The sequence below is a fragment of the Streptomyces sp. NPDC020884 genome, from assembly GCF_044333935.1.
Lineage (GTDB): Bacteria > Actinomycetota > Actinomycetes > Streptomycetales > Streptomycetaceae > Streptomyces.
This window is the reverse complement of the sequence record NZ_JBIRRY010000003.1, coordinates 562,579-742,575: the sequence shown is the minus strand read 5'-3', so window position 1 is coordinate 742,575 and position 179,997 is coordinate 562,579. Positions and strand designations below refer to the sequence as shown.

The 179,997-nt window shown below is 71.7% G+C and carries 147 protein-coding genes, 6 pseudogenes and 1 riboswitch (1 of these 154 only partly in view); of the genes and pseudogenes, 71 read left to right on the top strand and 82 right to left on the bottom strand.

Annotation, left to right across the window (positions count from 1 at the left end; genetic code table 11):
- The 8 genes from ACH4UK_RS14285 to fabG all read left to right on the top strand — a co-directional run.
- On the top strand, positions 1-871 hold an 871-nt coding region (locus ACH4UK_RS14285), incomplete at its 5' end, for a phosphopantetheine-binding protein (RefSeq protein WP_398356310.1).
- Positions 872-876: 5 nt separating this feature from the next.
- Positions 877-12,717, top strand: coding sequence for an SDR family NAD(P)-dependent oxidoreductase (locus ACH4UK_RS14280; protein ID WP_398356309.1), 11,841 nt, complete (start codon positions 877-879; stop codon positions 12,715-12,717).
- 8 nt (positions 12,718-12,725) lie between these two features.
- Positions 12,726-20,978, top strand: coding sequence for an SDR family NAD(P)-dependent oxidoreductase (locus tag ACH4UK_RS14275; protein ID WP_398356308.1), 8,253 nt, complete (start codon positions 12,726-12,728; stop codon positions 20,976-20,978).
- 3 nt (positions 20,979-20,981) lie between these two features.
- On the top strand, positions 20,982-25,910 hold the full coding sequence (locus tag ACH4UK_RS14270; RefSeq protein ID WP_398356307.1) for a beta-ketoacyl synthase N-terminal-like domain-containing protein: 4,929 nt from the start codon (positions 20,982-20,984) through the stop codon (positions 25,908-25,910).
- A 26-nt stretch (positions 25,911-25,936) separates the two neighbouring features.
- A complete protein-coding gene (locus ACH4UK_RS14265; protein ID WP_398356306.1) occupies positions 25,937-27,202 on the top strand; it encodes a hydroxymethylglutaryl-CoA synthase family protein in 1,266 nt (421 codons plus the stop codon).
- A complete protein-coding gene (locus ACH4UK_RS14260) occupies positions 27,199-27,954 on the top strand; it encodes a polyketide synthase (protein ID WP_398356305.1) in 756 nt (251 codons plus the stop codon). The genes ACH4UK_RS14265 and ACH4UK_RS14260 overlap by 4 nt, the downstream gene beginning before the upstream one ends.
- Positions 27,955-28,054: 100 nt before the next feature.
- Entirely contained in the window at positions 28,055-28,300 is a 246-nt protein-coding gene (locus ACH4UK_RS14255) for a phosphopantetheine-binding protein (RefSeq protein WP_398356304.1), read from the top strand.
- Positions 28,297-29,046 (top strand): 3-oxoacyl-[acyl-carrier-protein] reductase, encoded by a 750-nt coding sequence (gene fabG, locus ACH4UK_RS14250; RefSeq protein ID WP_398356303.1) that lies wholly within the window; start codon positions 28,297-28,299, stop codon positions 29,044-29,046. Before ACH4UK_RS14255 ends, fabG begins: the two co-directional genes overlap by 4 nt.
- 106 nt (positions 29,047-29,152) lie before the next feature.
- Here the strand turns inward: fabG and ACH4UK_RS14245 are convergent, their stop codons facing one another.
- The 6 genes from ACH4UK_RS14245 to ACH4UK_RS14220 form a co-directional block, all read right to left on the bottom strand.
- Positions 29,153-29,899 (bottom strand): ABC transporter permease, encoded by a 747-nt coding sequence (locus ACH4UK_RS14245; RefSeq protein WP_398356302.1) that lies wholly within the window; start codon positions 29,897-29,899, stop codon positions 29,153-29,155.
- Positions 29,896-30,822 carry an ATP-binding cassette domain-containing protein gene (locus ACH4UK_RS14240; RefSeq protein ID WP_398356301.1) on the bottom strand — a complete coding sequence of 309 codons (927 nt, stop codon included), beginning with the start codon at positions 30,820-30,822 and terminating at the stop codon, positions 29,896-29,898. The genes ACH4UK_RS14245 and ACH4UK_RS14240 overlap by 4 nt, the downstream gene beginning before the upstream one ends.
- 7 nt (positions 30,823-30,829) lie before the next feature.
- On the bottom strand, positions 30,830-31,126 hold the full coding sequence (locus ACH4UK_RS14235) for an AbrB/MazE/SpoVT family DNA-binding domain-containing protein (protein WP_398356300.1): 297 nt from the start codon (positions 31,124-31,126) through the stop codon (positions 30,830-30,832).
- Positions 31,127-31,318: 192 nt separating this feature from the next.
- Entirely contained in the window at positions 31,319-31,969 is a 651-nt protein-coding gene (locus ACH4UK_RS14230) for a response regulator (RefSeq protein ID WP_398356299.1), read from the bottom strand.
- Between the two features lie 670 nt (positions 31,970-32,639).
- On the bottom strand, positions 32,640-32,807 hold the full coding sequence (locus tag ACH4UK_RS14225; protein WP_398356298.1) for a hypothetical protein: 168 nt from the start codon (positions 32,805-32,807) through the stop codon (positions 32,640-32,642).
- Between the two features lie 375 nt (positions 32,808-33,182).
- Positions 33,183-34,448, bottom strand: a complete 1,266-nt coding sequence (locus tag ACH4UK_RS14220; RefSeq protein WP_398356297.1) for a sensor histidine kinase — start codon at positions 34,446-34,448, stop codon at positions 33,183-33,185.
- Between the two features lie 153 nt (positions 34,449-34,601).
- On the opposite strand from ACH4UK_RS14220, the gene ACH4UK_RS14215 reads away from it, so the two are divergent.
- The gene (locus ACH4UK_RS14215) at positions 34,602-36,698 is read left to right on the top strand and encodes a protein kinase (RefSeq protein ID WP_398356296.1); all 2,097 of its coding nucleotides are present in this window, start codon (positions 34,602-34,604) and stop codon (positions 36,696-36,698) included.
- A gap of 21 nt (positions 36,699-36,719) precedes the next feature.
- Here the strand turns inward: ACH4UK_RS14215 and ACH4UK_RS14210 are convergent, their stop codons facing one another.
- The 5 genes from ACH4UK_RS14210 to ACH4UK_RS14190 all read right to left on the bottom strand — a co-directional run bounded on the left by ACH4UK_RS14210 (position 36,720) and on the right by ACH4UK_RS14190 (position 41,268).
- Positions 36,720-37,124 carry a GntR family transcriptional regulator gene (locus ACH4UK_RS14210; RefSeq protein ID WP_398356342.1) on the bottom strand — a complete coding sequence of 135 codons (405 nt, stop codon included), beginning with the start codon at positions 37,122-37,124 and terminating at the stop codon, positions 36,720-36,722.
- 46 nt (positions 37,125-37,170) lie between these two features.
- Positions 37,171-38,145, bottom strand: a complete 975-nt coding sequence (locus ACH4UK_RS14205; RefSeq protein ID WP_398356295.1) for an ABC transporter permease — start codon at positions 38,143-38,145, stop codon at positions 37,171-37,173.
- On the bottom strand, positions 38,142-39,086 hold the full coding sequence (locus ACH4UK_RS14200) for an ABC transporter ATP-binding protein (protein WP_398356294.1): 945 nt from the start codon (positions 39,084-39,086) through the stop codon (positions 38,142-38,144). The genes ACH4UK_RS14205 and ACH4UK_RS14200 overlap by 4 nt, the downstream gene beginning before the upstream one ends.
- Positions 39,087-39,226: 140 nt before the next feature.
- Positions 39,227-39,871 (bottom strand): LuxR C-terminal-related transcriptional regulator, encoded by a 645-nt coding sequence (locus ACH4UK_RS14195; RefSeq protein WP_398356293.1) that lies wholly within the window; start codon positions 39,869-39,871, stop codon positions 39,227-39,229.
- Entirely contained in the window at positions 39,871-41,268 is a 1,398-nt protein-coding gene (locus tag ACH4UK_RS14190; protein WP_398356292.1) for a sensor histidine kinase, read from the bottom strand. The genes ACH4UK_RS14195 and ACH4UK_RS14190 overlap by 1 nt, the downstream gene beginning before the upstream one ends.
- A gap of 134 nt (positions 41,269-41,402) precedes the next feature.
- On the opposite strand from ACH4UK_RS14190, the gene ACH4UK_RS14185 reads away from it, so the two are divergent.
- The 3 genes from ACH4UK_RS14185 to otsB are packed head-to-tail and all read left to right on the top strand — an operon-like array spanning position 41,403 to position 45,660.
- A complete protein-coding gene (locus ACH4UK_RS14185; RefSeq protein WP_398356291.1) occupies positions 41,403-42,254 on the top strand; it encodes an ABC transporter ATP-binding protein in 852 nt (283 codons plus the stop codon).
- On the top strand, positions 42,248-44,752 hold the full coding sequence (locus ACH4UK_RS14180) for an FtsX-like permease family protein (protein WP_398356290.1): 2,505 nt from the start codon (positions 42,248-42,250) through the stop codon (positions 44,750-44,752). The genes ACH4UK_RS14185 and ACH4UK_RS14180 overlap by 7 nt, the downstream gene beginning before the upstream one ends.
- A gap of 56 nt (positions 44,753-44,808) precedes the next feature.
- A complete protein-coding gene (gene otsB / locus ACH4UK_RS14175; RefSeq protein ID WP_398356289.1) occupies positions 44,809-45,660 on the top strand; it encodes a trehalose-phosphatase in 852 nt (283 codons plus the stop codon).
- A gap of 85 nt (positions 45,661-45,745) precedes the next feature.
- Here otsB and ACH4UK_RS14170 read toward each other — a convergent pair whose 3' ends face one another.
- Together ACH4UK_RS14170 and ACH4UK_RS14165 are read right to left on the bottom strand one after the other, a co-directional pair.
- Positions 45,746-47,146, bottom strand: coding sequence for a trehalose-6-phosphate synthase (locus ACH4UK_RS14170; RefSeq protein WP_398356288.1), 1,401 nt, complete (start codon positions 47,144-47,146; stop codon positions 45,746-45,748).
- 91 nt (positions 47,147-47,237) lie between these two features.
- Positions 47,238-48,188, bottom strand: coding sequence for a glucosyl-3-phosphoglycerate synthase (locus tag ACH4UK_RS14165; RefSeq protein ID WP_398356341.1), 951 nt, complete (start codon positions 48,186-48,188; stop codon positions 47,238-47,240).
- 153 nt (positions 48,189-48,341) lie between these two features.
- Positions 48,342-48,469: riboswitch (SAM riboswitch) on the top strand.
- An 18-nt stretch (positions 48,470-48,487) separates the two neighbouring features.
- Here ACH4UK_RS14165 and thrC point away from each other — a divergent pair.
- From thrC to ACH4UK_RS14115, 10 genes are all read left to right on the top strand, one after another.
- Positions 48,488-49,792: a threonine synthase gene (gene thrC, locus ACH4UK_RS14160; RefSeq protein WP_398356287.1), complete on the top strand. Its 1,305-nt coding sequence runs from the start codon at positions 48,488-48,490 to the stop codon at positions 49,790-49,792.
- Between the two features lie 32 nt (positions 49,793-49,824).
- Positions 49,825-50,103, top strand: coding sequence for a MoaD/ThiS family protein (locus ACH4UK_RS14155; RefSeq protein ID WP_003967347.1), 279 nt, complete (start codon positions 49,825-49,827; stop codon positions 50,101-50,103).
- Between the two features lie 442 nt (positions 50,104-50,545).
- Complete coding sequence (locus ACH4UK_RS14150; protein WP_003967346.1) at positions 50,546-50,752, top strand: cold-shock protein; 207 nt, start codon at positions 50,546-50,548, stop codon at positions 50,750-50,752.
- A 377-nt stretch (positions 50,753-51,129) separates the two neighbouring features.
- Entirely contained in the window at positions 51,130-52,752 is a 1,623-nt protein-coding gene (gene groL / locus ACH4UK_RS14145; RefSeq protein WP_398356286.1) for a chaperonin GroEL, read from the top strand.
- 208 nt (positions 52,753-52,960) lie between these two features.
- Positions 52,961-53,512: a hypothetical protein gene (locus tag ACH4UK_RS14140; RefSeq protein WP_398356285.1), complete on the top strand. Its 552-nt coding sequence runs from the start codon at positions 52,961-52,963 to the stop codon at positions 53,510-53,512.
- Positions 53,513-54,029: 517 nt separating this feature from the next.
- Complete coding sequence (locus ACH4UK_RS14135) at positions 54,030-54,152, top strand: keywimysin-related RiPP (protein WP_107503504.1); 123 nt, start codon at positions 54,030-54,032, stop codon at positions 54,150-54,152.
- 50 nt (positions 54,153-54,202) lie between these two features.
- Positions 54,203-56,098, top strand: coding sequence for an asparagine synthase-related protein (locus ACH4UK_RS14130; protein WP_398356284.1), 1,896 nt, complete (start codon positions 54,203-54,205; stop codon positions 56,096-56,098).
- Positions 56,095-56,346, top strand: coding sequence for a lasso peptide biosynthesis PqqD family chaperone (locus ACH4UK_RS14125; RefSeq protein WP_398356283.1), 252 nt, complete (start codon positions 56,095-56,097; stop codon positions 56,344-56,346). Before ACH4UK_RS14130 ends, ACH4UK_RS14125 begins: the two co-directional genes overlap by 4 nt.
- Complete coding sequence (locus tag ACH4UK_RS14120) at positions 56,343-56,816, top strand: lasso peptide biosynthesis B2 protein (RefSeq protein WP_398356282.1); 474 nt, start codon at positions 56,343-56,345, stop codon at positions 56,814-56,816. The genes ACH4UK_RS14125 and ACH4UK_RS14120 overlap by 4 nt, the downstream gene beginning before the upstream one ends.
- Positions 56,767-58,683, top strand: a complete 1,917-nt coding sequence (locus ACH4UK_RS14115) for an ABC transporter ATP-binding protein (RefSeq protein ID WP_398356281.1) — start codon at positions 56,767-56,769, stop codon at positions 58,681-58,683. Before ACH4UK_RS14120 ends, ACH4UK_RS14115 begins: the two co-directional genes overlap by 50 nt.
- 19 nt (positions 58,684-58,702) lie before the next feature.
- Here ACH4UK_RS14115 and ACH4UK_RS14110 read toward each other — a convergent pair whose 3' ends face one another.
- Positions 58,703-59,290, bottom strand: coding sequence for a Uma2 family endonuclease (locus tag ACH4UK_RS14110; protein WP_398356280.1), 588 nt, complete (start codon positions 59,288-59,290; stop codon positions 58,703-58,705).
- Between the two features lie 56 nt (positions 59,291-59,346).
- Positions 59,347-60,165 carry a hypothetical protein gene (locus ACH4UK_RS14105; protein ID WP_398356340.1) on the bottom strand — a complete coding sequence of 273 codons (819 nt, stop codon included), beginning with the start codon at positions 60,163-60,165 and terminating at the stop codon, positions 59,347-59,349.
- Between the two features lie 424 nt (positions 60,166-60,589).
- Between ACH4UK_RS14105 and ACH4UK_RS14100 the strand changes: the two genes are divergently transcribed.
- On the top strand, positions 60,590-61,090 hold the full coding sequence (locus ACH4UK_RS14100) for a SigE family RNA polymerase sigma factor (protein WP_398356279.1): 501 nt from the start codon (positions 60,590-60,592) through the stop codon (positions 61,088-61,090).
- 243 nt (positions 61,091-61,333) lie between these two features.
- Here the strand turns inward: ACH4UK_RS14100 and ACH4UK_RS14095 are convergent, their stop codons facing one another.
- A complete protein-coding gene (locus ACH4UK_RS14095; protein WP_398356278.1) occupies positions 61,334-61,591 on the bottom strand; it encodes a hypothetical protein in 258 nt (85 codons plus the stop codon).
- A 180-nt stretch (positions 61,592-61,771) separates the two neighbouring features.
- On the opposite strand from ACH4UK_RS14095, the gene ACH4UK_RS14090 reads away from it, so the two are divergent.
- A complete protein-coding gene (locus tag ACH4UK_RS14090; protein WP_398356277.1) occupies positions 61,772-63,013 on the top strand; it encodes a mannosyltransferase family protein in 1,242 nt (413 codons plus the stop codon).
- A gap of 114 nt (positions 63,014-63,127) precedes the next feature.
- Here the strand turns inward: ACH4UK_RS14090 and ACH4UK_RS14085 are convergent, their stop codons facing one another.
- Positions 63,128-63,706: a TetR/AcrR family transcriptional regulator gene (locus ACH4UK_RS14085; RefSeq protein ID WP_398356276.1), complete on the bottom strand. Its 579-nt coding sequence runs from the start codon at positions 63,704-63,706 to the stop codon at positions 63,128-63,130.
- A gap of 91 nt (positions 63,707-63,797) precedes the next feature.
- Here ACH4UK_RS14085 and ACH4UK_RS14080 point away from each other — a divergent pair, with 91 nt between their 5' ends.
- Positions 63,798-64,244 carry an anthrone oxygenase family protein gene (locus tag ACH4UK_RS14080; protein ID WP_398356275.1) on the top strand — a complete coding sequence of 149 codons (447 nt, stop codon included), beginning with the start codon at positions 63,798-63,800 and terminating at the stop codon, positions 64,242-64,244.
- A gap of 70 nt (positions 64,245-64,314) precedes the next feature.
- On the opposite strand, the pseudogene ACH4UK_RS14075 reads toward ACH4UK_RS14080, so the two are convergent.
- Positions 64,315-64,410 (bottom strand): annotated as a pseudogene (locus tag ACH4UK_RS14075) (IS5/IS1182 family transposase); the annotation flags it as partial.
- A 94-nt stretch (positions 64,411-64,504) separates the two neighbouring features.
- The gene (locus tag ACH4UK_RS14070) at positions 64,505-64,798 is read right to left on the bottom strand and encodes a hypothetical protein (protein ID WP_398356274.1); all 294 of its coding nucleotides are present in this window, start codon (positions 64,796-64,798) and stop codon (positions 64,505-64,507) included.
- Positions 64,799-65,823: 1,025 nt separating this feature from the next.
- Between ACH4UK_RS14070 and ACH4UK_RS14065 the strand changes: the two genes are divergently transcribed.
- On the top strand, positions 65,824-66,114 hold the full coding sequence (locus tag ACH4UK_RS14065) for a hypothetical protein (protein WP_398356273.1): 291 nt from the start codon (positions 65,824-65,826) through the stop codon (positions 66,112-66,114).
- A gap of 239 nt (positions 66,115-66,353) precedes the next feature.
- Positions 66,354-68,177 (top strand): serine/threonine-protein kinase, encoded by a 1,824-nt coding sequence (locus tag ACH4UK_RS14060; RefSeq protein ID WP_398356272.1) that lies wholly within the window; start codon positions 66,354-66,356, stop codon positions 68,175-68,177.
- A gap of 109 nt (positions 68,178-68,286) precedes the next feature.
- On the opposite strand, the gene ACH4UK_RS14055 is transcribed toward ACH4UK_RS14060, so the two are convergent.
- The 3 genes from ACH4UK_RS14055 to ACH4UK_RS14045 all read right to left on the bottom strand — a co-directional run bounded on the left by ACH4UK_RS14055 (position 68,287) and on the right by ACH4UK_RS14045 (position 69,609).
- Positions 68,287-68,496, bottom strand: coding sequence for a DUF397 domain-containing protein (locus tag ACH4UK_RS14055; protein ID WP_398356271.1), 210 nt, complete (start codon positions 68,494-68,496; stop codon positions 68,287-68,289).
- Positions 68,497-68,563: 67 nt separating this feature from the next.
- Entirely contained in the window at positions 68,564-68,773 is a 210-nt protein-coding gene (locus ACH4UK_RS14050; RefSeq protein WP_398356270.1) for a DUF397 domain-containing protein, read from the bottom strand.
- Positions 68,770-69,609, bottom strand: coding sequence for a Scr1 family TA system antitoxin-like transcriptional regulator (locus tag ACH4UK_RS14045; protein ID WP_398356269.1), 840 nt, complete (start codon positions 69,607-69,609; stop codon positions 68,770-68,772). Before ACH4UK_RS14045 ends, ACH4UK_RS14050 begins: the two co-directional genes overlap by 4 nt.
- A gap of 106 nt (positions 69,610-69,715) precedes the next feature.
- Here ACH4UK_RS14045 and ACH4UK_RS14040 point away from each other — a divergent pair, with 106 nt between their 5' ends.
- The 5 genes from ACH4UK_RS14040 to ACH4UK_RS14020 are packed head-to-tail and all read left to right on the top strand — an operon-like array spanning position 69,716 to position 71,500.
- On the top strand, positions 69,716-69,979 hold the full coding sequence (locus ACH4UK_RS14040) for a hypothetical protein (protein ID WP_398356268.1): 264 nt from the start codon (positions 69,716-69,718) through the stop codon (positions 69,977-69,979).
- On the top strand, positions 69,976-70,299 hold the full coding sequence (locus ACH4UK_RS14035; protein WP_398356267.1) for a hypothetical protein: 324 nt from the start codon (positions 69,976-69,978) through the stop codon (positions 70,297-70,299). Before ACH4UK_RS14040 ends, ACH4UK_RS14035 begins: the two co-directional genes overlap by 4 nt.
- Entirely contained in the window at positions 70,296-70,673 is a 378-nt protein-coding gene (locus tag ACH4UK_RS14030) for a hypothetical protein (RefSeq protein WP_398356266.1), read from the top strand. Before ACH4UK_RS14035 ends, ACH4UK_RS14030 begins: the two co-directional genes overlap by 4 nt.
- Before the next feature lie 42 nt (positions 70,674-70,715).
- Positions 70,716-71,120: a hypothetical protein gene (locus ACH4UK_RS14025; protein WP_398356265.1), complete on the top strand. Its 405-nt coding sequence runs from the start codon at positions 70,716-70,718 to the stop codon at positions 71,118-71,120.
- A gap of 14 nt (positions 71,121-71,134) precedes the next feature.
- Positions 71,135-71,500, top strand: coding sequence for a hypothetical protein (locus ACH4UK_RS14020; protein WP_398356264.1), 366 nt, complete (start codon positions 71,135-71,137; stop codon positions 71,498-71,500).
- 35 nt (positions 71,501-71,535) lie between these two features.
- Here ACH4UK_RS14020 and ACH4UK_RS14015 read toward each other — a convergent pair whose 3' ends face one another.
- Complete coding sequence (locus tag ACH4UK_RS14015; protein ID WP_398356263.1) at positions 71,536-72,210, bottom strand: TetR/AcrR family transcriptional regulator; 675 nt, start codon at positions 72,208-72,210, stop codon at positions 71,536-71,538.
- A 134-nt stretch (positions 72,211-72,344) separates the two neighbouring features.
- Here ACH4UK_RS14015 and ACH4UK_RS14010 point away from each other — a divergent pair, with 134 nt between their 5' ends.
- Positions 72,345-73,292, top strand: coding sequence for an NAD(P)-dependent alcohol dehydrogenase (locus ACH4UK_RS14010; RefSeq protein WP_398356339.1), 948 nt, complete (start codon positions 72,345-72,347; stop codon positions 73,290-73,292).
- A 51-nt stretch (positions 73,293-73,343) separates the two neighbouring features.
- Here ACH4UK_RS14010 and ACH4UK_RS14005 read toward each other — a convergent pair whose 3' ends face one another.
- Positions 73,344-74,027, bottom strand: a complete 684-nt coding sequence (locus ACH4UK_RS14005; RefSeq protein ID WP_398356262.1) for a hypothetical protein — start codon at positions 74,025-74,027, stop codon at positions 73,344-73,346.
- A gap of 324 nt (positions 74,028-74,351) precedes the next feature.
- Here ACH4UK_RS14005 and ACH4UK_RS14000 point away from each other — a divergent pair, with 324 nt between their 5' ends.
- Complete coding sequence (locus tag ACH4UK_RS14000; protein WP_398356261.1) at positions 74,352-74,912, top strand: hypothetical protein; 561 nt, start codon at positions 74,352-74,354, stop codon at positions 74,910-74,912.
- A gap of 23 nt (positions 74,913-74,935) precedes the next feature.
- Here the strand turns inward: ACH4UK_RS14000 and ACH4UK_RS13995 are convergent, their stop codons facing one another.
- The 7 genes from ACH4UK_RS13995 to ACH4UK_RS13965 form a co-directional block, all read right to left on the bottom strand.
- Positions 74,936-75,406, bottom strand: a complete 471-nt coding sequence (locus tag ACH4UK_RS13995; protein WP_398356260.1) for a hypothetical protein — start codon at positions 75,404-75,406, stop codon at positions 74,936-74,938.
- Positions 75,403-76,545, bottom strand: coding sequence for a hypothetical protein (locus ACH4UK_RS13990; RefSeq protein ID WP_398356259.1), 1,143 nt, complete (start codon positions 76,543-76,545; stop codon positions 75,403-75,405). The genes ACH4UK_RS13995 and ACH4UK_RS13990 overlap by 4 nt, the downstream gene beginning before the upstream one ends.
- Complete coding sequence (locus ACH4UK_RS13985) at positions 76,545-76,970, bottom strand: hypothetical protein (RefSeq protein WP_398356258.1); 426 nt, start codon at positions 76,968-76,970, stop codon at positions 76,545-76,547. The genes ACH4UK_RS13990 and ACH4UK_RS13985 overlap by 1 nt, the downstream gene beginning before the upstream one ends.
- A gap of 133 nt (positions 76,971-77,103) precedes the next feature.
- Positions 77,104-78,531 carry a GH1 family beta-glucosidase gene (locus ACH4UK_RS13980; protein ID WP_398356257.1) on the bottom strand — a complete coding sequence of 476 codons (1,428 nt, stop codon included), beginning with the start codon at positions 78,529-78,531 and terminating at the stop codon, positions 77,104-77,106.
- A 146-nt stretch (positions 78,532-78,677) separates the two neighbouring features.
- The gene (locus tag ACH4UK_RS13975; RefSeq protein WP_398356256.1) at positions 78,678-79,598 is read right to left on the bottom strand and encodes a carbohydrate ABC transporter permease; all 921 of its coding nucleotides are present in this window, start codon (positions 79,596-79,598) and stop codon (positions 78,678-78,680) included.
- On the bottom strand, positions 79,595-80,572 hold the full coding sequence (locus tag ACH4UK_RS13970; protein WP_398356255.1) for a carbohydrate ABC transporter permease: 978 nt from the start codon (positions 80,570-80,572) through the stop codon (positions 79,595-79,597). The genes ACH4UK_RS13975 and ACH4UK_RS13970 overlap by 4 nt, the downstream gene beginning before the upstream one ends.
- A gap of 152 nt (positions 80,573-80,724) precedes the next feature.
- On the bottom strand, positions 80,725-82,029 hold the full coding sequence (locus ACH4UK_RS13965) for an ABC transporter substrate-binding protein (protein ID WP_398356254.1): 1,305 nt from the start codon (positions 82,027-82,029) through the stop codon (positions 80,725-80,727).
- A gap of 234 nt (positions 82,030-82,263) precedes the next feature.
- On the opposite strand from ACH4UK_RS13965, the gene ACH4UK_RS13960 reads away from it, so the two are divergent.
- Positions 82,264-85,083, top strand: coding sequence for a glycosyl hydrolase (locus ACH4UK_RS13960; RefSeq protein ID WP_398356338.1), 2,820 nt, complete (start codon positions 82,264-82,266; stop codon positions 85,081-85,083).
- Positions 85,084-85,253: 170 nt separating this feature from the next.
- On the opposite strand, the gene ACH4UK_RS13955 is transcribed toward ACH4UK_RS13960, so the two are convergent.
- From ACH4UK_RS13955 to ACH4UK_RS13920, 8 genes are all read right to left on the bottom strand, one after another.
- A complete protein-coding gene (locus ACH4UK_RS13955; RefSeq protein ID WP_398356253.1) occupies positions 85,254-86,297 on the bottom strand; it encodes a LacI family DNA-binding transcriptional regulator in 1,044 nt (347 codons plus the stop codon).
- Between the two features lie 260 nt (positions 86,298-86,557).
- The gene (locus tag ACH4UK_RS13950; RefSeq protein ID WP_398356252.1) at positions 86,558-86,911 is read right to left on the bottom strand and encodes a PRC-barrel domain-containing protein; all 354 of its coding nucleotides are present in this window, start codon (positions 86,909-86,911) and stop codon (positions 86,558-86,560) included.
- Between the two features lie 121 nt (positions 86,912-87,032).
- The gene (locus ACH4UK_RS13945) at positions 87,033-87,653 is read right to left on the bottom strand and encodes an NADPH-dependent F420 reductase (protein WP_398356251.1); all 621 of its coding nucleotides are present in this window, start codon (positions 87,651-87,653) and stop codon (positions 87,033-87,035) included.
- Positions 87,654-87,761: 108 nt separating this feature from the next.
- On the bottom strand, positions 87,762-88,097 hold the full coding sequence (locus ACH4UK_RS13940) for a helix-turn-helix domain-containing protein (RefSeq protein WP_398356250.1): 336 nt from the start codon (positions 88,095-88,097) through the stop codon (positions 87,762-87,764).
- Positions 88,094-88,462, bottom strand: coding sequence for a type II toxin-antitoxin system RelE/ParE family toxin (locus ACH4UK_RS13935; protein ID WP_398356337.1), 369 nt, complete (start codon positions 88,460-88,462; stop codon positions 88,094-88,096). The genes ACH4UK_RS13940 and ACH4UK_RS13935 overlap by 4 nt, the downstream gene beginning before the upstream one ends.
- A 144-nt stretch (positions 88,463-88,606) precedes the next feature.
- Positions 88,607-90,160 carry a PTS transporter subunit EIIC gene (locus ACH4UK_RS13930; protein ID WP_398356249.1) on the bottom strand — a complete coding sequence of 518 codons (1,554 nt, stop codon included), beginning with the start codon at positions 90,158-90,160 and terminating at the stop codon, positions 88,607-88,609.
- Positions 90,161-90,210: 50 nt separating this feature from the next.
- A complete protein-coding gene (gene murQ, locus ACH4UK_RS13925; protein WP_398356248.1) occupies positions 90,211-91,179 on the bottom strand; it encodes an N-acetylmuramic acid 6-phosphate etherase in 969 nt (322 codons plus the stop codon).
- A 67-nt stretch (positions 91,180-91,246) separates the two neighbouring features.
- A complete protein-coding gene (locus ACH4UK_RS13920) occupies positions 91,247-92,164 on the bottom strand; it encodes a MurR/RpiR family transcriptional regulator (RefSeq protein WP_398356247.1) in 918 nt (305 codons plus the stop codon).
- Positions 92,165-92,293: 129 nt separating this feature from the next.
- On the opposite strand from ACH4UK_RS13920, the gene ACH4UK_RS13915 reads away from it, so the two are divergent.
- Both ACH4UK_RS13915 and ACH4UK_RS13910 read left to right on the top strand, forming a co-directional pair.
- Positions 92,294-92,662: a hypothetical protein gene (locus ACH4UK_RS13915; RefSeq protein WP_398356246.1), complete on the top strand. Its 369-nt coding sequence runs from the start codon at positions 92,294-92,296 to the stop codon at positions 92,660-92,662.
- Complete coding sequence (locus ACH4UK_RS13910) at positions 92,659-92,931, top strand: DUF4031 domain-containing protein (protein WP_398356245.1); 273 nt, start codon at positions 92,659-92,661, stop codon at positions 92,929-92,931. Before ACH4UK_RS13915 ends, ACH4UK_RS13910 begins: the two co-directional genes overlap by 4 nt.
- A 34-nt stretch (positions 92,932-92,965) precedes the next feature.
- Here ACH4UK_RS13910 and ACH4UK_RS13905 read toward each other — a convergent pair whose 3' ends face one another.
- The 4 genes from ACH4UK_RS13905 to ACH4UK_RS13890 form a co-directional block, all read right to left on the bottom strand.
- Positions 92,966-93,613 carry an HAD family acid phosphatase gene (locus ACH4UK_RS13905; RefSeq protein WP_398356244.1) on the bottom strand — a complete coding sequence of 216 codons (648 nt, stop codon included), beginning with the start codon at positions 93,611-93,613 and terminating at the stop codon, positions 92,966-92,968.
- A 238-nt stretch (positions 93,614-93,851) separates the two neighbouring features.
- Positions 93,852-95,159: a Cmx/CmrA family chloramphenicol efflux MFS transporter gene (locus ACH4UK_RS13900; protein WP_398356336.1), complete on the bottom strand. Its 1,308-nt coding sequence runs from the start codon at positions 95,157-95,159 to the stop codon at positions 93,852-93,854.
- A gap of 85 nt (positions 95,160-95,244) precedes the next feature.
- Positions 95,245-96,480, bottom strand: coding sequence for a PQQ-binding-like beta-propeller repeat protein (locus ACH4UK_RS13895; RefSeq protein ID WP_398356243.1), 1,236 nt, complete (start codon positions 96,478-96,480; stop codon positions 95,245-95,247).
- Positions 96,481-96,682: 202 nt separating this feature from the next.
- Positions 96,683-97,357 (bottom strand): hypothetical protein, encoded by a 675-nt coding sequence (locus ACH4UK_RS13890; protein WP_398356242.1) that lies wholly within the window; start codon positions 97,355-97,357, stop codon positions 96,683-96,685.
- A 366-nt stretch (positions 97,358-97,723) separates the two neighbouring features.
- On the opposite strand from ACH4UK_RS13890, the gene ACH4UK_RS13885 reads away from it, so the two are divergent.
- From ACH4UK_RS13885 to ACH4UK_RS13875, 3 genes and pseudogenes are all read left to right on the top strand, one after another.
- Entirely contained in the window at positions 97,724-98,473 is a 750-nt protein-coding gene (locus ACH4UK_RS13885; protein ID WP_398356335.1) for a LamB/YcsF family protein, read from the top strand.
- Positions 98,470-99,153: pseudogene (locus ACH4UK_RS13880) on the top strand (allophanate hydrolase subunit 1); the annotation flags it as partial. The gene ACH4UK_RS13885 and the pseudogene ACH4UK_RS13880, both read left to right, overlap by 4 nt.
- Before the next feature lie 179 nt (positions 99,154-99,332).
- Entirely contained in the window at positions 99,333-100,247 is a 915-nt protein-coding gene (locus tag ACH4UK_RS13875) for a biotin-dependent carboxyltransferase family protein (protein ID WP_398356241.1), read from the top strand.
- Here the strand turns inward: ACH4UK_RS13875 and ACH4UK_RS13870 are convergent.
- On the bottom strand, positions 100,234-102,543 hold the full coding sequence (locus tag ACH4UK_RS13870) for a heavy metal translocating P-type ATPase (RefSeq protein ID WP_398356240.1): 2,310 nt from the start codon (positions 102,541-102,543) through the stop codon (positions 100,234-100,236). The two genes, ACH4UK_RS13875 and ACH4UK_RS13870, sit on opposite strands and share 14 nt — an antisense overlap.
- A 246-nt stretch (positions 102,544-102,789) precedes the next feature.
- On the opposite strand from ACH4UK_RS13870, the gene ACH4UK_RS13865 reads away from it, so the two are divergent.
- Positions 102,790-103,479 (top strand): copper homeostasis protein CutC, encoded by a 690-nt coding sequence (locus ACH4UK_RS13865; protein WP_398356239.1) that lies wholly within the window; start codon positions 102,790-102,792, stop codon positions 103,477-103,479.
- 111 nt (positions 103,480-103,590) lie between these two features.
- On the opposite strand, the gene ACH4UK_RS13860 is transcribed toward ACH4UK_RS13865, so the two are convergent.
- Complete coding sequence (locus tag ACH4UK_RS13860; RefSeq protein ID WP_398356238.1) at positions 103,591-105,663, bottom strand: HelD family protein; 2,073 nt, start codon at positions 105,661-105,663, stop codon at positions 103,591-103,593.
- 374 nt (positions 105,664-106,037) lie between these two features.
- On the opposite strand from ACH4UK_RS13860, the gene ACH4UK_RS13855 reads away from it, so the two are divergent.
- Positions 106,038-106,229 carry a hypothetical protein gene (locus tag ACH4UK_RS13855; RefSeq protein ID WP_398356237.1) on the top strand — a complete coding sequence of 64 codons (192 nt, stop codon included), beginning with the start codon at positions 106,038-106,040 and terminating at the stop codon, positions 106,227-106,229.
- 22 nt (positions 106,230-106,251) lie between these two features.
- On the opposite strand, the gene ACH4UK_RS13850 is transcribed toward ACH4UK_RS13855, so the two are convergent.
- From ACH4UK_RS13850 to ACH4UK_RS13840, 3 genes are all read right to left on the bottom strand, one after another.
- Positions 106,252-107,895 carry a DNA repair helicase XPB gene (locus ACH4UK_RS13850; protein WP_398356236.1) on the bottom strand — a complete coding sequence of 548 codons (1,644 nt, stop codon included), beginning with the start codon at positions 107,893-107,895 and terminating at the stop codon, positions 106,252-106,254.
- Positions 107,896-107,985: 90 nt separating this feature from the next.
- Positions 107,986-108,759, bottom strand: a complete 774-nt coding sequence (locus ACH4UK_RS13845; RefSeq protein ID WP_398356235.1) for a YqjF family protein — start codon at positions 108,757-108,759, stop codon at positions 107,986-107,988.
- A gap of 33 nt (positions 108,760-108,792) precedes the next feature.
- Positions 108,793-111,267, bottom strand: coding sequence for a helicase C-terminal domain-containing protein (locus ACH4UK_RS13840; RefSeq protein ID WP_398356234.1), 2,475 nt, complete (start codon positions 111,265-111,267; stop codon positions 108,793-108,795).
- Between the two features lie 54 nt (positions 111,268-111,321).
- On the opposite strand from ACH4UK_RS13840, the gene ACH4UK_RS13835 reads away from it, so the two are divergent.
- The gene (locus tag ACH4UK_RS13835; RefSeq protein WP_398356233.1) at positions 111,322-112,563 is read left to right on the top strand and encodes a hypothetical protein; all 1,242 of its coding nucleotides are present in this window, start codon (positions 111,322-111,324) and stop codon (positions 112,561-112,563) included.
- A 156-nt stretch (positions 112,564-112,719) separates the two neighbouring features.
- Here ACH4UK_RS13835 and ACH4UK_RS13830 read toward each other — a convergent pair whose 3' ends face one another.
- The 5 genes from ACH4UK_RS13830 to ACH4UK_RS13810 all read right to left on the bottom strand — a co-directional run bounded on the left by ACH4UK_RS13830 (position 112,720) and on the right by ACH4UK_RS13810 (position 119,004).
- Positions 112,720-114,930, bottom strand: a complete 2,211-nt coding sequence (locus tag ACH4UK_RS13830) for a protein kinase (RefSeq protein ID WP_398356232.1) — start codon at positions 114,928-114,930, stop codon at positions 112,720-112,722.
- A gap of 98 nt (positions 114,931-115,028) precedes the next feature.
- Positions 115,029-116,003 carry an ABC transporter substrate-binding protein gene (locus ACH4UK_RS13825; protein ID WP_398356231.1) on the bottom strand — a complete coding sequence of 325 codons (975 nt, stop codon included), beginning with the start codon at positions 116,001-116,003 and terminating at the stop codon, positions 115,029-115,031.
- Positions 116,004-116,006: 3 nt separating this feature from the next.
- A complete protein-coding gene (locus ACH4UK_RS13820; RefSeq protein WP_398356230.1) occupies positions 116,007-116,894 on the bottom strand; it encodes an ABC transporter ATP-binding protein in 888 nt (295 codons plus the stop codon).
- Positions 116,891-117,967: a FecCD family ABC transporter permease gene (locus ACH4UK_RS13815; protein ID WP_398356229.1), complete on the bottom strand. Its 1,077-nt coding sequence runs from the start codon at positions 117,965-117,967 to the stop codon at positions 116,891-116,893. The genes ACH4UK_RS13820 and ACH4UK_RS13815 overlap by 4 nt, the downstream gene beginning before the upstream one ends.
- Complete coding sequence (locus ACH4UK_RS13810; RefSeq protein ID WP_398356228.1) at positions 117,964-119,004, bottom strand: FecCD family ABC transporter permease; 1,041 nt, start codon at positions 119,002-119,004, stop codon at positions 117,964-117,966. The genes ACH4UK_RS13815 and ACH4UK_RS13810 overlap by 4 nt, the downstream gene beginning before the upstream one ends.
- 149 nt (positions 119,005-119,153) lie before the next feature.
- Between ACH4UK_RS13810 and ACH4UK_RS13805 the strand changes: the two genes are divergently transcribed.
- Entirely contained in the window at positions 119,154-119,813 is a 660-nt protein-coding gene (locus ACH4UK_RS13805; RefSeq protein WP_398356227.1) for an HAD family hydrolase, read from the top strand.
- 41 nt (positions 119,814-119,854) lie between these two features.
- Here the strand turns inward: ACH4UK_RS13805 and ACH4UK_RS13800 are convergent, their stop codons facing one another.
- Positions 119,855-120,091: a hypothetical protein gene (locus ACH4UK_RS13800; protein WP_398356226.1), complete on the bottom strand. Its 237-nt coding sequence runs from the start codon at positions 120,089-120,091 to the stop codon at positions 119,855-119,857.
- Between the two features lie 165 nt (positions 120,092-120,256).
- On the opposite strand from ACH4UK_RS13800, the gene ACH4UK_RS13795 reads away from it, so the two are divergent.
- Entirely contained in the window at positions 120,257-120,640 is a 384-nt protein-coding gene (locus tag ACH4UK_RS13795; protein WP_398356225.1) for a cold-shock protein, read from the top strand.
- A gap of 63 nt (positions 120,641-120,703) precedes the next feature.
- On the opposite strand, the gene ACH4UK_RS13790 is transcribed toward ACH4UK_RS13795, so the two are convergent.
- The 4 genes from ACH4UK_RS13790 to ACH4UK_RS13775 are packed head-to-tail and all read right to left on the bottom strand — an operon-like array spanning position 120,704 to position 124,380.
- Positions 120,704-121,582 carry a 1,4-dihydroxy-6-naphthoate synthase gene (locus ACH4UK_RS13790; RefSeq protein WP_398356224.1) on the bottom strand — a complete coding sequence of 293 codons (879 nt, stop codon included), beginning with the start codon at positions 121,580-121,582 and terminating at the stop codon, positions 120,704-120,706.
- On the bottom strand, positions 121,560-122,393 hold the full coding sequence (locus tag ACH4UK_RS13785; protein ID WP_398356223.1) for a futalosine hydrolase: 834 nt from the start codon (positions 122,391-122,393) through the stop codon (positions 121,560-121,562). The genes ACH4UK_RS13790 and ACH4UK_RS13785 overlap by 23 nt, the downstream gene beginning before the upstream one ends.
- Positions 122,394-122,439: 46 nt before the next feature.
- Positions 122,440-122,916 (bottom strand): DUF2771 domain-containing protein, encoded by a 477-nt coding sequence (locus ACH4UK_RS13780; protein WP_398356222.1) that lies wholly within the window; start codon positions 122,914-122,916, stop codon positions 122,440-122,442.
- A gap of 27 nt (positions 122,917-122,943) precedes the next feature.
- Positions 122,944-124,380 (bottom strand): MFS transporter, encoded by a 1,437-nt coding sequence (locus ACH4UK_RS13775; protein WP_398356221.1) that lies wholly within the window; start codon positions 124,378-124,380, stop codon positions 122,944-122,946.
- Positions 124,381-124,831: 451 nt separating this feature from the next.
- On the opposite strand from ACH4UK_RS13775, the gene ACH4UK_RS13770 reads away from it, so the two are divergent.
- From ACH4UK_RS13770 to ACH4UK_RS13760, 3 genes are all read left to right on the top strand, one after another.
- Complete coding sequence (locus ACH4UK_RS13770) at positions 124,832-125,764, top strand: DUF3027 domain-containing protein (protein ID WP_398356220.1); 933 nt, start codon at positions 124,832-124,834, stop codon at positions 125,762-125,764.
- A 274-nt stretch (positions 125,765-126,038) separates the two neighbouring features.
- Positions 126,039-129,254 carry a sacsin N-terminal ATP-binding-like domain-containing protein gene (locus ACH4UK_RS13765; protein ID WP_398356334.1) on the top strand — a complete coding sequence of 1,072 codons (3,216 nt, stop codon included), beginning with the start codon at positions 126,039-126,041 and terminating at the stop codon, positions 129,252-129,254.
- A 239-nt stretch (positions 129,255-129,493) separates the two neighbouring features.
- Positions 129,494-130,351 (top strand): calcium-binding protein, encoded by an 858-nt coding sequence (locus ACH4UK_RS13760; RefSeq protein WP_398356219.1) that lies wholly within the window; start codon positions 129,494-129,496, stop codon positions 130,349-130,351.
- 66 nt (positions 130,352-130,417) lie between these two features.
- Here the strand turns inward: ACH4UK_RS13760 and ACH4UK_RS13755 are convergent, their stop codons facing one another.
- Positions 130,418-132,919: an HAD-IC family P-type ATPase gene (locus ACH4UK_RS13755; RefSeq protein WP_398356218.1), complete on the bottom strand. Its 2,502-nt coding sequence runs from the start codon at positions 132,917-132,919 to the stop codon at positions 130,418-130,420.
- Between the two features lie 194 nt (positions 132,920-133,113).
- The gene (locus tag ACH4UK_RS13750; RefSeq protein WP_398356217.1) at positions 133,114-133,491 is read right to left on the bottom strand and encodes a DUF2530 domain-containing protein; all 378 of its coding nucleotides are present in this window, start codon (positions 133,489-133,491) and stop codon (positions 133,114-133,116) included.
- A gap of 192 nt (positions 133,492-133,683) precedes the next feature.
- On the opposite strand from ACH4UK_RS13750, the gene ACH4UK_RS13745 reads away from it, so the two are divergent.
- Complete coding sequence (locus tag ACH4UK_RS13745; protein WP_398356216.1) at positions 133,684-135,138, top strand: NCS2 family permease; 1,455 nt, start codon at positions 133,684-133,686, stop codon at positions 135,136-135,138.
- 70 nt (positions 135,139-135,208) lie between these two features.
- Here the strand turns inward: ACH4UK_RS13745 and ACH4UK_RS13740 are convergent.
- Positions 135,209-135,403: pseudogene (locus ACH4UK_RS13740) on the bottom strand (hypothetical protein); the annotation flags it as partial.
- 134 nt (positions 135,404-135,537) lie between these two features.
- On the opposite strand from ACH4UK_RS13740, the gene ACH4UK_RS13735 reads away from it, so the two are divergent.
- From ACH4UK_RS13735 to ACH4UK_RS13720, 4 genes are all read left to right on the top strand, one after another.
- A complete protein-coding gene (locus ACH4UK_RS13735) occupies positions 135,538-135,978 on the top strand; it encodes a MarR family winged helix-turn-helix transcriptional regulator (protein WP_007452526.1) in 441 nt (146 codons plus the stop codon).
- A gap of 137 nt (positions 135,979-136,115) precedes the next feature.
- Positions 136,116-137,450, top strand: coding sequence for an MFS transporter (locus ACH4UK_RS13730; RefSeq protein WP_398356215.1), 1,335 nt, complete (start codon positions 136,116-136,118; stop codon positions 137,448-137,450).
- Between the two features lie 204 nt (positions 137,451-137,654).
- Positions 137,655-138,251, top strand: a complete 597-nt coding sequence (gene thpR, locus ACH4UK_RS13725; protein ID WP_398356214.1) for an RNA 2',3'-cyclic phosphodiesterase — start codon at positions 137,655-137,657, stop codon at positions 138,249-138,251.
- A gap of 215 nt (positions 138,252-138,466) precedes the next feature.
- On the top strand, positions 138,467-139,456 hold the full coding sequence (locus ACH4UK_RS13720) for an aldo/keto reductase (RefSeq protein WP_398356213.1): 990 nt from the start codon (positions 138,467-138,469) through the stop codon (positions 139,454-139,456).
- Between the two features lie 70 nt (positions 139,457-139,526).
- Here the strand turns inward: ACH4UK_RS13720 and ACH4UK_RS13715 are convergent, their stop codons facing one another.
- Positions 139,527-142,643, bottom strand: coding sequence for a VCBS repeat-containing protein (locus ACH4UK_RS13715; RefSeq protein ID WP_398356212.1), 3,117 nt, complete (start codon positions 142,641-142,643; stop codon positions 139,527-139,529).
- A 331-nt stretch (positions 142,644-142,974) separates the two neighbouring features.
- Between ACH4UK_RS13715 and ACH4UK_RS13710 the strand changes: the two genes are divergently transcribed.
- Both ACH4UK_RS13710 and ACH4UK_RS13705 read left to right on the top strand, forming a co-directional pair.
- Positions 142,975-149,277: an RHS repeat-associated core domain-containing protein gene (locus tag ACH4UK_RS13710; protein WP_398356211.1), complete on the top strand. Its 6,303-nt coding sequence runs from the start codon at positions 142,975-142,977 to the stop codon at positions 149,275-149,277.
- An 80-nt stretch (positions 149,278-149,357) separates the two neighbouring features.
- Positions 149,358-149,849, top strand: a complete 492-nt coding sequence (locus ACH4UK_RS13705) for a hypothetical protein (protein WP_398356210.1) — start codon at positions 149,358-149,360, stop codon at positions 149,847-149,849.
- Between the two features lie 137 nt (positions 149,850-149,986).
- Here the strand turns inward: ACH4UK_RS13705 and pip are convergent, their stop codons facing one another.
- The gene (pip, locus tag ACH4UK_RS13700; protein ID WP_398356209.1) at positions 149,987-150,967 is read right to left on the bottom strand and encodes a prolyl aminopeptidase; all 981 of its coding nucleotides are present in this window, start codon (positions 150,965-150,967) and stop codon (positions 149,987-149,989) included.
- Positions 150,968-151,023: 56 nt separating this feature from the next.
- Between pip and ACH4UK_RS13695 the strand changes: the two genes are divergently transcribed.
- Positions 151,024-151,509 (top strand): hypothetical protein, encoded by a 486-nt coding sequence (locus tag ACH4UK_RS13695; protein ID WP_398356208.1) that lies wholly within the window; start codon positions 151,024-151,026, stop codon positions 151,507-151,509.
- Between the two features lie 129 nt (positions 151,510-151,638).
- On the opposite strand, the gene ACH4UK_RS13690 is transcribed toward ACH4UK_RS13695, so the two are convergent.
- Entirely contained in the window at positions 151,639-153,729 is a 2,091-nt protein-coding gene (locus tag ACH4UK_RS13690) for a serine/threonine-protein kinase (RefSeq protein WP_398356207.1), read from the bottom strand.
- 113 nt (positions 153,730-153,842) lie between these two features.
- Entirely contained in the window at positions 153,843-154,664 is an 822-nt protein-coding gene (locus ACH4UK_RS13685; RefSeq protein ID WP_398356206.1) for an SDR family oxidoreductase, read from the bottom strand.
- Between the two features lie 235 nt (positions 154,665-154,899).
- On the opposite strand from ACH4UK_RS13685, the gene ACH4UK_RS13680 reads away from it, so the two are divergent.
- The 3 genes from ACH4UK_RS13680 to ACH4UK_RS13670 all read left to right on the top strand — a co-directional run bounded on the left by ACH4UK_RS13680 (position 154,900) and on the right by ACH4UK_RS13670 (position 157,162).
- Positions 154,900-155,676: an SDR family oxidoreductase gene (locus tag ACH4UK_RS13680; protein ID WP_398356205.1), complete on the top strand. Its 777-nt coding sequence runs from the start codon at positions 154,900-154,902 to the stop codon at positions 155,674-155,676.
- A gap of 113 nt (positions 155,677-155,789) precedes the next feature.
- Positions 155,790-156,674: a LysR substrate-binding domain-containing protein gene (locus ACH4UK_RS13675; RefSeq protein ID WP_398356204.1), complete on the top strand. Its 885-nt coding sequence runs from the start codon at positions 155,790-155,792 to the stop codon at positions 156,672-156,674.
- Positions 156,675-156,832: 158 nt separating this feature from the next.
- Positions 156,833-157,162 (top strand): nuclear transport factor 2 family protein, encoded by a 330-nt coding sequence (locus tag ACH4UK_RS13670; protein WP_398356203.1) that lies wholly within the window; start codon positions 156,833-156,835, stop codon positions 157,160-157,162.
- Positions 157,163-157,203: 41 nt separating this feature from the next.
- On the opposite strand, the gene ACH4UK_RS13665 is transcribed toward ACH4UK_RS13670, so the two are convergent.
- From ACH4UK_RS13665 to ACH4UK_RS13655, 3 genes are all read right to left on the bottom strand, one after another.
- On the bottom strand, positions 157,204-158,844 hold the full coding sequence (locus tag ACH4UK_RS13665; RefSeq protein ID WP_398356202.1) for a helix-turn-helix domain-containing protein: 1,641 nt from the start codon (positions 158,842-158,844) through the stop codon (positions 157,204-157,206).
- 74 nt (positions 158,845-158,918) lie between these two features.
- Positions 158,919-159,725: an SAM-dependent methyltransferase gene (locus ACH4UK_RS13660; RefSeq protein ID WP_398356201.1), complete on the bottom strand. Its 807-nt coding sequence runs from the start codon at positions 159,723-159,725 to the stop codon at positions 158,919-158,921.
- Positions 159,700-160,569 carry a helix-turn-helix domain-containing protein gene (locus ACH4UK_RS13655; protein ID WP_398356200.1) on the bottom strand — a complete coding sequence of 290 codons (870 nt, stop codon included), beginning with the start codon at positions 160,567-160,569 and terminating at the stop codon, positions 159,700-159,702. The genes ACH4UK_RS13660 and ACH4UK_RS13655 overlap by 26 nt, the downstream gene beginning before the upstream one ends.
- Positions 160,570-160,804: 235 nt before the next feature.
- Here ACH4UK_RS13655 and ACH4UK_RS13650 point away from each other — a divergent pair, with 235 nt between their 5' ends.
- The gene (locus ACH4UK_RS13650) at positions 160,805-161,230 is read left to right on the top strand and encodes a hypothetical protein (RefSeq protein WP_398356199.1); all 426 of its coding nucleotides are present in this window, start codon (positions 160,805-160,807) and stop codon (positions 161,228-161,230) included.
- Positions 161,231-161,303: 73 nt separating this feature from the next.
- On the opposite strand, the gene ACH4UK_RS13645 is transcribed toward ACH4UK_RS13650, so the two are convergent.
- The 3 genes from ACH4UK_RS13645 to ACH4UK_RS13635 form a co-directional block, all read right to left on the bottom strand.
- The gene (locus ACH4UK_RS13645; protein WP_398356198.1) at positions 161,304-161,933 is read right to left on the bottom strand and encodes a class I SAM-dependent methyltransferase; all 630 of its coding nucleotides are present in this window, start codon (positions 161,931-161,933) and stop codon (positions 161,304-161,306) included.
- Between the two features lie 104 nt (positions 161,934-162,037).
- Positions 162,038-162,352, bottom strand: coding sequence for a DUF6980 family protein (locus ACH4UK_RS13640; RefSeq protein ID WP_398356197.1), 315 nt, complete (start codon positions 162,350-162,352; stop codon positions 162,038-162,040).
- Positions 162,353-162,651: 299 nt separating this feature from the next.
- Positions 162,652-163,422 carry a transposase gene (locus ACH4UK_RS13635; RefSeq protein ID WP_398356196.1) on the bottom strand — a complete coding sequence of 257 codons (771 nt, stop codon included), beginning with the start codon at positions 163,420-163,422 and terminating at the stop codon, positions 162,652-162,654.
- Positions 163,423-163,516: 94 nt separating this feature from the next.
- Here ACH4UK_RS13635 and ACH4UK_RS13630 point away from each other — a divergent pair, with 94 nt between their 5' ends.
- Positions 163,517-164,065, top strand: coding sequence for a hypothetical protein (locus ACH4UK_RS13630; protein ID WP_398356195.1), 549 nt, complete (start codon positions 163,517-163,519; stop codon positions 164,063-164,065).
- Positions 164,066-164,221: 156 nt separating this feature from the next.
- On the opposite strand, the gene ACH4UK_RS13625 is transcribed toward ACH4UK_RS13630, so the two are convergent.
- A complete protein-coding gene (locus tag ACH4UK_RS13625) occupies positions 164,222-164,851 on the bottom strand; it encodes a class I SAM-dependent methyltransferase (RefSeq protein WP_398356194.1) in 630 nt (209 codons plus the stop codon).
- A gap of 36 nt (positions 164,852-164,887) precedes the next feature.
- Here ACH4UK_RS13625 and ACH4UK_RS13620 point away from each other — a divergent pair.
- The 5 genes and pseudogenes from ACH4UK_RS13620 to ACH4UK_RS13600 form a co-directional block, all read left to right on the top strand.
- Positions 164,888-165,128: pseudogene (locus ACH4UK_RS13620) on the top strand (transposase); the annotation flags it as partial.
- Positions 165,129-165,211: 83 nt separating this feature from the next.
- Positions 165,212-166,331, top strand: a pseudogene (locus tag ACH4UK_RS13615) (IS630 family transposase); the annotation flags it as partial.
- Positions 166,332-166,380: 49 nt separating this feature from the next.
- Entirely contained in the window at positions 166,381-166,953 is a 573-nt protein-coding gene (locus ACH4UK_RS13610) for a S1 RNA-binding domain-containing protein (protein WP_398356193.1), read from the top strand.
- A gap of 265 nt (positions 166,954-167,218) precedes the next feature.
- Positions 167,219-167,497 (top strand): annotated as a pseudogene (locus ACH4UK_RS13605) (hypothetical protein); the annotation flags it as partial.
- Positions 167,498-167,563: 66 nt separating this feature from the next.
- Positions 167,564-168,415 (top strand): helix-turn-helix domain-containing protein, encoded by an 852-nt coding sequence (locus ACH4UK_RS13600; protein WP_398356192.1) that lies wholly within the window; start codon positions 167,564-167,566, stop codon positions 168,413-168,415.
- Between the two features lie 62 nt (positions 168,416-168,477).
- On the opposite strand, the gene ACH4UK_RS13595 is transcribed toward ACH4UK_RS13600, so the two are convergent.
- On the bottom strand, positions 168,478-168,894 hold the full coding sequence (locus ACH4UK_RS13595) for a DUF6336 family protein (protein WP_398356191.1): 417 nt from the start codon (positions 168,892-168,894) through the stop codon (positions 168,478-168,480).
- 363 nt (positions 168,895-169,257) lie between these two features.
- On the opposite strand from ACH4UK_RS13595, the gene ACH4UK_RS13590 reads away from it, so the two are divergent.
- Genes ACH4UK_RS13590 through ACH4UK_RS13580 form a run of 3 tightly spaced genes read left to right on the top strand, consistent with a single transcriptional unit; the run spans position 169,258 to position 172,093 of the window.
- Positions 169,258-169,689, top strand: a complete 432-nt coding sequence (locus ACH4UK_RS13590) for a hypothetical protein (protein WP_398356190.1) — start codon at positions 169,258-169,260, stop codon at positions 169,687-169,689.
- Positions 169,686-171,506, top strand: coding sequence for an alpha/beta hydrolase (locus tag ACH4UK_RS13585; protein WP_398356189.1), 1,821 nt, complete (start codon positions 169,686-169,688; stop codon positions 171,504-171,506). Before ACH4UK_RS13590 ends, ACH4UK_RS13585 begins: the two co-directional genes overlap by 4 nt.
- The gene (locus ACH4UK_RS13580; RefSeq protein WP_398356188.1) at positions 171,503-172,093 is read left to right on the top strand and encodes a hypothetical protein; all 591 of its coding nucleotides are present in this window, start codon (positions 171,503-171,505) and stop codon (positions 172,091-172,093) included. The genes ACH4UK_RS13585 and ACH4UK_RS13580 overlap by 4 nt, the downstream gene beginning before the upstream one ends.
- Positions 172,094-172,125: 32 nt before the next feature.
- Here the strand turns inward: ACH4UK_RS13580 and ACH4UK_RS13575 are convergent, their stop codons facing one another.
- Together ACH4UK_RS13575 and ACH4UK_RS13570 are read right to left on the bottom strand one after the other, a co-directional pair.
- Positions 172,126-172,365 carry a DUF397 domain-containing protein gene (locus ACH4UK_RS13575; RefSeq protein ID WP_398356187.1) on the bottom strand — a complete coding sequence of 80 codons (240 nt, stop codon included), beginning with the start codon at positions 172,363-172,365 and terminating at the stop codon, positions 172,126-172,128.
- Positions 172,362-172,742 (bottom strand): DUF5753 domain-containing protein, encoded by a 381-nt coding sequence (locus tag ACH4UK_RS13570; protein WP_398356186.1) that lies wholly within the window; start codon positions 172,740-172,742, stop codon positions 172,362-172,364. Before ACH4UK_RS13570 ends, ACH4UK_RS13575 begins: the two co-directional genes overlap by 4 nt.
- Between ACH4UK_RS13570 and ACH4UK_RS13565 the strand changes: the two genes are divergently transcribed.
- Positions 172,708-173,091, top strand: a complete 384-nt coding sequence (locus ACH4UK_RS13565; protein ID WP_398356185.1) for a hypothetical protein — start codon at positions 172,708-172,710, stop codon at positions 173,089-173,091. The genes ACH4UK_RS13570 and ACH4UK_RS13565 overlap by 35 nt on opposite strands.
- A 40-nt stretch (positions 173,092-173,131) precedes the next feature.
- Here ACH4UK_RS13565 and ACH4UK_RS13560 read toward each other — a convergent pair whose 3' ends face one another.
- From ACH4UK_RS13560 to ACH4UK_RS13545, 4 genes are all read right to left on the bottom strand, one after another.
- Positions 173,132-173,482, bottom strand: a complete 351-nt coding sequence (locus ACH4UK_RS13560; RefSeq protein WP_398356184.1) for a DUF4333 domain-containing protein — start codon at positions 173,480-173,482, stop codon at positions 173,132-173,134.
- A 224-nt stretch (positions 173,483-173,706) separates the two neighbouring features.
- Positions 173,707-174,486, bottom strand: a complete 780-nt coding sequence (locus ACH4UK_RS13555) for a hypothetical protein (RefSeq protein WP_398356183.1) — start codon at positions 174,484-174,486, stop codon at positions 173,707-173,709.
- A gap of 179 nt (positions 174,487-174,665) precedes the next feature.
- A complete protein-coding gene (locus tag ACH4UK_RS13550; RefSeq protein ID WP_398356182.1) occupies positions 174,666-175,262 on the bottom strand; it encodes a DinB family protein in 597 nt (198 codons plus the stop codon).
- Between the two features lie 35 nt (positions 175,263-175,297).
- Positions 175,298-175,816, bottom strand: coding sequence for a PaaI family thioesterase (locus ACH4UK_RS13545; RefSeq protein WP_398356181.1), 519 nt, complete (start codon positions 175,814-175,816; stop codon positions 175,298-175,300).
- Positions 175,817-176,047: 231 nt separating this feature from the next.
- On the opposite strand from ACH4UK_RS13545, the gene ACH4UK_RS13540 reads away from it, so the two are divergent.
- Positions 176,048-177,181, top strand: coding sequence for a hypothetical protein (locus ACH4UK_RS13540; protein WP_398356180.1), 1,134 nt, complete (start codon positions 176,048-176,050; stop codon positions 177,179-177,181).
- A gap of 13 nt (positions 177,182-177,194) precedes the next feature.
- On the opposite strand, the gene ACH4UK_RS13535 is transcribed toward ACH4UK_RS13540, so the two are convergent.
- The 3 genes in view from ACH4UK_RS13535 to ACH4UK_RS13525 are tightly spaced (at most 58 nt apart) and all read right to left on the bottom strand, a layout consistent with a single transcriptional unit that may run on beyond the window.
- Entirely contained in the window at positions 177,195-177,980 is a 786-nt protein-coding gene (locus tag ACH4UK_RS13535) for an SAM-dependent methyltransferase (protein WP_398356179.1), read from the bottom strand.
- A 58-nt stretch (positions 177,981-178,038) separates the two neighbouring features.
- Complete coding sequence (locus tag ACH4UK_RS13530) at positions 178,039-179,895, bottom strand: ATP-binding cassette domain-containing protein (RefSeq protein WP_398356178.1); 1,857 nt, start codon at positions 179,893-179,895, stop codon at positions 178,039-178,041.
- Positions 179,892-179,997: the 3' end of an ABC transporter ATP-binding protein gene (locus ACH4UK_RS13525; RefSeq protein WP_398356177.1), read on the bottom strand. 1,811 nt of this gene lie beyond the right edge of the window; the window shows 106 of its 1,917 coding nt (coding positions 1,812-1,917); its start codon lies off the right edge, out of view; the stop codon is at positions 179,892-179,894. The genes ACH4UK_RS13530 and ACH4UK_RS13525 overlap by 4 nt, the downstream gene beginning before the upstream one ends.

Genomic DNA, 179,997 nt, shown 5'->3' with positions numbered 1-179,997 from the left:
GGGTCTGGATTCGGTGGTGGGCGTGGAGTGGGTGCGCGTTGTGAATGAGGAGTTCGGTACGTCGATCGGGGCGACCCGGATCTATCAGTATCCGAATCTCCGCGAGTTCGCCGCGTATGTCGCGTCGTTGACTCCGGCGGGCGGTGGTGAGCCGGTGTCTGTGCCGGTGTCTGTGCCGGTGTCTGTGCCTGTGGCCGTGGTTTCCGGTGAGGTGTTGGAGCGGTTGCAGGTGAGTTTGGCGGGTGAGTTGTTCGTTGAGGTGGAGGAGGTGGATCCGGATCGCAGCTTTACGGAGTTGGGTCTGGATTCGGTGGTGGGCGTGGAGTGGGTGCGCGTTGTGAATGAGGAGTTCGGTACGTCGATCGGGGCGACCCGGATCTATCAGTATCCGAACCTCCGCGAGTTCGCCGCGTATGTCGTGTCGCTGGCTCCGGCGGATGGTGGCGGGGCGGTGTCGCAGGACCTTCCGGTCGCTTCTCCTCCTGTGCCGGAGCAACGGGTGGCCGAGCCGGTGGCTGTCTCGGTGGCCGTGGTTTCCGGTGAGGTGTTGGAGCGGTTGCAGGTGAGTTTGGCGGGTGAGTTGTTCGTCGAGGTGGAGGAGGTGGATCCGGATCGCAGCTTTACGGAGTTGGGTCTGGATTCGGTGGTGGGCGTGGAGTGGGTGCGCGTCGTGAATGAGGAGTTCGGCACCTCGATCGGGGCGACCCGGATCTACCAGTACCCGAACCTCCGCGAGTTCGCCGCGTACGTCATCGCGGAAATGCCCCCGTCTGCGGACGACCTGGCCGAGATGCTCGCCAAGGTCTACGACGGGCAGATCGATGTCCACCAGGCCGAGGCGCGCCTGAGCACGCCCAAGACGGAGGCCTGAAGACCATGAACCGCCAGGAGATCCTTGTCGCGCTGAGCGAGAAGCGGCTGACCCCGGACGAGGCGGCCAGACTGCTGCGGGGCGAGACCCCCGCCCCGGCCACCAGCCCCGCCCCCGCCCCGGCCCCCGCCCCCGCCCCGGCCACGCCGCCGCCCGCCACCGCGCCCCCGGTCACCGCCCCCGCCCGGACCGTCACCTCGGCCGCGCCGTGGGACCGGAGCGGCCGGGAGCAGCAGCACCGCGGCGACGACACCGCGTCCAGCCCGATCGCGATCGTCGGGATGTCGGGCCGCTACGCCAGCGCGCGGGACCTGGAGGAGTACTGGCAGCTGATCTCCGAGGGCGGTGACGGGATCCGTGAAGTCCCGCGCTCCCGCTGGGACATCGACCGCTACTACGACCCGGAGATGGGCAAGGAGGGCTCCATCTACTGCCGGTGGATGGGGGCGCTCGACGACATCGACCGGTTCGACTCGTTCTTCTTCGAGATCTCCCCCTCCGAGGCGGAGATGATGGACCCGCAGCACCGGCTCTTCCTGGAGGAGTCGTACCGGGCCTTCGAGGACGCCGGATACACGCGGCGGACCCTGAACGGCGCCAACTGCGGGGTCTACCTCGGCCTGGCGAGCGGCGACTACCACCTGCTGTGCCAGCGGACACCGCGGCAGGAGGAGGAACTGCCCAGCGTCACCAGCGTCAGCAACGCCATCGCCGCCGGGCGGCTGGCCTACTACCTCAACCTCAAGGGCCCCGCGCTCACGGTGGACACGGCGTGCTCCTCCTCCCTGGTCGGTGTGCATCTCGCGGTGCAGGCGCTCCAGAGCGGCGAGGTCGACATGGCGCTGGCCGCCGGTGTCGCCCTCTATCTGAGCGCCGACTCCTACCAGCACATGTGCGCCGCCGGCATGCTGGCGCCCGACGGCAGGTGCAAGTCCTTCGACAACGGCGCCGACGGTTTCGTACCGGGTGAGGGCGCCGGAGCCGTGGTGCTCAAGCGGCTCGTGGACGCCGAGCGGGACGGCGACCACATCCACGGCGTGATCGTGGCCAGCGGCATCAACCAGGACGGCCGGACCAACGGCATCACCGCCCCCAACCTGGACAGTCAGTCCGAGCTGGTGCGGTCCGCCTACGAGCGGCACGGCATCGACCCCACGAGCATCAGCTACGCCGAACTGCACGGCACCGGCACGAAGCTGGGCGACCCCATCGAACTGGAGGCGCTGACCGCGGCGTTCCGCAACTGGACCGACCGGCGTGCCTACTGCGCCATCGGCTCGGTGAAGTCCAACGTCGGGCACACCTCGGCCGCCGCGGGCGTCGCCGGGCTGCACAAGATCCTGCTGTCGATGCGGCACCGCACCCTGGTGCCGACGCTCCACGTCCGGCAGCCCAACGAGCACTTCGACTTCGATCAGTCGCCGTTCTACCTCAACACCGGCTCGCAGGAGTGGCAGCCGGCACCGGGCGCACCGCTGCGTGCCTGCCTCAGCTCCTTCGGCTTCAGCGGAACCAACGCACACGTCGTCGTCGATGCCTACACCCCGGCCGCAGCGCCGCGCCCCGGAGGCGGCGACCGGAACCGTACGTTCGTGGTGTCGGCCAAGCGGGAGCCGCAGCTGCGGGAGTACGCGAAGCGGTTGGCGGCCCACCTCGGCCGGCACCCGGACGCCGACCTCGACGACGTCGCCTACACCCTGCACACCGGGCGGGAGGCCATGCGGGAGCGCCTGGCCGTCACCGCCGGGGACCGCGCCCAGCTGATCGAGGCCCTGAACAGCTTCGCGGAGTCCGGCGATGCGGGGCCCGGGGTGCAGCGCGGGAGGGCCGCGAACCGTCCCGCCGTGGACGCGGGCTGGGCCGGCGGCGCGACCGTGGACTTCTCCGCCGAGTGGAGCGGCCTCGAGCCGCGCCGGATACCGCTGCCCACCTACCCCTTCGAGCGCGAGTCCCACTGGTACCCGCGTGAGACGGATCCCGCCCCGGCGGCCCTGCCGGCCGGGACGTCCGCCTCCCTCCAACAGGCTGCCTTGCTGCACCCGTTGGTGCACCGCAACATCTCCGACTTCACCCGCCAGCGCTTCCGTTCGGACTTCACGGGCGCGGAGTTCTTCCTCGCCGACCACCGGGTGAACGGCGTGCCGGTGCTGCCGGGCGCGGCCGTGGTGGAACTGGCCAGGGCGGCCGGCTCGCTGTCGGCGGGCCGGGAGGTCACCGAGGTCACCGACGTGGTGTGGACACGGCCCGTCACCGATCGGGCGGTGGAGATCTCCCTGCTGCCGTCGGGTGAGGACAGCGCGACGTTCACGGTCACCACCGTCGACGACGACGGCGCGGAGACGACCTGTGCCGCCGGCACGGTGGGCTTCGCCCCCGGCCTTCCGCCCGCGACGCTGGACATCGCCGCCCTGCGGGCGAAGTGCCCCACCCGCCTGGACCGCGCGACCCGCTACCCGCAGACCTCCACCCCACCGGAGACCGGGGTCGTCTACGGCCCGGCGTTCCAGGCCCTGACCGAACTGACCCACGGTCCCGAGGACGCGCTCGGGATGCTCGACCTCGACGGCGCCGACGGCGACTTCATCCTGAATCCGGCGTTGCTCGACGGGGCCTGGCAGGCCATCGGGCCCTTCCTCGCCGATGCGGAGGGCACCTTCGTCCCCTTCGCGGTCGACGCGGTGCGGTGCTTCGCACCGCTGCCGTCCGCAGCGGTGGTGCATGCCCGTCCGGCCGGTGCCGCCGGGGCCGGCAGCCGTTCGTTCCACCTCACGGTCGCCGACCGCGAGGGCGCCGTCGCCGTGGAGATCAGCGGCTTCACGGTGCGCTCCACCGACGGTGCCGCCGACCGTTCCGCCGGCCGTGAGGACGCACGTTCCGACCAGCCGCAGGACGTGTTCCTCACGCGGCGGTGGCAGGACGAGCCCCTGCGCCCCCGGACCGACGCGGCGCCCCGGCGCGTCCTGCTGCTGCACGCCGCCGCCCCGGGCCCCGACGCCCTGGTCACGGCGGCCGACGTGGAGGCCGTCGCCGAGGCCGTGCCCGGGGACGGCTTCACCGTCGACGCCACCGGCACCCGCTTCACCTACCGTCCGGCCGAGCCGGACGACCACAGCCGGCTGCTGCGGGAACTGCGCGAGCGCGACCTGTGGCCGGACCGGATCGTGCTGGCGGACCCGGCGCCGGGCGACGGCCCCTACACCGTGCACGCCCTGGCCCGTGCCCTCGCCGCAGGCCGGCCCCGCCACCCGGTGGAGCTGCTGTACGCCTATGCCGTGCCGGCGGACGGCGAACCGGCGCCGGAGGCCCTCGCGGTCGGCGGCTATCTGCGCTGCCTGACGAAGGAGGACCGGCATGTCACCGCGCGAGCGGTGGGCGTCGAACCGGGCTCCGGCGCCCGGATCCGGCAGGAACTCGACGCCGAGCCCGGGGAGTTCCGCGACATCCGGTGGCAGGGCGGACGGCGCACCGCGCTGCGCGCCGCCGAGGTGGGCGGCGGCGAGGGGACCACGTTCCGCGAGGGCGGGGTCTATCTGATCACCGGGGGCGCGGGCGGCGTCGGGCTGATCGTCGCCCGGCACCTCAGCCGCACCTACGGCGCCCGCCTGGTGATCGCCGGGCGCACCGCCGAACAGGATCTCGGGAAGGCCTGGCGGGACGCGGACCTGCCCGCCGGGCGGACGCTGTATCTGCGGGCGGACGTCTCCCGCCGGGCGGACGTCGACGCGCTCGTCGCCGGTGCGAAGGAGCGCTTCGGGCGGATCGACGGGGTGCTGCACTCCGCGGGCGCGCTGCGCGACGGGCTGCTGCGTGACAAGCCGGCCGAGGACGTCGCGGCGGTGCTGGCCCCCAAGGTGGCCGGGACCCGCCATCTCGACGAGGCGCTGCGGGACGAGCCGCTGGACCTCTTCGTCCTGTTCTCCTCGATGTCCGCGGTCCTCGGCAACCTCGGACAGAGCGACTACTGCTACGCCGGCGCCTACCAGGACGCCTTCGCCGGCCTCCGGGAGCGCCGCCGCAGGTCGGGCGAGCGCACCGGCCGCACCCTGTCGGTGGGCTGGCCGCTGTGGGCGGAGGGCGGCATGCGGGTCGACGCGGACGCCGAGCGCCGCCTGCGCGAGCACCTGGGCATCGTCCCGCTGCCGTCCGCACGCGGCTGCCTGGCCCTGGAGCACGCGCTGACCCTGGGCGACGCCCATGTGGTGTACGCCCCGGGCGACCCGGTGGTGATCCGCCGCACCTTCGGCCTGGCGGACCCGGAACCCGCGAGCGGGTCCCCGGCACAGCCCCCCGCCGCCGCCCCGGACGCCGCCCCGGTGGAGGTCCCGGTGGACCGGCTGAGGTCCCCGCTGGCCGCCTACCTCGCCCGGATGGTCAGTGAGCGCACCAAGCGGGCCGTGGAGAAGATCGACGTCACCGACGACTTCGAGGTCTACGGCATCGACTCCATCATGATGATGAGCCTGACCCGGCGCATGGAGGAGGACTTCGGGGAGCTCCCGAAGACCCTCTTCTTCGAGTACGGCACCATCGAGGAGCTCGCCGGCCACTTCCTCGACGAGCGCGCCGATGACGTACGGCGCGTCCTGGGCATGAGCGGCGCCGAGGAGAAGACGCCCGAGCCGCCCGCGCCCGCCCCGGCCCCCGTCGCGGCCACCCGGTTCCTGCCGGACCCGGCACGGGCCGCGCGGCCCGCGGCGTCGCGGGACACCCGCCCCGCCACCCACGACATCGCGGTCGTCGGCATCAGCGGCCGCTATCCCGACGCCGACGACCTGCCTGAGTTCTGGGACAACCTGGCGGCCGGGACCGACTCCATCCGCGAGGTGCCCGCCGAGCGCTGGGACCACAGCCAGTACTACGCGCCCGAAGGCAGGACCCCCGGCAAGGCGTACGCCAAGTGGGGCGGCTTCGTGCGGGACGTGGACCGCTTCGACCCGCTGTTCTTCAACATCTCGCCCGGGGAGGCCGACTTCATCGACCCCCAGGCGAGGCTGTTCCTCCAGACCGCCTGGCACGCCGTCGAGGACGCCGGATACACCCGCGCCACCCTCGCGGACCACACCGTCGGCGTCTACGTCGGCGTCATGTACGGGATGTACGAGCTCTTCCAGGGCGAGGTCAAGGGCGTGCCGACGCCCGTCTCCTCGTCGTTCGCGGCGATCGCCAACCGGGTCTCCTACGTGCTGAACCTGCGCGGCCCCAGCATGGCCGTGGACACCATGTGCTCCTCGTCGCTGACCGCGCTGCACCTGGGGTGCGAGAGCATCCGCCGCGGCGAGAGCGACATGGCCATCGCCGGCGGCGTCAACCTCACCATCCACCCCAACAAGCTGATCCTGCTCAGCCAGGGCAACTTCGCCGCCACCGACGGACGGTGCCGCAGCTTCGGCGAGGGCGGCGACGGCTATGTGCCGGGCGAGGGCGTCGGCGCGGTGGTGCTCAAGTCGCTGGACCGCGCTCTCGCCGACGGCGACCACATCCACGCCGTCATCAAGGGCAGCGCCCTCAACTCCGGTGGCAAGACCAGCGGTTTCACCGTGCCCAACCCCAACGCCCAGGCCGCCCTGGTGCGCAGCGGCCTCGCGGACGCCGGGGTGGACGCGCGCAGCGTCTCCTACATCGAGGCGCACGGCACCGGAACGGCCCTCGGCGACCCCATCGAGGTCACCGCGCTCACCAACGCCTTCCGTACCGGGACCCCCGACGCCGGGTTCTGCGCGATCGGGTCGGTCAAGTCCAACATCGGTCATCTGGAGTCCGCGGCCGGGATCGCGGCCCTCACCAAGGTGATCCTCCAGCTCAAGCACCGCAAGCTCGCCCCGTCGCTGCACGCCACCACGCTCAACCCGTTCATCGACTTCGAGCGCAGCCCCTTCCGGGTGCAGCGCGAACTCGCCCCCTGGCCGGAGAGCGGCGCGCATCCGCGCCGCGCGGGCATCAGCTCCTTCGGCGCGGGCGGCGCCAACGCCCATCTGGTGGTCGAGGAGTTCATCGACGACCGGGCCGCTCCGGTGGCCCCGGGGCCCCATCTCTTCGTGTACTCGGCGCGGGACGAGGAGCGGCTGCGGGAGCTGGCCGCCCGCCATCTGGCCGCGGCCCGGAACGGGTTCGACGGAGCCGGCCTCGACGCGGTCGCCCACACCCTCCGGACGGGCCGGGAGGAGATGGAGTGGCGGCTCGCCGTCGTGGCGGACTCCGCCGACGAGCTGGCGGCGCTGTTGGAGGCCTATCTCGCGCGTGACCACGGCTCACCGCGGATCGCCACCGGAGACATCCGGGGGGCGAAGCGGCAGTCGATGCTGCTGGACCTCATCGACTCCGACGTGACCGACCGGCTGCTGCGCGAGCGCCGGCTGGACAAGGCGGCCGAACTGTGGGTCGAGGGCGTCGCGCTGGACTGGTCGCAGCTCCACGGGAACCGCCCCCCGCTGCGGGTGCCGCTGCCCGGCTACGCCTTCGCCAAGGAGCGCTGCTGGGTCACCGGCCCCACTCCCGCCCCGGCGGGCGGCGGGGCCGCCGAGCGGCTCCATCCGCTGCTGCACCGCAACAGCTCCACCCTCGAGGGGCTGCGCTTCACCAGCACGTTCACCGGCCAGGAGTTCTTCCTCAGCGACCACCGGGTCGGCGGACAGCCGATGCTGCCCGCCGTGGCCTATCTGGAGATGGCGCTGGCCGCCGTGCGCAGCGCCCTGCCCGCGGAGGCCCGGGACACCGCGCTGAGCGTCCGGGACGTGGTGTGGCTGCGGCCCTTCGCCCTCGGGGACGGCGCGCGGGATCTGCACATCACGCTCACCCCGGGAGCCGGGCGGGACAGCGTCGCGTTCCGGATCCACGGCGACGGCACCCACTGCCAGGGTGAGGTCGCCCTCGCCCCGGCCGCCGCGCCGGAGCACACCGTCGACCTCGACGCGGTACGCGCCCGGTGCGACCGCCCCCGTGTCGAGGGCGCCTGGTGCTACCGGGCGTTCACCGGCATGGGCATCGACTACGGCCGCTCGCACCAGGCCATCGGCACCGTCCACCGGGGCGCCGAGGAGGCCCTGGTCACCCTGCGCCTGCCGGACGGGGTCGACGCCTCCGGCTACACCCTGCACCCCGCGATGCTGGACGCGGCGCTCCAGTCGACGCTCGCGCTGGCCCTCCCGGAGACCCTGCCGGACGACCCCGCCGCGCTGGGCTCCGACGGAGCCTCCGCCGAACTGCCCTTCGCCGTCGAGGCGGTGGAGGTCATCCGCCCGACGGAGTCGGTGATGTGGGCGCATCTGCGGCGCACCGCCGGCACCGGCGGGGACCGGCTGAAGCGGATCGACATCACCCTCTGCGACGCCGAGGGGCGCACCGCGGTCCTGCTGCGCGGCGTCGCCTTCAAGACCTTCGACTACGAGACGCGGCCCGGCGCCGAGGAGCGTCTGCTGTTCGCTCCCCGCTGGCACGAGTCGCCCCCCGAGCTCGCCCCCGAGGGGCGGCCGGCCCACCTCGACCGGTGGGCGGTGCTGCTCGGGGACGGGGCCCCGGTGACCGCGGCGGACCTCGGACGGTCGCTGCCGGAAGCCGACTGCCGGACCCTGGACTCCGGCGTTCCCCGGGACGCCGCACACAGCGGCGAGCGCTATCTCGACCAGACCGTGGAACTGCTGCGGCAGGTACGGGAACTGGTGCGGGAGCACCGGAGCGGACGCCTCCTGGTGCACCTGGTCGCCGCGGACGGCCTCAGCGTCGCCCTGGCCGCACTGCTCGGCACGCTGCGCGCGGAGCACCCGGCGGTCAGTGTGCAGCTGCTGGACTGCCAGGACGCGCCGCCCGCCGTCGTCCTCGCCGAGCGGCTGCGTGCCGAGCGGCTCTGGCCCACCGCGCAGGTCGTCCGGTACGCCGGGGGCGGCCGCCGCGAGGTCCGCCGGTGGGAGGAGCTGCCCGCCCCGGCGGAGGAGCCGGCCGCGCCGCTGTGGCGCGCGGGCGGGGTCTACGTCATCACCGGCGGCGCGGGCGGCCTCGGTCTGCTGATGGCGGACGAGATCGCCCGGAGCGCTCCGGACGTGCGCCTGGTCCTCACCGGCCGGTCCGCGCCCGGCGTCCGTACCGAAGAGGCGCTCGCGGGTCTGCGGGCCCAGGGCGCCGTCGCCGAGTACACGCAGACCGACGTCACGGACGCGGCCGCGGTGCGGGCGCTCGTCGCGCGGGTCAGCGCCGAACACGGCGGACCGCACGGGGTGCTGCACTGTGCGGGCGTCACCCGGGACAAGCTGATCACCGCGAAGGAGCCCGAGGACGCGCGGGCGGTGCTCGCGCCCAAGACCGTCGGCGCGGTGGCCCTCGACGAGGCCACGGCAGGGCTGCCGCTGGAGTTCTTCCTGCTGTTCTCCTCCGTGGCCGGCGCCCTGGGCAATGTGGGCCAGGCCGACTACGCGGCGGGGAACGCGTTCCTGGACCGGTTCGCCGCGCACCGCGAGGAGCTGGCGGCCCGCGGTGAGCGCCACGGCCGGACCCTCTCGGTCAACTGGCAGCTGTGGCGGGACGGCGGTATGGGGGTGGCCGCCGAGCAGGCGCGGGCCGCCGCCGACCACGCGGGTCTCGCCGTCCTGGACCGGGCGACCGGGCTCGGGGTGCTCGCCGCCTGTGTGGCGAGCGGTGAACCCCAGGTGCTGCCGCTGGTCGGCGACGCCGCCAAGCTGCGCGGCTATCTGCGGGCGCAGACCACCAACGCGCCGGAGCCCGAAGCGGAGGCGGCCGACGGCGCCGCGGGCGGCGGGAGCAGTCCCGAAGCCGTCGCCGGGCAGGCCGAGTCGCTGGCCGAGGCGATCAAGGACGTGATCGCCGACGAGATCAAGCTGGACGCGGCCCGGATCGACGCGTATCTCGCGCTGGAGAACTACGGCATCGACTCGGTTCTCATCATCAACCTGACGCAGCGCCTGGAGGAGGACTTCGGTCCGCTGGCCAAGACCATCTTCTTCGAGAACCAGACCGTGATGGAACTGGCCGAGGCGCTCGGCCGGAGCCACCCGGACGAGACGGCCGCGCTGCTGGCCCGGCGCTCCGGTGCGGTGGCGCGACCGCAGGAGCCGGCGCGGGTCCCCGCGGCCGGAACGCACGGCGAGGACGCCCCCGCCCCGCGCACCCCGGCGGCCTGGTCGCCGCTGTGGGGGGACGCGGCCGACCGCCGGACCCCGGAACGCCCCGCCGACGGCGGCATGGACATCGCCATCGTGGGCGTCGCCGGGCGCTACCCGCAGGCGGAGAACCTGGCGGCGTTCTGGACGAACCTGCGGCAGGGCCGGGACAGCGTCACGGGGATCCCGGCCGACGGCTGGGACCACGCCCCGTTCCACCGCCCCGAGCCGGGCCGGCAGGACGCCACCTACGCCAGGTGGGGCGGGTTCATCGACGACGCCGCCTGCTTCGACTCGCTGTTCTTCAACATCTCGCCCGGCGAGGCGGAGATCATGGACCCCCAGGAGCGGGTCTTCCTGGAGTGCGTCCACCACACCCTGGAGGACGCCGGATACAGCCGCCGCTCCCTCACCGGCCGCCCGGTGGGCGTGTACGTCGGCGTGATGTACGAGGAGTACCAGCTCTACGCCGCGCAGCAGCAGGTGCGGGGCGAGATGGCGACGCTGAACGGCAGCGCCGCCTCGATCGCCAACCGGGTCTCGTACCACTACGGGCTGCACGGGCCGAGCATGGCGGTGGACACCATGTGCTCCTCGTCGCTGGTGGCGATCCATCTGGCCGCGCAGAGCCTGCTGTCGGGCGAGTGCGAGGCGGCCATCGCGGGCGGGGTGAACCTGTCCCTGCACCCCAACAAGTTCCTGATGCTGGGCAAGAACCGCTTCGCCGCCACCGACGGCCGCTGCCGCACCTTCGGCGAGGGCGGCGACGGCTACGTCCCGGGCGAGGGCGTCGGCGCGGTGCTGCTGAAGCCGCTGGCCCGCGCCGAGGCGGACGGCGACCACATCCACGGGGTGATCAAGGGCACCGCGGTCAGCCACGACGGCAAGACCAACGGCTACACCGTGCCCAATCCGCACGCCCAGACCGCGGTGATCGAACGCGCGCTGGAGCGGGCCGCCGTCGACTCCCGGGACATCTCCTACGTGGAGGCGCACGGCACCGGCACCCGGCTCGGCGATCCGCTCGAGGTCTCCGCGCTCACCAAGGCGTTCGGCGGTCCGGACGCCGGGGCGGCGCGCTGCCACCTGGGCTCCGCCAAGTCGAACATCGGGCACTGCGAGAGCGCCGCCGGCATCGCCGGCGTCAGCAAGGTGCTGCTGCAGCTCCGGAACCGGGAGATCGTCCCCTCGCTCCACTCGGCCACCCTCAACCCGGAGATCGACTTCACGGCGACACCCTTCACCGTCCCGCAGGAGGTCATCCCCTGGGAGGTCGACCCGACGCGCTCCCGCATCGCGGGGATCTCCAGCTTCGGGGCCGGCGGCACCAACGCCCATGTGGTGATCGGCGAGTACCGGGCGCCCGAGCAGGGGGCCGCCGAGGCCCCCGGCGGCCCCCTGGTGATCCCCCTGTCGGCCCGTCGCGAGGACCAACTGCACTCCATCGCCGCGCAGTTGCTGGACTGGTTGCGGGACCGGCGGCTCACGCCCGCGGAACTCGCCGACGTCGCCCACACCCTCCGGGTGGGACGGGACGCCCACGAGGAGCGGCTCGCCTTCCTCGTCCGCTCGCAGGACGAACTGGAAGCCGGCCTGGGCGACTTCCTCGCCGGCCGCCCCGTCGCACACCTCGGCCGGGGCGTCACGGCCGCCCCGGCCGCGCACGCGGACGCCCTGTACGAGCAGTACCGGGCGGGGCGGTTCGACGCGGTGCTCGACGCCTGGGTCGGCGGGCAGGACCTGGACTGGGACCGGCTCGCCGCATCCGGCGGCCGCAGCAGGATCCCGCTGCCGGTCTACCCGTTCGCGCGGCTGCGGCACTGGCAGCCGCCGCACGACACGGCCGCGCCGCTCACCCCCGTACCCCGGGCGGAGGCCGCACCGCGCCTCCACCCGCTGCTGCACCAGAACCGCTCCACCCTCTTCGAGCAGCGCTTCACCGCCGCCTTCACCGGCGAGGAGGCCTTCCTCGACGGGCACCGGGTGGACGGGCACCGGGTGCTGCCCGGCGCGGTGTCGCTGGAGATGGCCCGGCTCGCGGGGGCGCTCAGCCTGGAGCAGGAGGTCCGCTCCCTGCGCGATGTGCTCTGGCGTCATCCGGTCGTGGTGGCCGACGAGCCGGTGGAGACGACCGTACGGCTGCACCCCGAGGAGGACTCCGTACGGGTCCGGATCGGCCGGGACCAGGGCCCGCCGGAGGCACGGATCTGCATGGAGGCCCGGGTCTCCCCGGACCCCGTGTCTGCCGGGCCCTCGGGCCGGGCCGGGACGCTGGATCTGGCCGAGGTGGTCGCGGGCTGCGAGGGCAAGCTGCCCGGTTCCGCGGTGTACGCCGCCATGGCCGAGGCCGGTCTGTCCAACGGACCCGCGTTCCAGGTGATCGAGGAGGTCCTCTTCCGGGACGGGGAGGCCGTGGTGCAGCTGGCGCTGCCGTCGGCCGCGGACCGGCACGAGGCCGACGTACTGCCCCCGGCCCTGGTCAACGGCGCGTTCCAGGCGGTCAGCGTGCTGATGGCGGGTCACGGCCGCGGCCTGCTGCTGCCCTTCTCCATCGGGAGCGTCGACATCCACGGCCCGCTGCCCGACGAGTGCGTCGCCCATCTGCGCCACCGAGGCGGGGACGGCGGTGGAACCGTCGACCGTTTCGACATCACCCTGACCGACCTGGCCGGCACGGCCCTCGTCGTCGTGCGGGACTACGCCCTGAAGTCGCTCCCCAACGCGGCTCAAGACAGGTGAATGAGGAAATGACCGAGCACGTCCGGTACTGGACCCCCGAGTGGCAGCCGTCCCCCGAGCCGGGTGGCCCCCGGAGCGGCGGCGTGCGCCCCGCCGGCCGCATCCTGCTGCTCACCGCGGCCGACGACGCCGAGCAGGCCGTCCGCCGCGAGCTGGCGGCGCGGCACCCCGGCGCCACCCTCGACGCGGTGCGCGACGCGGAGGCCTTCGTCGCGGCGCTGGGCGAGGGGCCGCCGTTCGATCGCGTCCTGATCTGGCGCGGCCCCGACGCGCCCGGCGGCATCGGCGGCGCGGAGGCCGCGGCGCGCGAGTACCTCCTGCTCCAGGACGCGACGCAGGCGCTGCTGCGGCAGCGGACCGGCGCCGAGGTGCGGGTGGTGCACGCGGTCGTCGAGGACGCGGCACACCGGGGGATCGCACGGCCGGAGTACGCGGCCGTCGGCGCCTTCGCCCGGGTCGTCGCCCTGGAGCGGCCCGGCTTCCACTACCGGAGCGTGGCGCTGACCGCGCGGCCCGTGGACGAGGCCGCCGCCACGCTGCTGGCGGAGTCCGGCCTGCCCGACGCGGCGACCGAGGTCCGCTACGACGGCGCCACCCGGGCCGTGCGGCGGCTGCGTGCGCTGCCCCCGGCCGGGCCGGGCGGGCGGGGCGCGGTCTCGATCCGGAGCGGTGGTACGTACCTGATCACCGGCGGACTCGGTGGTCTCGGGCGGGTGTTCGCGCGGGAGGCGGCCCGGTGCGACCAGGTCCGCCTGGTGCTGACGGGCCGCCGCCCGCTGGACGACGGGGGCCGGGCGTTCCTCGCCGAACTGCGGGACGCCGGCGCCCAGGTCCGCTATGTGCCGGCCGACATCGGCACCTCCGCCGGGGTGGACGCGCTGCTGCGGGAGGTCCGCTCCGGGTTCGGTTCGCTCACGGGGGTCATCCACTCGGCGGGCGTGATCCGGGACTCCTTCCTGCTGCGGAAGACCCGCGAGGAGGCGACCGCCGTCCTGGCGGCCAAGGTGCACGGCACCCGGCTGCTGGACGAGGCGCTGTGCGAGGAACCCCTGGAGTTCTTCGCGCTGTTCTCGTCGCTGGCCGGGGTGCTGGGCAACCTCGGGCAGGCCGACTACGCCTTCGGCAACGCCTACCAGGACCACTACGCCGGATGGCGCGAGTCGCTGCGGGGACGCGGGCTGCGGTCCGGCCGCAGCGTGTCCGTGGGGTGGCCGCTCTGGGCGGAGACCGGCGACGGCGGCGCCATGCACGCCGCGGACAGCGCCGAGGAGCGGGCCCGCGAGCGACTGGGCCTGCACCCGCTCACGGTCGCCGAGGGGGTGGACGCGTTCGCAGACGCGCTGGCGCAGGAGGCGGCGCAGGTGGTGGTCGTCAAGGGCGAGCAGCGCACCTGGGACCTGCTGACGGCCGAGCCCGGCGGCCCCGCGAACGAGCCCGCGGCCGCCACCGCCGTGGCCCCGCCGGTCCCCGCCGCCACGGAGGGGCCCGCCGATCCGGTGCTGCTGGCCAGAGCCCGCGAGCATCTGGTGCGGCAGGTGAGCCGCTTCGCCAAGCTGCCCGTCTCCGAGATCCGCACCCATGACTCCTTCGGCCGCTACGGCGTCGAGTCGATCATGATCATCGGGATGACCGAGGAGCTGGAGAGCGATCTGGGCCCGCTGCCCAAGACCCTGTTCTTCGAGTACGACAGCGTCGACGAGCTGGCCGAGCACCTGGTCCGCACCGCGCAGCCCCAACTGCGCGTCCTTCTCGGCCTCGGCGACGCCCCGCGCACGGCGGCGTCCGACAGCCCGGCAGCGCCCGCCGCGGCCTCGCCGACCGCCCCGGACCGCGCCCCGGGCGCCGCCGCGCCCTCCGGCAAGTGGGCGCTGCTGCGGAGCCGTGGCCGCACGGAGGCCCCGGCCCCCGAAGCCGCCCCGCCGCCCCCGGCGCCCCGGGCGCCCGCGGACCGCGACGACCAGGACATCGCGATCATCGGCCTGGCGGGCCGCTACCCGCAGGCCGACGACCTCGACGCCTTCTGGGACAACCTGCGCCACGGCCGGGACTCGGTCACCGAGATCCCCGCCCGCCGCTGGGACCACCGCCCCTACTGGGACCCCGAGAAGGGCAAGCCCGGTACCTCGTACAGCCGTTGGGGCGGCTTCATGGACGGTATGGAGCTGTTCGACCCGCTGTTCTTCAGCATCCCCCCGGTGGAGGCCGAGTACCTCGATCCGCAGGAGCGCCTCTTCCTGGAGACGTCCTGGGAGGCCGTGGAGGACGCCGGGTACGCGCCCGCCGCGCTCGCGGGCCGCAAGGTCGGCGTCTTCGCCGGGGTGATGTTCGGCCTGTACCAGCTGCTGTCCACCGACAAGCACGGCGGTGTGCTGCACGGCCACTCCTCGTACGCCTCCGTCGCCAACCGGGTGTCGTACTTCTTCGACTTCCGCGGGCCCAGCGTCACCGTGGACACCATGTGCTCCTCGTCGCTGGTCGCCGTCCACCAGGCGTGCGCCGCCATCCGCAGCGGTGAGTGCGAGGTCGCGCTGGCGGGCGGCGTCAACGTGATGACGCACCCGTCGAAGTACGTACAGCTCTCCCAGGGCGGCTTCCTGTCCACCGACGGCCGGTGCCGCGCCTTCGGCGAGGGCGGCGACGGCTATGTGCCGGGCGAGGGCGTCGGAGCCGTACTGCTCAAGTCCCTGCGCCAGGCGCGGGCGGACGGCGACCACGTGTACGCGGTCATCAAGGGTTCGGCCGTCAACTCGGGCGGCCGCACGAGTGGTTACTCGGTGCCCAATCCGCAGGCGCAGGCCGCGGTGATCAGTGAGGCGATGGCGGCGGCGGCCGTCTCCCCGCGCGACATCTCCTACGTGGAGGCGCACGGCACCGGCACCGCGCTCGGCGACCCCATCGAGATCACCGGGCTCACCAAGGCCTACCGGCTCGCCACCGAGGACCGGCAGTTCTGCGGCATCGGCTCGGTGAAGTCCAACATCGGCCACCTGGAGTCGGCGGCCGGCATCGCGGCCCTGACCAAGGTCGTCCTCCAGATGCGGCACCGGCAGCTCGTGCCGTCCCTGCACACCACGACGCTCAACTCGCTGATCGACTTCGGCAGCACCCCGTTCTCGGTGCAGCGGCGGCTGGGCGCGTGGGAGAGCCCGGCGGGAGTGCCCCGGCGCGCCGGCGTCAGCGCCTTCGGCGCGGGCGGCACCAACGCCCACCTCATCCTGGAGGAGGCGCCCGCCGAGCTGTCCGGCGACGGCGGCCCGCAGCGGCCGCCGCGCGAGGAACTGCTGCTGTTCTCGGCGCGCGACCAGGAGAGCCTGGCGAACGTCGTCCGCCGCACCCTGTCCCACCTGGACCGGCACACCGCCCCGCCCGCCGTCCCGGACCGCGCCGCCGACAGCGCCCTCGACCCGGTCGCCATCACCCCGGACGCCGTGCGCGACCGGGTGCGCGCCGTGGTCGCGGACGCGCTCGGCATCCGCCCCGGAGACCTCGACGACCACGAGTCCTACGCCGACCAGGGCCTGGACGCCTACGCCACGGCGGCCTGCCACGAGCGGCTCCAGGAGGAACTCGGCGCCACCCTGCCCGCGCGACTGCTGCACGAGGAGCCGTCCGTCGCCGGCACGGTCGCCCGGCTGACCGGACTGCTGGCCGGTGGCGGCCCGGCGGCCGGACCGGACTCGCCCCCCTCCGAGGACCGGCCCGAACTCCTCCTGGAAGACCTGGCGTTCACCCTCCAGACCGGCCGCGAGGCGATGGTGGAACGCCTCGCGGTCCGCGCCCGCACCGTGGCCGAGCTCCGCGCCGCGCTCCGCGCCCACCTGGACGGCGACCCCGACGTCCCCGGGGTGTGGTCCGGCTCGGCCGACGACCAGGACCGCCGGCTGCACTCCCTGCTGCGGCACGACGTCACCCAGAAGTACACCCGCCAACTGCTCGCCGAGCACCGGTTGGACGAGGCCGCCGGGATGTGGGTGATGGGCGCCGAGGTGGAGTGGTCGGCCGCCTGGACGGACCGCCGTCCGCGGCGGCTGACGCTGCCCACCTACCCCTTCGCCCGCGAGCCCCACTGGATCCTGCCCGTCGAACCGGACGGCCCGCTGATCCCGCCGCCCGGCGCGCGGACGCCCGCGCCGCCCGCCGCCGCGCCCACGGCTCCGGTCGCCGCCCCCGTGCCCCTTGCCCCGGGCGCCGACCGGGGCAAGGACCTGTACACCGAGGTCCTCGACGACCTCAAGGCCCGGTTCTCCGGGGCGCTGAGCATCCCGGTGGACCGGCTGAAGGCCCGCACCTCGTTCGAGGAATACGGCATCGACTCGATCCGCGTCACCCGGCTCAACAAGATCCTGGAGGAGGGCTACGGCTCGCTGCCCACCTCGCTGCTGTTCACCTACAAGGACCTGGAGTCGCTGGCACGGCACCTGACCACGGTGCGCCGCACCCAGCTCCCGAAGGAACCGCGGACGGTCGGCCCGCCCGCGGCCGCCGCCGCTCCCGCTCCCGCCGCCGTCGGCGACATCGCCGTCATCGGCATCAGCGGGCGCTACCCGCAGGCGCCGACCCTGGAACGGTTCGCGGACAACCTCGCGGCCGGGCGGGACAGCATCACCGAGATCCCCGCCGAACGCTGGGACCACCGCGACTACCCCGAAGTCGCCTGCCGCTGGGGCGGTTTCCTCGACGACGCCCTCGGATTCGACCCGTCGTTCTTCCACCTCTCGCCCAACGCCGCCGCCTATATGGACCCGCAGGAGCGCCAGTTCGTCCAGGCGGTGTGGCACTGCCTGGAGGACGCCGGATACACCCCGGAGGCCCTCGCCGACCCCGAGGCGGGGGACCGGCGCGGCAACGTCGCCGTCTACGCGGGCGTCACCTTCAACGAGTACGGCCTCTTCGGCGCGGCCGACCTGGCAGCGGGCAAGACCGTGCCCCTGGACGCGCAGCTGTACTCGGTGGCCAACCGCATCTCCTACCTGCTCAACCTGCGCGGCCCCAGCCTCGTCGTCGACACCGCCTGCTCGTCCTCGCTGTACGCCATCCACCTGGCGTGCGAATCGCTGCGGCACGGGGACAGCGAGGTCGCCATCGCGGGCGGCGTCAACCTCTCGCTGCACCCCAGCAAGTACCTGACCCTGGGCATGTTCAACTTCCTCTCCCCGGAAGGCCACTGCAAGAGCTTCGGCGACGGCGGCAACGGCTATGTGCCCGGTGAGGGCGTCGGCGCGGTGCTGCTGAAACCGCTGGAGCGGGCGATGGCCGACGGCGACCACATCCACGCCGTCATCAAGGGCTCCGCCGTCAACCACGGCGGCAAGACCAACGGCTACACCGTGCCCAACCCCGTGGCGCAGGCCGAAGTGGTCCGCACCGCCCTGGAGCGCGCCGGAGTCGAGCCCGGCGGCATCAGTTATCTGGAGGCACACGGCACCGGCACCTCACTCGGCGACACCATCGAGATCGAGGCGCTGGCCACCGCGTTCGACGGCTACCCCGACGACGGACGGCACTGCGCCATCGGCTCGGTGAAGTCCAACGTCGGCCACCTGGAGGCTGCCGCCGGAATCTCCCAGCTGACTAAGGTCATCCTCCAGATGCGGCGCGGCCGGCTCTTCCCCAGCCGTCTGAACTCCGAACGCCTCAACCCGGAGATCGACTTCGACCGCACCCCGTTCCGGGTGCAGCTCGCCGACGAGCCCTGGGAGCCGCCCACGGGCCAGCCCCGGCGCGCCGGCGTCAGCTCCTTCGGCGTCGGCGGCGTCAACGTCCACCTGGTGCTGGAGGAACACACCGGGACCCCGGGTCCCGGCAGCGGGCCCGGGGACGGCGGCCCCTGGCTGATCCCGCTCTCCGCCCGCACCCCGCAGGCCCTCACCCGCTACGCCGGGGCGCTGCTGGCGTTCCTCGAGAACGCCCGGCCCGGCGCCCTGCCCGACCTGGCGGACACCGCGTTCACCCTCCAGACCGGGCGGCTCACGCTGCCCAGCCGGGTCGCGTTCGTGGTGTCCGATCACGCCGGACTCGTCGAGCGGTTGACGGACTTCGTGGCCGGCGGCCCGGTGCCCTCGGGGACCGGCGAACTCGCGGACGAGGCCCGCCGCTGGGCCGGGGGCGAGGACGTCGACTTCGGCGCCCGCTGGACGGACCGCCCGGTACGCCGCACCCCGCTGCCCGGCTACCCCTTCGAGACGGACCCGTACTGGATGTACACGGCGCCGGTGCGCGGCGGCGGCGCCGAGCCGCTCCCGGCGCTGCCCGGAACCGCGGCGCAGGCCGACGGGCCGGACTCCGACGGGGTGGACCGCGCGTTCCTGCGCCGTCTCGCCGGGGCGTTCCCCGGCGAACGCCCGGAGCTGATGACCGGCTACCTCCAGCAGCGGCTCGCCGAGCTGCTGGGATTCACCGGTGACAAGCTGCCCGAGACCGACCGGGGCTTCTTCGAGCTCGGCATGGACTCCATCACCTCCACCCAGGCCCACAACCTGATGGAGCAGCTCTTCGACCGGGAACTCGACCTCCAGCTCTTCTTCAACTACCCCACGATCGAGGAGACGTCCGGCTACCTGCTCGGACTCCTCGACCCGGACGACGGGCCCGGCTCCACCGCGCCCTCCCCCCGGGCGGTCCCGGCCGCGGACGACACCGACGCCCCGGTCTGGCTGTTCACCCGCGACTGGACCGAGACCGGACCGGCCGCCGACACCCCCGGTACGGACACCGGCGGGACGGTGCTGCTCTTCGACACCGGCGACGAGCTGCGCTCCGCCCTGACCGGCCTGCCGGCGGCGCGCCGCCCGGAGCGGGTGGTCCTGGTGCGCCCCGGCGGCGAGGGCTTCCGCGCGCTCGGCGACGACACCTTCGAGGTCGACCCGACGGCCCGCGCCGATCACGAGCAGCTGCTCGCGGCGCTGGCGGACGAGGGCCGCACCGTGGACCGGGTGATCCACGCCTGGTCCGCGGACCGCTCCGAGTCCGACCCCGACCGCATCCAGGCCGGACTCGACAGGGGCGTCTACGCCCTCACCGCGTTCAGCCAGGCGCTGCTCGCGGCACACCCCGGACAGCGGGTGACGCTGCTGCACACCTTCGGCACGGGGGAGCACGGCGCCGCACCGGAGAACCGGGCGGTGGCCGGCCTCCTGCGGGCCGTGCGCATGGAGAACCCGGCGCTGGTCTACAAGACGATCGAGCTGACCCGCACCGACCCCGGCCGGACCGGGGCCGCGACCGCCCTCATGGCGGAGTTCGACCGGCCCGAGGCGGACATCGAGCTGCGGCACGACGGGAAGCGCCGCTGGACGCGGAGCTTCCGTCCGGTGCCCGCCGCGGAGGTGGCGGCCGCCCGCGCGCCGTTCGGCAGCGGCGGCGTCTATCTGATCACCGGCGGCCCCGGCGGACTGGCGGGCCTCTTCGGCCGCTACCTGTGCCAGGACCACCGGGCCACCGTGGTCCTGGTGGGCCGCCGGCCCGCCGCCCCGGAGCGGCTCGCGGAGCTGGAGTCCTGGAGCCGCGACGGCGCCCGCGCCGTCTACCTCCAGGCCGACATCGGCGACCGGAAGCAGGTCGAGAACCTGGTCGGCGAGATCCGCTCCCGCTTCGGCCCGGTCACCGGGGTGATCCACTCCGCCGGTGCGCTCCGCGACGGTCCGATCAAGGACAAGCGGCCCGAGGAGATGGCGGAGGTGCTGCGCGCCAAGGTGTTCGGCACCCGCAACCTCGACGAGGCGCTGCGCGGTGAACCGCTGGAGCACTTCGTACTGTTCTCCTCGCTCGCCGCCGTCCTCGGCAACTTCGGGCAGAGCGACTACTGCTACGCCAACAGCTACCTGGACGCCTTCGCCGAGTACCGGGAGGAGCTGCGGGAACGGGGCGAACGCGCCGGGCGGACGCTGTCGGTGAACTGGTCGTTCTGGCGCAACGGCGGCATGGAGACCAGCGACGCCATCCTCACCTGGATGCGCAAGCGCCTGGGCACCGTGGTCATCGAGGGCCCCGAGGGCTGGGATGCGCTGCGCGTCACGGCCGGGCTGTCCCACCCGCAGGTCGTCACCGTCAAGGGCGACATCGGCAGGATCGGCGGCCTGATGGGCCTGTCCGACGAGGACATCGCCTCGACCGTGCCGGTCCCCGAACGCGTCGCCCCGGCCGAGGGGGGCGAGGCCACCCCCGAGGCGCTGTCGCCGTCCAGCCTCGACGGCATGGACGAGGACGCTCTCGTCGCCCTGTTGCGGAACGAAATCGAGCTGAGTGAGAACGAGGGCCGTTGAGTCATGAGTGAGCACGTCAAGAGCAGCACCACCGAGGTGCTGAAGCAGTCGGTGGTGACGATCCAGAACCTGCGTCGCCAGCTGGAGACGGAGCGCAGCGCCGCGCGGGAGCCGGTCGCGGTGGTCGGCATGGCCTGCCGGTTCCCCGGCGGATGCGACACCCCCGAGCAGTTCTGGCAGTTCCTGCGTGCGGGCGGCGTCGGCGTCCGGGACGTCCCGGAGGACCGCTGGCCGGTACAGGACCACTACGACCCGGTGCCCGGCACGCCCGGCAAGATGTACATCCGGCGCAGCAACTTCCTCGAACGCGATGTCGCGTCCTTCGACGCCCGGTTCTTCCGGATCGCCCCCGTGGAGGCCAACTCCATGGACCCCCAGCAGCGCCAGTTGCTGGAGATCAGCTGGGAGGCGCTGGAGAACGCCGGGCAGAACCCCGAGGAGCTGCGCGGCAGTTCCACCGGCGTCTTCGTCGGGATATCCAGCAACTCCGAGTACGCCCAGCTCGTCCGCGACTCCACCGAGGCCAACGAGTACATCGGCACCGGCACCACCTCCAGCATCGCCTCCGGCCGGGTCTCGTACGCGTTCGGCTGGAACGGGCCCGCGCTCTCCGTGGACACCGCCTGCTCCTCCTCGCTGGTGGGCCCCCAGCTCGCGGTGGAGTCACTGCGCCGCGGCGACTGCGACATGGCGCTCGCCGGGGGCGTCAGCATGATGCTCTCGCCCGGCGTGATGGCCTCGCTGTGCGCGATGAACGCCCTGGCCCCCGACGGGCGGTCCAAGCCCTTCGACGCCGCAGCCGACGGCTACGGACGCGGCGAGGGCGCCGGCATGGTGGTCCTCAAGCGGCTCTCCGACGCGCAGCGCGACGGCGACACCGTCTACGCCGTGATCCGCGGCGGCGCCGTCAACAACGACGGCGAGAGCAGCGGCCTGACCAAGCCCAACGGCCGCGCCCAGCAGGCCGTGCTGTCCCGTGCGCTGGACAACGCCCGGATCGGCGCCGAAGCCGTCGACTACCTGGAGACCCACGGCACCGGCACCCTCCTCGGCGACCCGATCGAGATCGACGCCGTACGGCGGGTCTACGGTGACCCCTCCCGCAAGCTGACGCTCGGCGCGGTGAAGGCGAACATCGGCCATCTGGAAGCCGGAGCGGGCATCGCCAGCCTGATCAAGACCGTGCTCTGCCTGCACCACGAGCAGATCCCGCCGATCGCCGGACTCGACACCCTCAACCCGCGCATCGAGCCGCTGAGCGACTCCTTCGACTTCCCGAAGGAGCCCAAGCCGTGGCCCGCCACCGCGGACCGGCCCCGGTACGCGGCCGTCAGCTCCTTCGGGTTCAGCGGCACCAACGCGCACCTGATCATCGAGGAGGCCCCGCGCACCCGCCCCGAGGCCCCCGCCGCCGGGGCGGCCCGGCCGGCCGCGTCGCTGCTCACCCTCAGCGCCGTCGACGAAGAGCGCCTGATCCAGCAGATCCGCGACTTCGACGCCCACCTCGCCGCCCGGCCCGAGGTCCCCTTCGAGGACGTCTGCTACACCGCCAACGCCTGCCGCGCGGCCTTCACCCACCGGGCGGTCTTCCTCGGTGACGGCGCCGACGCCGTCCGGGACGCGTTCCGCGAGGTGCTGGCGGCGTACGACGAGAACAAGACGCTCTACTCGGACACCACGGAGATCCTCGGCAGCAGCCAGGGCCGGGACCGCTGGAACGCCAAGCGGACCCTGTTCACCCCGCACGCGGGGGGCCGTGCCTTCGCCGCGCTGACCGACGAGAAGATCCAGCCCAAGCTGGCGTTCCTGTTCGCCGGGGTCTCCGGCGACACCGCCCGCACCCTCGCCGCGGCCCGCTCCCTGGCCGCGCGCTTCCCCGTGCACCGCGCCGCGCTGACGGAGTGCCTGTCCCTCTTCGAGGCCGAACTCGGTCCGCAGACCGGGGCGTTCACCGGCGATGACGCCGCGCCGGCCACCCCGCAGGCGGTCCGCGCCCGGCTCTTCGCCGCCGAGTACGCGCTGAGCCGGCTGCTCGCCTCCTACGGTGTGCGGCCCGAGATCACCTTCGGGGAGCGCACCGGCTCCCTCGTCGCGGCCGTCGTCTCCGGCGTGCTCGGCCTGGCGGCCGCCGTCCGCCATCACACGGCACTCGAAGCGGCCCGCGCCGCCGGAGAGACCGTCCACCACGCGCGGGTGGTGCTCGGCGCCGAGGCCTTCGACGGCGTCCTGCGCGACTGGCTGGGCCACGTCCACCTGTCCGCCGTGTACGGGCCGGACGAGCGGATCGTCTCCGGCGAGCCGGACGCCCTGCAGATGGTGTCCGAGGCGCTGACCGCCGCGGGCGCCGCCGTCACCGGGGAACCCGACGGCGACTGGCCCTCCGACGCCTACCGGGCCGGCGCCGAGACCTGGCGGCGCGCCGTCCGGGACGAGGAGTACCGGCAGCCGGCCAGCCGCTACCAGTCCGCCCAGACCCTGCGCACCAGCCACAACCCGGACGAGCTGCGCGCCGAGTTCCTCGACCACACCCTGACCGCGCCCATCCGTTACGAGGAGGGCCTGGAGGAGCTGTACGAGCAGGGCTACCGCTTCTTCGTCGAGCTGGGCGCCGGGCCCGCCGCGGGCGTCCTGGAGCGGGAGGACGTGGTGGTGCTGCGCCCGGCCGAGGACGCCGAGCCGCTGGAATCCCTGCTGCGGGTGCTCGCCCAGCTCTCCTGCCTCGGCTCGTCCCTGGCCTGGCACGACCACTACGACGGCCAGGGCCGGCGCAAGGTGATGCTGCCGAACCACCCCTTCGAACCCACCCGCCACTGGCTGGCCCGCACCGACGCCGACCAGGCCTCCGGAGGCCTCACCGCAGGGCTCACCGGCGGCCTCAGCCGCGACGGTCTGCGCGCGCTCCCCCTGGACCTGCCGATCCCGTCCCAGCAGTACCTGTACACCTTCGCGCACCGCAACTTCCCCGAACTCGCCGACAACTCCGGGGTGGTGCACGTCGGCTACTACCTGGAGATGCTCTGCGCCGTGATGGCCGGGCAGCACGGCGACGGGGCCTGCCACGTACGGCGGATGAGGTTCGACGCGCCGGTCATCGTGGCAGCGGAGGAGATCAAGGAGGTCCTCCTGGTCCTGGACCCGCAGAGCGACGGGGCCTATGACTTCGCCTTCCACAGCCGCGATTCGGCCGCCGCCCGCTGGACCCAGCACGTGCACGGCACCGTCGCCGCGCACACCCCCTCCACCACCGCCGACCGGCCGCTCGACCTGCCCGCCCTCCGACGGGCCGGCACCCGGCAGGTGGGCCGCGAGGAGTTCTACCGGCCGCTGGAGGGCGACCGGGGCTTCTACTTCGGCCCCGCCGTGCGCTTCGTGGACGAGGCCCGGTGGACCGGCGACACCGGGATCCTGGTGGGCTTCGCCGGACCCGCCGACGGCTCGCCGGTCGACGGCTACGCACTGGGCTTCCACCCCGGCGTCCTCGACAGCTGCGCGCAGAGCTGCAACTACGCGGTGCTGGAGCGGTCCGCGCCCGGACAGAAGTACATGGTCGCCTCCCTGGACGACGTGGTGCTGCGCCCCCGCGGCACGGACGGCGGCGGCCTCTTCGCGTCCGTGGACATGCCCGGGTTCGACCGGGAGAAGGGCGAGGTCACCGGAGACATCCGGCTGGTCGACGGCGCCGGGAACCCGCTGGTGTCGATCGGGAGCATCCGGCTCAAGGAGTTCGACGAGGAGCGGATCGGCGCGTTCAAGGCCATGATGGACGCCGCCGCCCTCGAACGGGACGGCGAGGACCGGGACTTCTACCAGCGCTACCACCAGGCCGGGGTCGAGCGTAAGCGGGAGATGGTGATCGAGTACCTCAGCCGGCTGCTCGCCCACATCCTGGAGATGGAGCCGGAGGAGGTGAGGCCCGAGGACGCCATGGAGTCGTTCGGCCTGGACTCCATGACCGGTCTGCGGTTCTTCAACAAGACCGGGACACTCCTGTCGGTAGACATCTCCTTCGCCGACATGGTGTCCAGCGGCACCCTCGGCGGCCTCGCCGACAACGTGATGGACCTGATGGTCGGCGGCGCCGGCAAGCTGCGCGAGGCGCAGACCAAGCCGTACGACACCGATCTCACGCCCGGCCACTGGATGTACCGGCACCGGCCCAAGCCGGAGGCGAAGGTCCGGCTGTTCTGCTTCCCCAACGGCTACCGCAACGCCGACCTGTTCGACTCCTGGCAGGAGGTGCTCGGCCCCGAGATCGACGTGTGCGCCGTGATGCTGCCCGGGATGGACACCCACCGGCTCGACGAGCGGTCGCCGGCCGACATCGAGGACTTCATGCGGACCATGGAGCGGGTCGTGGACCCGGAACTCCTGGACATCCCCTGCGCCACCTTCGGCCACAGCTGGGGTGCGCTGTTCTCCTTCCGGCTGGCCTACCGGCTGGGCCTCAACCCCCGGGCCAAGCTGGTGCGGACGTTCGTCTCGGGCTTCGCGGCCCCCGTCACCAAGAACCCCAGCATCCAGGACGTCCTGGACCAGCTGGCCAAGCACAGCATGACCCGGATCCCCGGCTACGAGGAGATCCGGCAGGACCAGGACAGCCTGGACGCCGTGGTCCGGGCCTACGAGACCGCCTGGGGCTACGGCGAGATGGAGACGAGGGCCACGCTGCCCCAGCTCCTCGCGGCGTGCACGCTGATCGACCGCTACGAGCACACCCCGCAGGAGGCCTTCGCCGCCCCCATCACCGCCTTCCACGGAGTGGACGACTGGGTGGCGTCGGAGGAGTCGAAGCTGTGGGAGCGGCTGACCACCGGCCCCTTCGTCCTGCACACCATGGCCGGTGACCACCAGTTCATCGATGCGCACCAGTCGCAGCGCCGGCTGCTCGGTCTGATCCGTGAGGAACTGATGGGCGCGGTGGACCCGTCGTGAGTGGTGTCAACACAAGGAGAAGCGGAATGGAACGGCGCGCGGCGGGCATCGAGGCCGTCAACTTCTACGGCGGTTCGGCGTATCTGGACGTCGAAACCCTCGCCAGATACCGGGGATTGGACAACGAGCGGTTCGGGAACCTGCTCATGCTGGAGAAGTCGGTGGCGATGCCCTTCGAGGACCCGGTCTCCTTCGCGGTGAACGCCGCCAAGCCGATCGTGGACGCACTCAGCGAGGCGGAGCGCGACAGCATCGAGATGCTGATCACCTGCACCGAGTCCGGCATCGACTTCGGCAAGTCCCTCAGCACCTATGTGCACGACTACCTGGGGCTGAGTCGCACCTGCCGGCTGTTCGAGGTCAAGAACGCCTGCTTCTCGGGGACCGCCGGCTTCCAGAACGCGGTCAACTTCGTGCTCTCCCAGGTCTCGCCGGGCGCGAAGGCGCTGGTGGTGACCACCGACATCGCCCGGTTCAAGGCGACCGAGGGCGGGACGGGGCTGGAGGAGGACTGGCTGTTCGCCGAACCCACCGGCGGCGCGGGCGCCATGGCGATGCTGGTCAGCGACACCCCGCACATCTTCAGCGTCGACATCGGGGCCAACGGCTCCCACGGCTACGAGGTGATGGACACCTGCCGCCCCGTGCCGGACAGCGAGGCGGGCAGCGCCGACCTGTCGCTGATGTCCTACCTCGACTGCAGCGAGGCGGCGTACCGGGCCTACGAGCGGAAGGTGGAGGGCGTCGACTACGCCACCACCTTCGACTACCTCGCCTTCCACACCCCGTTCGGCGGCATGATCAAGGGCGCGCACCGCACCATGATGCGCCGGGTCTGCAAGGCCAAGGGCCCGGCCATCGCGGCCGACTTCCAGCAGCGGGTCGTCCCGGGCCTCACCTACTGCCAGCGGGTGGGGAACATCTTCGGCGGCACCGTCTTCCTCAGCATCCTCTCCACCATCGCCCACGCGGACCTCTCCGCACCCCGGCGGCTGGGGGTCTTCTCGTACGGCTCGGGCTGCTGTTCGGAGTTCTACAGCGGTGTCGTCACCGCGGAGAGCCGGCGCCGGGTGGAGGCGATCGACGTGGAGAGCATCCTGCGGGGCCGCCACGGGCTGACCATCGACCAGTACCTCCAGCTGATGAAGGAGAACGAGGTCATCGAGTTCGGCACCCGCAACGTGGAGCTGCGGCTGGACGTCATACCGGAGGTGCTGGACACCATCTCCGGCACCGACCGCCTGGTGCTGAGCCGCGTCGACGACTACCACCGGGAGTACCAGTGGGTGTGAGCGACGCCGTCACCCTGTCGGAGCCCCTGCCGGGGGTCGCGCTGGTCACCATGGAGGACCGCGAGCACAAGAACACCTTCACCGACGCCCTCCAGGTGGGCCTGGGCGAGGTCTTCCAGGAGGTCGCCGCCGACGAGCGGTTCAAGACGGCCATCCTGACCGGCTACGGGTCGTTCTTCTGCTCCGGCGGCACCCGGGACGCCCTGTTGAACATCCAGGCGGGCGGGGCGACCTTCCTGGTCGAGGACCGCCCCAATGTGTACTCGCTGCCGTTGGACTGCCCGGTCCCGGTCATCTCGGCGATGCAGGGCCACGCCATCGGCGGCGGGCTGTCGATGGGCCTCTTCGCGGATTTCGTGATCCTCTCCCGGGAGAGCGTCTACACCGCCAACTTCATGAAGTACGGCTTCACTCCGGGCTTCGGCTCGACCCGGGTCTTCCCGGAGAAGCTGGGCACGGCGCTCGGCGGCGAGTTCCTGCTGACGGGACGTACCTTTCGCGGCGCCGAACTCGCCGAGCGGGGCGTGCCGTTCCCGGTGGTGCCGCGCAAGGAGGTGCTGCCGAGGGCCCTGGCGCTGGCGGAGAACCTGGCGGAGAAGCCACGCACCTCACTGGTGCTGCTCAAGGCGCATCTGACCAGCGGCCTGCGGGCGGAACTGCCCGGCGTCATCGAGAAGGAACTCGCCATGCACGAGGTGACCTTCCACCAACCCGAGGTCAAGAGCCTGCTCATGAGCCGCTACGGCACCTGAGCGGCATCGGGACCCCCCCACAGGCGTGCCCGCTCCCCGCGAGCGGGCGAGCGGGCGCGCCGGACCATCGCACCAGGAAATCGCACGAGGAAAGAAGAACATGACCGAGGACGAGATCTTCACCACCCTGACCGGCGTCTTCCAGGAGATCATCGAGGACGCGGACGTCCGGGCCATCACGCGCGAGGACAGCCTGCGCGACCTGGGCGCCAACTCGATCGACCGGGCCGAGATCATCACGGACACCCTGGAGCAGGTCGGCGTCACCATACCGATGGTGAAGTTCGCCGACGCCCGGAACATCGGCGACATCGTCTCCGTGATCGCCGCAGGGGTCCGCTCGTGAGTGGCCCGGGTGCCCTCGGCGGCAAGGTGGCGCTGGTCACCGGAGGATCCAGGGGCCTGGGCCGGGCCATGGCGCTGCGGCTGGCCCGGGACGGGGCGGCGGTCGCCATCGTGTACGTCAGCGACGACTCCAGCGCCAAGGAGACGCAGGGGGAGATCGAGCGCCTCGGCGGCACGGCACGCAGCTACCGCTGCGACGTCTCCGACGCCGAGCAGGTCACCCGCTGCGTCAAGGCCGTCACCGCGGACCTGGGGCCGGTCGACATCCTCGTCAACAACGCGGGGATCATCCGCGACGGGCTGGCCGCGTCCATCAAGGACGAGGACTTCGACGCGGTGATGAACACCAACCTCAAGGGCGCGTTCCTGTTCATCAAGGCCTGCTACTTCGGCTTCATCCGCAAGCGCAGCGGCTCCATCATCAACATCTCGTCGGTCTCCGGGGTGTTCGGCAGCGCCGGCCAGGCCAACTACGCCTCGGCGAAGGCGGGGCTGATCGGGCTGACGAAGAGCATCGCCAAGGAGCTGGCGGAGCGGAACGTCCGCTGCAACGCCGTCGCGCCCGGTCTGATCGCCACCGATATGACGCAGGACCTGGTCGACGACTCCAAGCGGCTCGACCCGGTGCCGATGCGGCGCTTCGGCCGCCCGGACGAGGTCGCCGGTCTGGTCGCCTTCCTGGCCGGGGACGAGAGCTCGTACATCACCGGGCAGGTCGTCTGCGTGGACGGCGGCATGGCGATGTGACGCGGCCGGCCACCGGTGTGTGTGCCAGGTACCTGACACAGAAGAGGGTGCCCGCGGTCAGGAACGATCTGACAGCGGGCACCCTCATCCGGTTCGCGGGCCGGGGTCACTCCCAGCGGAAGAACCGCGCGGCGAGCCCGGTGGCCACCACGAGGAGGCCGCCCAGCACCGACACCGCCACCAGGTTGTCGCCCCAGGTGCCGCCCTGCCACAGGTCCTGGAGGAACTCCGTGAGCTGGGTGAGCGGGGAGATCTGGGCCACGCTCCGCACGTTGTCGGGCAGGCTGTCCAGCGGCACGGCGCCACCGGAGACCATGATCAGCGGGTACACCAGGGTGTTGCCCACCGCCTGGGCGGCGCCGGGCGACGGCAGCGCCGCGGCCAGGGCGTAGCCGACCGCGAGGAACGCGGCGATGCCCAGCAGCAGCGCCAGCAGCACCGAGACGATGCTGCCCTCGGCCTTGGCCCCGAAGGCCGTCATGCCGATGACGAGCATCAGCACCAGGCTCACCGTCAGGATGGCGAACCGCACCGTCACATCGGCCGCGATGTACTTGGCCGGCTTCAGCGGCGTCGCACGGAAGCGGCGCAGCGCGCCGTTGTCGCGCTGCCCGACCAGGTCGACGGGGATCATCACGAAGCTCGTGATGGCGAGGACGATCGCGGAGAAACTGACGAGGTTGGCCTCGACGAAGCTGCGGTCGCCGAACTCGGGACGCGCCTCGGTGCCGAAGATGGCGCCCATGATGACGACGAACAGCGGGCCGAAGGCCAGCATGAAGAAGACGCTCGCGGGCTCCCGCAGGGTCCGCTTGGTCTGGACGGCGACCAGGTTTCCGAAAGCCGATGTCACTGACCCGACCCCTCTCGCATGGGACGGCCGGTCAGAGACAGGAACACGTCTTCCAGATTGGGCTGTTCGGAGCGGAAGTCCTCCGCGATGAGCTGGAGGTCGGCCAGCAGCGCCATGACCTCCTGGGCGAAGGCCCGGCCCTTGCCGCGGACCACGACGCGCCCCTCGGTGCGCTCCACGTGGATGACCGAGGGCAGTGCCTGGAGTTCATTGATCGGCGGGCGGCCGTTCACCGTGAACGTCAACTTGGTCTCGCCGTCGAGCGAGTTGATCAGGTTCGTCACGGTGTCCAGTGCGATGAGCCTGCCGTGGTCGACGATCGCCACCCGGTCGCAGAGGCGCTCGGCCTCTTCCATGAAGTGGGTGGTGAGGAACACCGTGGTGCCGTTGTCGCGGATGTCGCGGATCACGTCCCACACCGCGTGCCGGGACTGCGGGTCGAGCGCCGTGGTGATCTCGTCTACGAAGATCAGCTCGGGGTTGTTGACCAGGGCCAACGCGATGAAAACGCGCTGGCGTTGACCACCGGAGAGCTTGTCGACGTAGGAGTTGACCTTCTCGTCCAGGCCCAGTTCCCGAAGCGTCTTCCGCCAGTCGCCGGGGTTGCGGTAGAAGGAGGAGAAGAGCTGCAGCGCTTCCCCGACCTTGATGCGGGGCGGCAGCGCGGAGGTCTGGAGTTGCAGACCCACGCGCTCGTGTATCTCCGCCGCGTCCTTCGCCGGGTCCATGCCCAGCACCTCGACGGAGCCGCTGTCACGGGTGCGCAGTCCTTCGACGCACTCCATGAGGGTGCTCTTTCCGGCCCCGTTGGGGCCGATCATGCCGAATATCTCGCCCTGCTGGACCTCGAAGGAGACGCCGTCGACGGCGAGCAGTTCCCCGTACCTCTTCGACAGGTCCTGGCAGCGGATGACTGTGTTCATGTCTCGTTCATTCCTTGTCGTCAGCCTCCTGTGACTGCCCGTGACCCTGCTGGAGATGACCGCCGGGAGGGGAGAAGCCGCTCTGCATCAGCGATTCGAGCTTCAGCAGAGCGATGCCGTGCTGCGGGTCACCGAGAACCAGGAGCTTGTCGCCCGCATGGATGTCCAGATCGCGACGGGCCTTGGCCGGAATCACGACCTGCCCCCGCTCACTGACGGTCACGGCACCGTAGAAACCCCGCCCCTTCGGGTCGTACGAGGGACTGTCGGAAGCGCCGCGCCCCTTGTCTTCGGCCGGGGTCATTTGACCGTTCCTCTACTCGCGGTACACATGATTTGGCATGTATATCATGTCGATCTCCGACGTCTGTGTGGGTGCGACGACGGCTTGATGACGATGCGGTCTCAGAGATGTGAGGGCCCGTCAAAAGCGGTGAACACGCCCTGTTCCAACCGGAGATGACGGATCAGTCCGACTCCTCCGTGGTGGCCGGATTCACTCCTCCAGACCGTTGCCCCAGACCCACGCGGCGATGCCGACCCGATTGCGGACGGCCAACTTCCGCTGGATGTTGGAGACATGCGTCTTGGCCGTGCCGGCCGAGATGAAAAGTGCGGCCCCGAGCTCCGCGTTGGTCATCCCCCGGGCGACCAGCCGGGCGATCTCCGTCTCCCGGACCGTCAGCGCGTCGAGCGGCTGCGCGGCCCTGGGCCGGCCGGCCTCCCGGTGGTGCCGCAGCAGACCGACGGTGAGCGAGGGGCTGATCAGGGTGTCGCCCGCCATCGCCGCGCGCACCGCCTCCACCAGCAACGTGGGCCCCGATCGCTTCAGCAGGAAGCCGCAGGCGCCGTTGCCCAACGCGGTGTGGACGTACTCGTCGAGCCCGAACGTCGTCACCACCACCACGCGCAGCGGGTTCTCGACCCCGGGCCCGGCCAGCCGGCGGGTGAGCTCCAGGCCGTCCAGGCGCGGCATGCGGATGTCGGCGAGAACGACGTCCGGGCGCAGCTCCGCGGCGAGTTCGAGGGCCTGCTGACCGTCGGACGCCTCACCGACCACGTCCATGTCGGGCTGGGAATCCAGGATGAGGCGGAATCCGACGCGTACGGATTCCTGGTCGTCGGCGAGGAGTATGCGCAGGGTCACGAGCGGAACCGTAGTTCGGGTCCGCCCGTGCGGCCACCGGTTCCGTGCCCGGACGACCTCCACGGCCCATGCCCCGGTCCGTCGCCGGCCGCCGGATATCTGCCGTTCGGCAGATGTGCCCGGTGGGCCCGTCCCGCGATGCTGCCCGGAGGACGAGCCGAGGAGGAAACACCGTGACGCACGTGACCGAACGCAGGCCGGCCCGGCCGGCCGGCGGCGCACCGGACCGAGGGGCCGGGCGACGCGACTCCACGGCCCTGATCGGCTGTGCGGCCGTCCTGGCGCTTCTCCTCTACGGACTCGCCCACACCTACTGGGCCCTCGGCGGCGACGGCTTCCCGTTCGGGGCCGACGACGCCAACCCGGAGTACTCGGCCTTCGAGCACGTCGGCCGTGACCGGCTGGCTCCGTGGATCGCGGGCGGGTTCCTGGGCAGCGCCGCGGTCGCGGTCCTTCTCGCGCTGCCCGGCCGCCGACGGATCCCCACCCCGGTGCTGGTCGGGGCCACCGCGCTCGCGGCGGCCGCCGTGTTCTGCACGCTCGCCGACTTCCGGATCCTCGGCAATCTCGCCTATGTCTTCCTACTGAAGTTCGGCGCCATCAACTGGAGTGTGATCAACCAGGTGTTCGCGGTGGTCGCGGTGGGCCTCATGGCCGCCTCCGCGGTCGTCTACCAGCGCCGTACGTCCGGCGCGTGCACCGGCTGCGGGCGCACCGAAGCGGGCGCCGGCTGGACCTCGCCGGAGTCCGCCGCCCGCTGGGGCCGAAGAGCCGTCCGCACGGCGGTCGCCGTCCCTCTGCTGTACGCCGCGACGCGGTGGGCCTGGGCCCTGGGCATCCCGCTCGGCATCTCCGAAGAGCTCTGGGAGGAGGGCAAGGAGGACCACCTCTGGCTCTTCGGCGCCGCGCTCGCCACCATGGGGGCGCTCGGCTCGCTGCTCACGCTGGGCCTGGTGCGCCGCTGGGGCGAGGTCTTCCCCCGCTGGGCGGTGGGCCTCCGGGGCCGGCGGGTGCCCGCCTGCACCTCCAGGGGGCCTTCGACAACCAGAGGGACGACTGGGGCGCCACGGTGCCGGAGATGGTCTGGCCGGTGTGGGGGATCGCCCTGGCGGCCGCCACCCTCGCCTACTACTTCCGGCGGCGCGGCGTGTGCAAGCGCTGCGCCCGCGGCTGAGGACGTGAACGGCCCCGCCGAGCACGTGAACGGCCCGCGTCAGGCGACCGGTTCCGGCCCCGCCCCGGCCAGCGGCAGGACCGCGACGACCCGCCAGCCGCGCCCCTCGTGGACGCCGAACTCGAGGGTCCCCCCGAGCGCCCGAGCCCGTTCGGCGAGCCCCTCCAGGCCGGTGGCCCCGGGCCGGCCCCGGTCGCCGAGACGCCCTCGGCCCGCCTCGCCGGCGGAGGGGGCGCCGTTGGCCACGGACACGGTGAGCACCGCTTCCGGGTGCTCGGGGCCGGACGCCACGGACACGGTCACCCACGGCGTGGCGCCGGCGTGCCGCCGTACGTTGGTCAGCGCCTCCACCACCACCCGGTGGGCGGTGCTCGCCACTTCGCGGGGCACCCGGCCGATCTGCTCGGGCGACCGGTCGAGGTCCAGGCGCACCGTGGCCCGGCCGGCGGCCCGGAACCGGTCGACGACGTCCACGATGTCCTCGAGGCCGGAGGCCCCCGGCGGTGACGCATCCGCCGCGCCCCGGCCGCCCGGGTCCGCTCCGTCGGAGGACCGGAGCATCAGCACCGTACGGTCCATGGAGCCGAGGGCCTGATGGCCGGAGGCCTCGATCTGCCGGAGGAGCGGCAGGAGCTTCTCCGGGTGGTCCGCGCCGATCACTTGTGCCGCCTGGGCCAGCACGACGATGCCCGACACATCGTGGGCCACGAAGTCATGCAGATCGCCCGCCAGTTGGAGGCGCTGGCTGCGGCGGGCCTCGTGCACGGCCCGGATCCGGCGCGTCTCCAGGGTGCGCAGACCGCCGCCCGTCGCGGCCGCGGCGATGGCGCCGAGCGCGAAGAAGGCGCTCTGCGCGGCGGCTTCGAGCAGGGTCGCGGGGACCTGGAGCCGCAGGAGCGCCGTCGACGCCAGCGCCCCGAGTACGGTGCAGAGCACGAAGGCCTGCCGGGGCTCGGCGTACCGGGCGACCAGGCAGACGAGCACCAGCACCCCCGCGATCTCCACCAGGGTGGCCACGCCGGTCGCCTTCTCCAGTGCCGGAGGCCGGCCGAACACCGTGCCGAGGGTGGAACAGACGGCCACGACCACGGCGGCCGCCGGGACGACCCGGACCCGGGTGTGCAGGCCGGCCGCGGCGAGCGCGCCGAGCACCGCCGCCATCATGGGCAGGACCGCGTGCCAGCCCGCCGAGGGGCCCGACAGAAGTCCGGCCGGCACCACGCAGAACGCCAGGAGACCGCAGACCGGCCCGGCGACGCGCTCCCCGAGGCCGCTCTGGACGCGACCCCCCGTGTTCGTCCCCATGACCGCGATCCTACGGACCCGTCGGGATCCCCTCCCGGGAGGCGGCCCCCGCCGTGCGTGACCGTTCTCCGGCCTATCCTGAGCGTTGCGCGAACGGCTCCGGCCGGATGTGAACGACCGCAGGGGCAAAGGCCATCGGGGGATCGGGTCAGGATGAGCAAGGGCAAGGACAGCGGGCGCTACACGGCGATGGAGGGCATACGGCCGCTCGCGGCCGGTGACCCGGCCCGGATCGGGCCCTATCCGCTGCTCGGCCGGCTCGGTGCGGGCGGGATGGGCCGGGTGTATCTGGCCCGCTCCGGGGGCGGGCGCACGGTGGCCGTGAAGGTGGTGCACGAGGAGCACATCGCGAACGGCGAGTTCCGGGCCCGCTTCCGCCGGGAGATCGAGGCGGCCCGCCGGGTCGGCGGGCGGTACACCGCGCCCGTGCTCGACGCCGACCCCGACGCCGAGCAGCCGTGGGTGGCCACCGGCTATGTGCCCGGCCCCTCCCTCGAACAGGCCGTCCGGGAGCACGGTCCGCTGCCCGTCGACTCGGTGAACGTGCTGGCCGAAGGGCTGTTGAGAGCGCTGCGCGGTATTCATGCCGCCGGGATCGTCCACCGGGATCTGAAGCCGTCCAACGTCCTGCTCACCGTCGACGGCCCCCGCGTCATCGACTTCGGCATCGCCCGCGCGCTCCAGGTCTCCGTGGAGTCCCTGCTCACCAGCACCGGCATGGTCATCGGCTCGCCCGGCTTCATGGCGCCCGAACAGATCCTCGGCGAGGAGACCGGGCCCGGGGCGGACGTCTTCTCCCTCGGCTGTGTGCTGATGTACGCGGCCACCGGGAGCCTGCCGTTCGGGGCCGGGGTGAGCAACCAGCACGCCGTGATGTTCCGGATCGTCCAGTCCCCGCCGGACCTCGCGGCGGTGGCGGACGCCCCCTTGCGCGAGCTGATCGAACGCTGCCTGACCAAGAGTGCCGCCGAACGCCCGGGTGTGGACGCGCTGTTGGAGAGCATGACGCCCGCGCGGCCCTCGGGCGCCCTGCGCGGCGCGTGGCTGCCGCCGGTGCTCCTGGCCCGACTGGCGCAGCAGGCGGCCCTGTTGCTCGACGCGGAGGTGCCGGAGGACCCCGAGCAGCCGGAGGGACCGGGCGGCCCGGACGTACCGGAGAGTGCCGGGCCCCCGGAGGGCGCGGATACGCCGGAGGGCGCGGGACCCGCGACCCCGGGATCCAACGAGCCCGCTGCCCCCGCCGCCCCGGTTGTCCTCGCCGTCCCGGCGGCCCCCGCTGCCTCTGCCGTCCCCGCGGGTCCCGATCCCGGCACGGTCGATCTGCGGCCCGCGTCGGCGAAGGACGACGCACCGGACCCGAAGCCCGAGCAGCAGGCCGGGCCGGACGCGGCCCCCGAGCCGTCCGGCGCGGTGGTCGTTCCGGCCACCGCGGCTGTTGGGGACCGACCGCGTCGTCGGCGGCGTGCCTGGGTCGTCGCGGCCGCCGTCGTCGCCGTACTGGTGGCCGGTGGCACCACGGCCTTCCTCAACCGCGACCCCGGCGGCGGCGCGGACGCCCGGGGCGGCGGGTCCGCGGCACCGCCCGACACCGGCGACGCCCCCGCGGCCTCGCCCTCCGCCAAGGGCGACGACGAGAACGGCAAGGACGGCGCGAAGGACAAGGACAAGAAGAAGGACGACGAGAAGGAGAAGGAGAAGGACGAGGGAGGCGGCGACGCGGCGGGCGGGCAGGGCGGCAGCGGCGAGGGCTCCGCTGCCGACGGAGGTTCGTCCGGGGGCCAGGAGGCGGCAGCCTCCGGCGGAGGCGGCGCGCAGGGCGGGGCCGGTTCGTCCGGGTCGTCCGGGTCGGGCGGCTCCGGGGGCGCTCCGAAGCCCCCCGCCCCTGACCCGGATCCCGCCGGACCGGACAACCGGGTGCCGCAGTCCTTCGTCGGCACCTGGTCCATCGCATCGCAGTACGACGTCCTCCAGCCCCACACCGTGGTCGTGCGGCGGGTGTCGCCGGGGCAGAGCGCGGTCACCCTCGTCGCCGACGTACAGGGCTCGGGGCACTGCGAGTACACGGCGAAGCTGACCTCGGTGGCGGACGGCGGGAAGCGGATCAACGTCGGCGCCGGCGTGGTGGACCAGGCCCGTTCCACCGGGATGTGCCGCGACACCGAATCCTCGTTCTTCACCGTCGCCGGATCGGGGATCCTGCACGACGTCGGCCCGGCCCACGGCAGCGGCTACCGCTACAGCCGCGCCTGACCGGGGGGAGGCCCCGGTCCGTCAGCCCGTCGTCTCGCCCGGATAGGCGCTGTCGAACGCCGAGTGGAACAGGGCGGTGACGTCCTGGCCGGTGAGCCCTTCGGCACGGGCCAGGGCCAGCCAGTCGGCGAGGGCGGCGCGCAGCGGTGAGTCGGGGCCGGACTGGGGCTGGGCGAGGGAGCGGGTGATGAACGTGCCGGCTCCCTGCCGCACTTCGGCCAGGCCCATGCGCTCCAGTTCGCGGTAGGCCTTGAGGGTCGTGTTCGGGTTGACCTTGGTGGTCGCGGCGACCTGGGCGGCGGTGGGCAGGCGGTCGCCCTCCTCCAGCGCGCCCATCCGGAGCGCCTGCTCGACCTGCCGGACGATCTGGAGATAGGTCGCCACTCCACTGCGCCGGTCGATGCGGAACACGACCACGGCCTTCACCTTCCGCTCGAATGCCGACACTCTACGTAGGGGGACAGGGGCGTACTCACAGCGGGCGACGCGAGACCCGCCACAGGGTGAACGCCGTGAGCAGGGCCGTTCCGGCGAGCAGGAGGCCCGCCGCGGTCCACTGCATCGACGCCATCTGGCTGTAGTCGAGGTACTCGATGACGTCGTTGACGATGCCGTGCTCCTTGATGCACGCGTTCTGCAACTTGTCGGTCGCCTCGGCGCAGGTGCCCCAGCCGTACAGCGTCCCGTCGGCACTGCCGACCCAGCGGTCCACCTCGTACGCCTCGTCGAACCGGGCAGGGAGTTCGGTGTCCATCGGGTACGTGAACATCTGCGTGGTGCCGAGGCGTACGCGCACCTCGTCCCAGACGAACATGGTGGTGATGGTGGTGAAGAGGAACGTGATCACCATCGCCGGGAGCACCCGGCGGACCACGACGCCGATGGTGACGCCCGCCGCGGTGAGGAAGAGGAGGAACGCGGGCAGGACGGGCCCGGTGTTGTCGAAGATGACGCCGTCGATCCAGTCGCTGAGGAAGACCGAGCGGTAGGGCTTCCACCACCAGGTGAACAGGGCCGAGAGCACCAGGCCGGAGATCAGCGCGAGGGCGTAGGCCAGGCCCAGTTTGGCGATCAGCCACTGGCGGCGGGTGACGGACTGGGTGGTGACGAGCTGCGCGGTGCCGTTCTCCTGATCGCCAGCGATCAGCGGGGCGCCGATGAAGACGGCGAGGATCAGGGGCAGGCCGCTGAGGACGCTGTTGATGTAGTTGTAGCCCCGGTTGTTCTCCATCGGCCGGCCGGCGTCCTTCTCCGGCCAGCCCTTCGCGTCGAGCAGCTGCACCAGCTCGTTGCGCTCGTACACGATCCAGAGCGCGGTCAGCAGGGTGAGGCCGAGGACGCAGGCCAGCGCGACCCGGTGCTGGCGGACGACGAGCCACGGCACTCCGCGCAACAGGCGGCGGCCGGAGTCGATCCCGGCGGGCTTCTCGGTGAGGGTGGTGCTCATGCGGCCTGGTTCCCTTCGGCCTCGACGCGGGCGCCCTGGGTGTAGAGCGAGGGTGCGTCCGGGGAGCGGAGATGGGCGAGGAGGACTTCCTCCAGGGAGGGTTCGGCCGTCTCCCAGTCGGCCGGGAGCGGGCCCTTCGGCCGGATCATCGCCTGGAACTGCCGTCCCTGGAGGCGGGTTTCGACGACCGTGTGGTGGGCGAGCTCGGGCGGCGGCGCGCCGTCCCGGGCCACCCCGGTGACCAGCGCGTGGGCCGGGACCAGCGCGTCGGCGTCACCGGCCATCCGGATCCGGCCCTCGGCGACGACCAGCAGGTAGTCGCACATGTCCTCCAGCTCGGTCAGCATGTGCGAGGACATCACCACCGTGGTGCCGCGTTCGACGGCCTCCGACATCAGCAGGGTGCTCATCTCGTCGCGGGCCAGCGGGTCGAGGTCCGACATCGGCTCGTCCAGGAGCAGCAGGTCGGGCCGCTTGCCGAAGGCGAGGGCGAAGGCCACCCGGGTGCGCTGGCCGCCGGAGAGCGTGCCGACCCGGGCGTGGAGCGGGACGTTGCCGGAGCGGACGATCCGCTCCGCCGCCGCCGCGTCCCAGCCGGGGTTCAGCTCGGCGCCCATGCGCAGGGTGTCGGCCACGCTGAACCGCTTGAACAGCGGCTTCTCCTGTCCGAGGAAGGCGAATCTGGGCATCACGGCGGGGTCGTCGACCGGTACGCCGAAGACCCGCAGTTCGCCGGTCGTCGGCTGCACCTGCCGGGTCGCCAGTCCGAGCAGGGTGCTCTTGCCGGCCCCGTTCGGCCCGACCAGACCGCAGATGCGGCCGGCCGGGATCCGGAAGGAGCAGTCGCGCAGCGCCCAGCCGCGCCGGTAGCGCTTGCCCAGGCCGCGGGCTTCCAGGGCCCAGCTGCCGGACGTCCCGTTCGGAGTGCTCGTGTCTGCCACGCGCCTCGCCTCGATTCCATTAGTCAATTAATGGAATCATGGAGTCGTGAGGGAATGGCTGTCAAGCTCGCGAGGTCGGGGAGGGTCCGGGTGGCGGTACGGGGAGGCCGGGAGGGAGAAGGGCGAGAGCGGCGGTGGGCTCAGCCGCGCAGGAACGCCAGGACCGCCAGCACCCGGCGGTTGGTGGCGTCCGAGACGTCGAGGTCGAGCTTGGTGAGGATCGAGCCGAAGTGCTTGCTGACCGTGCCCTCGCCGACGTGCAGGGCCTCGGCGACGGACGCGTTGGACCGGCCCTCCGCCATCAGGGCCAGCACTTCCTGTTCACGGGCGGTGAGCCGGGCCAGCGGGTCACGGCGGTGCCGGATCAGCTGCCGCACGACCTCGGGGTCCACCACCGTGGCACCCTCGGACACCCGGCGCAGCGCGTCGGCGAACTCCTCGACGTGGCCGATGCGCTCCTTGAGCAAGTAGCCCACCCCTGTACCGTCCGAGGCGTCCAGCAGATCCTCGGCGTAGGTGCGCTGGACGTACTGGCTGAGTACGAGCACCGGCAGCCCCGGCAGCCTCCCGCGCAGCGCGACGGCGGCCCGCAGGCCCTCGTCCGAGAAGCCGGGCGGCATCCGGACGTCGGTCACCACGATGTCCGGGCGGTGCTCCAGGGCGGCGGCCGTCAGCTCCTCGGCGGTGCCCACCGCGGCGAGGACCCGGTGCCCGAAGCGTTCCAGCAGGCCGACCAGGCCCTCGCGCAGGAGCACGCTGTCCTCGGCCAGTACGACGCGCAGCATCAGGTCCTCGAATCCGCGGGCGGGCAGGGAACCTCCAGCCGGAACACCGTCGGCCCCCCGGGCGGACTGGACAGTAGCAGGGTCCCGCCCAGCACGGAGAGGCGATCGGTGACGCCCTGGAGACCCGTGCCGCCTGCCCTGCCCGTACCGACTGTGCCGCCACTACTGTTTTCCGCGCCCGCCTCCGCGTCTCTGCCCGCGTCTCCGTTCGTCGTTCCGCCCGGCCGCGCTCCCCCGCGTCCGTCGTCCTCGACCTCCACCGTCAGCCGCCCCCTCGCATGCGCGCCGGTCACCGTCACCCGCGTCGCCCCGCTGTGCTTCGCCACGTTCGCCAGCGCCTCGCTGACCGCGAAGTAGACCGCGGTCTCGACGGCCTGGGGCAACCGGTCCGGTACGGCCAGCCGCACATCGACCGGGACCGGCGAGCGGTCCGCCAGGTCCTCGACGGCGGCCACCAGACCCCGGTCGGTGAGGATGTGGGGATGGATCCCGTGGATCAGCTCCCGGATCTCCACCAGCGCGACCGACGCCTCCTCGTACGCCCGGTCCAGCAGCCCGCCCAGCGGTTCGGCGGGCTTCTCCAGCCGGGCGAGGCCCAGCGTCATGGAGAGCGCCACCAGCCGCTGCTGCGCCCCGTCGTGCAGATCGCGCTCGATACGGCGGCGTTCCGCCTCGAACGCGTCCACCAGCCGCATCCGCGACCGGTCCAGCTCCGCGATCCGGGAGTCGAGCGCGGAATCCGGCGCGGCCAGCAGTGCCCGGGTCAGTACGGCCCGGCCCCGGACCACCACCCCCAGCGGCCAGGTCAGCAACGGCAGCAGCACCACCCCCGCCAGCAGCACCGCGAACGCCTCCGGCCAGGAGTCGGCGAGCCAGAGCTTCAGGACCCGCGCCTCCCCGTCCCCGCCCGCCGCCATTATCACCGGCGTCCCGATCAGCCCGCCGCACACCAGGAGCACCGTGGAGACGGCCAGCGCCTCCAGCGGCCACAGGACGAACGCGAAGAGCAGCGCGTACGCCAACTCCCGCCAGGTGCAACGCTCCTGGAGCCGGGTACGCAGCCAGGACGCCAGGCCCGGCTCGGGCGGTTCGCGGTGCGGATCGAGGACGGGGACCGGGTCGACCAGCCGGAGCCTGCGCCGCTCCAGCGCGGCCAGCGGGACCCCGGCCAGGACGAGCGTCAGCAGCAGCGGCACCCCGATGACGAGAACGGCCAGCGCGCTGCCCGCGACGGCCAGCAGGAGCAGCGCGACCAGCGTCGCGATGCCGAGGGGCACGCTGGTCAGGAGGTAGAGCGCGGCACGCCACCGCCGACCGCCGAGGAGGCGGCGGGACAGGGCCCGGGGGAGGGCGGGCCGGGGCCCCGGTGACGGAGGCGGCGGGCTGGGGGAGAGCATGCCGGGCACGCTACGAGACGGTCGCGCGGCCCAGCCACCCTGCCCGCTGCCACCTCGATGGTGGAGCTGGCTCCACCACCGGACTCCACCTCGCCGTGATGTGCCGTGCGAGCGCCGCCGGTTGAGTGGACACCATGAATCCAGCAGCGACAACCGGCCAGGTACCGGCCGTTCGGCTCCGGTCCGTCACCCGCTCCTACGGCCGCGACGGCAGCATGGTGAAAGCGCTCGACGATGTCACCCTGACCATCCGCCCCGGTACGTTCACCGCGGTCATGGGGCCCTCCGGCTCCGGCAAGTCGACGCTCCTGCACTGCATCGCGGGCCTGGACCGGCCGACCGGCGGCCGGGTGCTGCTGGGCGACACGGATCTGACCGGACTGAGCGAGGCCCGGCTGACCCGGCTGCGCCGGGGGCGGATCGGCTTCGTCTTCCAGGCGTTCAACCTGCTGCCGTCGCTGACCGCAGCGCAGAACGTGGCCCTGCCGCTGCGGCTCGCCGGACGGCGGCCCCGCAAGGCCGAGGTGCTCCACGCGCTGGACCAGGTCGGGCTGCGCGAGCGGGCCGGACACCGGCCCGGCGAGCTCTCCGGCGGCCAGCAGCAGCGGGTGGCCATCGCCCGCGCTCTGGTGACCCGGCCCGAGGTGCTCTTCGGCGACGAACCGACCGGGGCCCTGGACTCCACCACCGGGCGCGCGGTGCTCGGCCTGCTGCGCGACATGACCGACGAAGGACGCACAGTGATCATGGTGACCCACGATCCGGTCGCCGCCTCCTTCGCCGACCGGGTCGTCTTCCTCGCCGACGGCCGGATCCGGGACGAGCTGGACGCGCCGTCGGCGGAGCGGGTCGCCGCCCGGATGGCGGTGGGCTCGGCCTCGCCGACGGGGGCTTCTCCGGCTTCCTCGGCCTCTGCGGCGGCCCCGGCGTCGGCCTCTGCGACGGCCCCGACGGCCTCGGCTTCCTCGGCGGTGGTCCCGTGCTGATGCTCGCTCTGCGCGGGGTGCGGACGCGGTGGGTCACCTTCGTCGGTTCCTTCGTCGCCCTGGCCCTGGGGGTGGGCCTGATCGCGGCCACCGGACTGGCCCTCGCCGCGACGTTCGACGCCCCGGAGCGTGGGCCCGAACGCTTCGCCGCCGCTCCCGTCGTCGTCCGGGCCGCCGACCGCCTCCACGTCGACACCCCGACCGGGACCCGGACCGCGCCCCTCGACCGCCCCGGCCCGGTCACGGAGCGCGTCGCCTCCCGACTGGCCGCCCTCGGCCGCACGGTGGAGGACCGGACCTTCCCGGTGGACGTCGGAACGCCGCGTACCGAAAGGGGCGGCGAAGCCCGCGCCGGGCACCCGTGGTCGGCCGCCGCCGGGGCCCCGTACCGCCTCACCTCGGGCCGGGCCCCCGCCGCCCCCGGCGAGGTCGTCGTGACCACCGGGCCCGGCGACGCGCTCCTGCGTGCCGGTGACCGCGTCCGGGTCCGCACCCCGGCCGGGAGCGGCGCCCGGACCGTCGTCGGCACCGTGGCCGGACGGGGCTTCGAGGAGGCCGTCTTCTTCACCGACGCCGAGGCCGCCCGGATCTCCCCGGACATCGACGCCCTCGTGGTGCACGCCGACGCCACCGCCGTACGCGGGCTGCTCGGGCCGGACAGCGGCATGGACGTCCTCACCGGCCACGACCGCCGCCGCGCCGATCCCGACCCCGACCGCGACGCCCGAGCCCTGGTCTCCGTCAACGCGCTGCTCGGCACCGCCGCGGGCATCACCCTGTTCGTCTCCGCCGCCGTCGTGGGCTCGACGTTCTCGTTCGCCGTGGCCCAACGGCGGCGGGAGTTCGGACTGTTGCGCACGGCCGGTGCGACGCCTGGCCAGATCCGCCGTACGGTGTGCGCCGAAGCGGTCCTCGTCGGCATCCTCGCCTCGGCGGCGGGCAGTTGGCTCGGGGCCAGGGGCGCGCCCCTGCTGGTCGGCCGGATGACCGACGCGGGTCTCGCCCCGCCCTGGTTCGCCCTCGGCGACGCGTCCTGGCCGCTGCACACCGCCTTCTGGACCGGGGTGTCCGTCGCCACGGCGGGGGCGCTCGTCTCCTGTCACCGGGCGGGGCGCACCGCGCCGACCGAGGCGCTGCGCGAGGCGGCCGTCGACAGCCGCGTCATGCCGGTGAGCCGCTGGGCGACCGCCACCCTGGTCCTGCTCGCCGGACTGGGCCTGCCCGCACTGGCGTTGGCCGTCGACCCCGGCGATCTGCTGGGCCGCAAGTCCTACGTGACGCGGCCGATGCTCCTCATCGCCGGCTGCGCCCTCCTCGCCCCCGTCCTGGTGCGCCCGGCCGGCCGGCTGCTGACCTGGCTGCCCGCGCGGCTGCCCGGCGCCCTCGGCGTACTCGTCCGGGAGAACACCGCCGCCGGGGTGCGCAGGACCGCCGCCGTCGCCGCGCCCGTCCTCATCACCGTCGCCCTCGCCGCCTCCCTCACGGGCACCGTCGCCACCCTGGAGGAGGCCAGGTCCACCGAGGCGCGCACCGCCACGACCGCCGACTTCGTGGTGACGTCGGGACAGGAGGGCCGGCCGCTGGCACCCGCCTTCGTGGAGCGGGCGCGGGCCGTCGAGGGGGCCGTGGTCAGCGTCTCCCGGTCCACGGCCGTCACCGTCCTGGAAGAGGACACGGCCCTCGTCTCCTCCCCGGCCCGTGCGGTCGACCCCGCCCGGCTGGCCGCCGTGTCGGAGCTGCCCGTGACGTCGGGCCGGCTCACCGATCTCGACGACGGCGGGATCGTCGTCAACGAGGAGTGGCTGACCACGCGGATCGGCGACCGGGTCACCGTCTGGCTCGGCGACGGGCGCGAGACCTCGCTGCGGATCGCCGCCGTCCTGGCCACCGGCACCGGCGACAACGGCGTCTACGTCACCCCGCGCAACGCCGGTGGCGCGGGCGTAGACCGGATCGACGTCAAGGTCGCCGAGGACGGTGACCACAGGGCCGTCGCAGCCGCGCTGCGTACCGCCGGAGCCGCCACCGGTGCGCAGGTGACGACCCGGGCCGCGTGGCACGCCGCGAACGGTCCGGGGGCCGACGACGACCACACCGGGACCGGGCTCCGGATGATCCTCGGCATCGCTCTTCTCTGTACGGGGATCGCCCTGGCCAACACCCTGGTCATGGCCACCGCCGACCGGGTCCGCGACCTCGCCGTGCTCCGCCTCGCCGGGGCCACCGTGCCCCAGATCCTGCGGCTCGTCGCGGCCGAGGCGGTGGCGGCGGTCGGGGTGGGCGCGGTGCTCGGAGGAGTGGTCGCGGCGGTGAACCTGCTGGTGGTGTGGGGTGCGCTGGTGCTGTTGGGCGTCCCGTCCGCCGTCGTGATGGTGCCGTGGGGAACGCTCGGCCTCGTCGTCGCGGCCGCCGCGCTCCTGGCCGCCGTCTCCGCCGTCCTGCCGGCCTCGCTCGCACTGCGGACCCGGCCGGTCGAACTCGCGGGCGCCCGTGAGTAGTCGTCGCCGCATCGACAACGCTCGTGATCAACCCGTCCAGGGCATAGGCTCGTCCCATGGGCAGCCACTTCGCACACCTGCCGAACCCGACCACCCCGGCCGGCCGCGAGGGGCTCGACGCCGCTCTCGCCCGGCCCGACCGTGCGGTCGTCGCGCTCGACTTCGACGGCACGCTCGCCGACATCGTTCCGGACCCCGAGCAGGCCCGTGCCCACCCCGGCACGGTGGCCGCGCTCGCCGCGCTCGCGCCGAAGGTCGCCGCCGTCGCCGTGATCACCGGCCGCCCGGCGGGCGTCGCCGTGCGCTACGGGGGCTTCGCGGGCGTTCCCGGCCTGGAGCATCTCGTCGTGCTCGGGCACTACGGCGCCGAGCGCTGGGACGCGGTGACCGGCACCGTCCACGCCCCCGCCCCGCACCCGGGCGTCATCGCGGCACGTGCCGAACTCCCCGGCGTACTGCACGAGTTCGGTGCCTGGCACGGCACCTGGATCGAGGAGAAGGGGCAGGCCGTCGCGGTCCACACCCGACGCGCCGAGGACCCGCAGGCGGCCTTCGAGACGCTGCGCGGACCCCTCGGCGAGCTGGCCGCGCAGCACGGGCTGATCGTCGAACCGGGCCGCCTGGTCCTGGAGTTGCGCCCGCCCGGCATGGACAAGGGCGTCGCGCTCGCCGCGTTCGTCGCGGAGCTGGACGCCGAATCCGTGATCTACGCGGGCGACGACCTCGGGGACCTCGCCGCGTTCGCCGCGGTGGAGAAGCTGCGGTCCGAGGGCCCGGACGGCATCCCCGGCCTGCTGGTGTGCAGCGGCAGCGCCGAGGTGCCCGAACTGGCCGAGCGGGCCGACCTGTCGGTGCCGGGCCCGGCCGCCGTCGTCGCGTTCCTGGCGGCCCTGGCCGAGCGGCTGTGACCGAACGGCCGTGACCGAACGGCCGTGACCGAGCGCCGGTGACCGAGCGGCCGTGACCGAACGGCCCTGTCCCGGCCCCGGGGGCTCACCCCTGGCGCAGGGCGTCCAGCTGGTCGAGGAACCACTGCTGGGGCGGCAGCGCGGTCGCCGCCCCGGCCAGCCGCTTCGTCCGGCCGGACCGTTCGTCCGCGCTCATCGTCAGCGCCTCGTGCAGGGCCTCGGCGGTGCCCGTCACGTCGTACGGATTCACCACGATCGCGTCCTCGCCCAGCTCCTCGTACGCCCCCGCCTCCCGCGACAGCACCAGCGCGCAGCCGTGGTCGGAGACGACGGGGACCTCCTTGGCGACCAGGTTCATCCCGTCCCGGATCGGGTTGACCAGCGCCACGTCCGCCAGCCGGTACGCGGCCAGCGAGCGGGCGAAGTCGTCCTTCACATGGAGCACCACGGGCGTCCAGGTCTCCGTGCCGTACGCCCCGTTGATCTCCGTGGCCAGGGTCTGCACCGCCGCCGTGTAGTCCCGGTAGACGGCGAGGTCCTGCCGGGAGGGGTAGGCGAAGGCGATGTGCACGACGCGCTCGCGCCACTCCGGGCGGGCGTCCAGCAGCGCCCGGTAGGCGTGCAGGCCGCGCACGATGTTCTTGGACAGTTCGGTGCGGTCCACCCGGACGATGGTCTTGCGGCCCTCGCCCACCTGCTCCCGCAGCGCCGCCATCCGCTCCGCCACGTCCGGCTCCTGCGAGCGCCGGCGCAGGAAGTCCGCGTCGGCCCCGAGGCCGTGCACCCCGATCCTGGTCCGGCCCGTGCCGCCGAGGATCTCCGTACAGCAGCTGATGAACGCGTCCGCCCAGCGCCGGGTCAGGAACGCGGCCCGGTCCGCGCCGAGGATGCCGCGCAGCAACTGCTCGGCGATGTCGTCGGGCAGCAGCCGGAAGTAGTCCACGGGCGCCCACGGGGTGTGCGAGAAGTGGCCGATCCTGAGGTCCGGGCGCAGCTCGCGGAGCATGCCGGGGACCAGGGCCAGGTGGTAGTCCTGCACCAGGACCGCCGCCCCGGGGCCCGCCTCCTCGGCGAGCGCCTCGGCGAAGGCCCGGTTGTACGTCTCGTACGAGGCCCACTGCCGGCGGAACTCCGCGTCGAAGACCGGCTCGACGGGCGTCTGGTAGAGCAGGTGGTGCACGAACCACAGCACCGAGTTCGCGATGCCGTTGTAGGCGTCGGCGTGGACCTCGGCGTCGATGTCCAGCATCCGCACGCCCGCCTCGCCGACCCCGCGCCGCACCGCCTCGCGGTCACCGTCCCCGAGGGCGGCGCAGACCCACAGCTTGTCGTCGACGGAACTCAGCCCGGAGACGAGACCGCCACCGCCCCGCTTGGCGTCGAGCGTCCCGTCCTCGCCGAGCGTGTACGAGACCGGGCCGCGGTTGGACGCGACGAGGACCTGGGCGGTGGAGGCGGCTGCGGGTTCGGCGTGCTCGGAGACCATGTAGCGGAACCTAGCCCGTTCGGGAAGCCGCCAAACGCCTCCCGAGCCCTGCGCCCCTCCCGCCGCGTGGCGCTCCGGAGCCGCTCACTGCTCACGCCGCGTGGCGCTCGGCGTACTCCGCGATCTCCCGCATCGGCGGCCGCTCCTCCGTGTCCACCGCATGGGTACGGGGCACGAAGCCGTCCTCGCCGCGCTCGAACTGGGTCAGCGCCGGCCGCACCAGATGGCCCCGGGAGAGCCGCAGCTGCGCCGTGCGGTAGATCGCCGCCGCCATCCGGCCCAGCGCCTGCCCGTCCTGGTGCCGGTGCCTGCGGACGCCGACGTCGACCTGGCCCAGCGCGTCCAGGCCCACGGTGTGCAGGGCGTCCACCAGCAGCCCCAGCTCCACTCCGTAACCGACCGGGAACGGCAGCCGCTCCAGCAGGGACCGCCGCACCGCGTACTCGCCGCCCAGCGGCTGCACGAAGCCGGCCAGCTGCGGCCAGTGCAGATTGAGCAGCGGACGTGCCACCAGTTCGGTGACCCGACCACCCTGACCTGCGCGGTCGCCGAGCGGGCGGTCGTACATCGCCTTGACGAACTGGACGGCCGGATCGGTGAGCAGCGGCCCGACCGTGCCCGAGACGAAGTCCGCCGAGAAGTCCTTCAGGTCGGCGTCCACGAAGCAGACGATCTCGCCGCTGGTCACCAGGAGTGACCGCCACAGGACCTCGCCCTTGCCGGGCAGGGCCGGGATCCGGGGCAGGATCGCGTCCCGGTGGACCACGTGCGCGCCCGCCGCACGGGCGACGGCGGCGGTGGCGTCGGTGGAGCCGGAGTCGATCACCACGAGCTCGTCGACCAGCCGGACCTTCTCCATCAGCTCCCGGCGGATCGTCGCCACGATCGCGCCGACCGTGGCCTCCTCGTTCAGCGCGGGCAGGACGACACTCACCGACGTACGGTGCGGATCGGCGTCCCGGGCGTCGGTGAGCCGGGTCAGCGGGCGGTCGTCGGACGACCAGGAACGCCTGGTCAGCCAGCGTTCCACCTCTTCGAGCACGGTCGGCACTCCCTGTGTGTGATCCATCTCGCGGTTCGGACGACTATCTCAACGGTCCGGTGCTTCGGTTACAGTCTTGAACAACGCGGATGACCCTCGCATGTCGGGGTCGGACCGTACATAAACGCCTGGATCGAAGATTCAGTGCCATAGAGCTCATCCAGAGGGACTGAGGGAACGGCCCGTTGAAGTCCCGGCAACCCTCCTGCCGACCGCGAGGTCACGGTGGGGAAGGTGCCAATTCCGTCTTGTGACGAAATGCGTCGCGAGGAAGATGAGGAGAAAGGGCCTCCGCCATCATGGCTGTTCAGACCGTTGCAGGTAACACCGCTTCTGCCGCCACCCCGTCCGTGGATCTCGGTCCCGCCGTGGCGCTTTCCTGCCGCGAATGCGGCGAGCGTTTCGAGCTCGGCCCCCTCTTCGCCTGTGCGTCCTGTTTCGGGCCGCTGGAAGTGGCCTACGACCTGCCCACCGGCTCCCCGGAGGAGCTGCGCAAGCGCATCGAGGCCGGCCCGGACAACATCTGGCGCTACGCCCCGCTGCTGCCGGTGCCCGCCGACGTCGCGGAGAAGCCCAACATCAACCCCGGCTTCACCAAGCTGGTCAAGGCCGACAACCTCGCCCGTGAGCTGGGCGTCACCGGCGGTCTGTACGTGAAGGACGACTCCGGCAACCCGACGCACTCCTTCAAGGACCGCGTCGTCGCCATCGCCGTCGAGGCCGCCCGCGCCTTCGGCTTCACCACCCTCTCCTGCTCCTCCACGGGCAATCTGGCCGGAGCCGTCGGCGCCGCCGCCGCCCGCGCCGGACTGCGCTCGTGCGTGTTCATCCCGCACGACCTGGAGCAGGGCAAGGTCGTCATGGCCGCGGTGTACGGCGGTGAGCTGGTCGGCATCGAGGGCAACTACGACGACGTCAACCGCTTCTGCTCTGAGCTCATCGGCGACCCGCTCGGCGAGGGCTGGGGCTTCGTCAACGTCAACCTCCGCCCGTACTACGGCGAGGGCTCCAAGACCCTGGCGTACGAGATCTGCGAGCAGCTCGGCTGGCGGCTGCCCGACCAGATCGTCATCCCGATCGCGTCCGGCTCCCAGCTCACGAAGATCGACAAGGGGTTCCAGGAGCTGATCAAGCTCGGTCTGGTCGAGGACCGGCCGTACAAGATCTTCGGCGCCCAGGCCGAGGGCTGCTCCCCGGTCTCCGCCGCCTTCAAGGCCGGTCACGACGTGGTGCGCCCGCAGAAGCCGAACACCATCGCCAAGTCGCTGGCCATCGGCAACCCGGCGGACGGCCCCTACGTCCTGGACATCGCCCGCCGCACCGGCGGCGCGGTGGAGGACGTGAACGACGAGCAGGTCGTGGACGCGATCAAGCTGCTGGCGCGCACCGAGGGCATCTTCGGCGAGACGGCGGGCGGCGTGACGCTCGGCGTGACGAAGAAGCTGATCGAGGCCGGTGTCATCGACCCGTCGCTCACCACCGTCGTGCTGAACACCGGTGACGGCCTCAAGACGCTGGACGCGGTCGCCGCGACCTCCCAGGCCACGGCGACGATCAAGCCGAGCCTGGACGCGTTCCGCGCCGCGGGCCTCGCCGCCGCCTGACCACCCCGACCGAAGGAAGAAGGGCACCCACCATGAGCGTCAAGGTCCGCATCCCCACCATCCTCCGCACGTACACGGGCGGCCAGGCCGAGGTCCCGGCGGAGGGCGCGAAGCTCTCCGAGGTCATCGAGTCCCTGGAGAAGGACCACCCCGGCATCGCGGCCCGCGTCCTGGACGACCAGGGCAAGCTGCGCCGCTTCGTGAACGTGTACGTCAACGACGACGACGTGCGCTTCGAGGGAGGCCTGGACGCGGCCACGCCGGACGGCGCGGGCGTCTCGATCATCCCCGCGGTGGCCGGCGGCTGCTGAACCGCCCCCGGGCCGCCCCGCGGCCCCACCGCACCACCGCGTCACCGACGTTGCCCCCTCCGCACCAGAAGCGGAGGGGGCAATTCTGCATGGTTGAGCACGGTACAGTTGGGGAAGCACCTTCCGCTGTTCGTGCGGCCCGCATATGAGAATGCGCCCGGCCCCGATAAGAAGCAGCCAAAGTACGTGAACCTCTTGTGGCATAAGTGGCCTTTGCCTGGCCCGACTTGCCCGTAAATTTCACTGAACCCACATATTCGCGCGTTCTGCTGTGCCCAGAATTCTCGTCCGATTGACCTGTTGCAGAGGGCAGTTGGGCGGATACATTCGGCCGCGGTCGACGCGCTGCGGCGCCGCGCACCCTCTCCTGTCGGGGGGTGAGTTCCGACCCGGGTCCGCGAAGTGCGGTCCCGTGCAAGGGCCAGTAATAGGGGAGTTAGGCATGGCTCAGGGCACCGTCAAGTGGTTCAACGCGGAGAAGGGGTACGGCTTCATCGCGGTCGACGGTGGTGCGGATGTTTTCGTCCACTACAGCGCGATCCAGATGGACGGGTACCGCACCCTCGAAGAGGGTCAGCGAGTTGAATTCGAGATCTCGCAGGGCCAGAAGGGGCCCCAGGCCGACATGGTCAAGCTCGCCGTCGGCTGAGCTCGGCGCGGTCGTCCGACGACACTACTCACGCACGCAGGGCCCGACCCCGGATCAGGGGATCGGGCCCTCCGTGCGTCCCGGGACCGGGGCGGGGCCCGGGGTGAGGGCCAGGTGAGGGCCGGGGTGAGGGCCTGATCGATCTCCGCATCGCGTCCCTCGTCCTGTCCACATCCGACGGGGGACGCTTGCACTCGCAGGGGTCGAGTGCTAATCATTGGCGTTAGCACTCTCCAGGTGAGAGTGACAGAAACTTGGACCGGGCCGGTGAGGCCCGCAGGTGCGGTGGGGCAAGGAACCACCACACAGGCAGGCCGTCCGTCGCGGGCGCCTCTCGGTCCGGAGAAATCCACCCCTGTCCGGGAGGACCACTTCACATGGCCAAGATCATCGCGTTCGACGAGGAGGCACGGCGCGGTCTCGAGCGCGGGATGAACCAGCTCGCCGACGCCGTCAAGGTCACCCTCGGCCCCAAGGGCCGTAACGTCGTCCTCGAGAAGAAGTGGGGCGCGCCCACGATCACCAACGATGGTGTTTCCATCGCCAAGGAGATCGAGCTCGAGGACCCGTACGAGAAGATCGGTGCGGAGCTGGTCAAGGAGGTCGCCAAGAAGACGGACGACGTCGCCGGCGACGGTACGACCACCGCCACCGTTCTGGCTCAGGCTCTCGTCCGCGAGGGTCTGCGCAACGTCGCCGCAGGCGCCAACCCGATGGCCCTCAAGCGGGGCATCGAGAAGGCCGTCGAGGCCGTCTCCGCCGCTCTGCTGGAGCAGGCCAAGGACGTGGAGACCAAGGAGCAGATCGCTTCGACCGCCTCCATCTCCGCCGCCGACACCGAGATCGGCGCCAAGATCGCCGAGGCGATGGACAAGGTCGGCAAGGAAGGCGTCATCACCGTCGAGGAGTCCCAGACCTTCGGTCTGGAGCTCGAGCTCACCGAGGGTATGCGCTTCGACAAGGGCTACATCTCGGCGTACTTCGCCACCGACATGGAGCGTATGGAGGCGTCGCTCGACGACCCGTACATCCTGATCGTCAACTCGAAGATCGCCAGCGTCAAGGACCTGATCCCGCTGCTGGAGAAGGTCATGCAGTCGGGCAAGCCCCTGCTGATCATCGCCGAGGACGTCGAGGGCGAGGCGCTCTCCACCCTGGTCGTCAACAAGATCAAGGGCACGTTCAAGTCCGTCGCCGTCAAGGCTCCGGGCTTCGGCGACCGCCGCAAGGCCATGCTCGCGGACATCGCCATCCTCACCGGTGGCACCGTGATCTCCGAGGAGGTCGGTCTCAAGCTGGAGAACGCCGGCCTGGACCTGCTCGGCCGTGCCCGCAAGGTCGTCATCACCAAGGACGAGACGACGATCGTCGACGGCTCCGGTGACAGCGACCAGGTTCAGGGTCGCGTCAACCAGATCCGTGCCGAGATCGAGAACTCCGACTCGGACTACGACCGCGAGAAGCTCCAGGAGCGTCTCGCGAAGCTGGCCGGCGGCGTGGCCGTCATCAAGGCCGGCGCCGCCACCGAGGTGGAGCTCAAGGAGCGCAAGCACCGCATCGAGGACGCGGTGCGCAACGCCAAGGCCGCCGTCGAGGAGGGCATCGTCGCCGGTGGTGGCGTGGCTCTGCTCCAGGCCTCGGCCGTCTTCGACAAGCTCGACCTCACGGGCGACGAGGCGACCGGCGCCAACGCCGTGAAGCTCGCGCTGGAGGCCCCGCTCAAGCAGATCGCCGTCAACGGTGGTCTCGAGGGTGGCGTCGTCGTGGAGAAGGTGCGCAACCTGCCGATCGGTCACGGTCTCAACGCCGCGACCGGCGAGTACGTCGACATGATCGCCGAGGGCATTCTCGACCCGGCGAAGGTCACGCGCTCCGCTCTGCAGAACGCCGCGTCCATCGCCGCGCTCTTCCTCACCACCGAGGCCGTCATCGCCGACAAGCCCGAGAAGGCCGGCGCGGCCGCTCCGGGCGGCATGCCGGGCGGTGACATGGACTTCTGATCGGCCACGGAGGCTCCGGCCTCCTGACGCACGATCGGTCGGTCCCGAGTACGTCCCAGGGACGTCTCGTGCACGTCCCACAGGGGCGGTACCTCCTTCGCGGGGGTGCCGCCCCTGTGGCGTGCCCGGGACAATGCGGTGAAGGCGAAACCGTCCGCGCAGGGGCGCGGGCGGTGCGGGGAACACGGGGACGGGGGACGGGGTGGCCATGGGCGCTGTGGGGACGCGGGGCGGCGGGGCCGCTGCGCGGGAGCACGGCCGGCGGGGCGGGGGCCGGTGGGACGGGCGGCGGCTCAAGGCGGCCTCGTACCTCCTGGGCGGGACCGTGCTGTTCGCGCTGGGACTGCTCGTCGTGGTGACCGGCACGGGCCTCTCCGGCCTCCTCGGCATGCGGGTCGAGACCTTCGGCCGGATCGACTGCCACGACACCCGGGCCGAGAAGGGGCAGACCGTCTGGCACTGCTTCGGCGAGACCCCCGCCCAGCGGCCCGCCAACGACGCGGAGCGCGCCCGGGTCGCCCGGGAGTCGCTGCGCGCCCATGTGGACGGCACGCCGAGGTCGGCGCGGATCGAGCGCAGCCGGATCCTCTTCGCCGACCACGACGGCCGCACCGACCCCGCGACGATCACCGCGACCCAGGTGTTCGACGGCGGCCGGTGGTACGCCCACTCCGCCACGGTCGTCGGCTACGGCATGATCCCGCTGCTGCTGGGCGCGGGAACGGCGGCCTGGGGCGGCTACCGGCTGCGCGGGCGGTAGCCGCGCGGGGGCGGTGCACGGTTCCGGCATGGCCGAATGGCTACTTGTAGCGCTCCGGGCCGTACGGCACCGCGCATGCACCCGGTTCCGGCGATGCCGGTGGCGTTCCGGCCGCCCGTGGGGCAGGGCCGCCGCGAAGGCCCCCGGGCCCGGTCCACCGTGGTTCCCCGGTGGTTCCCCCGTTCCGCCGGAGGCGGCCGCCTCTCTTGGCAGCTCACTGCCCGGTCCGGCGGCCACGCCCAGCCATTGGTTCAGTCCACTCACCCTCGGCGTCCCGGTGCTGTGCGACTGCACATGCCGACCGGCCGGCGCCCGGAGACGCGGTGGGGCGGCGCTCTGGTCGCTCGCGCTATCCAGCCAACTTCGCACGGTAAGTCGGAATCATGCGTTGGCGGTTCGGCGGCGGGACATGATGGCTCTGGTGTCCACGTGGTGAACACCCGTTGCATCAATAACTTCAGTTATGCGGACGCCAGTTGGGCATAACGGTCGTCAACCGCACAGAAGGGAAGGTGTCATGAAGCAGCAGAAGAAGGTTTATGTGAAGCCGTCGCTGTTCAAGCAGGGCGACTTTTCGAAGAAGACCGCCGGGTACTTCTACGGCTCGTACAAGGAGTACTGGGTCCGCCGCATCATCTGATCCGCCGCCCGGATTCCTGCGCACTGCTCGAGAACTTCCGAAAGGTGAAGATGTCCGGCCACCTGCGTGACTTCTTCGTCGTCCTGCCGGACAGCACGGCGGGAGCGGCGGTGGCCGGGCAGCTTCCGCCGACGACGGACCGGACGCTGACCGTCGCCCACCCCTCGGGGCGGCCCTGGATCGTCGCCCGCCCGCTGGTCCGCACGGTCAGTCACCTCGCCCGCGGCGGCGACGCCCTCGTCCTCATCGGACCCGACCGCGTCCCGGACACCGTGCTCGCCGGCCTCCTCGAAGGGGCCCGCGACCGGGCCGGCCTGGAGCGCCGCCTCGCCCGGCTGCCCGGCCTCCACCACGTGCTCGCCCGGCTGGACGCGGAGACGTGGATCCGGGGCACCGCCTCCGGACTGCGCCGGATCTACCACACCCGGCACCCGCAGGCCGGAACCATCGCCTCCGACCGCCCGGCCGCCCTCGCCCGGCTGACCGGCGCGCCCCTGGACGACGGAGCGCTGGCCCTGCGCCTGCTCGACTTCCTGCCGCACCCCCTGAGCCGCCGCGTCCTGTGGCGGGGGGTGCACGAGACCGGCGCCGGGTACGGCCTGGCCCTGCCCGTCGCAGCACCGGGCACGGCCGCCGTCCCCGGCCCCGCGGAGCACCGCTGGTGGGAGCCGCCGCCCGCCGAACTCCCCCTGGCGGAGGGGGCCCGAAGGCTCGGCGACGCCGTCGCCGCCTCCGTACGGGCGCATGTCGGCGGCCTGGACCGGATCAGCTGCGAGCTGTCCGGCGGCCTGGACTCCACCGCGCTCACCTTCGCCGCCCGCGCGAGTGGCCCCGCCGAGCTGTCCCTGCTCACCGTTGCCGCCCGGGACCGCGGCAGCGAGGACGAGGCCTGGGCGCGCAGGGCGGTGGCGGCGGCCCGCAAGGACGCCGACGCCACCGCCCTGCACCACCACGTCGTCCCCGCCGACGACGCCCCCTACTTCTACGCCGACCTCGCCTCCACCGCCGACGAGTTGAACGACGAACCGCTCCCCGTCGCCCCCGGCCGGGCCCGCGCGCACCTGCTCCTCAGCCGCGCGCACGCCACCGGCTCGCGCTACCACCTCACCGGCTACGGCGGCGACGAACTCTTCCTCGGCCTGCCCCACGCCTACCAGGACCTCTTCCACGGCAACCCGGTCACCGCCTGGAGTCACCTCGGCGGACTGCGCCACCAGCTCGGCTGGCCGCTCCTGCCGACGCTGAAGGCCCTGCTGAACCGCTCCGCGTTCCCCCGCTGGCTGGCCGGGGCGGTCACCGCCGAACCCCAGCCCGTCACCCGCACCCCGCTGCTCTCCTGGGGCGTACGGCAGTCGCTGCGCCCCTGGTTCACCGAGCACGGCCGCGCCCTGATCACCGAGGAGTTCAAGGCCGCCGCCGAGCACGCCGAGCCGATCGACCCGTGGCGCGGACGGCACGTCGACATCGACGCCGTACGGATGGGGGCGCGGCACTTCCAGGCGATGGAGGACATCGGCATGACGATCGGGCTGCCGGTCGCCGCGCCCTTCTACGACGACCGGATCCTGGAGGCGACCCTCGCCGTGCGCCTCCCGGAGCGGATCAGCCCCTGGCGCTACAAGCCGCTGCTCGTCGAGGCGATGCGCGGGGTGGTCCCGGCCGCCCTGCCGGACCGGACGACGAAGGACCACATGTCCTGCGACGAACACCGGGGCCTGCGCGAACACGCCCCGGAACTGGCGGACCTGTGGACCGGCTCCCGACTCGCCGAACACGGCCTGGTCGACGCCCGCCACCTGCTGCGACTCGCCGCCGAACCCTTCTCGCCGGTCCTGGTCGAGCACTCCGTCAGCTCCACCGTGGCCGGGGAGACCTGGCTGCGCACGGCCGAGAACGCCTGGCCGGCACCCCACCGCACCCCCACGACCAGCGAGGCAGACCTGTGAAGCTCAGAAAAGGCATCGCCGTCACGACCACGGAGTACGGCGGCGTCCTGCTCGACGAGAAGGACGGCAGCTACTGGCAGTTGAACGACACCAGCATCATCGTCGTCGACACCCTCGCCGCGGGACACACCGCCGAGCTCGCCGTGGAACGGATCCTCGCCACGTTCGACGTCGGGCGGGCCGAGGCGGAGTCGGACGTCGCGGAGCTGACCCGGCAGCTCGTCGAGGCGAGGATCCTGCGCCCATGACCACCGAGATGACGATGCCGCGCCGGGGCGCGGGCCCCGGCGGGGTGCGGCTGCGCGCGGCCGTCGCCGCCGCGATCGTCCTGTCCCGGCTCAAGCCCGGACGCCTGCGCCGGGTGCTGGCCAGGTGCGCCCGGGGCGCGCGCCCGGCCTCGTACGCCGAAACGCTGGAGGTCCTCGAGGCGGTCGTCGCCACCAGCCGCCGCTGCGCGGGGCGTTACGGCTGCCTGCCCCGCTCGGTGGCCGTCGCCCTGGCCTGCCGGATGTCCGGCGTCTGGCCCGACTGGTGCGCGGGGGTCCGGGCCGCTCCGCCGTTCTCCCCGCATGCTTGGGTACAGGCGGGGGGCCGTACGGTCGGGGAGCAGGTGGAACCGGCGGATCTGCGTCCCTTGATGGTGGTGACGGCCGACGGAGGGGTTCGGGATGAGCACGGTGGCGGGAACGACCGGGACGGCGGCGGGCAGACCGCCTGAGGAACCGGGGACACCGGTGGCGGAGCCCGCCGTTGAGCCCGCGGCCCCCGGCGGGAAGTCCGGAACGTCCCCCGGCGGGAAGTCTGGAACGTCCCCCGGCGGAAAGTCCGGGACGCCCCCCGGGAAGACGCCCGGCCCGTCCCCCCTCCGCCTGCTCCTGGCCCGGGTCCGCCCCCATCGCGGTGTACTGATCCGCGCGGGCGTCCTCTCGCTCACCGGATCCGCGGCCGGGCTGGCGATGCCGCTGATGGCGAAGTACGCCGTCGACAAGTTCGCCGCCGACCGCTCGCCGGTGGCCCCGCTCGTCGCGCTGACCGCCCTCGTGCTCGCCGGGGCCTGCCTCTCCGCGTACGGGCGCTACCTCATGGCCCGTACGGGAGAGGGCGTCGTCCTCCGGGCACGCGACCAACTCGTGCGCCGCATCATGCGGTTGAAGGTGCCCGCGGTCGACCGGCTCACCCCCGGCGACCTCCAGTCCCGCGTGACCAGCGACACCACCCTCCTGCGAACGGTCCTTTCCAGCGGCCTGGTCGAGTCGTTCAACAGTGTGCTGATGCTGCTGGGGACGGTCGCGTTCATGGCGTACATGGACGTCACGCTGCTGGGCGTGACGCTGGTGGTGATCGTCGGCATCGGAGCCGTGACGGCCCTGCTCATGCCGCGCATCCAGCGCGCGCAGCTCCGCGCGCAGGAGTCCGTCGGCGCGATGGGCGCGGCCCTGGACCGGGTGCTCCAGGCGTTCCGTACGGTCAAGGCGAGCGGTGCCGAGGACCGGGAGACGACGGCGGTCGCGGAGGCGGCGCGGCGCGCTCACGACCGGGGCGTGACGGTGGCCAAGTGGTCCTCGGTCTCCGACGTCACGATGATGATGTCGATCCAGCTGGCCTTCCTGGCGGTGCTGGGCGTCGGGGGAGCACGGGTCGCGTCGGGCTCCCTGGAGATCTCGTCGCTGATCGCGTTCCTGCTCTACCTCTTCTATCTGATGGGCCCGATCGGCGGCCTGGTCGAGGGCTGGACGGGTCTGCAGAGCGGCCTCGCGGCGGTGCGCAGGATCGACGAGGTGGAGTCGCTGCCGGGCGAACCGGCGGAGGACTTCGGGGACGTACCGCGCGCAGGGGCGACGACTCCGCTGGGCGTCACCTTCCAGGACGTGACCTTCGGGTACGGGGACGAGCGCGCCCCGGCCCACCAGGGCGTCACGTTCGAGGTGCCGACGGGCGGGCTGGTGGCGCTGGTGGGCCCGTCGGGCGCGGGCAAGTCGACGGTGTTCAGCCTGCTGGAACGGTTCTACGACCACGACGGCGGAACCATCACGGTGGACGGCCGGGACATCCGCGCCTGGCCGCTGGCCGAGCTGCGCGCCTCGCTCGCGTATGTGGAGCAGGACGCCCCGGTCCTGGCCGGGACGCTGAGGGAGAACCTCCTCTTCGCGGCCCCGGACGCGGAGGACGAGGCGCTGGCGGAGGCGGTGGCCCACACCCGCCTGGACACCCTGGTCGACCGGCTGCCCGACGGCCTGGACACGGCGGTCGGCCACCGGGGCGTCACCCTCTCCGGCGGCGAACGCCAGCGCATCGCCATCGCCCGCGCCCTGCTCCGCCGCCCCCGCCTGCTCCTGCTGGACGAGGTGACCTCGCAGCTGGACGCGGTCAACGAGCAGGCGCTGCGCGACGTCATCGTCGAACTGGCCGAGAGGACAACGGTGTTGGTCATCGCCCACCGCCTGTCCACCGTCCGGCACGCGGACCGCATCGTGGTCCTGGAGGAGGGCCGGGTCCGCACGGCGGGCACCCACGAGGAGCTGATCGCGTCGGACGACCTCTACCGCGAGCTGGCGACGACGCAACTGGCGGCGGACGCGCGGTGAGGAGGCGGGCGGCAGCCGATCAGCGGGCGTAGTCCTTCAGTTCCTCGGTGTCCAGGGTGATGTCGACGGGGTCGGGGAGGGGGACGACCTCTCCGTAGTCGTACGAGAGCTGCTGCCGGTAGCGGCCCTTGTCGGGCTCGCTGTGGACGACGAGGGTGCCGGAATCGCGGTCGATCAAGAGGTACACCGGGATGCTCGACGCCGCGTATCCGTCACGCTTCTCCGTGCGATCACGACTGTCGGTGTCGTGGTCGTGCGACGTCACCTCGACGGTCATGAGGATGCGGTCCGGGCTCGACCACTCGCCATCACCCGCGAACCGGCCCGCGCGGGCCAGGGTGCCGTCCGGGCGGGCGCGGCCGTTGCGGTATCCGCCGATCCGCAGTCCGCGTTCCCGGTACAGCCGCAGTTCCGGCTGCTGCCGCATGCACTGCATCGCGACCCACATGATGATCTCGTCGTGATCCCCGTCCGGCACGGGCTTGACCTCCAGCTTTCCGTTGATGAGCTCAAGCGTCACGGTCTCGGGGGCTGTCCGGGCAAGCTGCTCGAATTCCTCGACGGACATCTGGGCGTGCGGTACGTGATCTGCGGTGCTGGGGGTCATGGCGTCGCCTCCTCCCCTCCATCGTGCCCCGTCGGATCTCCTGGCGAGCTGCACGGTCATCGGTATGTCCTTTCGGATCGAGGGACGAGCCCCGCCCGGACCGCGTTCATCCGGTCCCGTACGCCGGGCGGCTGCACGGTTCCGGGCGGGCCGACCGGCGGCTGGGGCGACGGCCCCCGGCACGGCCGGCAGAGGCCCCCGAGCAGCGCGTCGGGCGGGCCGGGCACTCCGCACTCGCCGCATTCGAGGGTGCGCAGGACGGTTCGGGGCCCCGGCAGGACCGGCTCGGGCGGCAGCTTGTCGCGCAGGCGGGTCTCCATGAGGCGGGCCGGGCAGTGGACGCGGGACGGCAGCCCGGTGGTGAGGGCGTGCAGCAGCGCCGTCTCCGTCGCACCCCGCGCGAACCACTCGCTGACGAGAGGTTCCAGCCGTACGCAGTCGGCGGCGGAGAGCGTCAGTGTGGGGGCGGTCCGCCCCAGGGCGGCGAGCAGGATGAACGCCCGCGAACGGGTGGGCCGTTGCGGCTCGTCCGGCGGGACGTCACCCCGGGTGTACGCGTCCCACCAGGCGTCCGCGCGTGCGGTGCGGGAGAAGAAGGTCCGGGTCACCCAGAGCATGACCTCGTCGGTGATCACGCACTCGCTGCCACGCCGTAGGTGTCCGGCGCCCTGGAGCCGGTTGAGGGTGGTGCGCAGGGCGCACTGCCCGTACGGGAGGTGCTTGGCGAGGGTCTTCACGGAGACGTCGGAGCCGTCGGGCAGCCGGTCGATATAGGCGGCGACGGCGGCGTCACGGGGGAGGAGATGAGCGAAGTCGCGTTCGGTGCGCGGACGTTCGCCGGGGACGGAGCGCTTGCCGTAGCCGGGGTTGGCCATGGGGTGCGGGCTCGCGGGGGTGATGTCACTAAGCTGGCTGTCAGCCATGGGGATCGCTTTCTTCGCTTTCTCGATCTTCGGTGGCTAGACCCCTGTCGGTGTTGGAGCACCGGTGGGGGTCGTCTTTTGCCTGGTCGTGGTCTTCCCGCACGCTAGAGCCTGGCGACCGTGCGTCGCAACTCGATCACAAACTGTCAACTTCGCAGCCAGGGTGGGCGGGTGGGACTGCTGACCCATCCACCCCATCACTGTTAAGAGCGCTCGGATCTCGCTGCTTGAGCTCCGGGAGATGCGTGGGGGGCGAGCGTTCCTGGGCCGTTCGGGTCCTGTGACGACCGTCACTCCGGATTTGTGGCGGGTGGTGTCGACCGGATGCCGCGCGCCGGGCGTATACCCGGTGAAGCGAAAGATCCGGGAGCAACTTTTGACCGTCGAGGAGTTCGAAGAGTTCTACGTCCAGGCGGTCGCGCGTCTCACAGGCCAGCTGTACGTGATGACCGGCGATCTCCAGGAGGCGCAGGACGTCGTGCAGGAGGCCTTCGTCAAGGCGTGGGTCCGGCGCGGCCGGCTGGAGCGGGACGGGCAGCCGGAGGCGTGGATCCGTACGGTCGCCTGGCGGCTGGCGGTGAGCCGTTGGCGCTTTCGGCGGCGTTCGGCGGACGCCTGGGGCCGGGGGAGCGGTGCGCCCGAGCACGTGGAGCCGCCGGACCCGGGTCATGTGGTGCTGGTCGACGCGCTCCGGGAACTGCCCGCCCAGCAGCGGCGGACGCTGACCCTGCACTACCTGTGCGACCTCACGGTCGAGCAGATCGCCGGTGAGACCGGGCTTTCCGCCAGCACGATCAAGACGCATCTGGTTCGCGGACGGGCGGCGCTCGCGCACCGTCTGCAAGACCCCCGCATCGAGGAGGCTCCTGATGTCTGAACCGCGGGATCCGAGGGATCCGTTGCGCTCGCTGTTCCGGGAGGCCGGTGACTTCGGGCAGGTCGGCTCGGTGGCGGACCCGGCGTCGAGCATCACCGAACGCGGCATGCGCGCGCAGCGACGCCGGATGGCGGTGGTCGCGGTGGGCGTGTGCCTGGTCGTCGGCGGGGGCGGAGCGGCGGCGGTCGGTTTGCTGCCGGTGCGGTCGGACCCGGTCGTACCGGCCACGAGCCCGTCGCCCGGCTACCCGTCTCCGACACCGTCCGACCGGCTGCCGACCGATCCGCCGTCGCCGAGCACCACGCTGCCGGCGAGCGTGGGGACCATGGGGACCCAGGGGGCGGTGGGGCGGTCCTCCGCGCCGAGCGACCCGCCCACGAGCACGAGCACGAGCACGAGCACGGGTGCGGGCACGAGCACGGGCACGGGCACGGGTGCGGGCACGAGTACGACACGGCCGCCGTCGACGACGGGGCCGTCGGAGACGACCGATGGGGCCACGTCGACGCCCTGACGCTGCCGCCCCGCAGTTCCCCCGTTCCTTCCGTTTCCCCCCTTCCCCCCGTTCCCGCCTCGCCCCTTCCCTCTCCTCCCTCTCCTCCCTTCCGTGCCCCGGCGGCTTCACCGGGCGATCCCGTACGCCTCGACGTGTCCGCGAGGCGCGCCCGAAAGGTGCCCGAGTTGTCCACGCTTTCCCCAGGGCTGCGGCCTTCTCCCGCCCGTCCCGCGCCATCCGAGCCCCGGGCAGCCGGGGCCTCCGAGCCCCGGGCCGCCTGGTACCGCCGGGAGGCCGCCCGGCTGAGCCCCGCCGACCGCAGCGTCCTGTGGCTCTACCTCCTGACCCGAATATCCCTGTGGATCACCGCCCACCTCGCCCGCTGGCTGTTCCCCGTCCGTTCCGACACCCGGGAGGCGGCGCCCGTTCTCGCGCCCTTCCAGCGGTGGGACGCGAACCACTACCTCCACATAGCGCGCGACGGCTACTTCCCCTCCGGCACCGGTCCTTGGACGAGCGGCTGGGACAACCGGGAGGCGTTCTTCCCGGGCTACCCCGCCCTCCTGCGCGCCGTGCACACGGTCGTCCCGGACTGGACGGCGGCCGGGCTGCTGATCTCGTTCGTGGCCGGGGCCGTCGCGGTCGTGGCTCTCGCCCGGATCGCGCCGGCGTATCTGCCGGAGGACGCGGCGGGCCCCCGTACGGCCGTCCTCTTCCTGCTCTCGCCCTGCGCGGTGTTCCTGGCCGTCGGCTACACGGAGGCCCTCTTCCTCGCGTTCGCCCTGCCCGCCTGGCTCGCCGCCATGCGGCACCGGTGGGCCCTCGCCGCCGTACTGACCATGCTGGCGACGACGGTGCGCGTCAGCGGCCTGTTCCTCGCCGCCGCGATCGGCCTGCTCTTCCTGCTGTCCGCCCGGACCCGGCGGGACTGGCGGGCGGTGGGCTGGACGCTGCTTCCCGGGCTGCCCCCGGCCGCGTACAGCTGGTATCTGCACGCGCACATCGGGGACTGGATGGCGTGGAAGCACGCGCAGGAGCGGGGCTGGTACCGCACGTTCCACACCCCGTGGGAGGCGTGGGCGAACACCTGGCACGGGGCGTTCGACCGGACGCAGTCCACGGGGTACGCGTTCATGTTCCAGGCAGAGTTGGCGGCGATGCTGGTGGGCCTGGCGCTGGTGGCGATCCTCCTGCGCCGCCGCCGCTGGCCCGAGGCGGTGTACGTGGCCCTCAGCCTGTGGGCCCTGGGCACTTCGTACTGGTACACGTCCATCCCGCGCGCGACGCTGCTGTGGTGGCCGCTGTGGATCGGCCTGGCGGCGCTGAGCCTGCGGCGGCCGTGGTTCAGGACGGCGTACCTGTGCGTGGCCGCACCGGTGACGACGCTGGTCGCGCTGACGTTCCTGACGGGGAGGTGGGCGGGATGAGGTGTTGTACGTCGGCGGGTGGGCGCGGGTGGCCTGCGGTGGCGGCGGGCAGGCAGGCGACGGGGCCGAGGGTCCCGCCTGGGCCCCTGCCCGCGTGTTCCCGGCGGGGGCGTATCAGAGCACGGCGAGCCGGTCCACCAGCAGTTCCACCCTCCGCCCGGTGTCCTCCGGCGGCAGCCGTCCCGCCCGGGTGAGGGTGGCCAGCCCGTGCAGGCCCGCCCAGAACAGCTCGGTGAACAGTCCGGGGTGGACGCCGTCCCCGGCGACCTCGCCGAGCGTTTCCATCAGAGCGGCGAAGGCATCCTTCAACGGCTCCGGGGTCTCCTCGTCAGCGAACGCCAAGCCGCCGTCGAGCTGGAACATGGCTTCGTAAACCGCCGGGTTGCGCTCGGCGAACCCGAGGTAGAAGTGGGCGAGGGCGGCGACCCGGGCGCGGGTGCCGTCGGTAGCTGAGGTCGCGGCCCGCAGAGCCCCGGCCATCTCGGCGGCGCCTTCGAGGGCGACGGCGCCGATGATCTCGCGCTTGCCCCGGAAGTGGCTGTAGAGGACGGGCTGGCTGTATTCGATGCGCTCGGCGAGCCGGCGGGTGGTGACCGCGTCCCAGCCCTGTTGCTCGGCGAGTTCGCGGGCCGTCGCCACGATGAGCCGCTCGCGGCTCATCCGTTCGCGCTCCTTGCGTTCCTGTACCGACATGGCCCGATTCTAGCATCGCTAGACAATCGAGCGGCAGTAGGGCTAGCGTTGACTCGCCATCTAGCGCCGCTAGATTCCAGGAAGGGTCATCATGCTCAACGCACTTGAGATCGTCACCACCGTGATCGTCGGACTGCTGGTGGGGGTGGAGTTCTCCGTCGCCTTCGTCATCAACCGGATCCTCGATGCCCTCCCCGACGACAGCGCCCAGCTCGGCCGGAGCCACGGGGGTCGGATGCTGGGTGCCCTCATGCCGTTCTGGTACATCGGCTCGACGGTCCTGACCGCCATTTGGGCCATAGCTGGATGGGGAGAGGAAGGTGTCGGCCTGGTGGTCGCTGCGGGCGGGCTGCTGCTCCTGAGCGTGGTCATGTCGATTCTGCTGCTCGTCCCGATCAACAACCTGGGCAAGACGTGGACCCCCGAGACCCGGCCCGCGGACTGGAAGGAGCAGATGAATCGCTGGGACCGGTACCACTACATCCGGGTCGCCGTCCTGATCGCTGCTTTCACGCTGCTGGTCACGGCCTTGGCTTGAGCCGGGGAGCGACACGGGGTCGTGCGGGCGGGCATCCCGCCAAGTTTCAGATGAACGACTGCACGGCCCTGCGACCCCCCGCCCGCGAGTGGCTATTCAGCCAGGACGTGGTGCGTTCGAGGACCCACCTGCGTCGATCGAGCCGTTCGCTGGACTCGATACCCTTGCATCGGCTTCAGTGCCTGACTGTCGTGGGTGTTGGCCGCGGAGAGTCCGAGGCCTGTATGCCACGACCACGACGGCTAAGGGTGCACGAGCGGTCACTCTCTCTCCAGCGCTGTCCGTACAGCCTTGGAGTCTGCGCTCTCGGTCTCGCCGAGATTGACCGCTTGGTCGACGAGCCAGGTGCCGTGTTCGTCAGGAACAAGCCGCAGCGCGACTTGCACGACCATGGCGGCTCGCTTGGACTCCACAGTCATCCCCACTCCGATTCCCGCCGGGTGCGGACCGGAGGCCGGGACCTCGATCGCCTCGCTGGTGCTCACTCGCGCGTCACTGTTGTCGCCGGGCTTGGGAGCCGTAGTGACTTCGACGCACTCGGCTATGGAGTCCATCCCCCAACTGCCCCGCAGGCGTTCCGTCCGGGCCTCGCAGGCGGCCTCCCAATCATGGTCCAATTGGGCTTGCTGATAGGCCCGAGCAGCCTCGATCGCAGCCGTCGCACGCTCCCTACTCCCACCAGCGTTCGCACTGTCATCGGTCGCGACGCAAGCAGTCAGCGGCAAGGTCACCGCTATCACAAGCACCCGAGCGGTACGTCCAAGCCGAGCGGCCACGCCCTGCCCCCTCACCTCTCATCGGCCCTTCCCGGAACCGTTTGGAGGATTACAACACAGGGCCCTTAGCCGAGTGATCTTAAGACCGTGTCCTGCATGGTCAGTTTGAGGAACCGTTTGTAGCAGCAGAGAGCGGCGGCGAGTGCGTGCGATGTGGACCTCGATGTGCTTGCCCCAGAGGCATCGCCGTAGGTGGGGGATGTCGTACGCCTTGTCGGCGTGCAGGCGGACCGGTTGGGCTCGGACCCGCAAGTTCGCCCCCTTTTTAGCGCGGACGTGCGCGGAGTCCAGGACGCGGCCTGGATGTCCGCGCCGTACATCGCGAGAACAGCCCCGCACGCGCGGGGACCACAGATTCAGACGGGGTGACGCGGCGTCCGGCGCACGCGTACCTGCCGGGGCGCGGGTGGTGCTGTGCGGGCCGTCGGATGACGCGCGGAATCGCGTCGACCCCACAACGTAGTGGGTGTTGCCGGGACGTGAGGTAGGTTCACCGGTCCGGTGCGGCTGGATCAGGCCGTGTACGCGGAACCGGAGGGGGCGGAATATGGCCGGCACGGTGGGTATCGGACGGCGCGGATTGCTCGCGCTCGGCACGCTGGTAGCGGTCGCGGCGTGTACACCGGATTCGCGAGAGGCGGACAGCGAGAAGGGCCGTAAGGAGGAGGACAGCGGTCAGGGCGGTGAGAAGGGCGAGGTGCGCACCGATCCCGCGCCGTTGGAACGGCGCTTCACTCTGCTCGGGTCCCCTGTCCGACGTGCACTGGCTCGGTATCTCGTTGGGCGATGATTCGAGACTGTCCGTGCCGGGGCCCATCGACGTCCGCGTGGTGGGGACGGCGCAACTGGAAGCCGGCGCCGGAGCTGCCGTCGTCGCGGTGCCGCAGCGGGACTTTCGGGCCGGGCATCCAGGTCGGGTGCCGGAGAAGCTCGCCGTCCACCTGCCCAAGGGCGCCGCATGGGTCCGGAGCGAAGCTTTCAACCAGGAAGTGACGGGCGGGAGGTACCCCGGCGAGTTCCTGGTCGACGTCGGCACCGACCGGGTCTACTTCGACACCGTTGATCCAAGCGTCCCGGCCAGTACCGGACCGTGAACGACCACGGACAGGGGGTCCGGGCAGGGTGGGCCATTGGCTCGAACGCTGCGAGGCGCCTGACTGATGCCGCATGAGACCCCCCCCGGGCCGACGGCTCCAATGGCCTCGGGCCGTGCGTGCGCCTCAGGCCCCGGAAATTCCGATGCTGAATGACCCAACAGGCTTGAGAGATAAGGGAGTTCAGTCGGATCTGACTCCGCGGAGTCGTGATCAATCCGTGCCGTAATGTTCCGCCCATGACTGCGGGATCCGAAGGAAGTGTGATCGACGAGCGCTTCGAACTGCTGGAGCGGCTCGGCGGCGGCGGAATGGGGCTGGTGTGGCGGGCGCGCGACATCGTCCTGCACCGGGACGTGGCGCTGAAAGAGGTACGGCCGCCGGATTCGGAGTTGCTGCGGTTGCGTCCCGACGCACCGGAGATGCTGCGCAAGCGTGTGCTGCGTGAGGCCGTCTCGCTGGCCCGGATCAGCCACCCCAACGTGGTGACGATCTACCACATCGTGAGTTCGGCGGAGGTGGCGAATCCCTGGCTGGTGATGGAGCTGATCTCCGGCGGCTCGCTCCAGGACCGGTTGGAGCGCGGGCCGTGCACCCCCACCGAGACGGCGCGGCTGGGCCGGGGCGTGCTGGCCGGGCTGCGGGCCGCGCACGGCGCGGGCATCCTGCACCGCGACGTGAAGCCCGGCAACGTACTGATGCGGGCCGATGGCACGCCCCTGCTCACCGACTTCGGAATCGCGGCCATACGGGAGGCCACCAGCCTCACCAACACCGGCGAACTCATCGGCTCACCCGACTACATGGCCCCGGAGCGGTTGCGCGGCCATGACGACGACCCGTCCTCCGACCTGTGGTCGCTGGCGATGATGCTGTACGTCGCGGTCGAGGGTCACCACCCGATGCACCGCTCGTCCACCCTCGCCACGCTGGCCGCGATCCTGGAGGAGGACGTACCGCCGCCCCGGCGGGCGGACGCCCTCGGCCCTGTGCTGCGGTCCGTCCTCATCAAGGACGTCGCCTCCCGGCCCGACGCCGAGATCCTCGACCAACTCCTCGCACAGGCCGCCGGAGACCGTGTCATGACGGTCCTCGACGGCATCGCCGCGCCACCCGTACGGGCCGACCCCGTGGAGACGGACGACGAAGCCTCGGTCCCGTACACACCGACGGAGCCGGCCGCCCCCGTCGCCCCTGTCTCCGCCGCCCCCGGTCGGCCCGAGCGGGACACCGTCGGTTCCGGTGACGCCGCCGGACAGGTGCAGGACGAAGCGGAGCCGCCTGCCGCGCCGGAGCCCGGCTCCGGCCCCTCACCGGACGGCGGGACCGATGGCGCGGGGGGCTCCGGTGCGGAGACGAGCCGGACGCCTGTGCACGCCGTGGGGACCGCCGGACGGTCACGCCGACGGGTCGTGCTCCCGGCGGCGCTGTTGGGCGCGTTGTTGATCGGGCTGCTGGCCTGGGAATACGTCCCCGCCTTCGGTGGCGACGACAAGCCGTCCGCCGGGGCTCCGTCCACGCCCTCCGGTGTCCGCACACCTACGTCGAGCCCTTCCGCCTCCCGGACCTCCTCCAGCCCCACTCCCTCGCCCACGCCCAAAGAGGAAACCGATCTGCTCACCCCCTCCGGTGCCCGGAGAGTCCTCAAGAAGATGGAGGCGGTGACAGGGGGGACCAAGGTGCTCCCCAGTTTCGACCTGCGCCGGGACCGGGCTTCGGGAAATACGCTCCTGCACGAAGAGATAGTGCCGGGCAAGAAGATGTTCGACAATTTCTCGTACGAGGACGGCCAAGGCACTCTTCAGGGCGCAGAGGGAATCCTGAAGGGTCATCACCTGCTGGACCTCGACCGGGTCGACTGGGATGCGCTGCCCCGCCTTCTCCGCATCGCCCAGACCGAACTGGGCGTATTGAAGCTCAACCCCGATGACAGCCGCGTGACCTTCGACTGGTACGAGGGGCAGGCGGCGATGTTGATCTACGTCAACGGCGAATACCAGACCAGTGGGATGCTCATCACTGCCTTCGACGGGCGGATCATCCGGCGCGTCAAGGCGGGCTGACAGGGCGGAGACCTCGACGACCCGGGGGTGGTCCACCCCGGCCGGCCGATCAGGAAGCCCCACCGTGCGGGTGCGTGGCACGGTGGGGCGGCGGCCCTGGATCGGCTCGTCAGACGGTGTCGAACGTTCCGCCCCGGACGGCCTCGACGAAGGCCGAGAACGCGGTGACGGGGACGTCGACCACGGGGCCGTCCACGCTCTTGGAGTCGCGGACCGGGACGATTCCGCGCGGGGCGGCGAGGTTGGTGGCGACCTCGACGCAGTTGCCGCCGTTCGAGCTGTACGAGGACGTGAACCAACGAGGGGATCCGTTCGTCACGAGGTGTCCTTTCGTAGCAGGAAGCCCCACCATGCGAGGCACAGTGGGGCGTTGCAGGCTCGACTCGTCAGGAAGCGTCGAGCTTTCCAGCCTGGACGCCGGCGACGAAGTAGGAGAACGCGTCGGCGGGGAGGCTCAGCACAGGGCCATCGATGTCCTTGGAGTCGCGGACCGGGACGGTGCCCTGCGTAGCGGCGAGGTTGATGGCGACCTCGATGCAGGCACCGCCGTTCGAGCTGTACGAGGACTTGTACCAACTGGGGGATTCGGTCGTCACGGAGTGCCCTTTCGCAACTGGCTGATCTTGGCCACGGAGGCCGCCTTCGACAGCGCCTCGCCCTGAAGTTGATGGTAGGACGTGAGTATGGGCACTACGAAGGAAGTTTCGCGCTCTACGTGCCCCTGCGACTGTGACTCGGCATACGCGACGACGGACCGGTCCGCAAGGGTGAGCAAGTAAACCGGCAGGTTGAAAGCCCTTCGCGCACCCAAGCTGAACGGTGCTACCTGGATGATCCAGTTGGGCAGTGCCGCCATCTCCTCCAGCCGTTGGAGCTGAGCGTCCATGACCTCCGGACCGCCGACAGCTTGATAGAGGCAGCTCTCATCCATGACGACGAATACCATCGGCGGCCGTGAACGCACCAGCGCTGCTTGCCGCTGAGCCAGGACCGAGACGCGCTCGTCGGCCTGCTCAGTAGTGATGGACCCGCGCTCAACGTCCCCGTACGCCACGGCCCGCGCGTACTCCGGCGTCTGTAACAGCCCTGGGATGAGGCCGACCTCGAACAGCCTGATCTCCACAGCCCGACCCTCGTACCCCACGTACTCCGGGAAGCCCTCCAGCAGTGACCCGTTCCGCATCTCGGACCACTCACGCTCGAAGGAATCGACCGTACCGGTCGTACCAAATGCATGGTCGGACTTCCTCGAAAACCGCAGAGTTGGCGGCTTGCGAACAGTTTCCACGGCCGAGATGTGCTGACTGGAGTACCCGATCTTCGGGGCCAGTTCGTCCTGGCTCCATCCCCGCACCTCCCGATACTTGCGGATACGGGCACCGTAGGCCGCCTGCGGGCTGCTGGCGGGGTTCAGCTGCTTGATGTTGACCATGCCGCGCTCCCTACTCTTCCTTCGAGAACAGTCAGTTGAAGGGTTCTTCACGGTAGGTCACGCTGAATCGCCCCGGTAGCCGAACAGCTACGGAGAGGAGCGATAGGTGTACGAAGTGCACGCTCGTCCGAATCCTGAAGAGCCACCCCCTGACCTCCCCGCCCTCGGAACCTTCCTGGTCGACACCAGCCGCGGCGACCGCGTGGGCGCGTTCCGAGGGGTCGCCGGCCCCTACTGGTCTCTCCGCCCCATCGGCGGCGGAACCGAGTGGGAGGCCGAGCCCCGCTCCGTACGCCTCGCGCTCCCCATAGAGCAGCTTCGTGCCCGTACCGCGCGGGCCAACGCCCGTAGCCGGGGTGAGGTGTTGTGAGTTCTCCGACCCGGTTACGCGTACGGCTCCTCCTCACTCTCGGAGCGGCGGAGGTCCACCTGCGGCTCCGCCTCTCCGGACTTGTGCGGGTGCTCGCCCGTCGCTCGATGCGACCCGATGCGCCGTTCGCCGAACTCGTACGCGTCGAGTCCGATCCCGCCTACCGAGCCCTGTTCTTCGCCGAGTTGGACGCTGCGATCGAGAGCCGACACGCGACGCGCATGGCGGTGGTGGAGGAAGTCGAGGTCGCGGCGGAACGGCTCCGGGGTCTGATCCGTAGCCCTGACTCCTGTACCGACGCCGACGAGCGTGCCGCATGAGGCGCGTGGGCTACGCCGCCGAGGTCACTGTGACGGACGGGCGGTGGATTGCCTCGCTCGGCGGCGTGACCGTACGGAACCGGCGGCTGGTGCTCCTGTGGCTGCGAGGTCAGGCGCTCCGGCTTGCGAACGGGCACGGGCGCTCGGTCGCCCGCACCCCGCCGTGGATGTCGAGCGGTGATGTGCGGCCGGTCCGCTTCCACGGCTCCGGCGCTCCGCAGGGATTGCGGGCCTGGGCCACTGACGGCGACCGCCAGGACCAGGCGATACGTGCGCTGGAGGCGGGTTTTCCCGTGCTGTTCACCGTGGTTGACCCTGCGGTCGGGCTGAGCCTGACCCTCGCTGGGTGGCGCGGTTCCCTAGCCGATTTCTAGACACCGTCGACTGAAGGGACCGACGTGCTGCAATGCACCGCCGTGACCCAGACGCCTCTTGACGACGTCCTGGATGTCGTCGTCGCTGCGGAAGGCGGGGCCGACGCCTTGCCGGGCTCTCTCACCCTCGACCACTTCCTTCTCTGCGAACTCGCCGAGCACGACGCCCGCACCGAGCATGCCGCGCACCTCTGGTCGGGGTCGGCCGAGCCGTCGAACGCTCCGGCCCTCTGGTTCTTCTGGACCGGAGCCGGCTCGGACCGCGTCCACCGAGTGGCCACCGTGCCGTGGTGCGCGGCGAACCTGCGCCACCTCGACACAGGCGTTGTGCGGATGTGCGCGTTCTTCGACCACCACCCTGCGCCCCATTCGTGGAGCGTGACGGACCCGCTCGGCGACCTGCTCGCCGAGCGCCTCGTATCCGGGGACGGTCTCGACAACGTATGAGGACGGCCAGAACCATGAACCAGTGCACGGAAGTTGCTTTGCTGCGCCCTCCGGACTTCCTGCTCGCCCTGTCCGTTCCCGGAGACCGCCCGGAACCCGGATACGTACTCTGCGAGCTGGGCGAGGAGCACGATGAGGATCACGCGGCAATGCTGTGGGACGAGGGCGGGCGACCCGGAAGCGCGGTCTGGGCCCGATGGAGCGCGGAGCGCGCCCGCCTGGTGTCGCTGCCGTGGTGCGCCGCGCTCGACGAGCGGAGGGAGGCGTGCGAGTTTTTCGCCGAGCACGGTTCTGAGCACAGTTGGCACGTCACGGATCCCACCGACGAGGCGATCATGGGGGCACTCGCGGCGGAGCACCCTCGCCTCTTCCCTGAGTAGAGGGAAGCCCGGCCGTCCACCCCGTCCACGACGCCTCACCCCGCCCCGCTCAACCGCTCCAACTCCAGTCGCACCGGCGGCGGGAGCGGGGCGGTCGACGGTGTGGCCGCCCGGAACGACTCCAGCAGGTACCCCACCAGTCGGCGCGACGCGGCGGCGGCCTCAGGGCCCGCTCCGGTCGCCACGCCGTTGTTGGCCAGCAGGGCCAGCACCACGTCGGAGACGTCGAAGTCCGGGCGCAGTGCTCCCGCCTCCTTCGCCCGGCGGATCAGCAGGGCCAGCCCCTCTTCCGCCCGGTCGCGCTCCCCGGAGTACGCCGTGTCGCCCGGGAAGCGGGCCAGGAAGGCGTGAGTGAAGCCCCGGTCGGCGGCCTGCATCGTGCATACCGTTCGGAACACCGTGCAGAATCCGCGCCAGGGGTCCGGGTCCTCCAGCGCCTCGTCCAGTGCGCCCGCGCACTCGGTCAGCTGCTCCGTGAACGCCTCGGTGATCAGGGCGTCGCGGGTGGGGAAGCGGCGGTAGAGGGTGGCCACGCCGACCCCGGCCCGGCGGGCGATGGCGCTGATCGGCACGTCGATCCCGTGCAGTGCGTACGCCTCGCGTGCCGCCCGCAGGATGCGCTCCCGGTTCTCCCGGGCGTCCGCCCGTAGCGCCTCGGGGCCGGGGGCCGGGGTGGCTGAGGGCGGGTTGTGAGAGGGCTGAGCTGGCATGTCTCTCACTTTACGGTAAATGGAGGGGGTCTTCCGTTTATCCGCCTACGGTGGACGCTGAGTGAGAGCAGGACTCACCACCCGTATCGACGGAACGACGGAACAGACAGGACCCCTCCACCGTGAACGACGACATGCGCGCGGCGCTCTACGACAGCTACGGACCGCCCGAGGTCCTCTACGAGGGCCGGGTCCCGGTGCCGGTCCGCAAGCCCGGTGAGGTGCTGGTCCGGGTCCACGCGGCGAGCGTCAACGGTGGTGAGCTGTACGGGCGCGCCGGGCGGGTCCGGTTCGTCACCGGCCGCCGTTTTCCGCAGCGGACCGGGCTCGACTTCGCCGGCGAGGTCGCCGAGGTGGACGCCTCGGTCACCGGGCTGCGGGCGGGCGACCGGGTGTGGGGCCTGCTGGGGCGCACCTTCGGCAGCGCGGCGGAGTACGTTTCGGTCCGCCCGCGCCGGATCGCGTACGCCCCCGAGAACGTCACCCTGACCGAGGCCGCCTCGCTGCCCGCCGGGGGCACCACGTCCCTCACGGCCCTGCGTGACAAGGCCGGCCTGCGCGCGGGCGAGCGGCTCCTCGTGCGCGGGGCGTCCGGCGGTGTCGGCAGCGTCGCCGTCCAGCTCGGCAAGGCCCTCGGCGCGCACGTCACCGGCCTGGCGGGCGCGAAGAACCTCGACTTCGTCCGCGAGCTGGGCGCGGACGAGGTCCTGGACCACCGGGCGACACCGCTGGCGGACCTGGACCGCTATGACGTCATCATGGACACGGTCGGCACCGAACACCGCGCCCTGCGGCGGCGATTGGCTCCGGGCGGCCGTCTCGTCTCCATCGCGTTCGACATCGACCACCCGGCCCGGAGCATCGGCTACCTGCTGGCCTCCGCCGTGCACGGCCGCCAACGGGTCCGCTTCTTCAGCGGTAATCCGCAGCACGACCTGTTCGCCGAGCTGACCGCGTACGTGGAACGTGGTGACCTGCGCCCGGTCATCGACACGGTCCACCCGCTCGCGGACATCGCCGCCGCCCACCGCGCCCTGGAGGCGGGCGGGGTGCGGGGCAAGCATGTGATCCGGGTGGTGTGAGGCGGCTTCGCCGGAGCGTGCGGCCGTCCGCCACGGTCCCGGTGAGGCTCGTCAGATGACGCGGGGGACGGTCTCGTCGCGCTGGGTGGACCAGTTGGTGACGACGGGCTTGTCCACGGTGGGCGCGTCAGGGAGCTCGACCTGGGCGGGGTCGGGGTCGTCCTCGGAGGTGGCGATGATGATGTGCTCGAACTGCTTGCCGCCCTCGCCCTCGGTGGTCTTGGCGTCGACACCGGCGTACGCCACGGCGGAACCGGAGAGCTTGATGGGGTCCTCGCCGCCCTGCCCGACGGGTGAGGCCACACCGTCGGCGGCGGAGCCGAAGGAGACGCTGGGCGTATTGACGTCCAGGTAGCAGGTGATGCCGGACTTGGCCTTCGCGGTGATGAGGTAGTGGCTGAACGGCTGCGCTTCCCAGGTGACCGTGAAGTCCAGGTCGTTGGTGCCGCAGGACTGGCCGTAGCCGCTCTTGTCGCCGTTGCCGGAGTCGGCCTCGTCACCGGATCCGCCGCTGGACGGGGAGCCGCCGGGGGTGGAGCTGCCGGCGGGGGCGGCGTCGTCGGCGGGGGTCTCGCTCCCGCCGCCCCCGGTGGCGGACGAAGCCGCGGAGGGGGCCGCGGAGCTGCCGGTGTCCGTGGTGTCCTCGGGCCCGCAGGCCGTGGTGGCGGCGAGGGCCGTCACGGCCGCGGCGGCCAGGACGAGACGGGCGGAACGGGCGGCGAGACGCGGGCGCATCGTGATCTCCAACGGTTGTCGGTCGCGGTGTTTGCTGCTGACAACGACGACGCTAGGGCCGGGTCGATCCTGAAACGATCCCGCGCATGTCCAGGTTCTGTCTCAGCGGATCCGTTCCATGAAAGGGACGTTGAATCGCGCCATATCCCAGCTCACGGGGCTTGTTCCGGACCGATGACCGGATCCGGGTCATCCCAGGGCCGCCCTGGCAAGGGTGTCGTCTACCCCGGGCGGGGGAGGCGGTCGAGACCTGCGCAGGAGTGCCGGAGAGACGCCGCCGCGCAGAATGAAGAGGACCTCCCCGCTGCCGCAGAAGGAAGCGTCATGACTGCCACCGAGGCGCACGTCCCCGCCGCCCTGCCGCACCCCGTCCCGCGCTGGGCCGAGTTGGCGGCCCGAGCTGTTCCCTGGTGCGTGCTGCCCTCGGGGCTCTGGCGGGTGGCCGTCATCGTCGGCATGGCCTTCGGCTGGCTGAAGGGCGGGACGAGCATCGCCGAAGAGGCGTACATGCTCGCCCTGACCGTCGTCTCCGAGTTGCTCGCGCTGCTCACCCTCGGCCTCGTCCGGCCCTGGGGCGAGATCCTGCCGCGCCGGCTCCCGCTCGTGGGCGGCTCGCGCGTACCGGTCGCGGCCGCGGTCGTTCCCGCCGCGCTGGGAGCGTTCACCGTCACTGTTTTCTGCGTCTACGCCGTGCTGAACACCTACATCTTCCACTTCCACCCCGAGCCGATGATCGGCACCGCCGACAAGGACCCGTCGGGCGTGATGAGCACCGGATGGGTGCTGGCCGTCTCCTACGGCCCGCTGCTCGCCTGGGGGCCGCTGCTGGGGGCGGTCACCTACTCCTACTACCGCCGCCGCACGCGCTCGTACGCCACCGTCTGACGGCCGGCCGGGCAGCTGCGCCGCTACCGCTTCAGTTCGTACACCCGGCACACGTCCGGGTCGCCGAGCTTGGCGAAGAGCACGAGATCGCCGTCCTCCTCGCCGACCTGGAGCTGATAGAGCGGGAGCCCCGGGCGGTCGGCAGGCGGGTTCTCGAAGTGCAGGCTGATGCCGTCGTCCTCGCCGGGCTCGCCCTCGATCCGCCATGATCCACGACCGTCGAAGGCGCGGGCATCGCCCTTGAGGATCTCGGGGCCGCTCTGCTCGGGCCAGTTCTCCGCGCTGAAACTCACGGTCGTGTCCCCGTTGCTGCGCAGCGTGAGGGCGGACCCGTGCGGTCCCTCGTAGGTCCCGTAGAGATCGGCCCGGAGCACCTCGTCGACGGGCTCGGGCCCGCACCGGCCCAAGCCCTCGGAGCATCCGCCGGTCAGCGACATCACGGCAACAGCACCCAGGAGCGCCGTGAGTGCGGTACGCGCCGGGACGCCGTTCATGATGTCCCCTTCGGGATGCGCTCGGTCCAGGTGACCGTCTGACTGACCGCGCTGGTCACCGGCCCGTCAGCGATCTCCGCGTACTTCAGCCAGTCGTAGTAGCCGATGAAGTGGAGGGCGGATTCCGAACTGGTCTTGTTGTTCAGTGTGTACTCGACCACGAGTGAACCGTCCGGGTCCTGGCCCCGTACTTCGTACTCCACGTTGTACGAGCCCATGAACGCCTCTCCCAGGTGGTCGGGGTCGTTGGTGACGATGGCGGGGAGGTCTTCGGTGAGCAGCTTCTTCGCCGCGCCGACCTTTCCGGATTCGGAGATGGAGAAGGCCGCTTTCCCCTTCTCCTCTCCTGTCCGCTCCCACTGTTCGACCGTCTGCTGCCGGATGTCCTTCATGCTCTCCATGGACTGCATCAGCTCGGCCATCCGGTCGCCGTTGGTGAAGTCCTTGTGGCGGGGACCGAGGCCGGTGACGTAGTCCAGGCCCAGCCCGTAGGGGCTGTCGTCCTTGCCCTCGGGATAGGGGTCCTTGCCGTCCAGAACGCGGTGGTACGCGTTGTACTCGTCGGCGGATATCCGGTGCGTCGAGTCGATCGAGCTGTGTTGAGGCCGGCTGTTGAACCACGGACCGATGCCGACGTCGGACATCAGCGTCATCGACAGGTTCCGGTCGGCGATCCGCCCCTGACGGCAGATGTCGATGATCTCCTGCTGCGCCGCGTTCACCGCGGTGGCGCTCCGGTGCCTGTTGTCCTCCGTGACGAACAGGTCGGCGGTGACGAACCCCGATACCTCGCCGGAGCCGCTCACGGTGAGCCCCTGGTCCCGAGCCCGCCGCACCGCGTCCTTCAGATCGCGCCGGATGACCTTGAGGTCGGCCACCGCGTCGTCGAGGACTCCGGAGAGCGCCTCGGCCACCTTGTTCGCCGCGGTCAGCTGACGGGCGATGTCGTCGATCAACGACCAGGCGTGCGGGGCCGCCGCGCCCTCCCAGTACCCCTTGTCCCGCAGCGGCTTGAGGACCTCGTCCATCATTCGCTTCGGCAACTTCTCGGTCCCGGTGTGGGCGTCCCGCCACTTCTCGGCGAGGCCGTCCAGCACCGAGAGGTCGGTGTCGAGCAGTTCCCGGTAGAAGGCGGGCATCAGCCGTAGGTCCTCAGCACGCTGAACTGCTGCTCGATGCCCTGGTTCGTCGAGGTGTACGTGTGCGACGAGGCGCGCAGGCTCTCCGCGATCCGGGTCAGCCACGCCTCGGCGGCCTTCGACTGGTTCTGCCAGTTCTTCAGCGAGGTCCGCAGAGCCGCCGCGCTCTCCCATCCGGCCAGCTCACGTGCTGCTTTGCCGGTCGGTTCGTCCACCGACCGGGCCGGCTTGTGGAAGTCGTCGAATATCCGGTCGGCTGCCCCTGCGGCCTTGGTGAGGATGCCCTCCGCGATGACGAGCCGGGGCCCGAACCCCGGGGGCGGAGCTCCGAGCGGCGGCGGGTCCAGCGGGCCGCGTGCGCCGGGCGGCAGGGGTGCGTAAGGCAGCGGTGTCTCGCCGTTTCCGGCGGCCGGTTCCTCGGTCATGTGTGAAGGTGCTCTCTCATCCGTCAGGACGCCCCCGTAGGCAGACCCTTCACACAGGCTAACGGGTGGGACGAGACGCCGACGGCCCCGGGGCATCCCCCGGGGTCGCCGACACGTGTGGGGCCGGACCAGCTCAGCCCCGCTCCAGTCCGCCCCGCGCGATCACCTCCGCGTACCACCGCGCGCTGTCCTTCACCGTGCGGCGCTGCGACGCGAAGTCGACGTGGACGATGCCGAACCGCTTGCTGTAGCCGTACGCCCACTCGAAGTTGTCCAGCAGCGACCAGAGGAAGTATCCGCGTACGTCCACCCCGTCCGCGATCGCCCGGTGCACGGCGCCCAGGTGCGCGTCCAGGTACGCCACCCGCTCCGGGTCGTGCACCTCGCCCTCCGGGTCGGCGTAGTCGTCGTAGGCGGCGCCGTTCTCCGTCACCAGGAGCGGAAGGTGCGGGAGTTCGTCGCGGAGCCGGGTCAGCAGCTCGTACAGGCCGTTCGCGTCGACCGGCCAGTCCATCGCCGTGCGCGGGCCCTCCGCCGGGGTGAACGCCACGTGCTCCTCGGCGCCCGCCCAGGGGGAGGGGGATGCGGAGGAGCCTGCCGAAACCACGCTGGGGGAGTAGTAGTTGATGCCCAGCGAGTCGATCCGGGTCGACGTGACCTCCAGGTCGCCGTCCCGCACGAACGACCAGTCCGTCACCGCAGCCGTGTCCGCCACCAGGTCCTGCGGCAGCCGCCCGTGGAAGACCGGGTCCAGGAAGATCCGGTTCGCCACCGCGTCGATCCGGCGCACCGCGTCCCGGTCCGCCTCGGTGTCCGTCAGCGGGCGCAGCGCCTGGAGGTTCAGGGTGAGGGAGATCTCGGCGGTGTCGGGGAGGCGGTCGCGCAGGACGCGGGCGCCCGCGCCGTGCGCCAGGTTCAGGTGGTGGGCGGCGCGCAGGGCCGCGAGGTCGCTGGTCCGGCCGGGGGCGTGGACCCCGTTCCCGTACCCGAGGAACGCCGCGCACCACGGCTCGTTCAGTGTCGTCCAGGTCGGCACCCGGTCGCCCAGGGCCCCGGCCACCAGGCCCGCGTACTCCGCGAACCGGTGCGCGGTGTCCCGCTCCGGCCAGCCGCCCGCGTCCTCCAGCTCCTGCGGCAGGTCCCAGTGGTAGAGCGTGGCGACCGGTCTGATCCCCGCGGCCAGCAGCTCGTCCACCAGGCGGCGGTAGAAGTCCAGGCCGCGCTCCACGGCCGGGCCCCGGCCGGTCGGCTGGACCCGGGGCCAGGAGACGGAGAACCGGTAGTCGGTGACGCCCAGTTCCTTCATCAGGCGTACGTCGTCCGGCATCCGGTGCAGGTGGTCGGCGGCGATGTCACCGGTGTCGCCGTTGCGCACCTTGCCGGGCGTCCGGCTGAAGGTGTCCCAGATGGACGGCGTACGGCCGTCCTCGGTGGCCCCGCCCTCGATCTGATAGGCGGCGGTGGCCGTGCCCCACCGGAATCCGGTGGGGAAACGGAGTCCCGTCCCGGTCTCGGGGCGGGCGCCTGTGGAGGTCGCCGGGCGGGCATCGACAGCGGTCATGAGACTGACACTCCAGGAAGTGAGGGGGGAGGGGTGGGCTGGGGGCTGTCGGCGGCCGTCGCCGCCGTCGCCGCGTGCGTGCTGCCAGGCGTCGACCGGCGGACGGCAGGGTGACGGACAGGCCCCGGAGGCCGGGCGCCGGGACGTCAGCCCTTGACCGCGCCCTGCATGATGCCGCCGACGATCTGCCGGCCCAGCAGGCCGAAGACCAGCAGCACGGGCAGCGTGCCGAGCAGCGTGCCGGCCATGATCACCGACTGGTCGTTGACGTAGCCGCCGCCGAGCTGGCGCAGCGCGACCTGCACGGTCGGCTCCTGCGAGGAGAGCGCGATGATCGGCCAGAAGAAGTCGTTCCACGCCGTCATGAACGTGAGCATCCCGAGCACCGCCATCCCCGGCCGCGCGATCGGGATCACGATCGACCAGAAGATCCGGGCCGTCGACGCCCCGTCCACCCGGGCCGCCTCGATCAGCTCGTCCGGCAGCGACTGCACCAGGTACTGGCGCATGAAGAACACCCCGAACGCCGAGACCAGCCCCGGCAGGATCACCGCCTGCAGCTGGTTCACCCACTGCAGTTCGGCGATCAGCATGAAGAGCGGGATGACGCCGAGCTGCGGCGGGATCATCATCGTCCCGATCGTCAGCGTCAGCAGCGCGCCCCGGCCCCGGAACTTCAGCTTGGCGAAGGCGAACCCGGCCAGCGTGCAGCACAGGACCGTGCCGAGCGTGATCGAGCCGGACACGATCAGCGAGTTCAGCAGCGCCTTGCCGATGTCCGCCTCTTCGAGGACGGCGTCGAAGTTCTTGATCAGGTTCGGGCCCGGCAGCAGGCTCGGCGGCACCTGCGCCAGGTCCGCGTTGGACCGGCTGGCCGCGACGATCGTCCAGTAGAAGGGGAACGCCGAGATCAGCAGGGCGAAGCCGAGGATGAGATAGGAGAGCCAGCCGCCCTTCATCGTCCCGCCCGCGCCGCCGCCCTTGCGGAACCGGGGGCGCTTTCCTGGCGGGTCCTGCTCGGCGGGGCCCTTCCGGGGTGCGGTCGGCGGTGCGGCGAGCGCGGTCATCGGCCGGCCTCCTTGCGTGCACGGCGGCGCACGAGCAGGGCGTTGGCCCCGACGAGCACCACGATCAGGACGAACATCACCCAGGCGATGGCCGCGGCCCGGCCCAGGTGGAAGAAGCCCCAGCCCTGTTCGTACATGTACAGGCCGAGGGTCTGGTACTGGTGCGAGATGCCGCCGGAGATCGACCCCTCGAACAGCAGCGGCTCACCGAAGAGCTGGGTCGCGCCGATCGTCGAGATGATCACCGTGAAGACGATCGTCGGGCGCAGTCCGGGGAGCGTGACGTGGACGAACTGCCGCCAGCGCGACGCCCCGTCCATCTCCGCCGCCTCGTACAGCTCGTGCGGGATGGACTGCATGCCCGCCAGGTAGATCAGCGCGTTGTAGCCGGTCCACCGCCAGATCACGATCGACGACACCGCGATCTGCGAGGCGACCGTGCCGGTCTGCCAGTCCACCGGGTCGAAGCCGACCAGCCCGATCACATAGTTGATCAGCCCGAAGTCCCGGCCGAAGAGCTGCGCGAAGACGAGCGTGGCCGCGGCCACGGACGTCGCGTACGGGAGCAGGATCGCGGTCCGGATGAACGTCCGGCCGCGCAGCTTGTAGTTGAGCAGGTGGGCGAGACCGAGCGCCATCGCCAGCTGCGGGACCGTGGACAGCACGCCGATGGTGAACGTGTTGCGCAGCGAGATCCAGAAGTACTCGTCGGTGAACAGCGCCGTGTAGTTGGCGATGCCCCGCCACTCCATCTCGCCGCTCGTCTGGAGCTCGACCCGGTAGAGGGAGACGAACGCCGTATAGAGGAGCGGGAAGAGCCCGAAGGCCAGGAACAGGGTGAAGAAGGGGGCGATATAGGCGTACGGGGAGGCCTTGCGCCAGGTGCGCCGGAGGGCGGCGGCCCGGCCGTCGTCGGGGCCGGGCCCGGTTCCGGACGGGCGGGGCCCGGCCTTCGCGGTGGCGGTGGGGGACACGGTGCGGCCCTTCGGGATCGGGAGCGGGCTGGCTCACGGAGTCAGGGGTACGGGGGTGGGGCCGGTCCACCGCGGTGTGCGCGGACCGGCCCCTGGGCGGGAGGGGAGGAGAGGGAGGGGAGGGGAGGAACGGGTGGTGGCGGCGAGCGGCGTCAGCCGATCACGTTGTCCACGCCCTTCTTCGCCGTCTCCCACGCCTTGTCCGGCGCCTTGCCCTTGCGCTCGACCTCGCTCAGCGCGTTCGTGATCTGCTGCATCACGTTCTGGTCGTGCACACCCAGCACCTGGACCGGGGACTCCTTGGCCGCGTCACCGAAGATCTGGCCGATCGGGGCGCCCGAGAAGTACTCGTCCTTCGCGTCCGCGATCGTCTCGATGGCACCGGTCGAGGACGGGAAGTTGCCCTGCTTCTGGAAGACCTTCGCCTGCTGCTCGGGGGCGGTCAGCCACTCGATGAGCGCGTACGCCTCCTTCTTGTGCTTGGCCGCACGCGGGATGGAGAGGTACGAGCCGCCCCAGTTGCCCGCGCCGCCGGGCAGCTTGGCGATGTCCCACTTGCCCTTGCCGGCGTCACCGGCCTGGCCCTTGACGTATCCGAGCATCCAGGCCGGGCACGGGATCGTCGCGAAGGAACCGGCGGCGAACGCCTGGTTCCACTGCGGGGACCACTGGTCGAGCTTGGCGCTCAGGCCCGCCTCGGCAGCCTCCACGGAGGTGTCCCAGGCCTCCTTGACCGCCGGGTTCTTCTCGTAGATCAGCTCGCCGGAGGCGTCGTAGTACCGCTCCTTCTCCTGGCCGATCATGATCCCGTAGAGCGAGCCGACGCTGTCCAGCCAGGCGCTCTTGGCGGGGGCCTTCTTCTTGTACTCCTTGCCCAGGTCCAGGTAGCCGTCCCAGGTGGCCCACTTCTTCGCGAGCTCCTCGCGGTCCGTGGGCAGCCCGGCCTTCTTGAAGAGGTCGGTGCGGTAGCACATCGCCTCGGGGCCGACGTCCGTGCCGAGGCCGAGGATCTTGCCGTCCTTGGTGGTCGCCGCCGACCACTTGGCCTCGGCGAACTCGTCCTTGAGCTTGTCGGCCCCGAACTCCTTCAGGTCCTGGAACTTGTCGGACTGCTGCTGGGTGACCGACGCGATGCGGCCCACCTCGACGCCCTGCACGTCCGCCAGACCGCCGCCGCCCGCGAGCCGGGTCTGGAGCGACTTCCAGTAGTCCGCCTCGTCCTGGGTGTCGCTCTGCTTGATCGTCACGTTCGGGTTGAGCTTCTGGTACTCCTCGTACAGGCCGGCCTCCTTGAAGCCGAAGGACCCGAAGAGGTCGACGTTGAGCGTGACCTTTCCGCCCGCGCTGTCGGAGGAGTCCGACGAGTCGCTGGATCCACAGGCGGCGAGGAGGGCCCCGGCGAGGACGACCGCGCCGAGGCGTGCGGTGGCTCTCTTGGCGGCTCGGGCGATGGGCATGGGAAGCCTCCCTTGGCTTCGGGATGAACCGAGCGCCTTGAGAGCGCTCTCAAAACCTGCGTCTGGAGCGTCTCCCACCACCCCCGCCCCGTCAAGACTCGAACACATAACAGCTTGGGGTTACACGCGACGCCCACCCAACTGCCGTCTGTGTGCGTTCTCTTGACACTAACGTTTCAGGAGTTTTACGTTCCTTGACACTTGAGAGCGCTCTCGAACGCGCTCTCGCCCCCCATGATCGAGGTGCTGCTCGTGCGAACCTCCCTCTCCAGACTCGCCTCCAGGCCTGCGGCGGCGACGCTCATCGCCATCGCCGTGGCCGCTGTGGGCCTGGGCCCCGCAGCCTCACCCGCTGCCGCCGCCACCATCCCCGCCGGCGCCGGCAGCTACACCGACGCCCGCCCCGCCGGTACCTCGGGCCCGACCACCAACACCGGCGCGCCCGTCACCCCCAAGCTCACCACCGCCGCCCGGGACAAGCCGGTCCCGACCAACGACTGGTGGTCCTCGCTCGCCTTCCAGCGCTACGGCGACAACCCGCACAGCACCCCCATGTACGGCCACCCCCTCACCTACCAGGCGACCTCCGGCGGACTGGAGGTCGGCTACCCGACCACGCCCGCGATCGTCGGCGACGGCCGGCAGTACGAGTACGCCCACAAGGCCGACCTGACCGTCGGCCTCAGCGGCCTGAACTCGCCCGACACCAAGGCCGACGCCTGGTCCGACTGGACCGTGACGCCCTACTGGGCGGACGGCTCCCGCACCTTCCGGGCCACCATCGGCCACGGCATGCCCTTCGTGTACGCCAAGGGCTCCGGCGGCGACGCCCGCATCTCGACCGCCGCCGCGCCCACGGTCTTCGCGGACGACGGCAACGTCCTCGGCATCACCGTCGCCGGGCACCACTACGCCCTGTTCGCCCCGACCGGCAGCGACTGGAACGTCTCCGGCTCGACGATCACCGCGGGCCTGGGTTCCAAGGACTACTTCTCGCTCGCCGTCCTGCCGTCCACGGACGCGCTCGCGACCTACCGGAAGTACGCCTTCAGCTTCGTCACCGGCTCCCAGGTGGCCTGGGAGTCCACCGGCGGCACGGTGAAGGCGACCTACAGCCTGACGACCGAGGCCAAGGAGGGCACCGAGCGCGGTACGCTCCAGGCCCTCTACCGCCACCAGTGGCTGCACACCACCGACGCGCTGACCCCGTACACATACGTCTCGCCGCGCGGCACGATGAAGGTGCGCGAGTCCGCCTCCTTCACCACCAGCCAGAAGAACAACGGCGTCGTGCCCGCGCTGCCCGCCTCCAGCGGCGTCGACAAGGCCCGGCTGACCGGCTACCTCAACGAGGTCGCGAACGCCTCCGACCCGTTCTCGGGGGCCGCGGACACCTACTGGACCGGCAAGGCGCTCGGCCGCCTCGCCCAGCTGGTGCCCGTCGCCGACCAGATCGGCGAGACCGCCACCCGCGACAAGCTCCTCGGCCTGATGAAGGGCCGGCTCCAGGAGTGGTTCACGGCCGGCGGGGCCAGTGAGTTCAGCTACGACAAGGACTGGAAGACCCTCACCGGCTACCCGGCCTCGTACGGCAGCGACACCGAGCTCAACGACCACCACTTCCACTACAGCTACTACGTCTACGCGGCGGCGATCATCGCCCAGTACGACCAGGCCTGGGCCGCCGACTCGGCCTGGGGCACGATGATCAAGCACCTGATCCGCGACACCGCCAACCCCAGCCGCACCGACTCCGCCTACCCCTTCCTGCGCGGCTTCGACGTGTACGCGGGCCACAGCTGGGCCTCCGGCCACCAGGGCTTCGCGGCGGGCAACAACCAGGAGTCCTCCTCCGAGTCCATCAACCTCAGCGCGGGCCTGGTCCTCTGGGGCGCGGCCACCGGTGACACCGCCCTCCGGGACCTCGGCAGCTTCCTGCTGACCACCGAGTCCGAGGCGATCACCCAGTACTGGTTCGACGCGGACGAGCAGGTCTTCCCCGGCTCCTTCGGCCACGACACGGTCGGCATGGTCTGGGGCAGCGGCGGCGCGTACTCCACCTGGTGGACCGCGAACCCGGAGGAGATCCACGGCATCAACGTCCTCCCGGTGACCGGCGGTTCACTCCACCTGGCCCGGGAGAAGGCGGCCATCAAGCGGAACATCGCCGAGATGGAGCGCGAGAACGGCGGGCCCGCCCAGGAGTGGCGCGACCTGCTCTGGGAGTTCGAGTCGCTGGCGGACCCGGCGGCGGCGAAGGCCAAGTGGGACGGTGTGAACGGGAACTACGAGCCGGAGCAGGGTGAGTCCAAGGCGCACACCTACCACTGGATCAACACCCTGAACACGCTCGGCGCGCCCGATATGACGGTGAGCGGCGACCTGCCGACCTCGGCCGTGTTCACCAAGGACGGCACCCGCACCTACACCGCCCACAACCACAGCTCCACCGCCCGGACGGTCACCTTCTCCGACGGCAAGACCCTGTCCGTACCGGCCCGTTCGACGGCCACCGGCACGGGCGCCGGCGGCGGTAACCCGGACCCGGAGGAGCCGGAGGAGCCCGGTCCGTCCACCGGGAACACCTTCCGCCTCAAGACCGGCGGCGTCCTCACCACCGCCACCACCGACCCGGCGGGCGCGGACACCGTGGCCTCGGCCGAGGGCGTCAACCGGGACGGCACCCCGAACCGGCCGACCGTCTACGAGGTGAAGCAGGTCGACGGCAAGGTCTCCGCCGGGGCCGCCACCGCGTTCCGCCTCCGGGTGGACGCGGGCACGAAGGTCGGACTGGCCCCGCAGGTCCGGGTCAGCTACGACCTGACCGGCGACGGCACGTTCGACCGGGCCGAGACCTTCCGCTACTTCGCGACCGACCCGGTCAACGGGTGGGAGGAGTACACGCAGGCGTCCGGCACGCAGGCCGTCACGGGCAGCCTGGGCGAACTCAGGAAGGGCACGGTCCGTCTGGAGATCTGGAACGCGCTGGGCGACGGCACGGTCCAGGTGCAGACCGGCACGGACGGGGCGGTGCTGAGAATCCCGTACGTGTAAGAGGTCGACGTACGGGCACGATCGGTGCGGCGGGTCTCCGGCTCCTCAGGGCGGAGGCCCGCCGCACTCCGCTGTCCGCGCGCCGCCCGCCGCACTCCGCTGTCCGCGCGTCGCCTGCCGCACTCCGCTGTCCGCGCGCTGCTGTCCGTGCGCCGCGGGCCCGCCGGGGATCAGGCCGAGGCCCGTCGCACCAGCGTGACCGGGGTGATCACCGACTCCGGGACCTCGCCGCTGCCCGTACGGTCCCGGTCCAGGGCGCGCAGCAGCAGGCGGGCCATCAGCCGGCCCTGCGCCTCGATCTCCTGGCTGATGGTCGTCAGCGGCGGATCGGTCTCGGACGCCACCGACTCCATGTCGTCGAAGCCGACCAGCGCCACCTGCTCCGGCACCGGGATCCCGCGCTCGCGCAGCACCCGCAGCGCGCCCGAGGCCATCAGGTCGTTGGCGACGAACACCGCGTCCAGATCCGGCCGCCGGTCCAGCAGCTCCGCCATCGCCCGCGCCCCGCTCTCCACGGTGAACGCGCCCTCGGCGACGAGCGTCGGGTCCAGGTCCAGCAGCACGTCCCGATAGCCGTCCAGCCGGTCCATCGCCGAGGTCTGGTCGGCGGGCCCGCCGATGTGCGCGATGCGCTCCCGCCCGAGGTCCTTCAGATACTGCACGGCCAGCCGGGCCCCGCCCCGGTTGTCCGCGTCGACATACGGAACGGCCTGGTCGCCCGGGTCGGCGGTCCAGCTGGGCCGCCCGCCGTACACCGCCGGTATGCCCGCCCGCCGGGTGATCGCGGGCACCGGGTCGTCGGTGTGCAGCGAGAACGCGAGCGCCCCGTCGACGTGGCCGCCGGACAGATAGCGGGCGATCCGGTCGAAGTCCCCGGGCCCCTCCACCAGCAGCAGGACGAGCTGGGTGTCGTGGGCGGTGAGCTCCTTGCTGATGCCCCGGATCTGCTGGGAGAAGAAGGGGTCCGAGAAGAACCGCGTCTCCGGCTCGGCGATGACGACGGCCACCGCCCCGGTGCGCCGCGTGACAAGGGTCCGCGCCGCGTGGTTCGGGATGTACCCCAGCTCCTCGACCGCCTGGAGCACCTTGTCCACGAGCGGCTTGCGGACGCCGTCGCCCCCGTTGACGACCCGAGAGGCGGTGGCCCGGGACACCCCCGCGCGTGCCGCGACGGCTTCCAGGGTGGGCCGGGACCCGGGGGACTGCTCGGGCAAGGCGGTCGCTCCTCGTCGACGGGGGCGGCGATACACGGGCTGGTGCGTGTGCGTGGTGCGTGCTCGGTGTCGCCGCCGGATCGTCTACAGCCTAGCGCCGGGTGCCGACCGGGCTGAGAGCGCTTCCAGCGGGGCGGGCGGAGTCGCGCCGGGCGGGTCGGCGACCCGGCGCTCCGGAGGGTGCGCTCACGCGTGGGCGGCGGGGCCGGCCCCTCCTCGGGGCCGGGCCCACCGCCGCTCGGGGCGTACGCCGGATCACGTCACATGATGCGGAACGCCAGGTAGTACGCGGACAGCTGCTCGTGGTAGCCCGGGTCCTCGGACTGCCGGTGGCGGTCGAACTCCGGTGAGTCCTTGACCTGGTCCTTGGTGAGGTCGACGTAGACCTTCTTGTCCTCGGTGTCGATGCGCTTCACCGTGCCCGCGGGCAGCAGGACGTCCTTGCCGAAGATCCAGACTCCGGTGTCGACGAGCAGATAGGCGGAGCCCACCTCGTCGGAGTGCTTGTCGACCTTTCCGATACCGCCGTCGGTCGCCTCGACCGCGTAACCGGTCAGATCGGCGCCCGCCGTGTGACCGCTCGACGGCTGGTAGCCCCACAGGGAGTCGCTCATTGTGGCTCCTTTCGCGAAGGTCGCCTCGCTCGTTCTTGCGGCGGATGATCGCTGTGCTGTCGATATCCCCACGGAACGTCGTGTGCCCGGGGAGAGGCGGCCTACGCCTGGTCCGGTTCCGCTAGGGGCGGGTCACCACCTTGATGTTGAAGGTGTGGGACCCCACGCCTCCCGCGATCCCCATGAACAGGAACGCGAAGTGTTCCTGGCCGCGCGCGGTGGTGATGCCGCCGATGTCGAGCTGGGAGGACGCGGGCCAGCCGAGGTCCGTGAGCAGCCGGCCGGTGGTGCGCTTGGCCCCGGCGTCGTCGCCGGAGAGGAAGACGGTGCCCGGCTCGGTGAGTTCGCCCGGGGTGGTCATCGTGGTCGAGTCCATCGTGCAGAGCGTCTTGACGACGGGGGTCAGCGGGAAGGCCTCCTGGATCAGCTCGCCCAGGCTGCTGTTGGGGTGGGTGAGGGCGCTGAAGTCGTCGGAGAGGCCGACCCCGACATCGATCAGCAGGGTGCCGGCCAGGGCCGGGGCCCCGATGGAACGCAGCAGGTCCACGGAGACGCCCCCGGGGGTGGCGTTGACCAGAACCTCCGCGTGCGCGGCCGTCTCGTCGAGGCCCGCGACGGGCAGGTCGAGGCCGGTGCGTTCCCCGGGCCGACGTGATCCGAGCAGGACGTCGTGCCCTGCGGCGCGCCAGCCGTGGGCCAGGGCGCGAGCGACATTTCCGGTGCCGAGCAGTCCGATACGCATGGGGAGGACGCTAGCCAGCGGGACCCTGCGGGCGTATCGGGCGAGAGACGGGGGTGGGGCGGTACCTGAGGCGTAGGGCCTCAGGTACCGCCCGGTCCGCCTCGCCGGTCAAGCCGCTGTGTGGGCCACGAAGGCGACATCCTCCCGTTCCTCGTCGAGGGCGATACTGAGGGAGGCGTCCAAGGCGAGGGCCAGCCGCCGGAGCAGGAGCAGGGTGGGCACGGCATCGGCGCCCTCAATGCGGGAGATCTTCGACTGGGTCAGTCCTGCGCGCTCGGCCACATCCTGCTGGGACAGGCCGAGTTCCTTGCGACGGTCGTACACCGCCTTGGCGAAGGCCATGGCGAGACGGATCTCCGCGCGCTCGGCGCGGGTCTCCTCGGACTCGCCGCGCCCGGAGGCGAGTTCCTGTTCTCGCTTCAGCTTCCAGCGGCTGTGATTCATGAGGTCTCCCCGCTCTCTGGGCGTATGTACGTCATGTGCGCCGGGCCGTGCTCGGCCTCGCATCGCGCGCGGGCCCGCACGGCTCGATCCACCTGGGCCGACTCCCGCATCCGAGTCTTGCGGAAGACGGTGAGAAGCACGATGCGGTGGCCCGAGGCGAACCAGTACGTGATCCGCGTGGCCTCGCCGTTCAGTGTCGGCCGAAGTTCGTACACTCCGTCCTGCAGGGGGCGACTGAACGGCATCGGCGTGCTGGTTCCCATCGAGGCGAGCAGGCCCGCGTACTCCTCCACTTTCCTGTAGTGCTTCTCGGGGAGAAGCTCCAGCCAGTCACGAACTTCGGGCTCCACCTCGATGACGTGCATGTATGTCACGCTCGACACCGTAATATGCTGTCTACGACATGGTAGCGGTGTTCGGATCTTTTCTGCCCGTCCGAGTGGGCCGGGAGATGCGGCTTGACGATGCCTCGGGCGTACGGGACGAGAGCCGGGGTCCGGGATCCGGGGTCAGACGCCCGCCGGGGTCTTGGCCGGGGAGGAGCCGGGGTCCGTGCCGCCGGGGCCGTCCGTCGGGCCCGGGTCCGGTGTCGGGTGGGTGCCGCCGGTGGCGGCGACCGTCGACGGGGCCGGTTCCTGGGAGACGTTGAACTCGGCCAGCAGGTCCTTGCCGAAGCCGAAGAAATACGTCGCGACGAACCCGGCGACATAGCCGACGAGGAGGCCGCCCGCGTAGATCGCGATCGTCGAGCCCAGGCCGTGGTTGCCGTCCAGGAGGGGGAACAGGGCCCAGCCGGACGGGCCGATGGCCGTCGAGCCGACCGTGTCGCCGAGCTGGTTGAACAGTCCGACGAAGCCGCCGCCGAACGCGCCGCCCACGCACGCCGTGACGAACGGGCGGCCCAGCGGCAGCGAGACGCCGTAGATCAGGGGCTCGCCGACGCCCAGCAGGCCCGCCGGCAGCGCGGACTTGATGGTGCGGCGGATCGACTCGTTGCGGGGGAGGCGGAAGTAGACGGCCATGGCCGCGCCGACCTGGCCCGCCCCGGCCATCGCCAGGATCGGGAGCAGGACCGTGTAGCCCTGCTGCTCGATGAGCGTGGTGTGGATCGGGATCAGCGCCTGGTGCAGGCCCAGCATGACGAGGGGGAGGAACAGGCCGCCGAGGACGAAGCCCGCGCCCGCGCCGCCGTTGGAGAGCAGCCAGTCGGCGAACGTGCCGATCGCGGAGGAGATCTCACCCGCCACGTACATCAGGCCGAAGATGGTCACCAGGCCGGAGATCAGCACCGTCAGGGTCGGGGTGACCAGGACGTCCAGCGCCTCCGGCACCCACCGGCGGCACCACTTCTCCACGTACACCGCGAGCACCGCCGCGCCCAGCGCGCCGAGCACACCGCCCTGGCCGGGGGAGAGCGTCTGGCCGAAGGCGTCGATGTTCGCGACGCCGGGGAAGACGATGATCGCCGCCACCGCACCGCCCAGGATCGGGGTGCCGCCGAACTCCTTCGCCGTGTTGTAGCCCACGAACACCGCGATCAGCGCCATGAAGCCGGACGCCATCGCCGCCAGCGCGGGCGTGACGGCGGGCAGCCACTCCAGGTTCACCAGCAGGCCGTTGAGGCCCGCGATGATGCCGCAGCCGATCAGGGCCGGGATCAGCGGCACGAAGATGTTGGCGATCTTGCGCAGGAACAGCTTGAAGGGGGTGGCGTTCTTCGTCTTCTGCTGCGCCTTGATCGCCGCGCCCTGCGCCGCCAGCTCGTCGGCGGTCAGGGCCGTCGGAGCGGGGGCGGTCGCGCGGCCCTCCTCGACCAGCTGCTCGAACTCCGGGGTGACCCGGGCGACCGTGCCCGGACCCAGCACGATCTGGTACGTGTCGTCCTCGACGACGCCCATCACGGCGGGCAGGGCCTTCAGCGCCTCGTCGTCGACGAGGGACCGGTCGTGCAGCCCGAGGCGGAGCCGGGTCATGCAGTGGGCGATGGAGGCGACGTTCGCGGCGCCGCCGACGAGCGGCAGGATCGCGGCGGCGGTGGCGCGGTTCTTGTCTTCTGTGGCCATGGTGCTCGGTGCCTTGCTGTGCGGGGGGTGGGGTGGGGTACCCGGGTGGGTCAGGTGGTGCGGACCGCTGCGAGAGCGGCGCGGAGGTGGCCGTCCGCCTCGGTGAGGCGGGTGGCGGCGGTGGGGCCGTCGACCTGGCCGAGGATGACCAGGATCGCGTTCTTGACCTCGCCGTCGGTGGCGGCGAGCGCGGCCTCGATCTCGGCGTCGGACGCGCCGGTGGCCAGCGAGACGATGTGCCGGGAGCGGGCGCGCAGCTTCTCGTTGGAGGCGCGCACGTCGACCATGAGATTCCCGTACGTCTTGCCGAGCCGGATCATCGTGATCGTCGAGATCATGTTGAGCACGAGCTTCTGCGCCGTGCCCGCCTTCAGCCGGGTCGAGCCGGTGAGCAGCTCGGGGCCGGTGACGACCTCCAGGCCGTGCTCGGCGGCGGCGGCGAGGGCCGAGTCCGCGTTGCAGGAGAGGCCGATGGTCAGGGCGCCCCGCGCGCGGGCGTGCTCGACCGCGCCGATCGCGTACGGCGTGCGACCGGAGGCGGAGATGCCGACCACGGTGTCGTCGGCGCCGAGCTTCAGCGCGTCCAGGTCCGCGGCGGCCAGCTCCCTGCTGTCCTCCGCGCCCTCGACGGCCGTGACCATGGCGGACGGGCCGCCCGCGATCAGGCCGACGACCTCGGACGGGTCGGTGTTGAAGGTGGGCGGGCACTCGCTGGCGTCCAGCACCCCGAGGCGGCCCGCCGTGCCCGCGCCCGCGTAGATCAGCCGGCCGCCGCGGGCCATGCGCGCGGCGGTGGCGTCGATGGCCGCGGCGATCTGCGGCAGCCGCGCGGCGACGGCGGCGGGGACGGTGGCGTCCTCGCCGTTCATGATCCGGGCGATCTCCTGCGTGGACAGCCGGTCGATCTCGGCCAGCTCGGGGCGGAACGCCTCGGTGGTGAGGGTGGCCAGCTGGGCGCGGAGCTCGCCGTAGCTCTCGCCGGCGGGGGTGTCGGGGTTCGCGTCGGTGGTGGAGGTCATGGGGTGCGGCTCTGCTTTCTCGGTCTCGTACGCGTACGGGTGGTGCGTGGCCCGTGGTCCGGGGCGGTCAGCGGGTGCGGGGGTTGTGGCGGTGGGCGAGGGCCTCGTAGGAGGCGGCCAGGGCGGGCGCGGCGGTCTCGTAGGTCCGCTGCGCGACGCCTATGAACAGGCAGTCCACGACGAGCAGCTGGCTCGTCCGGCTCGACATGGCGGCGGGGCGCAGCTCGCTCTCGCGCGCGGTGGACGTGGTCAGGACATGGTCCGCGTACTGCGATACGGGCCCGTCGGGCCGGCCGGTGATCGCGATCGTCGTCGCCCCGCGGTCGAAGGCGACCCGCAGCGGCTCGATGACGTCGCCGGTGGAGCCGGAGTGCGTGATCGCGATGGCCACGTCGCCGCTGCGCAGCTGCACGGCGTTGGTCACCGCGAGGTGCGGGTCCATGTGGGCGTGGGCGATGAGGCCGATCCGGAGCAGCTTCTGGGCCAGGTCCTGGCCGACGAGGGAGGAGGCCCCGACGCCGTAGATGTCGATGCGGCGGGCGGTCGAGGCGGCGGCGACGGCGGCCCCCAGCTGTACGGTGTCGAGCCCGGCGGCGGTGTCGGCGAGGGTCTGCTGCTCGTCGTAGGCGAGCTTGGCGACCACGTCGGCGATCGGGTCGTCCACCGCGATGTCGGCGGTGACGGCGGGCGCCCGGCCGGACTCCTGGTGCGCGGCGAGGCCGGCCAGCGCGAGGCGCAGGTCCCGGTAGCCCGGGTAGCCGAGGAGGCGCGCGGTGCGCACGACGGTGGCCTCACTGGTGCCGGTGAGCTCGGCGAGGCCGGTGACGGTGAGGGCGGCGCATCCGGCGGGGTCGCCGGCCACGGCTTCGGCGACCAGCTGCATGGAGCGGGTCATGGAGGGGACGAGGGTCCGGACTTTGGCGGCGAGGGCCGCGGGGGCCGGCGGAGAGTCGCCGCTGAAAATTTCCTTCACGTCACTGGTCACATCTGAAAGATATTTTCAACGCCGGGGTCCGTCAACCCCCCTTTGGTCCCTACCTCTGGCGGCGTCTCCGGTGGTACCCCCGGTGGTACCTCCGGCGGTGCCGCTCGCTCCCGGGCGCACAATGGGGGCATGGAGTTGAACCCCCTGGAGCAGGCCCTGCACACCGCCCGCGCGCTCGTGATGGCCGACCTGGCGGCGGGAGACGTCGCCGAGGCGGACATCGTCTCGCTGGTCGAGGACGCGGTGACGCACCGGCGGTGGTGGGTGGAGCAGTGGCCCGAGGGCGCGGAGTTCGTGGCCGGGCTGGTCGCCCAGGACGTGCAGGACGCGCTGCTGGAGCGGTACGGACGGTGGCCGCTGTGCCCCGCCTGCGCCGAGGAGGAGCCGCACGCGCTGGACGTGGAGCCGGAGCTCGGGCCCGACCCGCACTGGGTGTGCACCAAGGCGGCCGTGGCGGTGGCGCCGGTGGGGGCGCTGGGCGAGGTGCTGCGGCGGTGACGGTCTATATCGACCCGCCCACCTGGCCCGGACACGGCCGCCTCTGGTCGCACCTGGTCAGCGATGTCTCGTTCGAGGAGCTGCACGCCTTCGCGGCCGCGATCGGCTGCCCGCCGCGCGCCTTCGAGCGCGATCACTACGACGTGCCCCAGGCGCACTACGCGGACGCCGTGCGGGCCGGGGCGCGGGAGATCGGCTCGAAGGAGCTGGTCCGGCGCCTCACGGCCGCGGGGCTCCGCAGGCCGAAGGGGCGGCCGGCGCCGGGGTAGTGCCCGGCCGCCTCGGGACCGGGCGGCGGCAGGCCTAGGAGAGCGCGCCGTCGTAGTCCGGGAGCTTGAAGCCGCGTTCGGCGTGGCCGCCGACGAGGTCGGTGGTGTTGTTCCCGATGTTGGCGATGATCGTGTAGCCCTTCGCCTCGATCGCGGCCCGCTGCTCGGTCTTGTAGGCGCTGACCTCCTCGAAGAGGTCGGGCAGGCTGCGCACGTGGAGTCCGTCGACCGGGTAGCCGGCCTGCTTCAGGTTCCAGTCCGTGAGGGAGTGGATGATGCCCGGCCGGGCGGTGACGAAGAAGACCGCCACGCCGCGCGAGTCGGCGTAGCGGGCCAGTTCGCGGACCTCTCCGACGGCGGGGGTGGGCAGCTCCCAGAACGGGTGGAAGTGCGTCTCCAGCGCGGTGTTGTCGATGTCGAGGACGATCGCCTGCTTCTCGCTCCCGGCGCTCTCCGTCCGGGCCTCGATCCAGGGGCGCGCCTCGGCGACGACCGCCGCCACGTCCTGCCGCCAGGCGGTGTAGTCGACGTCCGCGGCGAGGGTGGAGGCGGAGGGGGCCGGGGCGGCGGTGCGGGCGGGGGCCGTCTCCGTCGCCCCGGCCGAGGCGACGGGGACCGCGACGAGGGCGAGGGTCGCGGCCAGTGCCGCGGCCGTGCGCTGGATGGTGGCGCCTGCATGCATGGGGACTCCTGGGTGGGGAACCTGCCAATGGCCCGTACGCCGCGATCGGACGACGGGTTGTCATGCTCGCGCTCAATGATGAAGGGCGGGTGGCCGTCCCACTACTGGTCGGTAGCGTCTTTTTCGGCTGCTGTTCGGCTACCCGACGGGAATCGGCCGGGCGGCGGCCGGAAGTCGCGGAGCTCGCCGGCCGGAAGCCGCGGAAATCGCCGGCCGGGCCCACCCGTCCGGAACCCGGTCACGCGGGGGAGGCCCCCGGCGCGCCCGCCGCGCACTCGCCCGTCCCGACCCGCTCGGCGGCGGGCGCTTGTGCCGGCGGGGCAGCCCCCGCCGTACGCCCCTGACCGGCCGCCGTGCTCTTCGCGATGAGCCGCGAGCGCGACCGGCCGCCCGCGCCGCCGCCGCCGCGCTGGAGGCGCAACGCCACCGCCACCGCCGCCAGGGCCAGGGCGGTCATCGCCGCGCCCGCCCAGGCGGTGGAAGCGAAGCCGAAGTCCAGGTCGATCACCGTGCCGCCGAGCCACGGCCCACTCGTGTTGCCCAGGTTGAACGCCGCCGTCGTGGTGGCTCCGGCCAGCGTCGGGGCGGCCCCGGCCACGTTGAACATCCGGGCGTTCAGCGCCGGCGCGGTGAAGAAGGCGGACAGGCCCAGCAGGAACGCCAGCGCGATGACCGCGACCTGGCTGGAGGCGAACAGGGCCAGCGCCGCCAGGAAGACCGTGGACGCCGTGATGCCGCTCAGCAGCACCCCGAACAGGTGCGCGTCCGCGACCCGGCCGCCGATCACCGTGCCGATCAGCGCGCCCACCCCGAACAGGCCGAGGATCCACGGCACCCGGCCCGAGTCGAGGCCCGCCACATCCGTGAGCAGCGGCGCCAGATAGCTGAACGCGCAGAACACCCCGCCCGCCGCGAGCGCGGTGATCACGATGGCCAGCCAGACCTGCCGGTCCCGGTAGATCGCCAGCTCTTGCTTCAGCTCGGGCTTCCGCTCCGGCAGCGGGATGTGCGGGATGCGGGTGGCGACGCCGATCAGGGCCACCGCCGAGGCCGCGCCCACCGCCCAGAACGCCGAACGCCAGCCGAGGTGCTCGCCGAGGAAGGCCCCCAGTGGCACGCCCAGCACGTTGGCGACGGACAGGCCGCCGATCATCACGGCCATCGCCCGTGCCCGCGCGTTCACCGGGACCATCGCGATGGCCACGGCCGCACCGACCGCCCAGAAGCCCGCACAGGCGAGTGCGCTCACCACCCGGGAGGCGAAGAGGATCTCGTACGTCGGAGCCAGCGCACCGGCGATCTGGCCGAGGCCGAACACCGAGATCAGCGCGATCAGCGTGGTGCGGCGCGGCAGCCGGAGGGTGGCGACGGCCAGCAGCGGGGCGCCGACCACCATGCCGATCGCGAACGCGGATATGAGGAGTCCGGCCTGCGGGATCGACACGTTCATGTCGTCGGCGATCGGCGGGAGCAGGCCCGACAGCATGAACTCGCTGGTGCCGAGTGCGAAGACCGAGAGGCCGAGAATGTATACGGCCAGCGGCATGGGAGTGCGGCGGGAGAGAGAGTCGGGCATGACTCGTCCCAACGCCGGAGAACGCTTCCGCATTCCCGGCGCCGGGGCGAGCGGGTCACGCGGGGAGCGCGTGCAGCTTCTTGCCGTGCAGGGCGAAGACGCGCTTGCCGTCGGTGGCCACCAGCCACGCGTGGTAGTCGCCGGACTTGTCGTTGAACGTCCAGCGCAGGCCGCCTGTCTTCGCGTCGAAGGCGTGGACGCCGCCCCGCTTGTCCAGGTCGGTGGCCCCGTAGAGCGTGTCGCCGACCCTGACGAACTGCCGGGGCACGTGACGGTTCACCTTCGCGAGGGCCGTGGACTGCCAGACCTTCTTCCCGGTCCCCGGCTCGAGGGCCCACAGCGTCCGGCCGCTGTCGGCGATGTAGAGCACGTCCTCCAGGATGGTCGGCTCCCTGAAGGTGGTGAACTGCTCGGACTCGACGGACCACTTCTCGGACCCGTCGGCCAGCGCGAAGGCCTGGAGCCGCTGCCCCTGCGGGACGATCACCAGATCCTGGTGGATGGCGAAGGGCCCGTAGCTCGTCTTCGTCGTCTTGTGCGTCCACACCTGCTTGCCGGTGGCGGTGTCGCGGACCGTGAGGTTCTTCTTGAAGTCGGTGTAGACGAGATAGCGGCCCTGTACAACGGCGTGCACGCCGTTCTGCTCGGTGCCGAGATCGCGCTGCTCCTTCCACGCGACCTTGCCCGTGGTGCTGTTCAGCGCGGCGACCACGTTGGTGCGGGACGAGCCGTCGGCCTCCAGGATCTCGGCGATGACGTACACCTGCTCCGCGTCCACCGCGATCGGCCTCGGCTGGCGGTACTCCTTGCCGAGGTGGCTGCGCCAGGCCTCCTTGCCGGAACCCGGGACATAGCCGGCGACGGTGCCGTCGTACTTGCCGCTCGCCAGGTACAGCGTGCCGTCGCCGAGCAGCAGCGGCGCACCGGGGACCGCGCCGCCCGGCAGCGACCACCGCTCCTCGCCGGTCGCGCCGTCGAACGCGGCCAGCGGGTCACCGCTCGCGATCACCACGCCGTCCACGGCCACGAGTTCGTCGTTGTCCCCATAGGTCTGCGCCGACGTCGACTTCGTCCACAGCGGCGCGGGGGCCTGCCCGTCCTTGGGGGAAGCGCTTGCGGACGGCGTGCTGCCGCCGGCCCCGCCGCCGCCGGTGGTGTCTCCGGGGAGGTCCTCGTCCTGGCAGCCGGTCGCTCCGGCTCCGAGAGCGGCCAGCGCGAGCCCGCCGCCGGCCAGTCGCAGCATGCGCCGCCGGGAAGATCTGCCGACCGTCGTGCCGTGTCCCTTGGACATTTCGCCGTACCCCCGTGGAGTCGTATGAGCCGAAGATGATCGGTCTGCCGTCGCAGAGTGTGTGCATCTGCGATGCGAGACGTTAGCCGCCGTCGGGCGTCACCGGTCGGGCCAGGGTCCGACCGGGACGACACCGTGAACGAACCGGAACATTCACCGGCCCCGGGCCGGTCCCGGCCCGGCCCCGGCCGGTGGCGAGCTGTCAGCGGGGGCCGGACGACGTCAGCAGCTCCAGTTCCGTCGCCAGGTTGTGCCGGGCCCGCGCCTCCCACTGTTCCGCGCCGTGCGGGGTGCGGAACAGCCGGGGCAGATCCAGGAGTTGCCGCAGCACCGCCGCCCGGCCCTCCCGGAACGCCGCGTCCGGGACGAAGCCGTACTCCTCCCGGACCTGGGCCGCGTAGGTCCCGTACTCCTGCGGGCCGCCCGCCAGGATCGCGAGGTCGGCGTCGCACAGCACCTCGCCGTTGCGGTCGCCGTCCGCCGGGTCGTGCGTGACGGTGAGACGGACCAGCCGGGCGACCTCCGCCGTCACCGCCGCCGGCACCCCCGCCTCGGGCAGCGCGCGCTCGGCGAGGGCGGCGCTGCGCTCCTCGTTCTCCGTCCGGTCGGGCCGGTACACCGCGTCGTGGAACCAGGCGGCGAGACGTACCGCGTGCACGTCGTCGGCGTGTCCGGCCAGGGCGTCGATGCCGTCCAGGACCGTGAGCAGGTGGGCGGTCGTGTGATAGCGGCGCTGCGGCTCGGCCCAGCGGGCGAGGAGGTTCTCCGCGTACGGCAGCGGATCGGGGCCGTCCGCCCCGGCTCGCGCGGCCAGCAGCGTGTCGTGCCAGCGGTACCGGAGGCCGGCGTCGTGGGGCGGGTGTGGGCTGTCCGTCATGGGACGACTCTAGGACGCGCGGGTCCGGGTGCGGGTGCGGGGCGTGCGGGTCAGGTCCGGGCGCGCGGGTGCGGTTCAGGGACGTGTGGGTCGGGTTCACGGGCGCGTGGGCGGGTGCGGTTCAGGGTGAGCCGGGCTCGGTCCGGGTGCGGGCGCGTGGGGGCGGTTCAGGGGAGCCGGGTCCGGTTCCGGGACGTGTGGGTGCTGTTCAGCGGCATCCGGGCCCGTCCGGGTGCGGGGCGTGCGGTGCGGTTCAGGGGCAGCCGGGTCCGGTCCGGGATCGGGCGTGCGCCGGGGGGCGGGTTTCCACCGGCCGGACCGGCCCTTGTCGGTCCGCCGAACGGTCATTACCGTGCGCCCGTGATGATGGATCTCAACGCGGACCTCGGCGAGGGCTTCGGCGCCTGGACCCTGACCGACGACGACGCGCTCCTCGCCTGTGTCACGAGCGCCAACGTGGCCTGCGGTTTCCACGCGGGCGACGCCTCCGTGATGCGGCGGGTCTGCGACGCGGCGGCGGCCGGCGGGGTGCGGATCGGGGCGCAGGTCTCCTACCGGGACCTGGCCGGGTTCGGGCGCCGGTCCATGGACGTGCCGCCCGCCGAGCTGACCGCCGAGATCGCCTACCAGATAGGCGCGTTGCGGGTCTTCGCGGAGTCCGCCGGGTCCGCCGTCTCGTACGTCAAGCCGCACGGCGCGCTCTACAACCGGGCCGTCTGGGACGACGGCCAGGCCGCCGCGATCATCGCGGGCGTGCGGCTCGCGGGCGGTGACCTGGCCGTGCTCGGGCTGCCCGGATCCCGGCTGCTGGCGCACGCGGCCGACGCCGGACTGCCCGCCGTCGAGGAGGCCTTCGCCGACCGGGCGTACACCCCGCAGGGCACCCTCGTCCCGCGCGGGGAGCCGGGTGCGGTGCTGCACGACCCGGACGACGTCGTACGCCGGAGCGTCGGCATGGCCGTCGGGCGGGCGGTGACCGGGGCGGACGGCAGCCGGATACCCGTCTCGGCGCGCTCGCTCTGCGTCCACGGGGACACCCCGGGCGCGGCGGACCTCGCGCGCCGGGTGCGGGCCGCGCTGGAGGAAGCGGGCGTCGTGGTGCGGGCGTTCGTATGAGCGGCTCCGGCGGCAGGGGAGAGGCGGGCGTCCTTCCGGGGGAGGCCCGCGTCCTGCCCGCAGGGCCGCACGCCCTGCTCGTCGAACTGGCCGACGGCGAACACGCCGAGGCCTTCCACGCCGAACTGCTCCGCCGCCGTGCGCGCGGGCAACTCCCCGCCGTACGCGAGATCGTCCCGGCCGCCCGGACCGTCCTGCTCGACGGGATCGCGGAGCGCGCGCCCGGGGACCGGGACCTGCTCGCCCGGGAACTGGTCTCCTGGCGGATCCCGCCGCTGCCCCGCGAGGTGCGCGACGCGGTGGAGATCCCCGTCGTCTACGACGGCCCCGACCTCGACGAGGTCGCCGCGCTCTGGGGCGTCCCGGCCGGGGAGGCGGCCGCTCTGCACTCCCGTACCGCGTTCCGGGTGGCGTTCTGCGGGTTCGCCCCCGGGTTCGGCTATCTCACCGGGCTGCCCGAGCAGTTGCACGTGCCCCGGCGCCCTACCCCGCGCACCCGGGTCCCGGCCGGGGCGGTGGCCCTGGCCGGGCCCTACACCGGGGTGTACCCGCGCTCCTCGCCCGGCGGCTGGCAGATCATCGGGCGGGTGCCGGACCCGGGAGTCCTGTGGGACCCGGCCCGGGAACCGGCGGCGCTGCTCGGGCCGGGGACGCCGGTCAGGTTCGTGGCGGTGGCGGCGGACACGGTGGCGGACGGCGGGGGCGCGGTGGTGCCGCCGATGCCTCGGACCGGCGGGTACGCGGTCGTGCAGCCGGCGCCTCGGACCGGTGGGGGCGCGGTCGTTCAGCCGGCGCCTCGGACCGGTGGGGGCGCGGTCGTCCCGCCGACGCCCCGGGCCGGCGGAGACCGGGAGCGCGCATGACGTCCGCCGCTGCGCTGCGCGTCGTCCGGGCCGGCGCGCTGACCACCGTGCAGGACGCCGGCCGTCCCGGCTGGGCGCACCTGGGGGTCGGGCGGGCCGGGGCCCTGGACGCGCCCGCCGCCCGGCTGGCCAACCGGCTGGTGGGCAACCCGCCGGACGCCGCCGTCCTGGAGACGACGCTCACCGGGTGCGCGGTCCGCCCGGACCGGCCGGTCGTGGTCGTCGTCGGCGGTGCGGGCTGCCGGGTGACGGTCGACGGGCGGCCGGTGGCGTGGGGCGCGCCGGTGCGGGTGCCGGCGGGCGCGGTGCTGGACGCGGGCCCGGCGGCGGGCGGCCTGCGCGGCTATCTGGCGTTCGCGGGCGGCCTGGTGCCGGAAGCGCTGCTGGGCAGCCGCTCGGCGGACCTCCTCTCGGGGCTCGGGCCCGCCCCGCTGAGCGAGGGCGACGTACTGCCGCTGGGCGATCCGGCGGGGTGCGGTCCGCTGCCGCCCGCCGGTCCCGTTCCCTGGCCGGGCGTCCCCGCGGAGCTGGTGCTCCCGGTCCATCCCGGGCCCCGCCACGACTGGTTCACCGAGGCCGCCCTGCGTACCCTCTTCACCGCCGTCTACCGGGTCTCGCCGCAGAGCAACCGGATCGGCCTGCGTACGGAGGGTCCGGCGCTGGAGCGGTCCCGTCCGGGGGAACTGCCCAGCGAGGGCATGGTCCTGGGCGCGATCCAGGTGCCGCCGGACGGCCGGCCCGTCGTCTTCCTCAACGACCATCCGACGACCGGCGGTTACCCGGTCGTCGGCGTCGTCCCCGAACGGTCCCTCGCCCCGGCGGCGCAGGCGGCGCCGGGGACCCGGCTGCGTTTCGTACGCGCCCAGGGCCTGTCCTCGCACGGCCGTCCGCCGGGCCTCACGCGCCCTTGAAGGTGCGCAGCCGTAGGGAGTTGCCGACCACGAAGACGGAGGAGAAGGCCATCGCGGCCCCGGCGATCATCGGGTTGAGGAGTCCGGCGGCGGCCAGCGGGAGGGCGCCGACGTTGTAGGCGAAGGCCCAGAAGAGGTTGGTGCGGATGGTGGAGAGGGTGCGGCGGGAGAGGCGGATCGCGTCGGCGGCAGCGTTGAGGTCGCCCCGGACCAGGGTGAGGTCGCCGGCCTCGATGGCGGCGTCCGTCCCGGTGCCCATCGCGAGACCGAGGTCGGCCTGGGCGAGGACGGCGGCGTCGTTGACCCCGTCCCCGACCATCGCGACGACCCGGCCCTCCGCCTGAAGGCGCTTGACCACGTCGACCTTGTCCTGCGGCATGACCTCCGCGTACACCTCGTCGATGCCGACCTCGGCGGCCACCGACTCCGCCACGGCCCGGTTGTCGCCGGTGAGGAGGATCGGGGTCAGGCCGAGGGCGCGGAGCCGGCGGACGGCCTCGGCGCTGGTGTCCTTCACCGCGTCGGCGACCTCCAGCACCGCGCGTGCCTCGCCGTCCCAGGCGACGGCGATCGCGGTGCGCCCGGCGGCCTCGGCGGTCGCCTTCGCCTCGGCGAGAGGGGCGGGGAGACGGATCTCCCACTCGGCCAGGAGCTGTTCCCGTCCCACGAGGACGGCGTGGCCCTCGACGATTCCCTGGACGCCGAGTCCGGGGATGTTCTGGAAGTCCTCGGGGGTGGGGAGGGGGCCGGTGGTCTCGGTGGCGGCGGTGGCGATGGCCTGGGCGATGGGGTGTTCGGAGGCGTGTTCCAAGGCTCCGGCGAGGCGGAGGGCTTGGGCTTGGGTGGTGGTTTCGGTGGTGTGGGTGGTTTGGAGGGTCATGCGGCCGGTGGTGACGGTGCCGGTCTTGTCGAGGACGATGGTGTCGGTGCGGCGGGTGGTTTCCAGGACCTCAGGACCCTTGATGAGGATGCCGAGTTGGGCGCCGCGTCCGGTGCCGACCATGAGGGCGGTGGGCGTGGCGAGGCCGAGGGCGCAGGGGCAGGCGATGATCAGGACGGCGACGGCTGCGGTGAAGGCTGCGGTGGGTCCTGCGCCGTTGCCGAGCCAGAAGCCGAGGGTGGCGAGGGCGAGGGTGATGACGATGGGGACGAAGACGGCGGAGATGCGGTCGGCGAGTCGTTGGGCGGAGGCCTTGCCGTTCTGGGCGTCCTCGACGAGGCGGGCCATGCGGGCGAGTTGGGTGTCGGCGCCGATGCGGGTGGCTTGGACGACGAGGCGGCCGCCGGCGTTGAGGGTGGCTCCGGTGACGGTGTCGCCGGTGGTGACCTCGACGGGTACGGACTCGCCGGTCAGCATGGAGGCGTCCACGGCGGAGGAGCCCTCGACCACGGTCCCGTCCGTCGCGATCTTCTCCCCCGGACGCACCAGGAAACGGTCCCCGACCTGCAACGCACCGGTCGGGATCGTCGTCTCGACGCCGTCGCGCAGGACGGTGACCTCCTTGGCCCCCAGCTCCAGCAGCGCCTTCAGCGCCGCCCCGGCCTTCCGCTTCGAGCGGGCCTCGAAGTAGCGCCCGGCGAGGATGAACGCCGTCACCCCGGCCGCGGCCTCCAGATAGATGTTCCCGGTGCCGTCGCTGCGGGCGATGGTCAGCTCGAAGGGGTGCGTCATCCCGACCATGCCCGCGGTCCCGAGGAACAGCGCCCACACCGACCACAGGAACGCGGCCGACGTGCCGACGGAGATCAGGGTGTCCATCGTCGCCGCGCCGTGCTTCGCGTTGGTCCAGGCGGCGCGGTGGAAGGGCCAGGCGGCATAGGTGACGACGGGGGCGGCCAGGGTCAGGGAGAGCCACTGCCAGTAGTCGAACTGGAGCGCCGGGACCATCGCCATGGCGATCACCGGGACGGCGAGGAGGACGGCGGTGACCAGGCGCTGGCGCAGGGTGGTGAGCCCGTCGTCCGCGCTCTCCTGCGGATCGGGGCCCTGCGGTGGGGCAGCGGGGCCGGCGACCGGCGGGGCGGGCGGCCGGGCGGTGTAGCCGGTGGCCTCGACGGTCGCGATCAGGTCGTCGACGGATACGTCGGCGCCCGAGTAGGTGACCTTCGCCTTCTCGGTGGCGTAGTTCACGGTGGCCTCGACGCCGTCCATCCGGTTCAGCTTCTTCTCGATACGGGCCGCGCACGAGGCGCAGGTCATCCCGCCGATCGCGAGCTCGACCGCGGCGGTTCCGGCACCGGCCCCGGCAGGGGGTCCGGCAGCGGTGGTGGCGGTGGTGGCGGAGTGCGCGGACACGGGGTCCTCCCAGATGCCGAGGTGATGTCCAGATACCCCTGGGGGGTATCTGTTTCTCTTCCCATGTATACCCCCCTCCCCTATGAAGCGCAAGGCGGGCCGCGGGGGGCGCGTCACCCGTCCGCGGGGCCGGTTCGCGCACCGTCGTGATCGTGCGTTCAGATAGAGGGCTGCGCCGTCCGCCGGTCACCCGTAGGCTGGACATTGGACTAGACCTATAGCTGCGTATCGGAGGAATGGGGACCCATGAGCAACCGTGCAGTCCTGGAGGTGATCGCTCTCGACGCGGAGGACGCGGTCGCTGCCCAGGCCGGGGGTGCAGACCGCCTCGAACTGGTCACCGACATGGCCGCGGACGGTCTGACGCCGTCGCGGGAGACCTTCGCGGCGATCCGGTCCGCCGTGGACATCCCGCTGCGCGTGATGCTCAGGGTGGCGGACGGCTTCGCCGCCGGTGACATCGATGTACTGGTCGGCAGAGCCCGCGAGATGCGGGAGGCGGGGGCCGACGAGTTCGTGCTCGGGTTCCTCGACGAGGACGGCCACCCCGACCTCGTCGCCGTCGAGCGGCTCGTCGCCGAACTGGACGGCTGCCGGTGGACGTTCCACCGGGCGATCGACCGGGCCGCCGACCGCGACACCCTGCGCAAGCAGCTCGCGGACCTGCCCGGCCTCGACACGTACCTCACGGCGGGGTCACCGGCCGGGGTGGACGCCGGCATCCCGACGCTTCTCGCCGAGGCGGCCCGTACGCGCGAACCGGGTTACGAGGCACAGATCCTGGTCGGCGGCGGCCTCCACCTGCACCACCTGCCCCAACTGCTGGCGGCGGGGATCGACGCGTTCCACATCGGCGGCGCGGCCCGGCCGGCGGGCTGGTCGGCCCCGGTGGACGCGGCAGCCGTACGGGAGTGGCGCCAGGTGCTGGACGCCTGAGGCCCAAGGCTCAAGGCCCCGAGGCTTCAGGCCCACGGCATCGAGCCCCAAGGCTTCGGGAGGGGAGGACCGCCCGGCAGCGGCCCGCCTCCCCTCCCCGCCGGGCCCGCGCTACCCCAGCGCCTCCGGCAACGCCGCCGCGTGCACCACGGTCAGCCCCGACACCGCACGGGTCAGCGCCACGTACAGCCGCCGCAGCCCGGTCCGCTCGTCCGGCTCGCCGTCCACCACGGCCGCCGGTTCGTCGAGCACCACGTAGTCGTACTCCAGCCCCTTGGCCAGCGACGCGGGCACCAGCGTCAGCCGGGACGCGGCGGTGGTCTCCTCACCCGGGGAGAGATACGCGTGGCCCGCCGCCGTCAGCGCCGCCCCCAGCGCCGGGATCCGGGCGTCGGCGGCGATCAGCCCGATCGACCCCTCGTGGCGCAGCGACTCCTCGCAGGCGGCGACGGCGGCCGCGTCCAACACCTCCGCCGACGCCACCTCCCGTACGACCAGCGAACCGGGCGACTCACGCACCGACTCCACCGCCGCGAGCCCCGGCGAGATCACAGGCAGCAGCCGGGAGGCGTACGCGATGACCTCGCGCGGCACGCGGAACCCGGCCGTCAGCTCCTCCACCACCGCCTCCGCCTTGCCGAGGTGGAACAGCGCCTCGCTCCAGCTCTCCGTGGACCACGGCGTCGTCCCCTGCGCGAGGTCGCCGAGCACGGTGGCCGAACCGGTCGAGCAGCGGCGTCCCACCGCCCGGTACTGCATGGGGGAGAGGTCCTGCGCCTCGTCGAGGACGACATGGCCGAGCGAGTGCGTACGGGCGATCAGGTCACCGGCCTCGTCGATCAGCACGGCGTCGGCCGCCGACCACTTCGCGGACTTCACACTGCGGGCGGGCTTCGCCCACAGCAGCCGCTTCTGCTCGTCCTCGCTCAGCAGGCCCTCCGCGTGCGCGGCCAGGAACGCCGGGTCGGAGAGCAGCCGCAGCACCAGCTTCGCCGGGTCCACGGCGGGCCAGATCGCCTTGACGGCGGCCTTCACCGCGGGGTTGCGGGCGACCGCGTTCTGCACCCGGTCGTCGGGGGCCTCCCCGGCCTCCTCCATCCGTACGAGGACGGCGTGCGCGATCCGCTGCGGCAGCGCCTCGTGCGCGGCCCCGTACCGCATGTCGCGGGCCAGCAGCTCCTCGACCATCTCCTGGACCTCGTACGCGGGCACCCGCCAGCGCCGGGACCCGCGCACCACGACGACGGGCTCGACGGGCGCGGTCACATGGGAGCGGATGGCCCGCCGCAGCAGCTCGGCCATCCGGGCGTCGCCCTTGACGACGGCGGTGACCGCCTCGTCCTCGCCCCGTACCTCGACCCCGGTGCGCACCAGGTCGTCGACGGTGGCCTGCTTCACCTCCAGCTCGCCGAGGGCGGGCAGGACCTGCTCGATGTAGTGCAGGAAGGAACGGTTCGGCCCGATGACGAGGGTGCCGGTGCGGGCGAGCCGCTCGCGGTGCGCGTACAGCAGGTACGCCACCCGGTGCAGGCCGACGGCGGTCTTCCCGGTGCCGGGCCCGCCCTGCACGCAGACGGTCCCGCCGAGGCCGCTGCGGACGATCTCGTCCTGCTCGGGCTGGATGGTGGCGACGATGTCGCGCATCGGCCCGACGCGCGGCCGCTCGATCTCCGCCTGGAGGAGCCGGCTGGTGTGCTCGGCCTCGGCGGGGTCGGTGAGGTGCTCGTCCTCGTACGCGGTCAGCTCGCCGCTGGTGTAACCGAAGCGGCGGCGGAGCCCCACGTCCTGGGGGTTCTTCCGGGACGCCTGGTAGTACGGCTGGGAGACCGGCGCACGCCAGTCGATGACCATGGGGTCCCCGGCGGCGTCGTGGACGTGCCGGCGACCGATGTAGAACCGCTCGCCCTCCGCGCCCTCGGCGAGCTCGCCGCCGACGGCGTGCAGATAGTCGAGGCGGCCGAAGAACAGCGGGGTGTGGGAGAGGTCGGCGAGCGCCTTGATGCGGTCGTCGATCTGGGCCTGGAGCACGGCGGCGTTGACCCAGTTCGCGGTGACATCGCGGATGTCGAGGGCCTGGACGTCCTCGCGCATCCCGCGCAGGGCGGCGCGGGACGCGGCGAGATGGGCACGCTCGTGCGCCAGGGGGTCGAGGGTGGAATCGCTTTCTGCTACGTGCGCGGGCACGGTGTTGCCTCCGGCTCTTCAACGCAGGACGGCGGACCGCACGCCGATGCCGGCCGGGGCCGGGAGCAGGGCGGTCCGCTCGGAAGGTTGGTTCGCGTGGGTGCCGACCGGTTTCCGTCCGGTCGGCGGCGCTCCCCCGGCTGCCGGCAGCGAAAGGCCGGTACCACGGTGCGGGAGGCGGGCAGACGGGCGATTGTAGCCACCGGGCGGGTCGGCGGCGAACCGGTTTACGGGCTCCGCCGCAGGGCCCGGCACCGGGGGTACCCGTAGGGGACGCGGAGCCCCGGCATGGCACCGCAGGGCTACGCGCCGGCTCACCGGGTTCCGTCTGCGGGCCGACGCGCCCGAACGGGTGACGGGAGCACCATGGATACATGAGCACAGCCACCGTGAACCCACGCAGGACCGGCCCCGCGCACGGCGCGACCGCGGCCACCGGTCACCATCGGCCCCACCGCCTCGGCGACGCGGTACGCGCCGTGAAGGTGTTCGTGACCACGGCGTTCGGCGTCGTCGTCCTCGGGGAGTACGCGGAAGAGGCGGGCGTCGTCGGCCGCGGCCGCTGAACGCCCGCCTCTTCCGGGCAGGTCAGTTGCCGGCGAGCAGCTCGTCCGCGTCGACGATGCGGTACGCGTACCCCTGCTCGGCCAGGAAGCGCTGGCGGTGCGCCGCGAAGTCCTGGTCGATGGTGTCGCGGGCGACGACCGAGTAGAACCGGGCCTCGTGCCCGTCGGCCTTCGGCCGCAGGACGCGGCCCAGCCGCTGGGCCTCCTCCTGACGTGACCCGAAGGTCCCGGAGACCTGGATGGCGACGGTCGCCTCGGGCAGGTCGATGGAGAAGTTGGCGACCTTGGACACGACGAGCACGCTGAGCTCGCCCTGACGGAACGCCTCGAAGAGCTTCTCGCGCTGGGCGTTGCTGGTCTCGCCCTTGATCACGGGGGCGTCCAGGTGCTCGCCGAGCTCGTCGAGCTGGTCGATGTACTGGCCGATGACGAGCGTCTGCTCGCCCTGGTGCTTGCGGACCAGCGCCTCGGTCACCTTCCGCTTGGTCGCGGTGGTGGCGCAGAACCGGTACTTCTCCTCCGCCTCGGCGGTCGCGTACGCGAGCCGCTCGGAGTCGGTGAGGTTGACCCGGACCTCGACGCAGTCGGCGGGCGCGATGTAGCCCTGCGCCTCGATCTCCTTCCACGGGGCGTCGAACCGCTTGGGCCCGATCAGCGAGAAGACGTCGGACTCCCGCCCGTCCTCACGCACCAGAGTCGCCGTGAGACCCAGCCGCCGCCGGGCCTGGAGGTCGGCGGTGAACTTGAAGACGGGCGCGGGCAGCAGGTGCACCTCGTCGTAGATGACCAGGCCCCAGTCCCGGGAGTCGAAGAGCTCCAGGTGCGGGTAGACACCCTTCCGCCGGGTCGTCAGCACCTGGTAGGTGGCGATGGTGACCGGCCGGATCTCCTTGCGCGTACCGCTGTACTCACCGATCTCGTCCTCGGTCAGCGAGGTCCGCTTCACCAGCTCGTGCTTCCACTGCCGGGCCGAGACGGTGTTGGTGACGAGGATCAGGGTGGTGGCCTTGGCCTCGGCCATGGCACCGGCCCCGACGAGCGTCTTCCCGGCCCCGCAGGGCAGCACGACCACGCCCGAGCCGCCGTGCCAGAACCCCTCGACGGCCTGCTTCTGGTACGGCCGCAGCGACCAGCCGTCCTCGGCCAGCTCGATCGGATGGGCCTCGCCGTCCACGTACCCCGCGAGGTCCTCGGCCGGCCACCCCAGCTTGAGCAGGGTCTGCTTGACCTGCCCGCGCTCGGAGGGGTGCACGGCCACGGTGTCCGGGTCGATCCGGGCCCCGACCAGCGGCTGCACCTTCTTCGACCGGAGGATCTCCTCCAGCACGGGCCGGTCGGTGCTGGTGAGCACCAGCCCGTGCACCGGGTGCTTGGACAGGGTGAGCCGGCCGTACCGCGCCATCGTCTCGGCGATGTCGACCAGGAGCGCGTGCGGCACGGGGTAGCGGGAGTACTCGACCAGGGCGTCGACGACCTGCTCGGCGTCGTGCCCGGCGGCGCGGGCGTTCCACAGCCCGAGCGGGGTGACCCGGTACGTGTGGATGTGCTCGGGCGCACGCTCCAGCTCCGCGAACGGTGCGATGACACGACGGCAGGCGTCCGCCAGCTCGTGGTCGACTTCGAGGAGCAGCGTCTTGTCGCTCTGGACGATGAGGGGTCCGGTCACGCGCTTCGGCCCTTTCTGCGGGGTGCGGCCACGGATGCGGCCAAACGTCCAGTGTGCCGCATCGGGGGGCGGGGCGGGGCGGACGTGCGCTCACCCTCCGGGGCGGTGCCTGCGCTGCGGCCCGAAGCGCACCGGGACGCCGGGGGAGTACAGCACGCTCATCGGCTCCCCGACGGGCGCGGGCAGCCCTCCGGCCGCCACCAGGTCCTCGTCGCACTCCAGGAGCTCCGCCCGGTGCAGCGGCCAGCGGGGATGGACGTTGGGCAGATACGCGGTCCGCCCGAGGAGACCGGTGTGCAGGGCCCACCGGGCGGTGAGGAAGTGTTCCAGCGGCGTCGGCTCCCCGATCGGCTCCCCGGTGCGCAGCACGATCCGGCTCCGCGCACCGCGCGGACCGGGCCAGCGACGGGTGCTCGTGTACGTGAGGGTGTCGCCGGAGCGCGCGATGTCCATCCGGGACCACACGTACGGCAACCGGAACCCGGCCCGCGCCACGAGGACGGGGATCAGCCGCGAGGCGTCGAGCGAGCGGAAGACGACCGCGCGCCGGCCGTGTCCGTCCACCGAGTACAGCCGGACGTTGGTCTCGGGAAAGGTCCCGAGATACGGAATCCCCGGCAGCCCGAGTACGCCCACCCGGTACATCCGGAACGCCACCAGGCCCACGTACGTCGTCGTCCCGTCGAAGGTGTCCGGCACGGTTCCCGGCGGCAGCAGCGGTGCCACGTCCGCCGGATCGACGGCCCAGTGCAGGAACGCCAGGTCCAGCCAGGACTGCGTGAGCAGCGGGGGCATCGGAGTGGCGGGCGGGTGGGGCGACACGGGCTCGGTCGGCACCGGCTCGGGGCGGCGGCTGAGGGACATGCCCGCAGCATCGCAGAAGGGCGCCCCGGCCCCCTAAGGGCTGTCCTCCGCCAGCTCGGCCACCCCCGTGATCCGGTGCAGCGGGTAGGTGCGGACCTCGTCGGCCGTGTGGTCGTAGGCCGTGACGAAGCCGCCCTCCACCCGGACCGGGGCGATGACGCGCTGGCTGGCCGCGCCGTCGGCGTTGACGTAGCCGATCCAGACCGCCGAGCCCGTCATCGCGGCCGCCTGCACCGTGGCCAGGGTCTCGGCGGGGGTGGTGCGGGGGAGGGAGCCGGAAGGGGCGGTGGACGGGCCGTCGGCCGTCTCCTTGCGGACGACCGTGGCGGCCGTGTCGCCGGCCCGGATGGCCCGGACCGCCGCGCCGAGCAGGGTGTCGTCCGGGACCGGCGGGCCCTCGGGGACCGGGGCCGGTGGGGTGCGGGGCGGGGTGCGGCGGGCGCCGGCGCGGGTGATGAGGACGTCGCCCTCGGCCGATTCGGCGGCCGGCGCGTAACCGATGTCGCGCAGGGCTTCGAGGAGGGAGCCGGGGTCGGACGGGGAGGCCAGGACCGTGGGGGCGAGCCGGCGGAGCCTCAGCCCCATGGAGCGGCGGTCGGCCAGGATCTCGTTCAGGACCGCCTCGTCGTCGCAGCGTACGTACGCGGCCGCCGCACCGATCCGCAGGTGGCCGTGGCGGCGGGCCACGTCGTCGATCAGATAGCTCAGCGGCTGCGGCACCGGCGTACGGCTGTGCGCGGCCAGGAACGCGTGCAGGTCGGTGGCCGCCTGTCCGGCGTCCAGGGCGCGGCGCACCGAACCGGGCGTGAAGCGGTACACCGTCGCCCCGCCCTTCGACTCCACATCGGCCAGGACCGACAGGGTCTCCGCCAGCGGGCGTTCCAGCGGGCCCGGCGCCACCGCCGTCAGGTCGGCCTGGAGCAGTACGTGGTCCAGGGGCTCGGGGATCAGCGGCGCCAGCCGGGCGGCCGCCGCGTCCGGGCCCTCGTCCAGCAGCGCGCGGGCCTGCGTGGAGAGCGCGCCCCGGCCCGTGATGCCCAGCAGCTCCGCCTCGTTGAGCGTCCACAGGGCGAGGCGGGAGCGGAGGTCCGCCCCTTCCCCCGGCCCGGTGACGGCCGGCGGGGTCGTTCCGCCGCGCAACGGGCGCTCCCAGCGCAGCCGGCGCAGCAGCGTCTCGGCGTCCGGCGCGGTGCCCGGCGGGAGTTCGGCGAACAGGGCCAGGACCCGGCGGCGTACGTCGGGGGCGGCCGAGCGGTCCAGCTCCGGGCCGAGCGCGGAGAGGGCCCGCCCCTTGGCGTCCTGGCCGCCGACCAGGCCCGGGGTCCGGGTGGCGGCGAGCCAGGCGGTGGCGAGGTGCGTCCAGCGGTCCTCGGCGGACAGGTCGAGCCACTCGTCGGACGCGGGCGTCGGCGCGTACCGTTCGTCGGTCTCCCCGTCGGGGGCCAGCAGGCCCGCGCCGTAGGCCAGTTCGACCCAGAAGGCGGTGACCGGCTCCGTCACGTCCAAGGCGTTCGCGGCCCGCTTCAGCTCCCGTACGCTCAGCCCGCCCGCGCGCAGGATCGCGGGGCCGCCGCCGTTCCAGAGCTTCAGCAGCTCCTCGACGGTCGACAGCGCGGTGAAGGCCTGGCCCGCCGCCGCTCTGTCCACAGCCTGTGGATCGCGTTCGGCGCTCGCCGAGACGACCGGCGGGACCGGTTCCGGCACGCGGTGCGCGCGTCCGGCGCGCAGATGGAGGGCCGCCTCGCGCGGCAGGACCACCGTGCGCGTGGAGACCGGCAGCAACAGGCCCCGGTCGCGCAGCCACTTCACCGGCGGGGTGGGGTTGGGGGTGACCTCCCCGTACGGCGGGCCCCACACCAGCCGGTCCAGGACCGACAGCGCCTCCACCGGGGCGGTGTCCAGCAGCTCCGCCATCCGCGTCCGGTCCGTGAACAGGGCGGCGAGCGCGGCCACCGCGGACACCGGGTCGTGGGTGGCCGGCAGCCCGGTCGCGGCGAGGATCTCCTGGAGCCGGCCCGGCGACATCCCGGCCGTGGCCTCGGCGACGGTGGGGCCCAGGCCCGTGGGGGAGGGGTGCTGCGGGGACGGGGCGAGCAGTTCGCGGGCGGTGCGCACCAGCCGCAGCCGGTCGTCCTCGCCCCAGACGAGGGCCTGTTCGCGCAGGGTCGCCAGCGCCGTCGGCAGGGCGGCGGTGACCGCCGTGCCCGCGTCGTCGTGCTGTTCGCCGTCGTCGAGCCCGTCGCCGGTGAGCAGGGACAGGAGCGTGTCGTACGGGGCCGGGTCCGGGGCCACCGCCAGCGCCTCGGCGGTCTGCAGCGCGAACCGGTCCAGGTGTTCGAGCGCGCGGACGACGGACGCCCGCGTGCCGGCCCGCGTGGCGAGCTGGGTGATGTCGTTCGGCACCGGGTTGAGGAGGTCGGGGCGGGCACGCAGCAGCCCGGCCAGCGATTCGTCGCCCCGGGCGCGCAGGGCTTCGGCGAGCGTGCGCGGTGGTGTGGTCGTCCCCATCCGTCCCACGGTAGCCGCTGGAACGCTACCGTCGGGGCAGGGCCGGTAGAGGGGATGCACCGCGTGGGGATCGAGAGCGACCAGCTCGTCTACGACTACCTGAGCCGGGTCGGCGACCTGGCTCAGCGACAACAGCTGTCGTCGGGCGCCCGGATGCGCCTGGTTTCGACGCTCCGGGGCGAGATCGACCGGCAGCGCGGCACGGAGGGCGCCGACTCCCCGGCGACCGTGCGGCGCATCATCGGCAGGCTGGGCAGCCCGGACGAACTGGTCGCGGAGGCGGCGGAGTCGGCCGACGGCACGGTCTCGCTGCCGTCCGCCAGGACCGGGACGGGGACGGGCGAGCAGCAGCGGCGGACCCTGCCCCGGCCCCGGAGCGGCTTCCTCCGCAAGGAGCCGAAGGAGGCCGCTCCCGGGCCGGACGAGGGCCGGGAGGGCAAGGCCTTCGGGAAGCCGAAAGCCGGTTTCGGGCGGGGCGCGTCGCGCCGCGCCGCCGAGGACGGGACCGACGCTCCCGACGGTGCTCCCGGTGCGCGCTCCGCCGCCGGGCCCCGCCCGGCGTCCGCCCCCGACAAGGCCGCCGCCCCCGACGACACCCCGGTCCGCGACTGGCCCGACCCGTCCGCCCCGCACATGCTCGGCCAGGACCAGCAGGGGGACGCGGACGGCGGGTCCGACTGGTGGCGGCTGGAGCCCGGCCCCTTCGACGAGGGCACCGCCATCCCCGGGTTCTTCGGCGGCATCGAGGCCCCGGAGCTGCTCGGGCGTCGGCCGAAGCCGGTCCGGAAGGACGAGCGGGACGAGAAGGACACGGAGGACGACGAGCCCGGCACCGACGAGGAGGCCGCCGAGGACGGCGCGGGGACCGCCCGGCGCCGCCGCGCCCTGCGTCTCGTGAAGCTCCGCCGCCGCAAGGCCGCGGCGGTCGTCGAGCCCGCGGCCGCCGCCCCCGCCCCCCGCGGCGGCTTCGCGCACCCGCTGCTGCTCCTGGCCGCCGCGCTGCTCGTCGCCGGTGTGGTCACCGGATCCTGGCTGCCGCTGGCGGGCGGCTGGCTGATCGCGTACAGCTCGCGCACCCTCTCCCGTACGGCGGCGAAATGGGCGGCGCTCGGCCTGCCGGGCGTGGTGGCGGCCGGGGCCCTCGCGTGGGTGTGGGGGCGGATGGAGGGGCGCTGGGGCGAGCCCATCCGCGAGGGCGCGATGCGGGACGTTCTGCTGGAGACCTGGCCGGTGGTGGTCCGCGTCGCCGCCGTCGCCTCCGCGCTCTACCTGGTGTGGCGGGCGCGCCGGACCTGAGGGGCTGTCGCAGGACCTGAGGGCCTGAGGGCTTGTCGCCGGGGTGGCCGGTCCGTCCGGGCGGCCGGGCGGCCGGTCTGTCCGGGCGGCCTGTCGCCCGCGCGGCCGGGACCCGCCGGACCGGACCCAACCCAACCGCGCGTCCGATCCGCCGACTCAGCGCTCGACGGGTGCGTTCGGCTCCAGGGGGCTGACGGAGAACGTCAGGCCCCCGGCGTGGGCCACGATGGCGTCGCCCTTCAGGCGGACCGTGGGCGGCCCGGCGTCCTGCTGGAGGCTCGCACCCTCCCGGGACGGGGTCTTCCACAGGATCCGGCCGTCGGCCTTCCCCAGCGCCAGGAGCCGCCCGTGGCCGTTGACGAGGTACAGCGCCCCGTACTTCTCCGACAGCACCGGAGCGGACAGGCCCTCCACCTCCGTGTCGCGCCGCCACCGCACCTTGCCGGTACGCGCCGAGACGGCGGTGACCGTGCCGTCGTCCCGCACCAGGTAGAGCGTCTGGCCGATCAGCGGCGCCCTGCCGTCCGGCGTGACGCGACCCTGCTCCGGCAGCGGCACACGGCGGGACTTCCCGGTCGTGGTGTGGATCCTCAGCGCGGACGTGTAGTCGCCGGGTTCGTCCTGGGCGTCGACGGAGTGCTCCAGCAGGACCAGTTCGTCCCCGTCGACGCCCACCGGGTTCGCGTGCGACGGGACGGCGGCCACCGCACGCCCTTCGCCGGCCGGGCCGATCTGCCACAACTCGCCCTCGACGGTCGGGTCGTCCACCGGGAAGCAGCGGGCGTACAGCGCGCCGCCGCCGGACCAGGGCAGGCAGTGGTCGCCCTCCGGGATCGTGAAGCGCCAGGCCTCGACGCCGTCGTCGGCGTTCATGGCGACGAAGTGCCGGCTGTTCACCGACAGGGCCACCACCCACTTCCCGAACGGGACCGGACGGGAGCCGTCGGCGATCGAGTGGGTCCACTCGACCTCGGCGCTGTCGGCGCTCAGGCCGGTCACCCACTGACGCACCTCGGTCGACCAGGAGGGGCCCTTCATGTCGTTCACCACCACGACGCCGTCCCGCACCATCACCGGGACGGAGGATTCGATCCCCGCCGAGAACCGCCACTCGGTCTTCCCCGTGGCGGCGTCCAGCCGTGCGGCGGTGTAGCCCCGGCCGCCGCAGTACAGCGCGTCACGCGGGGCCAGACAGCCGCTGTCGCCGTCACCCCCGCCGTCCATCGGCGTCTGCGTGCGCATCGTGTTCAGCCACGGCCGCCAGCCCTCGGGCAGGACCGGCGCGGGAGCGCGTGACGTGGAGGGCTTCGCGCCGGCCCCGTCCTCGCCGCCTCCGCCACCGGGCCGGAGGATCACGGCCGCCGTCAGACCGGCCGCCGCCACGGCCACGGCCAGCGCGGCCGGCAGCACCCGCCGCCCCCGCAGCCGTGCGGGGCGGGCGGGCGGCGGTGACGGGTCGCGCGGCAGGACTCCGGTCGGGGGAAGGACACCGGTAGCGGGAGTGTGCGGCTGCCCCGCGGCGCCGGGCGACGGCGACGTCCGGCGCGGTGGCGACGCCTGGAGCGGTGGCAACGTCTGGAACAGGGCCAGCAGTTCGGCTAGGCCGGGCCGCACGGCCGGGTCCTTCTCCAGACACCGGGCCAGGATCGAACGCAGCGCCTCCGGCACGTCGTCCAGCACCGGCGCCGTGTGGACGACGTTGTACGCGGTCGTGTACGAGCTCTCCGCGTCGAACGGCCCGTACCCGCACGCGGCGAACGTCAGCACGGCGGCCAGCGAGAACACGTCCGACGCGGGGCCGACATCACGCGTCGAAGCCAGCTGCTCGGGAGACATGTAGGGCGGAGTGCCCAGGGCCCGGCCCGTCGCGGTCAGCATCTGGTGGTCGGCGACCCGGGATATGCCGAAGTCGATGACGCGCGGCCCGTCCTCGGCCATCAGGACGTTCGCCGGCTTCAGATCCCGGTGCACCACCCCGGCCCGGTGGATGTCCTGCAACGCCTCGCTCAGCCCGAGCGCCAGCACCCGCAACTCCGCACCGGCGAGAGGCCCGTCCTCCCTGACCCGCTGAGCCAGCGTCCGGCCCGGAACGTACAGCGTCGCCATCCACGGACGCACCGCCTCGGGATCCGCGTCGACCACCGGCGCGGTGAACGCTCCGCTCACCCGCCGGGCCGCCGCGATCTCCTGCCGGAACCGCATCCGGAACTCTTCGTTCTCGGCGTACTGCTCGTGCACCACCTTTACGGCCACCCGCCGGCCGGACGCGGACCGGGCCAGATAGACCATCCCCATCCCGCCTGAACCGAGGCGGTCCATCAGTTCGTAGCCGCCCACCATCGCCGAGTCAGCATCACTCAACGGCACCTGCCCCAGCTCCCCCGCCAACGCCCGATCGCACCCTCATTCGCCGGACACACCCTAGAACAGCGGAAACCGGCGGCCCGTGCAGGGCCGCCGGGGCGCTACGCGGTCAGGTGGGACCTGAGCTCTTCGAGGATCTTGTCGGCCGCCGTGTAGCCGATGCCCTGGATCCACAGCTGGTCGTCGACCGCGAAGACCTTGCCGTTCTTCACCACGTCCATGTTCTTCCACAGGCCGCTGCCGGTGGTCTGCGTCTCCTTGGACTTCTTCGGGTCGCCGTACGTCGAGTGGAAGACCGCGTCCGCGTCCGCGAGGTCGATCTTCTCGGGGCTGACGTCGTAGGAGAACCCGTCCTTCGCCTTGTCCACGACGGCCGGGCGGCCCAGGCCCACATCGGCCAGGATCGTGGCGATGTAGTTCTTCCTGCCGTAGACGCGGATGTCCGCGCCCTCGACGAAGCGGACCATGTTGACCTCGGTCCCGGCCGCCTTGTCCTTGCCGCCCAGCGCCTTCGTCACGTCCGCCACGTGCTCGGCGTAGTCGTCGGTGACCATCTTCGCCTCGGCCTTCTTGCCGAGGGCCTCCGCGTGGACCTGGAAGTTCTCCTTCCAGGGATAGCCGGTGTTCTCCGTCATCACGGTCGGCGCGATCCTGGACAGCTCGGCGTACTTGTCGCCGTGCCGGATCTTGCTGGTCAGGATGAGGTCGGGCTTCAGGGCGGCGATGGCCTCCAGGTTCGGGGTCATCATCTCGCCGACGTCCTTGATGCCCGCCACCTGCTCCTTCGGCAGGTAGGCGAGGAAGCCCGACGCCACGTCCGCGTGGGTCGCGCCGACCGGCTTCACCCCGAGGGTCAGGGCCGAGTCCAGCTCGGCGGTGTCCAGGACGACCACCCGCTCAGGGGCCTCCTCGACCTTCACGTCGCCCATCGCCGTCCTGACCGTACGGGTGGAGTCGGCGGAAGCGGAGTCGGAGCCGGAGTCGTCGGACGAGCCGCAGGCGGCCAGGGCCAGTGCGGCGACGGTCGTCAGGGACACGGCGGCCAGGGCGCGGGGGCGGAAGCTGCGCGGGGTCATGGGTCAGAGGACCTTTCCGGGGGTCGGGGCGGAGGGCGAGACGGAGGCGGAGACGGAGGCGGGGGTCCAGGGGGCGCCGGGGACGACGAGCGGCGAACCCGTCACCGGGTCCGGGACGATCACCGCCGCCAGACCGAAGACCTCACGGACGAGCTCGGCCGTGACGACGTCCCCGGGCGCGCCCTCCGCGACGATCCGGCCCTCCTTCATGGCGACCAGACGGTCCGCGTACCGGGCGGCCTGGTTGAGGTCGTGCAACACCGTCACGACGGTACGGCCCCGGGTGCCGTCCGCGGCAGGGGACGCCAACTGGCGTACCAGGTCCAGGACTTCCACCTGGTGGGCGATGTCCAGATACGTCGTCGGCTCGTCGAGCAGCAGCAGGTCCGTGTCCTGGGCCAGCGCCATCGCGATCCACACCCGCTGGCGCTGACCGCCCGACAGCTCGTCCACCGACCGGTCGGCCAGCGCCGTCACATCGGTGCGGGCCATCGCGTCGGTCACCGCCCGCTCGTCCTCGTCCGACCACTGCTGCCACCAGCTCTGGTGCGGCTGGCGGCCCCGGGCCACCAGGTCCGAGACGGTGATCGCCTCGGGCGCCACCGGGGTCTGCGGGAGCAGCCCGATGGACCGGGCGATCGTCTTCGTCGGTATCCGCGCCAGCTCCGTGCCGTCCAGCAGGACCGCCCCGCCGCGCGGCTTCAGCAGCCGGCCGAGCGCCCGCAGGGTGGTGGACTTGCCGCAGGCGTTGGGTCCGACGATGACGGTGACCTGCCCGTCGGGCACGGTGAGGTCCAGCTCGTGGACCACCGTGCGGTCCTCGTAGGCGAGGGTCAGGGAGCGCGCGGCGAGCCTGCCGGTGTGCTGCGCGATGCCGGTCGTCGGGCTCATGCGGTGCCTCCACTGCGGCCGCGCTGACCGCGGATGATCAGCCAGATCAGATACGGGGCGCCGACCGCCGCCGTGAGGACGCCCACCGGCAGTTCGGTGGGCGAGAACAGCCTGCGGGCGAGCAGATCGCCGAAGACGACGATCACCGCGCCCAGCAGCGCCGAGGACAGCAGAGGGATCTGCGCGGTCCGGGTCATCCGGCGGGCGATCTGCGGGGCGAGCAGCGCCACGAAGTCCACCGGCCCCGCCGTGCCCGTCGCCACGGACGCCAGGACCACGCCGAGGGCGATGAGTCCGAGCCGTACGCGCCCCAGACGCACGCCCAGCGCGGTGGCGGTGTCGTCGTCCATCGTGACGGTGCGCTGCGCGCGGGCCGCCCACGCGACGGCGGGCAGCAGGATCAGCAGCGTCCAGCCGATCGGGCCCGCCTCCGACCAGCCGCGCCCGTTCAGCGAACCGGTCATCCAGATCTGCGCCTGCTGCGCGACCAGGTAGTCGCCCTTGGTCAGGAACAGCGTGGTCACCGACCGCAGCGCGATGGCGAAGCCGATGCCGATGAGGACGAAGCGGGTCGCGTGCAGGCCGCCGCGCCAGGCGAACACGTAGACCAGCGCGGCTGCCGCCACTCCGCCGATGACGGAGAGATAGGGCAGAACCGTGTACGAGGTGATGCCGAAGGTCATCGCGCCGACCGTGAGCGCGCTCGCGCCCTGGCTGATGCCGATGATGTCGGGGCTGGCCAGCGGGTTGCGGGCCACCGTCTGGATCAGCGCCCCGGCGACCCCGAAGGCCACGCCCACCAGCAGTCCGACCACCAGGCGCGGCAGCCGGAGCGTGCCCACGACCAGCTCGGCCGGGGACGGCTGCCCGAGGACCACCTTCACGACCTCGCCGGGGGCGACGAAGCTCTCGCCGACACAGAGGTAGGCGACGCAGACGGCGGCCAGCAGCACGACCAGGATCGCCGCGACGGCGGAGGCCCGCCGGTGCAGCAGGAACCGGCCGCGGGGCCCGGCCTTCACGACGGAGTACCCGGCGGGCCGGACCCGTACGGCTGTGGACGTCTCGCTCACGCGGGCACCGCCTTCCGGCGTACGAGGGTGACCAGGAACGGCACCCCGATCAGGGCCGTCATCACGCCCGCCGGGACCTCGCTCGGCGGGAACACGATGCGGCCGACGACGTCCGAGACGAGCAGCATCACGGGCCCGATCAGCGCCGCCATGGGCAGCACCCAGCGGTGGTCGTTGCCGACGACCGCGCGGGCGATGTGGGGGACCGCGAGTCCGATGAACGCGATCGGCCCGGCGGCGGCGACCCCGACCCCGGTCAGGACGGTCGCCCCGATGCCGCCGACGATCCGGACCGCCGCGACGTTCTGCCCGAGCCCCTTCGCCACGTCCTCGCCGAGCGCGAGCGCGTCCAGGCCGCGGGCGACGGAGAGCACCAGGACGGCGCCGAGGAGGAGGAAGGGCCAGATCTGCTGGACGACCTCCGCCTCCCGCCCCGCGATCGAGCCGACCTGCCAGAACCGGAACTCGTCCAGCGCGGACGCCTTCGTCGTGAGCACGCCCATCGTCACCGACACCAGCAGCGCGTTGATCGCCGCACCGCCGAGGGCGAGCTTCACCGGGGTCGCGCCGCCGCGCCCGCTGGAGGCGATGGCGTACACGGCGACCGAGGCGACGGCCGCGCCCGCGAAGGCGAACCACACATACCCGGTGAGCGTGTGGATCCCGGCGAACGCGATGGCCATCACCACCGCCACGGACGCGCCCTGGCTGATGCCGAGGATGCCGGGGTCGGCGATGGGGTTGCGGGTGATCCCCTGGAGCACCGTGCCCGCGAGCGCCAGCGCCGCGCCGACCATCAGCCCGATGAGCGTGCGCGGCACCCGCATGGTGCGGATCACCTCGGCGGCGTCGGAGTGCCCGCCGTGGAGCAGGGCGTCGAGCACCTCGCCCGGGGGGATGGAACGCGCGCCGACGGCGAGGCTCAGCAGGACGGCCAGCAGCAGTGCGACGACGGCCGCCGCCGTCGCGGCCGCGCGTCGGGAGAGACGGGGCGCACGGGGTGGCGCGGCGGCGCGCACGGGCGCTGACACTGACATCTGACCCAATCGAGACGGCCCGGTACGTGAGGGGTGCGGGGCCGGGGCTGGTAAGGCTTGGCTAAGTACGCGGCTCAGTCTAGGCGGCGGGATTTCCGCTCCGCCGGGGGCTTCGGGTCCGGCCCCGGCCGGTCGGCACAATGGCAGGCATGACGTCCACGGCTCAGCACCCCCCTCGGCCCCCTCACCGGCGCCCCCTGACGGTCGGCTTCGACCTCGACATGACGCTCATCGACTCCCGCCCCGGCATCGCCGCGGCCTACCGGGCGCTGTCCGCCGAGACGGGCGTGCCCATCGACGCGGACCTGGTGGTGAGCCGGATCGGCCCGCCGCTGGAGACGGAACTGGCGCACTGGTTCCCGGCCGCCGAGGTGACCGCGGCCGCCGACCGGTACCGGGAGATCTACCCCGACCACGCGATAGTCCCGACCACCGCCCTCGCCGGGGCGCGGGAGTCGGTGGCCGCGGTGCAGGCGCTCGGCGGCCGGGCGATCGTCGTCACGGCGAAGTACGAGCCGAACGCGAAGCTGCACCTGGCCCACCTCGGGATCGAGCCGGACACGGTGGTCGGCTGGCTGTGGGCGGAGGCCAAGGGCGAGGCCCTGCGCGAGCACGGCGCGCAGGTGTACGTCGGCGACCACACCGGCGACGTGCGCGGGGCGCGGGCCGCCGGGGCGCTGTCGGTCGCGGTGACGACGGGCCCGTGCGACGCGGCGGAGCTGCGGGCGGCGGGCGCGGACGTGGTGCTGGCGGACCTGACGGGCTTCCCGGCCTGGCTGGCGGCCTTCGAGGCGGACCGGGCGGCGTAGCCGGGAGCGGTGCCCCGGCGCTCGGGGCAGGGGCGGGCCGCCTACGGGTTCGCGGCCCGTTTCGGTGAGTTGGCCCAGGCCGACCGCACGACGCCCGCCCCGGCGATCAGGAACCCGAGGCCCATCAGCATGGAGACCGCGTACGCGATCGACGGGAACGGGTCCGTGCCCAGGAAAAGTGGGGCGACTGTGACCAGTGTGGCCAGTGCGCCGACGAAAAAGACGATCGCGCCGACCTGAACAAGCCGGTCGCCTGCGCCTGAAGGAGTAGTACTCACCCGACCAGGGTAGTTCCCAGCCCGGAGGAACTCTCCGGCGACGTCTTGTCACCGGCCGTAGGGCCATTAGCCTGGGACCGGGCGGGTCGAGGTGACCCGCTGTATTGCTATCCGGAGCCGTTTCCCGGCTCTCCCGCACCGACGAGTACGAGGACGAGGACAGACGTGCCCACCGGCAAGGTCAAGTGGTTCAACAGCGAGAAGGGCTTCGGCTTCCTCTCCCGCGACGACGGCGGCGACGTCTTCGTCCACTCGTCGGTACTCCCTGCCGGAGTCGACGCACTCAAGCCCGGCCAGCGCGTGGAATTCGGCGTGGTAGCAGGCCAGCGCGGCGACCAGGCGCTCTCCGTGGTGATCCTCGACCCCACCCCGTCCGTCGCGGCCGCGCAGCGCCGCAAGCCGGACGAGCTGGCCTCGATCGTGCAGGACCTGACGACGGTCCTGGAGAACATCACGCCCCAGCTGGAACGGGGCCGCTACCCGGACAAGGCCGCCGGCGCGAAGGTCGCGGGCCTGCTGAGGGCGGTCGCGGACCAGCTCGACGTGTAGACGGGACGAGCAGACGTCCAGCGGACCGACGACCGGTCGAGGAGCGGGGGGCCTCCCGCCCGCTCAGGGGAACGCCAGCGCGTCCGGGCCGAGGGGTGGGACCAGTCCCTCGGCCGCCGCGCGGGTCAGCAGGCCGCGGATCGCCGCGTAGCCGTCCTCGCCGAGGTCGGCGGTGAACTCGTTCACGTACAGACCGATGTGCTGGTCCGCGACGGCCGGGTCCATCTCCTGGGCGTGCTCCAGGACGTACGGGCGGGAGGTCTCGGGGTGGTCCCAGGCCTGTCGGACCGAGCTGCGTACGGAATCGGCCAGGCGCCGCAGGGTCTGTGCGCCCAGTGAGCGCTTGGCGATGATCGCGCCGAGGGGGATCGGGAGGCCCGTGGTGTCCTCCCAGTGGCGGCCCATGTCGGCGAGGTTGTGCAGACCGAAGTTCCGGTAGGTGAAGCGGGCCTCGTGGATGACCAGGCCGGCGTCCACCTTGCCGTCCCGTACGGCGGGCATGATCTCGTCGAACGGCATCACGACGACCTCGCCGACGCCGCCCGGGACCATCTCCGCCGCCCACAGCCGGAACAACAGGTACGCCGTCGAGCGCTCGCTCGGCACGGCGACGGTCCGGCCGGTCAGGTCGAGGCCGAGCTCCTTGGTGAGGACCAGCGGGCCGCACCCCCGGCCCAGCGCCCCGCCGCACGGCAGCAGCGCGTAGTCGTCGAGGACCCAGGGCAGGACCGCGTACGACACCTTCAGGACGTCCAGCTCGCCGCGCTCGGCCATGCCGTTGGTGATGTCGATGTCGGCGAAGGTCACGTCCAGCGCGGGCGCGCCGGGGACCCTGCCGTGTGCCCAGGCGTCGAAGACGAAGGTGTCGTTGGGGCAGGGGGAGAAGGCGATCTCGATCGCGTCCCGGGACGGGCTGTCGCTAGCTGCGGTGTCGGTCGTCATGCCGGTTCCAACCTTCCAGTACGGGTGCGGTCTTCCCGAACGCTTCCGTGAGCGCCGCCAGCGCGTCGCCGATGCGCCAGGCGTCCCGGTCGCGGGGGCCGACGGCGTTCGAGACGGCCCGCAGCTCCAGTACGGGCACCTCCACCCGGGCGGCGGCCTCCGCGACTCCGAAACCCTCCATCGCCTCGGCCAGCGCCCCCGGGTGCGCGGCGAGCAGGCCGGCGGCGCGTTCGGCGGTGCCGGTCACGGTGGAGACGGTGAGGACGGGGCCGGCGGCGGCGCCCGTGGCGGCCGCCACCTCCCGTACGAGCGCGGGCGGCGGGGCGAAGCGGTCCCGGCCGAAGCCGAGCGCGGTGACGGGCAGAAAGCCGTCGGGCGTGTCGGCGCCCAGGTCGGCGGCCACGATGTCGCTCGCCACGACCAGCGAACCGAGCGGGGTCAGGGGGGTGAACGCCCCGCCGATCCCGGCCGAGACGACGAGACCGTACGGCTCCGGGGCCGATGCCTCGGACGCGGCATCCGGCGTCCCGGGCGTGGACGTTCCGGACCCGGCCCCCGACGTTCCGGCTCCCGATGTTCCGGACGCCGATGCCCCGGACGCGGATGGTCCGGGCGGCTGGGCGGCGGCCGCCAGGGCGAAGGCGGTGGCCGCGGCGGCGGCGGCCGGGCCAGCTCCGCCCGCCAGGACGTCGAACGCGCCGCTGCGGTGCAGCTCGGCCCCCGGCAGCGTCACCGTCCGATGCGTGCCCCCGAACGCACGCGTGACCGCGTCCCGTTCCACCGGGACAGCGGTCACGACGAGCACACGCACGGATATCAGCCTCAGGGTCGAGGACGGAGGGAGGGGGCGGGCGGGGTCAGTTCTTCTTGAACTCGAACTGCCAGATGCCCGTGAGCTTCTTGCCCTTGGTCTCCACGATCGAGACGTTCGTCTTGTTGGACGGCTCGCCCGTCTGGCTGGCGAAGAAGGCGCTGCCGGGGATCGTCCGGTACGTCTTCTCGAACGGCTCCTGCTCGGCCTGCTGGCCGTTGATGAAGAGCGTCCAGCCGTTCTCGGCGATCTCGGGGTCGACGCCGAAGCGGACCTTGTCGTCCATGGAGACCTTGATGGTCTTGTCGGCCTTCTTGTTCAGGCAGCCCTGGATCAGGGACTCCTTGATCGCATCGCCGTCGTTGTAGCAGGCGGCCTCGGAGTTCACCGAGTCGCTGCCGACCGTCACGGTGGCGAGCGGCGTCGGCTTGTCGCAGGCGGACAGGACAAGGAGTCCCGCGGACACGGCACCAAGAGCGACGCCGATTCGACGGCCCTTACCGGAGAAGAACGCAACGGTCATGGGCCGAAGGCTATCGGTCGCCTCCGCTCATGCCACGCGGGGGTGCGGCGTGCCGCGCCGCGCGGCTCCCAGGAGGCCCCGTACGGACGTGGCCGCGCCGAGCGCGAGAATGCCCGCCGCGACCGACATGCCGAGCACCGCGTTGAGCGGCAGGGCGATGCCGATGCCGCCCCCGACCACCCACGCCATCTGGAGCAGTGTCTCGGACCTGGCGAACGCGGAGGTGCGGACTTCCTCGGGCACGTCCCGCTGGATCATCGCGTCGAGCGACAGCTTGGAGAGGGCCTGGGTGAAGCCCGCGACCGCGCCGAGCGCGGCGACCAGCGCGGTGGAGAAGAACACCGCGGCGAGGACCGCGACGCCCAGGGCGAGCCCCAGCACCGTCGCGATGATGACCTCGGGGCCGCGCGCCCTGAGCCAGGACCCCACCGCCGTACCGCAGGCGTTGCCGACGCCCGCCGCCACGCCGACGATGCCGAGCGAGACCGCCGCGCTCTGCCCGGCCAGCGGGTGCTCGCGCAGCAGGAACGCCAGGAAGAAGATGAGGAAGCCGGAGAGGGCCCGGTGCGCGGCGTTGGCCTGGAGCCCGTGCAGGACGGACCCGCCGACGGACCGCAGGCCCGGCGGCCGCTCCTTGGCCGGTTTCTCCCCGTCGCGGCCCCTGCGCAGGCCGGCCCGGGTGCTGCCCTTGCCGGGGGCGGGGCGCGGCTCGGCCTCCTCGCGGTGCGGGACGATCAGCCGCGCCCGGCGCTCGCCCTTCGCGGAGTCGACCTTGGGCGGCAGGGTGAAGGCGAGGAACGTGCCCGCGACGAAGATCGCGCAGGCCCCGTAGAGCGGCCAGGGGGAGCCGATGGTCTGGAGGCCGGCCCCGATCGGGGCCGCCACCCCGGTCGCCAGCAGCCCGGCCAGCGTGACCCGGGAATTGGCCTTCACCAGGGAAAACTTCGGTGGCAGCAGGCGTGGCACGACCGCGCTGCGCACCACGCCGTACGCCTTCGAGGAGACCAGGACGCCCAGCGCGGCCGGATAGAGCTCCAGACCCCCCGTGGCGACCGCCCCCGACATGGTGAGCGCCAGCAGCGCACGGGCCAGCATCGCGCCCGCCATCGCGGCGCGGCGGCCGTGCGGCAGCCGGTCGAGGAGCGGGCCGATCACCGGGGCGAGCAGGGTGAAGGGCGCCATCGTGATGGCGAGGTAGAGCGCGACGCGCCCGCGCGCCTCGTCCGTCGGGACGGAGAAGAAGACCGTGGAGGCGAGCGCGACCGTGATCATGACGTCGCCCGCGCCGTTCACCGCGTGCAGTTCGATCAGTTTGCCGAGGCCGGATTCCCCCGCGCCGTGGGCGTGCGTCGCCTTGCGGATACCGCGCGCCGTGCCGGTGAACGGGGCGCGCAGGGCATGACCCGTCGCCCGTCCCGCCCTGCGGAGCGGGCCGGGACCGTCGTGCGACCTGGCGGCAGTCACCCCGTCATAGTGCCCCAACCCTGGCCGGTCTGAACGGTGATCGGCCGTGGACGCGCGAGTGACGCCCTGTCGGACGAGCGCGACGGCGCCGGCCCGCCGCAGCCGCTGCCACCCCCTCTTGACCGGCAGGGGACCGGCACAGGACCGGCAGGGGACCGGCCGGGGCGGGAACTCGCCGGGAACGGATACGGCACGTTTGGGACGGGCAGGTGGGCGCAGCGCGGCGGAGAGGGTAGCGTGCGTAACGCGCCACCGGCGGTTGTTCTTGGCCGCGCGCCTCTCGGCGATCCCGCAGAATGGGTGGCAGAAGGCGCGCCCGAGGCAGGCACAACGGGTGTGGACGTCGACGCGGCCCCCAGGTCCGCTCCGCCCGCACTTGTCTGGCCGAAACGGCAATCGTGCAGCAGCTGGCGCGCTCGTGAGACTGGCGTATGGAGAGAAGCGAAGACCTGTGAGTGCTGCGACGACGACGCGAAGCCGTACGACCCGTACCCCTGTTCCCGACCGCCTGTGCGCCGAGGCGGTGAACCTCGCGCGCGCGGCCGCGGAGGAGGCCGCCGCGCCCGGTGTGGTCGGTGAGCACATCGGCGTGGTCTCCGAGGGAGACCGGGTCGTCACCCACTATTTCGAGGCCAAGGAGCCCGGCTACCGGGGCTGGCGCTGGGCGGTGACGGTGGCGCGGGCCTCCCGCGCGAAGAACGTCACCCTGGACGAAACGGTGCTGCTGCCGGGCACCGACTCGCTCCTGGCGCCGGAGTGGGTGCCCTGGAGCGAGCGGCTGCGCCCCGGCGACATGGGCCCCGGCGACCTGCTGCCCACCGAGGCGGAGGACCTGCGCCTGGAGCCCGGCTGGACCGGCGAGGACGAGCCGCCGCCGAACTCCGTGGTCTCCGCGGAGCTGGCCGAGCTCGTCGACTCGGAGGACGCCGAGCTGACCGACCGGCCGGTGGCCGCGACCAGCCGCGGGTCCATCGCCGCGGTCGCGGACGAGCTCGGTACGCGCCGGGCGCGGGTGCTGTCGCGGTACGGGCTGTACGCGGCGGCCGACCGCTGGGACGAGGAGTTCGGCCCGAAGACCCCGATGGCCCAGGCGGCCCCGGCGACGTGCGTCAGCTGCGCGTTCCTGATCCCGATGGCGGGCTCGCTGAAGCAGGCCTTCGGGGTGTGCGCGAACGAGTTCGGTCCGGCGGACGGCCATGTGGTGTCGCTGGCGTACGGCTGCGGCGGTCACTCGGAGGCCGCGGTGATGCCGGCGCCGCCGAAGCCGGCGCCGCATGCACTGGACACGATGCGGGTGGACGCCTATTCGCTGCGGCCGGAGCGCGGCGGTGGCTCCGTGCCTGCTGAGGCGGACGGCGCGTCGGAGGACCTCGGCCACTCCTGAGGCTCCCGCACCCGTACTTCAGCCCGTCCGGCGTTTGAGGACGGAACCGTCGAGGTGGTCCGGCGTGCGGCTTCGCGGGCCTGGGCTCCTGGAACCTGCTCAGTGACCGCTCACCCGAGCATGGGTTCCGTCCTCAAACGCCGGACGGGCTGAAACGGATCGCCGGACGGGCTTGAAAGGCCGACGCGCCGGCGCGGTACCTTCGGGCGCACACTGGGCGGCACGGGCATCCGCGCGCCCGACCGACACACCGGACGGAGTCGAGAGCGTGAGCATGAAGGCGACCGAGGGGGCCGATCCGTTCGGGACGACACGGCTGCGGCGCGGCGTGCTCGACGCGTGGGGGGCCGGGCCCGCCCGGTTCCGGGAGGACGCCAACGCCGAGGAGGACCTCGCGCTCGGCGGCTACCGCGACCGCCTCGTCGTCGAGCTGGCCCAGAACGCCGCCGACGCCGCCGCCCGAGCCGGCGTCCCCGGCAAGCTCCGCCTCACCCTGCACTCCGCCGCCCCCGGCGACGCCGGGGCCCGCTGTGTCCTGGCCGCCGCCAACACCGGCGCCCCCCTGGACGCGACCGGCGTCGAGTCCCTCTCCACCCTGCGGGCCTCCGCCAAACGCGAGGGCCACGAGTCCGCGGTGGGCCGGTTCGGCGTCGGGTTCGCCGCCGTCCTCGCGGTCAGCGACGAGCCCGCGGTGCTCGGCCGGCACGGCGGCGTGCGCTGGTCCCTGGCCGAGGCCCGCGACCTGGCCCGCCAGGCGTCCACCGGCAGCCCCGGCCTCGGGGACGAGCTGCGCCGCCGCGACGGACACGTACCGCTGCTGCGCCTCCCGCTGCCCGCCGAGGGCTCCGCGCCCGACGGGTACGACACCGTCGTCGTGCTGCCGCTGCGCGACGGGACCGCCGAGGACCTGGTGGCCCGGCTGCTGGCCGCCGTGGACGACGCGCTGCTGCTCACCCTGACCGGCCTGGACGAGGTCGTCATCGAGACCCCGGACGGCACCCGGACCCTGAGCCGCTCGGCCCACGGCCCGTACACGCACATCGACGACTCCGCGCAGGGCCTCACCCGCTGGCGCACCGTCTTCCACCACGGCCCCGTCGAGCCGGCGCTGCTCGCCGACCGGCCGGTCGAGGAGCGGCTGCGCCCGCACTGGTCGGTGACCTGGGCGGTCCCGGTCGACGAGTCCGGGGCCCCGCTCCACCCCCGTACGGCTCCGGTCGTGCACGCGCCGACGCCCACCGACGAACCGCTCGGGATCCCGGCCCTGCTCATCGCCTCCCTCCCGCTGGACACCGCCCGCAGGCACCCCGCGCCGGGGCCGCTGACCGACTTCCTGGTGGAGCGGGCGGCCGACGCGTACGCGGAGCTGCTGGGCTCCTGGCGGCCGGTGTCGACCGGGACCATCGATCTGGTGCCGGGCCGGCTCGGCCAGGGTGTGCTGGACGGGCAGCTGCGCGGCGCGATCATCGCCCGGCTGCCCCGGGTCGCGTTCCTGGAGCCCGCCGCGCCCCGCGACGCGTCCGCCGAGGGCGACGTCCGCTGGAACGACTGGGAGCGTGACGAGGACACCGCCCCCACCGCCCCGGACACCGCCGCCCTGCGCCCCGTCGAGGCCGAGGTCGTCGAAGGCGTCGGGGACCAGACCGTACGCGTCCTCGCCGAGGTGCTGCCCTGCCTGCTGCCCGCGGGCCTGGAGCGCCGCACCGAACTGCGCACCCTCGGCGTCGCCCGGGTCCCCCTGACCGAGGCCATCGACCGCCTCGCCGGTCTGGAGCGGGACCCGGCCTGGTGGCACCGGCTCTACGACAGCCTCGCCGGCACCGACCCCGACCGGCTCACCGGCCTGCCGGTCCCGCTCGCGGGCGACCCGGACGACGAGCGGGCGGGCCGCCCGCCGCGCACCACGATCGGCCCCCGGCAGATCCTGCTGCCCCTCCCGGACGCGCTGACCGGCCCGGTCCTCGGTCGGCTCTCCCGGCTCGGGCTGAAGGTCGCCCACCCGGATGCCGCGCACCCGCTGCTGGAGAAGCTCGGGGCCCTGCCCGCCACGCCCCGCGCCGTGCTGACGACTCCTCACGTGCGGGCGGCGGTGGCCGGTTCGCTGGACGCGGGGGAGATCTGGGACGAGGACGCGCTCGACGGCGACGAACTGGCCGAGACCGTGCTCACCCTTGTCCGGGACGCCGAGCTGGCCCCCGGCGACGAGCCGTGGCTCGGTGCGCTCGCCCTCCCCGACGAGGACGGCGAACCGGCCCCCGCCGGTGAACTGGTCCTCCCCGGAAGCGCGTTCGCCCAGGTGATGCGCGAGGGCGAACTGGCCCTCTGCGATCAGGAACTGGCCGAGCGGTGGGGCGAGGGGCCGCTCACCGCCTGCGGGGTGCTCGCCACGTTCGCCCTGGTGCGGGCCACCGATGTCGTCCTGGACCCGGACGAACTGGAGCCTCGCGACAGCGACTTCGCCGAACCGGACGACGCCGGGCTGCTGGACGCCGTCGACGTGTGGTGCGAGGACCTCCTCGACCAGCTGCCCGAGACCCCCGTGCCGCCCGTCGCCACCGAGATCGTCGCCGTGCGGGACCTCGACCTGGTCGACGACGACGCCTGGCCGCAGGCGCTCGCCATGCTGGCCCGGCCGCCGCTGCGCGACGCGCTGACGCAGCCGGTGCGGGTGCTGCTCCCGGACGGGACGACGCAGTCCGTGCGCCCCTACACGGCGTGGTGGCTGCGCGACCACCCCGTGCTGGACGGCCGCCGCCCCGCCGGGCTGCGGGCGGCCGGCGGTGACCCGCGGCTGGCCGGGCTGTACGACGCGGTGGACGCCACCGGCTTCGACGACACCCAGGTGCTGCGCGCCCTCGGGGTGCGCACCTCGGTCGCCGCCCTCCTCGACGAGCCCGGCGGCGCGGCCGAACTGCTGGGCCGCCTCGCCGACGAGGACCGCCCCGTCACCCCCGTACAACTGCACGCGCTCTACACGGCCCTCGCCGAACTGGACCCGGACCAGGTGACGTTGCCGGACGAGTTGCGCGCGGTGGTGGACGGGGAGGTGGCGGTGGTCGACGCGGCGGACGCCGTGATCGCGGACGCCCCCGACGTGCTGCCGCTGACGGAGGGGCTGCCGCTGCTCCCGGTCGCCCCGGTCCGCGCCGCCGAGCTGGCCGACCTGCTCCAGGTGCGGCGGCTCGGCGAGACGATCGAGGCCGGGGTGACGAGTGAGGGCGAGGAGCACCGCGTACCGGAGCCGGTCCGGGTCCTGCTCGGGGCCGGCACTCCGGACACGTACATCGAGCACCCCGAACTCCGTGCGGGCGGCGTCGAGCTGGACTGGCGCCGCACCCCGGACGGGGTCGTCCACGCCGCGACCCTGGAGGGCGTGGCGGCGGGCCTGGCCTGGGCGGCCGGCCAGTGGCCCCGCCGCTTCGAGGTCGCGGCCCTGCTGGAGGACCCGTCCCGTACGGAGGAGCTGGCGCGGGACCGCTGGTTCGACTGAGGACTGAAGGCTGGGGGCTGGGGACTGGGCGCTGGGGATTGAGCGCCGAGGGCTGAGTGCTGAGGGCCGGGTGTCACCGGGGCGTGAGCTGTGACTTCACAGAAAAGTCACAGCTTCGTACAACCGTTCACCTGATTCGCCTGTCTGTTCCAGTGAGCCAAGAGGCTCATGGACCAGATGGGTCCCGCCGGGCTGGCGATGCAAACGCGCCCCGGGACCCCTTCTCCACTTGGGGACACATGCGTATTCGTGCCACCGTGGCCGCCGTTTCCGGCGCCCTGGCCCTTTCCGCTCTCGCAGTACCGGCCGCGCAGGCCGATGACGGTCGTTCGTGGACCCTGGACCGCGGCTTCACGGCCACCCAGCCCTCGGCCGGGGAGAAGTCGCAGCGCGGGTTCGCGGCAGCAGCTGCCACCGACGCCAAGATCACCTCGGCGGTCGTCAACGGCGGCAAGCCGATCGTGGTCGGCACCAAGTCGAAGCAGACCGTGCCCTACACCGTGACGGCCACCGATGACTCCGGCATCGCCGGGGCCGCCGCGTTCATCTGGATCGGCTCGTCCGTCGACGCCGATGACAGCTTCGGCTTCGGCCCGAACGAGAAGTCGATCTCCTGCAAGGCGGTCAACGCGACCACCACCACCTGCAAGGGCACCATCACCCTCAACCCGGGGCTGCTGCTCAACTCGGACGCGACCTGGTGGCGCGTCGGGGCGGCGGCCGGCGCCAACGACGGCCAGGACGTGGAGCGTGACGCGGTCTCCAAGGTCCGCGTCCAGCGCTTCTCCAAGCTGACCGTGAACGCCTCCCCGGAGCCCGTGAAGAAGGGCAAGACCATCACGGTCACCGGCAAGCTGACCCGTGCCAACTGGGACACCGGCACGTACAAGGGCTACAGCCAGCAGGCCGTGAAACTCCAGTTCAAGAAGAAGGGCGCCAAGAGCTACACGACGGTCAAGACCGTCAAGACGAGCTCCACCGGCACCCTGAAGACCACCGTCAAGGCCTCGGCCGACGGCTACTGGCGTTACAGCTTCGCCGGTACGCCGAGCACCCCGCTCGTCTCGGCCGCCGGTGACTACCTCGACGTGAAGTAGCAGCAGCCGGACAGCCGGAAGCCCCCGGGAGGCCGAGCCTCCCGGGGGCTTCTCCGTGCGTGCGTCCTAGGACCCGAAGCGCCGCCCCACCCAGCGCCAGGTGAACTCCAGCAGGGCGGCCGCCGCCACCGCGATGCCGACCGCCGTCCACGGCATCGGCGCGCCCACCAGCTTCAGGGCGAAGAAGTCCTGGAGCCAGGGCACCACGAGCACGATCAGGAAGCCGAGCCCCATCGCCGCCACCAGGCCGATACGCCACCAGGTGTACGGGCGGGCGATGATCGCCAGGACCCACATCGAGACCAGGAACAGCGTCAGCGTCGCCGCGCTCGTCTCGGCCTCCAGCGCGCCCTCGCCGCTGTAGTAGTGCCGCGCCACCAGGTACGTCGTGAAGGTGGCCGTCGCCGCGATGACGCCCGAGGGGATCGCGTACCGCATCACCCGGCGTACGAAGTGGGGCTGGGCGCGCTCCTTGTTGGGCGCGAGCGCCAGGAAGAACGCCGGGACGCCGATGGTCAGCGTCGACAGCAGGGTCAGATGCCTCGGCAGGAACGGGTACTCCACCTGGGTGCAGACCACCAGGATCGCCAGCAGCACCGAGTAGACCGTCTTGGTCAGGAAGAGCGTGGCGACCCGGGTGATGTTGCCGATCACCCGGCGGCCCTCGGCGACCACCGAGGGCAGCGTCGCGAAGCTGTTGTTCAACAGCACGATCTGCGCCACCGCGCGCGTCGCCTCCGAGCCCGATCCCATCGACACGCCGATGTCGGCGTCCTTGAGGGCCAGCACGTCGTTGACGCCGTCGCCGGTCATGGCGACCGTGTGGCCGCGCGACTGGAGGGCGGCCACCATGTCCCGCTTCTGCTGCGGGGTGACCCGGCCGAAGACCGCGTTCTGCTCCATGGCCGTGGCCATCTCGTCCGGGTCGGTGGGCAGCCGGCGGGCGTCCAGCGTGTTCTCGGCGCCCGGCAGGCCCAGCTTCCCGGCGACCGCGCCGACCGAGACCGCGTTGTCGCCGGAGATGACCTTGGTGGCCACGTTCTGGTCGGCGAAGTAGGCGAGCGTCTCGCCGGCGTCCGGCCGCAGCCGCTGCTCCAGGACGACCAGGGCGGTGGGGTCGGCTCCGGCAGCCGCGCCGGGCGCGTTCAGCTCGCCCCGCGTGCGGGCCAGCAGCAGCACCCGCAGGCCCTGCTCGTTGAGCTGCTCGATCTCCGCGAGGGTCGCGTCGCCCTCGGACAGCAGGACGTCGGGGGCCCCGAGCAGCCAGGCGGAAGCCGTCCCGTCGGCCTCCGTGAACGCCGCGCCGCTGTACTTGCGGGCGGAGGAGAACGGCATGGCGTCGGTGACCGTCCAGCGCTCCGGGTGGCTCCCGTCCGCCGTCGCCTCCGTGCCGCCCTCACCCGTCGGGTAGGCGTCGATGATGGCCTGGAGGCTGGCGTTGGGCCGGGGGTCGGAGGCGCCCAGCGTCCGCAGCACCTGCCGCACGTACGCCTCGTCGCTCCCGTTCAGCGGCCGGACCTCGGTGATGTCCATGCCGCCCTCGGTGAGCGTGCCCGTCTTGTCCAGGCAGACCACGTCGACCCGGGCGAGGCCCTCGATGGCGGGCAGCTCCTGCACCAGGCACTGCTTGCGGCCCAGCCGTACGACGCCGATGGCGAAGGCGACGGAGGTCAGCAGGACCAGGCCCTCGGGGATCATCGGGACGATGCCGCCGACGGTCCGGGCCACGGACTCCTTGAAGTTGTTGTCCTTCACGACCAGCTGGCTGATGATCAGCCCGATCGCCGTCGGCACCATCATCCAGGTGACGTACTTCAGGATCGTGCTGATGCCGCTGCGCAGCTCCGAGTGGACGAGGGTGAAGCGCGACGCCTCCTCGGCGAGCTGCACGGCGTACGCCTCGCGGCCCACCTTGGTCGCGGTGAACGCCCCGCCGCCCGCGACGACGAAGCTGCCCGACATCACCGGGTCGCCGGCCCGTTTGATCACCGGGTCGGCCTCGCCGGTGAGCAGCGACTCGTCGATCTCCAGGCTGTCGGCCTCGGCGACCGTGCCGTCCACCACCACCTTGTCCCCGGGGCCCAGTTCGACCAGGTCGCCGAGGACGATCTCGGAGGTGGAGATCTCGGCGGCGACCCCGTCGCGCCGCACGGTCGGCTTCGCCTCGCCGATCACCGCGAGGCTGTCCAGGGTCTTCTTGGCCCGCCACTCCTGGATGATGCCGATGCCGGTGTTGGCGACGATCACGAAGCCGAAGAGGCTGTCCTGGATCGGCGCGACGAACAGCATGATCACCCAGAGCACGCCGATGATCAGGTTGAACCGGGTGAAGACGTTGGCCCGGACGATCTCGGTGACCGAGCGCGAGGAGCGTACGGGTACGTCGTTGACCTCACCGCGCGCGACCCGTTCGGCGACCTCGGCGGTGCTGAGACCACCCGGTCGATGGGCCGGCGGCGGTGGCTCCATGGGGTGCACGGGATCGAGTTCCGCCCCCGCGTCGATCATGGCCGGCCGGGGGGGTCCGGGGGTCTGCTCCCCGGAGGAATCGAGTGCCCGCTGCGTCATGGGTCCGACGTTACGGGCGTGCGCGTCGAATCACCCACCGGAGGGTCGAAGATCCGACCAGGGGAGGACCAAGTCGGTCCCGTGGTTGTACGGAAGGGCTGCCGGGCGCCGTGGAGCCAGGCGGTCCGGCCGGCGGAGCCCGGATCGGGCGGTCAGGTTCCCGGAGTCCGGATCAGGCGGCCCCGGAGTTCAGATCAGGCGGTCCGGTCGGCGCGGCCTGTCTGGCCCGCTCCGCCCGCCCGGCCAGCTCCGCCCGTCGAGTCCGCCGGGTCGCCGCCCAGCGCGTTGTCCGCCGCCTCGACCCCGGCCGCGTCCTTGGCCTCGACCCGGGCCGCGTGCCGCTTGAGGGCGGCGTCGCGCCCGCGGACGTACCAGATCCCGATCAGGCCGAGTCCGGCGCCGGCCAGCGGGGTCCACACCCACCAGGTGTGGCCGTGGTCGGCGAACCAGCCGTAGAACGGCAGCTGGGCGAGGAAGAGGACGAACCAGAGGATCGTGCCGCCGACGACGGTGGCGACGACCGGCCCCTCCAGGGGTTCGGGCGCCTCGTGCTTCGGTGTCCACTTCTCCATGCGTTCAGTGTATGGGGCCACTCGATCGGCGGACGGCGGGCCGGTTGGCCCAGGGGTCTACGCGCGGAGATAGCGATCTTCGCTTGATGTATTCATACTGAATCCGCTTTGGGATGGCTCGAATTCATCGTCTGAACATCCAAATGCGACCGCTTTCCCGCCCTCCCTCCCTACGTACGACTGAGGTCATCCATGCCCCCCTCGGCCACCGCTCCGGTCGACTCCCCGCCCCCCTCGGCTCCGCAGTCCCAGGGCAGCCTGGACCGGTTCTTCAAGATCTCCGAGCGGGGGTCGACCGTCGCCCGCGAGTTCCGCGGCGGGTTCGCCACGTTCTTCGCGATGGCGTACATCATCGTGCTCAACCCGATCATCCTGGGCAGCGCGAAGGACATGTACGGCCACCAGCTCGACAACGGGCAGCTGGTCACCGCCACCGTGCTGTCCGCCGCGTTCTCCACCCTGCTGATGGGCGTCATCGGCAACGTGCCGATCGCGCTCGCCGCCGGCCTCGGCGTCAACACCGTCGTCGCGCTCCAGCTCGCCCCCCGGATGAGCTGGCCGGACGCGATGGGCATGGTCGTCCTCGCGGGCGTCGTGGTGATGCTGCTCGTGGCGACGGGGCTGCGGGAACGGGTGATGAACGCCGTGCCGAAGTCGCTCCGCAAGGGCATCGCGATCGGCATCGGCCTGTTCATCCTGCTGATCGGTCTCGTCGACTCGGGCTTCGTCTCGCGCATGCCGGACGCCGCCCACACCACCGTGCCGCTCCAGCTCGGCGGCGACGGCCACCTCGACGGATGGCCGGTTCTCGTCTTCGTCCTCGGCGCGCTGCTCACGCTCGCGCTGATCGTGCGCAAGGTCCCCGGCGCGATCCTGATCTCGATCGTGGCGATGACGGTCGTCGCCGTGGTCATCGACGCGGTGGCCGGCCTGCCCGACGGGGCGTGGGGCCTGACGACGCCCGCGTGGCCGGGCAACCCGGTCTCCGCGCCGGACTTCGGGCTGCTCGGCGAGGTCAGTCTGTTCGGTGGATTCCAGAAGGTCGGCCTTCTGACCGGCGTCCTGTTCGTCTTCACCGTGCTGCTGTCCTGCTTCTTCGACGCGATGGGCACCATTCTGGGCGTCGGCGACGAGGCGAAGCTGATGGACCAGGACGGCAACTTCCCCGGCATCAACAAGGTGCTGTTCGTGGACGGCATCGCGGTCGCCGCGGGCGGTGCGAGCTCCTCCTCCGCCACCACGTGTTTCGTGGAGTCCACCGCGGGCGTCGGCGAAGGCGCCCGCACCGGACTGGCGAGCGTGGTGACCGGTCTGCTCTTCTCGGTGGCGCTGTTCCTCACACCGCTGGCGACCATGGTCCCGTCGCAGGCGGCCACTCCCGCCCTGTTGGCGGTCGGCTTCCTGATCATCGCGGGCTCGGTGCGGGACATCGACTGGAGCGACTACACGCTCGCCGTCCCGGCGTTCCTCGCGATGGTGATGATGCCGTTCACGTACTCGATCACCAACGGCATCGGCATCGGCTTCGTCGCCTTCGCCGTGCTGCGCCTGGCGGCCGGCCGCGGCCGTGAGGTTCCGGTGGCCATGTATGTGGTGTCGGCGGTGTTCGTCTTCTACTACGCGATGCCGGCGCTCGGCCTCACGTGATCGGTGGCGTCATGCTCCTCCTGGAGTCGACCGGAGGCGTCACGCTCCTTCTGGAGTCGATCGTCGGAGGCGTCACGCTTCCCCCGGGGTCGCCGTAGAACTTCTCCGTCTCCTCGACGGCCGCCTTGAAGCGTTCGTCGAAGTCGTCGCGAATGAGCGTCCGGACCACATAGTCCTGGACGCTCATTCCGCGTTTCGCGGCGTGCTGCCGGAGCCGGTCGAGCAGCTCACCGTCTATCCGTAGGCTGAGCACTGTCGATCCCATGTCCAGCAGGGTCGCCGCCCCGGAGCGCTCTTTGCGTCACTTTCCGCTTCCAACTCACTCGTTCGGGTGATCAGTTTTTCGCGCGTGTACCACCAGGTGGTATTTAGGTTGGGTAATGAGTTACGCTAACAAACATGCCTGACCTGATCCACGACGGCGACAGTGCCGCCGCCGTGAGCTCCCTCCGCTCCGCCGTGATGCTGCTGGGCCGTCGCCTGAAGCACCAGCGTGTCGACGAGTCGCTGAGCCCCACCGAGATGTCGGTGCTCGGCACCCTTGCCCGCTGCGGTTCGGCCACCCCCGGTGAGCTGGCCCGCAAGGAGCACGTACAGCCCCCGTCGATGACCCGCATCGTCGCGCTGCTGGAAGCGAAGGGGCTGGTCAGGCTGGAACCGCACCCCGATGACCGTCGGCAGAAGAGGGTCAGCCAGACCGAGCAGGCCGAGGCCATGCTCGCGGAGAGCCGCACCAAGCGGAACGCCTGGCTGTCCCACCTCGCCGAGGGCCTGGACGAGGACGAGTGGGAGACGCTTCGGGCCGCCGCGCCCGTATTGGAGAAGCTCGCCCACCTGTGACCCCACGGGCGCGTCGGCGGTGACCCGCCGCCGGACCGGACGTACGACGTCCGGCCCGGCCCGGATCACCGCCGGAGCGCCCGTCGTCACGTCCTCGTCGGACCGAACGCCGCAGACGCCCGAGGAGGCGAACCCTTTTGAGTACGGGATCCGGAGCAGACTCCGCCCCCGCACCGACTTCCACCCACGAGAGCAAGACCGGCGGGACCTTCTCGTCGCTGAAGATCCGTAACTACCGCCTGTTCGCCACGGGCGCCGTGATCTCCAACACCGGTACCTGGATGTCCCGCATCACGCAGGACTGGCTCGTGCTGAGCCTGACGGGCTCCGCCACCGCCGTAGGCATCACCACGGCGTTGCAGTTCCTCCCCATGCTGCTCTTCGGCCTGTACGGCGGCGTCATCGCCGACCGCCTTCCCAAGCGGCAGATCCTGCTCGTCAGCCAGGCCATGCTCGGCCTCTGCGGCATCGCGCTGGCCGTCCTGACCCTCTCCGGGGTCGTGGAGGTCTGGCACGTCTACCTGGTCGCCTTCCTCCTCGGCATGGTGACCGTCGTCGACAACCCGGCCCGCCAGTCGTTCGTCTCCGAGATGGTCGGCCCCGCGCAGCTGCGCAACGCGGTCAGCCTGAACTCGGCGAACTTCCAGTCCGCCCGGCTCATCGGCCCCGCCGTCGCGGGCGTCCTGATCACCACGGTCGGCAGCGGCTGGGCGTTCCTGCTCAACGGCCTCTCCTTCCTGGCTCCGCTCGTCGGCCTGCTGATGATGCGGACGAACGAGCTGCACGCCTCGGTGACCGTGCCCCGCGCCAAGGGCCAGCTCCGCGAGGGCCTGCGCTATGTCCGCGGCCGCCCGGAGCTGATCTGGCCGATCGTCCTGGTCGGCTTCGTCGGCACGTTCGGCTTCAACTTCCCGATCTGGCTGACCGCCTTCGCCGACGAGATCTTCGACGGCGGTGCGGGCATGTACTCGTTCTTCAACATCCTGATGGCGGCCGGTTCGCTGGTCGGCGCGCTGCTCTCGGCCCGGCGCCGCTCCTCGCGGCTGCGCATGCTCGTCGCCGCGGGCACGGCGTTCGGCCTGCTGGAGATCGCCGCCTCGCTGTCCCCGTCGGTCTGGCTGTTCTCGATCCTGCTGGTCCCGATCGGCATGCTCGGCCTGACGACGAACATCACCGCGAACACGAGCGTCCAGATGGCCGCCGACCCGGAGATGCGGGGCCGGGTGATGAGCCTGTACATGATGGTCTTCGCCGGGGGTACGCCGGTGGGCGCCCCGATCGTCGGCTGGATCAGCGACACGTACGGCGCCCGCACCGGCTTCGCGGCCGGCGGTGCGATCTCGGTGATCGCCGCCCTGGGCGTCGGCTTCGCCCTCGCCCGCGTGGGCGGCCTCCGCCTGAAGGTCGACCTCCGTCCGGGCCGCCCGCACGTCCGCTTCGTCCCGCGCGAGCAGCTGGCCACGGCGGCGTGACACCCATGGAACCGCCCTCCTCCCGGAGCGACCGGGAGGAGGGCGGTTCTCGTGTGCCGGGGCGGGGTCAGTCGCGGGGGAAGGCGTCGGTCTTCAGGACCAGGTCCACGGAGGTGCCGCTGCCGCAGGGGCGTGCGGGCAGCCGCGTAGGACAACGATAGGCCCGGCGCCCCGGACACGCCCGGACCTGCCAGACTCGCGCGCATGAGCAGCAGCGAACCCGGTCGTCCGTCCACCCAGCGCCTCTTCGCCGCCGTCCTGCCGCCCGCCGGAGCAGTCGCCGAACTCCGTAGGGCACTGGCCCCTCTCCACGCGCTGTCGGGCGCGGAGGAGCTGCGCTGGACGGGCCCCGAGGGCTGGCACTTCACGCTGGCGTTCTTCGGCGAGGTGCCCGACGACGTCGTGCCGGAGCTGGAGACCCGCCTGGAGCGCGCCGCGCGCCGCACCGACCCCTTCCCGCTCCGGGTGCACGGCGCGGGGCACTTCGGCGGGCGGGCGCTGTGGGCCGGGGCGGCGGGCGGGCTCGACACGCTGCGGCTGCTCGCCGAGCGCGCCGACGCAGCCGCCCGCAGGGCCGGGCTGCCGATGGAGGAGCACCGCCGCTACATCCCGCACCTCACGCTGGCCCGGAGCCGGGGCGAGGCGGAGCTGGGGCCCCTCACGGAGGCGCTGGCGGGGTTCGAGGGGGAGCGCTGGGAGGCCGGTGAGCTCAGTCTCGTACGGAGCAGTCTGCCGGTGTCCGGGGTGGCGGGGGAGCGGCCGCGCTACGAGGCGGTGCGAGCCTGGCGGCTGGGCCGGTGAGCGGTGCGGTTACGCTCGAAGGGTGGACCCGAAGACCAGAAACCGCATCATGGCGGCCGTGCTCGTGCTGATATTCGTCGTCGTCGCCGTGGGGGCCGCCCTCGGCGGCTGAGACCGGCGGGCCCCCGGCCGGCGTGCCGCGCCGGTCCGGTGGCCCGGCGCGTCCGTGGTGCGTGCTTGCCTGGAGTGGACTCGAAGGAGTTGGCTTGGGCGTCATGAAGTACACACAGCTCGGACGTACGGGACTCAAGGTCAGCCGGCTCGTCCTCGGGACGATGAACTTCGGCCCGCAGACCAACGAGTCGGACAGTCACGCGATCATGGACTCCGCGCTGGGCGCGGGCCTGAACTTCTTCGACACGGCCAACGTCTACGGCTGGGGCGAGAACAAGGGGCGCACCGAGGAGATCCTCGGCACCTGGTTCGCCCAGGGCGGCGGTCGGCGCGACAAGGTGGTCCTGGCCACCAAGATGTACGGGAACATGGCCGCCGAAGGCGAGGCCTGGCCGAACCACGACAAGCTCTCCGCCGTGAACATCCGGCGGGCGGTCGACGCCTCGCTCAAGCGCCTCCAGACCGACCACATTGATCTCTACCAGTTCCACCACGTCGACCGGAACACCCCCTTCGACGAGATCTGGCAGGCGATCGACGTCCTGGTCCAGCAGGGCAAGATCCTCTACGCCGGTTCCTCGAACTTCTCCGGCTACAAGATCGCCCAGGCCAACGAGCAGGCCGCCAGGCGCGGTTCGCTCGGCCTGGTCAGCGAGCAGTGCATCTACAACCTCGTCGAGCGCCGCGCCGAGATGGAGGTCATCCCGGCCGCGCAGGAGTACGGCCTCGGGGTCATCCCCTGGTCGCCGCTGCACGGCGGCCTGCTGGGCGGCGTCATCAGGAAGACGACCGAGGGCGGCCGCCGCGCCTCGGGCCGCGCGGCCGACGCCCTGGCCGACCCCGCCACCCGCGCCCAGCTCCAGGCGTACGAGGACCTGCTCGACAAGCACGGCCTGGAGCCCGGCGAGGCGGCCCTGGCCTGGCTGCTGACCCGCCCCGGCGTCACGGGCCCGATCGTCGGCCCGCGCACCGCCGAGCAGCTGGACAGCGCCCTGCGCGCCCTGGAACTGGACCTCCCGGAGGCCGTGCTCACGGGCCTGGACGAGATCTTCCCGGGCCCGGGGCCGTCGCCGGAGGCCTTCGCCTGGTAGGTCGCGACCGCGAGAAAGGGGGCCTGCCGTCGTCGTGACGGGAGGCCCCCTTGCTGCTGTTCTCCGTCCGTCAGCTCAGTGCTTGGAAGTCGAGCCAGCCGGAGGTTCCGACGACGACGCCGCCCCCGGAGAGGTTGGAGTACAGGTAGAGCCTGTCGTCACTGCTGGTGGCGAATATGTCCGCCTTTCCGTCCGAACCCGCGTCGGGGAAGGCGGTCAGCAGCGGTCGGTGGGCGCGGGTCCAGCCGTTTCCGATGACGGTGGAGGCGGTGCCGTCGCCGAGGCCCTCGCCGGCGGGGCCGGTTCCCTGGTAGAGGCGGAGCTCTCCGCCGGTCTTGTGCCGGGCGATGAGGTCGACGCGGCCGTTGCCGGTCCGGTCACCCGGTGAGACCAGGTCGTAGTTCGACCAGGATCCGTTGCCGACGAGGACGGGCGCTTGGGAGTCGTCCAGGTAGAAGGACTTCGAACCGAAGTACAGCCAGAGGAAGTTGCCTTCCTTGACGAGGAGGTCGGGGTATCCGGCGACATCGGCGGTGCCGTCGTTGTCGGTGTCCAGGGGACCGTCGACGTCACCGATGGCGAGGACCTGGTCGGCGTTGGCCCAGTGGTTGTTGGCATCGTCGAAGACGGCGAGTTCCTGGCGGTCGTACTGGCAGGAACGGGAGTGCCCGTCGGCTTGTTCGTCCTGGGCGGTGCAGGCCCAGCCGACTCCGTTGTTCGGGTAGAGCTGGAGGGTCTTGCCCTCGTCGCCCGGGATCGCCGCGACGAGGTCCTCGAAGCCGTCGCCCGTCCAGTCCCCGCGATGGGTGATGGAGGCCCCGCTGAAGTCACCGTTGCCCGCGGTGGTGCCGGTGCCCAGGTAGCCGTTGCCCTGGCCGGGGTACAGCCACAGCTCGCCGCTGCCGCGCACCCCGTAGAGGTCGGCGTTGTCGTCGCCGTTGAGGTCGCCGGCCTTGTCGGGGATGGTGAGACCGTCGGCGTAGAAGAGGTAGGAGGCCCGGTCGGAGCGGTTCTGTGCGGCGTCGAGACTGCGGACGTAGAGCCGCTGTGATCCGGCCGAGGGCGGGGTCAGGACGAGTTTGGCGTCGGGCTTCCCGTCTCCGTCCAGATCGACGCCGGGGACGACGTTGCGGACGGTGGGGTCCCAGTCGCTCCAGTACTCGTAGGACTTCACGTCATTGACGCCCCCGTTGCCGAGGATGAATGTTCCGGCGGTACGGGCCTGCCCGGTGGTCGCCGGCCAGCCGTCGGATCCGTCGGGGAACTCCGCGGAGCTGATGCTGGGCGGAGTGCTGGGCCGTGTCGGATCGAAGGTGAAGCCGCAGGTGCCTGAAGGTGCCCATGCCGAGTTCGCACTCGAGTCGAGCGTCTGTACCTTCCAGCCGAAGTTGCCGCCCGCCGCCGCCAGGTGCGCCTGCAGCGTCGCCTTGGGAACCTTCACCTTCGCGACGGTGCCGGACGTGGCGGACACGATCTGGTTGAAGATCTCCGTGCCGCCGGCCAGCCTGTTGGCCCGCCAGAGGCGGAACTGGGCTCGGACCGTCCCCCCGTCGGCGTCGGAGACCTTCGCGGTCAGGGTGACATCGGTGTTCCCGATCGTGGTGTACGGAGCCACCGTGTCGCACCCACCGGAACTGGGAATCGTGTCCAGGCTGTTGGGCACGTTGGGAACGGTGTTGTACGTGGTTGACAGGGCAGCCGTCGTGGCGTCGAACTTCTTCCACCCGAAGACGTCGTTCTCCATGCTGTCGGGTGCCTGCAGCCCGAAGGTGAGGGTGTTCCACTTGTTGGCGATGCCGTCCTTGGCCGCCGCTGTCACGTCGAAGGCGAGACTACCGGCGGGGCAGTCCGATCCCCAGCCGAGGGACTCGTTGACCGAGTCCAGCTTCTTGCGCCGTTCGGGCCGGTTGTTCCAGGTGGTGGACGCGGAGATCGCGCCGGTCGCCCAGAGCTCGACGGGTTTGTTGGTGCACGACCACGACCAGGTGTTCTTGATCCGGAAGGTGGAGGAGGACACCACCTTCTTGGTGGACCACAGGTTGGAGGACTTCATGCGGAAGTAGGAACGGGCCAGTCCGTTGGTCTCGTTCTCGTACCCGACGCGGGCGGTCGTGGTGCCCTTGGCACCGTCCCAGTTGGCCCCGTTGAAGTACGAGTTGTTCGGGTGCCGCTTGTACGCGATGGTCCAGGAGTGGCGGGAGCCGGAGACCGCCGGGTCCAGGAGAACCGGGTACTGCGTGTCCTTGCCCGTCAGAAGGTCCGGGTCCGGTGTCAGACTCAGCGTTCCGTCCGTGACGGCGAGCCCCATGGTCGCCTGCCGGGCACCGTATCCGGGCTCGAACTCGTCGGCCGGCGGCGGCGGTCCGGTGGGAGCGCTGCGGGCCGAGCGGGCGGTGGCGGGCGCTGCGGTGGTACTGCTGTCCCACATCATGGGAGCGGGCGCGGTGAAGACCGTCTCGCCCGCCGGGTTGACCGCCGAGAAGTTTCCGTGGGAGTCGGTATTCGCCTCCAACCCATCGGTCTGCAAACTGAATTGGACCTGTCTGAGGGCGGGGTCGGCTGCCGCTTCGGGGGTTTTGACGACCAGGAGACTGGTGAATCCCGCGGGGTTCGCCTTGACCTTGAGATCGACGTCGGTCAGGACGTTCCCGTACGTCACGGTGTCGCCGTCGATCTCCGCCTCGGGCAACGATTCCGGCCACGTCCAGGACATGCTGCGACCGTCGCGTATCACCGTTGCCAGCGGCCCGTCGCCGCCGCCGGACAGGCGCACGTCCACTTCGGTGGCCTTCGGCGACAGAGTGCCGTCCGAACGGGATATCAGCGTGGTGTCTATCGATACGAGTTTGCCGCCCTGACGAACGAACTGCGGTAGCGCGTAGGTGTCCTGGGTGAAAGTCCCGTCGGGGTTGGCGAACACCCGGGTCGTCTCGGTGCGCTGGGCGAGCACCTCCGCCGGGCGGCCGGACTCTGCGGCCTTCGCCTGCGCGGCGGCCTCGGGATCCGCCTCGGGGCCGGTCCTCGGGTTCGCTTTCGGATCGGTGGAGACGCCGGCGGCCGAAGGTTCCGCGGCGGAGGCGTCCGGAAGCTGCTGGGGAACACCGAGCGTCATGAGAGCGGCGAGGGCCGCCACGGCGGTGACGCCCCCCTTCGCTCTCCATCTGGTCTTGCTTCGCAAAAGTTCCATCAAAGAAGTCCCCTCCCGGATCAGTTCGAGTCGCACCCTAGAACGTGAGGGAAGCGTGATGAAAGTGGCCTCGGTGTGACGGTCCCCCCATCCCTGAAGCTGACGACCTTTATTCCGGTTTTTTCCGTGCATATGGCAATGAACCCCACACGCTTCTCCTTGGGAGGCAGTACTGGTTCGTCAAATCGTTACCCCTTGCGAGTGTTGATGCTGTGAAAGCCTTGCTAACTTCCGTGGGCAGCTGTGACTTTTGGGCAATGGGTGGGGAGTTCTGCGCATGTTTTCGGGTGGGGTCGTCCGTACGGGACGTTTGAGGAGACGGGCGCAGCCGGTGGCGGCCACTCTGGCCGCGGTCCTCTTCACTGGGCTGCTGGGAGCTCCGATCGCGGCAGCCGCCGAACTCGACCTGTTGAGGCTGCAGAAGCCTGACCCGGTCAAGACCCGCGAGGTCGAGAGGCGGGATGCGGCGAAGCCGGACCGGACGGCCCAGCATCCATGGAAGAAGGCCGAGACCACCTGGCCCGATGCCGGTACCGCGACGGCGGCCCTGCGCGAGAACGGAGCCGCGGCGAAGGCCGGCTCACTGCCTGTCAGCGTGAGCCGTCCCGTATCCGCGGCTGCGGAACCGGCGAAGGCCTCGGCGCTGAGGTCCGCTCCCGGAAAGGCCCAGGAGCCGGGTCCGCAAAAGGTCCAGGCCCAGGTTCTCGACCGCGCCACCACCGAGTCGTTGGGCGTCGAAGGCATCGTGCTGGCTCTGCGTCCCACGGCGGGCACCGAGGGCACCGTGGACGTCAAGGTCGACTACACGGACTTCCGGAACGCCTACGGCGGCGACTGGGCCTCCCGGCTCACGTTGAGGACGCTCCCTGCCTGCGCACTGAACACCCCGGGCAAGAAGGGCTGCGCCACCGGTGAGTCCCTGCCCACCAGCAACGATGTGAAGTCCGGCTCGCTCGAAGCCGCTGTCGAGCTGCCGGCGGCCGTGCCGACCGGCTCCGGAGCCGTGGGAGCCGACCCCGTCGTGCCGAGGTCGGGTGCGCGTGCCGTCGCGGGCGGCACCGTGCTGCTGGCCGTGACCGCCGCGGAGGGAGGCCCGTCGGGAAACTTCAAGGCCACTTCTCTCTCCCCCTCCGCGTCATGGTCGGCGGGCGGCTCGAACGGAGCGTTCTCCTGGACGTATCCGATCGCCGCACCGGCCGTCGCGGGCAGCGCTGTTCCGGACCTGAAGCTGGGCTACTCCTCGCAGTCGGTCGACGGCCGTACCGCGTCGACGAACAACCAGGCCAACGGTGTCGGTGACGGCTGGTCGATGGAGCCGGGCTACATCGAGCGCCAGTACATCTCCTGTACCGAGGACACCAAGAACAGCACCACCACCGCCAAGGTCGGCGACCTCTGCTGGAAGAAGGACAACGCCGTCATCAACCTGGGCGGCCAGTCCAACACCCTGATCAAGGACTCCACCACGGGCAAGTGGCACCTGGAGAACGACGACGGCACGAAGGTCGAGAAGCTGGCCAGCGCGGCACGGGCCAACGGGGACGACGACGGCGAGCACTGGCGGGTGACGACCCCGGACGGTACGCGCTACTACTTCGGCTACAACCGCCCGACAGGCTGGGCGGCCGGCAAGGACGAGACCAACTCCACCTGGACGGTGCCGGTCTTCGGCAACCAGACCGGCGAACCCTGCTACGCGGCGGCGTTCAAGGACGCCTGGTGCCAGCAGGCCTGGCGCTGGAACCTGGACGCGGTCATCGACCCGCACGGCGACGCCATGACGTACTACTGGGACAAGGAGACCAACTACTACGGCCGCAACGTCAACCCCAGCACGGGTGCGTCCACCGCGACCCCGTACATCCGTGGCGGTGCCCTGAAGCGCGTCGAGTACGGCCTGCGGTCCGGCAACTTCTACGCCCAGCCCGCGGCCAAGATCGACTTCACGAACAGCGAGCGCTGCCTGAGCGACTGCGGCACCTTCGACAAGGCGCACGCGAAGAACTGGCCCGACGTTCCCTTCGACCGTTACTGCGCCTCGGGTACGGAGTGCAAGGACCGCTACTCGCCCTCCTTCTGGAACCGGACGCGGCTCACGAAGATCGACACGTCGGTTCTCGTCGGAACCGCCTTCAAGCCGGTGGACACCTGGGCCTTCGCCCATCAGTTCCCGGCCACGGGTGACGGCAGCTCCCCCGCACTGTGGCTGGCGTCGATCACACGCACCGGGCACGGCGGAACCGGCTCGGTCACCCTTCCCGCCGTGACCTTCAAGGGAGAGTCCCTGCCGAACCGCGTCGAGGGCGCCACCACCGGCGGCGACCCGGACCCGGTGCCGCCGCTGTGGCGCTACCGCGTCTACGGCATCAACACCGAGACCGGCGGGACGATAGGGATCACCTATTCCGCGGCTGACTGCAAGGCGGGCAGCGTCCCCACCCCGGCCTCGAACACCCGACGCTGCTACCCGGTGAAGTGGTCGCCCCCGGACGCTCCGGCGGCCGACTACGAGCCCTACCTCGACTGGTTCCACACCTACGTCGTCACCCAGATCCTGGAGACCGACAACACCGGTGGAGCCCCCGCCAAGCAGACCGACTACACGTATCTGGACGGCATGGGCTGGGCGAAGTCGAAGGACGACGAGTTCACCGATGCCAAGCACCTCACGTACGGCGAACGCAAGGGATACGGCCGCGTCCAGGTGCGCAGCGGTGTCGCCCCCGACAAGCGCACCCTGAAGGAGTACCGCTACTTCCGGGGCATCGACGGGGCCGTGGTCAAGGACCACGAAGGCATCGCCGTCACGGACCGGGAGGCCTTCGCCGGGATGACCCGGGAAGAGGCCACGTACAACGGGGACGGCGGCAAGCTCGAAACCACCACCAGCCACGAACCGTGGCGGTCGGCCGCGACGGCCACGGAAACCCGTGCCGAAGGGCTGCCCACCCGCTACGCGTACGCCACGGCCGGCAAGAGCGAGCAGACCCGTACCGCCGTGGGAACGGGCTGGCGCAGTACCCGCACCGAGCGCACCTTCGACGCCCTCGGCCAGACCCTGACCGAGTCCTCGCTCGGGGACACGGCGAAGACGGGCGACGAGCGGTGCACCACCACCGCGTACGCCCCCAACGCATCGCTCAACATCCTCACGACGGTCTCCGAGACGAAGACCGTCGCCAAGCCCTGCGGCACTGCCCCGTCCCTCCCCGGGGACCTGATCTCTGCCGTGCGGCACTACTACGACGGTGCCACCAGCCCGGCCACCGCCCCGGTCAGGGGTGACGTGACCCGGCTGGACGAGCAGGACGCCAAGGGCACGGGTTACCTCACCACGGCCACTCACACCTACGACCAGCACGGCCGGGAGAAGACCTCGACGGACGCGCTGCAGGTCACCACGCGGACCGATTACACCCCGGCCACCCTCAAGGCGCCGACGACGGTCGCCGTGACGAACGCCAAGGACCACGTGGCCACGACCACCCACGACCCGGTCCGGGGAGTGGTCACCGCCACGGTGGACCCGAACGGCAAGCGCACCGACGCTGTCCACGACGGCCTCGGCCGTGTGCTGAAGGTGTGGGAGCCGGGCTGGCCCAAGGCCGCCCACGAGGACAAGCCCTCGGCGGAGTACAGCTACGTCATCTCCAGGACCGAAGCGAACGCCGTCGCCACGAAGACGCTGAAGCAGAACGGCGCCTACACCACCACCTACGCGCTCTACGACGGCCTGCTGCGCGAGCGGCAGACGCAGGCCCCGGCCACCGGCACCCAGAACCGGATCATGACCGAGACCCACTACGACACCCGTGGCTGGGCCTGGCAGACGTACGCCCCCTACTTCGCCGAGGGCGCACCCTCCGCCACGTTGTCCTCCGCCGCGGTGAACACCGTGCCGGCGGCAGTGCAGAACCACTTCGACGGACTCGGCCGGGTCACGGACGCGCTGTCCGTGAAGTTCGGCGACAAACAGTGGCGCAGCAGGACGGTGCACGAGGGCGATCGCACGACCGTCATCCCACCGAAGGGCGGAACGGCCACCACCACCGTGACCGACGCGCGAGGACGTACGACCGACCTCCTGCAGTACACGGATGCCCAGCGCACGGCGTCCCAGAAGACGACGTACACGTACGGGAAGTACGACGAGCCGAGCACGGTCACGGACCCCGACGGCAACGTCTGGAGCTATACGTTCGACAGCCGGGGCCAGAAGACCAGGAGTGACGACCCGGACAAGGGCGTCACGGAGACGACCTACAACAGTCTTGGGCAGCCGGTCACCACGACCGACGAACGCGGTGTCACGCTCACCACGGAATACGACGTGCTCGGCCGTACGACCGAGCTCAAGCAGGGCAGCACCGCCCTCTCGAAGTGGACCTACGACACGCTTGCCAAGGGGAAGTTGACCAGCAGCACGCGTTACGTCGGAGGGGCCGCGTACACCACGGCGACCGACGGCTTCAACGACCGCTACCAGCCGACGTCCACGACCACCACGGTTCCCGCCGCGGCCGGTGGCCTGGCGGGCACGTTCACCTGGACGTACGGGTACAAGCCGGAAACCGGGGCTCTGCTCTGGACGCTCAATCCGGCCGTGGGTGACATTCCGGCCGAGCGGGTCGTCACCAACTACAACAGCGACGACCAGCCGTTCCGCACCAGCGGTCAGTTCGACGCACTGGTCTCCAACACTCGCTACGACGTCTTCTCCCGCCCCGTGCGTACCGAGTTCAGCGCCGACCTCGGCAAGAAGGCGTACAAGACGCAGGTCTACGACGAGCACACGGGCCGGGTCATCCAGCAGACGACGGACCGGGACGTCGCTCCCCAGCGCGTCGACGACACCGCGTACACCTACGACCCGTCGGGCAACGTCACCGGCGTGACCAGCATCAGTGGCCAGGACGCACAGAAGTCCACCGACACCCAGTGCTTCACCAACGACCCGCTGGGCCGGCTGACCGAGGCGTGGACGGCCAAGACCGACTGCGCGGCGGCCCCCTCGGCCGCCACGGTCGGCGGCCCGGACGCGTACTGGCTCAGCTACGGCTACGACAAGCTCGGCAACCGGACGAAGCAGACCGAGCACGCCACCTCGGCCGGGACGACGGACGCCGTTACCGACTACACCCAGCCGGCCCCCGGCGGCGACCGGCCGCACGCGGTGCAGCAGGCCTCCGTCACCGGCGGACCGGACAACGGGCGTACGAGCACCTTCGAGTACGACAAGACCGGCAACACGACCAAGCGCACCAGCGGATCGACGGTCCAGTCCCTCACCTGGGACGCCGAGGGGCACCTGGCGACGCTCACCGAGGCCGGCAAGCAGACCAGCTACACGTATGACGCCGACGGGAACCGCATGATCGCGGAGAACGGCGACGGGTCCAGCACCCTCACGCTCCCGAACGGTGATCAGCTGAACCTCGCGGCGAACGGCGCGAAGACCGCGACCCGGTACTACACGCACAACGGCGAAACCGTCGCGGTGCGCAACGGCAAGGCCATCGCCTACTTGATCAACGACCACCAGGGCACGGCGATGACGGCCATCGCGGTCGGCTCGCTCGCCCTGACCCGCAGGAAGCAGCTGCCGTTCGGCGGCCTGCGATCCGAGCAGTCGACGGCCTTCGGCTCCCGCGGCTTCGTCGGCGGGACGAATGACCCGACGGGCCTCACGCACCTGGGCGCCCGAGAATACGACCCGGTCCTCGGACGCTTTCTCTCCGTCGACCCGGTCATCGACTTCAACGACCCGGCGCAGATGAACGCCTACAGCTACGCCCACAACAGCCCCCTCACCAAGTCCGACCCGACGGGCCTGCGCCCGGACGGTCCGGTGGGCGGCAACTCGTACAACGACGAGCGGTGGGCGAGTGACCGGGGCATGACGGCCGGCTACACGAAGAAGAACAGCAAGTGGGTGTGGAAGCAGACGCCCAAGAAGGATGCTGCCTCTCAGCGGAAGTACAGCAACTACCGGGCCAACCCCGCCCACTACATGATCGACGACAAGCACGCCCGCAAGTACGCGGCGGACGTCAACGCGCAGGCGAAGAAAGCTGCTGAGGCCCGCGCCAGGGCCGCGGCGGCGGAGCAGCGCAAGAGGGACGGTATCTTCGGCAGCATCATGAAGGGCAACTGGAACAACGCAGCCACCAACCTCAAGGAATCCGGTCCGGTGCGTTGGGTTGCCGAGAACGCGGACACGATAAAGACGGTCGTGGGGGTGGCCGCGCTGACCGTCTGCGTCGTGGCGTCTGCCGGTGTCTGTCTGGCTGCGGGCGGTGCGGTGATCCTTGCCGGAATCGCGGTGGACGGTGCGGCAGGTGCAGAGATGGACGGCGCGTACTGGAAGGGCACAGCCGTTACAGCAGGCATCACGCTGGCAGGTGGAGTCGCCGGCCGGTGGGCTTCGGGTGGGGGGAAGTGGGCCTCGGGCGGTTGGTACAAGTCGCCCAAGGTCGTCACCAGAGGGCCGAGGCATGCGGCTGGACGTCCACGCCACGCAGCCCGGACCGATGTGGGACCCACGGCCAACGCCTACATGCAGAACGGGCTTCTCGCCGGAGGCAGTTGCGGAGCTCCGGCCGTGAGCGGAATAAACGCGGGGTATTGCCCATGAGGTCCTCGCGGGCCGAAGTCCCAGGGGCTTTCGTCAAGCGTCGGGAAGACGGCTCCATTCATCTGCGACGGAAGGGCACGGTGGTATTCGGATGGGCCATCATTCTCGCCTTCTGTCCGGTGCTCCTCCTGTTCGGTCTCGCGGAAGTCGAAAAGTACGGGTTCCGGGGGGTGGGTCTCCTCTGGGTGACGGGATTCGTTTCTGCGATGATCGTTCGTGCAACCATCAGGCCGCGAGTCGTTCTCGACCCGGACGGATCCATCAGGGATGTAGGGCCGCTCCTTGAGACGACCCTGTTCAGGGATGACGGCCTTTCGGTGAGATGTGAAAGCAATGGATTGATGATCATTTGCTCGGGTGGCGAGCGCGGTGCGTGGTCGTTCTCGCAGAGCCTTATGGGTGGAAGGTCCGCTCGCCATGCGTGCAGGTTCATCGATGGGTGGCTGAAGAGGGAGCGGGATGTGCCTTCAGCGCGTGTGCACGCGGGCAAGAGAAGAAGATGGCATGTCGGGCCCGTCGACGTGTTTCTGCTCGTGGCACCCTTCGCCGCTCCCGTGCTCATGAAATTCTGAGTGGCGCCCACGGGTGGCCCGCCGGTTCCTCGGCGTGCCGCCCGCTGTCGCCCCCATTCTCGCGAAGCGCTCTCCAGGGAGCCTTCGGCGGCGGCTGCATGATGGCTGAGCCAGCACGCTCGGAGATTCTCTGAGCCTCACCGCTCCGTTCCCGCGAACCCGTCCAGCGCCCCCAGCACCGCCCGCCGGGTCTCCGTACCGCCCAGGTGCCCCGCGTTGTCGATGATCGTCAGCTCGGCGTCCGGCCAGGCGCGGGCGAGTTCCCAGGCGGTGATCAGGGGGCTCGCCAGGTCGAAGCGGCCGTGGATGAGGGCTCCGGGGATGCCGGTGAGGAGGTGGGCCCCGGCGAGCAGGTGGCCCTCCTTCAGCCAGGCTCCGTGGGCGAAGTAGTGGGCGCAGATCCGGACGAACGCCTGCTGGGCGCGGTCGGGGCGGCTGCTGTACGGGGGCGGGCCCGGGTTCGCCTCCATGGAGAGGACCGCGTCCTCCCAGGCGCACCAGTCGGCCGTCGCCTTCTCCCGCACGGCGGTGTCCTCGCTCTCCATGCGGCGGGCGTACGCCGCGACCAGGCCGGCCGGGTCGCTCGTCTCGGGGACGCCCGCGCGGAAGGCGTCCCAGGCCTCGGGGAAGAGTTGGCCGACGCCCCGGTAGAGCCAGTCGATCTCGCTGCGGCGGGTCGTCGTCACCGCGGGGATGACGATCTCCGTGACCCGCCCGGGGTGGGCCTCGGCGTACGCCAGGATCAGCGTGGAGCCCCAGGAGCCGCCGTACAGCAGCCAGTTCTCGATGTTCAGGTGTTCCCGCAGGCGTTCCATGTCGGCGATCAGGTGGGCCGTCGTGTTGTGCGCCATGTCGGTCGTCGGGTCGCTCGCGTGCGGCGTCGAGCGGCCGCAGCCCCGCTGGTCGAAGAGGACCACCCGGTAGCGGTCCGGGTCGAAGTACTGGCGGGCGCGGGGCGTGCAGCCGGAGCCGGGGCCGCCGTGCACCACCAGGGCCGGCTTGCCGTCCGGGTTGCCGCACGCCTCCCAGTGCACGAGGTTCCCGTCGCCGACATCCAGCATGCCGCTCGCGTACGGTTCGATCGGCGGATACGGCGTGTCGTCCGGTGTCCGGTCCATCCCAGGGCCTCCCTCGTGAAGCGGACACCCTACGGCAGCCGCGTAGCCTGGTCGCCGTGAACGCTACTCCCCGGGTCCTTGCCGTCCTCGACGAGATCCTCGCCTCCACCGAACCCGGCGAGCGCGGTGCTCTGTGGCATCTGGCCGAGCCGGGGAGGGAGTTGGACGCCAATCTGGTGCGACTGCCGCCCGACGCGGAGGTCGGTGAGCATCAGGAGGACGTGCTCGACGTGCTTCTCGTCGTGCTGGCGGGGGCGGGCAGCCTCAGAACGGGCGGCCAGGTCCTGGAGCTGGGGCCGAGCACCGCGCTCTGGCTGCCCCGCACCTCCCGCCGCGCGCTCACCGCGGGGCCGGACGGGCTCACGTACCTCACCGTCCACCGCCGCCGCCCCGGCCTCGCGATCAAGCCGCCGGGCGGGGCGTACGAGGGCGGCGAGGGGCCCTGCATGCTGGACCGGGTCTGCCCGGAGTGCGGGCGGCTGTCGCAGGACCCCGCACCGGTGTTCTGCAGCCGGTGCGGGGAGCGGTTCCCCGAGCGCTGAGCCCGCGTCAGGGGCTTGTGCGTCCCGTCGGCGTAGGGGCCCTGCGTCGGGTCCCTGCGCCGGGCTCGTGCCTCCTGTCGGCGCCGGGGTCTGCGAGGGGCTCTGCGGGTCCCGTCCGCGTCGGGCCCCTCAGAGCCCCTCGCACTCCGTCAGGTCCGGCCGGCCCGGCGGGTTCTTGTTGCCCACCAGGCCGGACAGGTTCTCCTTGTACATGTCCTCCCAGATCCGTCCGTCCAGGATCGTCCGGAGCGCCGAGCACACCTCGCCCTTCAGGATCGGGGTTCCCGGCCGCATCGCCACGCCGTAGCCCTCCGCGCCCTGGATGTTCTCCAGCCGCCGCACCTTGCCCGGGTTCGCCTCGACGTACCCGGCCAGAATGATGTCGTCCGAGGCCACCGCGTACACGTCGGACTTCGGGTCCAGCAGCTTGTCCAGGCAGTCCTGGTAGGTGTTGGGCTGCGACTTCGCCATGGTGAAGCCCTGCTCCGGCAGCGCCTTCTCGTAGGTCGAGTCCCGCGCCGTGCACACCTCGACCCCGAGGTCCCGCAGGTCGCTGGAGTCGTTGATCGTGTACTTGGCCGACTTCTCGCGGACCAGGAAGCCCCGGCTCGCCTCGTAGTAGGGGCCCGCGAAGTCGACGCTGTACCCGCCGGGCGAGGCCGTCTTGCGGTCGTCGGTGATGCTGTACGAGGCGATGACCAGGTCCACCTGCTTGGTCTTCAGCGCGGTGCTCCGGTAGTCCGTGGCAACCGTCGTGAAGGCGACCTCGCCCTTGCCGTAGCCCATGCTCTCGGCGATCGCGTAGGCCAGGTCGATGTCGTAACCCCGGTACGTACGCGTCTTCTTGTCGAACTTGCTCAGGCCGGGCTGGTCGCCCTTGACGCCGATCTCCAGGGTGGGGTGCCGGTCCTTCCACCGCTCCTGCGTGCCGCTGCCGGCCGGGCCCTCGCCCTGGCCCCGCACCGACCCGGCCCGGTCGCCCGGCCCGCCGTCCTCGCCGTCGCCCTGCGAGACCAGCCAGCCCGCGCCGGCCAGCAGCGCCACGCACACCACGGCGGCCGCGACCTTCCAGCCCCGGTGCCGGGCGCGCGGACCGCGCGCCGCCGGAGGAACGTGCGTCGATGAGGGCACGGCGGGCGCGGGTGCGGGAGCCGGAGCGGCCGGAGACGGAACCACCGGAGGCGGGGTGGGGGTCGAGGGGCGCGGCGTGGGGGCGGCCGTCGGCGGGTGCGTGTTCGAGGCACCGGCGTCCGGCGCGGCGGGGTCCGCGAGCACCTCGCGGAGCATCGCCTCTGCCGCGGCCGCGTCCAGTCGCTCCCGCGGGTCCGTGATCAACAGCCCCTGGACGACCGGGGCGAGAGGCCCGGCGTACCGGAGGGCCGGGTCGGGGGACTGCCGGATGTTCTCCTGGACCTCCCAGACCTCTTGCCCGGCGAAGGGCATGCGGCCCTCGACCATCTCGTACAGCGTGATGCCCAGCGCCCACAGGTCGGAGGCGGGCGTGGGGCCCGGGGAGGCGGGGGCGAACAGCTCGGGTGCCAGGTAGGGGGGCGTGCCGATGACGCTCCCGAACTGGGTCACCTGCGCCGCGCCCTCGAAGGTGGCGATGCCGAAGTCCACCAGGATCGCGAGCCCGTCGTCGCGGACCAGGACGTTGCCGGGCTTGACGTCGCGATGGACGACGGACGCGTCGTGGACCGCCCGCAGGCCCCGGAGGATCTGGAAGGCGATGTCCGCGGCCCTGGGCACGGAGAGGACCCGTTCGCTGCTCAACAGGTCCCCCAGGGACCTCGCTTCGAGCAGCTTCATCACGATCCAGACCTGGTTGTCGGTCTCTACCTGGTCGTGGACCGTCACCACGTTCTGGTGCTCGATCTTGGCGATGGCCTCCGCCTCGCGGCGCGCCCGCTGCATCGCCGCCGCCTGGGTGCCCGGGGTCACCGTGTTCCGGTCGAGCAGGCCCTTCACGGCGACGTACCGGCGCAGCCGCAGGTCGTGGGCCTTCCAGACCTCGCCCATCCCGCCGCTGCCGATCGGCTCCAGCAGCTCGTAGCGGCCGTCGATCACGGTGCGGGGGGAGGGCGGAGCGTCCTGTGGCGGCACGCCCGGCCACGCCTGTGGTGCTCCCGCGGCCTGCCGGGGGTCGTTGCCCGCCCAGCGGTCGTCGGGACGCCCGGCAGGCCCGTCGCCCGCTCTGCCGGCACTGTCTTCGTTGTGCATACGACCCCCTGTGCACTTCATGGACCACGCCAGATTAGACGCTCCTCAAGGTGACGGACGTCCCGATCTGACGTGCTGGTTCGCGCCCCGGAGGGCTGTTGTGCCGAGCCGGGTCAGGAAGCCGCGCCGCCGTTGCTCTTCAGCAACTGGCCGTTGACCCACTGCCCTTGGGGGGAGCAGAGGAAGTCCACCAGGTGGGCGGTGTCCTGCGGGGTGCCGAGGCGGCCGAGCGGGGTGTCCCGGGCCAGGGCCTCGCGCAGCTCGTCGGTCATCCAGCCGGTGTCCACCGGGCCGGGGTTGACGACGTTCGCGGTCACGCCCAGGTGGGCCAGCTCGTGCGCGGCGGCCAGCGTGATGCGGTCGAGGGAGCCCTTGCTCGCTCCGTAGGGGAGGTTGCCCACGGTGTGGTCGCTGGTGAGCGCGACGATCCGGCCCGTCGCGGTGCGGGGCGTCGCACCGGAAGCGCTGTCGGGCGTGGAGCGGAAGCGGAGCCCGTACTCGCGGATCAGCAGCCAACTGGCCCGGGAGTTCACCGCGAAGTGCCGGTCGAACGCCTCCACCGTGGTGTCCAGCAGTCCCGAGTCCACCGACTCCGCGTGTGACAGGACGAGCGCGGTCACCGGCCCGAGGCGCTGCTCGGCCTCGTCGAAGATGCGGGCCGGGGCGTCGGGGTCGGACAGATCCGCCTCGATCGTCGCCGTACGGGCCCCGGCGTCCGCCAGCTCCTGGGCGATGGACGCGGCGGCCCCCGGCTCGGCGCCCCAGTCCATGCGGCGGTCGTAGGGCGTCCAGTAGGTGAAGGCGACGTCCCAGCCGGAGGCCGCCAGCCGGCGCGCGATGCCCGCGCCGATGCCGATGCTGCGTCCGACGCCGGTGATCAGGGCGATGGGGCGGGACGGCCCGGGGGTGGGCGAAGGCTGCTCGGTGATCGTCACGCGGTGATCCTTCGCGACCCGTACGCGTACGTCAATGGCCTTTCCGGACGCGGGGGGCGACGCCCTCGTTCCCGCCCTGACCTGCGATGACCCGCGTTGACCTGCGGTGACTCATCTTCCTGGTGGGTCGACTCGATCTTTGTGTTTCCCTCCGGCGGGGATGCGCTCCTAGCGTGGACAGCGGAAATCGCAGCGAAGGCCGCATTTCGGATGTGGCCGGCAGAGGGGATCCGTCATGAGTGAGCAGCAGCAGCGGCAACAGCAGAAGCAGCTGGGTGGTAGGACCGCGGTGGTCGCCGGAGGCGCGAAGAACCTCGGCGGCCTGATCAGCCGCACGCTCGGCGAGGCCGGCGCGAACGTCGTCGTCCACTACCACGGCGAGAACACCGCCGCCGATGCCGAGAAGACCGCGGAAGCCGTACGGGGTACGGGCGCCCAGGCCGTCGTCGTCCGCGAGGACCTCACCCGCGTCGAGGGTGTGCGGAGCCTCTTCGACCAGGCGCTGGACGCCTTCGGTGGGGTGGACGTCGCCGTGAACACCACCGGCATGGTGCTGCGGAAGCCGATCGGCGAGACGACCGAGGAGGAGTACGACCGCATGTTCGCGATCAACTCCAAGGCGGCGTACTTCTTCCTCCAGGAGGCCGGCGCCCGGCTCAACGACGGCGGCCGCATCGTCAGCCTGGTCACCTCCCTGCTCGCCGCCTTCACCGACGGGTACGCCACCTACGCGGGCGCGAAGGCCCCGCTGGAGCACTTCACCCGGGCGGCGGCCAAGGAGTTCGCCCCGCGCGGCATCGCCGTGAACAATGTGGCCCCGGGACCGATGGACACGCCGTTCTTCTACCCGCAGGAGACGCCGGAGCGCGTGGAGTTCCACAAGTCCCAGGCCATGGGCGGCCGGCTGACGGAGATCGAGGACATCGCGCCGCTGGTGAAGTTCCTCGTCACCGAAGGCGGTTGGATCACCGGTCAGACGATCTTCGCCAACGGCGGCTACACGGTCCGCTGACCCGTCCCCGCCGACACGCCCTTGCCGACCCGTCCCCGCCGACCCGTCCCCAGGGGGTGTCCGGCCATCCCCGCAGTGCCCTGTGAAACGTCGTCGGCGTCCGGGAGGACCGCGTGAGTCTGGACCTGCGCAAACTGGAGCATCTCGTGGCCGTCGCCGAGGAGGGCGGGTTCACCCGGGCGGCCGAACGGCTGCACCTGAGCCAGCAGGCGCTGAGCACCTCCATCCGCACCCTGGAGCGGCACGTCGGCGTCCAGCTCCTGGACCGGGGCCATCAGCACGTCACCCCGACCCCGGCCGGGCAGGCCCTCATCGACGACGCCCGCGCCCTCGGCGCCCAGGCGCTCGCCGCCCTGGACCGCGCCCGCCGCATCGGGCGCGGGCAGGCGGGGCACCTGCGCATCGGTCACACTCCGGCGGTCACGGCCGAGGAGGTCGTGGACCTGCTGACCCGCGCCGGTACGGAGGAGCAGGGCGTACAGGCGCACGTCCGCCAGCTCTTCCCCGACGAACTGCGCGAGCAGCTCCTCACGGGCGCGTGCGACCTGGGCCTGAGCCGCGCCATGCCCGCCGACACGGGGCTGACCCGGGCCCGCATCGCCGAACACCGCCTGAGGGTCGCGGTCCCCGCCGGGCACCCGCTCGCGGCCCGGCCCGCGGTGGCCCTGGCCGACCTGCGCGGCCAGCCGCTCACGGTGTGGGGCGAGCCGGGCTCGTCCGCGTACACGGATCTTCTGATCGGCCTGTGCCGTCAGGCGAACGTCGAACCGGACACCCGGCGCAACCCGGTCCAGGGCACGCCGCCCATCACGGCCGTCACCGCGACCGGCCGCATCGCCTTCGTCACGACGGCCCCGGGCCCGGCCGCGGGCGGCGCGGCCCAGGTCATCGAGCTGGACCCGCCCGTCCACGTACCGGTCCACGCGCTGTGGCCCGCGCACACGACGTGTCCGGGCCGGGACCTCTTCCTCAGCCGGACCGCCGAGGGAGCCAGGTGACGACGATCGGGGTGGCGAGGGATCGGGGGTTGCGGGGCCGCCCGTCCGACAGCGCGCACGCGGGACGGCCCGCCCGACATGCGGTGGCGGGTGTGCCGACAGAGACTCGGTGAGGATTTCCGGGACACCCGTCCCGGACGTGCCGGAGGAGGAACACGATGACCACTTCGATCAGCGACCCGGTGGTGGAGAAGTTCATCGCCACGGTGAACGCGGGCGACAGGGCCGCCTTCTTCGGCGACGTACTCACCGAGGACGCCACCATGTCCGACGACGGCAGCGAGCGGGACCTGGCGGCCTGGACGGAGAAGGAGATCTTCTCCCCGAAGGCCAACGGCCGGATGGAGGTCGTGGACGCCTCCGACGACGGCCGCACCCTCGTCGTCGACTACACGAACGACGCCTGGGGCACGATGCGGACCCGCTGGGTCTTCACGGTCTCCGGCGACCGCGTCAGCCGCTTCGAGACGGGCCAGGCGCCCTCCTGAAGCCGCCGCGCGCACGACCCCGAGGCTCCGGAAGCCGGAGTTCACAGGCGGCGGTAGGTGCGGCCGCCGCGCCGGGGGAGGGCTGCCGGGTCGTCGGGACCGTCCGCTGTGGCAGCCAGCGCGAGGTGGAGCTCGGCGCGCACGGTGGCGTCGGCGAGGTTCTGCGCGAGGTGTTCGGCGCACTGGGTCAGCCAGATGGCCAAGGTCGTGCGGTGGACGTGCAGTTCGGCCGCGGCGGGGGCGGTCTTCGCGTGGTGGCGCAGCCAGCAGGCCAAGGCGATCCGCAGGTGCGGCTCCAGCCCGCCGACCAGGCCGCTTGCCCAGGTCCGGGCCGCTTCGGTGTCCAGGAGGCCGTTCGGCAGCGTTGCCAGCCGGGCCGGGCCGGGCGGCCCGGGGGCGCCCGGCCGGGCTGAGCCTCCGTCGCCAGCCGATGCCGATACCGATGCCGATACCGATACCGATGCCGCTGACGACTGCTGCTGCTCGCGCTCCACGCCGGTTCCGTCGCTGCCGCTGCCTTCGCCTTCGCCTTCGCCTTCGCCGTCGTCGGGCGTGGGTGCGCGGAAGGCGAGCAGCAGGTGCGCTTGTACGGTCGCGTCCTCCAGATCGGCGCCGAGCAGACGGGAGAGGTCGCGTATCCGGGCCCGGACCGTGCCGGCGGACAGGCCGAGCGCGGCGGCGGCGCGGGGCTTGCTGCCGGTGCGCAGCCACACCAGGAGCAGGTGCTGGTGTGCCGGGGTCAGCGGACGGAGCACGGATCCGGCCCACCGGGTGTACGGGGCGGTGGGCAGGAGGCGGGCGAGCCGGGAGGTGCCGACGGCGTCGGCGGGGACGATACGGCGGGTGGTGGTGGCGCTGTGCCGGGCGGCGGCGGCGTCGCTGTGGGCGGTGGGCATCTCGGCCAGGGGCAGGGGTCCGGCCATGCCCGCGAGCAGGCGGTGACGCTCGCTCACCCGGGATACCAGGCGCAGGATCCGGCCGTCGTCGCCGCCGCGGTGGAGCTCGGCGACGACGAGTTCGCCGTCCAGCCGGCCCATCAGGGTGCAGGCATCGGCGTGCGGGGCGAGGGAAGGGCGTGCGGCCCGCCAGAGGACCTCGTGGGCGGTGGGGACGTCGGCGCCGGTCAGCCGGTACACCGTGACATGCGTGAGCCTGCTGCCGCCCGGGGTCTCCCTGGACATGGGCCTGCTCCCGCCCGCGGATTCCCTGCTGCCGCCCAGGGTCTCGGTGACGGCGGCGGTGTGGCCGGCCAACAGCAGCCGGATCAGGGTGGCGTGCAGCCGCATCTGCTCGTCCCGCAGCTCCGCCGCCCGCTGCCCGCGCACCTCCAGAAGAGCCGCGGTGGTCGCGGCGACATGGGCGGCGAAGTCCTGGGGCACGGTGGGCGCCGGGGTCAGGACGAGGACGGCACCGGCCGCCGGGCGCTGGACGCAGTGCGGGTGTTCCTGCGGGGCGGCGGCCGCGTGCACGCCACTGGCGGCCGCGGCGGCGGGGGTGCTGTAGACGGCCCCGGCGATCGGGTCGGCCAGCACCGCCCACCCGTGGACCAGGGACGCGGCCTCACTGATCAGCTCTGCTCCGGACCGGGTCGCCGCCCGCAGCAGCCGGCCCGCCGTCTCCCGCCCGTTGCGGGCGCCCCAGGAGCCGGCGGCCTCGCGGTCGGTCGTGCCTGTGGTGCTCATACGCAAGCCTCTGCGGGCCGTGCGCGCCGCGCACGGGGAAGTGCCGTGCGCGGCGCGGCAGTTGCGGACGTAGGTCAGGGAATGCGGGCGACCGCGCCCCACCCGGCCCGAGCCGTGGTGGTGCCGGTGTTCGCGTCGGGCCGCCAGTTCGGCCAGGACACCATCCCCGGCTCCACCATCTCCAGCTCGTCGAAGAACGCGATCGTGGTCTCCGGCTCCCGGAAGATGTACGGGATCGCGCCGCTCGCGTTGTACTCGTCCTGGACGGCCCGGTGGGCGTCGTCGGACGCGGTGGAGTGGCTGAGCGAGAGGTAGCTGCCCGAGGGCAGGCGGTCCACCAGCCGCCGCACCAGGGAGAGGGCGTCGTCCCAGTCGACGATGTGCCCCAGGACGTCACTGATCACGAGGGCGACGGGCTGGTTCAGGTCCAGGGTCTTGGCCGCCCCGGTGAGCACGGTCTCGGTGTCGCGCATGTCCGCCTCGACGTAGGCGGTCGCACCCTCGGGGGTGCTGGTCAGCAGCGCGTGGACGTGCAGGAGCACCAGGGGGTCGTGGTCGACGTAGACGATCCGGGATTCCGGGGCTATCCGCTGGGCGACCTCGTGCGTGTTGTTCGCGGTCGGCAGCCCCGCGCCGACGTCCAGGAACTGCCGGATTCCGGCGTCCCGGGCGAGGTGGGTGACGGTGCGGCGCAGGAAGTCCCGGGACTCCCTCGCGAACGTCTCGATCAGCGGGTACTTCTCACGGTAGGCGTCACCCGCCGCCCGGTCCGCCGGGAAATTGTCCTTGCCGCCGAGCCAGTAATTCCAGACACGTGCGGAGTGCGCGACGCTCGTGTCGATCTGTGCGGGCAGTTCAGGCCCATTTCCGGTCGTACTCATCCTGTAATACCTCTCCTGTTCGGGCCGGTCGCATCGCCATCACGCACGACACGTCCAGCATTCCCTGATACGTCTGTACGGGGTGGGGGCTGTCCCACACCTCCGCGGTGCCGGGCAGCCCGCCCTCGCGCACCACATGGTCCGCGATCTCCCGGCTCTCCACCCGGTAAAGGCTCAACGCCGGTACGCCGGTCAGCGGGTGCGGAGGTGCGTACTCGGGGTGCAGTTGCATGGTCACATCCTGTCGCTCGGCGGCCTGTTGCAGGGTGCTGACCTGCTCACGCATCACCTCGTCGCCACCCACCCGGCACCGCAGCGCGGTGACGGGCAGCACCGCCCACAGCCTGGTCTGCTGCTCCTGGAGCTTCTTCTGACGCTCGACCAGAAAGTCCGCCCGCCGCTGTCGCGAGGCGGCGTCCCGGTCGGGGCACATCACCTCGTCCACGGCCATCGCGTAGGCCGGGGTCCGCAGCAGCAGCGGGACCAGCGCCGGGTGCCACGTGCGTACGACGCCCGCCGCGGACTCCACGCTCATCAGGTCCATCAGCCAGGGCGCCATCGCGTCCCGCCACGGATGCCACCAGCCGGGCATGTTCGCCGCGTTGAGCCGGCCCATGATGTCGTCGGCCTCCGCCGCACCCGCCCCGTAGGCCGTGAGCAGGGCGGATACCTGCCCCACGTCGAGGGAGGTCTGCGCCTGCTCCAGCCGGCGCAGCGTCGTGGGGTGCCATCCCAACTGCGTTGCGGCCTGGGAGACGGACAGGCCGACGCCTTCCCGGAGGCGTCGCAGACGGGCCACCAGGACCAGGTGCTGTGCCGTCCGGCCCGACCTTTCGCGCGCCACGGCCTCCCCCTCCCTGTACCGGCTCGATCTATCCGACATTCCGCGCAGTCTGCGCACAGTGCACACAGCGCACCTTGCGACGGTCGCACGGCGCTCTCAAGGTAAGCATGTCCGACTCCATCGCACACCAACTCGGCGGGACCGGGCCGCTCCCGCCGTCGCCTCCGCCCACCGTCCCGTGCACCGCAGTTCCGCGCACCGTCGTTCCGGCGGCCCGTTCTCTGGAGCCCACCCCATGACCAACCTGACGCATCTGACCCACCCGGCCCACTCGGCCCACCCCGCACATCAGGCTCATCCGGACCTCCGGTCCGTCGTCGCGGCCCCGAGGCCCGCTCCGGCCCGCCCGCTCGACCTGCGCGTCCGCGCGCAGCGGATCCAGATCGACGAACTGATCGTCGACGACCCCCGTCAGGTGCTCGACCACGCCAGACAGGCCGCCCTCAACGACCCGGACACGGCCGCCCTGCTCGGGCACAGTCCCACCGCCTCGATGTCGCTCCCGGCAGCGGCCGCGCTCCTGTGCGCGCTCTACGACACCGACGAACTCACCACCATGGGGCTGCGTCTCACCCGCCACACCACCCGCGTCAGCGCCTCCAACCAGCAGACGGAGCCCGTCTCCCTGGTGCGGTCCAGCACCCCCGACCAGGAGGACTGAACACCCGCGGGACCAAGCGGACTCCGCTGCTCGAAGCCGGCTCGGCCCGGCAGGGACGGTGCCGCGCGGCCCGTCACACCGACTCGAGCACCAGGCGGCTCCAGCGGACGCCGGCACGGGCGTGAAGATCGGTGCCCTCACTGCGGTGTACTGCCCGCAGACCGTGCGTACGGCCCAGCCGGACCGTGTCCGCGGCCGACACGTCGAACATGCGGCGGCCCTCGGGAACAGGCCCGTGCCGCAGATTGACGAAGAACCGGCCACCCGGCACCAGCAACGAGACGATCCTGGCCATCGCCCGGAGGCGCTCCTCCGTATCCAGGTGCATCCACACCGCCGTGGCGAAGACGGCGTCGAAGCGGCCTGGATGCCGGTGCAGGGGCAGGTCAGGAAGAGCGTCGTCGACCCAGTCGACCGTACGGACTCCATGGATCGCCCGCCCGTGCGCCCGCAGCTCCGCGGTAGGCTCCGCCGCCACGACACGGTGCCCACGGGCCGCCAGCGCTGCGGCATCGCGCCCGGTGCCCGCGCCCACGTCCAGGATGCGGGCGGGCGCGGCGGGAACCAGATGCAGCACGTCGCGGTGGACCGCGTCGAAGGTGACCTGCTCGTACTGCACGGCCAGCGCGTCGGCGGCTTCGGCATACCCGGCCGTGCTCGAGGCCGGTGCGGTCGCGTTCCCGGGAACGGCTTGATCACCCATGGCAGGAGAGGCTAGCGGCCCCCAACGCCCCTGGCCGGGCCGTCCGACCAGTCCTGCCAGTCCTGGGGCGTGTATCGGAAGTGGCTTGAGAGGCTGCTGGTTCGTCAGTCCGGCGACGGGGCGGCGAGCCAGCGGTCGTCCTGGAACTCGGCTGGGACTTCGTCCTCCCACGGATCGATCCCACGGCGTTCCAGCTCGTCGAACCACCGGTCCCGCTGTGATTCGGGGAGGCGTCGTCCACACCAGGGGCAGAAGTCGATAGTGATGCTCGACGTGCCGCCGTCGTGGATGATCAGCCCGTACTCCAGGAACTTGGCGCTGAACGTGATCACCGCGTCCGGACAGGCAAAGGGATCGTTGTGCTGGTCGCAGGGCACGTTCACCCGGCGGCTCATCGCCTCGCAGCAGTGACTGGTCATGACCTCGGCTTCTCGTTCATCTGCACTATGCCCCGAAGTGGATCACGGCCGTGATGATCGCTGGGCCCTGGGCCCTGGGCGCGGGGGTATGACCTGTTCCGCCGCCGGCAGCGGGACGGCACCTGGCAGCGGATCTTCAGCGAGCTGCAGGCTTCCCAGGTGATGAGCTCCCTGGAGTCGGCCTGGGCCGTCCTCGTGGCGGCCATCAACAAGCGGCTGTATCCAGCACATTCGATGCACGCCCTAAGGGCTGTCCCGCAAAGATCCTGAAGCCGCCCCGGGCATGGCGGCAGCCATGCTTATCCGGCGAGGGCGAGGTTGTGCATCCGGGCGATGCCGAGCATGGCGTGGTGGACGCCATCGCCTTTGAGGCGGCAGTCGCGGAGGATCTTCCAGGTCTTCATGCTGGCGAAGACGTGCTCGACGCGGGCCCGGACCTGTTTGTGGGACTTGTTGTGTTCCTCTTTCCAGTCCGGGAGTTCGCTCTGGCCGCGCTTACGGCTGTGCGGGATGACGAGGCCGGTGCCCGGGTAGCCGCCGTCGGCGATCGTGACGGTGTTGCCCACGGCGGCCTTCGCGCCGGACTCCTCCCACGCCTTGCAGTCGTTGCGGTTCCCGGCGAGCGGCCGGCCGACCACCACAACCAAGCGGGTGTCGGCGTCGATGACGACCTGGTGATTGGTGGAGTACCGGTAGTTCTTCGACCGCTCGGCGATGGCGTGGTCACGGGTGGGGACCAGGGTGCCGTCCACGATGAGCACGGTGTCCTTGGCGAACCGCCTACGGGGCTGAAGTGCGAGCAGGGGTCCGAGATGGTTGATGACTCGGCCGGCCGTGGACTTCGAGACGCCGAACAGCGGAGCGAGCTGCCGCAACGTCAAATTGGTGCGCCAGTACGCCGTGACCAGCAACACCCGGTCCTCCAGAGGCAGGCTCCACCGCCGGCCTCGGTGGACCACATCTGCTCCATCGCGCCGCAGCGTGGTCAGCAGCTTGCCAAAGCAGCGCGGGCTCAGCCCCGCGAACGGGATTATCCAGGACGGTTCCGATGCCGTGATCACACTCACCACATCATGATCACCACTCAGGCCGGCCCAATGCCGAAGCAATCCCACAGTTACGCTGCTCGGGGCAGTCCACAGTGCGCAAGACCCGGGGGAAACCGTGAACCGACCTCTGCTGTTCCTCGACGTGGACGGGCCGCTCAACCCTTACGCGGCCAAGCCGGAGCGGCGTCCCGACGGCTACACCACACTTAGAGTCCCCCGGAACGACGCCCATCAGGACGACAGAGGCCTCTCGTCCCGACGGCCCCTGCGGGTCTGGCTCAACCCAGAGCATGGACGATCCTTGCTCCAGCTCGGCTTCGAGCTGTGCTGGGCCACCACGTGGATGGACGACGCCAACCGGTGGATCGCACCGGTCCTGGGCCTTCCGGAACTTCCCTTTGTGGACTTCGGCGACGTCCTGCTCCAAGAGCGCCCTGATGGCGTCCACTGGAAGACCGGGCCGCTGGTGGACTACGCAGGCGACCGTCCTTTCGCGTGGGTGGACGACGAGCAGAGCGAGTTGGATCAGAGCTACGTGACCGCCCACCACCAAGGCGCCGGGCTCCTGCACCACGTCAACCCGCGGATCGGCTTACGGGAAAACGACTTCCACTCGCTCGCCGACTTCGCCCGGTTCCTGGACACCTCACGAACCACCAGTTGAGCACCTCGCCGGCTCTTCCGGCTGCTCTGCACTCGGAGCCAAGATCTTTGCGGGACAGCCCTTAGGGCCCGTCTGACAATTCCGGTCTGATCAGCGAGATTCGGCTGAGCTGGCAATCCGGAGGTGCGCCGATCGACTGGGGGGACTGGGCAGTGGCTACGAACGGCGGGCCAGTAGATGGGCGTCGAGGAAGCCCCGATCAGAGGATGGATCGTGGAGCAGCCGGGCGAAGGGATCGAGCCCAGCATCGCCCAGCAGTTCGGCGAGGCGATCCACCGGCCAGCTGTAGGCGGGCGCCACCTTGTGGTCGAACCGGACCGGTTCTTGTCCGTCGGTCCCGAAGAAGGAGACCAGGAGCAGACCGTCCGGTGCCAGGACGCGTACCTGTTCGGCGAGCAGCTCCGGTAGTTCTCCCGGAGGGGTGTGGATCATCGAGTAGTGGGCCAGTACGCCGCCGAGCGCGCCGTCCTCGATCGGCAGGGATTCCATCCGCGCCTCTTGGAAGCGCAGCGCCGGATGGGCCTGCCGGGCGTGGTCGACCATGCCGGGGGCAAGGTCTAGTCCGAAGGCGTCCAGGCCGAGTTCGTGCAGCATGGCTGTCAGATGTCCGGGCCCGCACCCGACGTCCGCTGTCCGCAGGTTGCCCGTCGCGCGCACCAGCTCGGCGAAGGTGCCGATCATGGCCCGGGAGAAAGGCTGTGTCTCCAGCCGGTTTGCGAACAGCGATGCGTACAGGTCGACGACACCGTCGTAGGCAGTCCTGGTCTCGTCCTGATGATTTACCACGGGCAGGACTCTATAGCCGGTCTGATAATTGATCTTGTGGCAGGTCGAGGTGAGCTGACGGACGCGGCATGGAGGCGGATAGAGCCCCTTTTGCCTCAGATGGACGGACGCGGCCGTCCGTGGCGTGATCACCGGCAGGTGGTCAACGGGGTGCTGTGGCGGCTGCGGACCGGGGCTCCGTGGCGGGATCTTCCCGAGCGATATGGGCCGTGGCAGACCGCCTACGAGCGGTTCGGCCGCTGGGAGGCGGACGGCACCTGGGTACGGTTGCTAGTGCGCTGACCGCATAGGTTGACCGGTTTGGTGATTGTGGCGGCAGTTGGATGGGTGATGACGTCCGATCCGACCGCTGGAGGTGCGGTGGCCGAGCCTGTCCGTCTGCGCAGACTGACCGACCAGGAGGGGCAGAAGCTGCAGCAGATTGTGCCTCGGGGCAGCACCAGCTCGGTGCGCTATCGACGCGCGATGATGCTGCTGGCCTCGGCCGGCGGGAACCGGGTGCCCGTGATCGCCCAGCCGGTGCAGGCCGACGAGGACACTGTCCGGGACGTGATCCATCGGTTCAACGAGATCGGCCTGGCCTGCCTGGACCCTAGGTGGGCGGGAGGCCGTCCCCGCCAACTCAGCCCTGCAGACGAAGACTTCGCCATCCAGACGGCCATCACCCGCCCGGCCAAACTCGGCCAGCCCTTCACCCGCTGGTCCCTGCGCAAGCTCGTCGCCTACCTGCGCAAAGCCCACGCCCACGTGATCCGCATCGGCCGCGAGGCGTTACGCTGCCTGCTCGCCCGCCGCGGCATTACCTTCCAGCGCACCAAGACATGGAAGGAATCCCCCGACCCGGACCGCGAGGCGAAGCTGGACCGGATCGAGGAGGTCCTCGACCGCATCCCTGACCGGGTCTTCGCCTTCGACGAGTTCGGTCCGCTCGGGATCCGTCCCACTGCGGGCTCAGGCTGGGCTGAGCGGAAGCGCCCCGACCGGCTGCCCGCTACCTACCACCGCACCCACGGCGTGCGCTACTTCCACGGCTGCTACTCGATCGGCGACGACACCCTGTGGGGCGTCAATCGCCGCAGAAAGGGCGCCGCCAACACGCTGGCCGCGCTGAAGTCCTTCCGCGCTGCCCGGCCAGACGGCGCCCCAATCTACGTGATCCTGGACAACCTGTCCGCCCACAAAGGCGCCGACATCCGCCGCTGGGCCGGGAAGAACAAGGTCGAGCTGTGCTTCACCCCGACCTATGCATCCTGGGCGAACCCGATCGAAGCCCACTTCGGACCGCTGAGGAAGTTCACCATCGCCAACTCCCACCACCCCAACCACACCGTCCAGACACGGGCCCTGCACGCCTACCTGCGCTGGCGCAACGCCAACGCCCGCCACCAATGACGTCCTGACCGCCGAACGCAAGGAACGCGCCCGCATCCGCAGCGAAAAAGGCATCCGCTGGGGCGGACGTCCCCTCAAGACCGCAGCGCGATCACACTTCCCACCCAGTGCACGGCTCCTCGTGAAAGGCTGGGAGCATGATGGGTGGACAGTCTGAGAACCCAGAACTCTGGGCCTTCCTGGAATCACCGCACCGCGGCGAACTCCTTTCCGGCACCGTCACAGCGATCGAACGCTTCGGTGTGTTCGTGGCGCTGGACGACGGACCCGACCATCCGGTCTTCCCTGGCGTCGGGTTTATCTCCTTCGCTGAACTGTCCTGGCGACATTTCGAGGCAGCCTCCGATGTCGTGCAGGTTGGACAGCGCCTCTCATGCGAGTTCCTCCAGTTCGACACGTGGAACCTGGAGGCCAGACTGTCCTTGAAAGCCACACAGCCGGACCCCTTTCAGGTATTCGCTGACACCATCGCGGTGGGGCAGAAACTGTCTGGCCAGGTCACCAAGCTGATCCCGTTCGGCGTCTTCGTCCAGGTCGCCGACGGAATCGAGGGACTGGTTCACCTGCGAGAGCTCGCCTGGACACCGGTGGAGACTCCATCAGATGTCGTCCAGGTCGGCGACAAGATCACGGTGGTCGTCACCGAGATCGACCGAGAGCGACGCAGGCTGGCCCTCTCCCGACGACAAGGCTCATCCGCCGCCGTGTGATGCGCTGCCTTCCTGCGACAGCTCCCTTGCACGAGAGTTCCTGGACGTCTGCTTAGCCAAAGGAGGCACGCTCGCCCGGCCGGTGAACCTTTGCGGTCAGAGCACTAGCGAGGCGGCGTTCAGAGACGCCAGGGAGGTTGCGCGAGGTTGCTGCCTTCAGCAGGCGAGTTGCGAGAAGTTGCCGATTCAGGTCCCCGGAACACAAGACACCGGGCGTCGAACTCACGGAAGCTGTGAGCCAAGGCTCTCTGGGAAGGACGTGGTTGTGTCCCGACGTCTGCGTTTCAACGGCACGGGCAGTGGTGTGAACGGATGCTCGTCCCTGCACGAGGATCTCGACACCGGCGAGGTCGTCGTACACGGAATGCCTCTCACCGACCCGGCCGAGATCGCCCAGCTCCGGCACCTCAATGAGGGAGAGGTGCCCGTGGTGGTGCCGCGTGAGCTGCTGGTCGACTTCGGCCCGAAGGAGGTCGTCCGCGTGCCGAACGTCATCGGACTGGACGAGTTCGACCGGCTCTTCACTCAGTTCGACCATCACGCTCTCCCGTACGAGGAGTTGGCGGTTGACTTCGCTGCGGTGAAGGGGACCTGAGGCAGGCACGCACCGGTGAGTACGGATTACCAGCAGGCGCGGGAGGCTCTCGGCGAACGCCTGCGCGAACTTCGCCTCTCAGCCGTCGGTGGCCGGCTCACCGGTACGGAGCTCGCCGTGCGGAGCGGGTGGAACAAGTCCAAGGTCAGCAGGCTGGAGAACGGCAGGCAGACCCCCTCGCCCGACGATCTGCGCGCCTGGGCGGGGGCGACCGGCCGGCCCGACGCGTACGACGAACTGCTCGCGCGCCTGCGAGGTTTCGAGTCGCACATCCGCTCATGGAGACGGCAGTTGGCCTCCGGCCACAAGGTGGTTCAGGACACCCACCTGGGCGCTCATGCCCACGCGTCGGTGTTCCGCGGTTGGGAGCCCTCCATGGTCTTCGGGATCCTCCAGACGCCCGACTACGCACGGTCGATCTTCACGAGATACGCGGAGCTGCAGCGCTCCCCGCGCGACACGGAGGAGGCGGTGCGCTCCCGTATGGAGCGGCAGCAGGTGCTGTACGACCCCTCGAAACGCTTTCACCTCATCCTGTGGGAGGCGGCGCTTCGGGCCCTGGTCTGCCCGCCTGCGGTACTCGCGGCCCAACTCGACCGTCTCGCCGGAGCCATCGGGCTGGACACGGTGGAGCTCGGGATCATTCCTTTGTCCGCTCCTCTCAAGATCCCTCCGGCCACCGCTTTCTGGATCTACGACGACCGCCAAGTGATCGTGGAGAACTGGCATGCGGAGCTGTGGATCGATGATGTGAGCAGCGTGGACACCCACCTGCGGACGTGGCAGACGCTTCGGGAGTCTGCTGTGTACGGTGTCGACGCCCAGACGCTCGTCGCCGCCGCGCGTGGGGCGTTGAACGAAGGATGATCCTGGCCGCCGCCACCTCAGGGGCGGCGTCTTCGGGTCCGGTCCCGTGGCAGCCGGGGGCCTCAGGCCCCCCACAGCCAGGAGCCGTACGCGGCGGACGCGACGAGTTCGCCCAGGCCGAAGGCGAACGGAACAGGGGCCAGCAGGAAGACGCCGGCGCGGACCAGTGCCGGCCCGGCGATGGAGACCACTTCATGGGGACCGCTTGTCGTGAAGAAGTCACGCCAGCGCAGGACGTCCCCGGAGCTGGACGCCCAGAAGAACAGGCCGATCACCAGGAAGACCGTGCCGGTCAGCAGTCCCAGAAAGGTGGTCGCTTCCAGCAGGTCGACACGGGCGTCGTGCTCGCGGAGGACGAAGGTGGCGACCACTAGGCAGACCGCAGCCCCCACGCCGTACGCCGCCCCGCGCACCACAACGTCCCGCAGACGTAGGCGTGGTTCGAGTACCTCGTTCGCGTCCCTGCTCTTGCCGGCCATGGAGGTGTCCCCGCTTTCGCTGTGTTTGCTGCTACGAGGTGGCGAACTCCACGAGGGACGTCCAGGAGTCGGGGAGATGCCGAGCACAGGGACGGTGTGGGAGCAGAAGCGGCGACCTCGATCCAGTTGCCGTTTTCAGGGTCGCCGTTGCTGGGCTTGAACCAGTGGAGGTCGGTGCTCATATTCCCGAGATGCATCGCGACCACACCATGCTCCCCGGTGCGTAAGCAAGCGGAAATGTCTGGCATGCTGCCCTGCCCAGCCGTTTCCTTGTCTGAAACTCGTTCCCGACCGCATACGTGTGCATAACCTGCGCTAGCCTCTCGAGGCGCAGAAATGGAACGCAGCCAGAGGGGGAGCGTCGTGTCCTATTCGGAGCGCTGGCAGGAGTTGTTCGGACCGAACGGAGATGGGCCCGCGATGAGGCTCGCCTCGGCGTCCGATGATCCCGGGGCCGGCGCGGGCGGAACAGGGAACCTCAAGTACAGCAAGGGTCCTTGGACCAGTGCTTCCGGCACTGCCGGCGATCTGCGGACCAGCGCGGAGACGAGCCGGTCGGTGCTCGGGCGTGGGCACGAAGGTGTCGAGGCGGGAGCCGCCGGTCTCAGTTCCGCCACGGCCCTCAAGAGCGTGCTGACGTCCTGGGAGGCGCGCCTTCAGGAGGTGCGGGACGAGTGCGAACAGCTCAAGGGCACCCTGTTGACGGTCGCCAAGGAGATGGGGGAGTCGGAGACCGCGATCAAGTCGTCCCTCAAGAGTGTCCACGTCCCAGGCGAGGCAGATAAGAAGCGATGACCGGATCCCTCACTTGGCAGCAGCTGCGCGACCTCAAGACCTCCGAGCTCACGCAGGCGGGCGACAAGTGGCACGAGGTCTCCAGCCGTTCGGCTTCCGATGGGGCACGGGTCGACCGTGCGATGTCCGCGAAGCTCCGCGATACCCAGGAGAGCGATTCGGCCGAGGCGGCTCTCGGCAGACTTCGGCGCCTCAGCCGCAACTTCCAGTACGTGCAGACCGAGTGCGGACTGGTCCGTACGGCGCTCAACGGGCTTGCCGGAGATCTCGCCGAGCCCCAACTCCAGCTGAAGCAGGCACTTGAGGACGCCGCCTCCCTGAACTTCACTGTCCACGACGACGGCTCCGTCAGCTATCCGGCTGCCAAGGTCGAGGATCTGACCGGGGCGAAGCAGGATGCTCCGGGCGGTAGTTCGCAGGGCAGCTCGCGTCTCCCGCTGGAACCGCCAGGCCTCGGATCACCGGGGCAGCACTCGCTCTCCCCCGGTTACTCGGGTTTCAAGCCGATCAACCCGAACGCGGCGAAGGCACAGGGCGTGGCCGACCGTATCGCCCGAGCCGTACGGTCCGCGCGGGAGATCGACGCCCGGTACGCGAAGACTCTCAACGGCCTGAAGGCGGAGAAGGGCCTCGATGTCACCGCGGCCACGCTGAAGGACGTCTTCCGGGACACCGCCGACGTCCGCTCGACCGCGGGTATGCACCTTGCCGAAGGCATTCCGCAGGACAAGGATCCCGCTGACCGCAAGAAGTGGTGGGACGGGCTGACCGAGGAACAGCGGGAGGAGTACTTGAAGGTCGCACCGGATCTGATCGGTGATCTGGATGGCATCCCGGCGATGGCCCGCGACGAGGCGAACCGCAACTACCTGCCGGTCCTCATCGACGACCTGGCGCGGCAGGATGGCGACGAGGCGAAGACCAAGCTCAGCGCCCTCCGCATGATCCAGGACAAACTGAAGGAGCCCAGCCACCCACCCATGTTTCTTCTGGGCATCGGGGACGAGGGCAACGGACGTGCGATCGTCTCGTACGGCAACCCTGACAGCTCCAGGCACGTCGCGGCGTACGTCCCCGGTCTCGGTACCAAGCTCAACGACGACTTCGTCACTGGCACGATGAAGCGGGCCCAGGACACGGCCATCGGTGCCCAGAAGGTGGATCCGTCCACTGCCTCGATCATCTGGCTGGGCTACGACGCCCCGCAGAGTGTGGACGTGATGTCGAAGGGCGATGCGCAACGGGGTGCCCCGGCGTACAACGAGTTCATGGCAGGCCTCTCGGCGACGAACGCGAACGAGGACCCGCATGTGACGGCGATCGGGCATTCCTACGGCTCGCTCACCGTGGGCACGGCCGCCAAGGAGTCCGGCGGGATCCCGGGCGTCGATGATGTGATCCTGCTCGGCAGCCCCGGCGTGGACGCGCAGAAGGCGACGGAACTCGGCGTGGGCAAGGACCATGTGTTCGTGGGCGCAGCTGACAACGACCCGGTCACCCACCTGCCCACGAAGGGGGAGTCGGCGCTCGCCGCGGGGCCCGCCTGGGTGCTGGGAGGCGCCGAGGGGAGCAGGAGGGCTGGTGATCTCTTCGACGTCGGCAACGACGACCTGTACTTCGGCAAGGACCCGGCGAGTGAGGCGTTCGGAGCACAGCGCTTCGAGGTCGACGACGGGCCCAGGATGGTCCTCGAGGCCGGCAAGTTCGAGGCCCACTCCCAGTACTTCGATCCGGAGAAGGACAGGGTGTCGGCGACCAACATCGCCAGGATCGTCGGCGGAAGTCCTGAGGACATCGTGAGGGAGGAGCATCGATGAGGCGCATCACGCGGACCGTTCGCCTGGCCTGTGCGGCGGTTGTGGCCGGCGCGCTGCTTGCCGGGTGCGGGCTGTTGGGCGGTGCCAAGAACGTGAAAGGAGCAGTGGCAGGCATGGACATGCAGGGAGCGGCGGAGCGCGCCGACGGGATGTTCTACGCGACTGTCGGGGAGATCAAGCCGGAAGTCGAATGGGACCACTACACGACGACGACCGGCAGTTGCGACGTGACGCGCTACTGGACTGTGATGACGGTCATCTCCGAACAGCGCCGGGGCAACTTCCTTGGTGTGGTCGAGCGTTTCTGGAAGGCGAGCGGCTATCGGATCGACATGGTAATTCCGAGCAAGGAGATGCCTGAGATCATCGCCACATCCAAAGACGGCTTCGGTATCAGCGTCATGTTCGGCTACAAGGGGCAGGCGTTCTTCGAGGTCACGAGCCCTTGTGTGGAAGAGTCGAAGGTGGCCGCGCCCACGAAGGCGGCGAACGGCCGCGCGTACGAAGGCGAGATCCCCACCCCCAACGTCCGCTCCGGCTTCTGGTCCGCCGAGTCCCCAGTACCGGGCCCCGCCCCCTCGCCCTGACTCCAGCGTGGGGCTGTTTGCCCTGGGGCAGCTCAGGAGGCGGCGAACTCCACGAAGGACGCCCAGGTGCCGGGGGAGACGGCGAGCGCGGGGACGGTGAGGTCCTTGGAGTCGCGGATGTGGATGGTGTGGGGGCAGGTGGCTACCTCGACGCAGTTGCCGCCCTCGCTGCCGCTGTAGGTGGACTTGGACCAGGTGAGCGCCACCTCTACACAGTCGCCGCCCTGGCTGCCGCTGTAGCTGGACTTGAACCAGTGGAGGTCGGTGCTCATAGTTCCTCTGCCATCTTCTCGATCGTCTCCAGCGTCCTCTCCGGAGTGTAAGCCTGGGCCCGTGTGACGCCATACTGGCCGAACAGGTTGCCCAATTCCGGGTGTTCGGTGATGAAGAAGCTGCCGCCCTGCCCCTCGATATAGGCGAGTTGCTGGCGCTTGTCGGTCTCCAGCACGACGAAGGGGCCGTCCAGCGCCGCGTGGTCCTCGCGGTACGGGTCCATCAACTGGATCCGTACGTGCCGGAGCCGCGCCACATCGGCGAGATGGTGGAGCTGGGCCTTCATCACACGGCGGCCGCCGATCGGCCGGGTCAGCACGATCATCTCCAGGACGAAGCTGATGTCGGGCAGTGGCCTGCGCGACAGCAGCTTCATTCACTTCGACGCCGTCCGGGCCATCGGCTTGCTCGGTGAGGAAATCGCGTACGAGGTCATGCAGTTCACCGACTTCAACGCCGGGCCCATCGTCCGCTCCGGCATCGGCGAGCGCAGCATGTACTTCCTGCTCGCGCCCGGAGCCGCCGCCGAGCACCGGTGGCCTCCTGGCGTGGAGGCGATGAGCAGGGACGCGCGCGGGGACGCGTTCGTCGGGGTTCCGGCGCTGGGCGGGGGCACCTGGCCGTTGGACTGGCGGTCGCGGCCCACGGCTCAGGATCCGTTCGTGGACGGTGTGTTGCTGCATGAGATGGCCTGGCTGAGGGCGGAGTGCGCGGTGAGGGAGTGAGCCGGGCAGTTCGTCGCTCTCCCGGCGCTCCGGCGGGTCCTCAGCTCAGTGACAGGGTGCCCTGATCATCCCTGATCTTCACCTTGGCCCAGGCGTGGCCGCTGGTTCCGTCGCCGCCGACGCCGTTGACCCTGCACTCGAACTCCCGGCCCGCCTCGACGGGGACGGAGGCGGGGCAGGTGACGTCGTCGATGGTCGGGGGCTCCTTGAATTCGGCGGGGTTGACGTGGTTGAGCACGGCCCGCGCCAGCGCGTCCTGGTCCAGGACGCGCGGCGACTGAACCGCGGGGCTCCCGGCCAGCAGCATGATCATGTAGGTGAGCGCGCAACCGGCGATCACGGCCAGGGAGAGCGCGACGACGGTACGGGCGGGGCTGCGTTGATCAGTCACCCGGACAGTCCTATCCGGCTGTCCGTGTTCAGACAACCTCAGCGGCGTGACATGAAGTCGCCTCCTCGGGCGGACCGCCGTCGCTCGTGGGTGCGTCAGGCCGGCAGGTTCTCGATCACCAGCGCGTTCCGCCGGCGGCGCTCCGCCCCCGCGAGGCCCGGACGTCCGCGCTCACCCGCTCGGGCCCGCGAGTTCACCGGAGGAACGCTTCCGCACCCCGTCCGCTAGCGGGTGGCGACGTAGTCGCCGGTCGACGACCTGGGGCCGGAGGTGGAGTTGCCGTAGTACGTCCAGCGCCAGGTTCCCGGTCCGGTGGCCTTCACCGTGGTCTTGAGGGCGCCCGTCTTGCTCGATGTGGCCTTCTTGACCGTCTTGTACGAGGTGGCTCCCGCCGCCTTGAACTGGAGGCTCACCGAGCGGCCCCCGTATCCCTGGTACGTGTGGGTGTTCCAGTTCGCCCGGGTGACCTTCCCGGTCACGGTGATCGTCTTCCCCTTCACGACCGGTTCCGGCGTGGCGTTGACGGTCACCCTCGTGGCCCGCTTGACCTGGAGGGGGAGGTTCTCGTCGTCGATGTCCTGGGAGTCCTTGGGGAGGAAGAGCCGTGCGGCGGTCTTCCAGGCGCCGGCGTCCTCGTTCCCGAAGTCGGTGTGCCGTGGGTCGATGTAGAGCCACTGCTCGAAGTCGCAGGTGCCCGTGGCCTTGTTCACGACCTTGCAGTCGCTGCCGATGACGGCGGAGTGCATCGTGTCCATGTTGCTCAGCTTTCCCCGGTAGGGAAACACCGTCGGCCCGTACTTGTACTTCAGCTTGGTCGTCATCCGGAAGGTCGCGTACACCTCGACCTCCTCCTTCACCCCCACCACGATCGGCTTCCCGCCGTTCACCGTGACCCGGGAGAAGGCGACCCCGCCCTCCGCCGCCCCGGCCGGTACCGCCGCCACCCCGGTGAACACGGCCACCGCCCCGCCGGCCACCGCCGCTCTCCACATCGTCTTGCGCATCGTCGAGCCCCGCCCTTTCCCCTGCCGCCTGGCCGAGCGCGCAGGCGCACCGGCCGGAGGTCTGTCCTCGCGGCTGATTGTGGGACCGGGAAGGGCCGTACGTGGTTGTACCGGGGGCAGCAACGATTCGATCACCGACGAGGATCTCCGCGAGAAGCGCAGCACCGTCGCAGGCCCGGTCAAGCCTTGCTGGATGCGGTCTTGGACGTGGCCTGCCTGGCGGCCTGTTCGATCTTCGCGCAGTGGGCGGCACGGGCTTCCTGGTCGATCTGCTGCTCGTTCTCGGCGCGCACCCCGGTCCGGCCGTCGAGGCCCTCGCGCAGGATGTCGGCGTGCCCGGCGTGCCGGACGGACTCGCCGAGGACGTGGACCATGACGGCGAACAGGTTCGTGTTGGGACAGGGCTCCGGCCACCACGGCACGTGGCCGGGGGCGTCGAGGGGAAGCGCGTTGATGGTCGCGTCCGAGTGCTCCCAGACGCGCCGGTAGAACCCGATGATCTGATCGAGGCTCTCGTCCTCGGTCGCCCACTGATCGCTGCCGTCGGAGTCCTGCCACCGGGGCAGCGGTTCCGGGGAAGGTCGGTCGAAGACCTCGCCGAAGTACCTGGCCTCGACGGTGGCCACGTGTTTGACGAGGCCGAGGAGGTTGGTTCCGGTCGCTGTCAGAGGCCGGCGGACGTCGTATGCGGACAGGCCCTCGAGTTTCCAGAGCAGCGCCTCGCGGTCCCGCCGCAGTCTCCCGTGCAGGTTGTCCTTCGCGAATTCAATGATCATGTGGCACGCACCTTCTCTTCAGGGCGGTTCCTCTGTCAGGCGTCCTCAGCAGGCCCCGGCACGGGAGCCTTCTCACCTGATCGCCCGGACCGCTCCTCATCGGCGGGCCTGGTCACGCGGATCAGGGTCTGCTGGCCGTTGGCGACCAGCTTGCGGAGGCCGCCGTCCTGGACTCCGTACACCTCCAACTGGCAGACCGTCAGGGTGCGTCCCGGCTTCAGGACGGTGCCGATCGCCTCCAGGTGGTCACCGGCTGCGGGCGCGAGGAGGTTGATCTTGTATTCGACGGTGAGGACCTCTGAGTCCTCGTCGAACAGCGTGAGCGCGGCGTAGCCTCCGGCGCTGTCGGCGATGGCGCTGGTGGCGCCCGCGTGTACGTAGCCGTGCTGCTGGGTCACCTCGGGGCGGGCCGGGAGGGTGATGTGCACGCGGCCGGGGCCGATATGGGTGAGGCGGGCGCCGAGGTGGGTCATGAGGCCCTGGCGGTCGAAGCTGGATCGGATGCGCTCGCGGACCCGGGGGCTTGCCTGTTCGGGCTGCGTCTGGTTCTCCACGTGCGTGGTCTCCTTCAAGTCCGCTTGCCGGTTCAGGGAGTTCTTCTCAGTCGGTGAGGCGTTCCGCCGGCAGGAAAGCGGAGAGTGACGCCGGTGTCACCTTCTGCGGTACCGTGATCGTGACATCACGCTCCGTGTGTCCGGTCTCAACGGCACATAGGGCGGCCCCCGGGGGTGTTTGCGCACCAACCCGAGGGCCTTCACCACTAGTGGATCTGGAGTCCACCCGCGATGCTCTCGCATGTTATCCCGCCCCCTCGGAGCTACACGAAGGCCCCCAACGGCCTGGTGCGTCACCCGGGTATCGGCAGTGACGCGAAGATCCTGGTCCTCTACGTCCAGGGGCTGCCCGAGGAAGACCGGGACAAGGCTCTGGGCGAGCACGCCCGCGCTCTCCGTATGACCGGTCGCGCCTACCAGAAGGCCAAGGCCGACCTCGTGACGTACGGGTACGTGCACGAGGAGCGCGAGGCCGTCGCCGGAGGGCGCTGGCGGACTGTTCAGGTGTTCAGCAACCAGCCGTTGACGGACGACCAGGCCGCCCGTCTCCGGGCCGGTGTGCCCGCCGACGGGTACGAGCTCCTGGGCGCTTCCGCCGTGCCCGATGCCTGGTCGGCTCCGAGTGCGCACTCTCCGACGGTCGGTGAGCCGACCGGTCGGGTGGCCGGTGGTCAATTACCCGCAGACGAAGAACAGGGCGAAGACTCTTCCCACCCACCCACCGAAGCGGTCACGGAGCCGGAGCGGGAGGAGTCGGAAGGGGACGAGTCGGACGAGGGCGAGTCGGACGAGGGCGAGTCGGACGAGGGCGAGTCGGAAGGGGAGGCGCAGGTGGCCGTACACGTGCCGGTGCAGGCTGAAGTGCTGCTCGCCGAGCGTGTGTTGCTCTCGCTCCGGCACCAGGCCCGTGAGCTCTCGCTCGGGGTGTCCGAGGCCCGCAAGCTCGCCGCGCCCGCCGCCGAGTGGCTGCGGCGGGGCGTCAGCGCGGGGGACCTGCGGCGGGCGCTGAGCAGCGGGCTGCCGGAGGAAGGGGTGCGGACGGCCTTCGGGTTCCTGGGGCACCGGCTGGTGGAGAAGCTGCCCGCGCCTCCGGAGGAGACGGCGGACCTGGTGGTGTCGGCCGAGCCCGGACCGCCGCCACCGCTGGCCCTGACCGTCTGCGACGGGCCCGGCGAGGAGCACCTGTTCCGGCCCCATGCGTCGTGGGTCACCAGCTGCGGGCCCTGCCACCGCGAGGAGCAACGCGCCTACTGGGCCGACGTGCAGGCCCGTGCGGAGGCCGACCCCGAACCTCCGCCGCCGTCCTGGCGGGAGCGCGTCGCCGCCGAGGCCCGTGCGGACGGGGGCGGGGGCCGGGGGCGTTGAGTGGGCGTTCCGGTTACGGGACCCGGGCCACGGCCACGTAGATGCCGCTGTGCTCCTGAGTGGGCGCGGACGTGCCGTTGAACCACTCCGGGGCCGTCACCAGGCCGGGGGCGGCGATCTCCAGGCCCTCGAAGAACCGCGAGAACTCCTTGCGGGTCCGCAGGGCCAGCTGGATGCCGCCCTTCTTGTACTCGTCCTCGCTCTGCTGCCCGATCTGCTGGTTCACGTCGGACGCGCCGTGGGACAGCACGACGTAACTGCCGGAGGCCATGGAGCTCGTGATCGTGCGGACGATGCCGATCGGGTCCGCGGCGTCCGGCAGGAAGTGGAGGAGGCCCAGGAGCGAGAGGGCGACCGGGCGGTCGAAGTCCAGGGTCTTGCGCGCGGCGTCCAGGATGGCGGTGGGCTCGCGGACGTCGGCGTGGACGTAGTCCGTCACGCCCTCCGGCCGGCTGATCAGCAGCGCTTCCGCGTGGCGCAGGACGATGGGGTCGTTGTCGCAGTACACGACCCGGGCGGAGGGGCGTATCTCCTGGGCCACCTGATGCAGGTTCGGCGCGGTGGGGATGCCCGTCCCGATGTCCAGGAACTGCGTCACGCCTTCGGCCGCCAGCCACGCCGTCGCGCGGTTCATGAAGGCGCGCTGCTGGCGGGCGCCGATCTTCGCCTCGATGGGCAGGAGTTCGGCCACCGCCTGGTCCACCGGGTAGTTGTCCTTGCCGCCGAGCAGCGCGTCGTAGACCCGGGCCGAGTGGGGCTTGCTGGTGTCGATCGGGGGGTGAGGCGCTTCTGCCGTCATGCCGAACTCCAGATACACGTGGTGTGGACCATTCAGTCGGTGCAGTCTGCCACAGCGCCTACGGTGCGCGGCCGGCCATCCAGTGCCCCACCAGGTCGGCGTAGAGGGGGCTTTGGGTGAGGAGTTCGTCGTGGGTGCCGACGGCGGTGCGTTCGCCGTCGAGCACCAGGACGCGCGGGGCGCGCAGCGCCGAACTGATGCGGTGCGCCACCACGACGAGCGTGCCGCCCCGGGCGGCGAACGCCCGCTCGGCGCGCTCCTCGGCCGCCGGGTCGAGGTGGCAGCACGCCTCGTCCAGCAGGACGATCGACGCGTCCGACACATGGGCGCGCGTCAGGGCGACGAGCTGCCGCTCACCGGAGGACAGCGGCGGTCCGTCCAGTCCGACCGTCGCGTCCAGGCCGCCGAGCCGTTCGACGAGGTCCAGAGCGCCCACCTCGGCTGCGGACGCCAGCAGTTCGGCATCGGTGGCCTCCCGCCGCAGGTAGCGCAGGTTGTCCCGCGCGGTGCCGGTGAACACGTACGCCTCCTGCGGGATCAGCGTCACCGCGCGGTGGAGCCAGGTGCGGTCGACCTCGGCGGCCGCCGCACCGCCCAGGGTGAGCCGTCCGCTGTCCGGCCGGGCCATCCCCGCCAGCAGCGTGGTCAGGGTCGACTTTCCCGCGCCGCTCGGCCCGACGACCGTCAGGTGCGCTCCGGCCGGGATGTCCAGGGAGAGCCCCTCGATGACGGGGACGGCCCCCGGTCCGTACGCGTAGCAGACGTCCACCAGGGACAGGTCCGGGGATCGTGGCAGCCCGACCGGTAGCCGGGGGGCGGGAGGTCCTGGAGACCCGGGGGAGTCTGGAGGGCCGGGAAGGCCGGGAAGGCCGGGAAGGCCGGGAAGGCCGGGAAGGCCGGGAAGGCCGGGAGGGGCTGTCGGGGACGGGTCCGTGGTGCGGCCCAGTTGGCGCAGTACGGTCGCCAACTGCACGCCCCAGGAGCCCAGTACGGCTACGAGCGAGCGCAGCGCGGGCGCCACCCCGCTCACCAGATAGCTGGTGGCGCCCAGCAGTTCGCCCACCGACAGCGTGCCCCCGCCCAGCAGGCGCGGGGCCGCCAATAGCAGTACGAGCAGGGGGAGATGACTTCCCAGCGACACCAGCAGGGCGTTGACCGAGGCCGCCCGCGCGACGGCGCGGCACGCGTCCCGGTGCTCGGTGATCCGGGCCGTGAGGTCGTCGCCCACCCGGTCCCGCGCACCGCACGCGACGACGTCCCGAATGCCGTCGAACGCCTCGCCCGCCGCCGCCGTCAGGCGTTCCTCCGCCCGGAGTTGGCGGCGCTGACGGCGGGCGAGCACGCGCAGGCGCGGGACACAGAGGAGCAGGGTGAGCAGTACCGGGGGCAGGGTGATCGCCGCCACCGGGGCCGACAGGGCGGCCAGGCCCACGAACGCCATCAGCAGGGAGATGCCCAACTGGCGTGCCGAGCGCAGCAGGGCGGACACGAGCGAACGCACCGTCTCCACCTGCACCGTCAGCCGAGCCACTCCGGTGCCCGCCGTGCCCCGCGCGCCGGCGGCGGCCCGGTGCACCGCGCCGGCGGTCACCGCGGTCACCAGCTCGTCCCGGAGGGGTTCCACGAGCCGCCCCAGCCACGGGGTCAGCGCGCGCGTCATCAGGGCGCGGAACACCATCGCGGAACCGAGCAGCCCGATCCAGAAGAACCCCTCGGCGGGCCGCCCCGCCAGGAAGCCCCGGTCCAGGGCGGCGGCGACCAGCAGCCCCGAGCCGAGCGCCGGGACCGCCTCGAGCAGCGACCATCCCGTCACCGCTGCCGCCGCTCTGCGGTGCTGCCGGAGGAATCGGGCGAACAGGCGCCGGTCGATGGGGGCCGGGGCCGCGGCGTGGGCCGCTGCGGGCGGGGCGCTCATGCCGTCTCCTGCGGTTGCGTCTTCCGCCGGGGGTGCGGGGGCGGAGCGCCGGGCTCGGCCCCGGGCGGGCTGTCGGTCCCGGCCCTGGGAGGGCTGTCGGTC

Excerpts from the sequence above, each read along its gene's own strand:
- ACH4UK_RS13715 (WP_398356212.1), bottom strand. The coding sequence starts at position 142,643 with ATGGAACTTTTGCGAAGCAAGACCAGATGGAGAGCGAAGGGGGGCGTC.
- ACH4UK_RS13985 (WP_398356258.1), bottom strand. The coding sequence starts at position 76,970 with ATGACCGAGGAACCGGCCGCCGGAAACGGCGAGACACCGCTGCCTTAC.
- ACH4UK_RS14275 (WP_398356308.1), top strand. The coding sequence starts at position 12,726 with ATGACCGAGCACGTCCGGTACTGGACCCCCGAGTGGCAGCCGTCCCCC.
- ACH4UK_RS14010 (WP_398356339.1), top strand. The coding sequence starts at position 72,345 with ATGCGCGCGGCGCTCTACGACAGCTACGGACCGCCCGAGGTCCTCTAC.
- ACH4UK_RS13835 (WP_398356233.1), top strand. The coding sequence starts at position 111,322 with ATGCACCGCGTGGGGATCGAGAGCGACCAGCTCGTCTACGACTACCTG.
- ACH4UK_RS13585 (WP_398356189.1), top strand. The coding sequence starts at position 169,686 with ATGACCGGATCCCTCACTTGGCAGCAGCTGCGCGACCTCAAGACCTCC.
- ACH4UK_RS13665 (WP_398356202.1), bottom strand. The coding sequence starts at position 158,844 with ATGAGCACCACAGGCACGACCGACCGCGAGGCCGCCGGCTCCTGGGGC.
- ACH4UK_RS13745 (WP_398356216.1), top strand. The coding sequence starts at position 133,684 with ATGCCCCCCTCGGCCACCGCTCCGGTCGACTCCCCGCCCCCCTCGGCT.
- ACH4UK_RS13905 (WP_398356244.1), bottom strand. The coding sequence starts at position 93,613 with ATGCATGCAGGCGCCACCATCCAGCGCACGGCCGCGGCACTGGCCGCG.
- ACH4UK_RS13720 (WP_398356213.1), top strand. The coding sequence starts at position 138,467 with ATGAAGTACACACAGCTCGGACGTACGGGACTCAAGGTCAGCCGGCTC.
- ACH4UK_RS13575 (WP_398356187.1), bottom strand. The coding sequence starts at position 172,365 with ATGAGCACCGACCTCCACTGGTTCAAGTCCAGCTACAGCGGCAGCCAG.
- ACH4UK_RS14020 (WP_398356264.1), top strand. The coding sequence starts at position 71,135 with ATGAACCAGTGCACGGAAGTTGCTTTGCTGCGCCCTCCGGACTTCCTG.
- ACH4UK_RS13750 (WP_398356217.1), bottom strand. The coding sequence starts at position 133,491 with ATGGAGAAGTGGACACCGAAGCACGAGGCGCCCGAACCCCTGGAGGGG.
- ACH4UK_RS14070 (WP_398356274.1), bottom strand. The coding sequence starts at position 64,798 with ATGGACTCCATAGCCGAGTGCGTCGAAGTCACTACGGCTCCCAAGCCC.
- ACH4UK_RS14195 (WP_398356293.1), bottom strand. The coding sequence starts at position 39,871 with ATGCTGCGCGTCGTACTGGCCGAGGACAGCGTGCTCCTGCGCGAGGGC.
- ACH4UK_RS13610 (WP_398356193.1), top strand. The coding sequence starts at position 166,381 with ATGATGGGTGGACAGTCTGAGAACCCAGAACTCTGGGCCTTCCTGGAA.
- ACH4UK_RS14080 (WP_398356275.1), top strand. The coding sequence starts at position 63,798 with ATGCTCAACGCACTTGAGATCGTCACCACCGTGATCGTCGGACTGCTG.
- ACH4UK_RS13975 (WP_398356256.1), bottom strand. The coding sequence starts at position 79,598 with ATGACCGCGCTCGCCGCACCGCCGACCGCACCCCGGAAGGGCCCCGCC.
- otsB (WP_398356289.1), top strand. The coding sequence starts at position 44,809 with ATGGGCAGCCACTTCGCACACCTGCCGAACCCGACCACCCCGGCCGGC.
- ACH4UK_RS13965 (WP_398356254.1), bottom strand. The coding sequence starts at position 82,029 with ATGCCCATCGCCCGAGCCGCCAAGAGAGCCACCGCACGCCTCGGCGCG.
- ACH4UK_RS14000 (WP_398356261.1), top strand. The coding sequence starts at position 74,352 with ATGACTGCCACCGAGGCGCACGTCCCCGCCGCCCTGCCGCACCCCGTC.
- ACH4UK_RS13555 (WP_398356183.1), bottom strand. The coding sequence starts at position 174,486 with ATGCGCAAGACGATGTGGAGAGCGGCGGTGGCCGGCGGGGCGGTGGCC.
- ACH4UK_RS14115 (WP_398356281.1), top strand. The coding sequence starts at position 56,767 with ATGAGCACGGTGGCGGGAACGACCGGGACGGCGGCGGGCAGACCGCCT.
- ACH4UK_RS14205 (WP_398356295.1), bottom strand. The coding sequence starts at position 38,145 with ATGAGCACCACCCTCACCGAGAAGCCCGCCGGGATCGACTCCGGCCGC.
- ACH4UK_RS14265 (WP_398356306.1), top strand. The coding sequence starts at position 25,937 with ATGGAACGGCGCGCGGCGGGCATCGAGGCCGTCAACTTCTACGGCGGT.
- ACH4UK_RS14110 (WP_398356280.1), bottom strand. The coding sequence starts at position 59,290 with ATGACCCCCAGCACCGCAGATCACGTACCGCACGCCCAGATGTCCGTC.
- ACH4UK_RS14220 (WP_398356297.1), bottom strand. The coding sequence starts at position 34,448 with ATGGGGACGAACACGGGGGGTCGCGTCCAGAGCGGCCTCGGGGAGCGC.
- ACH4UK_RS13570 (WP_398356186.1), bottom strand. The coding sequence starts at position 172,742 with ATGAAGCTGCTGTCGCGCAGGCCACTGCCCGACATCAGCTTCGTCCTG.
- ACH4UK_RS13805 (WP_398356227.1), top strand. The coding sequence starts at position 119,154 with ATGACGTCCACGGCTCAGCACCCCCCTCGGCCCCCTCACCGGCGCCCC.
- ACH4UK_RS13790 (WP_398356224.1), bottom strand. The coding sequence starts at position 121,582 with ATGACGACCGACACCGCAGCTAGCGACAGCCCGTCCCGGGACGCGATC.
- ACH4UK_RS14120 (WP_398356282.1), top strand. The coding sequence starts at position 56,343 with ATGACCACCGAGATGACGATGCCGCGCCGGGGCGCGGGCCCCGGCGGG.
- ACH4UK_RS14255 (WP_398356304.1), top strand. The coding sequence starts at position 28,055 with ATGACCGAGGACGAGATCTTCACCACCCTGACCGGCGTCTTCCAGGAG.
- ACH4UK_RS14235 (WP_398356300.1), bottom strand. The coding sequence starts at position 31,126 with ATGACCCCGGCCGAAGACAAGGGGCGCGGCGCTTCCGACAGTCCCTCG.
- ACH4UK_RS13980 (WP_398356257.1), bottom strand. The coding sequence starts at position 78,531 with ATGACCGCTGTCGATGCCCGCCCGGCGACCTCCACAGGCGCCCGCCCC.
- ACH4UK_RS14150 (WP_003967346.1), top strand. The coding sequence starts at position 50,546 with ATGGCTCAGGGCACCGTCAAGTGGTTCAACGCGGAGAAGGGGTACGGC.
- thpR (WP_398356214.1), top strand. The coding sequence starts at position 137,655 with ATGAGCAGCAGCGAACCCGGTCGTCCGTCCACCCAGCGCCTCTTCGCC.
- ACH4UK_RS13875 (WP_398356241.1), top strand. The coding sequence starts at position 99,333 with ATGACGTCCGCCGCTGCGCTGCGCGTCGTCCGGGCCGGCGCGCTGACC.
- ACH4UK_RS13995 (WP_398356260.1), bottom strand. The coding sequence starts at position 75,406 with ATGAACGGCGTCCCGGCGCGTACCGCACTCACGGCGCTCCTGGGTGCT.
- ACH4UK_RS13565 (WP_398356185.1), top strand. The coding sequence starts at position 172,708 with ATGTCGGGCAGTGGCCTGCGCGACAGCAGCTTCATTCACTTCGACGCC.
- ACH4UK_RS14045 (WP_398356269.1), bottom strand. The coding sequence starts at position 69,609 with ATGGTCAACATCAAGCAGCTGAACCCCGCCAGCAGCCCGCAGGCGGCC.
- ACH4UK_RS13845 (WP_398356235.1), bottom strand. The coding sequence starts at position 108,759 with ATGTCCCTCAGCCGCCGCCCCGAGCCGGTGCCGACCGAGCCCGTGTCG.
- ACH4UK_RS13915 (WP_398356246.1), top strand. The coding sequence starts at position 92,294 with ATGGAGTTGAACCCCCTGGAGCAGGCCCTGCACACCGCCCGCGCGCTC.
- ACH4UK_RS14135 (WP_107503504.1), top strand. The coding sequence starts at position 54,030 with ATGAAGCAGCAGAAGAAGGTTTATGTGAAGCCGTCGCTGTTCAAGCAG.
- ACH4UK_RS13960 (WP_398356338.1), top strand. The coding sequence starts at position 82,264 with ATGATCGAGGTGCTGCTCGTGCGAACCTCCCTCTCCAGACTCGCCTCC.
- ACH4UK_RS14130 (WP_398356284.1), top strand. The coding sequence starts at position 54,203 with ATGTCCGGCCACCTGCGTGACTTCTTCGTCGTCCTGCCGGACAGCACG.
- ACH4UK_RS14225 (WP_398356298.1), bottom strand. The coding sequence starts at position 32,807 with ATGCCCAGGGCCCAGGCCCACCGCGTCGCGGCGTACAGCAGAGGGACG.
- ACH4UK_RS13840 (WP_398356234.1), bottom strand. The coding sequence starts at position 111,267 with ATGGGGACGACCACACCACCGCGCACGCTCGCCGAAGCCCTGCGCGCC.
- ACH4UK_RS14185 (WP_398356291.1), top strand. The coding sequence starts at position 41,403 with ATGAATCCAGCAGCGACAACCGGCCAGGTACCGGCCGTTCGGCTCCGG.
- ACH4UK_RS13755 (WP_398356218.1), bottom strand. The coding sequence starts at position 132,919 with ATGACGCAGCGGGCACTCGATTCCTCCGGGGAGCAGACCCCCGGACCC.
- ACH4UK_RS14280 (WP_398356309.1), top strand. The coding sequence starts at position 877 with ATGAACCGCCAGGAGATCCTTGTCGCGCTGAGCGAGAAGCGGCTGACC.
- ACH4UK_RS13580 (WP_398356188.1), top strand. The coding sequence starts at position 171,503 with ATGAGGCGCATCACGCGGACCGTTCGCCTGGCCTGTGCGGCGGTTGTG.
- ACH4UK_RS14190 (WP_398356292.1), bottom strand. The coding sequence starts at position 41,268 with ATGCTCTCCCCCAGCCCGCCGCCTCCGTCACCGGGGCCCCGGCCCGCC.
- ACH4UK_RS13930 (WP_398356249.1), bottom strand. The coding sequence starts at position 90,160 with ATGGCCACAGAAGACAAGAACCGCGCCACCGCCGCCGCGATCCTGCCG.
- ACH4UK_RS14085 (WP_398356276.1), bottom strand. The coding sequence starts at position 63,706 with ATGTCGGTACAGGAACGCAAGGAGCGCGAACGGATGAGCCGCGAGCGG.
- ACH4UK_RS13885 (WP_398356335.1), top strand. The coding sequence starts at position 97,724 with ATGGATCTCAACGCGGACCTCGGCGAGGGCTTCGGCGCCTGGACCCTG.
- ACH4UK_RS14105 (WP_398356340.1), bottom strand. The coding sequence starts at position 60,165 with ATGGCCAACCCCGGCTACGGCAAGCGCTCCGTCCCCGGCGAACGTCCG.
- ACH4UK_RS13950 (WP_398356252.1), bottom strand. The coding sequence starts at position 86,911 with ATGAGCGACTCCCTGTGGGGCTACCAGCCGTCGAGCGGTCACACGGCG.
- pip (WP_398356209.1), bottom strand. The coding sequence starts at position 150,967 with ATGGACCGGACACCGGACGACACGCCGTATCCGCCGATCGAACCGTAC.
- ACH4UK_RS13650 (WP_398356199.1), top strand. The coding sequence starts at position 160,805 with ATGACCAACCTGACGCATCTGACCCACCCGGCCCACTCGGCCCACCCC.
- ACH4UK_RS14030 (WP_398356266.1), top strand. The coding sequence starts at position 70,296 with ATGAGGCGCGTGGGCTACGCCGCCGAGGTCACTGTGACGGACGGGCGG.
- ACH4UK_RS13670 (WP_398356203.1), top strand. The coding sequence starts at position 156,833 with ATGACCACTTCGATCAGCGACCCGGTGGTGGAGAAGTTCATCGCCACG.
- ACH4UK_RS14240 (WP_398356301.1), bottom strand. The coding sequence starts at position 30,822 with ATGAACACAGTCATCCGCTGCCAGGACCTGTCGAAGAGGTACGGGGAA.
- ACH4UK_RS14060 (WP_398356272.1), top strand. The coding sequence starts at position 66,354 with ATGACTGCGGGATCCGAAGGAAGTGTGATCGACGAGCGCTTCGAACTG.
- ACH4UK_RS14015 (WP_398356263.1), bottom strand. The coding sequence starts at position 72,210 with ATGCCAGCTCAGCCCTCTCACAACCCGCCCTCAGCCACCCCGGCCCCC.
- ACH4UK_RS13900 (WP_398356336.1), bottom strand. The coding sequence starts at position 95,159 with ATGCCGCTGGCCGTATACATTCTCGGCCTCTCGGTCTTCGCACTCGGC.
- ACH4UK_RS13895 (WP_398356243.1), bottom strand. The coding sequence starts at position 96,480 with ATGTCCAAGGGACACGGCACGACGGTCGGCAGATCTTCCCGGCGGCGC.
- ACH4UK_RS13530 (WP_398356178.1), bottom strand. The coding sequence starts at position 179,895 with ATGAGCGCCCCGCCCGCAGCGGCCCACGCCGCGGCCCCGGCCCCCATC.
- ACH4UK_RS13820 (WP_398356230.1), bottom strand. The coding sequence starts at position 116,894 with ATGAGCCCGACGACCGGCATCGCGCAGCACACCGGCAGGCTCGCCGCG.
- ACH4UK_RS13780 (WP_398356222.1), bottom strand. The coding sequence starts at position 122,916 with ATGACCGTTGCGTTCTTCTCCGGTAAGGGCCGTCGAATCGGCGTCGCT.
- ACH4UK_RS13865 (WP_398356239.1), top strand. The coding sequence starts at position 102,790 with ATGAGCAACCGTGCAGTCCTGGAGGTGATCGCTCTCGACGCGGAGGAC.
- ACH4UK_RS13640 (WP_398356197.1), bottom strand. The coding sequence starts at position 162,352 with ATGACCAGTCACTGCTGCGAGGCGATGAGCCGCCGGGTGAACGTGCCC.
- ACH4UK_RS13540 (WP_398356180.1), top strand. The coding sequence starts at position 176,048 with ATGCTCTCGCATGTTATCCCGCCCCCTCGGAGCTACACGAAGGCCCCC.
- ACH4UK_RS13810 (WP_398356228.1), bottom strand. The coding sequence starts at position 119,004 with ATGTCAGTGTCAGCGCCCGTGCGCGCCGCCGCGCCACCCCGTGCGCCC.
- ACH4UK_RS13935 (WP_398356337.1), bottom strand. The coding sequence starts at position 88,462 with ATGCACGTCATCGAGGTGGAGCCCGAAGTTCGTGACTGGCTGGAGCTT.
- ACH4UK_RS13890 (WP_398356242.1), bottom strand. The coding sequence starts at position 97,357 with ATGACGGACAGCCCACACCCGCCCCACGACGCCGGCCTCCGGTACCGC.
- ACH4UK_RS13760 (WP_398356219.1), top strand. The coding sequence starts at position 129,494 with ATGCGTATTCGTGCCACCGTGGCCGCCGTTTCCGGCGCCCTGGCCCTT.
- ACH4UK_RS14005 (WP_398356262.1), bottom strand. The coding sequence starts at position 74,027 with ATGCGCCCGCGTCTCGCCGCCCGTTCCGCCCGTCTCGTCCTGGCCGCC.
- ACH4UK_RS13765 (WP_398356334.1), top strand. The coding sequence starts at position 126,039 with ATGAAGGCGACCGAGGGGGCCGATCCGTTCGGGACGACACGGCTGCGG.
- ACH4UK_RS13645 (WP_398356198.1), bottom strand. The coding sequence starts at position 161,933 with ATGGGTGATCAAGCCGTTCCCGGGAACGCGACCGCACCGGCCTCGAGC.
- ACH4UK_RS13855 (WP_398356237.1), top strand. The coding sequence starts at position 106,038 with ATGAGCACAGCCACCGTGAACCCACGCAGGACCGGCCCCGCGCACGGC.
- ACH4UK_RS13595 (WP_398356191.1), bottom strand. The coding sequence starts at position 168,894 with ATGGCCGGCAAGAGCAGGGACGCGAACGAGGTACTCGAACCACGCCTA.
- ACH4UK_RS13825 (WP_398356231.1), bottom strand. The coding sequence starts at position 116,003 with ATGACCCCGCGCAGCTTCCGCCCCCGCGCCCTGGCCGCCGTGTCCCTG.
- ACH4UK_RS13945 (WP_398356251.1), bottom strand. The coding sequence starts at position 87,653 with ATGCGTATCGGACTGCTCGGCACCGGAAATGTCGCTCGCGCCCTGGCC.
- ACH4UK_RS13735 (WP_007452526.1), top strand. The coding sequence starts at position 135,538 with ATGCCTGACCTGATCCACGACGGCGACAGTGCCGCCGCCGTGAGCTCC.
- ACH4UK_RS14270 (WP_398356307.1), top strand. The coding sequence starts at position 20,982 with ATGAGTGAGCACGTCAAGAGCAGCACCACCGAGGTGCTGAAGCAGTCG.
- ACH4UK_RS14140 (WP_398356285.1), top strand. The coding sequence starts at position 52,961 with ATGGGCGCTGTGGGGACGCGGGGCGGCGGGGCCGCTGCGCGGGAGCAC.
- murQ (WP_398356248.1), bottom strand. The coding sequence starts at position 91,179 with ATGACCTCCACCACCGACGCGAACCCCGACACCCCCGCCGGCGAGAGC.
- ACH4UK_RS13550 (WP_398356182.1), bottom strand. The coding sequence starts at position 175,262 with ATGATCATTGAATTCGCGAAGGACAACCTGCACGGGAGACTGCGGCGG.
- ACH4UK_RS13940 (WP_398356250.1), bottom strand. The coding sequence starts at position 88,097 with ATGAATCACAGCCGCTGGAAGCTGAAGCGAGAACAGGAACTCGCCTCC.
- groL (WP_398356286.1), top strand. The coding sequence starts at position 51,130 with ATGGCCAAGATCATCGCGTTCGACGAGGAGGCACGGCGCGGTCTCGAG.
- ACH4UK_RS13535 (WP_398356179.1), bottom strand. The coding sequence starts at position 177,980 with ATGACGGCAGAAGCGCCTCACCCCCCGATCGACACCAGCAAGCCCCAC.
- ACH4UK_RS14170 (WP_398356288.1), bottom strand. The coding sequence starts at position 47,146 with ATGGTCTCCGAGCACGCCGAACCCGCAGCCGCCTCCACCGCCCAGGTC.
- ACH4UK_RS13690 (WP_398356207.1), bottom strand. The coding sequence starts at position 153,729 with ATGCACAACGAAGACAGTGCCGGCAGAGCGGGCGACGGGCCTGCCGGG.
- thrC (WP_398356287.1), top strand. The coding sequence starts at position 48,488 with ATGGCTGTTCAGACCGTTGCAGGTAACACCGCTTCTGCCGCCACCCCG.
- ACH4UK_RS13660 (WP_398356201.1), bottom strand. The coding sequence starts at position 159,725 with ATGAGTACGACCGGAAATGGGCCTGAACTGCCCGCACAGATCGACACG.
- ACH4UK_RS14215 (WP_398356296.1), top strand. The coding sequence starts at position 34,602 with ATGAGCAAGGGCAAGGACAGCGGGCGCTACACGGCGATGGAGGGCATA.
- ACH4UK_RS13990 (WP_398356259.1), bottom strand. The coding sequence starts at position 76,545 with ATGCCCGCCTTCTACCGGGAACTGCTCGACACCGACCTCTCGGTGCTG.
- ACH4UK_RS13680 (WP_398356205.1), top strand. The coding sequence starts at position 154,900 with ATGAGTGAGCAGCAGCAGCGGCAACAGCAGAAGCAGCTGGGTGGTAGG.
- ACH4UK_RS14155 (WP_003967347.1), top strand. The coding sequence starts at position 49,825 with ATGAGCGTCAAGGTCCGCATCCCCACCATCCTCCGCACGTACACGGGC.